This is a genomic window from Rhizobium sp. NFR07, from assembly GCF_900111905.1.
GTDB lineage: Bacteria > Pseudomonadota > Alphaproteobacteria > Rhizobiales > Rhizobiaceae > Neorhizobium.
In genome coordinates this window covers 345,306-575,991 of record NZ_FOKM01000001.1, presented here as the reverse complement: position 1 = coordinate 575,991, position 230,686 = coordinate 345,306, and the positions used below count along the sequence as shown (strand labels likewise).

At 61.1% G+C, this 230,686-nt stretch carries 216 protein-coding genes and 4 pseudogenes (2 of these 220 only partly in view); 100 read left to right on the top strand and 120 right to left on the bottom strand.

From position 1 onward, the window contains the following. Together BM216_RS02540 and BM216_RS02535 are read right to left on the bottom strand one after the other, a co-directional pair. On the bottom strand, positions 1-694 hold the 5' portion of the coding sequence (locus BM216_RS02540; RefSeq protein ID WP_092994391.1) for an Ldh family oxidoreductase. It extends 323 nt beyond the left edge of the window; only the first 694 of its 1,017 coding nucleotides appear in the window; its start codon is at positions 692-694; its stop codon lies off the left edge, out of view. An 88-nt stretch (positions 695-782) separates the two neighbouring features. Beyond that, entirely contained in the window at positions 783-1,238 is a 456-nt protein-coding gene (locus BM216_RS02535) for an Lrp/AsnC family transcriptional regulator (protein ID WP_177230689.1), read from the bottom strand. Between the two features lie 123 nt (positions 1,239-1,361). On the opposite strand from BM216_RS02535, the gene alr reads away from it, so the two are divergent. The 6 genes and pseudogenes from alr to BM216_RS33940 all read left to right on the top strand — a co-directional run bounded on the left by alr (position 1,362) and on the right by BM216_RS33940 (position 4,934). Then, positions 1,362-2,492 (top strand): alanine racemase, encoded by a 1,131-nt coding sequence (gene alr / locus BM216_RS02530; protein WP_092994385.1) that lies wholly within the window; start codon positions 1,362-1,364, stop codon positions 2,490-2,492. A 25-nt stretch (positions 2,493-2,517) separates the two neighbouring features. After that, positions 2,518-3,762 (top strand): annotated as a pseudogene (locus BM216_RS02525) (D-amino acid dehydrogenase); the annotation flags it as partial. A 188-nt stretch (positions 3,763-3,950) separates the two neighbouring features. Next, entirely contained in the window at positions 3,951-4,169 is a 219-nt protein-coding gene (locus BM216_RS02520; RefSeq protein ID WP_143102713.1) for a hypothetical protein, read from the top strand. Positions 4,170-4,181: 12 nt separating this feature from the next. After that, positions 4,182-4,460, top strand: a complete 279-nt coding sequence (locus tag BM216_RS02515) for a hypothetical protein (protein ID WP_092994375.1) — start codon at positions 4,182-4,184, stop codon at positions 4,458-4,460. 10 nt (positions 4,461-4,470) lie between these two features. Further along, positions 4,471-4,638 (top strand): hypothetical protein, encoded by a 168-nt coding sequence (locus BM216_RS33945; RefSeq protein WP_177230688.1) that lies wholly within the window; start codon positions 4,471-4,473, stop codon positions 4,636-4,638. Positions 4,639-4,769: 131 nt separating this feature from the next. Further along, positions 4,770-4,934: a hypothetical protein gene (locus BM216_RS33940; RefSeq protein WP_177230687.1), complete on the top strand. Its 165-nt coding sequence runs from the start codon at positions 4,770-4,772 to the stop codon at positions 4,932-4,934. A 47-nt stretch (positions 4,935-4,981) separates the two neighbouring features. Here the strand turns inward: BM216_RS33940 and BM216_RS02510 are convergent, their stop codons facing one another. Then, the gene (locus BM216_RS02510) at positions 4,982-5,947 is read right to left on the bottom strand and encodes a magnesium and cobalt transport protein CorA (RefSeq protein ID WP_092994372.1); all 966 of its coding nucleotides are present in this window, start codon (positions 5,945-5,947) and stop codon (positions 4,982-4,984) included. 18 nt (positions 5,948-5,965) lie between these two features. Beyond that, positions 5,966-7,879 carry a potassium transporter Kup gene (locus BM216_RS02505; RefSeq protein ID WP_092994369.1) on the bottom strand — a complete coding sequence of 638 codons (1,914 nt, stop codon included), beginning with the start codon at positions 7,877-7,879 and terminating at the stop codon, positions 5,966-5,968. 169 nt (positions 7,880-8,048) lie between these two features. On the opposite strand from BM216_RS02505, the gene BM216_RS02500 reads away from it, so the two are divergent. Together BM216_RS02500 and BM216_RS02495 are read left to right on the top strand one after the other, a co-directional pair. Further along, a complete protein-coding gene (locus BM216_RS02500; protein ID WP_177230686.1) occupies positions 8,049-8,954 on the top strand; it encodes a dihydrodipicolinate synthase family protein in 906 nt (301 codons plus the stop codon). 240 nt (positions 8,955-9,194) lie between these two features. Then, complete coding sequence (locus BM216_RS02495) at positions 9,195-10,088, top strand: helix-turn-helix domain-containing protein (RefSeq protein ID WP_177230703.1); 894 nt, start codon at positions 9,195-9,197, stop codon at positions 10,086-10,088. Positions 10,089-10,182: 94 nt separating this feature from the next. On the opposite strand, the gene BM216_RS02490 is transcribed toward BM216_RS02495, so the two are convergent. Then, a complete protein-coding gene (locus BM216_RS02490; protein WP_092994363.1) occupies positions 10,183-12,336 on the bottom strand; it encodes a TonB-dependent siderophore receptor in 2,154 nt (717 codons plus the stop codon). 334 nt (positions 12,337-12,670) lie between these two features. Here BM216_RS02490 and BM216_RS02485 point away from each other — a divergent pair, with 334 nt between their 5' ends. From BM216_RS02485 to BM216_RS02470, 4 genes are read left to right on the top strand one after another with little or no spacing between them, the layout of a single operon-like run. Further along, positions 12,671-13,669 (top strand): ABC transporter substrate-binding protein, encoded by a 999-nt coding sequence (locus BM216_RS02485; RefSeq protein WP_092994360.1) that lies wholly within the window; start codon positions 12,671-12,673, stop codon positions 13,667-13,669. An 11-nt stretch (positions 13,670-13,680) separates the two neighbouring features. Further along, positions 13,681-14,733: a FecCD family ABC transporter permease gene (locus BM216_RS02480; protein WP_210217019.1), complete on the top strand. Its 1,053-nt coding sequence runs from the start codon at positions 13,681-13,683 to the stop codon at positions 14,731-14,733. Positions 14,734-14,735: 2 nt separating this feature from the next. Then, a complete protein-coding gene (locus tag BM216_RS02475) occupies positions 14,736-15,770 on the top strand; it encodes a FecCD family ABC transporter permease (protein ID WP_092994354.1) in 1,035 nt (344 codons plus the stop codon). Further along, positions 15,767-16,573 (top strand): ABC transporter ATP-binding protein, encoded by an 807-nt coding sequence (locus BM216_RS02470; protein WP_092994351.1) that lies wholly within the window; start codon positions 15,767-15,769, stop codon positions 16,571-16,573. Before BM216_RS02475 ends, BM216_RS02470 begins: the two co-directional genes overlap by 4 nt. 6 nt (positions 16,574-16,579) lie before the next feature. On the opposite strand, the gene BM216_RS02465 is transcribed toward BM216_RS02470, so the two are convergent. Further along, the gene (locus BM216_RS02465) at positions 16,580-17,617 is read right to left on the bottom strand and encodes a cytochrome-c peroxidase (RefSeq protein ID WP_092994348.1); all 1,038 of its coding nucleotides are present in this window, start codon (positions 17,615-17,617) and stop codon (positions 16,580-16,582) included. Then, entirely contained in the window at positions 17,617-18,345 is a 729-nt protein-coding gene (locus tag BM216_RS02460) for a response regulator (RefSeq protein WP_092994345.1), read from the bottom strand. Before BM216_RS02460 ends, BM216_RS02465 begins: the two co-directional genes overlap by 1 nt. A 509-nt stretch (positions 18,346-18,854) precedes the next feature. On the opposite strand from BM216_RS02460, the gene BM216_RS02455 reads away from it, so the two are divergent. After that, a complete protein-coding gene (locus BM216_RS02455; protein ID WP_092994342.1) occupies positions 18,855-19,328 on the top strand; it encodes a c-type cytochrome in 474 nt (157 codons plus the stop codon). Between the two features lie 99 nt (positions 19,329-19,427). Here BM216_RS02455 and BM216_RS02450 read toward each other — a convergent pair whose 3' ends face one another. From BM216_RS02450 to BM216_RS02440, 3 genes are all read right to left on the bottom strand, one after another. Then, positions 19,428-19,820, bottom strand: coding sequence for a cupin domain-containing protein (locus BM216_RS02450; RefSeq protein ID WP_177230684.1), 393 nt, complete (start codon positions 19,818-19,820; stop codon positions 19,428-19,430). A 294-nt stretch (positions 19,821-20,114) separates the two neighbouring features. Then, a complete protein-coding gene (locus BM216_RS02445; protein ID WP_177230683.1) occupies positions 20,115-21,428 on the bottom strand; it encodes an MFS transporter in 1,314 nt (437 codons plus the stop codon). Positions 21,429-21,538: 110 nt separating this feature from the next. Beyond that, entirely contained in the window at positions 21,539-24,091 is a 2,553-nt protein-coding gene (locus BM216_RS02440; protein ID WP_177230682.1) for a two-component system VirA-like sensor kinase, read from the bottom strand. A gap of 789 nt (positions 24,092-24,880) precedes the next feature. On the opposite strand from BM216_RS02440, the gene BM216_RS02435 reads away from it, so the two are divergent. The 16 genes from BM216_RS02435 (at position 24,881) to BM216_RS02360 (ending at position 38,841) form a co-directional block, all read left to right on the top strand. Then, positions 24,881-25,114, top strand: a complete 234-nt coding sequence (locus BM216_RS02435) for a tautomerase family protein (RefSeq protein WP_092994331.1) — start codon at positions 24,881-24,883, stop codon at positions 25,112-25,114. Positions 25,115-25,263: 149 nt separating this feature from the next. Further along, entirely contained in the window at positions 25,264-26,052 is a 789-nt protein-coding gene (gene modA, locus BM216_RS02430) for a molybdate ABC transporter substrate-binding protein (RefSeq protein WP_092994328.1), read from the top strand. Positions 26,053-26,115: 63 nt separating this feature from the next. Then, entirely contained in the window at positions 26,116-26,817 is a 702-nt protein-coding gene (gene modB / locus BM216_RS02425) for a molybdate ABC transporter permease subunit (protein WP_092994325.1), read from the top strand. Further along, on the top strand, positions 26,814-27,875 hold the full coding sequence (gene modC, locus BM216_RS02420; RefSeq protein WP_092994322.1) for a molybdenum ABC transporter ATP-binding protein: 1,062 nt from the start codon (positions 26,814-26,816) through the stop codon (positions 27,873-27,875). Before modB ends, modC begins: the two co-directional genes overlap by 4 nt. A gap of 127 nt (positions 27,876-28,002) precedes the next feature. Continuing rightward, positions 28,003-29,058, top strand: a complete 1,056-nt coding sequence (locus tag BM216_RS02415; protein WP_092994319.1) for a LacI family DNA-binding transcriptional regulator — start codon at positions 28,003-28,005, stop codon at positions 29,056-29,058. 79 nt (positions 29,059-29,137) lie between these two features. Further along, entirely contained in the window at positions 29,138-29,806 is a 669-nt protein-coding gene (locus BM216_RS02410; RefSeq protein ID WP_092994316.1) for an amino acid ABC transporter permease, read from the top strand. Between the two features lie 16 nt (positions 29,807-29,822). Beyond that, a complete protein-coding gene (locus tag BM216_RS02405) occupies positions 29,823-30,479 on the top strand; it encodes an amino acid ABC transporter permease (RefSeq protein ID WP_092995078.1) in 657 nt (218 codons plus the stop codon). Positions 30,480-30,529: 50 nt separating this feature from the next. Further along, on the top strand, positions 30,530-31,333 hold the full coding sequence (locus BM216_RS02400) for a transporter substrate-binding domain-containing protein (RefSeq protein WP_092994313.1): 804 nt from the start codon (positions 30,530-30,532) through the stop codon (positions 31,331-31,333). A gap of 24 nt (positions 31,334-31,357) precedes the next feature. Then, on the top strand, positions 31,358-32,137 hold the full coding sequence (locus tag BM216_RS02395) for an amino acid ABC transporter ATP-binding protein (RefSeq protein WP_092994310.1): 780 nt from the start codon (positions 31,358-31,360) through the stop codon (positions 32,135-32,137). Positions 32,138-32,178: 41 nt separating this feature from the next. Next, positions 32,179-33,114: a 2-hydroxyacid dehydrogenase gene (locus BM216_RS02390; RefSeq protein ID WP_092994307.1), complete on the top strand. Its 936-nt coding sequence runs from the start codon at positions 32,179-32,181 to the stop codon at positions 33,112-33,114. A 12-nt stretch (positions 33,115-33,126) separates the two neighbouring features. Then, positions 33,127-33,450, top strand: a complete 324-nt coding sequence (locus tag BM216_RS02385; protein WP_092994304.1) for an EthD domain-containing protein — start codon at positions 33,127-33,129, stop codon at positions 33,448-33,450. Positions 33,451-33,644: 194 nt separating this feature from the next. Then, the gene (locus tag BM216_RS02380; protein ID WP_092994301.1) at positions 33,645-35,171 is read left to right on the top strand and encodes an ABC transporter substrate-binding protein; all 1,527 of its coding nucleotides are present in this window, start codon (positions 33,645-33,647) and stop codon (positions 35,169-35,171) included. Positions 35,172-35,265: 94 nt separating this feature from the next. Then, a complete protein-coding gene (locus BM216_RS02375; RefSeq protein WP_177230681.1) occupies positions 35,266-36,207 on the top strand; it encodes an ABC transporter permease in 942 nt (313 codons plus the stop codon). Beyond that, a complete protein-coding gene (locus BM216_RS02370) occupies positions 36,207-37,094 on the top strand; it encodes an ABC transporter permease (RefSeq protein WP_092994299.1) in 888 nt (295 codons plus the stop codon). The genes BM216_RS02375 and BM216_RS02370 overlap by 1 nt, the downstream gene beginning before the upstream one ends. A 2-nt stretch (positions 37,095-37,096) precedes the next feature. Further along, positions 37,097-38,305, top strand: a complete 1,209-nt coding sequence (locus BM216_RS02365; RefSeq protein ID WP_092994296.1) for an amidohydrolase/deacetylase family metallohydrolase — start codon at positions 37,097-37,099, stop codon at positions 38,303-38,305. Positions 38,306-38,328: 23 nt separating this feature from the next. Beyond that, complete coding sequence (locus tag BM216_RS02360) at positions 38,329-38,841, top strand: RidA family protein (protein ID WP_092995072.1); 513 nt, start codon at positions 38,329-38,331, stop codon at positions 38,839-38,841. A gap of 7 nt (positions 38,842-38,848) precedes the next feature. On the opposite strand, the gene BM216_RS02355 is transcribed toward BM216_RS02360, so the two are convergent. Beyond that, entirely contained in the window at positions 38,849-39,676 is an 828-nt protein-coding gene (locus BM216_RS02355; RefSeq protein WP_092994293.1) for an IclR family transcriptional regulator, read from the bottom strand. A 93-nt stretch (positions 39,677-39,769) separates the two neighbouring features. Here BM216_RS02355 and BM216_RS02350 point away from each other — a divergent pair, with 93 nt between their 5' ends. Then, on the top strand, positions 39,770-40,966 hold the full coding sequence (locus tag BM216_RS02350) for an aminotransferase class V-fold PLP-dependent enzyme (protein ID WP_092994290.1): 1,197 nt from the start codon (positions 39,770-39,772) through the stop codon (positions 40,964-40,966). Between the two features lie 42 nt (positions 40,967-41,008). Here BM216_RS02350 and BM216_RS02345 read toward each other — a convergent pair whose 3' ends face one another. The 12 genes from BM216_RS02345 to BM216_RS02290 all read right to left on the bottom strand — a co-directional run bounded on the left by BM216_RS02345 (position 41,009) and on the right by BM216_RS02290 (position 56,767). Further along, complete coding sequence (locus BM216_RS02345; RefSeq protein WP_092994287.1) at positions 41,009-42,583, bottom strand: PQQ-dependent sugar dehydrogenase; 1,575 nt, start codon at positions 42,581-42,583, stop codon at positions 41,009-41,011. Next, positions 42,583-43,020, bottom strand: a complete 438-nt coding sequence (locus tag BM216_RS02340; protein WP_092994284.1) for a DUF2231 domain-containing protein — start codon at positions 43,018-43,020, stop codon at positions 42,583-42,585. Before BM216_RS02340 ends, BM216_RS02345 begins: the two co-directional genes overlap by 1 nt. A 417-nt stretch (positions 43,021-43,437) precedes the next feature. Beyond that, positions 43,438-44,973 carry a GumC family protein gene (locus BM216_RS02335; protein ID WP_092994281.1) on the bottom strand — a complete coding sequence of 512 codons (1,536 nt, stop codon included), beginning with the start codon at positions 44,971-44,973 and terminating at the stop codon, positions 43,438-43,440. A gap of 104 nt (positions 44,974-45,077) precedes the next feature. Further along, the gene (locus BM216_RS02330; protein ID WP_143102711.1) at positions 45,078-46,412 is read right to left on the bottom strand and encodes an O-antigen ligase family protein; all 1,335 of its coding nucleotides are present in this window, start codon (positions 46,410-46,412) and stop codon (positions 45,078-45,080) included. 67 nt (positions 46,413-46,479) lie between these two features. Continuing rightward, positions 46,480-47,748 carry a glycoside hydrolase family 5 protein gene (locus tag BM216_RS02325; protein WP_092994275.1) on the bottom strand — a complete coding sequence of 423 codons (1,269 nt, stop codon included), beginning with the start codon at positions 47,746-47,748 and terminating at the stop codon, positions 46,480-46,482. Next, complete coding sequence (locus BM216_RS02320) at positions 47,745-49,706, bottom strand: alginate lyase family protein (RefSeq protein ID WP_092994272.1); 1,962 nt, start codon at positions 49,704-49,706, stop codon at positions 47,745-47,747. Before BM216_RS02320 ends, BM216_RS02325 begins: the two co-directional genes overlap by 4 nt. Beyond that, positions 49,703-51,016: a glycosyltransferase family 4 protein gene (locus BM216_RS02315; RefSeq protein ID WP_092994269.1), complete on the bottom strand. Its 1,314-nt coding sequence runs from the start codon at positions 51,014-51,016 to the stop codon at positions 49,703-49,705. Before BM216_RS02315 ends, BM216_RS02320 begins: the two co-directional genes overlap by 4 nt. Then, on the bottom strand, positions 50,997-52,304 hold the full coding sequence (locus BM216_RS02310; RefSeq protein ID WP_092994266.1) for a nucleotide sugar dehydrogenase: 1,308 nt from the start codon (positions 52,302-52,304) through the stop codon (positions 50,997-50,999). The genes BM216_RS02315 and BM216_RS02310 overlap by 20 nt, the downstream gene beginning before the upstream one ends. Beyond that, positions 52,301-53,668 (bottom strand): phenylacetate--CoA ligase family protein, encoded by a 1,368-nt coding sequence (locus BM216_RS02305; protein WP_092994264.1) that lies wholly within the window; start codon positions 53,666-53,668, stop codon positions 52,301-52,303. The genes BM216_RS02310 and BM216_RS02305 overlap by 4 nt, the downstream gene beginning before the upstream one ends. After that, entirely contained in the window at positions 53,665-54,873 is a 1,209-nt protein-coding gene (locus BM216_RS02300) for a glycosyltransferase family 4 protein (protein WP_092994261.1), read from the bottom strand. Before BM216_RS02300 ends, BM216_RS02305 begins: the two co-directional genes overlap by 4 nt. Next, positions 54,870-55,769, bottom strand: a complete 900-nt coding sequence (locus BM216_RS02295) for a glycosyltransferase family 2 protein (RefSeq protein WP_092994259.1) — start codon at positions 55,767-55,769, stop codon at positions 54,870-54,872. The genes BM216_RS02300 and BM216_RS02295 overlap by 4 nt, the downstream gene beginning before the upstream one ends. A 317-nt stretch (positions 55,770-56,086) precedes the next feature. Next, entirely contained in the window at positions 56,087-56,767 is a 681-nt protein-coding gene (locus BM216_RS02290; RefSeq protein WP_092994257.1) for a polysaccharide deacetylase family protein, read from the bottom strand. Positions 56,768-56,978: 211 nt separating this feature from the next. On the opposite strand from BM216_RS02290, the gene BM216_RS02285 reads away from it, so the two are divergent. The 7 genes from BM216_RS02285 to BM216_RS02255 all read left to right on the top strand — a co-directional run bounded on the left by BM216_RS02285 (position 56,979) and on the right by BM216_RS02255 (position 65,351). Further along, complete coding sequence (locus tag BM216_RS02285; RefSeq protein ID WP_092994255.1) at positions 56,979-58,304, top strand: lipopolysaccharide biosynthesis protein; 1,326 nt, start codon at positions 56,979-56,981, stop codon at positions 58,302-58,304. Further along, complete coding sequence (locus BM216_RS02280) at positions 58,297-60,120, top strand: alpha/beta hydrolase (RefSeq protein ID WP_092994253.1); 1,824 nt, start codon at positions 58,297-58,299, stop codon at positions 60,118-60,120. The genes BM216_RS02285 and BM216_RS02280 overlap by 8 nt, the downstream gene beginning before the upstream one ends. A gap of 153 nt (positions 60,121-60,273) precedes the next feature. After that, the gene (locus BM216_RS02275; protein WP_092994250.1) at positions 60,274-61,119 is read left to right on the top strand and encodes a hypothetical protein; all 846 of its coding nucleotides are present in this window, start codon (positions 60,274-60,276) and stop codon (positions 61,117-61,119) included. Between the two features lie 30 nt (positions 61,120-61,149). Beyond that, on the top strand, positions 61,150-61,410 hold the full coding sequence (locus BM216_RS02270; protein WP_092994248.1) for an acyl carrier protein: 261 nt from the start codon (positions 61,150-61,152) through the stop codon (positions 61,408-61,410). Beyond that, positions 61,407-62,933: an AMP-binding protein gene (locus tag BM216_RS02265; protein WP_092994245.1), complete on the top strand. Its 1,527-nt coding sequence runs from the start codon at positions 61,407-61,409 to the stop codon at positions 62,931-62,933. Before BM216_RS02270 ends, BM216_RS02265 begins: the two co-directional genes overlap by 4 nt. After that, complete coding sequence (locus tag BM216_RS02260; protein ID WP_092994242.1) at positions 62,926-64,245, top strand: type III PLP-dependent enzyme; 1,320 nt, start codon at positions 62,926-62,928, stop codon at positions 64,243-64,245. The genes BM216_RS02265 and BM216_RS02260 overlap by 8 nt, the downstream gene beginning before the upstream one ends. 2 nt (positions 64,246-64,247) lie before the next feature. After that, a complete protein-coding gene (locus BM216_RS02255; RefSeq protein WP_092994239.1) occupies positions 64,248-65,351 on the top strand; it encodes a sugar-transfer associated ATP-grasp domain-containing protein in 1,104 nt (367 codons plus the stop codon). A gap of 100 nt (positions 65,352-65,451) precedes the next feature. On the opposite strand, the gene BM216_RS02250 is transcribed toward BM216_RS02255, so the two are convergent. Beyond that, the gene (locus BM216_RS02250; protein ID WP_244530043.1) at positions 65,452-65,760 is read right to left on the bottom strand and encodes a hypothetical protein; all 309 of its coding nucleotides are present in this window, start codon (positions 65,758-65,760) and stop codon (positions 65,452-65,454) included. A 443-nt stretch (positions 65,761-66,203) separates the two neighbouring features. On the opposite strand from BM216_RS02250, the gene BM216_RS02245 reads away from it, so the two are divergent. Next, entirely contained in the window at positions 66,204-67,655 is a 1,452-nt protein-coding gene (locus tag BM216_RS02245) for an MDR family MFS transporter (RefSeq protein ID WP_092994233.1), read from the top strand. 23 nt (positions 67,656-67,678) lie between these two features. Here the strand turns inward: BM216_RS02245 and BM216_RS02240 are convergent, their stop codons facing one another. Together BM216_RS02240 and BM216_RS02235 are read right to left on the bottom strand one after the other, a co-directional pair. Further along, positions 67,679-68,089: an HPP family protein gene (locus tag BM216_RS02240; protein WP_348271992.1), complete on the bottom strand. Its 411-nt coding sequence runs from the start codon at positions 68,087-68,089 to the stop codon at positions 67,679-67,681. A gap of 280 nt (positions 68,090-68,369) precedes the next feature. Next, on the bottom strand, positions 68,370-69,122 hold the full coding sequence (locus tag BM216_RS02235) for an SDR family NAD(P)-dependent oxidoreductase (RefSeq protein WP_092994227.1): 753 nt from the start codon (positions 69,120-69,122) through the stop codon (positions 68,370-68,372). 107 nt (positions 69,123-69,229) lie between these two features. Between BM216_RS02235 and BM216_RS02230 the strand changes: the two genes are divergently transcribed. The 4 genes from BM216_RS02230 (at position 69,230) to BM216_RS02215 (ending at position 72,624) form a co-directional block, all read left to right on the top strand. Then, positions 69,230-70,132 (top strand): LysR substrate-binding domain-containing protein, encoded by a 903-nt coding sequence (locus BM216_RS02230; RefSeq protein WP_210217012.1) that lies wholly within the window; start codon positions 69,230-69,232, stop codon positions 70,130-70,132. 75 nt (positions 70,133-70,207) lie between these two features. Beyond that, positions 70,208-71,617 carry an FAD/NAD(P)-binding protein gene (locus BM216_RS02225; protein WP_244530042.1) on the top strand — a complete coding sequence of 470 codons (1,410 nt, stop codon included), beginning with the start codon at positions 70,208-70,210 and terminating at the stop codon, positions 71,615-71,617. A gap of 454 nt (positions 71,618-72,071) precedes the next feature. After that, positions 72,072-72,260, top strand: coding sequence for a hypothetical protein (locus BM216_RS02220; RefSeq protein ID WP_092994221.1), 189 nt, complete (start codon positions 72,072-72,074; stop codon positions 72,258-72,260). Between the two features lie 127 nt (positions 72,261-72,387). Next, the gene (locus BM216_RS02215; RefSeq protein WP_092994218.1) at positions 72,388-72,624 is read left to right on the top strand and encodes a hypothetical protein; all 237 of its coding nucleotides are present in this window, start codon (positions 72,388-72,390) and stop codon (positions 72,622-72,624) included. Between the two features lie 39 nt (positions 72,625-72,663). On the opposite strand, the pseudogene BM216_RS02210 reads toward BM216_RS02215, so the two are convergent. The 3 genes and pseudogenes from BM216_RS02210 to BM216_RS02200 form a co-directional block, all read right to left on the bottom strand. After that, a pseudogene (locus BM216_RS02210) lies at positions 72,664-73,552 on the bottom strand (HlyD family secretion protein). Beyond that, positions 73,549-73,758, bottom strand: a complete 210-nt coding sequence (locus BM216_RS02205; protein ID WP_092994215.1) for a DUF1656 domain-containing protein — start codon at positions 73,756-73,758, stop codon at positions 73,549-73,551. Before BM216_RS02205 ends, BM216_RS02210 begins: the two are co-directional and overlap by 4 nt. Next, positions 73,755-75,830, bottom strand: coding sequence for an FUSC family protein (locus BM216_RS02200; protein ID WP_092994212.1), 2,076 nt, complete (start codon positions 75,828-75,830; stop codon positions 73,755-73,757). The genes BM216_RS02205 and BM216_RS02200 overlap by 4 nt, the downstream gene beginning before the upstream one ends. Positions 75,831-75,969: 139 nt before the next feature. Between BM216_RS02200 and BM216_RS02195 the strand changes: the two genes are divergently transcribed. The 4 genes from BM216_RS02195 (at position 75,970) to BM216_RS02180 (ending at position 81,273) form a co-directional block, all read left to right on the top strand. Next, positions 75,970-76,569: a MarR family winged helix-turn-helix transcriptional regulator gene (locus BM216_RS02195; protein WP_244530041.1), complete on the top strand. Its 600-nt coding sequence runs from the start codon at positions 75,970-75,972 to the stop codon at positions 76,567-76,569. Between the two features lie 526 nt (positions 76,570-77,095). Next, entirely contained in the window at positions 77,096-77,557 is a 462-nt protein-coding gene (locus BM216_RS02190; RefSeq protein ID WP_092994209.1) for a (2Fe-2S)-binding protein, read from the top strand. Then, on the top strand, positions 77,554-79,821 hold the full coding sequence (locus BM216_RS02185; RefSeq protein WP_092994206.1) for a xanthine dehydrogenase family protein molybdopterin-binding subunit: 2,268 nt from the start codon (positions 77,554-77,556) through the stop codon (positions 79,819-79,821). Before BM216_RS02190 ends, BM216_RS02185 begins: the two co-directional genes overlap by 4 nt. 114 nt (positions 79,822-79,935) lie before the next feature. Continuing rightward, positions 79,936-81,273 (top strand): c-type cytochrome, encoded by a 1,338-nt coding sequence (locus BM216_RS02180; protein WP_092994204.1) that lies wholly within the window; start codon positions 79,936-79,938, stop codon positions 81,271-81,273. A gap of 173 nt (positions 81,274-81,446) precedes the next feature. Here the strand turns inward: BM216_RS02180 and BM216_RS02175 are convergent, their stop codons facing one another. Continuing rightward, a complete protein-coding gene (locus tag BM216_RS02175) occupies positions 81,447-82,766 on the bottom strand; it encodes an LLM class flavin-dependent oxidoreductase (RefSeq protein WP_092994201.1) in 1,320 nt (439 codons plus the stop codon). Positions 82,767-83,142: 376 nt separating this feature from the next. Between BM216_RS02175 and BM216_RS02170 the strand changes: the two genes are divergently transcribed. Continuing rightward, positions 83,143-84,426: a cystathionine gamma-synthase family protein gene (locus BM216_RS02170; RefSeq protein WP_092994198.1), complete on the top strand. Its 1,284-nt coding sequence runs from the start codon at positions 83,143-83,145 to the stop codon at positions 84,424-84,426. A gap of 5 nt (positions 84,427-84,431) precedes the next feature. Here BM216_RS02170 and BM216_RS02165 read toward each other — a convergent pair whose 3' ends face one another. The 15 genes from BM216_RS02165 to BM216_RS02095 form a co-directional block, all read right to left on the bottom strand. Beyond that, positions 84,432-85,241, bottom strand: a complete 810-nt coding sequence (locus BM216_RS02165; protein WP_092994195.1) for a phosphate/phosphite/phosphonate ABC transporter substrate-binding protein — start codon at positions 85,239-85,241, stop codon at positions 84,432-84,434. After that, entirely contained in the window at positions 85,238-86,740 is a 1,503-nt protein-coding gene (hutH, locus tag BM216_RS02160; RefSeq protein WP_092994192.1) for an HAL/PAL/TAL family ammonia-lyase, read from the bottom strand. The genes BM216_RS02165 and hutH (BM216_RS02160) overlap by 4 nt, the downstream gene beginning before the upstream one ends. Further along, positions 86,737-87,738, bottom strand: coding sequence for an ornithine cyclodeaminase family protein (locus tag BM216_RS02155; RefSeq protein WP_092994189.1), 1,002 nt, complete (start codon positions 87,736-87,738; stop codon positions 86,737-86,739). Before BM216_RS02155 ends, hutH (BM216_RS02160) begins: the two co-directional genes overlap by 4 nt. A gap of 12 nt (positions 87,739-87,750) precedes the next feature. Next, positions 87,751-89,067: an LLM class flavin-dependent oxidoreductase gene (locus BM216_RS02150; protein WP_092994187.1), complete on the bottom strand. Its 1,317-nt coding sequence runs from the start codon at positions 89,065-89,067 to the stop codon at positions 87,751-87,753. Further along, the gene (locus BM216_RS02145) at positions 89,064-90,119 is read right to left on the bottom strand and encodes an LLM class flavin-dependent oxidoreductase (protein WP_092994184.1); all 1,056 of its coding nucleotides are present in this window, start codon (positions 90,117-90,119) and stop codon (positions 89,064-89,066) included. Before BM216_RS02145 ends, BM216_RS02150 begins: the two co-directional genes overlap by 4 nt. Further along, positions 90,119-90,862: a DUF427 domain-containing protein gene (locus tag BM216_RS02140; protein WP_092994181.1), complete on the bottom strand. Its 744-nt coding sequence runs from the start codon at positions 90,860-90,862 to the stop codon at positions 90,119-90,121. Before BM216_RS02140 ends, BM216_RS02145 begins: the two co-directional genes overlap by 1 nt. A 13-nt stretch (positions 90,863-90,875) precedes the next feature. After that, positions 90,876-91,808: an ABC transporter ATP-binding protein gene (locus BM216_RS02135; protein ID WP_092994178.1), complete on the bottom strand. Its 933-nt coding sequence runs from the start codon at positions 91,806-91,808 to the stop codon at positions 90,876-90,878. Beyond that, a complete protein-coding gene (locus tag BM216_RS02130; protein ID WP_092994175.1) occupies positions 91,805-92,446 on the bottom strand; it encodes an ABC transporter permease in 642 nt (213 codons plus the stop codon). The genes BM216_RS02135 and BM216_RS02130 overlap by 4 nt, the downstream gene beginning before the upstream one ends. A 10-nt stretch (positions 92,447-92,456) precedes the next feature. Next, positions 92,457-93,074, bottom strand: coding sequence for an ABC transporter permease (locus BM216_RS02125; protein ID WP_092994172.1), 618 nt, complete (start codon positions 93,072-93,074; stop codon positions 92,457-92,459). A 118-nt stretch (positions 93,075-93,192) separates the two neighbouring features. Beyond that, positions 93,193-94,068, bottom strand: a complete 876-nt coding sequence (locus BM216_RS02120; RefSeq protein WP_092994169.1) for a glycine betaine ABC transporter substrate-binding protein — start codon at positions 94,066-94,068, stop codon at positions 93,193-93,195. 214 nt (positions 94,069-94,282) lie between these two features. Then, positions 94,283-95,968 carry a urocanate hydratase gene (gene hutU / locus BM216_RS02115; protein WP_092994166.1) on the bottom strand — a complete coding sequence of 562 codons (1,686 nt, stop codon included), beginning with the start codon at positions 95,966-95,968 and terminating at the stop codon, positions 94,283-94,285. Positions 95,969-95,980: 12 nt separating this feature from the next. After that, the gene (gene hutH, locus BM216_RS02110) at positions 95,981-97,534 is read right to left on the bottom strand and encodes an HAL/PAL/TAL family ammonia-lyase (protein WP_092994162.1); all 1,554 of its coding nucleotides are present in this window, start codon (positions 97,532-97,534) and stop codon (positions 95,981-95,983) included. Then, complete coding sequence (locus BM216_RS02105) at positions 97,527-98,357, bottom strand: quaternary amine ABC transporter ATP-binding protein (protein ID WP_092994159.1); 831 nt, start codon at positions 98,355-98,357, stop codon at positions 97,527-97,529. The genes hutH (BM216_RS02110) and BM216_RS02105 overlap by 8 nt, the downstream gene beginning before the upstream one ends. Continuing rightward, positions 98,350-99,207 (bottom strand): ABC transporter permease, encoded by an 858-nt coding sequence (locus BM216_RS02100; RefSeq protein WP_092994156.1) that lies wholly within the window; start codon positions 99,205-99,207, stop codon positions 98,350-98,352. Before BM216_RS02100 ends, BM216_RS02105 begins: the two co-directional genes overlap by 8 nt. A 108-nt stretch (positions 99,208-99,315) precedes the next feature. Beyond that, entirely contained in the window at positions 99,316-100,302 is a 987-nt protein-coding gene (locus BM216_RS02095; protein WP_244530060.1) for an ABC transporter substrate-binding protein, read from the bottom strand. 486 nt (positions 100,303-100,788) lie between these two features. Between BM216_RS02095 and hutC the strand changes: the two genes are divergently transcribed. Beyond that, a complete protein-coding gene (gene hutC / locus BM216_RS02090; protein ID WP_092994150.1) occupies positions 100,789-101,529 on the top strand; it encodes a histidine utilization repressor in 741 nt (246 codons plus the stop codon). A gap of 147 nt (positions 101,530-101,676) precedes the next feature. Here the strand turns inward: hutC and BM216_RS02085 are convergent, their stop codons facing one another. After that, complete coding sequence (locus BM216_RS02085; protein WP_092994147.1) at positions 101,677-102,237, bottom strand: TetR/AcrR family transcriptional regulator; 561 nt, start codon at positions 102,235-102,237, stop codon at positions 101,677-101,679. A 332-nt stretch (positions 102,238-102,569) separates the two neighbouring features. On the opposite strand from BM216_RS02085, the gene BM216_RS02080 reads away from it, so the two are divergent. Both BM216_RS02080 and yghU read left to right on the top strand, forming a co-directional pair. After that, the gene (locus BM216_RS02080) at positions 102,570-103,127 is read left to right on the top strand and encodes an OsmC family protein (protein ID WP_092994144.1); all 558 of its coding nucleotides are present in this window, start codon (positions 102,570-102,572) and stop codon (positions 103,125-103,127) included. 371 nt (positions 103,128-103,498) lie between these two features. Further along, a complete protein-coding gene (gene yghU / locus BM216_RS02075) occupies positions 103,499-104,407 on the top strand; it encodes a glutathione-dependent disulfide-bond oxidoreductase (RefSeq protein ID WP_092994141.1) in 909 nt (302 codons plus the stop codon). Positions 104,408-104,429: 22 nt separating this feature from the next. On the opposite strand, the gene BM216_RS02070 is transcribed toward yghU, so the two are convergent. Next, on the bottom strand, positions 104,430-105,389 hold the full coding sequence (locus BM216_RS02070) for a LysR family transcriptional regulator (RefSeq protein WP_092995063.1): 960 nt from the start codon (positions 105,387-105,389) through the stop codon (positions 104,430-104,432). A gap of 123 nt (positions 105,390-105,512) precedes the next feature. Between BM216_RS02070 and BM216_RS02065 the strand changes: the two genes are divergently transcribed. Next, positions 105,513-106,913 carry an MFS transporter gene (locus BM216_RS02065; RefSeq protein ID WP_092994138.1) on the top strand — a complete coding sequence of 467 codons (1,401 nt, stop codon included), beginning with the start codon at positions 105,513-105,515 and terminating at the stop codon, positions 106,911-106,913. An 86-nt stretch (positions 106,914-106,999) separates the two neighbouring features. Here BM216_RS02065 and BM216_RS02060 read toward each other — a convergent pair whose 3' ends face one another. From BM216_RS02060 to BM216_RS02050, 3 genes are all read right to left on the bottom strand, one after another. Next, positions 107,000-108,571, bottom strand: a complete 1,572-nt coding sequence (locus BM216_RS02060) for a GMC family oxidoreductase (RefSeq protein ID WP_092994135.1) — start codon at positions 108,569-108,571, stop codon at positions 107,000-107,002. Positions 108,572-108,674: 103 nt separating this feature from the next. After that, positions 108,675-110,729: a 2Fe-2S iron-sulfur cluster-binding protein gene (locus tag BM216_RS02055; RefSeq protein ID WP_210217011.1), complete on the bottom strand. Its 2,055-nt coding sequence runs from the start codon at positions 110,727-110,729 to the stop codon at positions 108,675-108,677. A gap of 58 nt (positions 110,730-110,787) precedes the next feature. Then, positions 110,788-111,399 (bottom strand): glutathione S-transferase family protein, encoded by a 612-nt coding sequence (locus tag BM216_RS02050; protein ID WP_092994129.1) that lies wholly within the window; start codon positions 111,397-111,399, stop codon positions 110,788-110,790. Between the two features lie 120 nt (positions 111,400-111,519). Between BM216_RS02050 and BM216_RS02045 the strand changes: the two genes are divergently transcribed. Then, the gene (locus BM216_RS02045; protein WP_092994126.1) at positions 111,520-112,413 is read left to right on the top strand and encodes a LysR family transcriptional regulator; all 894 of its coding nucleotides are present in this window, start codon (positions 111,520-111,522) and stop codon (positions 112,411-112,413) included. 10 nt (positions 112,414-112,423) lie between these two features. Here BM216_RS02045 and BM216_RS02040 read toward each other — a convergent pair whose 3' ends face one another. The 6 genes from BM216_RS02040 to BM216_RS02015 all read right to left on the bottom strand — a co-directional run bounded on the left by BM216_RS02040 (position 112,424) and on the right by BM216_RS02015 (position 118,230). Further along, a complete protein-coding gene (locus BM216_RS02040) occupies positions 112,424-113,410 on the bottom strand; it encodes a beta-ketoacyl-ACP synthase III (protein ID WP_092994122.1) in 987 nt (328 codons plus the stop codon). After that, positions 113,410-114,678 (bottom strand): adenosylmethionine--8-amino-7-oxononanoate transaminase, encoded by a 1,269-nt coding sequence (locus tag BM216_RS02035; protein WP_092994119.1) that lies wholly within the window; start codon positions 114,676-114,678, stop codon positions 113,410-113,412. Before BM216_RS02035 ends, BM216_RS02040 begins: the two co-directional genes overlap by 1 nt. Continuing rightward, positions 114,675-115,313 (bottom strand): dethiobiotin synthase, encoded by a 639-nt coding sequence (gene bioD / locus BM216_RS02030; RefSeq protein WP_092994116.1) that lies wholly within the window; start codon positions 115,311-115,313, stop codon positions 114,675-114,677. The genes BM216_RS02035 and bioD overlap by 4 nt, the downstream gene beginning before the upstream one ends. Further along, positions 115,310-116,455, bottom strand: a complete 1,146-nt coding sequence (locus tag BM216_RS02025) for an 8-amino-7-oxononanoate synthase (RefSeq protein ID WP_092994113.1) — start codon at positions 116,453-116,455, stop codon at positions 115,310-115,312. The genes bioD and BM216_RS02025 overlap by 4 nt, the downstream gene beginning before the upstream one ends. Next, positions 116,452-117,423: a biotin synthase BioB gene (gene bioB / locus BM216_RS02020; protein WP_244530059.1), complete on the bottom strand. Its 972-nt coding sequence runs from the start codon at positions 117,421-117,423 to the stop codon at positions 116,452-116,454. The genes BM216_RS02025 and bioB overlap by 4 nt, the downstream gene beginning before the upstream one ends. Before the next feature lie 150 nt (positions 117,424-117,573). Beyond that, positions 117,574-118,230 (bottom strand): GntR family transcriptional regulator, encoded by a 657-nt coding sequence (locus BM216_RS02015; RefSeq protein WP_092994107.1) that lies wholly within the window; start codon positions 118,228-118,230, stop codon positions 117,574-117,576. A gap of 200 nt (positions 118,231-118,430) precedes the next feature. On the opposite strand from BM216_RS02015, the gene BM216_RS02010 reads away from it, so the two are divergent. Continuing rightward, entirely contained in the window at positions 118,431-120,653 is a 2,223-nt protein-coding gene (locus BM216_RS02010; protein WP_092994104.1) for an adenylate/guanylate cyclase domain-containing protein, read from the top strand. Positions 120,654-120,669: 16 nt separating this feature from the next. Here the strand turns inward: BM216_RS02010 and BM216_RS02005 are convergent, their stop codons facing one another. The 5 genes from BM216_RS02005 to BM216_RS01985 form a co-directional block, all read right to left on the bottom strand. Continuing rightward, positions 120,670-121,113, bottom strand: coding sequence for a YHS domain-containing (seleno)protein (locus BM216_RS02005; protein ID WP_092995060.1), 444 nt, complete (start codon positions 121,111-121,113; stop codon positions 120,670-120,672). 85 nt (positions 121,114-121,198) lie between these two features. Further along, entirely contained in the window at positions 121,199-121,795 is a 597-nt protein-coding gene (locus tag BM216_RS02000) for an ankyrin repeat domain-containing protein (RefSeq protein WP_244530040.1), read from the bottom strand. 161 nt (positions 121,796-121,956) lie between these two features. Next, positions 121,957-122,412 carry a cyclic nucleotide-binding domain-containing protein gene (locus BM216_RS01995; RefSeq protein WP_092994101.1) on the bottom strand — a complete coding sequence of 152 codons (456 nt, stop codon included), beginning with the start codon at positions 122,410-122,412 and terminating at the stop codon, positions 121,957-121,959. Between the two features lie 67 nt (positions 122,413-122,479). After that, a complete protein-coding gene (locus BM216_RS01990) occupies positions 122,480-125,191 on the bottom strand; it encodes an ABC transporter ATP-binding protein (protein WP_092995054.1) in 2,712 nt (903 codons plus the stop codon). Between the two features lie 184 nt (positions 125,192-125,375). Continuing rightward, entirely contained in the window at positions 125,376-125,597 is a 222-nt protein-coding gene (locus BM216_RS01985; protein WP_092994098.1) for a hypothetical protein, read from the bottom strand. 389 nt (positions 125,598-125,986) lie between these two features. Between BM216_RS01985 and BM216_RS33225 the strand changes: the two genes are divergently transcribed. Beyond that, positions 125,987-126,238 (top strand): hypothetical protein, encoded by a 252-nt coding sequence (locus BM216_RS33225; RefSeq protein ID WP_143102708.1) that lies wholly within the window; start codon positions 125,987-125,989, stop codon positions 126,236-126,238. Positions 126,239-126,387: 149 nt separating this feature from the next. Here BM216_RS33225 and BM216_RS01975 read toward each other — a convergent pair whose 3' ends face one another. Genes BM216_RS01975 through BM216_RS01955 form a run of 5 tightly spaced genes read right to left on the bottom strand, consistent with a single transcriptional unit; the run spans position 126,388 to position 132,019 of the window. Then, a complete protein-coding gene (locus tag BM216_RS01975; protein ID WP_092994092.1) occupies positions 126,388-128,169 on the bottom strand; it encodes an adenine deaminase in 1,782 nt (593 codons plus the stop codon). 57 nt (positions 128,170-128,226) lie between these two features. Next, entirely contained in the window at positions 128,227-129,063 is an 837-nt protein-coding gene (locus tag BM216_RS01970; protein WP_177230679.1) for an ABC transporter permease, read from the bottom strand. Next, positions 129,056-129,880 (bottom strand): ABC transporter permease, encoded by an 825-nt coding sequence (locus BM216_RS01965; protein ID WP_177230678.1) that lies wholly within the window; start codon positions 129,878-129,880, stop codon positions 129,056-129,058. The genes BM216_RS01970 and BM216_RS01965 overlap by 8 nt, the downstream gene beginning before the upstream one ends. Before the next feature lie 19 nt (positions 129,881-129,899). Further along, positions 129,900-131,006, bottom strand: a complete 1,107-nt coding sequence (locus BM216_RS01960; protein WP_210217010.1) for an ABC transporter ATP-binding protein — start codon at positions 131,004-131,006, stop codon at positions 129,900-129,902. Further along, a complete protein-coding gene (locus BM216_RS01955; RefSeq protein WP_092994083.1) occupies positions 131,003-132,019 on the bottom strand; it encodes an ABC transporter substrate-binding protein in 1,017 nt (338 codons plus the stop codon). Before BM216_RS01955 ends, BM216_RS01960 begins: the two co-directional genes overlap by 4 nt. A gap of 131 nt (positions 132,020-132,150) precedes the next feature. On the opposite strand from BM216_RS01955, the gene BM216_RS01950 reads away from it, so the two are divergent. The 6 genes from BM216_RS01950 to pqqE all read left to right on the top strand — a co-directional run bounded on the left by BM216_RS01950 (position 132,151) and on the right by pqqE (position 136,548). After that, positions 132,151-133,050 carry a LysR family transcriptional regulator gene (locus tag BM216_RS01950; RefSeq protein ID WP_092994081.1) on the top strand — a complete coding sequence of 300 codons (900 nt, stop codon included), beginning with the start codon at positions 132,151-132,153 and terminating at the stop codon, positions 133,048-133,050. A gap of 280 nt (positions 133,051-133,330) precedes the next feature. Beyond that, positions 133,331-133,426 (top strand): pyrroloquinoline quinone precursor peptide PqqA, encoded by a 96-nt coding sequence (pqqA, locus tag BM216_RS01945; RefSeq protein ID WP_092994078.1) that lies wholly within the window; start codon positions 133,331-133,333, stop codon positions 133,424-133,426. Between the two features lie 21 nt (positions 133,427-133,447). Next, positions 133,448-134,353, top strand: coding sequence for a pyrroloquinoline quinone biosynthesis protein PqqB (pqqB, locus tag BM216_RS01940; RefSeq protein WP_092994076.1), 906 nt, complete (start codon positions 133,448-133,450; stop codon positions 134,351-134,353). Then, on the top strand, positions 134,325-135,125 hold the full coding sequence (gene pqqC / locus BM216_RS01935; protein WP_177230677.1) for a pyrroloquinoline-quinone synthase PqqC: 801 nt from the start codon (positions 134,325-134,327) through the stop codon (positions 135,123-135,125). The genes pqqB and pqqC overlap by 29 nt, the downstream gene beginning before the upstream one ends. Next, a complete protein-coding gene (gene pqqD / locus BM216_RS01930) occupies positions 135,122-135,421 on the top strand; it encodes a pyrroloquinoline quinone biosynthesis peptide chaperone PqqD (RefSeq protein ID WP_092994070.1) in 300 nt (99 codons plus the stop codon). The genes pqqC and pqqD overlap by 4 nt, the downstream gene beginning before the upstream one ends. Continuing rightward, on the top strand, positions 135,418-136,548 hold the full coding sequence (pqqE, locus tag BM216_RS01925) for a pyrroloquinoline quinone biosynthesis protein PqqE (protein WP_244530039.1): 1,131 nt from the start codon (positions 135,418-135,420) through the stop codon (positions 136,546-136,548). The genes pqqD and pqqE overlap by 4 nt, the downstream gene beginning before the upstream one ends. Before the next feature lie 3 nt (positions 136,549-136,551). Here pqqE and BM216_RS01920 read toward each other — a convergent pair whose 3' ends face one another. Genes BM216_RS01920 through BM216_RS01890 form a run of 7 tightly spaced genes read right to left on the bottom strand, consistent with a single transcriptional unit; the run spans position 136,552 to position 145,279 of the window. Continuing rightward, positions 136,552-137,670 carry a M24 family metallopeptidase gene (locus BM216_RS01920; RefSeq protein ID WP_092994067.1) on the bottom strand — a complete coding sequence of 373 codons (1,119 nt, stop codon included), beginning with the start codon at positions 137,668-137,670 and terminating at the stop codon, positions 136,552-136,554. Between the two features lies 1 nt (position 137,671). Further along, a complete protein-coding gene (locus tag BM216_RS01915) occupies positions 137,672-138,892 on the bottom strand; it encodes a M20 family metallopeptidase (protein WP_092994064.1) in 1,221 nt (406 codons plus the stop codon). A gap of 37 nt (positions 138,893-138,929) precedes the next feature. Further along, positions 138,930-140,561, bottom strand: a complete 1,632-nt coding sequence (locus tag BM216_RS01910; RefSeq protein WP_092994061.1) for a dipeptide ABC transporter ATP-binding protein — start codon at positions 140,559-140,561, stop codon at positions 138,930-138,932. A 10-nt stretch (positions 140,562-140,571) separates the two neighbouring features. Continuing rightward, positions 140,572-141,396 carry an ABC transporter permease gene (locus tag BM216_RS01905; protein ID WP_092994058.1) on the bottom strand — a complete coding sequence of 275 codons (825 nt, stop codon included), beginning with the start codon at positions 141,394-141,396 and terminating at the stop codon, positions 140,572-140,574. Continuing rightward, positions 141,389-142,336 carry an ABC transporter permease gene (locus BM216_RS01900; protein ID WP_092994055.1) on the bottom strand — a complete coding sequence of 316 codons (948 nt, stop codon included), beginning with the start codon at positions 142,334-142,336 and terminating at the stop codon, positions 141,389-141,391. The genes BM216_RS01905 and BM216_RS01900 overlap by 8 nt, the downstream gene beginning before the upstream one ends. A gap of 58 nt (positions 142,337-142,394) precedes the next feature. Beyond that, positions 142,395-143,942, bottom strand: a complete 1,548-nt coding sequence (locus tag BM216_RS01895; protein ID WP_092994052.1) for an ABC transporter substrate-binding protein — start codon at positions 143,940-143,942, stop codon at positions 142,395-142,397. A gap of 23 nt (positions 143,943-143,965) precedes the next feature. Continuing rightward, positions 143,966-145,279, bottom strand: a complete 1,314-nt coding sequence (locus BM216_RS01890; RefSeq protein ID WP_092994049.1) for a M20 family metallopeptidase — start codon at positions 145,277-145,279, stop codon at positions 143,966-143,968. A gap of 116 nt (positions 145,280-145,395) precedes the next feature. Between BM216_RS01890 and BM216_RS01885 the strand changes: the two genes are divergently transcribed. Further along, positions 145,396-146,160 (top strand): GntR family transcriptional regulator, encoded by a 765-nt coding sequence (locus tag BM216_RS01885; RefSeq protein ID WP_092994046.1) that lies wholly within the window; start codon positions 145,396-145,398, stop codon positions 146,158-146,160. Here BM216_RS01885 and BM216_RS01880 read toward each other — a convergent pair. The 10 genes from BM216_RS01880 to BM216_RS01840 all read right to left on the bottom strand — a co-directional run bounded on the left by BM216_RS01880 (position 146,144) and on the right by BM216_RS01840 (position 156,642). After that, positions 146,144-146,731: a D-glycero-alpha-D-manno-heptose-1,7-bisphosphate 7-phosphatase gene (locus BM216_RS01880; protein WP_092994043.1), complete on the bottom strand. Its 588-nt coding sequence runs from the start codon at positions 146,729-146,731 to the stop codon at positions 146,144-146,146. The two genes, BM216_RS01885 and BM216_RS01880, sit on opposite strands and share 17 nt — an antisense overlap. Further along, entirely contained in the window at positions 146,724-147,851 is a 1,128-nt protein-coding gene (locus tag BM216_RS01875; RefSeq protein ID WP_092994040.1) for a glycosyltransferase family 9 protein, read from the bottom strand. Before BM216_RS01875 ends, BM216_RS01880 begins: the two co-directional genes overlap by 8 nt. A gap of 1 nt (position 147,852) precedes the next feature. Next, positions 147,853-148,806, bottom strand: coding sequence for a D-glycero-beta-D-manno-heptose 1-phosphate adenylyltransferase (gene rfaE2, locus BM216_RS01870; RefSeq protein ID WP_244530058.1), 954 nt, complete (start codon positions 148,804-148,806; stop codon positions 147,853-147,855). Further along, positions 148,691-149,266, bottom strand: coding sequence for a bifunctional heptose 7-phosphate kinase/heptose 1-phosphate adenyltransferase (locus BM216_RS34560; protein ID WP_244530038.1), 576 nt, complete (start codon positions 149,264-149,266; stop codon positions 148,691-148,693). Before BM216_RS34560 ends, rfaE2 begins: the two co-directional genes overlap by 116 nt. Further along, complete coding sequence (locus BM216_RS01865; RefSeq protein ID WP_092994037.1) at positions 149,256-150,464, bottom strand: AGE family epimerase/isomerase; 1,209 nt, start codon at positions 150,462-150,464, stop codon at positions 149,256-149,258. Before BM216_RS01865 ends, BM216_RS34560 begins: the two co-directional genes overlap by 11 nt. After that, complete coding sequence (locus BM216_RS01860; protein ID WP_092994034.1) at positions 150,461-151,804, bottom strand: polysaccharide pyruvyl transferase family protein; 1,344 nt, start codon at positions 151,802-151,804, stop codon at positions 150,461-150,463. Before BM216_RS01860 ends, BM216_RS01865 begins: the two co-directional genes overlap by 4 nt. Next, on the bottom strand, positions 151,770-152,759 hold the full coding sequence (gene rfaD / locus BM216_RS01855; RefSeq protein ID WP_092995045.1) for an ADP-glyceromanno-heptose 6-epimerase: 990 nt from the start codon (positions 152,757-152,759) through the stop codon (positions 151,770-151,772). Before rfaD ends, BM216_RS01860 begins: the two co-directional genes overlap by 35 nt. Next, on the bottom strand, positions 152,759-154,066 hold the full coding sequence (locus tag BM216_RS01850; protein WP_244530037.1) for a glycosyltransferase family 4 protein: 1,308 nt from the start codon (positions 154,064-154,066) through the stop codon (positions 152,759-152,761). Before BM216_RS01850 ends, rfaD begins: the two co-directional genes overlap by 1 nt. 67 nt (positions 154,067-154,133) lie before the next feature. After that, entirely contained in the window at positions 154,134-155,786 is a 1,653-nt protein-coding gene (locus BM216_RS01845; RefSeq protein WP_177230676.1) for an FAD-dependent oxidoreductase, read from the bottom strand. Positions 155,787-155,949: 163 nt separating this feature from the next. Next, a complete protein-coding gene (locus BM216_RS01840) occupies positions 155,950-156,642 on the bottom strand; it encodes a Crp/Fnr family transcriptional regulator (protein WP_092994025.1) in 693 nt (230 codons plus the stop codon). Between the two features lie 232 nt (positions 156,643-156,874). Here BM216_RS01840 and BM216_RS01835 point away from each other — a divergent pair, with 232 nt between their 5' ends. From BM216_RS01835 to BM216_RS01800, 8 genes are all read left to right on the top strand, one after another. Further along, on the top strand, positions 156,875-157,594 hold the full coding sequence (locus BM216_RS01835; protein ID WP_092994022.1) for a sugar transferase: 720 nt from the start codon (positions 156,875-156,877) through the stop codon (positions 157,592-157,594). After that, positions 157,501-159,141, top strand: a complete 1,641-nt coding sequence (locus BM216_RS01830; protein WP_143102707.1) for a hypothetical protein — start codon at positions 157,501-157,503, stop codon at positions 159,139-159,141. The genes BM216_RS01835 and BM216_RS01830 overlap by 94 nt, the downstream gene beginning before the upstream one ends. Then, on the top strand, positions 159,141-159,914 hold the full coding sequence (locus tag BM216_RS01825) for a GumC family protein (RefSeq protein ID WP_092994016.1): 774 nt from the start codon (positions 159,141-159,143) through the stop codon (positions 159,912-159,914). The genes BM216_RS01830 and BM216_RS01825 overlap by 1 nt, the downstream gene beginning before the upstream one ends. Positions 159,915-160,230: 316 nt before the next feature. Continuing rightward, positions 160,231-160,878, top strand: coding sequence for a CpsD/CapB family tyrosine-protein kinase (locus BM216_RS01820; RefSeq protein ID WP_177230675.1), 648 nt, complete (start codon positions 160,231-160,233; stop codon positions 160,876-160,878). After that, entirely contained in the window at positions 160,875-161,504 is a 630-nt protein-coding gene (locus tag BM216_RS01815; protein ID WP_177230674.1) for a class I SAM-dependent methyltransferase, read from the top strand. The genes BM216_RS01820 and BM216_RS01815 overlap by 4 nt, the downstream gene beginning before the upstream one ends. A gap of 2 nt (positions 161,505-161,506) precedes the next feature. Next, positions 161,507-162,430, top strand: coding sequence for a glycosyltransferase family 2 protein (locus BM216_RS01810; protein ID WP_092994010.1), 924 nt, complete (start codon positions 161,507-161,509; stop codon positions 162,428-162,430). A 206-nt stretch (positions 162,431-162,636) separates the two neighbouring features. Continuing rightward, entirely contained in the window at positions 162,637-163,347 is a 711-nt protein-coding gene (locus tag BM216_RS01805; RefSeq protein ID WP_092994007.1) for a class I SAM-dependent methyltransferase, read from the top strand. Between the two features lie 12 nt (positions 163,348-163,359). After that, positions 163,360-164,421, top strand: coding sequence for a glycosyltransferase (locus BM216_RS01800; protein WP_143102705.1), 1,062 nt, complete (start codon positions 163,360-163,362; stop codon positions 164,419-164,421). 38 nt (positions 164,422-164,459) lie between these two features. On the opposite strand, the gene BM216_RS01795 is transcribed toward BM216_RS01800, so the two are convergent. Further along, positions 164,460-165,278: a glycoside hydrolase family 16 protein gene (locus tag BM216_RS01795; protein WP_244530036.1), complete on the bottom strand. Its 819-nt coding sequence runs from the start codon at positions 165,276-165,278 to the stop codon at positions 164,460-164,462. Between the two features lie 86 nt (positions 165,279-165,364). On the opposite strand from BM216_RS01795, the gene BM216_RS01790 reads away from it, so the two are divergent. Both BM216_RS01790 and BM216_RS01785 read left to right on the top strand, forming a co-directional pair. Then, a complete protein-coding gene (locus BM216_RS01790) occupies positions 165,365-166,933 on the top strand; it encodes an oligosaccharide flippase family protein (protein ID WP_092994001.1) in 1,569 nt (522 codons plus the stop codon). 4 nt (positions 166,934-166,937) lie between these two features. Beyond that, positions 166,938-168,389 (top strand): polysaccharide biosynthesis/export family protein, encoded by a 1,452-nt coding sequence (locus tag BM216_RS01785; RefSeq protein WP_092993998.1) that lies wholly within the window; start codon positions 166,938-166,940, stop codon positions 168,387-168,389. A gap of 85 nt (positions 168,390-168,474) precedes the next feature. Here the strand turns inward: BM216_RS01785 and BM216_RS01780 are convergent, their stop codons facing one another. Continuing rightward, on the bottom strand, positions 168,475-168,894 hold the full coding sequence (locus BM216_RS01780; RefSeq protein ID WP_092993995.1) for a response regulator: 420 nt from the start codon (positions 168,892-168,894) through the stop codon (positions 168,475-168,477). Positions 168,895-169,895: 1,001 nt separating this feature from the next. Between BM216_RS01780 and BM216_RS01770 the strand changes: the two genes are divergently transcribed. Further along, the gene (locus BM216_RS01770) at positions 169,896-170,681 is read left to right on the top strand and encodes a helix-turn-helix transcriptional regulator (RefSeq protein ID WP_092993989.1); all 786 of its coding nucleotides are present in this window, start codon (positions 169,896-169,898) and stop codon (positions 170,679-170,681) included. 224 nt (positions 170,682-170,905) lie between these two features. On the opposite strand, the gene BM216_RS01765 is transcribed toward BM216_RS01770, so the two are convergent. The 10 genes and pseudogenes from BM216_RS01765 to BM216_RS01725 form a co-directional block, all read right to left on the bottom strand. After that, positions 170,906-171,418, bottom strand: a complete 513-nt coding sequence (locus BM216_RS01765; protein ID WP_092993986.1) for a DUF1127 domain-containing protein — start codon at positions 171,416-171,418, stop codon at positions 170,906-170,908. A gap of 123 nt (positions 171,419-171,541) precedes the next feature. After that, positions 171,542-172,255: an ABC transporter ATP-binding protein gene (locus tag BM216_RS01760; RefSeq protein WP_092993981.1), complete on the bottom strand. Its 714-nt coding sequence runs from the start codon at positions 172,253-172,255 to the stop codon at positions 171,542-171,544. Beyond that, complete coding sequence (locus BM216_RS01755) at positions 172,245-173,000, bottom strand: ABC transporter ATP-binding protein (protein ID WP_092993978.1); 756 nt, start codon at positions 172,998-173,000, stop codon at positions 172,245-172,247. Before BM216_RS01755 ends, BM216_RS01760 begins: the two co-directional genes overlap by 11 nt. Continuing rightward, the gene (locus BM216_RS01750; protein WP_092993975.1) at positions 172,997-174,001 is read right to left on the bottom strand and encodes a branched-chain amino acid ABC transporter permease; all 1,005 of its coding nucleotides are present in this window, start codon (positions 173,999-174,001) and stop codon (positions 172,997-172,999) included. The genes BM216_RS01755 and BM216_RS01750 overlap by 4 nt, the downstream gene beginning before the upstream one ends. Beyond that, on the bottom strand, positions 174,001-174,864 hold the full coding sequence (locus BM216_RS01745) for a branched-chain amino acid ABC transporter permease (RefSeq protein WP_092993972.1): 864 nt from the start codon (positions 174,862-174,864) through the stop codon (positions 174,001-174,003). The genes BM216_RS01750 and BM216_RS01745 overlap by 1 nt, the downstream gene beginning before the upstream one ends. Positions 174,865-174,938: 74 nt before the next feature. Continuing rightward, a complete protein-coding gene (locus BM216_RS01740; protein WP_092995037.1) occupies positions 174,939-176,111 on the bottom strand; it encodes an ABC transporter substrate-binding protein in 1,173 nt (390 codons plus the stop codon). A gap of 125 nt (positions 176,112-176,236) precedes the next feature. Beyond that, positions 176,237-177,304 carry a 3-carboxy-cis,cis-muconate cycloisomerase gene (locus BM216_RS01735; RefSeq protein ID WP_092993968.1) on the bottom strand — a complete coding sequence of 356 codons (1,068 nt, stop codon included), beginning with the start codon at positions 177,302-177,304 and terminating at the stop codon, positions 176,237-176,239. A gap of 18 nt (positions 177,305-177,322) precedes the next feature. Beyond that, positions 177,323-177,442 (bottom strand): annotated as a pseudogene (locus BM216_RS01730) (protocatechuate 3,4-dioxygenase subunit alpha); the annotation flags it as partial. 1 nt (position 177,443) lies between these two features. After that, a pseudogene (locus BM216_RS33220) lies at positions 177,444-177,545 on the bottom strand (protocatechuate 3,4-dioxygenase subunit beta); the annotation flags it as partial. Next, positions 177,523-177,867, bottom strand: a complete 345-nt coding sequence (locus BM216_RS01725) for a hypothetical protein (RefSeq protein WP_143102704.1) — start codon at positions 177,865-177,867, stop codon at positions 177,523-177,525. The pseudogene BM216_RS33220 and the gene BM216_RS01725, both read right to left, overlap by 23 nt. A gap of 150 nt (positions 177,868-178,017) precedes the next feature. Between BM216_RS01725 and BM216_RS01720 the strand changes: the two genes are divergently transcribed. Next, entirely contained in the window at positions 178,018-179,277 is a 1,260-nt protein-coding gene (locus BM216_RS01720; protein ID WP_092993961.1) for a glycerate kinase type-2 family protein, read from the top strand. A 106-nt stretch (positions 179,278-179,383) separates the two neighbouring features. Here the strand turns inward: BM216_RS01720 and BM216_RS01715 are convergent, their stop codons facing one another. Next, positions 179,384-180,289 (bottom strand): S1C family serine protease, encoded by a 906-nt coding sequence (locus BM216_RS01715; RefSeq protein WP_092993958.1) that lies wholly within the window; start codon positions 180,287-180,289, stop codon positions 179,384-179,386. A 188-nt stretch (positions 180,290-180,477) separates the two neighbouring features. After that, positions 180,478-181,020 (bottom strand): DUF992 domain-containing protein, encoded by a 543-nt coding sequence (locus BM216_RS01710; RefSeq protein ID WP_092993955.1) that lies wholly within the window; start codon positions 181,018-181,020, stop codon positions 180,478-180,480. 319 nt (positions 181,021-181,339) lie between these two features. Between BM216_RS01710 and pobA the strand changes: the two genes are divergently transcribed. Together pobA and BM216_RS01700 are read left to right on the top strand one after the other, a co-directional pair. Further along, positions 181,340-182,509 carry a 4-hydroxybenzoate 3-monooxygenase gene (pobA, locus tag BM216_RS01705; protein ID WP_092993952.1) on the top strand — a complete coding sequence of 390 codons (1,170 nt, stop codon included), beginning with the start codon at positions 181,340-181,342 and terminating at the stop codon, positions 182,507-182,509. 63 nt (positions 182,510-182,572) lie between these two features. Beyond that, a complete protein-coding gene (locus tag BM216_RS01700) occupies positions 182,573-183,802 on the top strand; it encodes an amidohydrolase family protein (RefSeq protein ID WP_092993948.1) in 1,230 nt (409 codons plus the stop codon). A 122-nt stretch (positions 183,803-183,924) separates the two neighbouring features. Here the strand turns inward: BM216_RS01700 and BM216_RS01695 are convergent, their stop codons facing one another. The 3 genes from BM216_RS01695 to BM216_RS01685 all read right to left on the bottom strand — a co-directional run bounded on the left by BM216_RS01695 (position 183,925) and on the right by BM216_RS01685 (position 186,531). Next, positions 183,925-185,046 carry a branched-chain amino acid ABC transporter substrate-binding protein gene (locus BM216_RS01695; RefSeq protein ID WP_092993945.1) on the bottom strand — a complete coding sequence of 374 codons (1,122 nt, stop codon included), beginning with the start codon at positions 185,044-185,046 and terminating at the stop codon, positions 183,925-183,927. Between the two features lie 213 nt (positions 185,047-185,259). Continuing rightward, positions 185,260-185,694 carry a TIGR02588 family protein gene (locus BM216_RS01690; RefSeq protein ID WP_092993942.1) on the bottom strand — a complete coding sequence of 145 codons (435 nt, stop codon included), beginning with the start codon at positions 185,692-185,694 and terminating at the stop codon, positions 185,260-185,262. 12 nt (positions 185,695-185,706) lie between these two features. Then, positions 185,707-186,531 (bottom strand): TIGR02587 family membrane protein, encoded by an 825-nt coding sequence (locus BM216_RS01685; RefSeq protein ID WP_244530057.1) that lies wholly within the window; start codon positions 186,529-186,531, stop codon positions 185,707-185,709. A gap of 206 nt (positions 186,532-186,737) precedes the next feature. On the opposite strand from BM216_RS01685, the gene BM216_RS01680 reads away from it, so the two are divergent. Further along, complete coding sequence (locus BM216_RS01680) at positions 186,738-187,364, top strand: alpha/beta hydrolase family protein (RefSeq protein ID WP_092993936.1); 627 nt, start codon at positions 186,738-186,740, stop codon at positions 187,362-187,364. A 12-nt stretch (positions 187,365-187,376) separates the two neighbouring features. Here the strand turns inward: BM216_RS01680 and BM216_RS01675 are convergent, their stop codons facing one another. From BM216_RS01675 to BM216_RS01670, 3 genes are all read right to left on the bottom strand, one after another. Next, positions 187,377-188,153, bottom strand: coding sequence for a DUF1194 domain-containing protein (locus BM216_RS01675; RefSeq protein WP_092993933.1), 777 nt, complete (start codon positions 188,151-188,153; stop codon positions 187,377-187,379). A gap of 102 nt (positions 188,154-188,255) precedes the next feature. After that, positions 188,256-188,483: a hypothetical protein gene (locus BM216_RS33215; protein WP_143102703.1), complete on the bottom strand. Its 228-nt coding sequence runs from the start codon at positions 188,481-188,483 to the stop codon at positions 188,256-188,258. A 199-nt stretch (positions 188,484-188,682) separates the two neighbouring features. Then, positions 188,683-189,534: a LysR family transcriptional regulator gene (locus tag BM216_RS01670; RefSeq protein ID WP_092993930.1), complete on the bottom strand. Its 852-nt coding sequence runs from the start codon at positions 189,532-189,534 to the stop codon at positions 188,683-188,685. A gap of 125 nt (positions 189,535-189,659) precedes the next feature. Between BM216_RS01670 and BM216_RS01665 the strand changes: the two genes are divergently transcribed. From BM216_RS01665 to BM216_RS01650, 4 genes are all read left to right on the top strand, one after another. Then, complete coding sequence (locus BM216_RS01665; protein WP_092995034.1) at positions 189,660-192,110, top strand: GcvT family protein; 2,451 nt, start codon at positions 189,660-189,662, stop codon at positions 192,108-192,110. Next, positions 192,107-194,575, top strand: a complete 2,469-nt coding sequence (locus BM216_RS01660; RefSeq protein ID WP_092993927.1) for a GcvT family protein — start codon at positions 192,107-192,109, stop codon at positions 194,573-194,575. Before BM216_RS01665 ends, BM216_RS01660 begins: the two co-directional genes overlap by 4 nt. A gap of 70 nt (positions 194,576-194,645) precedes the next feature. Then, positions 194,646-195,875 carry an aromatic ring-hydroxylating oxygenase subunit alpha gene (locus BM216_RS01655; RefSeq protein WP_092993925.1) on the top strand — a complete coding sequence of 410 codons (1,230 nt, stop codon included), beginning with the start codon at positions 194,646-194,648 and terminating at the stop codon, positions 195,873-195,875. Positions 195,876-195,879: 4 nt separating this feature from the next. Beyond that, on the top strand, positions 195,880-196,272 hold the full coding sequence (locus tag BM216_RS01650) for a GFA family protein (RefSeq protein WP_092993922.1): 393 nt from the start codon (positions 195,880-195,882) through the stop codon (positions 196,270-196,272). 3 nt (positions 196,273-196,275) lie between these two features. Here the strand turns inward: BM216_RS01650 and BM216_RS01645 are convergent, their stop codons facing one another. Next, entirely contained in the window at positions 196,276-196,749 is a 474-nt protein-coding gene (locus BM216_RS01645; protein WP_244530035.1) for a GNAT family N-acetyltransferase, read from the bottom strand. 121 nt (positions 196,750-196,870) lie between these two features. On the opposite strand from BM216_RS01645, the gene BM216_RS01640 reads away from it, so the two are divergent. After that, complete coding sequence (locus BM216_RS01640; protein ID WP_092993919.1) at positions 196,871-197,107, top strand: hypothetical protein; 237 nt, start codon at positions 196,871-196,873, stop codon at positions 197,105-197,107. A 9-nt stretch (positions 197,108-197,116) separates the two neighbouring features. On the opposite strand, the gene BM216_RS01635 is transcribed toward BM216_RS01640, so the two are convergent. The 5 genes from BM216_RS01635 to BM216_RS01615 form a co-directional block, all read right to left on the bottom strand. Then, entirely contained in the window at positions 197,117-197,902 is a 786-nt protein-coding gene (locus BM216_RS01635) for a carnitinyl-CoA dehydratase (protein WP_092993917.1), read from the bottom strand. Next, entirely contained in the window at positions 197,899-199,956 is a 2,058-nt protein-coding gene (locus BM216_RS01630; protein ID WP_092993914.1) for an acetate--CoA ligase family protein, read from the bottom strand. The genes BM216_RS01635 and BM216_RS01630 overlap by 4 nt, the downstream gene beginning before the upstream one ends. Before the next feature lie 2 nt (positions 199,957-199,958). Continuing rightward, positions 199,959-201,119, bottom strand: a complete 1,161-nt coding sequence (locus BM216_RS01625; protein ID WP_092993911.1) for an acyl-CoA dehydrogenase family protein — start codon at positions 201,117-201,119, stop codon at positions 199,959-199,961. An 80-nt stretch (positions 201,120-201,199) separates the two neighbouring features. Continuing rightward, positions 201,200-202,690 carry a carnitine 3-dehydrogenase gene (locus tag BM216_RS01620; protein WP_092993908.1) on the bottom strand — a complete coding sequence of 497 codons (1,491 nt, stop codon included), beginning with the start codon at positions 202,688-202,690 and terminating at the stop codon, positions 201,200-201,202. A gap of 4 nt (positions 202,691-202,694) precedes the next feature. After that, positions 202,695-203,597, bottom strand: coding sequence for a 3-dehydrocarnitine:acetyl-CoA trimethylamine transferase BcoG (locus BM216_RS01615; protein ID WP_092995028.1), 903 nt, complete (start codon positions 203,595-203,597; stop codon positions 202,695-202,697). A gap of 107 nt (positions 203,598-203,704) precedes the next feature. Between BM216_RS01615 and BM216_RS01610 the strand changes: the two genes are divergently transcribed. Beyond that, the gene (locus BM216_RS01610) at positions 203,705-204,679 is read left to right on the top strand and encodes a GlxA family transcriptional regulator (protein ID WP_092993905.1); all 975 of its coding nucleotides are present in this window, start codon (positions 203,705-203,707) and stop codon (positions 204,677-204,679) included. Here the strand turns inward: BM216_RS01610 and BM216_RS01605 are convergent. Then, positions 204,669-204,827: a YqaE/Pmp3 family membrane protein gene (locus tag BM216_RS01605; RefSeq protein WP_092993902.1), complete on the bottom strand. Its 159-nt coding sequence runs from the start codon at positions 204,825-204,827 to the stop codon at positions 204,669-204,671. The two genes, BM216_RS01610 and BM216_RS01605, sit on opposite strands and share 11 nt — an antisense overlap. Before the next feature lie 106 nt (positions 204,828-204,933). Next, positions 204,934-205,434 (bottom strand): hypothetical protein, encoded by a 501-nt coding sequence (locus tag BM216_RS01600; RefSeq protein ID WP_092993900.1) that lies wholly within the window; start codon positions 205,432-205,434, stop codon positions 204,934-204,936. 207 nt (positions 205,435-205,641) lie between these two features. On the opposite strand from BM216_RS01600, the gene BM216_RS34985 reads away from it, so the two are divergent. The 8 genes from BM216_RS34985 to BM216_RS01560 all read left to right on the top strand — a co-directional run bounded on the left by BM216_RS34985 (position 205,642) and on the right by BM216_RS01560 (position 212,316). After that, complete coding sequence (locus BM216_RS34985) at positions 205,642-206,742, top strand: methyl-accepting chemotaxis protein (RefSeq protein WP_092993897.1); 1,101 nt, start codon at positions 205,642-205,644, stop codon at positions 206,740-206,742. Between the two features lie 66 nt (positions 206,743-206,808). Beyond that, entirely contained in the window at positions 206,809-207,186 is a 378-nt protein-coding gene (locus BM216_RS01590) for a GFA family protein (protein ID WP_092993894.1), read from the top strand. Positions 207,187-207,252: 66 nt separating this feature from the next. Continuing rightward, a complete protein-coding gene (locus BM216_RS01585; protein ID WP_092993891.1) occupies positions 207,253-207,678 on the top strand; it encodes an HD domain-containing protein in 426 nt (141 codons plus the stop codon). A 67-nt stretch (positions 207,679-207,745) separates the two neighbouring features. Next, on the top strand, positions 207,746-208,525 hold the full coding sequence (locus tag BM216_RS01580) for an SDR family oxidoreductase (protein WP_092993888.1): 780 nt from the start codon (positions 207,746-207,748) through the stop codon (positions 208,523-208,525). Positions 208,526-208,600: 75 nt separating this feature from the next. Beyond that, positions 208,601-208,825 (top strand): hypothetical protein, encoded by a 225-nt coding sequence (locus tag BM216_RS01575; RefSeq protein WP_092993885.1) that lies wholly within the window; start codon positions 208,601-208,603, stop codon positions 208,823-208,825. A gap of 243 nt (positions 208,826-209,068) precedes the next feature. Next, on the top strand, positions 209,069-209,527 hold the full coding sequence (locus BM216_RS01570) for a MarR family winged helix-turn-helix transcriptional regulator (RefSeq protein WP_092993882.1): 459 nt from the start codon (positions 209,069-209,071) through the stop codon (positions 209,525-209,527). Further along, positions 209,514-211,211 (top strand): MFS transporter, encoded by a 1,698-nt coding sequence (locus BM216_RS01565; RefSeq protein WP_092993879.1) that lies wholly within the window; start codon positions 209,514-209,516, stop codon positions 211,209-211,211. The genes BM216_RS01570 and BM216_RS01565 overlap by 14 nt, the downstream gene beginning before the upstream one ends. A 37-nt stretch (positions 211,212-211,248) precedes the next feature. Next, entirely contained in the window at positions 211,249-212,316 is a 1,068-nt protein-coding gene (locus BM216_RS01560) for an HlyD family secretion protein (RefSeq protein WP_092995025.1), read from the top strand. 104 nt (positions 212,317-212,420) lie between these two features. On the opposite strand, the gene BM216_RS01555 is transcribed toward BM216_RS01560, so the two are convergent. The 3 genes from BM216_RS01555 to BM216_RS01545 all read right to left on the bottom strand — a co-directional run bounded on the left by BM216_RS01555 (position 212,421) and on the right by BM216_RS01545 (position 214,145). Next, positions 212,421-213,524 carry a glycoside hydrolase family 25 protein gene (locus BM216_RS01555; RefSeq protein ID WP_092993877.1) on the bottom strand — a complete coding sequence of 368 codons (1,104 nt, stop codon included), beginning with the start codon at positions 213,522-213,524 and terminating at the stop codon, positions 212,421-212,423. Between the two features lie 202 nt (positions 213,525-213,726). After that, positions 213,727-213,954: a hypothetical protein gene (locus BM216_RS01550; protein WP_092993874.1), complete on the bottom strand. Its 228-nt coding sequence runs from the start codon at positions 213,952-213,954 to the stop codon at positions 213,727-213,729. A gap of 11 nt (positions 213,955-213,965) precedes the next feature. Next, positions 213,966-214,145 carry a hypothetical protein gene (locus tag BM216_RS01545; protein WP_092993871.1) on the bottom strand — a complete coding sequence of 60 codons (180 nt, stop codon included), beginning with the start codon at positions 214,143-214,145 and terminating at the stop codon, positions 213,966-213,968. A 229-nt stretch (positions 214,146-214,374) separates the two neighbouring features. Between BM216_RS01545 and BM216_RS01540 the strand changes: the two genes are divergently transcribed. Next, complete coding sequence (locus BM216_RS01540; protein WP_092993868.1) at positions 214,375-215,844, top strand: sensor domain-containing diguanylate cyclase; 1,470 nt, start codon at positions 214,375-214,377, stop codon at positions 215,842-215,844. A gap of 9 nt (positions 215,845-215,853) precedes the next feature. Here BM216_RS01540 and BM216_RS01535 read toward each other — a convergent pair whose 3' ends face one another. Both BM216_RS01535 and BM216_RS01530 read right to left on the bottom strand, forming a co-directional pair. Next, positions 215,854-218,148: a heavy metal translocating P-type ATPase gene (locus BM216_RS01535; RefSeq protein ID WP_092993865.1), complete on the bottom strand. Its 2,295-nt coding sequence runs from the start codon at positions 218,146-218,148 to the stop codon at positions 215,854-215,856. An 87-nt stretch (positions 218,149-218,235) separates the two neighbouring features. After that, on the bottom strand, positions 218,236-220,113 hold the full coding sequence (locus BM216_RS01530) for an adenine deaminase (protein WP_092993862.1): 1,878 nt from the start codon (positions 220,111-220,113) through the stop codon (positions 218,236-218,238). Between the two features lie 194 nt (positions 220,114-220,307). On the opposite strand from BM216_RS01530, the gene BM216_RS01525 reads away from it, so the two are divergent. The 6 genes from BM216_RS01525 to BM216_RS01500 all read left to right on the top strand — a co-directional run bounded on the left by BM216_RS01525 (position 220,308) and on the right by BM216_RS01500 (position 225,127). Further along, complete coding sequence (locus BM216_RS01525) at positions 220,308-221,348, top strand: ABC transporter substrate-binding protein (RefSeq protein WP_092993859.1); 1,041 nt, start codon at positions 220,308-220,310, stop codon at positions 221,346-221,348. A 70-nt stretch (positions 221,349-221,418) separates the two neighbouring features. Next, positions 221,419-222,243: an ABC transporter permease gene (locus tag BM216_RS01520; protein ID WP_092993856.1), complete on the top strand. Its 825-nt coding sequence runs from the start codon at positions 221,419-221,421 to the stop codon at positions 222,241-222,243. Between the two features lie 5 nt (positions 222,244-222,248). Continuing rightward, positions 222,249-223,037 carry an ABC transporter permease gene (locus BM216_RS01515; protein WP_092993853.1) on the top strand — a complete coding sequence of 263 codons (789 nt, stop codon included), beginning with the start codon at positions 222,249-222,251 and terminating at the stop codon, positions 223,035-223,037. 19 nt (positions 223,038-223,056) lie between these two features. Next, entirely contained in the window at positions 223,057-224,115 is a 1,059-nt protein-coding gene (locus BM216_RS01510; RefSeq protein ID WP_092993849.1) for an ABC transporter ATP-binding protein, read from the top strand. Between the two features lie 156 nt (positions 224,116-224,271). Further along, positions 224,272-224,511: a cysteine rich repeat-containing protein gene (locus BM216_RS01505; protein ID WP_092993846.1), complete on the top strand. Its 240-nt coding sequence runs from the start codon at positions 224,272-224,274 to the stop codon at positions 224,509-224,511. A gap of 247 nt (positions 224,512-224,758) precedes the next feature. Beyond that, complete coding sequence (locus BM216_RS01500) at positions 224,759-225,127, top strand: hypothetical protein (RefSeq protein WP_143102702.1); 369 nt, start codon at positions 224,759-224,761, stop codon at positions 225,125-225,127. 59 nt (positions 225,128-225,186) lie between these two features. Here the strand turns inward: BM216_RS01500 and BM216_RS01495 are convergent, their stop codons facing one another. The 3 genes from BM216_RS01495 to BM216_RS01485 form a co-directional block, all read right to left on the bottom strand. Continuing rightward, the gene (locus BM216_RS01495; protein ID WP_092993840.1) at positions 225,187-225,444 is read right to left on the bottom strand and encodes a hypothetical protein; all 258 of its coding nucleotides are present in this window, start codon (positions 225,442-225,444) and stop codon (positions 225,187-225,189) included. 73 nt (positions 225,445-225,517) lie between these two features. Next, on the bottom strand, positions 225,518-226,867 hold the full coding sequence (locus BM216_RS01490; RefSeq protein ID WP_092993837.1) for an ATP-binding protein: 1,350 nt from the start codon (positions 226,865-226,867) through the stop codon (positions 225,518-225,520). A gap of 5 nt (positions 226,868-226,872) precedes the next feature. Continuing rightward, positions 226,873-227,592 carry a response regulator gene (locus tag BM216_RS01485; RefSeq protein ID WP_092993835.1) on the bottom strand — a complete coding sequence of 240 codons (720 nt, stop codon included), beginning with the start codon at positions 227,590-227,592 and terminating at the stop codon, positions 226,873-226,875. A gap of 120 nt (positions 227,593-227,712) precedes the next feature. Here BM216_RS01485 and BM216_RS01480 point away from each other — a divergent pair, with 120 nt between their 5' ends. Continuing rightward, a complete protein-coding gene (locus tag BM216_RS01480) occupies positions 227,713-228,306 on the top strand; it encodes a DUF308 domain-containing protein (protein WP_092993832.1) in 594 nt (197 codons plus the stop codon). 20 nt (positions 228,307-228,326) lie between these two features. On the opposite strand, the gene BM216_RS01475 is transcribed toward BM216_RS01480, so the two are convergent. Beyond that, the gene (locus tag BM216_RS01475) at positions 228,327-229,049 is read right to left on the bottom strand and encodes a DUF3313 domain-containing protein (protein WP_177230672.1); all 723 of its coding nucleotides are present in this window, start codon (positions 229,047-229,049) and stop codon (positions 228,327-228,329) included. A 251-nt stretch (positions 229,050-229,300) separates the two neighbouring features. Between BM216_RS01475 and BM216_RS01470 the strand changes: the two genes are divergently transcribed. Continuing rightward, positions 229,301-230,056 carry an SH3 domain-containing protein gene (locus tag BM216_RS01470; protein ID WP_092993826.1) on the top strand — a complete coding sequence of 252 codons (756 nt, stop codon included), beginning with the start codon at positions 229,301-229,303 and terminating at the stop codon, positions 230,054-230,056. Between the two features lie 384 nt (positions 230,057-230,440). Next, positions 230,441-230,686, top strand: partial view of a metal-dependent hydrolase family protein gene (locus BM216_RS01465; protein ID WP_092993822.1) — the 5' end (the start) only. 984 nt of this gene lie beyond the right edge of the window; 246 of the gene's 1,230 nt are visible here — the first part of the coding sequence; it begins with the start codon at positions 230,441-230,443; the stop codon falls past the right edge of the window.

Genomic DNA, 230,686 nt, shown 5'->3' with positions numbered 1-230,686 from the left:
TGTGGCCGCCGAAGGGCAGAAGCGCGCCGCCACCCAGAATTTCCTTCGGGTCATTGGTCGGCTGGCCATCGCGGTCGACGCCCATGCCGGGCTTCAGATCATGGCCAGCACGTGCCGCGATCTGCACGTCGCCATGGGCGATGGCGGAAGACGCCTGGTCGAAGACGAAGGGGGCAGCACCCGCGCGCGGCGAGGCAAAGGCGACCGGATTGGTGCCGAATACCGCCTTCTTGCCGCCGTGGGGCACGACGCAAGCCATGCTGTTGACGACGCTCAGCGCAACAAGACCTTCTTCCGCAAACGGCTCGACATCCGGCCAGAGCGCGCTGAAATGGTGGGAACGGCGGATGGCCAGCACGGCGACGCCGTTCTCTCTCACCTTCTCGATCAGCAGCGGCCGCGCGGCCAGCATCGCCGGCTGCGTGAAGCCCCCCTTGGCATCGACGCGAACGAAGGCCGGTCCGACATCCTCGACCTCGGGAATTGCCTTGCCGTCGACCCAGCCGCTATTCAGCGAAGACACATAGCCCGCCATGCGAAAGATGCCGTGGCTCAGCGATCCGTCGCGTTCGCAGCTCGCGCAATTCTCCGCCAGGATTTTCGCATTATGGTCCGACACGCCGTTCCTGGTGAAGATGCGTTCGAGCAGGGCGACGAGGTCTGAATAGGACAGGCGAGCGGTGTCGAGGGTCATGCGGACTCCAGGTTTTTGGGCGAATGCGGGCCACTTCGTGCCACACCGACCATATCCGCTAACGGGCTGCTTTCAACCGGTTTGCGCGTTATTTCAAGCGCGTGACCAGCACGTTGCGGATGGAAAAGCTGGAATGGATGCGCAGCACGCCAGGCAGGGCGGAGAGGATGGTCTTGTGGATGCGCTCGAACTCGCCGGCATTGGCCACCTCGACGCGCAACAGGTAGTCCGAGCCTCCTGTCATCAGGAAACATTCGCGAATTTCAGGGTAACGGCGGACTGCTGCCTCGAAGCGGTTGAGGTAATCCTCCGTCTGTCGTTCCAGCGTGATGTTGATGATGACTGCGATCGTGTTCTGCCCTTCGCCATTGTCGACGATGGCCGTATAGCCACGGATGACGCCCGCATCCTCCATCAGCTTGATGCGCCTGAGGCAAGCTGAAGGCGACAGCCCGACCTCGGCCGCGAGCGCGGCATTTGTCGCCCGCGCATTGAGTCTCAGAAGCCTGAGGAGGTTGCGATCGATTGCATCCAGAGCTAGCATGGAGAAAATTCCAAATTTTCGAACAATGTTGTGATGATTGTAATCCTGTCGCATAAACGATCAATGATCGGCAGGAAATTCTGAGATAATTTCAATACCGTTCTCCAAAAAAAGGGGATCGTTATGAATGCGGATCTGTTCAAGGGCAGGGGTGCTCCGCTGGCGCTTGGCGCATCGGGCTATCTGACGATCAATCTGTCGGCCATTCGCCGCAATTATCAGAAGCTCGCCGACATGCTGGCGCCGGCAAGAACTGCCGCCGTCGTCAAGGCAGATGCCTATGGGCTCGGCGCCGAGCCGGTCTCCAGCACGCTTTACGGCGCAGGCTGTCGCGACTTCTTCGTCGCCCAGTTCGGTGAGGCCATCCGCCTGCGCCCGGCCTTGGCCGATGACGCCCGTCTCTATGTGCTGAACGGCCTGCAGCCGGGCAGCGAACTCGAATGCGCGGCCGCCGGCATCATCCCCATCATCAACTGTCTCGAACAGCTGGACCGCTGGACGGCGGTGGCGCTGGATCAGGGGCGCCGACTGCCCTGCGTCCTGCAGTTCGATACCGGCATGTCGCGCTTCGGTCTGACGACTGGAGAAGCCGACCGTATCGCGGCCGATCTCGACCGGTATTCAGCTGCCGTCGATATCCGTTTCGTCATGAGCCATCTGGCATCGGCCGACGAGCCGGAGAGCGTGCAGAATGCCGACCAGCTGGCAGCCTTTGCGGCGCTCAGCGAGAAATTTTCCGAGTTTCTGCCTTGCTTCGCCAATTCGGGCGGTGTCTTTCTCGGGACGGGCTATCACTCTGCGCTGGCTAGGCCCGGCATCGCACTCTATGGCGGCAATCCGACAGGGCTGCCGGAAAATCCGATGGAGCCGGTGGTCGAGCTCAAGGTTGCGGTCGCCCAGACCCGCACGGTTCCGGCAGGCTCCAGGATCGGTTACGGCGGCGCCTATATCGCGACGAAGGAGATGCGGCTTGCAACGCTCGCCGCCGGTTATGCCGACGGCCTCCCACGCTGCCTCGGTGATCGCGGCGCCGTCTATTTCGGCGATTTCCGCCTGCCGATCGTCGGCCGCGTTTCGATGGACAGCATGACGGTGGATGTCAGCGCGCTGCCGGAAGGCACGTTGTCGCTCGGCAGCCTCGTCGAAGTCATCGGCCCGCATCAGTCGATCGAGGATCTGGCGGCTGACGCAGGCACGATCGCCTATGAGATCCTGACCAGCCTCGGCTGGCGTTACCATCGTCAATATCTATGATCAGCAGAACAAAAGAAGCGGGAACATCATGAAAGTCATCGTATTGGGAGCCGGCGTCATCGGCGTCACCACGGCCTACCAGCTGGCCAAGGCCGGCCATGAGGTGACGGTCATCGACCGCCAGGCCGGCCCGGCGCTGGAGACGAGCTTCGCCAACGCCGGCGAGGTCTCCTTCGGCTACTGCTCGCCCTGGGCCGCCCCCGGCATCCCGATGAAGGCGCTCAAATGGATCTTCATGGAGCACGCGCCGCTGATCCTGCGCCCGAAGCTGGATGCGGCGATGCTCTCCTGGATGGTCAAGATGCTCTCCAACTGCACGTCGGAACGCTATGCGATCAACAAGAGCCGCATGCTGCGTCTCGCCGATTACAGCCGTATCGCGCTGGCCGAACTCCGCCAGGAAACCGGTATAGCCTATGACGAGCGGATGCAGGGCACGCTGCAGCTCTTCCGCACGCAGCAGCAGCTCGAAGCCTCGGCCAAGGACGTCAAGGCGCTGGCGGCGGACGGCATTCCTTATGAAGTGCTCGATCCGGAAGGCTGCATCCGCGTCGAGCCGGCGCTGAAGCATGTGCGAGAAAAGATCGTCGGCGGGCTGCTGACGCCGAAGGATGAAACGGGCGACTGCTTCAAGTTCACCAATGCGCTGGCGCTGAAGGCGAAGGAGCTGGGCGTCACCTTCTCCTACGGCACCCATATCAAGGCGCTTGATGTCCAGGCGGGCAAAGTCCGCGGTGTCGTCACCGACCGCGAGAGCCTTCGCGCCGATGCGGTCGTGGTCGCGCTCGGCAGCTATTCGCCGCTGCTTCTGAAGCCGCTCGGCATTTCCCTGCCGGTCTATCCGGTCAAGGGTTATTCTCTGACGATCCCGATCACCGATGCTTCGCGCGCGCCGGAATCGACCGTCATGGACGAGACCTACAAGATCGCCATCACCCGCCTCGGCGACCGCATCCGGGTCGGTGGCATGGCGGAAATCTCCGGCTATACCAACGATCTCGGCCAGAAGCGCCGCGCCACGCTGGAGCATTCGGTCACCGATCTCTTCCCGGGCGGCGATGTAGCCAAGGCGAATTTCTGGTCCGGCCTGCGGCCAATGACGCCGGACGGCACGCCGGTGATCGGCGCCACCAATGTCGGTGGTCTCTTCCTCAATACCGGCCACGGCACGCTCGGCTGGACGATGAGTTGCGGCTCGGCCAGGGTCATTAGCGACGTCGTCGGCGGCAAGCGACCGGAAATCGACGCGACGGATCTTGCCGTCGCCCGCTCGCCTGAACTCGGTGGCCGACCGTTCGGCGGGTGCAGCGCCCGCCGAACCCACATGACTTCCCTATTTCTTAGGCTTCGCCGTCCAATCGAAAGCCTATGAACCTCCCGCTACCTTCTGATCAGACATCTCGTTTGATGTCCGGCTTCGCCCCTACGGCGAGGCCATCCTTCAGAAGGAGTAGAACCATGTATGGTCGTTTGGGAGGCATGTACTTCCTGCACCTCACGGAAGCCAGCGCGCAGCGTCGCCGCCTGGCCCAGCCCAGTCATGCAAAATCCAATCATTCTACAGACCCCGTGGGCGCGAACCGCCCGGCCGAGGGCTTCGCCATGTTCGTCCGGCTCGTGGCCGTCATGGGCATCGCGTTTGCGGCGGTCGCCGCACTGGCAATCATGGTCGGTTAAGGAGAGATCACGATGGGCAAGTTTGCAATGACGGATCGGGAACCTCCCTCGACGGGCATCCGCTTCACCGTGGGCCGTGATGTCAGTGGCCGCTGGATCGTCACCGACACGCTCGGCAAGGTCGGCGGATTGTTCACCGATCGCGCCTCGGCCGTCCATTTCGCCATGTTCGAAAGCGATCACACGCCGGGCGCCGTCTGGTGCCTGCCGGAACATGTCGTCGTAAAATTCGGCGAGGTGTTCGATGGCCGCAGGCTCAGCGCGACCAGCAGGGTCGCCGGAAGAGCGTGAGGCTGAAGCCATGTCCCACCCGATCCGGTACCTGAGGGGATATGTCTATCCCCGCGGCAGGACGCCCTTTCTCGGGCGCCCTCATTCTTGGGCGGCGGATGCCGTTCTCGGCGTGGCCGCCGTGCTGCTGGCGGTCCTCGCGCTAGCCTATGCGCTTACCGTTCTCGCCGGGCTCTAGGCCTGGCATTCCGGGCAAGAATCCCTACGAAATCTTAATATCTCAGGGCGGTCTTCGCCCTCGAAATCCTATGCGAAACGACCCCATATATAGGGTCAAAGGACGATATCGTCCTGAGTTGGAGCACTATCATGAGTATTCGTCAGGCCCTTCGAAAACAGGGCAATCTTGCATCCGAGCCGCACGGCAGGAAGTTGCGCGGCGCACCTGAAAGATGGTGCGGATCCAATCTGATCCTCGCGCTTATGACCGCCGTCCTGGTGGTCATCTGCGCAGTCGAACTGCTGCATGGCTAGAGCAATTCCGGCAAAACCGGAAACCGTTTTTGCGTGAAATCAGAGCGTCAGAGCCAGCCGGTCTTCTTGAAGCGATAGTAGAGAATGCCGCAGAACGTGACGATCACAGCGAGTACGACATAATAGCCGTACTCGGTCTTGAGCTCCGGCATATGCTCGAAATTCATCCCGTATATGCCGGCCACCGCCGTCGGCACGGCAAGGATCGCCGCCCATGAAGCAAGCTGCCGGGTCATGACGCCCTGCCGCTGCTGTTCAAGAAGGTTGGAGGCTTCGAAGACCGAGGTCATGACTTCGCGAAGCCCTCCGACCATGCTTTCCACCCTGCGAATGTGATCGAAAACATCGCGGAAATAGGGTTTGGCATGCTTGTCGATGCAGGGGAGGTCGAGATTGACCAGCTTGCCGACAAGTTCCGACATGGGGCCGAGAATTCGGCCGAAGAGGATCAGCTGCCGCCGCAGGCGGAAAAGCCGGCGGATCTGGTCGCGTTCGAGGAAATTGGCGAGCATCTTCTGCTCCATTTCCAGAACCCGGTCCTCGATCGTCTGGACGGTCGGCAGATAGCCATCGACGATAAAGTCGAGAATGCCGTGCAGAACGTAATCCGGCCCCTGCGCCAGAAGGCGAGGCGAGGCCTCGAGCTGCGAACGGACACCGCTGTGGGTGCGCATCGAACCATGGCGCACCGTGATGATGTGGTGGCGCCCGACGAAGATCGCGGTCTCTCCGTAGCAGATCTTGTCGCCTTCCAGATGCGCGGTCTTGGCCACGACGAAAAGCTGCTCGCCATAGACCTCGACCTTGGGGATCTGGTGGGCATGCAGCGCATCCTCGACCGCCAGTTCATGCAGCCCATAGGTCTTTGCCAGGATCTTCAGCTGGTCGTCGGTCGGCTCGTGCAGGCCGATCCAGACAAATTCGTCGCCGGATAGCGCCGGACACTGCTCTTCGATCGCTAGCGCGCGCCCCCGCTTTCCCTTGCTGTAAACATAGGAAGCAATGACGGTCATGGGGTCTCGTCTCCGATCCTAGATCGCCACCTGTTCGCCGAGTTCGACGACGCGGTTCGGCGGCAGCTTGAAATAGGCGGATGGATCAATGCCGAAATCGGCAAGCGCAATATACAGCTTTTCCTGCCAGCGGGGCAGGCCGGTATTCGGCGTCTCGATCAGGTTGCGCCGCCCGAGATAGAACGAGGTCTGCATGATCTCGAACTTGAAACCCTTCTTCTTGCAGACGGTCAGCGCCTTGGCCACGTTCGGGTCGTCCATGAAGCCGAACGTGATGTCGAGGCGGATGAAGCGCTTCGAAAGCCTCGTCATCTCGACCCGCTCCTCGAGCGGCACGTAGGGCTTGTCCTGCGTCCAGATGGTGAGGATGACGTTCTGCTCGTGCAGGACGTGGTTGTGCTTGAGGTTGTGCAGAAGAACGGCCGGGGTGCGGTCGGGAACGCTGGTGAGGAAGATCGCCGTGCCCGGGACGGTCACCGGGGCACTGCTCGATTCTCGGTCGATCGAGCTTTCGATCGAGGTGATGAACGTCTCCAGCGGAATGTCGTTCTTGGCCGTCTTTTCCTTGAGATATTTCGATCCCTTGGTCCAGGTCCACATGGTCAGCATGATGACCAGCGCCAGCATGACCGGCACCCAGCCGCCATCATGGATCTTGAGCAGGTTCGCGGAAAGGAACACGGCCTCGATGACGAAGAGCGGTCCGAGAAGGATGGCGGCGGTGATTGCCTTGTAACCCCAGACGGCGCGCAGGAACTGGAACGACATCAGCGTCGTCACCACCATCGCGCCGGTAACCGAGATGCCGTAGGCGGTGGCGAGCGATTCTGAATCGCCAAAGGCGAAGATCAGCACGATGACGCCAAGGAAGAGCAACATGTTGACCGCCGGCACGTAGATCTGCCCGGTATTCGTCTCCGAGGTGAACTTGATCGCAAGACGCGGCAGGAAGCCGAGATGGACGGCCTGGCGCGCCAGCGAGAAGGCGCCGGTGATGACCGCCTGGCTGGCGATGATCGTCGCCATGGTCGCGAGGATCACCATGGGCAGGAGCGCCCATTCCGGATAGAGCAGATAGAAGGGGTTTTCGATCTTCGACGGGTCGGTCAGCACCAGGGCGCCCTGGCCGAGATAGTTGAGCGCCAGCGCCGGAAACACGAGAATAAACCAGGCCCAGCTGATCGGCTTGCGGCCGAAATGGCCGAGGTCGGCATAAAGCGCTTCCGCGCCTGTCACGGTCAGGAAGACGGCGCCGAGCACGATCAGGCCGGCCCAGCCGGCATGGGTGATGAACCAGAGCGCGTTGACGGGATTGAGCGCTTCCAAAATCGTCCAGTCGTCGCCGATATGGATGAGCCCGCCCCAGGCCATGGCCAGGAACCAGACGACGGTGATCGGGCCGAAGAATTTGGCAACGGCCTCGGTTCCCTTCGATTGCACCATGAACAGGCCGACCATGATCGCGGCCGAGATCGGCAGGACGTAGTCGGAGAAGGCGGGCGTCACCAGCTTCATGCCTTCGAGCGCCGACATGACCGACAGCGCAGGCGTGATCATCGCATCGCCGATGAAGAGCGCCGAGCCGATCAGGCCGGCAAAGAACAAGACCGGCATGTAGCTGCCGGTCTTTTTCATCAGGAGCGCCAGAAGCGACAGCGTCCCGCCTTCGCCGTCATTGTCGGCGCGCAACAGGAAAAGCACGTATTTGAAGGTGACGATGATGGTCAGCGTCCAGACCATCAGCGAGATCAGGCCGATAACATGTTCCGGCTGCACGCCGTTGGCGGCGAAGGGTCGCAGGGATTCGCGAAAGGCATAAAGCGGACTGGTCCCGATGTCGCCGTATACGACCCCCACCGATCCGATCAGCAATCCGAGGAACTTGCGGGTCTCCGATTGGCTATCCGGAGCGGCGGCATGCGTAGCAGTCATAAGATCTCCAGGCGCAAGGCCAAGACGGTGTGTTGCCGCGCAATATGGTGCACTGCCGCGGCCAAGGCAAATGGATGCTTATAAGACTTTGATGTCATAGTCTCCTCACACCCATCGAATTCCTATGCCGAACGGATCAACTTGTGCATGTCAAACAGGAGCAAGTGACATGACACCGTTCCATCGCGCCGCCCGCCAGGCCTTTACTCCGCTGCTGACGCCGTTTTCCGAAACTGGCCTGGATCTCGAGGCATTGGCATCGGCCGTCGACAGGCAGATCATCGCAGGCATGGATGGCATCATCGTCGGTGATGCGATCGGTGAGGGGCAGGTTCTGACCGGTGATGAGCGCGACGCGCTTTTGCGTGCCTGTGTCGTCCGTGCCCGGCCGCATCTCAGCGTCATTGCCGCGACCGGCACGAATTGTACGAAGACGACGATCGAGCGGTCCCGCCGCGCGGAAGCGCTCGGAGCCGATGCGCTGCTCGTCACGGTTCCCTATTATTCCAAGCCGACACTTGCCGGTGTGGTCGGCCATTTCCACCAGCTGGCGGCCGCGGTCGGCCTGCCGATCCTGATCGACGACGATCCGGGCCGCACCGCGAAGGATTTCGGCCCGGCATTGCTGGAGGCGCTTTCCGACCGCCATGCCATCGCCGGGGTCTGTCATGGAGCGGATCGCCTGGCCTATTTCGCCGGCCTGTCATCCGCGCTCGAAACCCGCTTCCAGCACCTGACGCGCGACGACGCCCGTCTGCCGCAGTTCCTTGCGCTTGGCGGCCATGGGGCGATCTCCCCCATCGCCAATGTCATCCCGTCGCCGGTCCAGACCATGGTGAGCCTGGGCGGCAGCTTTGAAAGCGTCGGTTCCTTCGGCGCGGCCGTGTCCGGCGCCGTTGCGGCTTTGGGGCGGGATGACGTTGCCGCGCTCAAGGAGGCGGCTTCCTTCATTCATCAGTGCCCGGCGGATGTGCGCCTGCCGCTGGTGCCTGCCGAACCCGAGACGGTGATCCGCATCCGCCACGCCTTCGCACCTTTCGCGCGCGGCGAGACCGGTCGGCAGATGGCAGCCTGAGGTAGTTTCCCTGCGCAAAAGACTTGCCGAACTGCAACATCCGCAAGCCGATCGCCCGTCTGTGGCCGTGCTTGCGGCTTGCGGCCTACGGGAAAGATGATAATTGTCGTCATATTATGACCGTGTCGATGGCGGGCCAGCATGCGCCGCATCGACAGCTGGCCATCAACCGCCCCGCCGGCTCACCTGAGCGAACTCGTCGGGGCCGAGATCGTGTCGCGACCGCGGGTAGATGATGAATTGAGCTATTGGCATTCCATGGAATGGAGCACGGAGGGCATCCAGGTCGTTGCTCCGCCCAAATGGCGTTGCTTCGACGGGCTCGTGACCGTCCACTGGCAGGCGGAAAGCCAGCCCGGCGCCAGGGGCTATTATCTCGCCGAAGACCCGCGCATCATGATCTTCTTCAACGATGTGTCGTCGCGCGTGCGGATCTCCAACGAAAACGGCGAATTCTCCCGCAATTACCGTCCCATGACGCGTGCCATCTACATCCCGGCGGGCATGCCGATGTGGACGACCAGCCGATCCCTGCATCGTTTCTCGCATCTCAATCTTCACATGCACAAGGATCGGCTGCTGCGGTTCCTTTCGCCTTCGGTCGGGCGTTCCGCGGCGCTAACGGCCCTGCGACGTCCGGTCGAGATCCAGGATATCGGCCCGATCGAGACGCTTGCGGGCCTGCTGGCGGACGAAATCGCGGCGCCGTCCCGTCATGAGGTCTATGCGGAGAGCCTGGCCGGCAGCATCGTCGCGGGCCTGCTCAATATTCCGAGCAGCGATGACAAGCCCCATAACGGCAGGCTGACCCAGGCGCAGATGAACAAGCTCCTGTCCCGTGTCGACGCCTGCGGCGACTACAAGCTCACGATCGCGGAAATGGCGAAGACGGTAGGGCTTTCGGAAAGCTGGTTTGCCAATGTCTTCAAGCAGACCACGGGCAAGAGCCCGCTGCAATGGCAGCTGGCCAAGCGCATCGACCTAGCGCAGAAACTTCTGCTTGAACGGGATCTCTCCGTCGCAGAGATCGCGGTGCAGCTCGGCTTTACCGATCAGGCGCACCTGACCAAGGCTTTCAGGCAGGTCGTCGGAGATACGCCAGCCGCGTGGCGGCGGATGCAGATCGCCGAGTGAGCTGGTTAAGGCGGTCGAGCGCCCCGTCCTCGCAACCCTTTATTTCCCATAGAAAAATGGCCCGCTCGATATGCCGAGCGGGCCTTGATCTTGTTTACCAGGTCTGGCGAAGCGTTGCGTAGATCGCCCGGCCGGGGTTGTAGTAGTCCGATCCGAAGCCACCCTGCGCGACGTGCTTTTCGTCGAAGAGGTTGGTGGCATTCAGCTGGAACGTGGTGTTCTCGCGGATCTTGTAGCTGAAGGACGCGTCGAAGATCACGCTGGAATCTGACGATTGCGTGTTCGCATCGTCGAAGTAGTACGAGCTCATGTAGCGTCCGCCGACACCGAAGGTCATGTCACCCAGGAAGCCTTGGGAAGGCACGGTGTAGCTGACCCAGGCGGATGCCTGATGGGCAGGCACGCGCTCTGGCTGGTTGCCTTCGTTCACGCCTGCATTTTCGGTGATCTCTGCATCGAGATATGAATAGGCTGCTGTTAGGCTGATATTGTTCGTGATTTCCGCCTTGGCTTCCAGCTCGAAACCGCGAACACGGACTTCACCCTTGGTGGTTTCGGTGAACGGTGGGTTCGGGTTCCTCGCGGTAATGTCGGTCTTGGTCAGATCGAACACCGATGCCGTGAACAGGGCCGGAAACGCCTCCGGCTGATATTTCACGCCGATTTCATACTGCCTGCCACGCTCCGGGTTGGTGCCGCTCGACGGAGGAGCGACGGATTCGGCATAGCTGGCATAGGGCGCGATTTCATCGGTGATCTTGTAGGAAACGCCGATGCGCTTGGTGAACTCGCTCAAATCCGCTTCAGTTGATGCGGTGACGACTGGGCCGAGCCACGAGCTCGTTTCCACGCTGGAAACGTCCATCCAATCGTTGCGGATCCCAAGCGAGACCGTCAGCTTATCATCGAATGTCAGGTTCTGCTGGGCGTAGATCGCCTTGGTGTTCTGCTTCACATGCTCATCCGCGGATGGGCCGGCGTAAACCGGCGCACCGGAATAGACCGGGTTCACCCAATCAATTTCCGGCGCGTCCATGAAGTAGGTGAGGTTGCGTGAATCGGTTTTGCTGTATTCGCCACCGATCAGGCTTGTGCTGTCGACATGGTCAGTGCTGAAATCATACTTCAGGTGACCGTTGATGATGAACCGCTCTTCCGAGGCCCTGGTTCCATAGTAATCGCGGTCGGCGAGGGTGTCGCTCGTATCCGAATCTCCGGAGATATAGGCATAACCGAAGCCGGTATTCGACTTGCTGTAGCGCGCGTTTGATCCGAAGCTCAGGCCATTGCCGAAATCATGGTCAAACATCACGCTGACCGTGTTTCTGTTCGTGTCGTCGTAATTGTAGTCCGGCTCGCCGAGAAACAGTTCCCGGTCCAGATTGCGGTTGACGGGATGGCCACCGGCGCCAGGCGAGCCGTCCTTGTTGAGGTGATCGTAGGTTATCGTCAGGCTGGTGACGTCGGTCGGGCGCCAGGTGAGGCCGCCCATGAAGAACTTCTCGTTGTCCTGACCGTAGTCGTATTCGGTGTCGGCATCGCGGACCTTGCCGGTCAGGCGGTAGGAGAGCGTATCGTCCTCGGTGATATTGTCGCCGAAATCGAAGCCCGCTTCCTTGTGGCTGAAGGAACCGCCGGTCACGTAGGCTTCACCGAAGCGCTCGCTCTTCGGGCGCTTCGAAACGTAGTTGATCGAGCCGCCCGGGTCTGCCACGCCGAATATCGTCGAATTGGCGCCCTTCAGCACTTCGACGCGCTCGTAGGCATAAGGCTCTTCGCGAATGCCGCCGAAGGGGTCGCCGATCGTCAAGCCGTCCCGATAGGTGTAGGCATTGAAGCCGCGGATACGCACATAGTCGAAACGATCATCCGTACCATAGATGTCGGTCGCCACGCTGGGCGTGTACTGGAGAATCTGCTCGAGGTTCTGAGCGGCGCGATCCTGGATTTCCTTGGCCGTGATGATGGAAATGGATGCCGGCGTCACGAGAATGTCGGTCGGGATGCCGCTGCCAATGGTGGTCTGCGTTGCCACGATCGAGTTGGAATCGTTGCTGGTATCGAGGACATTGCCGGTACCCTGGATGACGATCGGCGCGAGCGTCGTATCCGAGCTGGTGGCTTCGGCGTCCTGGCCGACTGCAAAGCGGGGAGCAAGCGCGACGAGCGCGGTGCAGCCGAGAAGAATCGCTTTCCGGTAGCGCTTGTGGGATCGTCTCGAGGTTCCGCCTGTAGTTTCCATGTCCATGTTCATCTTCCAACGTTGATCCGACGACCGCGGAGCTCTTGGGAGGCAAGCGCCGCAACCGATATCTGGCGGGGAGAAACATGGCATGCGTCCGAACCGGCCGAGCAATCGAGATATCTCTCGAGCCGGTTGAACCGAACCGCTTCATATTTGTGTCCCCAATGTGGCCAATAACCTGACCAGATTTATCCAGTATTGTAACTTTTCGGAGTTTTGTAGGATTCAACGGAAAGATAACGAAACTTTCCGGCCGCTATCGGTGCGGCGGTTGACGGATTGGAATTAACCTGAAAGTGGAAGTCCACTTATCGTCATGCCAGGCGGAGGCTTCGCCATGTTTTCATCGTTTCGCGCTGTTCTGCGCGCTGTTTTCCTTTTCGTTCTCTTCGCTTCGGCTGGATTTGCCAGGGCAGAGGAAGGGGTCACCTATCCGATCACCATCAAGCACGCCTTCGGCACGACGGTGATCGAGAAGAAGCCGGTGCGCGTGGCAACCGTCGACTGGGCGAATTACGAGGTTCCGCTGGCGCTGGGCATCGTTCCGGTCGGTTTCGCCAGAGCCAATTTCGGCGACGAGGACGGTGACGGGATCCTGCCTTGGGTCAAGCAGCGGCTGACGGAGCTGAATGCCGAAACACCGACGCTCTTCGACGAAGGCGACGGCGTCGATTTCGAGGCGATGGCAGCTGCCCGTCCCGATGTCATCCTTGCCGCCTATTCCGGCATCAGCAAGCAGGACTACGAGACGCTCAGCCAGATCGCTCCGGTCGTCGCCTATCCCGAGGCGCCCTGGTCGACCGACTGGCGCACGATGATCAAGATGAACAGCCTCGGCCTTGGCATGCCGGCCGAAGGTGACGCGCTGATCGACAAGCTGGAGGCGGAGATTGCCCAGACGATTGCCGGGCATCCCGAACTGCGCGGCAAGTCGGCGATGTTCATCACCCATCTCAACGCGTCGGACCTGAGCACGATCAATTTCTATACGACCAACGACACCCGGGTGAAATATTTCGCCGATCTCGGCCTGAACTCCCCCAAAAGTGTGCTGCAGGCGTCCCAGCCCGGCAAGTTCGCGGGTTCCGTCAGCGCCGAACGCATCGATGACTTTGACGATGTCGACATCGTCGTCACCTATGGCAACGAGAAGCTGCTTCATGCCCTGTTGGCCAACCCGCTGACGTCGAGAATGCCGGCGGTGCAGCGCGGGGCGCTCGTCACCCTGCCGGGCGGCACGCTCGGCACGGCCGCCAACCCGACGCCGCTTTCCATCCCGTGGGTGCTGAAGGACTACGTCGCGGTACTGGCCGACGCCGTCAAGAAGGCCCAATGACATCCAGCAGCATGACATCGCCGAAGCGGAGGAGCCGCCGGGCTGCTTCCCGGGCGGACACGCGCAATCGGTCGAACCGCACCCGCAGCCTGTGGCTGCTCGGGATGATCGCATTGCTCGCGCTCCTGTGCTTCGCCTCGGTGACCATAGGCACGCGGGACGTGGCCTGGGGCGATATCGGCGCGGCACTCCAAGGCCATGTCGACAGCATCGGCCAGGCAGCGGTGGCGCTGCGCATTCCGCGCACCGTGCTCGGCCTGCTTGCCGGTGCCGCACTCGGGCTTGCCGGCGCCATCATGCAGGGCGTGACGCGCAACCCACTTGCCGATCCCGGCATTTTAGGCGTCAACATGGGGGCGTCGCTCGCCGTCGTCGTCGGTGTGGCGTGGTACGGCATGACCTCCGCCGAGGCCTATATCTGGACCGCGATTGCCGGCGCGGGCCTCGCCGCCGTCTTCGTCTACACGATCGGTTCGCTTGGGCGGGGAGGGGCCACGCCCCTGAAACTCGCCCTTGCGGGTGCCGCGACCTCGGTCGCCTTCTCCTCCATGGTCATTGCCGTGGTATTGCCGCGCGCCGACATTGCCGGCGGCATCCGTTCCTGGCAGATCGGCGGAATCGGCGGCGCGACGTTCGAGCGCATCGTTCCGGTCCTGCCTTTCCTGGCTGTCGGATTTCTCATCAGCCTCCTGTCGGCCCGCAAGCTGAATTCGCTTGCGCTAGGGGATGATCTCGCAGCCGGGCTCGGCGAACGTGTTGCCTTCGCGCGTGCGACAGCCTCGCTCGGCGCCATCCTGCTCTGCGGCGCGACAACGGCCGTCTGCGGCCCGATCGGTTTCCTCGGCCTCGTCGTGCCGCATGTCTGCCGCCTGCTCGTCGGTGTCGATCATCGTTGGCTGCTGCCGTTTTCGGCACTCGGCGGCGCCTGTCTTCTGCTCGCCGCCGACGTTGTCGGGCGTATTGCCGCAAGGCCGGCCGAACTTGATGTCGGCATCGTCACGGCACTTGTCGGTGCCCCGTTCTTCATCTGGATCGTCAGGCGACAGAGGGTGCGCGAACTGTGACCATGCCATCCTCCACCCTCGACCGGATTGTCACCGACCGCCGCCGCCGCCAGCGCGGCTACAGGCTGGCGATCGCGATATTGGCGCTTCTCGTCGTCGGCGTCTTCGCGCTGACCCTGTCGCTCGGCCAGTCCTTCACGCCGCCGGGCGACGTGATCCGCGTGCTGCTCGGGTATGACGTGCCGGGCGCGAGCTTCACCGTCGGAACCCTACGGCTGCCGCGTGTCATCCTCTCCATTCTTGCAGGGCTTAGCTTCGGGCTCGGCGGTGTGGCTTTCCAGATCATGTTGCGCAATCCGCTGGCGAGCCCTGATATTATCGGCATCAGCTCTGGCGCCAGTGCAGCCGCGGTGTTTGCCATCGTCGTCCTGTCGTTGAAGGGGCCGGTCGTTTCCGTGATGGCGGTGGTCTCCGGCCTCGGCGTCTCGGTTCTGGTCTACGGCCTGTCCTTCCGCAACGGCGTGGCGGGCACGCGGCTGATCCTGGTCGGGATCGGCGTCTCGGCCATGCTCGAAAGCGTCGTCGCCTATATCCTCTCGCAGGCCCCGGCCTACACGCTGCAGGAGGCGATGCGCTGGCTGACGGGCAGCGTCAACGGCGCGCAGCTCGACCAGTCGCTTTCGCTGCTGCTCTCGCTCGTGGTCTTCGGCGGCCTTCTGCTCAGCCGCTCGCGGGATCTGGAAGCGCTGAGGCTCGGCGATGACATGGCGGCGGCCCTCGGCGTCAGGGTATCGGCCACCCGGGTGATCGTCATCATCTCGACCGTCGGCATGATCGCCTGCGCCACCGCCATCACCGGACCTATCGCCTTCGTCGCCTTCCTGTCCGGCCCGATCGCGGCACGCCTCGTTGGCAACAGGGGATCGCTTCTCATTCCCTCGGCGCTCGTCGGGGCCGTGCTCGTCGTGGCCGGCGATTATGTCGGCCAGTTTCTGCTCACGACCCGTTATCCCGTCGGCGTCGTCACGGGCGCGCTGGGTGCTCCCTATCTCATCTACCTGATCATCAGGGTCAACCGGGCCGGAGGTTCGCTATGACCAGCCATTCCTTGGATATCAAACAGCTATCGGCCGGTTATGGCGATGCGGACATCCTGCAGGCGCTCGACCTCAAGGTGCCGCAGGGCAGGATCACCGTGATCGTCGGCGCCAATGCCTGCGGCAAGTCCACGCTTCTGCGCACCATGTCGCGGCTGCTGTCGCCCAAGCATGGCGAAGTGCTGCTCGACGGCAAGTCGATCCATCGCATGCCGCCGCGCGAGCTCGCCCGCACGATGGGGCTTCTGCCGCAATCACCGATCGCGCCGGAGGGCATTACCGTGGCCGATCTCGTTAGCCGCGGCCGCCACCCCCATCAGAGCCTGTTTTCACGCTGGACGCGCCAGGACGAGGAGGCCGTCGAAGCGGCGCTCGATGCGACCAAGACCGCAGATCTCGCCGAACGTTCCGTCGACGAGCTTTCCGGCGGTCAGCGCCAGAGGGTGTGGATCGCCATGGCGCTCGCTCAGCAGACCGATATCCTGCTGCTCGACGAGCCGACCACGTTTCTGGACATCAATCACCAGATCGAGGTGCTCGATCTCCTGACCGACCTCAATCATGCCCGCGGCACGACGGTGGTCATGGTGCTGCACGACCTCAATCTCGCAGCCCGCTATGCGGACTACCTGGTGACCCTGCTGGACGGCCGCGTGCACAAGGCGGGCGAGCCGGAACAGGTGTTGACCGAGGACAATGTTCGCGAGGTTTTCGGGCTCGACAGCCGGATCGTCACCGATCCAACCTCGGGCAGGCCGATGATGCTTCCGCTGGGGCGGCATCGTCTGGCGGCATCCGCCTGACCGCTTTCAGTCCTCAAGGCTCATCTCGGACTTTGCAGGGTTTGTCTGGAGCGGCTGCCCCTTGTAGTTGCCCGTGAGCGAAGCGAGGAACTGCACGATCGCGTCGATATCCTCCTTCGGCATGTCCTGCCCCACCTGGGTCTGAGCCATCACCCTGACTGCCTCCTCCAGCGTGGCCGCGCGGCCGTCGTGGAAATAGGGTGCGGTCACGGCGACATTGCGCAGGCTCGGAACGCGGAAATATCCCCGGTCCTTGTCGTTGCGGGTCGTCGTGAAGCGGCCGAGATTTCCGTCATTGCCGGGATCTCCACCCGGTGGAGAGGAAAAGATGCCGAACTTCTGAAACAGGTTGCCGCCTATGTTCGAACCCTGGTGGCAGGAGATGCAGCCATAGTCCTGAAACAGCCGGTAACCCCGCTTTTCGGTGGCGGACAGAATCTCGTGGGAACCTTCCAGATACTGGTCGAAGCGTGAACCGGTGGTCGCGAGCGATCGCTGGAATGTTGTGAGAACATCGAGAACATTGTCCTTGCTCGGCTCCTGCCCATAGATGGCAAGGAAGTCCCGATTGTAGTTCGGCGACGTTCTCAGCCGCTTCAGGAGACCGTCCCAGCTGTTTGCCATGATGTTTGCGTCGAGCAGGATCTGCTCGTTCTGGAATGTCAGCGAGGTGAAGTTGCCTCTCCAGCCGAGCCGGTAGTTATTGGCGACGTTGAAGATGGTCGGCGCATTGAAACGATGTACCCGGCCGTCATATCCGATCGTTCGCTTCAGGCCGATCGTGCCGCTCGTCTGCAGATCATGGCATGTGGCGCAGGCAAGCTTGCCCTTGCTCGACATGATCGTGTCGGTAAACAGCCTGCCGCCGAGGTCGAGTTTCCTGGGATCCAGTTCAGGGCTGTCCTCGAGCGGCGTGATCTTGTCCTGCAGCTTTTCGTCGGCATGCACGATCGTCAGTCCCGTCGTCAAACGGACGCTGAGCATCAGGGCGAATACGGCCATGAAGATGATTGCAAAAATGCTGGCCGTTCTGCGCAGTGACATTACTGGGTACCGTTTCGCCGATTCACTTCGACATCAACTTCGGCATTGAAGAAATATCCGACGCCACGTTCGGTCTTGATCAGATCGGGCTTGGACGAGTCGGTTTCAAGCTTTCGTCGCAGGCGAAGAATGAGAACGTCGATGCTGCGGTCGAAGACCTCCTCGTCGTGAACGCGGCTTGCCGACAGCAGCTGCTCGCGGCTCAGCACCTGCTTCGGGGAGCGCAGGAAGGCAACCAGAAGATTGAATTCACCGGCGGTCAGCTTGATCTCCTCGCCCTCCGGGGTCCCGAGCCTGCGGTGCTTGAGGCTCAGCCTCCAGCCATTGAACAGATAGGCCTTGCGGTCCTTGTCGACGACGCGTTTGGGACGGTCGCGCAGGCCCGCGCGTACGCGCGCGAGGAATTCGCGCATTCCGAATGGCTTGGTGATGTAGTCGACGGCGCCGAGTTCAAGCCCGACCACCTTGTCGGCCTCATCGAGCCTGTCGCCACTGATGATGATGATCGGAGCATCCGATTTGCTCGCCAGGCCGCGAACGATCTCCAGGCCATCCTCGTGACCAAGGTTGAGGTCGACCACGACGAGGTCGACGGTTTCCGTCGACATGACGCGCGTCACTTCGACGCTGCTGGCAACCGCGGTGACCCGCATTGCAAATTGGCTCAGATAATCAGTCAACAAGCCGCGGATGGCGTTGTCGTCGTCCACAATGAGTACGTGTTTCAAAATCTTGCCCTTGTCATTTCCTCTGCAACGAGGCGAAACCGCTAGGCTCAGTGTCATGCGCAACTGTTACGGAACAGGGAATTTTGACTACAACTGAAACAAACGCTTAACGGTAACAAGCCTGTCATTATAGCGTGTAAGTTGCGCCTCCGATAGCCATTCCTGACACTCCGTCGGTATCGCTGACCGGACGCGCTGGATGCAGAAGCCTTTGCGCCGGCCTTTAGACCTGTTTCGCGATCCTTCGGCAATTCTCCGCAGAATGTCGCGTGGCCGACGGATAGGTTGCGTTCGCTCGGATGCTGCCGATTTGAAGGATTTGCCTTTCGATCAGCCCTGGAAGGTATCTCGGATACAAAAGCAATTCATCTGCAACCAAGCTAGCGGGTAAATTGTAATCATCGGCAAGCGCGCGCTCCGTATCACCGAATGGTCATCAACACGAGGAACCATTCATGTCCTTTCGCCCGAAATTGCAGAAATCCAGCGCCTTGTGCCGAAATGTCGGCATGGCGTCCTTCGCGCTCCTGTGTCTCGGCGGCCAGGCGGCTGCCGACAGCTCCGTCGAACGGGGCCACTACCTGGTCAATCTGGGTGGCTGCAACGATTGTCACACCCCCGGATATTTCATGGGCAAGCCGGATATGGGGCGCTTCCTGGGTGGTTCGGACGTTGGCTTTTTCATTCCTGGGCTCGGCTCGTTCGTCGGGCCGAACCTGACGCCAGACCGCGAGACCGGGCTGGGAGACTGGAGCCGGGATGAGATCGTCGCAGCGCTCCAGACGGGTGTCACGCCGGACGGCAGGGAATTGTCGCCGATCATGCCGTGGCGGGCCTTTGCCAACCTGACCAGGCAGGACGCCTATGCGATCGCCGACTATCTGCGCTCGCTGCCGCCCATCAGGCATGAAGTGGCAGGTCCCTTCGGCCCCTCGGAGACGCCGACCGTTCCTGTCATGAAGCTGATCGAACCGTCGAAATGACGGAGCTCCAGGTGCCGGCGAAAGCCGCATGTCGGCGACCGCTCGATCAGCCCCTTATCAGTTGAATACGGGGCTGATCCTTCTGGCATCAGGGGTGTCTCAGTAGACGCGGCCGGCGCTGAAAATGATGTCGGCCTCCTCGGCCGTCAGCGGCGGGCCGAGAATGTCCATTCCCGCCATCGAGGCGACGTCGGTCAGCTCCTCGACATCCCGCAGAGTGAGGTCGCGCTCGACGATATCATGGAAGAAGGTTTCGAACTCGCCGGGGGAGGTGATGATCTCCATCTCGACAGCCTCCTCGTCGCATGCGCGCCAGGCATGAGCGAGCCCGGCAGGCAGGGCAACGAGATCGCCGGGTCCGGCAGTTCCGCAATGCAGCGGGGTCCACAGCGCTATATGGCCCCGCTTGACCAGAAAGATCTCGTCATCCTTGCGATGCACATGCCGTGGCGGTCCGAACCCGGCCGGAGCCTTGAAATCCATAATGACCATGGATCCCGGCATGTCCCTGGACGAAAGCACGCACGCGTGCCTGTTCACCCCACGACGTTATAGCCGTGCCCTCTGGCGAGGTCTTGTCGATCAGCAAGCCAAGTTGTCCGGTTTTTCTGGCGATATCCATACTGTCCTCTCTCGACTGATTGTATTGAGGGCCGCGGCCGGTCGGCTGCGAACCTCACTCAGTGATCGTCAAGGAGATTGCTTCGATGATTTCAGGAATATCTCGCCGTATGGCAGATGAAATCTGGGGATATGCTTCGCGCAATTCTGACGCCGGTGCCGGAACTACTTCCTGACCTGCTGCATCTCCGCTTTCAGTCCGTAAAGAAAAAGATGCAATCCGGCCAGGAATGCGATACAGCACAGAACCACGAGATAATAGGCATAACTCATCGGCTCGTACTGCATCAGCCAGTTGACCCCGAACGGTGTCAGGCCACCGAAGACGGCGAGCGGAATATTGTAACAGAGCGATACGCCCGTATACCGGACCTGCGCGGGGAATGCATTGACGAGCACGTAAGGCACCGCGCCGCAGACGCCGACGCTGGCGCCGAGAAGGCTGTTCAGCAACAGCAGATGCATTCGGGAGCGGTCCGCGTAGCCGTAAAACAGCATGGCCGAGACGGCAAGGATGACACTCCCGATCATGATAACCGGGCCTGGACCATAGCGGTCGACGAGAAGACCGACTGGCCAGGTGGCAATCGTCAGGGCGAGTGCGCAGCAACCGGTGGCGAGCAGCGCGTCATAGGTGGAATATCCGACGAAGCGATGGAGGTAGCTGACGTTGAGCATGGTGGTCATCACCAGCGTGGCGGCGATCAGCCACATCAAAGCGATGCAGATGGTCATGTTCAGCCGGAAGTCGCGCACGACGACTTCCAGCGGCAGATGCGGGATCAGCGCGGGTTTTCCCCGCGTTTCATGGAAGACCGGCGTTTCCTGAAGGGAGCGGCGTGCCGCCATGGCGATGAGGCCGAGAGCGCCTCCGAGGATGAAGGGATATCTCCAGCCCTCCCGTTCGAACCATGCCGTATCGGTAAAGGTCTCGAACAGCAGGGCCGTGCCGCAGCCGAGCAGAATGCCGGACGACAGGCCCGAACATATGATGCCGCACGCCAGGCCGCGGCGTTCTGCGGCCACGTGTTCGGAGATGAAGGTCCAGCTGCCGGGCACTTCGCCGCCTATGGCGATGCCCTGAAGGCAGCGGAGGACGATCAGCAGGATCGGTGCCGCAATGCCGATCGTCTCGTAGGTCGGCATGCAGGCGACGCAGAAGGTCGCGAAGGTCATCAGCCCGATCGAAAAGAGGAAGATGTGCCTGCGGCCGAAAACATCGCCGAAATTGGCGAGGACCAGACCGCCGAGTGGCCTGGCGAGATAGGCGGCGGCGAACACGCCGAGCGCCTCGAAAGTACCGAGCCATGTCGGCGCCACCGGCGGGATGAATGCTTTTGCCAGTGTCGTTGCAAGGAATGCGAACAGCGTGAAATCATAAAATTCCATCGCGCCGCCCAGCGATGTCAGCAGGATGAGCCGCAGATCTACCGGCTCCGGCTTGTGCAGGAGAGGGGAAGTGGTGGGCGCGATACTCATCCCACGATCTCCGTTCATGGCATTCATCTCCAGCACGCCGCCTTGCCGCGCGATCAGCGCGGAGGCGGTACGGTTTCCTTTCGCGTTCTCTGGCCTTTGTGCCACTGCGGTCACAACTCACTCGCGTTCAACATTAGCGCCTGTCGGTTCGGCGCATTCTGCATTGCGGATCTGATCGCCAAAGCCATTGTCGTGGACGCAACCGGCTTTCGCAGGATCATTGTCTTGTGGGGTTCAAGGCCGCGGTCCTCGGTCTGCTCGGACATGAACAGATAAGGGGTCGACCGGAGAAATTGTTCGATATCGCCGTAGCTCAGCTCGTCTGTCGTGATCGCCTCGTCGATCAGCACCAGATCCGCCGTGTGATTGGCGGCGGAAAGCCATTTCGTCAGTTCTTCCCAGCTCGAGAAACCCACGGGCTCGTAGCCGAGTGCGGCGACCTGATCTTCAAGAAAGGCGAGCGCCGTGTTGTCGCCATCGACGACGGCGACGATCTCGCCACGGCCGAGGGGAACCTGCTCCTGCTCGAAGATCTGGCTGAGCGGAACCGGCTTGGAGACGGAGCGGGGCATGTAGATCTCGAACTTGGTGCCCATGCCGGGGACGCTCGTGACGTTGATGTGCCCGCCGAGCGCCTCGACATTGCCATGCACTGCCGCCAATCCCAGCCCGGTACCGCCAGACTTGGCGCGAGTGGTGTAGAAGGGCTCGAAGATCTTGGGAAGCACGGAGGGCGGAATGCCCTTGCCGGTATCGGCAACGGTGAGGACGACATATTGTCCGGCGGGAAGCAGCCCGTGCGAAATCACCTGCTGCGACGGTATGGTCACCCGCTGCAGGGCAATCGATATGACGCCGCCGGGTCCGTTCATCGCTTCCGCGGCATTCTTGCACAGGTTCATCAGGATGTGCTGGATGTCGACGGCATTGCCTTCGACGACATTGTCGGAGGTCATGTCCTGGATCTGCAGCTCGACGCCGTTCGGCAAGGAGACCTGCAGAAGGGGCGCGATATCCTCGATGATATCGACAAGATCGATCGGCTTGCTGATATAGTCCCTCGTGCGGCTGAGCGCCAGGATCTGGTCGATCACCAGCCGGGCCCGCTGGGCGGCTTTGACAATCTCCTCGACATACTGGCGCGTCGTCGAGCGCCTGCGCAGCAGGTCGAGGATCATCTCGGCATAACCCAGAATGGCGACGAGGATGTTGTTGAACTCGTGCGCGATGCCGCTTGCCAGCGTGCCGACCGATTGCAGCCTTTCGGCGTGTTCAAGGCGCCGCTCCAGCGTTTCGCGCTCGTCCTGCTTTCGATGATAGTCGAATGTCTGAAAAAGCAGCCGGACGGCTGCTTCCAACAGGGATATCTCGTCGCTGCTTGGCCGCAGCCTTGGATGGGAGAACTCGACGATACAGAGGGCCGCCAGTCTGTCAGACGTGCGCAGGCCGAGAGCGCTTCCGGAATAGGCGGCGTCTATGGCGAAGTTCAGCGCATCCGGCTTCTGCAGGTTCCGGTAGGTTGCGCTATCGGTCTCGCTCAGCACCTCGGCAATGCGCGCGGGATCGCTCAGCAGTTCGAAATCATCCCCGAATGCCAGTTCCATCGTCATCGTGTTCGTGTCGATCAACGCGAAACCGCAGCGGCTGCCCTCGAAGAAGACCCTGATGATCTGGACGGCATTCTCCATGGAGATAGCGCGGCTTTCCTTCGGAGCCGCGTTCTCGTCGAAACAGCCTTCGACGTCCCGCCTCATCCGCTCGAAATCCAGCCGCCGCCTCAGCCGTTCCGTCTGGCGGCGCAGCCGATCGACGAGGACGACGACATAGGCGCAGAGAAAGATCGAGACCGATCCAAGGAAGACGCGGCTCCACTGGGAGCGGACATTCGCGGTTCCATAGGCATCCAGATAGTCATGCTGCAGACGCTGGGCGCGGTTGATCGTATCGGAGGCCTGTACGTCGCCGACGGTCGCCCTGACTTCGGGCAGCACGGAGAGGATCAGTCGGCCATGGATCTCCAGGAGACGGATATAGGGCGACGACGCGCTGCCCCGGCTTGCAAGCGTATCGAGTTCCGACGAGATCTGGTCCGCGATGGAAGGATTGTACTGAAGCGTATACTGCAGCATCAGATTGCCGAGATCATCCAGCCCGTCCAGCGCCAGATGGGCGTCGCCGGAATCGTTCAGATGCAGGTTGGTCAGGGCATGGCTGAAAATGTTCAGCGAGTTCTGCAGCAAGGCATTCTGCGTCTTGAACGTCTCGACGGCCGTCTCGTCCGTGTCGATCGACTGCTGGACCTCGTTCAGCTGCTTCTCGATATTGTCCGCCTTGACCGTTTCCGGCATGGAAAACAGCGAATGCAGGGCCGCGACGTTCCGGTGCAGGGCAACGACGGAATCAACCAGCGGATCGTAATTTTCCAGAAGTCCGGCACGCGCGCGCAACACGTCGCGCTGCAGGGACGCGTTGTTGAGATCCAGCCCGCGCAACTCCGTCAGGATGGCCTGGTGCGTTTCCTTGTCCTGCCCGCGGCCGATGGCCATCAGGGCGAATGCAATGGCCGCCACGATCAGGACAACGATCGAAAACGGCGTTGCCACAAGGGTCAGGTCATGGCGCAGGGTCGCAGGTGAAGCGGTGGCTTCCTTTGCTAGGTTCAACTTCGGCACAACTCGTCATGGCTCGGCTGGAAATGTGTTTTTACATACCGATGGTTTAGCATGCGGCAATATTGCTAAGTAGTCTTGCCAGGAAAAACCGGCTTACAAATGAAATGGATATGTAGTCTTCCTGAACCGTTTTTCGCGACCGGGCGTTGAGAACGATCTCATTTGAGACCGGCGTCGGCGCGAGCGACGGAAGCGGCAATCTAGGTCGGCATTTAGGCATTCCAGATCGATCGCGCCAGTGCTTGCCATGTCCGGGCAGCAGGATATGCCACGGCGGATCTCTTCCGTCATGGTTCGGCCCTTGGATTGACCGTTGAATAGGGAGGGGCAGGCAGTCAATATGCGGTGTTATGCTGATAAGTTCTCTGCCTGCCCCGGCCGTTTCGATCGGCCTTGCGAGACGTGTCAGTTCCCGTTCGACCTTGTCACGACCATCACCGGAACCGAGCCTTTGGAACCCGAGGAGGAGGCCGGTTCGCGAACCCGGTTTCCCGTCCGATGACGCAATCATTGTCGCTGGAAGGGCGAAGGCGGGGATGGAAACGCCACTGGCAGGAAACCAAGTTGTTGATTCCGATGGCAGATATTTTTCCAAACCCCGCGAAACGTCCACGGGGCGAAATCCTGCAGCTCCGAACTTCGCGTCCCGCGCTGGCCTATCCCCTAAACCAACGATGCGACGGGATGGATATGGGCGGGGGAGAGCTGTATCGCTATTGATCGGGAAACCTGCCGGACGCTCCCGTCCCCGGGGCCAAGGCGCAGGATGAAGGAAGTACAATGCCGCATATCGTGGTGAAGATGATCGAGGGCCGCACCGAGGAGCAGAAGCAGAAGCTGACCGAGGAGCTCTCCAAGACCCTGATGGCCGTGCTTGGCAACCGCGAGGAATCGGTGTCGGTCGCGATCGAGGATGTCGCTGCCGATCGCTGGGAGCCGGATGTTTTCGAGCCCGAGATCAAGGCCAAGAAGGCGACGCTCTACAAGAAGCCTGGATACGCTTCGGTCGATTGATCTTCGACGCGTTTGTCTTCTCCGCGCGGAGCGGCCGTGTCGTCGGCGTCAACTGCTCGTGAGCCTTGATATTCCGTGAAATATATCGCTGGCCAAACCGATGGCTCTCGATATATTCCGGTCGATATTTCGTGGCTAGGGAGTTACCAATGAAGATCGTCTGTTCACTCAAGAAAACGGCAATGCTGGCTGCCGCAGCATTCGTCATCGTGGCTGGGGCGATCGGCCCCGTTGCGGCGCAGGAAAAGGTGACGGTGTTTGCCGCCGCCAGCATGAAGAATGCGCTGGATGCCGCCAATAAGGCCTGGAGCGATGAAGCCGGCAAGGAAACGACCGTATCCTACGCAGCAAGCTCGGCGCTCGCAAAGCAGATCGAGGCTGGCGCACCGGCCGACGTCTTCATTTCGGCCGACCTCGACTGGATGAAATACGTCTCCGACAAGAAGCTGGTGAAGGAAGACACCAAGTCGAACTGGCTTGGCAACCGCATCGTGCTGGTGGCGCCGAAGGACAATGCCAAGCCGGTTGACATCAAGGCGGGCTTCGACCTTGTCGGTCTTCTGAACGGCGGCAAGCTCGCCATGGGCGCACCGGATTCCGTTCCGGCCGGCAAGTATGGCAAGGCAGCGCTTGAAAAGCTCGGTACCTGGGCTTCCGTCGAAAAGAGCGTCGCCGGCGCCGAAAGCGTGCGCGCAGCACTCGCCCTCGTCTCCCGCGGTGAAGCGCCCTATGGCATCGTCTATGCCACCGACGCCGCTGCCGATCCGGGCGTCGCCGTTGTCGGCACCTTCCCGGAAGACACCCATCCGCCGATCATCTATCCGATCGCGGTCCTGTCTGAATCGAAGTCGGCCGATGCCGGCGCCTATGTCGACTATCTGAAGTCGGCCAAGGCTGCGCCCTTCTTCGAGGCGCAGGGCTTTACGGTTCTGAAGTAAATCATCAAAAATGATCAGACGGCCTTCGCGGTGGCGGAGGCCGTTTTCATATGGAGTGACCCGTTGGACTGGTTGGTATTGAGCGACGAGGAGTGGACCGCGATCCGGCTCAGCCTGTGGGTGTCGGGCATCGCCATGATCGTCAGCCTGCCCTTCGGCATCGTTGTCGCCTATCTCCTGGCGCGGGGCAGATTCTGGGGCAAGTCGATCCTGAACGGCATCGTTCATCTGCCGCTGATCCTGCCGCCGGTGGTGACCGGTTTCCTTCTGCTGGTTATGTTCGGCCGCCGCGGCGTGATCGGCGGGTTTCTCTACGAATATCTCGGTATCGTCTTCTCCTTTCGCTGGACCGGGGCGGCCCTTGCCTGTGGCGTGATGGGCTTTCCGCTGATGGTCCGCTCGATCCGGCTTTCGATCGAAGCCGTCGACCGTAAGCTGGAAGAGGCGGCCGGCACGCTCGGTGCGAGCCCGGCCTGGGTGTTCATGACGGTCACGCTGCCGCTGATCCTGCCCGGCGTGATCGCCGGCATGATCCTCGCGTTTGCCAAGGCGATGGGCGAATTCGGCGCGACGATCACCTTCGTCTCCAACATTCCGGGCGAGACCCAGACCCTGTCCGCCGCAATCTACACCTTCACCCAGGTTCCGGGCGGGGATCTCGGCGCCATGCGGCTGACGCTGGTGGCGATCGTCATATCCTTCGCGGCGCTGCTGGCATCGGAACTGCTTGCTCATGTCGTCGGCAGAAGGGTGAGCCCGGAATGACTTTGATCGTGGAAGCCAGGCAGAGGCTTGGTGCGTTTTCGCTGGATTCAGGCTTCACATCAGAAGGGGGTGTCACCGCACTTTTCGGACGCTCCGGTTCCGGCAAGACATCGCTCGTGCGGATCATCGCCGGGCTTGCGAGGCCGGACCAGGGCCGGCTCGTGATCGACGACGAGGTTCTGGTCGATACGCAGAAACGCATCTTCGTGCCGAAGCACCGCCGCCATTTCGGCTATGTATTCCAGGAGGGCAGGCTGTTTCCGCATCTTTCGGTGCGCCAGAACCTGACCTATGGACGCTGGTTCGCGCCGAAAGGAGCCGCAGCTGCGGATTTCGATCGCATCGTCGACATGCTCGGTATCGACGCGCTGCTTGAGCGCCGTCCGGGAGCGCTGTCGGGCGGCGAGAAACAGCGCGTGGCGATCGGACGGGCGCTCCTGTCGGCGCCGCGGCTGCTCTTGATGGACGAGCCGCTGGCGGCACTTGACGAGGCCCGAAAGGCGGAAATCCTGCCCTATCTGCAGCGCCTGCGCGACGAGACGGCGACGCCGATCGTCTATGTCAGCCATTCGGTGGCGGAAGTGGCGCAGCTTGCCGACAAGGTCGTGATGATGAAGGACGGGCGCGTCGAGGCGGTCGGTACTCCGTCCGAAATCCTGTCGCTGCCGTCCACCGACCGGCGCGAGGCCGGTGCCGTACTTGCCGGTGTCGTCGAGCGTGTCGATGCCGCTCATGGGCTGGCGACGGTCGCGCTTTCGAGCGCGTCGCTTACGGTGCCGAATGCCCGGGTGCTGGAAGGACAGCATGTGCGCGTCCATGTTCCCGAGCGGGATGTGATGGTGGCGACCATTCGGCCGGAGGGCCTGAGCGCGCTCAACATCATCGACGGCGTTGTCGCGGCGATCGAGCCGGACGGGGAGGGGATGGCGCGCATCCGGATCCGTTCGGGCAGCGACGTGCTGCTTGCCCGCATCACGCTTCTTTCCGTGGAGCGTCTGGTCCTGGCGATCGACAGGCCCGTCTTCGCGGTCATCAAGACCGTTGCACTGGAGCGGTAATTTCGAATGAATTCATGAGGAAGAGCATTCGTCGCGCGGATTCATCCACAAGCGTAGATTGACGACTGCCCGTCCGGCACACTTATATGCCCGCGAATCTTGCCCGCCATGCGAAGTGATTCCTGCCATGACACTCGACCAGCGAAAGAAGAACCGCGTCACCCTGCTCGATGTCGCCCGTCATGCCGGCGTGTCGCGGGCTACCGCATCTCTCGTCATCCGCAAGAGCCCGCTTGTCGGCGCTGACACCCGTGCCCGCGTGGAAGCCTCGATGGAGGAGCTGGGCTATGTCTACAACATGGGTGCCGCGCGTCTCAGGGCCGATCGCAGCCTGACGATCGGCGTCGTCATCCCCAACCTCACCAACCCGTTCTTCGCGGAACTGCTGGCGGGCATCGAGACCGTGATCGATGCGGCCGGCATGGTGGTGATCCTGGTCAACAGCGGCGATCAGGTCGGGCGCCAAGATATGCTGATGACCCGCATGCGCGAGCATGGCGTCGACGGCATCATTCTCTGCCCGGCCGCGGGCACGGGCGAGGGGTTGCTCGAGCGCCTGGGGGAATGGCACCTGCCGCTCGTACAGGTCCTGCGCCGGGTGTCCGATCAGGTCGACTATGCCGGCGTCGATTATGCGCAAGGGATGCGTCAGGCCGTCGATCACCTTTCCGAACTCGGCCATCGCGAGATTGCCTTCGCCGTCCATGGGCCGGTTCACTCCGCTTATGAGGAGCGGGTGGAGGGGTTTCGGCAGGCGATGCAGGCCAAGGGCCTTGGTGCCGAGAAGGTCGTGCGCGTCCCGCACCAGATTTCCGCGATCGTCGATGCGGCACATCTCTTCTCCGAAGGACCGACGGCTTCGACTGCCGTGATCTGCTTCAACGACGTGGTGGCACTTGGCCTTTCCGCAGGGCTCTACGATCTCGGCATTCAGGTCGGGCGGGATTTCTCGCTGATCGGCTTCGACGATGTGGCCGATGCAGACGCCATGCGGCCGCGGCTGACATCGGTCTCCACCTTTCCGGAGGCGATCGGCGAGGGGGCCGCCAACCTGCTTCTCGACCGGCTGGCGCATCCCGAGATCGGGCCTCGCAAACTCGTGAAGGCGACGAAACTGCAGATCCGCCAGTCGAGCGCGCCCTGGCGGGGAGGCGATCATGATTTACGCACAGCCCGGGGTTGACGTTGTCTGACAACCCAATTAGATCGATCCAAAGCGCTGCTGAGGAGTGCGCGCAATAAGCGATGGTGGAGGAGCCTCGTTGTACGATTTCAACTTTGCACCGGTATTGGCAGGTTTCGACAAGCTCTTGCTTGGCGCGTGGGTGACCGTTCAGCTTTCCTGCGGCGCGATGATCCTCGGCCTGATCGTCTCGATCCTCTGTGCTGCGGGGAAGACATCCCGCGTGGCGCCGCTGCGCTGGGTGATCGATGCCTATATCGAGATCATCCGCAACACGCCCTTCCTGGTGCAGATCTTCTTCATCTTCTTCGGCCTGCCGGCTCTCGGCCTGCGCCTGTCACCCAATAGCGCCGCATTGCTGGCGCTGGTGGTCAATTTCGGTGCCTACGGCACGGAAATCATCCGCGCGGGCATCGAGTCGATCCAGAAGGGGCAGGTGGAAGCGGGGACCGCACTCGGCCTCTCCAAGCTGCAGATCTTCCGCTACATCATCATGAAACCGGCACTCAGGACCGTCTATCCGGCGCTGACCAGCCAGTTCATCTATCTGATGCTGACATCGAGCGTCGTCTCGGCGATCTCCGCCGATGATCTCGCGGCTGCCGGCAACGACCTGCAGTCGGCGACCTTTGCCAGCTTCGAGGTCTATATCGTCATCACCGCCATGTATCTGGTCATGTCGATCGGCTTTTCCGCCGTCTTCTCGCTGATCGAGAAGGCTGCCTTCCGTTATCCGTTGAGCCGCTGAGGAGGACTGGACCATGCTGATCAGACCTTTCGGCTGGAACGAATTCATGATCATCGTCATGGCGGCGCAGTGGACGATCGCGCTGTCGGCGATCGCCTTTGCCGGCGGTGGCATCGGCGGCCTGTTCATCGCACTGGTGCGCGTGTCGGACGCCCGGTGGCCGCGGCTGATCGCGACCGGCTTCATCCGCATTTTCCAGGGAACACCCTTGCTGATGCAGCTATTCCTGGTGTTCTTCGGCATGAACATCATGGGCTTTGCCATCAATCCCTGGCTTGCCGCGGCGGTCGCACTGACGCTGCATGCCAGCGCGTTTCTCGGCGAAATCTGGCGCGGCTGCATCGAGGCGGTGGCGCCCGGCCAGCGGGAAGCCGCAACCGCACTCGGCCTGCGCTACTATGACCGGATGCGCTACGTGATCCTGCCGCAGGCGGCACGGATCGCGGTGGCGCCGACCGTCGGTTTTCTCGTACAGCTGATCAAGGGCACGTCGCTTGCCGCGATCATCGGCTTCACCGAGCTGACGCGTCAGGGCCAGATCATCAACAATGCGACATTCAGCCCGTTCATGGTGTTCGGCACGGTGGCGGCGGTCTACTTCATCTTGTGCTGGCCGCTGTCGCTTCTGGCACGGCGCATGGAAGTGAAATTTTCCCGGTCGACAGCGCGTTGACCGGCCCAAGCCGGCAGGAGGATGCCGGCGCAACGGAAGGGTAGGAACACATGAATATCACACGGCGCATCGCAATGGCAGGCATCGGCGCAGCAATGGTGTTCGGAGCAACGGCTTCGCTCGCAACCGCGCAGACCGTCGACAGCATCAAGCAGGCCGGCACGGTCAAGGTCGGCATGATGGTCGACTTCCCGCCCTTCGGCATCATGAACACCTCGAACGAGCCGGACGGTTATGACGCCGACGTTGCCAAGCTTCTGGGCGAAGCATGGGGCGTCAAGGTGCAGATCGTTCCGGTGACCGGCCCGAACCGCATCCCCTACCTGCAGAGCAACCAGGTCGACCTGCTCGTCGCGTCGCTCGGCATCACCGAGGAGCGCGCCAAGAACGTCGACTTCTCGCAGCCCTATGCCGGCATTTCGATCGGCGTCTTCGGCGCCGCCGACACCGCGGTTTCCAAGCCGGAAGACCTGTCCGGCAAGACGATCGGCGTCGCCCGCGCCTCGACGCAGGACACCGCCGTGACCAAGATCGCGCCGGCCGATGCCAAGATCCAGCGTTTCGACGACGATGCGAGCGCCGTGCAGGCGCTTCTCTCCGGCCAGGTCGAGCTGATCGGTGTCTCCAACGTCGTCGCGACCCAGATCGAACAGGCCGCTCCGGGCCGTTTCGACCAGAAGCTTCAGCTCAGCCAGCAGGTTCAGGGAATCGCAGTGCGCAAGGGCTCGGCCGAATTGTTGACGGCTGTCAACGCTTTTGTCGAGAAGGCCAAGGCGGATGGCGATCTGAACAAGATCCACGAAAAGTGGCTCGGTTCGCCGCTTCCGGATTTCGTTACGGAAGCCAAGAAGTAAGTCGGATTTAGAGGAGTTCCTCGCATGACCGAGGCAAAAGCAAACGCAGCTGCGGCGGCCGTGCCGGGGAGCTCCGATCTGGCTGTGCGCATGGAAGGCGTCAACAAGTGGTATGGCGCCTACCACGCCCTGAAGGACGTCAATCTCGAGGTCAATCGCGGCGAGCGCATCGTCATCTGTGGGCCCTCGGGTTCCGGCAAGTCGACGCTGATCCGCTGCATCAACCAGCTGGAAGTGATCCAGCAGGGCAAGATCGTCGTCGACGGCCACGACCTGACGGCCGGGGGCAAGAATGTCGATCTGGTGCGCCAGGAGACCGGCATGGTCTTTCAGAGCTTCAACCTTTTTCCGCATATGACCGTCTTGGAAAATTGCACGCTGGCGCCAATGAAGGTGCGCGGCGTCTCCAAGGCCGAGGCCGAGAAGACCGCACGGCGCTTTCTGGAGCGCGTGCGTATTCCCGAGCAGGCGGACAAATATCCCGCCCAGCTTTCCGGCGGCCAGCAGCAGCGTGTCGCGATCGCCCGCGCGCTCTGCATGAACCCGAAGATCATGCTGTTCGACGAGCCGACCTCGGCACTCGACCCGGAAATGGTCAAGGAAGTGCTCGACACGATGATCGACCTCGCCAGGGAAGGCATGACCATGCTCTGCGTGACCCACGAAATGGGTTTCGCGCGGCAGGTTGCCGACCGGGTGATCTTCATGGATCGCGGCGAAATTCTCGAAATGGGCCCGCCCGACACGTTCTTCGGCAATCCGCAGAACGAGCGCCTGAAGAACTTCCTCGGCCAGATTTCCTAACGCCGCGGCAGCGCCGAACACAGACAAGCAGGATGTGAGTGATGAAGCCGGATATTCTTCTGGTCGAACCGATGATGCAGGCGATTGAGGACCAGCTCGACGCGATCTACACCGTCCACCGCCTCTATAACGAGGCTGAGAAGCAGACGCTCGAGGCGGCATTGCCGACGATCCGTGCCGTGGCAACCGGTGGCGGGACGGGGCTCTCAAACGAGTGGATCGAAAAGCTGCCCAATCTCGGCGTGATTGCCGTCAACGGCGTGGGGACAGACCGGATCGACCTCAAGCTTGCCCGCGCCCGCAATATCGATGTTGCGACGACGCTTGGCGTGCTGACCGATGATGTTGCCGATACCGGCATTGCGCTGATGCTTGCGCTTCTTCGCCATATCGCCGTCGGCGATGCCTATGTGCGTGCAGGCCAGTGGCCGAAGGGCGGCTTTCCGCTCGGCATCAGCCCCAAGGGCAAGCGACTCGGTATTCTCGGCCTCGGCCAGATCGGCAAGGCCTTCGGCCGCAAGGCGGAAGCCTTCGGCATGTCGGTGCGCTACTGGAACCGCTCGCCGGTTACCGACAGCGACTGGCAGGCCTGTGCCTCGCCTGCCGAACTTGCGGAAGACAGTGATGTGCTCTGCGTCGTGATCGCGGCGACCGCCGAGACGCGCAATATCGTCGATGCCGAGATGCTGAAGGCGCTCGGGCCGAAGGGCTATCTGATCAACATCGCCCGCGGCACGGTCGTCGATGAGGATGCACTGCTCACGGCCCTCAACAATGGGGGCATTGCCGGGGCGGGCCTCGACGTCTTCGTCAACGAGCCGAATATCCGCGAGGAATTCTTCACCGCGCCGAACACGGTGCTGATGCCCCATGTCGGCAGCGCGACGCTGGAGACCCGCATGGCGATGGGCGACCTCGTGCTGAAGAACCTCGCCGCCCATTTCGCCGGTGAAAAGCCGCTGACCACCATCAACTGAAAGCATCAAGTCATGATCATTCGTGAAGCCTTCTTCGAAGGTGCAATCCATGCCGGCAAGGAAGACGCGTTCAAGGCCTATGTGGCCGAGAAACTGATGCCCATGTGGCTCAAATTCCCGGGCATCCGCGAAGTGAAAGTGCTCTACAATGTCGAGCGTGACGAGGGGGCTCCATCCTATCCGATGGCGCTCTGGACCGCCTATGACAGCCGCGAGGCGCTGGCCGCCGCTCTTGAATCCCCGGTCCGTTATGAAAGCCGGGAAATGACCAAGGGCCTGATGGAAATGTTCGACGGGCATATCCATCACCACGTCTTCGATCTCGCGCTGAGCTGAACGCCTGGCCGCTTAACTTAAAGATCAATCGCTATCCAAATTCCATGAGCCGTGGACGGGTATTCCCGTCCGCGGCTTTTTGCATTTCGGGCATGTTTGTCGGATCTGCAGGGAAGCGCATTGACAGCCGCCACGATCGCGATATTCTGTAATTAGGTTCTATGTTTCATAATAATGTAATAGCGGGAACGACAATGAACTTGAAGATCGCACTGCTTGTGGCCGCTGCGGCCATCGTAACACCTCAATCTCTCTGGGCACAGGAAAAGGGCGGCGTATTGAACGTCGCCACGATCGGCGAGCCGCCGACACTCGATCCGATGGCCTCGACGGCCGATCTGGTCGGGATCGTCACCCAGCACATGTTCGAGACGCTCTATACGTTCGACAAGGGCTGGAACGTGACGCCGCTTCTGGCCGAGAGCCTTCCGGAGATCTCCGCCGACGGCAAGACCTATACGATCAAGCTGAGGTCCGGCATCAAATTCCACGACGGTTCGGACATGGCATCCGACGACGTGGTCGCGTCGCTGAACCGCTGGATCAAGCTTGCCTCGCGCGGCAAGCAGGTCGCCGGTTTCGTCGACACGATCGCTGCGACCGACCCTTCGACGGTGACGATCACGCTGAAGCAGCCCTATGCACCATTGACCTCGCTGCTCGCCTTCAACAATTCCGCCGCGATCGTTCTTCCGGCCGAAAAGCAGGACGAGCCGATGAAGGAATTCATCGGAACCGGCCCCTATATGCTCAAGGAGCGCAAGGCCGACCAGTATATCCAGCTCGTCCGCTTCGACGGCTACAAGTCGCGCAGCGAAGAGGCGACGGGTTATGGCGGCGCGCGCCATCAGTATCTCGACGAGATCCGCTTCGTGCCGGTGCCGGACGCCAATACCCGCGTCGAAGCGGCGATTTCCGGACAGTATGACTATATCGATTCCCTGCCGGTCGAATCCTTCGATCGCCTGAAGGGTTCCTCGGCCACCCAGCCGGTCGTGCTGAAGCCGTTCGGTTATCCGGTCTTCGTCTTCAACACCGCCGAAGGCTCGGCGAAGAATGTTGCGGTTCGCAAGGCGATCCGCCAGGCGCTCAGCATGGAAGACATGCTGGCGGCGGCCTTCGGCAGCACGGAATTCTACGCGCTCGACGGCAATATCTATCCGAGCAACTTTTCCTGGAGCACGGATGCCGGCGTCAAGGGCAATTACAATGTCGCCGACCCGGAAGGCGCAGCAGAGGCTGCGAAAGAGGCCGGATATAACGGCGAACCGATCCGCATCCTGACCAGCCGCCAGTACGAATTCCACTACAAGATGGCGCAGGTCGCGGCGGAATATCTGAAGCTTGCCGGCTTCACCGTCGACATGCAGGTGGTGGACTGGGCGACGCTGACCCAGCGCCGTGCCGACAAGGGTCTCTGGGATATCTATATCACCCACAGCCCGTTCCTGCCGGAGCCGGCGCTGATCGGATCGCTGTCGACCAGCTCTCCCGGCTGGTGGGATACGCCGGCCCGCAAGACGGCCGTCGATGCCTTCACCTCGGAAGTGGATCCGGCCAAGCGTGTGGCATTGTGGGCCGACGTCCAGAAGGCGATGTATGACGACATCCCCTTCATGAAGATCGGCGACTTCAATGCCGTGTCGGCCAAGTCGACCAAGCTCGAAGGGGTCGATCCTGCGCCGTGGCCCTATTTCTGGAATGCCTCCCTGACGAAGTAAGCACGAGGAAGCGGGTGCCGGAAGCCTCCGGCACCCGTCCGCCAGCCTCTACGCACAAGCAGAGAGGCGAGGGGACACGTGAACAGGTAAGTGAATGGCACGGTATATTCTCCAGCGCCTTCTGGGCATGGTCGTGGTGATGTTTCTCGTCGTCACCATCGTCTTCGTGATCCTGCGCGTCACGCCGGGCGATCCGGCTGCCGTCATGCTCGGTCCGGATGCCAGCCCGCAGGATATCGAGGCGCTGAGGTCACGCCTCGGGCTCGATCAGAATCTGCTGGTCCAATACGTCTTCTATCTCGGCCAGTTGCTGAAGGGCGATCTCGGCCAGTCGATCTTCCTCAACATGCCGGTGACGTCTGCGCTTCTCGATCGGGCCGAACCGACCTTCTTCCTGACGCTCTTCTCGCTTGCGATCGCGAGCATCATCGCGCTGCCGATCGGCATCTATGCCGCCTACAAGCGCGGCTCCTTCGTCGACCAGGCCGCGACCACGATCGCCATGCTGGCGGCGAGCATCCCGAGCTTCTGGCTCGGCCTTGTGCTGATGCAGTTTTTTTCCGTCAGGCTGGGCCTGTTTCCGGTCTCCGGCTATGGCGGGCCGGGCAGCAGTTTCCTCGAGCGCATGTATCACCTGACGCTTCCGGCCTTCGCGCTCGGTATCGTCTCGTCGGCGCTGATCCTGCGCTTCACCCGCGCTTCCATGCTGGATGTGCTTGGCGACGATTATATCCGCACCGCCAGGGCCAAGGGTGTGACGGAGCGGACCGTGGTGCTGCGCCATGCGCTGAAGAACGCGCTGATCCCGATCCTGACGGTGATCGGCCTGACCGCGGCGGTGTTGATCTCCGGCGCGGTCGTCACCGAAACCGTCTTCGGCCTTCCGGGTGTCGGAAACCTCGTCGTCTCGGCCGTGCTGCGCCGTGACTATCCGGTCATCCAGGGCGCGCTGCTGATCATCGCCGGGCTCTATGTGCTGATCAATTTCATCATCGACATGCTCTATCTGCTGGTCGATCCGAGGGTGCGATACTGATGACGGATATGAGCTCGACCGATCGCCCGGCTGTGGACCGCTCGCCAAGCGCCGCCGCGCAGTTCCTTCGCCGCCTGTTCCGCCGCCGCACGGTTGCGATCGGCATCATCGTCCTGGCGATCTTCGTGATCCTGGCAGCGCTTGCGCCGTGGGTCGCACCTTATTCGCCCTCGAAACTTTCGATCGTCAACCGGCTGAAACCGCCGGGCGAGATGTTCTGGTTCGGGACCGACGAATTCGGCCGCGACGTGTTTTCGCGCACGATCTATTCCGGCCGGCTGTCGCTGCTGATCGGTGCGGCGGTGGTCACGCTGTCCGCCCTGATCGGCGTCACGCTCGGGCTGCTGGCAGGCTTCTTCCGCAGCCTCGACACGCCGATCGCGCGGCTGATCGACGCGATGATGGCCTTTCCGGATATCCTGCTGGCGATCGCGCTCGTCGCCGCACTCGGCCCTTCGCTGCTCACCGTAATCATCGCGCTGTCGATCGTCTACGCGCCGCGGCTTGCCCGCATCGTTCGCGCCTCGACGATCGTCATCCGCGAACTGCCCTATGTGGAGGCGGCGCAGGCGCTCGGCATCTCGACCTTCCACATCATGACGCGCCATGTGCTGAGAAACCTCGTGTCGCCGATCCTGGTGCAGGGCACGTTCCTGTTTGCGAGCGCCATGCTGGCCGAAGCCGGTCTGTCGTTTCTCGGGCTCGGTGTCAGCCCCGACATTCCGACCTGGGGAACCATGATCGCCGCCGGCCGACAGTATGTCGGGCAGGCCGACTGGATGACCTACTTTCCCGGCATCGCCATCGTTCTATCCGTCCTGTCGCTGCAAATGGTCGGCGATGGCCTCAGAGACCTGCTTGATCCCAAAATTGGAAGGGAAATGTAATCATGACATCCGGAGAAAAGGCGCAACCGCTTCTCCTCGCCAATGTGAAGCCGATGGCATTCGGTTCCAATGCGCATGAGGGTAGCACCGACATTCTCGTCGGTGCCGACGGCAAGCTCGCCGCGATCGGCCCTTCGCTCGCCGCCCCCGCTGACGCCCGCCGCATCGATGCAGCCGGCGCCTGGATCTCACCGGGCTGGGTCGACCTGCATGTGCATATCTGGCATGGCGGAACCGACATTTCGATCCGCCCGTCGGAATGTGGTGCCGAACGCGGCGTGACGACGCTCGTCGATGCGGGCTCTGCCGGCGAAGCCAATTTCCACGGCTTCCGCGAATATATCATCGAGCCGTCGAAGGAACGCATCAAGGCCTTCCTCAATCTCGGCTCGATCGGTCTGGTGGCCTGCAATCGCGTCGCCGAGCTACGCGATATCCGCGACATCGACCTCGACCGCATTCTCGAATGCTACGCCGAAAACAGCGAGCACATCGTCGGCCTCAAGGTGCGCGCCAGCCATGTGATCACCGGCTCCTGGGGTGTGACGCCGGTCAAGCTCGGCAAGAAAATCGCCAAGATCCTGAAGATCCCGATGATGGTGCATGTCGGCGAACCGCCGGCGCTTTATGACGAGGTTCTCGAAATCCTCGGCCCGGGCGACGTCGTCACCCATTGCTTCAATGGCAAGGCCGGGTCTTCGATCATGGAGGACGAGGACCTGTTCAACCTCGCCGAACGCTGCTCTTCCGAAGGCGTGCGCCTCGATATCGGCCATGGCGGTGCCTCCTTCTCCTTCAAGGTGGCGGAAGCGGCGATCGCGCGCGGGCTGCTGCCGCATTCGATCTCGACCGACCTGCACGGCCATTCGATGAACTTTCCGGTCTGGGATCTGGCGACGACCATGTCGAAGCTTCTGTCGGTCGGCATGCCGTTCGACAAGGTGGTCAATGCCGTCACCCATGCGCCGGCCGAGGTCATCAAGCTCGATATGGAAAATCGTCTTTCGGTCGGCCAGCGGGCGGATTTCACCATCTTCGATCTCGTCGATTCCGATCTCGAAGCGACCGATTCCAACGGCGATGTCTCGCAGCTCAAGCAGCTGTTCGAGCCGCGCTATGCGGTGATCGGTTCCGAAGCGATCGCCTCCAGCCGCTACATTCCGCGCGCGCGAAAACTCGTGCGCCACAGCCATGGTTATTCGTGGCGGTGATCCTTCATCGAGACAGTATCAGCATGACAGGAGTTGACGTGACCACGTCCCCAGCCAAGGCCGGCACGGCCGCTTCCACGCCCTATGACCGCCTCTCTGCGCTCGGCATCGAATTGCCGCCGCCGCCCAAGCCGATCGGCAATTTCCTCACCCACGTGCAGGAGGGGAGCCTTCTCTTCCTCTCCGGCCAGGGACCGCTGGAAGCGGATGGCCACATGCATGTGGGCAAGGTCGGCGGTGATGTCGCAACCGAGGACGCCTATCGGCATGCGAGGGTAACGGGCATCAACCTGATCGCCGTCATGCACCATGCGCTTGGCGACCTGTCGCGGGTGAAGCGCGTCGTCAAGCTGCTCGGCATGGTCAATGCGGTGCCGGATTTCCGCGAGCATCCGCGGGTGATCAACGGGTGCTCAGATCTCTTCGCAGAGGTTTTCGGAGAGGCCGGACATCATGCGCGTTCGGCCGTGGGGTTCGGCTCTCTGCCGGGCAATATCACGGTCGAGATCGAAGCGATCATCGCCCTGCACGAATAGGATAAGGCTAGTGGTTGCGCCATCCCATCAGCGTCTCGATCCGCTCGGCGGAAGCCCGGACCTGGCCGGCATAGAGTTCCCGGTCGCCCAGGACTTTCTGCTCGGGCAGCACGATGGATATGGTCGCGACGCATTCGCCGGACCGATCGCAGACCGGGGAGGCGATGCAGGCGACCGAGTAGTCGGATTCCGCCACCTGGACCGACAGGCGATCCTGGTAGGCCCTGGCTGCCGAGTCCGACAGGGTGCGCGCATCCGTATCGGCGCGGCCCGTCGGCGAATGGCGGGCGCAGCGGCTGAAAAGCTCGATCCGTTCGTTTTCGGAGAGATGCCCGACCAGAAGGCGGCCGGACGCGGTCCAGTTGAGCGGCACGCGCGTGCCGACGCGCGACGAGACCTGGAAATGGCTCGGGCCATCGGCCATCGCCAGGACCAGCATATGGTCCCCTTCGCGGCCGCAGACCTGCACGGTTTCGCCCGCCTGGCGGCAGAGGTCGTGCATTTCGTGGGTGGCGACCGCCATGAAATCCAGCGACCGCGCGTAGGCGAGGCCATAGTGATAGAGGCGGGGACCGAGCCAGATCGTGCCGTCGGCATTGCGCGAGAGCATTTTCTTTTCGACGAGGTCGTCGACGATCACGTAGACGGTCGAAAGCGGCGCCTTGACGGCCTTGGCGATCGCGTAGGCACCCGCCGGGCCGCCGGTCTCGTAGAGATGATCGATGATCTGAAGGGCCCGGTCGATGCCGCTGACGCGCGAGCGTCTGGCACCCTTCGCGCCGTCTTCTTCCGGCTCGATATCATCGGAGACTGTTGATGATGTCCTGGCGTCCAAGCGACCAATCCCTGCGTTGCTTGCGCTAACTATTACATTACTATGGCATAACTGTCGATGATGAAATCGGCCCCGCCTGACTGGAGAAAACAAATGTCCGACGATATCCGCAGCAAGATCGGCCTTCGGCCTGTCATCAACGTATCCGGCACCATGACCAGCCTCGGCGCCTCGATCGTAGTGCCCGAAGCCATCGAGGCGATGGCGTCGATCCTGCCGCAATTCGTCGAGATCAACGACCTGCAGCGCAAGGCAAGCGCGATCATCGCGCGGCTGACGGGCGGGGAGGCGGGCTTCGTCACTGCATCTTGCTCCTCCGGCATTAGCCTTGCCGTCGCCGGCACGATCACCGGTCCGGACCTGCTCGCCATCGAAAAGCTGCCGGAGACCTCGACGCCGAAGAACGAGGTGCTGGTGCAGATGGGCCATGTCGTGAGCTACGGCGCGCCTGTGGACCAGGCGATCCGTCTGGCCGGCGGCAAGGTGGTGATGGTCGGGCAGGCGACCTCGACCCATCGTTATCACATGGAAAACGCGATTACCGATCGCACCGCTGCGGCGGTTTACGTCGTCTCGCACCATGTGGTCGATTACGGCCTGCTGAATCTCAAGGAATTTGTCGAGATCGCCCATGCGAAGGGCGTGCCGGTCATTGTCGATGCTGCTTCGGAATATGATCTCAAGCTGTTCCTGGAGCAGGGGGCGGATATCGCGCTCTATTCCGGCCACAAGTTCCTCGGCGGCCCGACCTCGGGCATCGTCGCGGGCAAAAAGGAACTGGTGCGCAACGCCTTCCTGCAGAACATGGGCATCGGCCGCGGCATGAAGGTCGGCAAGGAGAGCATTTTTGGCGTGATGGCGGCGCTGGAAGCGTGGGAGAGGCGGGATCACGCCGTGATCCGCGAGCGGGAAACGGGTTATCTGAACCTCTGGAAGCAGACGCTGGACGGCCGCCCGGGTGTCACTGCACTGATCGAACCCGACCCGACCAACAATCCCCTCGACCGGATGCGGGTGATCATCTCGGCCCAGGAGGCCCATATCACGGCCTGGGATCTAGCTGCGGCGCTACGCTCGGGGAGCCCGCCGATCATCGTCCGTGATCATGAGGTGGAGCACCACTATTTCTATCTTGACCCGTGCAATCTTCACCCCGGTCAGGAGACGATCGTCGCGAGCCGAATGGCGGAAGAACTCGACAAGGCAAGGGCATCGAACGAGATCATCGCGACGCCCATCGAGGACCTCAGCCGCCATCGTTTCGACGGCGCGCTGCGCTGGCCGGACTGACAGATAGAAGACGTGCCCCCATTTCGGGAGCACGTCATTTGATCATTGGGCCGGAGCGTCGGTGGCTACGGCGCCGCCTGCCGGCGCGATCTGCATCTGCGCCGGCTGCAGCGGTTCGGGTGAGCCCGAGATCGGCTGCTGGCCGGTCAGGCGGTTATCCGCCGCGCCATTCGGGGCCGGCGTGATCGCTCCCGTCGTACCAGAGGCATCGGGTGCCGACGCATTTGAAGTCACTTGCGGGTTGGCCGTCACATGGTCGGTGCCGATCGGTTCGGGAATGACCTTGCCGTCCGCGGAGGCGACGCGCCAGACCGTGTTGCCGACATCGTCGGCCACAAGGAGAGCGCCTGTGCCGTCGATGCCGAGACCAACGGGCCGGCCGCGGGCGTTATCACCGTCAAGGAAACCGGTCACGACGTCCTGGGCCTTGCCATTGGGCTTGCCGTTCTCGAACGGGATGTAGACCACCTTGTAGCCGTGGAAGCTGTCGCGGTTCCAGCTGCCATGCTCGCCGACAAAGGCGCCGTTCGCGTAGGCATCCGGCATGGCCGAGCCTGCCGTAAACGTCATGCCAAGCGGCGCGACATGGCTGGAAAGCGCGTAGTCCGGTGGGATCGCCGTCGCCACCATGTCCGGACGTTGCGGATGGACGCGTGCATCGACGTGGTTGCCGTAATAGCTCCAGGGCCAGCCGTAGAAGGCGCCGTCCTTGACCGATGTCATGTAGTCGGGAACGAGATTGGGGCCGAGTTCGTCGCGTTCGTTGATCACTGCCCATAGCTCGCCGTTTTCGGGATTGAAGCTCAGGCCGTTCGGATTGCGAAGACCCGAGGCGAACACGCGGGCGGCCCCAGTCTGTCGGTCGACCTGCCAGATCGCGGCGCGTCCTTTTTCCGCTTCTATCCCATTTTCGCCGGCATTGGAGTTGGAGCCGACGGAGACGTAGAGCATCTTCCCGTCCGGGCTGAGCGCCAGATCCTTCGTCCAATGGTGGTTGATCGGCCCGCCGGGAAGGGGCGTCAGCACCTTCGGCGCGGCAGTGATCTCGTTCTGCCCGAGCTGGTAGGGGTAGGCGAGGACGGCGCTGGCGGACGCGACATAGAGCGTATTGTCGATCCAGGCGACGCCGAAGGGGGAGTCGAGCTTGGTCAGGAGATCATGCCGCTCATCTACCTGGCCATCGCGATTGGTATCGCGCAACAGGGTGATCAGGTTGGTTTCCTTCGGCTCGCCACCGCCGCTGCCATGAGCGATCGACATTATCCAGCCGCGGATGATGTCCTTCGGGCGGGTCGGAGGGGATTTTGTCGGTTCCTGCGACTGGATGACGAGCACATCGCCGTTCGGCAATGTGTGGAGCGCGCGCGGATTGGCGAGACCGGTTGCGTAGGCAGTCGCCTTCAGGCCTTCGGGAACGGCCGGTGTTTCGCCGTCCTTCCATCCGACCACGCTCGCGACCTTGAGGTCAGGCATGAGGTCGGCCTGCGGCTCGGGTAGGACGGGGTTGGGACCGATCTGCTGGGATACGTCGAAACCGCTATCCTGCGCGTAGGCGCCAACAGCGACGCCGGCGGAAAGAGCAACCGCCGAGGCAATGAGAATTCGGGACTTTTTCATCATACTCTCCATGCCAGTCTGGCATATTTGCGTGACGACGCTGCTGCTGCGAGAAGCAGAAGCACGAAGGTGACCGCCGACAGCGCCAGCCCGTAGGGCACGACTGCCGTCCAGCCGTCACGGGCGTGAACGAAGCTGTTGATGAAGGCGATTGCCAGGATCACGATATAGAGAAGTGTCGTCGCAAAAGCGGGTCGCAGCGGGCGCGTGCGCGGTCGAATAAAATCGAGAAGGCCCGCCAGCAGCCCTATGGCGCCAAACAGCAGACCGGCAAACAGCAGCCACGAAGAGAAATTCTGCCACATGATGTCGCTGGTCATGAAATACGCGATGTCGGTCACGAGGGCGAGGCTGAAGCATACAAAGGGAAAGGGCACGAAGAGCGACTGAAACGGATAAGCCGCCGCATCGCGGTTCGGGGAGGAAAACACAGCCATGGGAATGCTCCGTCAGTAGACACACTGAAACAAGGATAAATAAACCCTCACGCGAAAGGTTTGTTCCATATTCGCGCAGTTCGCTGCCGAAGGATGATCTTCTGGACCACTATGTGTCATCTAACCGACGCTGCAGCTGTTTTTACGGTTGCGTGAAGGAGTTGCGGCGGACAGTGCCGACATTATCTCGACAGGTGGGTGAGAGGTCGATGATTGGCGCCGTTCAGCTGCGAGGATTGTATCATTCCGACTTTGCAGGAATAGGACATTCCAACTCTGCGCCGACGTGCAAAGATCGCATAAGGTAAATTATGGAACTGTCCGATTGTGCTTCGCATGGTCTTGATGGGCATCGAAGCGTCGCGGAAAGCAAAGCCTGCCATATCGCTGGCTTGATCTATGGCCAGGCGGACTGGCTCAGCTCTGGATATACGACAGAAGCGACGCTGGCTTCCTGCGATGAAGGGCCAGATCCTCGACGAGTGCGCGGACCTCGGTATTCGTGAGATGCGTGACCTGAGCCGGCATGATTTCGGGTGAAGCCGGGATCTGCGGCAAGGAATGCTGATCTTCGTCCTGCGTGGCTTGCTCCGCATCCCGCCGGGATAGGAAGTTACGCAGCTGGCTCCATATTTCCAGGGCAATCACGATCGCGCTGCCCAAAGCGACGCCGACAGCGCCCGCCAGCAGAAGAAGAGCCTTTTTCTTCGGCCATGACGGATATTCCGGCGGCTGGGCCGGGCTGATCACCCGCGCGATCGGCATCGTCACCTGATCGAGGTTCGCCAGTTCCTTGGCACGGCCGAGGACGTTCTCGTAGACCGCACGGGTCGATCTGGCTTCGGTTTCCAGTTCGCGCAACTCGATCAGTTCCTGCTCGCCGCTATCCGTCGATAGCCGGACAGTCTCCATCTGGCGCTCCAGATTCTGCACGCGCTGCCGGGCAACCTCCAACTCGACCGTATTGCTCTGGCTGACGGCTCGAAGTTCATCCCTGATCAACGAGGATATTCGCGCGAGTTCGGATTTCAGCCGCCGGATCGAAGGATGCTGAGGGAGCATCGAAGCGCCCAGGGATGCCTCCTCCTTCGAGGTGCGGGCATATTCGTCGAGAAGCTGGAGCATGCGCGGAGAATTGACGACATTGCCGAGCGAGGTCGGCTCAATCTCGCGCTGCAGATATCTCTGGATTTCCTCGTTTGCGGCGGTGGCGGTGGCAAGCGCGCTTCTGGCTTCAACAAGCTGCACATTCATGCCCGACAATTCCTGGCCGGAGAGCAATGTGCCGTCAGCCGAGCCCTGCAGGCGCTTGCTGGCGCGATATTGCTGGGCCCTCTCCTCTGCCGCGCGCAGCCGCTCGCGCAGGCCGACCAGGCGACCATCGATCTGTTCGGCAAGCTGCTCGGAATGATCCAGCTGGGATTGCTGCTGTTCATGGACGTAGGAATTGGCGATCGCCGCGGACAGTTGCGCGGACTTCTGCGCGTTCTGCGATTTCACGCCGATCGAGATGACATAGGTTGCGCCTTCTCTCGAGACGCTGACCGCCTTGGCGAGGGTCTCGATGGCCTTGGTGGTCCGCTCCTCGGGCGTGCCAGCCGATGCCGAAGTGGTGAATTCCGCGTCGTCGGCAAGGCCGTGCGCTTTGACCACGGGAGCGAGCACTGCCGTCGAGGAGATGATCAGAAGCTGGGTATCGACCGCGAGCGCCTCGTTGCCGAGAAGCGACGGTGCGTTCGTGTCGGCAAAGGGCTTGCGAACGTTCGGATCGATGACGATCCTCGTCCAGGCCGTGAAGACCGGCGGAACGACGAAGACGTAGGCGGCGGTTGCTGCAACGACGAGAAGGGCGATCAGGCCGATCACGAGCACACGCTCGCGCAGCTTGCGCGCGATGGCCAGAGGGTCGATCATGCCCTCGCCGCTCGTCTTCACGATTGAGGTATTTGCCATCGGCCCCGCTAACCTCACCAGTTCGATCGCGTCCACGTATATCGCGATCTGGTGTAGTTCGGTTTAGTCGGTCGATATTAAAAGAATCTCAAAGATACACATTGTCACCGGTCTTTTACTGGCATCCGGGCAGTTTCGTCCGAGAAAGCCTGCGCCCATGCGCCGACAAGGAGGAAAACCATCCAGACGACGGAATAGCCGCGAAACCAACTGCTCTCCAGCATGTTGTGGCAGAGGCCGATGAGGATGCAGATCATGAAGAGCCAGGTCAGGGCAATATCGCCTCCCCTGCCGCTGGCCGCACGTCCGACGTGGTAGAGAACGCAGATGAGAAATGCGAGGAGCAAGGCCAGACCCAGAAGGCCGAGTTCTACCGTGACATCAACATAGCCGTTATGTCCCTGCAGGAGGTAGGCGACGAAGCCGGGTGCCTCGCGCTGAACGATGGACCCCTCCCCGATATCCCAGAAGGAACCGTAGCCCTGGCCGAGGAGCGGTTCGCGGGTGATCACGTCAACCAGGAAGTTCCAGATCACCGTGCGCCCCGTAAAGGTCGTGTCGTCGAACAGCAGCATGGAGAAATCGGCGAAGCTGAAGTCGATGAGATGGGCAACGAAGAGCCCGCCCGAGATGCAGACGAAGAGGCCGAAGGTCAACGGCAGCAGCGCGTTGATGCGCATCAGGCGACTTGTTCCTACGACGGCGAGTGCGATCAGCGGCATCATGACGGCGAGGCCGAGCGAGGTCTTGGACTGGCTGAGGACGAGTTCCAGCAATGCGGCCGTGGCGCAGGCCATCGCCAGCAACCGGACGAAACCGCGGTAGCGGACGATCGCATAAAGGCAGAAGACGAAGCCATAGGCGACGACAAGGCCGAGTTCGTTCTTGTGGCTGTAGATACCCTGATGGCCGAGCCGTCCCGCCGGCAGGACGATCACAGCGACGAGATTGATGGCGATCGTCAGCAGGAACACCGCAACGAGGCGGTCGATCTGCGCCATGCGGTTCTCCGCCAGAAATATGGGGAGCACCACAGTCGCCAGGACGATGAACTGAAGCGTGGCACGGCGGAAGTCGACCGACGGGGCCGGCGACCAGAGAATGCTGGCGAAAGCGAGGATCATATAGAGGCCGATGAGCACGACCAGCGGCTTGCGCAGCACGTCCAGCAATTGCGTCAGCCTGTGACGGCTTGCGTAACCGGTCAGCATCAACATCAGGATCCAGAAGATCTGGTTGCCAAGGTTGGACCCCTGGGTGACCGCGGCTGCACCGGCTGTGTCATCGACGGCGGAGACGTTCTGTTGCAACAGGAGCGGGGTCAGTATCGTGGCATATGCAATCACCATGGCCGGGATCCAGCCCAGCAGGCCGTCACCGACGCCGACCTCCGCCTTCTCCCGGCTTCCAGCCAGCATGCGGTTCATCGTATCGCTCACACACGTCCCCGCGCCTAAAGCTTCGCATCGGCGGGCCTCAAAACAGCCCCGGCTCCATCAGCGGCTTCTACCGGCGAAGTCCCTTCGGATCCAGGCCGAGTGCATCCACCACGTCGGGATCGATCTTGCGTGATTCATTGTCAAAAACCAACCCGAAACCGGGATAGCCGTCGCCGGCATTGTAGTCCCACATCGCCCAGCCGAAGCCGTTTGCCTCGGCAGCCTTGCGGACATGCTCCAGCCAGAGCGTGCGGCCCGGGTTCTCGGGCATGCCCTTCGGCGGGCGGGCTGCGCCGAACTCACCGATGATGAGCCGTGCCGGATCGACTTTCTGTTCCTTGGTCCATTGCCTCATCGCAGCGAAATGGCTGGGGATATAGGTCTGATCGACGATCGGCGGATTGTCGTAATAGTCGGCGACAGCATCCTTGACCTGCTTCATCGCGTCGGCCGGAACATCGGCCCCGTCCTTTTGCCGTTGTTTGATCAGCTGCATCGAGCGGAACATGGTGAGGTTCGTGTCCGCGCCCTGGCCGGGATAGGCAAGGCCGGACAGATAGCGGGTCGGCGTGTTGGCGAAAGGCAGGCCCTGATGCGTGAAGGCATGCGGGCGGTAATAGTGGACGTCGACCAGCGTCTTGTCGTCATAGATCGACATATCGAGATGGTGCAAGGCATCGGGCGACGACCAGCAGCCGGTCGTGACGACGATCGCCAGATCGGGTGCCGTGGCGCGCACGGCAGCGTGGAGACGCGGCTGCATCCGCGTCCAGTCGCCGGCTCCCGGGATATGGCATTCGTCCTGGGGCTCGTTCATCAGGCCAAGCGCGGTTTTTTCCGAAGGACGGTTACGCAGGAAGCGCGCGAGCTTTTTGAGCCATGCCGCGTATTGCTTGAAAGCAGAACCATCGGCTTTCGAAAGAATTGCCGGAGCCGACCAGTTTTCGTCAGTGTGGTTCGGATGCGCGTCGAGCAGAACGCCGAAGCCGGCGCCCTGCAGACGCCTCACGGTGCCGAACAGGTCATCGAAAAGCGCCTGCCGCCGGCTTTCCGTCTCCGTGAGAAACGGTGCGGGTGCAACCGGTAGCCGGATGAAATCGAAACCCAGCTCACGCAGACGCACAAGCTCCGCATCGGTGATTTGCGCAAGCGGTCCCTGGAAAGGCGGCCAGGCAAACGCACCGGGTTTGGACGGATCTTCAGTCGGAAGGCTGTGCAGTCGAGCGAGATTGATACCGCGCCGAAATGTTGGTGTGTCTGCAGCCTGCGAAACATGCGGGGCCATCGTCAGGCCGGCAAGCAGCAGGGCAAGGACCGCCTTATACCAGTATCTCATAGCAGCTTCAGTTCGGTGATCATGCCGTCCCCGGGGGAAGCCGCGCCTTCGAAGAGAAGATGATAGGCGGGCTGTTTTTGGCCGAAGCAGGGAGACATCCAGCCGAGACGCTCGTCTTCGAGACCCTTGACGATCCTTCCCGTCAGTGTCTGCGGCCCCTGGAGGCGCATGGCGGGTTTTCCGTCGGCGACGAAATGGAAAACGCCCTCTTCATCGCCCGCGACGATCTCCACCCCTTCGCCTGCGACGAAGCTGATGGTGACCTCGCGTGTCGCATTATCCGTCCCCTCCAGCCGGTCCTCGATCGTGAAGACATCAGGTGATACCCGCAGCAGCGAGCGGGCATGCTTCACGCCGAAGCGGGTGAGATAGCCATCGTGAACCGCCCGACAATGGAAGGCTTCGAGATTGCAATCAACGTGGACGCCTTCGACCGCGGCCTTGGCTTTCCAGTTGAAAGCGCTCGAAACGAGGCTGGAATTTTCGCCTGCCACCGAGAGCGTATTGTGCATTTGCGTGCCGCGAAACGCATCCCGCCAGGCACCGCCTGCGTGATAAAGATAGGTTCCCGCATCCGCCAGAAGCGCCTTGCCACCGTAGGTTAGCCAGACCGCCAGCGTATCGGCATGGCCATGCGCGGCGATGGACAGATAGCCCAGGGGTGCGTGGTCCATTGCCAGCACGACCTGCTTTTCATGCACGCGGTCGCGCAGCACGGTGTAGCCGCCCTTGGAAAAGCAACGGACCCCCCTGCCCCTGATCTGGCCCGAACCGCGCCCGAAAAGAAAGTCGCGCAGATGGGCCGGTGCGGCGGGTGGCGCGATATAGGCCTTGCCGCAGACGGCTGCCGTCGCCGAAAGAATGGACGCCACATAAAGCCGGTCCGATTGCGGATCGCTGACGATCACCCGGCCCTCGTCATCATCGCCGATGCGCGGCACTTCGCCATTCTCGTCCATGAACCATGACAGGGCGCTGCCTGCAGCCGACAGCCGGTCCATGACCCGCCTTGGCAGCGGATGGCCGGCGGCTTCGGCGATCTTTGCGGCTGTCAGATAAAGCTCCAGCGTGAAGGCAGTATATGTGGGCGATTGTTCGGCCCCGATGCCATCCGCGTGGAATTGCCGTTCGGCCTCATCGGCCAGTATCCGCCGGGCATAGCCATACCATCGCTTGGCTCCGGGCAGATCCGGGCATGCCGTCGCGATGGCGAGAAGACCGACGGCCTCGGCGATCAGATGGTTATTGGCGGATGAGAAGCGCGAGGGATAGCGGCTGATCCACATGCCGGTTGCCGCCAGGAACGATCGTATCGCCCGGCGCTGCTGTTCCGAGAACGCGCCTTCGCCCAGAAGCTGCGTGGCAATCAGGATGCTGATTGCCCTGAGGGAAAGCTCGATGCCGGATGACCAGTTGACGCCGAGGAACGGCGGATTGCCCGCGATCCAGCTATCGATCTCGGCCACAACGAAAGCGCGGATCTCGTCGCTGCCCGTGATGCGCGCGAGCGCTGCAAGCGGCTGCAGATGCTGAAGGCGGTTGACCTCCCAGACATATTTTATATCGCCGTAACGATCGCTGTGCCGGTAGTTGATCTCGAAACAATAGGAATTTTGCGGCCATTCGCGCTGCGACACCGGATCAAAATGCCAGATCGACTTGCCGTTCGTCTGTGGCCAGTCGACGCCGAGAAGCCGGAAGCGGCCCGCCATCGTTTCTTCCGCCATATGCCGCCAGCGTGCCAGAAGCGCCTCGTCGACATTCGATATGTCGAGCTCGACGGGAAAGACGGGCAGCGGTCCGTCGCCGACACCGAAGCGCGCCCAGCCCGAGGCGACCAATCGCGCGGACTGTTTCTGTGCGAGTTCGCCGACCCTGTGCAGGATTTCGGGCACCGACATGGAGGACAGACGCCGCCCATACCATCCAAGGCGATCGGAAATGACACTTGTGCTCATCTGGACGCCCTGATGCGGACCTGGTCATCCGCGACATAAACCATTTCCTCCGGCGGGTTTTCCTGCGCCACCGGCTCGATCGTGCGAAAGAGCCGTTCATAGGCTGCCAGCAGGACAGGCGCCGAATGCTCCCATGAGAAGGCCGAGAGAATACGCTGGCGTCCTACTTCGCCCATCACCTCCCGCTTCATCGGATCATCGAGCAGGGCGACGATCTTCTCGCCGAAATCACGGGCATCGTTGCGTCCGGCATAGACCGATGCCGCACCGGCAGACACCCTGCCCTCCCGTGTCTCGAACTGCACGATCGGCTTCTTCAGCGTCATGTATTCGAGGATCTTGTTCATCGTCGACAGATCGTTCATGGGATTGACGCGATCCGGGTTGATGCAGACATCCGCCGTGTTCAGCATGTCGAGCATGACCTCGTCGGGCGCACGCCCGGTAAAGGTGAAGTAACGCGACAGACCGCGTGCCTCGACGTCCTCAACGATGGTTGCAAGCTCAGGCCCACCGCCGACGATGCCGAAATGAACGTCGGTGCGTTGCATCGTGTTGACGATGTGATCGACGGCATCGACCAGGAGGTCCATGCCTTCCTGCTGACCGATCACCCCGACATAGCCGACCAGATGCGCAAAGCCCTTCTTCAGCGCCGGCGTCGGCGGCCGGATCTGCAGCTTCTCGATCTTCGGACCGGAGCGGACGATGAAGACGTCGTCGGCATTCATCTCGCCGCGGCTGACCGCAATGTCGCGATAGGATGCATTGGTGGCGATCGAAATCGTCGCCGAGCGGAATGTCAGCTTTTCGAAGAAACGCGTCAGCTTGTAGAGCAGGCCACGTCGACCGAATTTCGCCTCGTAGAGTTCCGGGCAGATATCGTGATGATCGAACAGGAACTTGACGCCGAACGGCCGGAATATCCAGGCGATCAGAAAGATCAGATCGGGCGGATTGCAGCCGTGGATGACATGGAACCCGCGCTCGCGGCGGATTTTGAGCGCTAGGCGCAGCTCGTGATACAGGGCCGAGGAATATTCGCGGATGTAACCGAACAGGCCACGCGCATCGAGCGGTAGGGGATGGCGGTAGATGTGGATGCCATCCAGTTCCTCGTAGAGCTTCTCGAAGCCCTTGCCCGTCGGGCAGATGACCGAAACCGTATAGCCTGCGGCACGCAGGGTCGTTGCCTCGGACCATACGCGACGGTCGAACGGGACCGGCAAATTCTCGACGATGATCAAAACGCGGCGGTCGAACGGGCGTTCGACCGCGGCCTCGATGTCCTTACCAGTTAACACCTGCATAGCGGCCTCCCAGTTCCTCGGCATTCTTCAGGCGAACGAGATCGTAGAGTTTCTGGTCGTCTCTCAAGCGGCCGGTGAGTTTCTCGAATTCGGGATCGGAATTGCCGACGATGACGACGTCGCCGTGGGCGGCAACCTTGTCGAAATCGTCGACGAGGATGCTCGATATGTGCGGGATGACATTGAGGATGTGCTCGCGGTTGGCACCGTAGAGCCGGGCGAAATTGACGAAGCGGTCGTAGATCAGGATGTCCATGCCCTTGCCGAGCAGTCTTTCGAGCAGCGTTACCTGCGGGCTTTCCCGCAAGTCGTCGGTGCCGGACTTGAAGCTGATGCCGAAGATGGCGATCTTGCGCTTGCCATAAGCCATGATGTCGTCGAAGGCGCGGGTGATCTGCTCCTCGTTCGACTTCAGCACGCTGTTGAGCAGCGGCAGCGCCAGATCGAGCTCGCGGCCCTTGTAGGAGAGTGCCCGCACGTCCTTGGGCAGGCAGGAGCCGCCAAAGGCAAAGCCCGGCATCAGATAGCGCGGCGAGATGTTGAGCTTCTCGTCCCTGCAGAAGATGTTCATTACTTCATGGCTGTCGATGCCGACGGCCTTGCCGATATTGCCGATCTCGTTTCCAAAGGCCACCTTCACGGCATGCCAGGCATTGTCGGCATATTTGACCAGTTCGGCGACCTCGACCGAGGTCAGGAAGCGTGCCGCGTCGATGCCGTCGTAGATCGATGCGATCTGTGCGGCGACATCGGTGTTTTCCGCTCCGACGACGATCTTCGGCGGGTTGTCATAGTCGTAGACGGCGCTCGCCTCGCGCAGAAACTCGGGATTGTTGCCGACATGGAGTTCGGCGTCATCTCCGGCTGCCTTGCGCAGCGCGGGGATGATCAGGCTGCGCATCGTGCCCGGCAGGATGGTGGAGCGGATGACGACCGTATGCGGCCGCTTCTTAGCGGCCACGGCGGCTCCTATCTCCTGGCAGACGCGCTCGATGATATCCGTATCGAGCGAACCGTTCTTGCGGCTCGGCGTGCCGACGCAGACGAGCGACATGTCCGTCGTCTCGATGGCATCGTTGACATCCGTCGTCGCACGCAGCCGGCCGTTGGCGATGCCGCATTGGATCAGTTCGGCGACACCTTCCTCGACGACCGGAGACTTGCCGCTGTTGATGATGTCGACCTTGATCTGCTGGTTGTCGACACCCACGACATGATGACCGTCGCGGGAGAGGCAGGCGGCGGTCACCGCTCCGACATAACCCAGTCCGAATAGTGAAATTTTCATAAGACCCCCATGAATTTCAAGGACCCCGCGTCTGCAGCGTCCGTAATCGATGTGCCGATGTCCTTTGCCCTGACGACAAGCGGCATCTTCCCGCTCTTTTCCCGCTCGATCGCATCGCAAAAGCGGATCTCGATCCGCATCGTGTCGGGCAGGCGAGCCTGCATTCTTGCGGCGATCGCGGCCTTCAACACGTCGCTCGGCTGTCCGTCGGGAACAGCGAGCACCAGCACGCGATCCGGCTCCGTCTGTCGCAGCTGCATCTGCAGAAGCCCGTCGATCGAGCGTGGAATATGGTTCATGCCGATCAGCCGGCTGCCGTCGGGCGCCAGCAGATAATCGCTTTCCCGGCCCTCGATGCGTGCGAAGGTCCGGCATCCGAGGATGACCTCGTTGAGGCTTGCCGCACTCGCATCGCCCGGCACGATGGCAATATCGCCGGTGTCGTAGCGGATGAGCGGCTGCGCCCGGTTGCGCAGGTTGGTGGCGATCATGCGGAAGCGGGATTTGTCTTCGCCTTCGACCGCATGCAGTTCCACCCGGCCATAGGCTGGCAGAAAGCGGTAGGCGCCGGCCTTCAGGGCATAGGCGAAGGAGACACGTTCGGCCTGGCCGTAATAGTCGACGACACAGGCGCCGAACAGGCTCTCCGCCTTGGCACGCAGTTCGTCGGACAGGACCTCGGAGGACGACAGGATCACCGGCACCTGCATGTGCCGACCGTCCCGTTCGAAGCAGGCGACAAGCATTTCGAGTGCGGACGGATAGACCCACATCACCTTGGGCGAGAACGCTTCCAGCGCTTCGATGAATGCCACGGCAGTTGCCGCATTCAGATGCGCGACGGAGAAATTCAACACCCGGCCGCCGCTTTCCGGACGCCAATAGGGCGGATCCCGGTCGGACGGATCCTTGACGGCGCCGCCCCGCAAAACGGCAACCCTGTCTCGACGAAAATCCGCGCCGGCGAGCGCCGCGACATGATCGAGAACGGCCTGCTCGAAAACGACGGAGGAAAAGCTGCGCTTCAGCGACAATGGAACGCCGGACGATCCGCTGGTTGCCGCAGCCGTCGAAAGGAGGCCGCTGCGGGACATGTATTCCCGGGGCACGGAACGAAGCCGTTCTTTTGTCAGCACAGGGTAGTCATGGAGTTGAGCGCCCTTGAGAGCGGCATAGCCGCGAAGCCTTGCCGCGCCTGCCAGCGTTTCTTGAATGAGCTGCGCCTGAAGGGCCTGTCTGCCGGCAATGTCGCTATCGTCGAAGGTGCGGAGCTGCTGACGAAAGGCGGAATAAAGCGGCGGGAAGCGGCGAACGAGCGTATCGCCGAGAGATGCCGTCTTCAGCCGTGAGATCATGCCGCTCATGCACGCCTCCCGGCGGATGCGACCACCCGGCTTATGAAGCCGTCATAGGCCTTGACCATGTAGTCGATCCGTAGCGTCTCGCGGCGCGCTGCCGCATTCTCCGCCAGGCGTTTCTGGTCATGCGGCGACGCGAGAAAGGCCTTCAGGCCCTCGTGAAACGCTGCTTCATCACCGGGAATGAGCAGGCCGTCCTCGCCATCCGTCAGATATTCGATCTCCGGGCTGTGGAAGTCGTGGGCGCGGGTGATGACGGGCCGGCCATGGGCGAAGGCGTGATTGATTGCGAGGCCGAGATAGCCCGGGACCACGACCGCGCGGCAGAGCTTCATTGCCTTTGCCAGCCGGATATCGGACGGATCGATCGCGCCTGCAAAGTGGATGTTGGATGCACCATTGCCCAGTTGCTCGAGCTTCGCGCGCTCCTCGCCGTCGCCGATGATCAGCACGTCGACCGGGCGGCCGGCGACATCGGGATTGGCTGCCGCGAAGCGGATCAGGCTTCCGACATCCTTGCGCGGCACCAGCCGTCCTACATAGAGAAGAACATCGGCATCCGGCCGCAGCCCGAATTCGGTTCGGATAACCGCATCGTCCTCGCCGGCGACCTGGCGGGACAGTTCGATCTGCTCTTCCACGTCGATCGTGTTGCGGACGACCTGAATGCGCTCGGCCGGCACGCCGATCGAAAGGAGATGCGCCCGGCCCTTTTCGGTATAGGCGATATAACCGTCAGCCAGACGGGCGAGCTTGTCCGCGGCCCGGGACGACAGGCGGTCCTTCAAAGACGGAGAGCCGCCCTGATCCCAGGTGTCATAGGCCTTGCGATAGCCGAAGCCCCACAAGAAGACAGGCCGCCGCATGACTTTCGACAAAAGGAGGATGGCGAGGCTGGAGACGAACTTGAATTCGTGGCCGATGACCGCGCCGTCAAAACGGCCCGAGAGGTAGCGGAGCACGGAGCGCTGCCAGATGAGCAGCGATTTTTTCACCCGCAGCTCGACCGCCTGCACTTCGATATTGGCAAACGGGAAAGGAGGCCTGGCGGCCTGCAGGGAGGTGTTTGATGGCGGTCTGCCGTGGAAGACGACATAATCGTTTTCCGACGTCTGCGCGAGGCGGGTGAAAAAGCCGCGCCTGTAGACGGGAACGCAGCCCTGATGAAGGATGGCGACCTTGTAGGGCCGGTCGAGCGTGTGAGGCGTCATGTCCGCTCTCCGCCCTGGCCGTAGTAGCCGGCGCGCAGCCAGAAGGTCAGCTTGCCGAATGCCGACATTACCTGCATGGCGCAGCGCGCATAAACCTGCCGGCTGATCGGATAGCTGACCGCGGCAAGCGGAGAGAAAACGGCGAGCTGGACCAGCGCCTTCACCGCCATGGCGGCGACGGCGGGCAGCGGGCGGGCACTGCGCGCGATCCGCACCAGTGTCGTATTGCGCGCGGTCACCAGTTTGCGGCGCAGGAAAGCCGGAAGAGAGGCTTTTGCATCCGGCCAGAATTCGTGGATCACGGCATCGGCCACCCAGATGATCTTGCGTCCCTTGCGATGGAGGCCATGTGTAAAATCGGTGTCCTCGCCGCCGGAGCGGCCAAGCCGCGGGTCGAACGGCGGCGTGCCGTCGAAGCAGGTGGCGACGCGCAGCATGATGTTGCCCGTGCGGGCGGACTCGAGCTCGCCGCCGGTCGGCATGGCCTCCCGCTTGCCATAGAAGAAAGGTGCCGGATCCCATCCGAGAGATGCCTTGTTCTCGAACACGGGATGCACCGGGCCGGTGCCGATATCCGCCTTATGCCCGATCAGCGCCCGATAGAGATTGGCGAGCCACTCGGGCTCGGCCGTCTCGTCGTCGTCGATAAAGGCAAGGAACTCGCCTCGGGCAGCCGCAACCCCGGCATTGCGGGCATGCGAAATCCCGGGCGTCGGCTCCTGAACGTAGCGGGGCGATGGGTTGTGCCCGGAGAGCGAGGCGACCCAGCCACGGGCATTGCCGGATGCCGTGTTGTCGACGACGATCATTTCGAAGTCGAGGCCCGCGGACAGATTCTGGGCATAGACGGATTCGAGTGTCCGACGTGCCATGATCTCTCTGTCGAACGTGCACATGACTACAGAAATCAAGGTCACAGCGCCCTGCCCTTCCCCCTTGGATCAGCTGACGCCCCGCGCAACGATGCGGTCCGGATGCCAATATGAAACAAGTGCGATTGCGTCTAAGTAATACGAGGGAATTGATGGGGCTTCGTCTCTAATAGAGAGTAAATTTTCGCAGTTTATTACGGTATAGAGGTTTATCTCTGGTTTTATCGGTTAATACTTTGCGAGATAGATGGCGATAAATTAATGTCTTGAATGTCTAATGTAGTATTTACGAAAATTAGCGGCGGCGAGGCGCGGGAAAAGCTTGCTCTACTGGAAGCAAACTACCAGCGGTAGCGCAGTCGGCGAGCCGCAGCATAGGCAACGCTTCGAACCCTTTCGTCGAGGCCGACGAGAGGCATGAGCCCTGTGGCTGGATCAAAAGTCTCCGTCAGCGACCGGCGGGGACAAAACCATGTATTGTCGAGGGCAAGGCTCATCGAGCTGGTAAAGACCCGTTCATAGCCCAACGCCCTGAGCCGGCGGAGCAAAGGCCTGTCGAAGCGACCGAAAGGCACCGAGGCATAGGTGACCGGCGAACCGAGCTCATCCTCTATCTTCCTGCGCGCCGTAACGAGCTCTCGCTCGGCGCCGGCCGCGTCCAGCCGCCGCCAGTCGACGTGATCATGGCCATGGGTGCCGATCAGCATGCCGGCCGCGGCGATCTCGCGTATCTGTCCAGCCGAGAGATATCCCTTCTGACCTATGCGGCCTGCAAGGACGAAGAAAATGCCCTTGCGGTTATGCTCGATCAGCGAAGGCAGCCCGATGACATAATCCGAGAGGTTGCCGTCATCGAATGTCACATGCGCCTGAACCCTGATCTGCTCCTCCAGCCCATCGAGCATGTCGACAGTCTGTCGGAAGACATCGGGTGACACGAAATACTTGAGTTCACCCTCGGCCGGAGGAACGATCGGCGCGCCAATGCCATGAAAGGTGAGATAGAGCGTATTCGCGAGCATGGCAGCACCGATGGGAGACGTGGTTGTCGCTCATCTCTAGAAAGCAAAACTCAAGAAACGGTTTATCTTACTTTGCGGTTCAGGATTGCCCGCGCTTTATCGTTAAATTAGGACGTCCCGAGTATTGTCCGGAAAATATAAGCGGAACGATTTTTTAATCATAATGCAGCCCGCCTAGCGATATTCGTGGCTCTTTGCCGCAGGGGAACGGATGAAAACGATCGTTAATATTGTCGAACGACTGCGTGGCTCGCGGATCGCCAGAAATACGATCGTTTATACTTTCAATTTCGGCATGCAGCTGGTGGTCCAGTTCGGCTATTTCATGCTGATCTCTCGCTATCTCGGACCATCGGACTACGGTGTGTTCGTCACGCTTTCCAGCATCAATGGCATCGGTGTGCTGCTCGTCGGCCTTGGAAGCGATCACGTCATGATACAGCGTTCGGCGGTTGATCCGGCAAATTTCGGTCGCTACCTCGGACACAGCATTGCCATGTCGGGATTGACCATGCCGCTGGTCGGGGCGACCGCAGCCGTTGTCGGCTATTCGCTGGTGGGCGACCATCTGACGATCACGTCGCTGCTCGCGTTTGTCGTTGCGCATCTCGTATTCGGGCGTTTTGTCGCCGTCTGTGCCAGTACATTCATGGCCCGCGACCGCGCCGACCTCCAGTTCCTCGTCAATGTCGGACTTGCGATCCTGCGCGCTCTTTTCCTGGTCGCGGCTATCCTGATCGAGCCGAAGCTCACGCTCGACAATTGGGCATGGTGGTATCTTGCGGCGTCCGCCGTCGGCGCGCTGGTCTCGGTTGTCCTGATGAAATCCGTCTGCGGTCTTCCGAAACCGGCGGTCATCAGAAAGGACATATCGCTCGGCCTGCAATATTGCCTGGAATTCGTTGCACTCGGCAGCGTCGCCGATATCGACAAGCCGGCGGTCGCCTATGCGCTCGGCCCGGCTATCGCGGGTCAGTATGCGGCGGGCTTCAAGATCGTCGATGCCGCCTGCGCGCCGGTGCGGGCCCTGCTTTACGCCACCTATACACGTCATTTCCGCAATGCGACGGCGAGCGCCAGCGAAAGCGTGCGCTTCGGCCTTCGCCTTGTCCCGTTCTCGCTGCTGATCTCGACTCCGATCGCCATATTCCTCTACTTCATTGCCGATTACCTCCCGGTCCTGATCGGCCACGAATATGACGGGACACCCGAGATCATCCAGCTGCTCGCGCTGTTTCCGCTTCTCATGGGCCTTTCCGGCATCGGGGCGGATATTCTTCGGGCGGTTGGTCAGCAGAAAGTCCGCATCGGCCTGCTGCTGGCAACGGCGCTGGTGATGATCCCGGCAGTCTGGATCGGTGCGACGCTCGGTGGACTGATCGGCGCCGGTCTGGCGCGTCTTATCGTCCAGGTTTCGCTTGTAGCCGCCACCTGGATTTTTCTCACCAAAACCGCGTGGAAGACGAAAAGCCCTGCGGGTGGCGACGAATTCACCTCTGCGAACCTCAAATATTCCGAGGCCAATCCGGATGGCTGATTATATCGCCAATTGCGACAAAGCTCCTCACAAGCAGGGAGACAAGGTGCGCAGAGCCGCCCATCCTGTGACTTTTTCGGGCATGCCGGGGCTGTTCATGTCGGTCGACGCTGCCGACGAGGCGCACGATGTCGCGGTGCTGTTTCTCAGCCCCTGGGGCATCGACGAGCTGAGCACCCGGCGCTTCTTCCGCATTCTCGCCGAAGATCTTGCCGATATCGGCGTTGCCAGCCTCCGTTTCGACTATCCGGGCACCGGGAATGCGCTCGACGCCGAAGACGCGGTCATCGATATGGACTGCTGGACCGATGCGGCTCGTCGCGGCGCCGATGCGCTGCGGGCGCTGTCGGGAGCGCGGAGCGTCGTCCTGCTGGGCTTCGGTATCGGCGCGGCCATCGCCTGCAATGCCGGGAAGGAGGTGGGGGGGCTGGCCGGACTGGCACTTCTCGCCCCTGTCGTCGCGGGCAAGCGTTATCTGCGCGAGCTATCCGTCTGGTCGACCATCATCGACGAAGGGGTCGGCGTCCCGGTGCATCGACGGGACACTAGCCCCGGCACGATTGCCGGCCTCACGATGCCGAGAGGGATTGTGTCGACACTCGATACGCTAAAGCCGGAGACATTGGCGGCCAGTGCGGCCGGACGAATATTCTTCGCGTCACGGCCCGACAGCGCATCGGACCGGAAATTGCGCGAACAGCTGGAACAGAACGGCGCGCAACTGCACCATTGCACCATTCCGGATTATGACCGCCTCGTCGAGAACCCCCATGGGCAGCGGCTTCCCCATGCTCTCATGGCAGAGCTGCTCGCATGGATCGCAAGACTGCCGGAAGCGCAGGGCTCGATCGCCAGTCCACCTGCGGCCCCATTAGGCCCTGCTGTCCTCGTCGACGACGTGATCCGGGAAACCGGGCTGCGTTTCGGCCCCGGTGTCCGACTGATCGGGACCCTTTGCGAGCCCAGTGCAAATCCGACCGAAGTGACCGTCGTGCTCTTGACCACTGCCTACGACCATCAGGCGGGTTGGGGGCGTTCGGCCGTCGAACTCGCCCGCCGCCTCGCGAAGAACGGCATTGCTTCCCTTCGCTTCGACAGTGCCGGTGTCGGCGACAGCCCGCCTGCCCCCGGACGGCGCATGCAGGTTCTCTACGACGATACCCAGATCGCCGACGTGGCGATTGCACGCTCTTTCCTCGACGAGATCGGCAGGCCCGGCCCTGCCCTTCTTTACGGACGCTGCAGCGGCGCATATGTCGCGTTCCGCGCCGCCGCGGAGGACGAGCGCTGGGCGGGATGTATCGCGGTCAATCCCTACATATTCCGCTGGCTCGGGGCTCCGACGGAAGAGGTTGCCAGAAGTGCGCCACGGCCGTTGACCGACTATTCGCAAAAGGCCTTTCGGGCGGAGACGTTCCTACGTCTCGCCAGGGGCGATGTCGATATCAGGGCAGCCATTCGCCATATCGGTGCGAGGCTGGCCCAGCGGCTATCCAACCTGCTCGCACCGGTTCTCGGCCCGCTCATGCCGATCGAACGTCTCAACAGGGCGGTGCACGCTGATTTCCGTTCGCTCTCGGCGCGGTTGGGCGGAACACGCATCGTCTACAGCGCGGGCGATGTCGGCCTCGATAATCTTCACGCCCATTTCGGCAAGGATGCCAAAAAACTCTCGAGATACCCCAATACCGAACTGCATATTCTGGAAGATACCGACCACAATATAACGCCGCAGGCCAGTCGCGACATCCTGTTCGGCATCGTCGAGCAGGCGGCACTGGACGTGGCGGCCAAAGTCTCAGCCGGAAAAGTCTGAGCAACTGCCGGATCAATACTTTTGCAGCTTTCGATATGAGAAACCGTTTACCGTATTTGAGCTGAGAACGGGGCGTAAGCGCCGCGTTTAAACTTTCTGAAAGGGTCCGGGATAGAGATTTTCCGACAAGTCAGGGGGCTTCGGACACACTCTATGCTTAAATTACATGCCATAGGCCGTGATGGGCTGGAAGCGGCAGCGGAACTTCTCCTTCAGGGGTTTCCGTCGCGGTCGCTCGCCTTCTGGCAGGATGGCCTCAAGCGTCTTTCGGACTACAGCAACGATGCGAACGCAGGATCGATCGGCAACATGCTGATGGCCGATGGCGTGCCGGTCGGCGTCCTTCTGACGATCAACAGGCGCGATTCACAGACCGATCGGAAGATCGTCAATCTTTCCGGATGGTATGTGCGCGAGGACCATCGCTGGTACGCGCCGCGCATGCTGCTTTCGGCCCTGTCGGATGCCGGCGCCGTCTATACCGACCTCACCCCATCGGATGCCGCAGTGGCGATGAACGATCGCCTCGGCTTCCGCACGATCGGCTATGACGTGCATTTGCTGCCGCTCCCATTGCTCGCAGTGACGGGTCGCGGGCGGGGTCGCCTGAGATCGATCGACGATCTGCCGGAGGGAGCTCTTGCCGGCCCTATTCGGCAGGACCTCGCAAGGCACCGCGCTCTCGGCTGTATCGTCACGACCATCGAGGCCGGCGGAAAGTTTCATCCGCTTGTCTTCGACACTTTCAGGCGCAAGGGCATTCCCATCGCCCGGGTGATCTATGCCGAAAGCAACGATCTGATCATCGAGCATCTGGGACCGCTCTCGCGCCATCTTATCGCTCGCGGAATACCGCTGCTCAGCCTTCGAATGCCCGAACGTAGCACGCTGCCCTGCTCATGGCTGTGGCGACGCGGCTTGCGTTACCAGGTGAAGGGCGAATGGGACGAGCGGAAGACTGATGAACTCTATTCCGAACGTGTTTTGCTCAAAGTCTAGTTCCGACCGGATTTCGATAAAGGAAAAACTATGCTGAACCCTGCCGCTTCGCCTGCGAACACCATTGAAGCTGAAGTCTACGGCTATCTCGACAAGCGGTTTCCTGCGCTGGCGCCGATAGAGCCCGATACGGCCCTGCTCGACGGGGCGATCGATTCTCTCGGCTTTCTGGAACTCATCATGTTCCTGACCGAGCGTTTCGGGATTTCCATGGACGATGACAGCTTCGATTTTCAGGAACTGGCGACGCCCGCAAGCCTCGTCGGCTTCGTATCGCGTGCGGCGGCATGACGCCTTCTCCGGTCCTTCTCCACCATCTGCTTGCTTCCCATGCGCAGAGCGACAGGCCGGCGCTGATCGATGGCGACAGGCAGCTCGATTATCGCGCCATGCACGAGGGCGTCATGCGCTTTGCCTGCGCGCTCGCGGCTGCCGGCCTGCAGCGGGGCGAACGGGTCGCGATCTTCCTGCCGCGCGGCATCGAGGAATGCCTGGCGATCTTCGCCACCAGCCGCGCAATGGGCGTTTTCGTGCCGATCAATGCATTGCTGCGAGGCCAGCAGATCAGCCATATCGTTGCCGATTGCGGCGCCCGTATCGTCATCACCAACCGCAAGCTCTCGCCGATGGTCGCCGAATGCCTGGAAGGCATTTCCGACGCGCAGGTGCTTCTGGTCGAGGACATGGCTGAGGTCGAGGCGCATGACGTATTGCCGGAAGCCGGCATCGGCGAGGACCTTGCGGCAATCCTCTACACGTCCGGCTCCACGGGGCGCCCGAAGGGCGTGATGCTGTCGCATCGCAACCTTCTCGCGGGCACGCGGATCGTGCGCACTTATCTGGGAATTACGCCCGCCGAGCGCATTCTGTCGGTGCTGCCGCTGAGCTTCGATTACGGCCTGAACCAGCTTCTGACCGCTGTCGAGCAGGGCGCGTTGATCGTCATCCTGACCTTCCGTTTCGGCGACGATATCGTCCGCGCGCTGCGTGATCACCGGATCACCGCCCTGGCCGGCGTCCCGACCATCTGGGCGATCCTGACCAAGGCGGCGCCACTGCTGCCGAAGACGGACCTGCCGCATTTGCGATACATCACCAATTCCGGCGGCGCGGTGCCTTCGCAGATCGTGACGAACCTGCGCAAGGCGTTGCCCCATACGGACGTGTTTCTGATGTACGGCCTGACCGAGGCGTTTCGCTCGACCTTCCTTTCGCCCGAGGAGCTCGACCGCCGCCCGACATCCATCGGCAAGGCCATTCCCGAGACCGAGATCTTCGTCGTCAAGGAAGACGGAAGCCGCGCCAAACCCGGCGAGCCGGGCATCCTCGTCCATCGTGGGCCGACGGTCTCCCTCGGTTACTGGAACCGGCCGGAAGAAACGGCCAAGGTGCTGAAGCAGAATCCGCTGCGACCGAAGGATCTGGGCGGCGACATTGTCTGCTTTTCCGGAGATCTCGCCGTCGAGGACGAGGACGGTTTCTTCAGCTTTATCGGCCGCAACGATGCGATGATCAAATCATCGGGTTACCGGATCAGCCCCTCCGAGGTGGAAGAAGCCGTGATGGCGACCGGCAGGTTCCGCCAGGTCGCGGTTATCGGCCTGCCCGACGAGTTCGCGGGGCAGAAGGTCCATGCCGTCGCGATCCCGCTCGAGCCGGGTGTGGAAACGGCTCCGATCCTGCAGGCGGTCTCAGCGTCGCTTGCCACCTACATGGTCCCGCGCGACCTGGAAATCGTCGACGCCCTGCCGGTGACGCCAAACGGCAAGGTCGACTATCGCGAGCTGGTCAGGGAGCGCACGAGCAATGGCTGATCAGGCCAACACAGCCGAGCACGGATACGAGCTCGCAAGACGTCTTTTCGAACTCCGGGGCGACGATCTCTGTGTCGGCGGCCTTCCGGTTCGCTCGATCGTGTCGCAAACCGGTTCGCCGGTCTTCATCTATGACGGCAGCGTCATGCGGACGGCCTATCGCCGGCTTTCCAAGGTACTGGAAGGCTTCGCTTCCATCTATTATTCGGCCAAGGCGAACCCTGCACAGGCGGTCATCAGGCTGTTCCTGCAGGAAGGCGCGGGAATAGAGATCGCCTCGCTCGGCGAATATCGCACCGCCATCGCCGCGGGCGCGTCGCCGAAGCAGATCATTTTCGCCGGACCGGGCAAACGCCGTCAGGAACTGGAGACTGTCGTGCCCGACGGCATCGACGAGATCCATGTCGAGGGCCTGGACGAAATCGAACGGCTTCGCTCGATCGGGCTGCCGGTCCGCGTATCGATCCGCGTCAATCCGGTGCCGACGGTCCAGGCAGGTGCCATGCGGATGGGCGGCAAGCCGACGGCATTCGGTTTCGACGAGGAAGATCTGGAGGCCGCCATTGCCGCGATCACGGCCGTGCCGAACATCGAACTCGTCGGCATCCATGTCTATGGCGGCACGCAGATCCTGGATGCTTCGGCGCTTCTCGCCCAATGGCGCCATTCGATCGACCTTGCGGGCCGTGTCGCCCGAATGATCGGCAGGCCATTGGAGACGATCGATCTGGGTGGCGGCCTCGGCATCCCGTATTATTCCATCGACAAGCCTCTAGATCTCGATGCCGTTGCTGCGGCAGTTCCGGAGCTCACGGGCATGCTGAAGGCCGACGCCCTGTTGGCCGATACGCGCGTCATCGTGGAGCCGGGTCGCTACCTTGCCGGCGAAGCCGGGCTCTATGTAAGCGAGATCAACGCGGTAAAGCAGTCGCGCGGGACGCGCTTCGTTGTCATGGAAGGCGGGATGAACCACCATCTTGCTGCCTCGGGCAATCTTGGCCAGGTGATCAAGCGCAATTACCCGGTCGTGGCGCCGGCGCGTATGACGGCGACCGCAAGTGGTCCGGTCACCCTTGTCGGTCCGCTCTGCACGCCGCTCGACACGCTTGCCCGCGATGCGCTGATGCCCGATCTCGGCGTCGGCGATCTCGTCGCCGTCCTGCAATCAGGCGCCTATGGCGCAACCGCCAGCCCGCTCAATTTCCTGTCCCATCCCCACCCGGCAGAGGTGCTGGTGGAGGATGGGCAAATCAAAACGATTTCTTGCGATCGCGCCGGGAAGCCGGCTCCGACAGGAGAAGGGATGCCGTGATTATGAGAAATTATCGCCGTTTCAAACGGATGCTGAGTGCGGATTTCATGGTCTATCTGCGTGCATCCGGCAAGAAGCCCCTGCCCCGGCAGATTTCCGAGATCTACCGCCTCTACAGGACCTACGACCACCTCCCCTATCAGTATCTGAAGCACGGCCTGTATCTGCGGAAGTTCGAAAACGGGATCGAGCGCTACCTTCCGACCGAGCTGCTGCACATCACACGCGACGCGGCCAATGCCGAGGCCGATCCCACGATGGTCGAGGACAAGCTCCTGTTCGAGAAGACCATCCGCTCGGTTGGCCTGCGATCGACGAATACCCTGTTCCGCCTCGCGCGCGGCAGCATTGCCGACATGGCGGGCCAGCCGTTCACCTATGCCGATTTCGTCGCCGCCATTGATGCCCTGCAACTGCCAGACGGCATCATCGTGAAGCCCCTGACCGGTGGCTCGGGCAGCGCCGTGTTCAAGCTCTGCACCCGACATGGCCAGCTGTTCCACGACGGCCACCTCCTTGAGGAGGCGGAGTTTGACAGGCTGATCTTCACGACGAACAAGGGGCATTACTGGACGGAATTCGTCGTTCAGGAAACCATCAGCCAGCATCCCGACCTTTCCCGCTTCAACCCGACCTCGGTCAACACGATCCGGATAGACACTCTGGTCGACGCCTCTGGACATGTTCATTTCAATGCCGCGGCGCTCAAGGTTGGTACGCGCGGCAGCATCGTCGACAACTCCAGTGCCGGCGGCTACATGATCGCCATCGACCTGGAAACCGGCCACCTGAAGACCGACGCCAAGCGGGAATCGGAATTCGGCGGCCAGTATCACGACGTCCGCCAGACGTTTCGCGTCGACCCTTCAAGCTTCGTCACACCGTTCTGGCGTCAGACCCGCGATACCGTCGAGCTTGCCGCGAGAACTCTTGCGCCCTTCCGGTCGCTCGGCTGGGATATCGCCATTACGCCGGATGGGCCTCTCGTCGTCGAAGCCAATGCCGATTACGGCATCGACGTGCTGCAGGAACTGTCCGGAGGCTATCTCGCAAAACCACTCGGTCAGGAATACCTTCGGCGGATGGGGGCAAACCGTCCAGGTTGACGTCGGTCGGGTAGACAAGCATCCCGTCACAGGCTCGATGCCCCATCCAAGAAACCCCGCCCAAAAAGAGCCAAAGACGATCGCCGGATTTGCCGGCCTTTCAGCTTTCGGTGCGATCGTCGAAACCGCCGGCATCCGGGCGAAACTGCATGACGAAATCGATGACTTTGGTCGACGACATCTCGCACGGCTTGAGTGCGGTCCGCCCGTCCGCCATGCGGTAAAGGTTGAACGAGACGATGTCGGTGCCGGCAAGATCCTCGGCAAACAGCCAGACGCGGCGGCTATCGCCTGACCGCTTGACGGTCGCGCCCCATCTGCGGTCTCGGAAGACGCCTTCCCGGTAGCCGGCAGGCATCCGCCCGAGCGTCTGTTCAAAGACGACAAGATCCTGCTGGCCCGCACTCATGGTGAAAGGCATTCCTCGCATATGCCGCAACCGTCATCATCCATTGCTTCTGCCGGCCGAGGTTTTTGACAGCAGAGGCATGTCTTCGCACCCGTTCGCATGTTTTTCCCGCGCTCCGGGGGAAGGATCTCGATCAGGTTTTCGGTGATCGCTTTGTTATGCGCATCCATTTCGAAACTCCACATGTTGAGCATGAAATGGGATGCCGCGTGGTGAACAGCAAGAATGGCACGCTCAGTCGAATGTTGGCGATTGGCGAAGGCATTGATGTTTAGCCGTGGAAGCGGATTTTTGACGGGGCCTCATCTTTTCATACAGTCCATTGCGTGCTTGACGAAGCTATCGGCACGACACAAAGTCCAGCTACTCTCCATGATCCGCTCACCGGTAACGGATCCCCCTTACATCGCTTCATTTCGCGCATTCGCGCCCTGGATCACCCCATGACCGACGACCATAGCCCGCGAGGCATTATCGTAGCCGCGATTATGGCGAGCATTGCGATGATTGCCATTGAGGCGACCATCATTTCGACGGCAATGCCGCAGATCGCAGGTCAACTGGGGCAGATCAACCTTTACAGCTGGGTGTTCTCGTCTTTCCTTCTGGCGCAGACCGCGACCACCGTCATATTCGGCAAGTTATCGGATATATTCGGCCGAAAGCCGGTCATGCTCACGGGAATCGTGATCTTTCTCATCGGATCGCTGCTGTGCGGCTTGGCGTGGTCCATGCCGTCGATGATCGTGTTCCGTCTGTTTCAGGGCGTGGGCGCCGGAGCGATCCAGCCTGTGGCGATGACGATGATCGCCGATCTCTTCCCCGGCAAACAGCGTGGGAAGGTGCAGGGTTTCATCGCAAGCGTCTGGGCGCTGTCAGCCGTGGTCGGACCGCTGCTGGGAAGCCTCATCATCCACAACCTGCCATGGGCCTGGGTGTTCTGGATCAACATCCCGGTCGGATTGCTGGCAACCGCCATTTTCGTGGTGTTCTATCATGAGGAAAGAAAGCCGCGATCCGTGTCGATCGATATACTGGGCGCAGCGCTCTTTACGGTCGCGATTTCGGCACTGATGATCGGACTGACGCAGGCCGAGAGCGAGCGTCTTTTGACCGCAGCTCCGGCTTTCGTGGTGTCCGCCGTCGCGGTTGTCGCTTTCCTCTGGCAGGAGCGACGTGCGGAGGCGCCAATGGTCGCGCCGGATCTTTGGCTGAGGCGGCCGATTGCCGCCTCGAATATTGCGGTGTTCTTCGCCTCGATGGCGATCATGGGCCTTACCACTTTCCTGCCGATGTATGTCCAGACCGTGCTCGATCAATCGCCGCTTGTGGCGGGTTTTGCGCTCACCATGCTTCTGCTCGGATGGCCATGCGGCGCAACCCTTGCCTCTCGGCAGTTCGGCCGTTTCGGCTTGAAGCCGTTCATGATCGCCGGGGGCATCATCATTCCGCTCGGCGCCATCCTGCTGACTTTCCTGTCTCCGGGGAGTTCGCCGGTTCTGGCGGGCGCCGGGTCGCTGATCATGGGCTTCGGCATGGGGCTTCTCAACATCGCTGCCCTCATCCTCACCCAGGAAAGCGTCGGCGCCACGGAGCGGGGCAGCGCTACCGCTTCCAATGTCTTCTCACGCAACCTCGGCAGCACGCTCGGGGCCGCCCTGCTCGGGGCCGTCTTGAGTTACGGATTGGGCCATACTGCCGGCGGCCAATCGATAGGACCCGATCAGCTTCGGGCGCTGCTCAACGGCGGCAGCCTCGCGGCCGGGGACGTGGACAGCGTACGGCTTGCCCTGCAAGGCGCCCTTCATGGGACTTTCGTCACCATGCTGTTGATCACGTTGATGATCGTTCCCGCATGCCTGCTTGTCGGGAACACCGCTACGGATCGCCGATAAACGCGCTGGCCGATCTCTTGGGCTCAGGGAATGGCAGCAGGATACTCGATTTTTGGCGGAATGAAGTGGTGTATGACCGCGATCATCACCAGCAGGACACTGCCCGCCAGGACGACAAAAAGCGTCTCGAGCGGGTCGAGATGTGAGCCAAAAATGACGAGAGGGACGGCTCCGGCAGGGGGATGGGTTACCCTCAGCGCAGACATTGCCATGATCGAAAATCCAACCCCGAGCGCCGCGACCCAAACCTGGTCGGGCAAGGTGCTGGCCAGAACAGCGGCAATGGAAGCAGCGAGCGCATATCCCCCGATAACGTTTGCCGGCTGAGCGAGGGCACTTCGAGGTTGTCCGAAAATCAGCACTGCCGTTGCGCCAAACGGGGCGATCATCAACGGCATGCCGGTGAGAGACGCAAGTGCGCCGACGACAAGCATCGCCACGACGGCGCCAAGGCCGGATTTGAGATGATGGTGCCCCTGATTGAGGGGCTCATGTCGGTGAATAAAATCTTTTAGGCTGCGAGGCATCTGGCTGGTCCGTCGGCTGGCATTTCGGCGTCCCAAACCAATAGAGTAAAAATCCTGTCGTAGAAGGCATGCGCATCTCATTTGTCTTGCAGTTGATGCAATTTCTTTTCACGCGATGGCATCGCCCCCCACGATTTGCAGGATGGCGGACAGATCGGGATGAGAACATCCCGATCTGTCGGCATTTTCAGATCTGGACCTGACCGCCGTCGACAAACAGCTCGACGCCGTTGACGAAGGAAGCGTCATCGGACGCGAGGAAGAGGACAGCCTTCGCGATCTCTTCCGGCTTGCCGATGCGGCCGGCGGGAATGAGGCCGGCTAGGTAGTTCCTGGTGTTTTCGGCGGTTGCGCCATTGCCGAACAGGTCGTCGAGGCCTGCGGTGTCGGTGACGCCGGGGCTGATCGCATTGACGCGGATATGGCGGTCCTTGAGGTCGAGGATCCAGTTGCGTGCGAAGTTTCGGACGGCTGCCTTCGTCGCCGAGTAGACGCTGAAGGCCGGCGTGCCCGATATGCTGGTGGTCGAGGATGTGAGGATGATCGAGCCACCATCGCGCAGCAGCGGCAGGGCCTTCTGAACCGTGAACAGCGTGCCTTTTACATTGGTATCGAATGTCCGCGTATAGTGTTCTTCTGTGATCGCTCCGAGTGGGACCATCTCTCCGCCGCCGGCGTTGGCAAAGACCACGTCGATCTGCGAGTGCTTCTGCTGGACGGCATCATAGAGACGGTCGATATCGGCGAGCTTGCTCATATCCGCCTGCACGCCGGTGATGCGGCCGCCGATATCCGCGACTGCGGCATCGAGCACTTCCTTGCGGCGGCCAGTGATGAACACCGATGCGCCTTCTGCCGAGAAAGCCTTGGCGGCCGCAAGGCCGATTCCGCTCGTGCCGCCCGTTACAATCACGACTTTGTTTTCGAATTTCCTGCTCATTGTCTTTCTCCTTGATGACGGCCTGTCACCGTTGAAAAGAGCATGACACCGGAACGCTGATGCAAATAGACGGCAAAGATGTTACCTAGCGTTCTATCTGGAGAACGATGATGCGATCTGATTTGAACGATTTGGCGTATTTTGCCGAGGTGGTTGCCCATGGCGGTTTTGCCGCTGCCGGCCGCGCGCTGCGGGAACCCAAGTCGAAGCTCAGCCGGCGGGTGGCAGGGCTGGAGGCGCGTCTCGGCATTCGACTGATCGAAAGGTCGAGCCGACGGTTCAGGGTGACGGATGTCGGACAGTCCTTCTATGAACGCTGCAAGGCGATGTTGACGGAGGCCGAACGTGCCGAAGCGCTGGTGGCGGAGGCGCAGTCGGAGCCGCATGGCCTGATCCGCATGAGCTGCCCGACAGGGCTGATCGAACCAATCTCGGCTCTGGTGACGCAATTCCTGGCACAGTATCCGAAGGTGCGCCTGCAACTGATTGCAATCGACCGGCCGGTGGATCTGATCGGGGAGCGGATCGATGTCGCGTTGCGCGTGCGTACATCGCTGGACGGCGACGCTTCGCTGACGATGCGGTCGCTTGGCAACTCCATCCGGATCCTGGTCGCAAGTCCCCAGCTTGCCAGCCGCATTGGCACGATCGGCGATCTTGCAAGCCAGCCAACGCTGTCCACCACGGATGATCAGGGCGAAGTCGACTGGTTGCTTGAGACGGACGACGGCCAGACGCATACGCTGCGGCATGAGCCGCGGATAGGATGCGCGGATTTTTCCGCTGTCAGAGCTGCTGCGCTGGCGGGCCTCGGCGTCGCCCTGCTGCCCGATCATACCTGCAGGCAGGCACTGGAAGAAGGAAGGCTCGTGCGCGTTCTCCCCTCATGGCGTGGGATGAAGGGGCTGGTTCATCTTGTCTTCACGACACGCCGCGGTCTGCCGCCGGCCGTCCGCAAGTTCATCGATAGCCTGGCCGCGGGCTTTCCCAGGGATGCGTTGGCCCGTTGAGTCATTCTGTCTGCTCGAGCTCCGGGATCAATCCGGGCCTATATTGCGCAACGAAGCAAATCGAAGGGACTGTTCGTGATCACGTCAAACCAGCAGCCTCCCCGCTCAAAATGCGTCGTAGCCATAGTGGGAGGAGGCTTTACCGGCGCCGCAGTCGCATATCACCTCGCAACGGGCGACAAGGCGGGCGCGGCCGACATTGTCGTCTTCGAACCTCGCACGGAGATCGGCAAAGGCCTTGCCTACGATACGAGCGATCCGGTTCACCGTATCAATGTTCCCGCCGCTCGCATGAGCATCCGGCCCGACGATCTGGAGCATTTCGCCAGATGGATCGATCAGACCGGCGCGGTCACGAACGATCCGGCTGCATATCGTGAAGATGGATCCGTCTTCCCGCGCCGAAGCGTGTTCGGCGATTACGTTCTGGCCAATCTCAAGCCGCTTCTCGACAAGGGTGCGGTAAAGCATGTTCGGGCCGCGGTCGTCAGGGCCGAAAAGCAAGACGAACGATGGCATGTCACGGATGGCAATGGCGAGACGCTGATTGCCGATATTCTAGTCATTGCGGCAACTCATCCAACTCCTGTCCCGCCGGCCCGTCTGGTCGCGGCCCTGGCCGGCCATCCGCGTTTCATCGCCGATCCAACGGCCCGCGCTTCGCTGGCGCCGATCCGGCCGCATGACCGTGTCCTTGTCGTCGGCAACGGCCTGACGTCCGCGGACGTCATTGCCTCGCTCAAACGCGGGGGACATGAAGGCAGGATCACGGCGCTGTCCCGTCGCGGACTTCGCTCGAGAAGTCACGCTCCCTTCGTGCAGGAGCCGTATGGCGACTTTCTCTTGCCGCCGTCTGCCTCGGCTTCGGAACTGCTGGTCCGCATCCGCACCGCGATCCGGGCAGCTGCCGAGGACGGGCTGAGCTGGCATCCTGTGATTGATCAGGTAAGGGCCCAGGGCAGCGCGATTTGGGCAGACTTGCCTGTAGTGGAGCGGCGCCGGATTGTCAGTCACCTCCGTCCTTACTGGGATGTCCATCGCTTCCGCATCGCGCCGCAGGTCGCAGGCGTATTGGACGCCGAGATTGCTGCGGGCCGGCTGGATGTTCTCGCAGCGGCGATCGTTCACGCAGGGACGGATGGCAAGACCATCGAGATCGACATAAGGCGACGCGGCCGGGAAAAGGTGGAGCGGCAGATTTTTGACGCCGTCGTGGTCACCACAGGCCCGGCCCACGGCAACGTGCTTGCGAGCCAGGAATGGCTACGCCGGCTCGGTGATCTGGGCCACCTTCATGTCGACCCGACGGGCCTGGGTCTGGCGTGCGACCGGAATGCAAATGCCATTCGCCCCGATGGGGTTGCCGATCAGAGCCTGCTCATCGCGGGCCCATTGGCCCGCGGGCATGTCGGTGAACTCATGGGCTTCCCCCAGGTTGCGGAACATGCGCTGCTCGTCGCGGGATCTATTGCCGCCAGACTGTAACTGCGCCGCCGGCACGCTTTTCAGGCGCTTGCCAGCCCGTTGGCGAATGAGCGACTAAATTCCATTGTTCAGTAGATTTCTATTCTTGTCCTTTCCTGCGACCGGTTAGTCAAATGATCGCAATTCAAGGTAGATAGGGAACACAATTTTCCAAACTCGCCGGATATGACGCATGATAATCCACTCTGATCGCTCAATAGTTGAAATCAAACACTTTTATTCCAATACGCATCGTTCATCGCTGTTGCCGCCTGCTCTGTCCGACTAGAATTGGGGCGTCATAACGAGGACCCAATCATGGCTGCTTTTCCCATTCCAGGCTTCAGTGTGTTTGGCGACGCCGTGGTGATGTCCGCTCTTACGTGTTGTCCGCATCTCCAGAAACGAATGCGCATTTCGGCAATGCCGGAAGCATCGTCAGGACAAAATCGATTGCGAGAGCGAGACACAGATCATGCAGAGACAGGTTATTGAATACGGCGGATTGCCGGTTGGAATTGCAGTTCCGGATAACGGGCAACTTCGTTTCATTGCCGTGAAATTCCATGTCATCGACCTGGATAACACGAGGTTCACGACCGTCGGTGACCTGAAGGCCGCCATAGGTCGTCACCTCCAGGTGGAACAATCGCTCGCGGCATGACGATGCAGGCGTCAACGACCGCACGTGCCTTTCCCATAAGGCGACGAGCTTCCCCTCCCCCAAATTTCCGAACGGAGCGCGAGCCATGGCTTGCTCGCCTCTTCCGCTCGCAGCATGAGACGAAAACATGATAAAGCTGGCCGCTCACCGACTGACCGCGATCGGGGCACTGCTGTTCCTGTTCGGCCTGGCGTCGAAGACGATGGAACTTGCGATACCGGAATGGATCGCCTGCCTGAGCATCAGTGCCGGTCTTATCGCCATCATCTTCGTGGGCGGGAGCCGCAGCCTGGCATCCGTCCGTCGGCATGGCGGGGCGGGCACTGACAGGAACGGATTTCGCGACGTATCGTATGAGCGGTAGTCTTATTGCGGGCCTCTCGGGGGCATATCCCCCGGAGGTTCAGTGGATGCCTTCCTGCCCCTCGATGACGCTGACGCTTGCGGTGCGACCGGCAACCAGCACGGTACCTGCGGGAATGTTGTCCAGCGCGATGCGTACCGGAACGCGCTGTGCCAGCCTTACCCAGCTGAATGTTGGATTGACGTTCGCGAGTGAGCCGCTGCTGTCGGACCGCTCGCGGTCGGCAATCCCCGCGGCTATGCCGACGACATGCCCCTTGAGGATGCCGGAGGTACCCATCAGTCCGACATGAACCTGATCGCCGAGCTTGATCCGGTCGAGCTTGTTTTCCTCGAAATAGCCGTCGACGTAGTAGGAATCGCTGTCGACCAGCGCCGAAACGGCCGAACCTGCCGAGATGTAGTCGCCGGGCTGCAGCGAGAAGTTGGTGATCACGCCATTGACCGACGCCCTCACCGTCGAGCGCTCCAGATTTAGCTTGGCGGTATCGAGAGCAACCAGCGCCGTCTGATAGGCCGCCTCTGCCTGATCGGCCGATGTCTGCGCCTGATCTATCTTCTGGCGTGTGACCGACCCATCCCCCAGGCGCTGATAGAGCGCGAGATCGGCGCGGGCCTGGCGCAGCGTCGCGGCGTCGCTTCCCAACGCGGCTTCGGCCTGGCGCTCGGCGAGCGTGAAACGCGCGCTGTCGATCTTGAAGATGACATCACCGGCCTTGACCGTCTGGTTGTCATGGACGCGAACGTCGCTGACGATGCCCGAGACGTCGGTCGTCAGGCCGACAACATCCGCCCGGACCTTCCCGTCCCGGGTCCAGGGCAGGTTCATGTAATAGTCCCAGATATGCATGCCCAGAACGCCGGCAGGCAATGCCGACGACGACACATGTGAGCAGGATGCGGCCTGAAGCAGCAGCGAGAGTTTTCATAGGATCACCTTGTCAGCCGCCTCGACGAGGCCGGCCAGAATGCAAACGAGAAGGGCCATGTCGAACAATGGCCGATGCCAGACGAGCGTGTAGAATCCGATCCGGTCGAGCAGCCTGCGCAGGAGGGCGCTGACGACATAGGCGACGAGGGCGAGCAGCGCGACCGTCGGAACGAACACGCCGTAGATGTCGAGTTCGGGGTTCATGCTGCCTGCTCGAGGGATTGGCGCCGGGGACTCGGGTCGAAATCCTCGGCTAAGGGGAAAAGGGTGTAGCGCAGTGCGGCGCAAGCCCTCGATGCATCGGCCGCGGCTCCGGACCGGGCGTCGACAAGCAGATCCAGGCACTGATCCAGTGCCTTTAGAAGGCGCGTGTCGGGAAATATCGGGGCGGCGCTGCGGACCTTGTGGTCGTAGTAGGCGGCCATTTCCTCCACGACCCTTCCGACCAGCGCCTGCTGCTCTGCGGTGATCGAGGCCATGGCCCGCTGCAGCTCGATAAGATTGAATCCTGCCCTCAGATCCCGCAGGATATCCTCCCCGTGAACATGGGAACTCCTGGGCAGTGCATTGATCCGCGGCGAGAGCAGTGCCAGCCGGTCAAGCATCTTGTGCAGCAGCCTAGTGAAGTCGGTTGCCGCATCTGCCCGGGCGACTTCGCGAATGTCGCTCCAGCCGGCGCGCAGCAACCGCCTTGCGCTCCATTCGGTGCCTACCGTCTTGACGAGTACGGTCACGACCAATGCCAGCAGCATGCCGGCAATCATCGATATGTTCGAGTTGATGAAACTGGCGGCATCGAATGTCGGCCGCGCGGGCAGGCCCAGCATGTTGGGCAAGCTGGTGCCGATGGACATGCCGATGAGGAAAGTCTGCGGCTTTGCCGCGAGCAGGCCGACCGGAATGCAGACGATGGCGAGCACGGCCATCATGGCGCTAAAACTGGTGATCATCGGTGTGACGGCGAACTGGATGACGAAAGCGATGATAGCCGTAAGCGTGCTCGTCGCGATGAAGGTCGCAATCACCGGCCTGGCATTGTCCATCGCCGCGAAGAAGCTCATCATGATGGCGCCCATAAGCACCATGCCCGCGCCTGACGACCATCCCGTCACGATCCAGATGAAACAGCCAAGGCCGGTGGTGAGCGCTGCCGTGACGCCCGAGAAAAGCGCCATCGTGGTGTCGGTGTGCATCGGTTGTTCACGGCCGGTAAAGCCGAGACGGGCAAGCAGGCGGGTGCGGGTTCGCTGCGGTTCGATGCCGTTTTTCAGGTCTATGCAGTCGCTCCAGGTCTGCACGAGGTCCTGCAGGCGGAAGGCCAGGTTGCGGGACAGGATACCCGACCACGTGCCTTCGGCCGCACCTGTTCGGGCGACGCTGTCGAGACGGGCCCAGAGCGCCTCGCGGGCTTCTTCCGAAAGCGCAGTCTCCGTCTTCATCCAGGTCGCGACATCCTCCATCGCACCGCGGACCTCGGAAGGAATTCCGGAGCGTGCCTTGCGGAAAGCTGCGTGGACGTCGCCAATGCCGGAAATCACCGGCAGAAGCGCCACCATCATGCGCTGCAGTTCCCGCGACAGGTGGGCTGCCTTGCGGGAGTTTCCCGTGTCGAAAGCCGCATGCGTCGTAAACAGCCTGATGTCCGTTGCTTCGGCCGCGAGTTTTCGCGACAGGGACGTCACGACATCCGGCGCTTCGTTGTGGTTTAGGACCTGGCCGGCAAGCTTGCCGACATCGGCAAGCCAGCCATCGACGCGTCGCGACAGAACGCCATTGGCGGATTTCGGGAAGAAGGCGGTGTTGAAGAACAGCGTGCAGATGATTGCGACGCCGATCTCGACAATGCGCGCCGTCGCATAAGTGAAGGCTGTATCCGGCGCATCGACCACAGGGAAACTTGTCAAAGCCACGGTATAGCCGGCCAGCATGAAGGCGTAGCCTCGCGGCGACCGATCAAACAGGCTGACGAATAGACAGGTGCCGATCCAGAGCGAGACGACGATCGTCAGGATTTCGGGGGAATTGACGAGGTTGGGGACGAATACGACCGTGGCGGCACCTCCGACAGCCGTGCCGACAAGCCGGTAGAGCGCCTTGGAGCCGCTGGCGCCTGCAAGCGGGTTGGAGATGATATAGACACTGGTGAATGCCCATTGCGGCCCCTGCAGGTCGAACGTGTAGCAGATCAGCAGCGCAAGAACGCCGGCCGCAAACGTCTTCAACGAGAAGACGACGTCTTCACTTGCAGGATTCAGCAATTGCGATTGCCAAGCCATCTTACTTGCTCGTTACTGTTTTTGCCAAAGACCTTGCCGGGCATTGGCCACGGGCCAAACGCAAATCGGGTCGCAGGGATGATATCCGCGACAGGTTCGCATCGGTCTGGGCGTGAACGGCAGAGGCGACAGAAGTCACATGGCCTCCGCATGGTCGCGGATGCCTGCGTTTTGTCAGTTAAATAGTTCACATGTGTACTATCATCAAGTCATCAATTTACGTATACCGATGCCACACGTGAAAAAACGAATGCGGCCGATCGCCGCAACGCTGTTCGGGGCGAGGGAAATGGACGATCAGAAGACAGTCAAACGCGGTGCCACGGCGGCCCTGCTCCAAGGCGCAATTCTCTGGCGACGGCTGGCTGAGCGCGCGTTGGTCGCGGAGGGGATTTCGGCCGCGCGTGCGGATGTCTTGATATGGATAGGACGGCTCGGAGGCGGGTTGCGGCAGGTGCAGCTCGCCGATGCGATCGGGTCGTCGAGCAACGCACTGGTGCGCCTTCTGGATGAACTGAGTGCCGCAAATCTCATTGAACGGCGGGTCGATGGAAGTGATCGGCGCGCCAATCTGATCTGGCTGACATCGGAAGGTCAGACGATAGCGGCCAGGGCAGAAAGTATCCTGGACGACCTGCGCGAAGATATCCTGAGCGACTCATCCGTTGATGACCTGAAGGCCGTCGTACGGGTCCATGAGATCATGACTGAAGCCCATGCAAAACGTTCCGATCAATGATCCGCCTCCGTCCGCTTATTGATGACGGACAGACATAGACCTGCCGGACGCCTGCGCTGGCGTAAGACTGTCGCCGGACGGCTGCAAACCACGCAAGCTCATTAATGTGATTCATCAATGGTGCTTGGCAACTTGACCAGTGAACACCAATGGGAGCACCATCCGGTGAAGAGGAGACCCGATTGATGCGCTCGCTCCGTGACGGCATCAGATCGGCACGAATAAGGCATACGCTTCTTGGTCGCCGCAGCGGTCAGGCATCGCCTCTTTCGGGGCAATGCCTTGGCTGCGACCGCCATTGAGCGAGCATGAAAATCATAACCCGCGTCAGCACGGCTGTGCTCGCGCCGGGCAAGTCCAAGCGATTGATGAAACTGGTTCATAACTTCTATCGAGCGAGGCGGACTAAACAAATCGGCCAAAAAGCGGGATGGTGAAGTTTGGTGCGCGATATACGTTCGATTGGGCCCATGTTGGTTTAATGCGAACGAACCAGACAAGCCGGCAATTTTCGAGGAGAGCTACCATGCAACTTCGTATCAACAACACGATGCACGAGGTCGATGCCGATCCGGATACGCCACTTCTGTGGGTCATACGGGACGACCTCGGCATGACGGGCACCAAATATGGATGCGGGCTCGCGCAATGTGGCGCCTGTTCCGTCCTCATCGACGGCGAAATCGTTCGCTCCTGCGTTACGCCCATCCAGAGCGTCGCCGATCGCTCGGTCACCACGATCGAAGCGATCCAGGCCGATCCGGTCGGTGAAAAGGTCGTCGCCGCCTGGGTGAAGCACCAGGTTCCGCAATGCGGCTACTGTCAGTCCGGCCAGGTCATGGCCGCTACCGCTCTTCTCAAGCAGACGCCAAACCCGACCGAGGACGATATTGCCGCCGCGATGGTCAATCTCTGTCGATGCGGGACCTACAACTTCATCAAGACCGCGGTCAATGAAGTTGCAGGACGCGAGGAGGCCTCGCTATGAACGAGATCTTCCGCAAGGACACCACTTCGAACATGTTTCCCGACGGTGAACCGGTCAACCTGTCCCGCCGCGGCTTTCTGCTCGCATCGGCCGGTACGGCGGCAGGCGCGCTGGTCATCGGATTCGGCATGCCGGTGCGTGCCGCACGTGCGCAGCAGGCAGAGGCAGCGATTGTGCCCGGTACCCGCGTGCCAGCCTTCCTGGAAATCCGCCCGGACAACACGGCACGGCTGATGAGCCCGTTCATCGAGGGCGGCCAGGGCATCATGACGGCGATGGCGCAGGTCGTCGGCGAGGAAATGGACATGGATCCGGCTTCCTTCACCGTCGATCATGCACCGACCGGGCCGGACTATCTCGTTGTCTTCGGCAAGATGCGTATCACCGGCGGCAGCATGTCGGTTCGCACCAGCTACGACACGATGCGCCACCTCGGGGCCTCGGCGCGCCAGATGCTGCTCCAGGCGTCGGCGACACGGTTTGGCGTTCCCATTGAGGAACTGACAACCGAGCCGGGCAAGGTCATTCACGCAGCATCCGGGCGCTCGCTTTCCTATGGTGAGGTTGCAGCCGAAGCGCTCGACCTGCCCATTCCGGTGGCAGGCAGCGTCAAGCTTCGTGATCCAAGCCAGTTCCGCTGGATCGGCAAGCCCGTGCAACGGCTCGACGTCCTCGATAAGTCGACCGGCCGCGCGCAATATGCGATCGACGCCAAGGTGGACGGCATGTTGCATGCGGCCGTCCAGCATGCGCCGCGTCTCGGCATGACGGTGGGATTGATCCGCAACGAAGACGCGATACGGGCAATGAAGGGTGTTCATTCGCTGCATCGCCTGCCCGGCGCGGTCGCGATCGTCGCCGAGCGTTGGTGGAACGCCAAGCGTGCCGCGGAGGCGTTGCAGGTCGACTGGCAGGAGGCTGACGGCAAGCCGATTGTGCCAGGGGCCAGGATCATGCCTGCGGACTTTTCTACCGAAGCCTTTGCGCAACGCCTCGCGGCCGAGCCCGGCACGGGCAAGGACGCCGAAGTGGAAGGTGACGCCGCAGGTGTGCTTGCATCCGCGCAGACCACCGTCTCTGCGACCTATCACAGTCAATATCTCCACCATGCCCAGCTTGAGCCGCCATCTGCACTTGCGCGGTTCAACGGCGACGGAAGCCTCGATCTCTGGATGCCCAATCAGGCGCCCGAGATGTTCCAGGCCGATATCGCCAAGACGTTCGGCATGGATGCCTCGAAAATCAACATTCACAGCCCGCTGCTTGGCGGCTTTTTCGGCCGCCATTTCCTCTATGCCGCAGCCAATCCGTTCCCTCAGGCAATTCAGCTTGCCAAGGAGACGGGGCGGCCTATCAAGCTGATCTGGAGCCGCGAAGAAGAGTTTTTGCGCGACCCGATGCGACCCATGGCGGCCGTCCGTTTCAGAGGCGCGCTGGACGGCAATGGCATGCCGGTGGCGATCGAGGCGATCAGCATCTGTGAAGGCCCGAGCGAAAGCATTTCCGGCCACAACCCGGACAAGATCGACGAGACCGCGGTCGAAGGGCTGACGGGCAAGGCCTATGCGATCCCGAACAAACGCATTGCCCAGATCTATGTCGAGAACCCGACCATGCTCGCCTATTGGCGTTCGGTCGGCAATTCGATGAATGACTTCCTCTATGAGTCCTTCCTCGACGAACTGGCCGACAAGGGTGGCAAGGACCCCTATGAGCTGCGACTGCAGCTTCTGAAGGACAATGCCCGACTGAGCACTCTCCTGAAGTCGGCCGGCGAACTTTCCGGCGGATGGAAGAGAGGTCCGTTCACGGCGGAGGACGGTACGAGACGAGCCCGCGGAGTGGCCATGGCATCGCCGTTCGGCAGCCATACGGCGGCGATCGCGGAAGTCTCGATCCAGGCCGGCGAAGTGGTCGTGCACGATGTGTGGCAGGCAATCGATCCCGGCAGCATCGTCAACCCGGCGATCATTGACGCCCAGATCCATTCCGCCGCCGCACTGGCCGTCTCCCAGGTTCTCCTGGAGGAGGCGGTCTACGAAAAAGGACAGCCCGTCGCCCGCAACTACGATCTCTACCCGATCCTTCCGCCAAGCCGGATGCCGCGTGTCCACACGCGGATCGTCGAAAGCGGTGAGAAAATGGGTGGGATCGGCGAGCCCGGTCTTCCGGCGGTGCCTCCGGCTGTTGCCAACGCGGTCTCGACCCTGACGGGTCAACGCGTCCGCAGCATGCCGCTCTCCCATTACACGTTCGAAAGCTAGGACGGTCCCTGACCGAACTGTCTTGCCAGTCTCGCCGGAAACAATGCGTTTCCGGCGAGACTTCCCGCAAGGCAAGCACCCGTGATCCCACCATCTACAGAGGATGGACTGTCCTTGAAGAAATTCCTTCTTTCGCTTCTCGTCATCATTGTCGTCGTCGCAGGCGGGCTGACCTGGTTCGCCCGTCACGCGCCCTCGTCACCTTTCGACGGCAACAACGTGGCCGCGGGCGCAACGCCCGACCTGATCTCCCGAGGTGAAATGGTCGCCCGCCAGGCCGACTGTGTCGCCTGTCACAGCCTGCCCGACGGCAAGCCTTTTGCCGGCGGGCTCGAAATGGGCACGCCTCTCGGCTCGATCTTCGCCACGAACATCACCCCCGACAAAGAGACCGGCATCGGCAACTACTCACTTGCCGATTTCGACCGCGCAGTGCGCCATGGCGTGACACCGGATGGCAGACGCCTCTACCCGGCCATGCCCTACCCGTCCTACGTCAAGATATCCGATGACGATGTCGAGGCGCTCTATGCCTTCTTCATGAATGGTGTGCAGTCGGTGAGCGAGGCCAACAGGCAAAGCGGCATCGAATGGCCGCTGAACATGCGCTGGCCGCTGGCATTCTGGAATGCTGTTTTTGTTCCTTCGGGCACCTATCAGCAGAAGCCGGGACAGGACGAGCAGTGGAACCGCGGGGCCTATCTGGTTCAGGCCGCCGGTCACTGTGGCGCCTGCCACACGCCGCGCAGCATCACGATGGCCGAAAAGGGACTGGACGAAACAAGCTCCAGCTTTCTTTCGGGCGCGCTTCTCGACGGCTGGTATGCACCGAGCCTGCGGCAGGACCACAATACCGGTCTCGGTCGCTGGAGCGAGGACGATATCTTCGCCTTCCTCAAGAATGGTCGCAACCAGCATGCCGTTGTTTTCGGTTCGATGACGGAAGCCTACAATAATTCGTTGCAGTTCATGACCGATGAGGACCTCCGCGCGATCGGTCACTATCTGAAGTCGTTGCCGGGCGATGCATCCAGAGACGGAACGCCATGGACCTATGCCGCGGCTCCCGGCTCCGGTGCGGCACGCGGCGTGCCCGGCGCCCAGACCTACGCCACCCGCTGCGGCTTCTGCCACGGACCGGATGGCCGCGGCCAGAACCAGTGGATCTCGCCGCTTGCCGGTGCCGCTTCCTCGCTCATCGAACATACGGATTCGCAGATCAACGTGACGCTGAACGGGTCCGGCCGCGTCGTTACCGACGGTGTTCCGGATGCGTATCGCATGCCGCCTTTCCGCCAGCAGCTGTCGGATAAGGAGATCGCCGACGTGCTCACCTATGTGCGCTCTACCTGGGGCAATCATGGCGGGCCGGTGAAGCCGGAAGATGTAAAGGCGATGCGTGAGCATACCGATCCGGCCAGCAGCAACCCGATCGTGCTGCAGATGCGCTGATGTCGCAGAACACGCTTTGATGTGATGGCCGGAAGAACATCTTTCCCGCCATCACCAATAATACCGAGGGAATGCCACCACCGCGGTCATGAACCGGCCGGAGCCTGCATTGCCAAACGGTGACGCACGGTCGAGACGGGGGCGCATTGCCTGCCGTCCCGCGTCCGAGGCTTTCACGCGAAGAACCGGTTGACCGGGCGCTGCAGTCCGAGGTGGTCGCGAAGCGTCGTACCCTCGTAGTCATGTCGAAAGAGCCCGCGCCGCTGCAGCTCCGGAATGAGCCGTTGCGTGACGTCGTCCAACCCCTGGGGAAGGTAGGGGAAGACGACGGTGAAGCCATCCGACGCCCCTTGCGAAAGCCAGGCCTCCATCTCGTCCGCGATGGTTTTTGGCGTGCCGACGAAAGCAAGACCGGCGTAACCTCCATAGCGCTGCGCAAGCTGGCGAACCGTCAGGTTCTCCTCGGCAGCCAGCCGCAATGCCTGCGCTCGCCCGGTCTTGCTGGCATTGGTATCCGGAATGTCCGGAAGCGGGGCATCGGGATCGAGGGTCGATACATCGTGCCCGAGCGCGATGGAGAGCGACGCGATCGCGCTGTCATAATGGACGAAGCTGTCGAGCCTTGAGCGTTTCGCCCTGGCCTCCTCGACCGTGTCGCCGATGACGATAAGCGCCGCCGGAAGGATCTTCATGTGCTCGGGCGCACGACCGAATGCCGGCATCCGCCCCTTGATATCGGCATAAAGCGCCTTGGCCGCGGCAAGATCGCGTGGCGAACAGAAGACGAGTTCGGCGGTCTCGGCGGCGAGCTGGCGGCCGGGCTCCGATTGTCCCGCCTGCACGATGACCGGCCAGCCCTGAACCGGCCGGGCGATGTTGAGCGGGCCGCGTACGTCGAGCTCGTCACCCTTGTGGGCCAGCACATGCATCTTTGCCGGATCGAAGAAGATCCCGCTTTCCTGATCGCGGATGAATGCATCGTCCGCGAAGCTGTCCCAGAGGCCTGTCACGACCTCGTAGAATTCCCTTGCCCTCTTGTACCGCTCCCCGTGTTCGACGTGCTCGTCCAGGCCGAAATTGCGCGCCGAATCCGGGTTGGAGGTGGTGACGATATTCCATGCGGCACGGCCGTTGCTGATATGGTCCAGCGATGCGAAGCGCCGGGCGACATGATAGGGCTCGTCGAACGTGGTCGATGCCGTGGCCGCAAGGCCGATCTTTTCCGTGACCGCGGCAAGCGCCGAAAGAAGCGTGAACGGCTCGAACGAGGTGACCGTATGGCTGCGCTTCAGCGCCTCCACCGGCATGTTGAGAACCGCCAGATGATCGGCCATGAAGAACGCGTCGAATTTCGCCGCTTCGAGCTTCTGGATGAACGATTTGATATGGCCGAAATTGAAATTGGCGTCGGGATAGGAACCGGGATAGCGCCACGCGCCTGTATGCAGGCTGACGGGACGCATGAACGCGGTGAGATGCATGGATTTGGCCATTTGTTGCGCCTCATGGATGTCGATAGGCAGTGATAGGCGTTTCAGAGACAAGGGCACGATCGGTGACCGTCGCCCTCGGATGCGAGGCTGAGAACCTCCGGACGGAGCAGGCCGGCGTCTGATCTGAGAGAGACATTTCCTAAGCGCCGGATAATCTGGAGATAGTCATCCTCTCTCATCATGTGAAGAAATGCCCTTGCCGTTTTTTCAGCACGAAGGAAACGCCTTTGCGCCGAGTGGCGCCGGTCGCTGGGCGCCTGGTTTTCGAGCTGCATAAACAGCAGCCCGACGGTCCTTCCAAACAGGGAGAACTGCGCCACATTGACTGGAGTGCCCTGCCCTATCGTTGCCCTTCTTGCCGAGCCAGGAGACCGCCATGACCACGCCCCATCCGTCCAGGACCAGCATCGGCAATCATCCACTGCATCCCGAAACGCAGATGCTCAATTACGGCTATGACCCGGAACTTTCCGAGGGGGCGGTAAAGCCACCGGTCTTTCTGACCTCGACCTTCGTGTTCAAGTCGGCAGAGGATGGCCGCGATTTCTTCGATTACGTATCGGGCCGCAAGACGCCACCGGAAGGGCGCGGCGCGGGCCTTGTCTATTCGCGTTTCAACCATCCCAACAGCGAGATCGTCGAGGACCGCCTCGCTGTCTACGAAAAGGCGGAGAGCGGCGCGGTCTTCTCGTCCGGCATGGCGGCGATCTCGACGACATTGCTCGCCTTCGTTCGTCCGGGCGACGCGATCCTCCATTCGCAGCCGCTCTATGGGGGTACGGAGACACTGCTTTCAAAGACCTTTGCCAATCTCGACGTCGCCGCGGTCGGGTTTGCCGACGGGGTCGACGAAAGTTCAGTGCTGGAGGCGGCGGAAGAGGCGATGGAGAAAGGTCGTGTCTCCGTTATTCTCATCGAAACCCCGGCCAATCCGACCAATAGCCTTGTCGATGTCGCATTGATCAGGCGGATTGCCGACATGATCGGCGATCGACAGGGGCACCGGCCGATCATCGCCTGCGACAACACCTTGCTCGGACCTGTCTTTCAGCGGCCGCTGGAGCATGGTGCGGACATCTCCCTCTACTCGTTGACCAAATATGTCGGGGGGCATTCGGACCTGATTGCGGGAGCGGCCCTCGGCAGCAAAGCACTTATTACGCAGATACGCTCGCTAAGGGGATCGATCGGAACGCAGCTCGATCCGCATTCCTGCTGGATGCTGGGGCGCTCGCTGGAGACCTTGCAGATCCGCATGGAACGCGCCAACAGCAATGCAGCCTCGATTGCGGATTTCCTGCAGGCCCATGCCAAGGTCGAGAAGATCCACTATCTCACCTATGCCGACCCGGCTTCTGCCATCGGCCGCGTTTTTTCCGCCCAGTGCAGCGGTGCCGGATCGACATTCTCGTTCGACATAAAGGGTGGGCAACCTGCCGCCTTCCGTTTCCTGAACGCTCTGCAGATCATCAAGCTTGCGGTCAGTCTGGGCGGCACGGAATCGCTCGCCTCCCACCCCGCAACGATGACCCATTCCGGCGTACCGGCCGATGTCCGGCAACGCATCGGCGTGCTGGACACGACAATCAGACTGTCGGTCGGCATCGAACATCCCGACGACCTGATCGCTGATTTGGCACAGGCATTGGAGAGCGCTTGAAGCCTCTAGGCGAGTTCGGGATACTCGAGTTCCATGGCATCGCGCTCAAGATCCTGCAGTCGGTCGTAGTCGCGGTCGGACAACATGTCGAAACCGACAAGGCCCAGCCGATCACGGGCTCCGGCGAGCCTGGGCTCTGCCAGTGCGGCGCCGAGTGCCGCCCTCAGCATCTCGACATCTCTGTCGGATGCGGAAGCACGCGTGATGAACGGCAACCCGGGACCGCTTGGCGTTTCGGCCAGAATGGAAATGTCCGCCACCCGCTCCGGCGCGTAGCGAGCGATATTGCCGTAGGTTATGCAATCGATGGCGGCGCAATCCGCGCGCCCTTCGAGAATCGCTGTGATGCTGGCCGCGTGCCCGCCCGTCTCGATGATGTCACCGAAGAACGGCGCGCCGTCCGCGATCGGAGCGATTGCGGCTCGAAACAGGTTGTAGCCCGAATTGCTGTCGTGGCTGTTGATTGCCGCCCGGCGACCGCGTAGCGCCTCGCGTGTCGAAATGCCGGCATTTTTATTGATGACGATGAAACTGAGCATCGATGGCCCGTCGCACCCGGGATAGGCATAGCAGGGCGTCGCTACAAGGCGAACTCTGTCGCGAAGGGTTTTGACATAGGGAAAACCGCAGGTCTGCGAAAGCAGCAGGTCGGGACGCAGCCAGACGTCTCGGTAATCCACGGCCTGGTCGAGTTCTTCGGGTACGTCGGGTAATCCGGCGTTACGCAGATGGTCGCGGATGAAATGCCAGAAGGCTTTCGTCGCCTCCGCAACCGGCTCGGGCGCGACATACATGGAGATGCCCGCGATGCTCAAGTCCGGCTCCCGGCGTCAAGAGGTGAAGCGTCCCGTTCAAGATGGCTGGCCAGGGCCGAGACATCCTCGCCGAGCGGGCGGTCTTCCTGCAGGGCTGCCACTTTTGTCCGGATCATCTCGTGGGTCGCCCGTGTGCCCGTTCCACATCGATGCTCTTGCCGAAGATCAACGGCCTGAGCGGCGGCGACCATTTCGCAGGCGATCAGCAGGCGCCAGGAGGTCAGCATTTGGCCGAGCTTCCGGATCGTCAGGAGCGATTGCGTCGCATGATCCTCAACGCCTTCGGAGACGGGGAGAAAGTCCAGCATGATGGGGTTCGCCCCATGGCGGATCGAGGCCATCAAAGCGGTGACGGTCTTCTGCATCGGCACGAAGCCGGCGGACGGACCGCCGACCGGCGAAAGATAGCGAGGCAGGCAATTGCGACCCGGACCGGTTAATTGAATGAAGCGTGCGGCCGAAGCTGCAGCCGCCTGTGCCAAGGCGAGCCCGAGGTTTTCGAACGCCAGGGAAAGTGCCGGTGTATGGAAATTGCCGGTCGAGAGAACCCTGTTCTCCTCGACGATGACCAGTGGATTGTCGGCAGCGGAATTGAGCTCGAGCTCCACCGCATGCTCGGCCCGTTCCAGCGCGTCGGCGAGCGCACCCTGGATCGATGCGACGCATCGCAGGCTGAGCGGATCCTGGATCGCCGTCTTGCCCTCGTAGAGGGACGATCCCGCAAGAGCATTCGCCAACGCGCGGGCTTCCCCTATCTGGCCCGGTCCTGGCCGTGCCGCCTGGATGGCTGCAGCAAGGATTGCCGGATTGCCGGCCATGCCTTCGAAGCTCAGCGCCGCCGCCTGTCTCTGGCAGCCGAGGAGACGTCTGAGGTCGTACAGGACCAGAGCGCCTTCTCCCGCTGATACCGCAGAGGCATTAAGCAGGGCGATCCCGTCCTTGGGCTGAAGGATCGAGGGTTTGAGGCCGGCCCGGGCGAGCGCCTCCGAGGCAGGCAGAACTTCGCCGCGATATTCTGCTTCTCCTTCGCCGACCAGCGCGCGGGCCAGGGCGGAGAGAAGCACAAGGTCGCCGGCGCCGATGGAGCCTATCGACCGCATCAGCGGATGCACGCCGGCGTTCAGCATGGCGAGCAACGCCTCGAACACGCCGGGCGATATGCCCGATCCGCCCACGGCGAGCATCGCAAGCCGCGCAGCGATGACGGCGCGGGTCACGTCACGCGGAAGCGGTTCGCCGACCGCCATTCCCCTGCCCCGGATCAGCTGCAGCTGAAAGGCCGCGAATTCGTCGGTGACCGCGGTCTTCAGATTGGCGCCGAGGCCGGTATTCATGCCGTAGATCGGCTGGCCGGAGGCAGCCACGCTTTCGAGCACGAGCCGCGCCTCCACAAGGCGGGAAAGCACGTGTTCGTCGGCCGCAACCTGCACCTGGTTCCGGGCGATCGTCGCGATATCTGCAATCGAGACGCCCGAACCCGCCAGCCGGATCGTCGTCATGCGAAACGAAGCCTCTGTCCGAGATTGGCGGCCTTGGCCTTTTCGAGAAGCGCCGAGCCGAGCGCAATGTCGCTGAGCGACAGGCCGCGATGCCACAAGAGAATGGTCTCCTCATCGCTCTGTCGGCCGGGTTTCAGGCCGGCGACGATCTGGCCGAGTTCCGCATGCAGCGTCTGCTCGGAAAGCTTTCCGGTTTCCACATGCGCCCGCAACGAACCCAGCTTGCCGCCCTTGCACTGGCCCCAGTCGTCCACCACCAGCTTGTCCATGATGTCGGTCAGCGACAACTCGACCGCGCTCATGGTGCCGTAGGGTACGACGAAGGCACCTTTCTTGATCCATTCCGTCTTCAGCATCGGTTCCGGTGCATTGAGCCGCGATGCCTCGACGACGATGTCGGCGCCCTCGACGCAATCGCGCCAGTTGTCGGTCACGGTGATCTTCTTGCCGAGGTCCTGCTCAAGCTTGGAGCCGAACGCGTCGCGGCTTTCCGGTCGACGCGAATGGACGCGGATCTCGTCGAAGTCGAAGAGATGGTCGAGCAGGCGCACGTTCCAGTAAGCGGTGCCACGCGCGCCGATATGGCCGAGCACCTTCGATCCCTTTCGGGCGAGATGTTTTGCGCCCATTGCGGTGACCGCGCCGGTGCGCATGTCAGTGATGGCAGTGGCGTCGAGGATCGCCTTCGGCACGCCGGTACGCGGATCGAAGAGGTTGAGCACGCCGAATTCCGACGGATAGCCGAGCTTGTAGTTGTCGACATAGTCGCCGACGACCTTGATGCCCGCCAGACCCAGAGGCGCCACGTAACCACGCAACACGTTGAAGTGACCGTGGAAGCTCGCATCCGGCTCAAGGTGCACGCGCGGCTCGATCACCGTCTCTTGTCTGCCCTGTGCGCCGAGCGAGGTTTCGATCGCCCCCAGGATCTCGTCATTGGAGAGGTCCAGCGCATCAATGTCGAAGGCGTTGAGATAATCGATATAGATTGGGTCCATTGTGATCTCACTTCATCCTTTGTTGGGCGAGGCAACGCCGAGATTTTCCCGCAGCGTCCTGCCCTCGTATTCTTTGCGGAACAGGCCACGGCGCCGCAGCTCTGGCACGACCAGCGTGACGAAATCCTCAAGCCCCGAGGGAAAGAGCGGCGCCATGACGTTGAACCCGTCGGCAGCGCTATCGAGAAAGCGCTCCTCCATGGCATCCGCGACCTGGCTTGGCGTGCCGACGACCTGCCAGTGACCGCGGGCACCGGCGAAATGCCGGGCCAGTTCTCGGATCGACAACCCTTCGCGCTTACCGAGATCGACGATCAGCTGCTGCCGGCTCTGGATCAGATTGGTCTGCGGCATTTCGGGCAAGGGGCCATCCAGCGGATAGGCGGATAGATCCTGGATGCTGAGATAGCTTGCAAGCAGAGCCACGCCGACAGCATCGGGAATGAGATCCTGCAGAGCGCGGTATTTGGCTTTCGCCTCGTCTTCGGTGGCACCGATGATTGGAGAGATGCCCGGCATGACCTTCAGGTCATCATGCCCGCGGCCATATTTCGCAAGCCGTGCCTTCACGTCGGCGTAGTAGGCCTGGGCTTCCGCCTTTGTCTGTGAGGCGGCGAAGACAACGTCTGCGGTGCGCGCCGCGAGATCCTTGCCGACATCCGAAGCGCCGGCCTGCACCATGATCGGCCGACCCTGCGGCGAGCGCTGGCTCTCGAGAATTCCATCAACGGCGAAGTGCTTGCGGTGCCGATGGACAGGATGAAGCTTGGACCGATCCGCAAAAGCTTTTCCGTCGGGCGGGAGATAGGCCCCCTCCTCCACGCTGTCCCACAGCGCCAGCGCCGCATCAGCAAATTCTTCCGCGCGTTCGTAACGTTCGGAATGGGGGCGCAGGCCGCTGGACGCAAAATTCTCCGCCTCCAGTTCACTTGCGGAGGTGACGAGGTTCCAGCCTGCGCGGCCTCCGCTCAACTGATCGAGCGCCGCAAAACTGCGCGCAAGCCCATAAGGCTCTGTATAACTGGTCGATGCCGTCGCCACGAGGCCGATATGGGATGTGTTGACGGCGATTGCGGCAAGAAGGCTGAGCGGTTCGAAGGCCGTCGAGCGGGCGGCCTGGCTGGCGAGATCCGGATTGCGCTCGCGAATGGCTGCCGCATCCTCGATGAAAATCATGTCGAACTTGCCGCGTTCGGCGATCCGGGCGAGCTGGATGAAATGATCGATATCGCTGCCGGCCTGCGCATGTGCATCCGGATGCCGCCAGGCCGCGATATGATGGCCGCCCGCCATCAGGAAGGCACCGAGTTTCATCTGAGGTCTGCTCATCGCAAGATCTCCTCACCAAGGCCAGAGGGGTGTACCCATCGCGCAAGGCCGAGCCTGTCACGTAAGGTTGTGCCGGCGTTGGGGCCGGTCATCCCGCGCTGCCTGAGTTCGGGGGCAATTTCGGAGATGAAGCGCTGCCCCATCTCCAGGGTCGGCGGAAAAATGGTAAAACCATCCAATCCGGCAGCCGCTGCCAATTCCAGCAACTGATCGGTGATCTCTCCGGTCGTCCCGGCGATGCGGATTGCCTGATCGTAGCCAGGAAATCCTGATGCATCATCCGTTCCCTGTGAGCCGGATACGATGATCGGGACGATGTTGGCCAAAAGCCGGATGCCGCGCCTCGAACGACCTGCTGCCTCTACGGCCTTGACGGCGTGAGCCGCTGCCGTGACGAGCCCATCGGCCGTCTCCGCCTGCAGCAGAAGCAGGTCGCCGGTTCTGGCCGCGAGGGCCTTGTTGCTGTCTCCCAGAAGGTGGGCAACGAGCGGCCTGCCCTGGGGCGAGCGATTGACGTTGAGGGGGCCGCGGACGGAAAAATATGGACCCTTGTGATGCGCGACATGCATTTTCGATGGATCGAAGAAACGGCCGGCCGTCTTGTCGTAGAGGAAGGCGTCGTCCTCGAAACTGTCCCAGAGAGCCGTGACGACATCCACATATTCGCTCTCGCGACCGGCATCACTGTCGTCCGTAACGACCAGCCATCCCGCTCGCCCTTTACTGATAAGATCCAGCGACGCAAAACGGCGGGCGAGGTTATAGGGCTCGTGCTGAACCGTGGACGCTGCCGCGATGATGCCGATCCGGCTTGCGCGTGTCGCCAGTGCCGAGGCAAACAGTGTTGGCTCGAAGGGCACTGCCACCGACGAAAGATCGTCCGAGGAACGAAGGCCGAGCCGATCTGACAGCAGGACGAAGTCGAAGCCCGCCGCCTCGGCGGCCGCGACCTGACCCAGCAACGCATCGAACCCGAGAAGCCGCCCGTCCCGCGCCTGTCGCCAGGCGTCCGGATCATGGCCGAAGGGGGAAAGCGAGTAGCCGAGCAGCATCAGGATTCAGCCTCTATGCTGACGCGGATCTCGTCGACCTTCTCGTTGTAGAAGCAGATCAGGCCGGCGATCTTGGCGCTCTCGTCGAGCGGCTCCGGATAGGTCCAGACGATATTGTCGTGCCGTTTGCCATTCAGCTCGAAATGAAAATAGGAGGCGATTCCCTTGTAGGGGCAGTATGTCGTCAGCTCGCTCTCTGCGAGCCTTCCCGCGACGATGTCCTCGGCGGGAAAATAGTAGCGGGTGATGAGCCCGGTCTCGAACAGGAAGATGGCACGATTGCTGCGCGCGACAAGCCGGCCGTCGACGAAGACCTCGACCAGACGCGAACTCGGGATCGTATCGACCCGCTTATGGACGTTGCGCGGATGACGGAAGATTTCCTCGTTCTCCTCGAACCAGCGAACGGCGGACCATTCCACCGTGACGAAGTCCGCGAGCTCGTGTCGCCCGATGGCTGATCCGTCGAAGGACCATGCCTTGGACGTGCCGACCCCGGCCACGTCGAAGACCTGCCTCTCTCCCAGAAGCGGCGAGGCTTCACCCTTTGCGGCCGGAGACAGGATATCGGCAAGAAAGTCGCTCTTCGGCAGGTAATAAACCGGATGGCCGCCATTCTCATAGATCACGATCGCGCCTGTCGTGTCGGCGATTGTCCTCTCCCCCGCCTTAAGGCGGATGCGGCGATGAGTGGGCTCGATCAGGACCGCGGGCACTTCGGAAGAACGATAGGAAATGGACATCGGCTTTCTCCGGTCAGATCGAGAAGATCGCTTCGCGTGTCAGATGGCCTGTCACGGCGCCGTCCTCGCCGGTCACGGCCAGAACGTCGGTATTGCCCGCCACCATAAGTGACAGCGCATCGCGCAGGTTGAGCGATGCGGCAACGCTGGATGAGGCATTGGCCGGTGGCCCGGCGCGCGCGGCATCTGCCACCGAAAACAGGCTGAGCCGCTTGATCGCGCGATCGACGCCGACGAAATTGGAGACGAAGTCGTCCGCAGGCTTGGACAAAATCGCGTCAGGCGTATCGTATTGCACGATCCTGCCGGCCTTCATGATGGCGATGCGATCACCCAGCCGGATCGCTTCGTCGAGATCATGCGTGACGAGGACCACCGTCTTGCGCACGCGGCTGAGGATCTGCCGGAACTCGTCCTGCAGGCGCGCCCGGGCAATCGGATCGATCGCGCCGAACGGTTCGTCCATCAGGAGGACAGCGGGATCTGCGGCGAGCGCGCGGGCGACGCCGATACGCTGGCGCTGGCCGCCCGAAAGCTGGCGCGGGTAACGGTCCAGCATTTCCTTCGGGTCGAGGCCGACGAGATCGAGCAGTTCCACCGTGCGCTTCTGGATCCGCGGCTGGTCCCAGCCGAGCAGGTTCGGTACCGCGGCGATGTTCTCCGCAATCGTCATGTGCGGGAAGAGGCCCACATTCTGGATCACATAACCGATATGACGGCGCAACTGCACCGGATCGGCGCGGGTCACATCCTCTCCGTTGACGAAGATGCGCCCCTCCGTCGGCTCGATCAGGCGGTTGATCATCCGCATCGTCGTCGTCTTGCCGCAGCCGGACGGGCCGATCAGCGCCACGGTCGATCCTTCCGGCACTTCCAGCGTCAGGTTATCGACCGAAGGCGCGGCCCCTTCTGCATAACGCTTGGTGACGTTCTCCATGCGGATCATGCGGTTGTTCTTTCTGCAAAAAGCTTCTTCTCGGTAAAGCCAAGGATGAATTCGGTGCCGAGAGCGAGAATGGCGATCGGCACGGCGCCGACGAGAAGGCGCGACATGTCCATCATGCTGATCCCGCCGGCGATGAAATCGCCAAGCCCGCCACCGCCGATGAACGGCGCGAGCGTTGCACCGGCAAGAACCTGGACCGCGGCCGTGCGCGCACCGGCGAACATGGCGGGGGCCGCAAGCGGAATGCGGATCTTGCGCAGCACCTGGGCGCGGCTCATGCCCATGCCGATCGCCGCCTCGACTGCGTCGGGATCGACGTCTCGAAGCCCCACATAGGCGTTGAGCAGGATCGGCGGCAGGGCAAGCACGGTGAGCGCCACGATCGACGGCATCAGGCCGATACCGAGCAGCGGCATCATAATGGCAAGGATCGCAAGGCTTGGGATGGTGCGCAGTCCGTTGACCGTGTTGATGACGCCGAAGGCGAAACGGCCGTAGTTGACGATCGCCACCGACAGCGGCAGGGCGATGACGAGCGCGATTGCCAGCGACACGCCGGACATGACCAGATGCTGGCCGAGCGCGCGCAGGAATACATCGGGATTGCTGGCGATCCAGGTCAGGGCATTGTTCAGCATGAAAGCCTCCTCACTGCCATCGGACCAGCAGCCGTTCGGCGCGGGTCAGGATCAGGTCGAAGGAGATGGCAAGCAGCGCCGTCAGGATACCGCCGACCAGGATTTTTTCGAGATATTCCTGATCGATGCCGATCAGGATGATCGTGCCGAGCCCGCCGCCGTCGATGAAGGCGGCAACGGTGGCGATGCCGATCGTAGTCACGAGCGCAATGCGGGCGCCCGACAGGATCAATGGTGCGGCCAGCGGCAGTTCGATGCGGAAGAGCCTCTGCCAGCGTCCGTATCCCATGCCATCGGCGGCATCGAGTACATCTGCAGGCACGCCGCGCAGGCCGGTGACGATATTGCGCAGCAGGATCAGCAGACAATAGGACGACAGGCCGATCAGCGCCGGCTTCATGCCTAGCCCGACGAGCGGAATGAGCAGCGCAAAAAGCGCCAGGCTCGGAATGACGAAGATGATGTTGGCGATGGTCAGCGCGACGGCATACAGCCTCTGGCGGCGGGCGCAGAAAATGCCGATGACGAGTGCAATGACCAGTCCGATCAAAACTGCGGAGATCGACAGGACGAGATGCTGCCACACGGCCAGCGCGATCTCTGGAATATGTCTGGGAGTCCACTTCAACGATCAGGAACTTTCTCTGAAGCGAGCATGAAAAAGAAAAAGGAATGGATGCGGCAAGCCTCGGGGACCGGCCGCATCCCCATTTCAAGTTGCGCGTCGCGCAATCATATCAAGGTCTTCAGATGCCCTGGGCTTCGAGGAATTCGGCGGCGACGTCCGCCGGTTCTTCCTTGTCGCGATCGACCTTGGCGTTCAGTTCGCGCATGTTCTCGTTGTTGAGCAGCGGGCTGATCTTGTTCAGGACCTCAGCGATCTTCGGGTTCTTGCTCAGCGTGTCCTGGCGAACGACCGGAACGAGATAGTAGGGCGGGAACAGGTTCTTGTCGTCTTCGAGCACGACGAGCTTGTTTTCCGAAATCTGCCAGTCGGTGGCAAAGCCGTAGGAGACGTCGAGATCCTTGCTGGTAAGCGCGCTGTAACGGATGCCGAGCTTCGCGAAGATCTTGAACTCCTTGAACTCGATGCCGTAGGTCTGTTTCAGACCCGGCAGGCCGTCCTTGCGCTCGCCGAAACCGGCTTCGGCACCGAAGGTCAGGTCCTTCGAGGCGGGCCCAAGGTCGGTGAGCGTCTTCAGCTTGTACTTCTCGGCCGTTTCCGGAAGCGTGATGATCGCATAGCCGTTGTTGATCTTGGTCGGTTCGAGAAGCGTCAGCTTCAGGTTCTTCTCGTAATAATCCTTGACCTCGCCGTAGATCTTCTCGGCGCTGCCGGACAGATCACCCTTCACGACGGCCGCGAGCGCGGTGCCGGTATATTCGGGATAGAGGTCGATCTCGCCATTCGTGAGCGCGGTATGGGCGACCAGCGTGGCACCGAGATTGAGGCGACGCTCGACTTCGACGCCAGCCTTTTCCAGCGCCTGGGCGTAGATCTCGGCAACGACGAACTGTTCCGTAAAATTCTTGCTGCCGATTTTGACGGCCTGCGCGTTTGCCTGTGCAGCAAGTCCGATAAAGGCCGAGGCCAAAATGCCTGTAAAGATCTTCAAATTCATCAGCTTCCCCTATTCGCCGTGATTGCAACGACACTTTTTAATGGCTTGATGCTCCGACCGCACAGGACGCTATGCTATTTTCAGACATTCCCGAGAAACAAATACCTGTGATTGGCCGGTCTGACGTTTGAATAACTAGGTTAGATGGCGCGAGCATCGAGGGCTTAACAGGCTGCTCGTGCGCTAATAATTGGTTTCTTTTCTTGAAGGCGCTTCAGTTCCCCAATATCGCGGGGAGCCTCAGCCCCTTGTCCTTGGCGCAGTCGATGGCGATGTCGTAGCCGGCGTCGGCATGGCGCATCACGCCGGTGGCCGGGTCGTTCCACAGAACCCGCTCCAGCCGGCGGTCGGCATCTTCCGAACCGTCGGCGCAGATGACCATGCCGGAATGCTGCGAATAGCCCATGCCGACCCCACCGCCGTGATGCAGCGATACCCAGGTGGCGCCCGAGGCGGTGTTGAGCAGCGCGTTGAGCAGCGGCCAGTCGGACACGGCATCCGATCCGTCCTTCATCGCCTCCGTCTCGCGGTTCGGCGAGGCAACCGAGCCACTGTCGAGATGATCGCGGCCGATGACGATCGGAGCGGACAGTTCGCCGGTCCTAACCATTTCGTTGAAGGCAAGACCGAGCTTGTGGCGATCGCCGAGGCCAACCCAGCAGATGCGCGCCGGCAGGCCTTGGAAGGCGATGCGCTCGCGCGCCATGTCCAGCCAGTTGTGCAGGTGCTTGTTGTCCGGCAGCAGTTCCTTCACCTTGGCATCGGTCTTGTAGATATCCTCCGGATCACCGGAGAGAGCGGCCCAGCGGAACGGGCCGATGCCGCGGCAGAAGAGCGGGCGGATATAGGCCGGCACGAAGCCCGGGAAGGCGAAGGCGTTTTCCAGGCCCTCGTCCTTGGCAACCTGACGAATGTTGTTGCCGTAGTCGAGTGTCGGCACGCCGGCATCCCAGAAGGCGACCATGGCCTCGACATGCGCCTTCATCGAGGCGCGGGCGGCAACCTCCACCGACTTCGGATCGCTCTCGCGCTTGGCCTTTGCCTCTTCCACCGTCCAGCCGACCGGCAGGTAGCCGTTGCGCGGATCATGGGCCGAGGTCTGGTCGGTGACGATATCGGGGCGCGGGCCACCGGCCTGCATGCGCTTGACCAGTTCCGGAAAAATTTCGGCGGCATTGCCGAGCAGGCCGACGGATTTGGCCTCGCCCTTCGCCGTCCATTCCTCGATCATCGCCAACGCTTCATCGAGCGTCTTTGCCTTGGCATCGACGTAACGGGTGCGCAGGCGAAAATCGATGCGGGTCTCGTCGCATTCCACCGCCAGGCAGCAGGCGCCGGCCATGACGGCGGCCAGCGGCTGGGCGCCGCCCATGCCGCCAAGCCCGCCGGTCAGGATCCACTTGCCCTCGAGATTGCCGTCATAATGCTGGCGACCGGCTTCGACGAAGGTCTCGTAGGTGCCCTGCACGATCCCTTGCGTGCCGATATAGATCCACGAACCGGCGGTCATCTGGCCGTACATGGCGAGACCTCGTCTATCCAGTTCGTTGAAGTGGTCCCAGGTCGCCCAGTGCGGCACGAGGTTGGAATTGGCGATCAGCACTCGCGGTGCATCCTTGTGGGTGCGGAACACACCGACCGGTTTTCCCGACTGGACGAGCAGCGTCTCTTCCTCGGTCAACGTCTTCAGCGTCGCGGCGATCCTGTCGAAGTCGTCCCAGGTGCGGGCAGCGCGGCCGATGCCGCCATAGACGACCAGCTCATGCGGGTTCTCGGCCACGTCCGGATCGAGATTGTTCATCAGCATCCTGAGCGGCGCTTCGGTCATCCAGCTCTTGGCGGTGAGCTCAGGTCCACGAGGGGAGCGGACATCGCGGATGTTATGGCGCGGATTGGTCATGGGTCTGTTTCCTCAGGAGTTCACCGCGAGTGCGACCTGTTCGGCCACCTCGGGAATGGTTTTTTGTAGCGCATGGAGAGCGTCGCGATTTGAGCCGATCAGCGCGCGGATCTTCGCCACGTCGCCGTTCAGCGGCCGGTCGTCCCGATAGAACGGCACGCTCTGCCGAACGACGTCGTAGAGGCAACCCGTGCGGAAAGCCTTCGCCGCGGAGCCTGCCTGCTGGTCATAGGCCTGCACTGCCGACATCACCTCGATCGCCAGGATGGTCTGCAGATTGTCGAGAATGGCCAGCGCCTTGTCGGCGGCGGGCGTCGCATGGGTCAGGATGTCCTCCTGCAACGCCGAGGTGATGCCGCCGTCGAGACTTGCCGGTGCCGCCAGCCTGCGGTTGTCGGCGGCGAGAGCCGCTGCCGTGTACTGGATGATCATAAAGCCGGAGCAGACGCCGCTTCCGGTCGCCAGAAACGCCGGCAGCCCGCTGACCAGCGGATTGACCAGCCGGTCGATACGCCGTTCCGAAATCGCCGCAAGTTCCGCCGCGGCCGTGCCGAGGCTGTCCATCGCAAGCCCGAGCGCGGCACCCACCGCATGCGCCTGGCTATGCACTTCCGGCGCGTCGGAGGAACCAGCGACGACGGGATTGTCCGTGACACTCGCAAGCTCGCGATCGACGACTTCGGCCACCTGGGCAAGGCTGTCGCGGACGGCGCCATGCACCTGCGGCACGGCGCGCAGGCTGAGCGGGTCCTGCGTCCGGCTGCCTGCCGATTGCTCGAGCAGCGCACTGCCCTCAAGCCATTGCCGCAGATTGCGGCCGACCTGCTGCAATCCTTCCGAACGGCGCAGTGCAAGCGGCATTTCCGCGAATGGATCGGACTGGGCACCGAGATTTTCATAGGTCATAGCCGCAGCCGCATCGGCCCATTCGGCAAGATGCGACAGACGCGAGACGGCGAGCGCTGCAAGACCGGTAGCGCAAGGCGTGCCGTTGACGAGGCTCAGACCCTCCTTGGCTCTCAGCACGAGCGGCTGGCGCCCAAGCCGTGCCAGCGCCTCCCCGCCGGCAAGCCGCTGGCCGGCATGGATGCACTCGCCGTCGCCGATCAGCACGAGGCCGATCGCGGCTGCGTGGGTGAGATACCCGACCGAGCCCTTCGACGGGATGACCGGCAGCATGTCCGCATTGAGCAGCGCCAGCAGCGTTTCGACCACCTCGACGCTGATGCCGGAATAGCCGTGCGCGAAGTTGGCGATCTGCGCCGCCATCACCGCACGCGTCTCGGCTCTGCCGAGCGGCTGCCCCACCCCGCAATTGTGGCTGAGGATGATGTTGTGCGACAGCGCCTGCTGGTTTTCCCGGCTGATGATGACGTCGCAGAGCGCGCCGACGCCGGTATTGATGCCGTAGCCGCGGATCTCCCTCTCGACCAGAGCCTCGACGATCGCGCGGGCCTTGGCGATCCTGTGCCAGGCGCCTGGGGAAAGGGCGAGCCCCCTCCCCTCGGCGACCACGGCGATCTCCTGCCATGTCAACGCGGTATCAAGAACCACTGCTTCAGCCATGATGGTTCGCCTCCGCGCCGGCCCGCCGCTGCACGAAACGCGCGACGTAATCGTCGGCCGGCGTGTTGAGGATCTCGCTCGGCGTGCCGACCTGCACCAGCTTGCCATCTTTCAGGATGGCGATTTCAGCGCCGATCCTCAGCGCCTCGTCCAGATCGTGGGTGATGAAGACGATGGTCTTCGACAGGTTCTTTTCCAGTTGCAGCAACTGGTCCTGCATGTCGGTGCGGATCAGCGGATCGAGCGCCGAAAACGCCTCGTCCATCAGGATCACGTCGGTATCGGCGGCAAGCGCACGGGCCAGCCCGACGCGCTGCTTCATGCCCCCGGAAAGCTGGTGCGGATATTTGTTTTCGTAACCGAGCAGCCCGACGGTCTCGATCCACTTCATGCCGATCGGATTGGCCTGTGCCTTGGTCAGGCCGCGCACGCGCTGGCCATAGACGACGTTCTGCAGCACGGTCCGGTGTGGCATCAACCCGAAGCTCTGGAATACCATGCTGACGCGGCGAGTGCGAAAATCTCTCAGGTCCCGCGGCTTGAGGTCAAGCACATTGCCGCCATCGACGAGGATCTCGCCGCTGGTCGGCTCGATCAGCCGGTTGATGTGACGAACCAGTGTCGACTTGCCGGAACCCGACAGGCCCATGATGACGAAGATGCGCGAGGCGCCGATCTTGAGGCTGATATCGTTCAGGCCGACGCTGCAGCCGGTGCGCTGGAGGATGTCGCCCTTGCCGGCGCCATCGCGCGCCATGGCAAGCGCCTCGTGCGACTTGTGGCCGAAGATCTTGTAGACGTTGCGGATTTCGATCTCAGCCATTCTTGCTGTCCTCCATCTTGGAACGGCCGAACCCCTGCGTGATGCGATCAAGGACGATGGCGAGGATAACGATGCCGAGGCCTGCTTCCAGCCCCTTGCCGACATCGAGCGTCTGAATGCCGTTCAGAACCTGTTCGCCGAGGCCACGGGCGCCGATCATCGAGGCGACCACCACCATGGAAAGGGCCATCATGATCGTCTGGTTCAGGCCCGCCATGATCGTCGGAGTGGCGAGAGGAAGTTCGACGCCGAACAGGATGCGTGTCGGGCTTCCGCCGAATGCGGTCGCAGCTTCCACCACCTCGCTGTCGACCTGGCGAATACCGAGATCGGTCAGGCGGATCAGCGGCGGCACGGCATATACGATCGTCGCCAGCACGGCCGGCACCTTGCCGAGGCCAAACAGCATGATTGCCGGAATGAGATAGACGAAGCTCGGCATGGTCTGCATCACGTCAAGCACGGGAAGCGTGATATTGCGCATCAGCCTGCTCTTGGCGAGCCAGATGCCCATGGGCACGCCGATCGCAACCGAGATCAAGGTCGCCATCAGCATCAGGGCCAAAGTCTGCATCGCGAGGTCCCAGAGACCCAGTGCGCCGACGAGAAACAGCAGCACCGCCACGATGGCGACCAGGCCGACCTTGCGGGTCGCCTGCCAGGTCAGGGCCATGAAGACCAGGACGACCAGCCACCACGGCAGACCGCGGACGATCCATTCTATGAAGAGGATCGCCTGCAGGATGACCTGCGAAACGGCCTTGAAGACAAAGCCGTAATTGATCACCAGCGACTGGACCGCGTCATTGATCGGTCCGCGGATGGATATCTTGAAGGCGTCGGGAAACATCGCTCAAGCCCTTCGAATTGACAGACAGGCTCACCTCGCCGCGACCATGCAGGTGTCGCGGCGACGGCTGGATTACCGCGGGCCGTGAGGCACGCGGCCAGCTTGGACTTACTTGAGCGAAGCTTCGACCTTGGCCTTGGCATCTGCCGAAACCCACGAACCCCAGACATCAGCCTTGGACTTCAGGAATTCCTTGGCGGCGGTCACCGCATCGGCCTTGTTGTCGGCCATGTAGGCGAGGCTGGCATTGACCTCTTCGAGCGGGAAGGTCGCCTTTTCGAGGATCTCGACGATTTCCGGCGCGTCCTTCGCAAAGGTGCTGTTGATGCCGTAGGCGACTTCGACTGCCGGGAAGGCGCAGCCGGCTTCGCGCTTGCCCGTGGCGCTGGTCAGTTCCTTCCAGCAGGCTTCGTCATAGGCCGGTTCTTCAAGCTGGACGAGCTTGAACTTGCCCATGACGGCAGTCGGGCTCCAGTAGTAGAACAGCACCGGTTCGCCCTGAAGATAAGCGGCGCTGATTCCGGCATCGAGCGCGGTGCCCGTGCCCGGACGGAAGTTCACGTAGGTGTCCATCAGCTTGTAGGCTTCGAGCTTGGCCGTGTTGACGCCTTCGCAGGTCCAGCCCGACGGGCAGTTCAGGAAGCGACCCTTCGAGGGCTCTTCCGGATCCTTGAACAGCTCGGCGATCTTCGGGTCGGAAAGCTGCGAGACGCTCTTGAGATCGGGAGCGATCGGCTTGATGCCGCGCGCCTCGTCACCCTTCACCACATATTCCGGTACGAACCAGCCTTCAGAGGCGCCGACAAAGGTTTTGCCGACCGAGGTGACCTTGCCGGCTGCGGCTGCATTGTTCCAGACGTCCGAACGACCGATCCATTCCTCAGCGAAGATCTGCACGTCGTTATTGGCGGTTGCCTGCTCAAGCGTCACGGAATTGCCGGGGATGGAATCGACCTTGCAGCCGTAACCCTTCGAAAGCAGTTCCTTCATGACTTCGGTAATTAGCGCGCCGCTTTCCCAGTCGATGCCGGCGAAGGTCACGATCTTGCCATCCCCGCAATAGGACGCGTGGGCGGTGCCCATCGACGTTCCCATCAAGAAGGCGCCGACCGTCAGAGCGAATTTCAATTTGTTCCTCAACATCATGTTCCCCTTTGGTTGAGCTATTTCGAACGTCCTGGTGAGGGTCTTTCAGGGCCCTTTTGGAAACGACGAGCTATTGCTTCGTCGCCCACCAGACATTCCAAAGTTCACTATACAACTTCAAAAATTGCCTCCGCTTCTGTCGGCGGAGTTTATATGTGATGCCGCGAGGCCCGGATGTGGCACGCGGTACCGCAGCATTTCGAAAATCAGCTATATTGCATTTACAACGAGCGTATTTACTCGTTCTTTCCGAACTTGCGCGCGTCATTCCGCCCTCGCGCAACCGTCCTTTTGCGACGTGAGCGCACTCGGTATAACCTCCAACTTGTATATGGAACCTTGCATGAAATATGAAGACAGGCAAGAGCGAAGATGATAATTTATGCTCAGCGAGAGCATGCGCCCTTTTTGGGCATTCATCTGTCTGGAGTCTTGATGCCATCTGTGATCGACCATGATTTTACAACGCTCGACGAGCGCTCCGATCTGCCGCTCTACGAGATGGTGAAGGCCCAGATAAAGCTGAAGGTCGAGACTGGCGAATGGCCGACAAACCATCGGGTCCCGTCAGAAAACCGGATCGTCGAAATGCTCGGCGTCAGCCGGATGACGGCGAACCGGGCGCTGCGCGAGCTTGCGACCGAAGGCGTCATCACGCGGGTTCAGGGACGGGGATCGTTCGTCGCGCCGAAAAAGCGCAGCGCGGGGTCGATGGGCGTGCGCAACATTGCCGAGGAGATCGGCGAGCGTGGCCTGTCGCATCACGCCAACATCATTCTGACCCAGACAGAAATATCCGGCCCCGATCTTGCCGGTGCGCTGGAAGTGGAGGTCGGGTCGGCGGTCCATCACAGCATCATCCTGCATGAGGAGGATCATGTGCCGATCCAGCTGGAGGACCGCTTCGTCAACGCCGAGGTTGCTCCGGACTACCTGAAGCAGGACTTTTCACGCATCACCCCCAATGCCTACCTGACCTCCATCGCCCCAATCTCGCGCACGGAGCAATATATCGAGGCTGTTCTGCCGCAGCCTTGGGAATGCAAGCTTCTGGCAATCGCGCGAAGCGAACCCTGCCTGCTTGTGCGGCGCCGTACCTGGTCTTCAGGGCGCGCCGTCACGTCTGTGAGGCTTCTGTATCCGGGCAGCCGCTACAGGCTGCAGAGCAGCGAGTGAATTGGGCCTGAACGAGGGATTCGCCACCTGGCGGTGATCAGGTGTGCGGTGTTGCCGCGTTTGGCCCCGCGTGAATTAATCGGGGAGCCCGGAGGCAATCCCGCACGGGCGCCGGCGCTTCACGCTTGAATGCCGGCGGCCCGGAACTCAGGATGCAGGTGAGAGGCTTGTGCGAAGAGCCTTGAGAGTGATCTCAAATCCCGCGCCGCCATCCAGAATCCGCTCCATCATCAGGGCGCCTTCCAGGGAAGAGACAACGAGGCGAGCCGCCCCGACATTCGTCAGGTTCGTATTCACCTCACCATTTTGGCGGCCCTTGGCAAAAACCCTTTCGAGCCAGTCCAGATGTTCCCGGAAGAACGCGGTCGTCCCATCTTTCAACTCGTCGGGCAATCCGTCGAGTTCCGCCAGTAGCGCGGCACACAGGCATCCAAGGCCGTTTTCGACCCCCCAGAAATACAGCCGACCGTAGGCATCGATACGATCGAGCGCATGAGCATGATCGTCTTCGATCTTGATAAGTGCGTCCTTGTACCGATCCCGGTAGACCTGCAACGCGGCGGCCGTCAGGCTCTGTTTCGTCGGGAAGTAATAGTGAATGGTTGCCTTGCGGATCCCTACGCGCTCCGCGACATCGGCATAACTGTATCCCGAGTGGCCACGCGTGCGGATCAGGTCCTCGGCAGACGTCAGGAGCTCATTCCGCATATTGGACAATTTTCCGATCCTCTCATAAATTACCTTGTTATCTACTTATGAATAGATAGGTGGCCTAGTCAATTTTTGCCACTCCGGCCTCTTTCGTGCACTTGCCCCTTGCGGCTGCTAGATTCCTATAAAGCCTAACATGTGGACCAGTATGAAAAGCGGGATGACTTCCGTGTTTCAATCATAGCAATTTCTTACTTGTCTATCTACTGGTAGATAAATAAGCATGATGTGCGGTTGTCAATTCCTGACCGCCACGTGCGGCCTGCATTGGCTCCGTCCCGGATTGGAGATCCGACCCGAGGTTACAGAAAATCTCTATGGAGACTCAAATGAGTGTAAAGAAGAGACCATTTGCCGACATCAACGAAATCCGCCAGACCCGTGAGGCTGTCAGCAAGCAGCCGGAACTCGGCAAGGTCACGTTCAGCCTCAAGGGGCAGTCGAATGGCGGTATCTCAATGGCTGCGAAGACGGGAGCGTTTATCCAAAACGGTCAGGCGGACGAAGGGCGCATTGGAAAGTTCACTCTCGTCAGCGATGAGCCGAAGGCGCTCCTTGGCACGGATGCCGGACCCACGCCCCCTGAACATCTGCTCCAGGCATTGGCGGGCTGTTACACGGTGACGCTCGCTGCGATGGCCGCTGAAAAAGGGATCGAGCTGAGCGGGCTCGAATGCGACCTCGGCATCGACATCGATTTCAACGGTTTCTTTGATCTCGACAAGTCGGTGCGCAAGGGTGCCCAGGGGATCAGCGTTGACCTCAGGGTCACCAGCGATACGGCAAGCAGGGCCGAAATCGAAGAACTGATTGCAGAACTGCCGAATAAATCCCCCATATACGATACGATCGCCAATCCGGTGAAAATCACGACCCGTCTCGTGTAAGGCGATTCCGGCGGAGAGAAATCTCCGCTGGAATTCCCTTTGTTCAGGCAATCCGGCTATCGTCGGCAGGCCGGTCGCGATCTTGTTTGCGGCTGGCCCGGCTTGTCTCCCCTCCATCCATACGCCGGCTTCGGATGGAAGCTGATGCCAGCAGGCCTGATGGCGATCTCAGTCGGGTTCCCGTCAAGCATAGCCAATCCGATTTCCATATTCGGAGGGTGCGGATGATTGTCGAATGATTGACTTTGAGGCATCTATCGACTAGTTGATAGATTGACTGGCGTCGCTCGCCGGTTCTCGGGCGCTTACGAGATGTTCTCCGTCATGCGTTCGTTCTGACTGATGCCTCATGTCTCCAGGAGGGACCGAATATGGCAGCCAAACTCCCGATAAGCTTCCCCGCCGGCTACGAAGTTCCAGAGCATTGGACCTGGGACAAGGATGGTGGCGGTCAGTTTGACACGATAAACCGGCCGATCGCCGGCTCGACCTTCGAACAGGAACTCCCTGTCGGGAGGCATCCGCTTCAGCTTTACTCGCTTGGCACGCCGAACGGTGTGAAGGTGACGATCATGCTGGAAGAGTTGCTTGCCCTCGGTCACGAGCAGGCCGAGTATGACGCCTGGTTGATCAATATTTTCAAAGGTGACCAGTTCGGCTCCGGCTTTGTCGGGATCAACCCAAATTCCAAGATCCCCGCACTGGTGGATCGAACGACGCCCGAGCCGACGCAGGTGTTCGAGAGCGGTTCAATACTGCTCTATCTGGCGCGGAAGTTCGACGCGTTTCTGCCGAGGGATCACAAGGCAAATACAGCGGCGATGAACTGGCTGTTCTGGCAGGTGGGCTCGGCGCCATATGTCGGCGGCGGCTTCGGTCACTTCTACCTGTATGCGCCGATACATATCAAATACGCCATCGACAGATTTGCGATGGAGGTGAAGCGCCAGTACGACGTGCTGGATCGCCATCTTGCCGATAACCGCTTTCTCGCGGGCGACGAGTATTCAGTGGCAGATATCGCGACATGGCCATGGTATGGCGCCTTGGCGCAGAACGAGATCTATGGCGACGGAGGTCGGTTCCTCGAAGCCGGCGCCTACAGGAACGTCCGGAGATGGAAGGATGAGGTGGGCGAACGCCCCGCCGTCCGGCGCGGCCGGATGGTCAATCGCATCACCGGAAAGCCATCGGAACAGCTTCGAGAACGCCACGACGCTTCGGATTTCGAGACAAAGACCGAGGATAAGCGTCAACTCGCCGGAGCCGATGCGGCTTGAAGGTTTTCGTTGCCGCGAATTCTCAGGCGGCCCGTGCGACCTCGCATCTGCAGCCTGATGCCGCGAGCACTTCTTCGGCCACCTGCGCGAACAGCCGCCGGAACCAGATGGAGCGGCCATCCGCTTCGTCGACCCGTCGATAGAGCATGCTTACGGCATCGCTCGGCAACGGCAGTGGCGGGTCGACCACGGTGAGCTTGTGGAGGTCGGCCATGAGCCGGGCTATCGATTCAGGAATTATTGCCATGCATGGCATGGCGCTCAGGGCGGCCGGCAGTCCCGAGAAACGTTGCACGGTCGCAATCACGCTTCGCGATCGGCCGAGCTGACGCAGCGCACCGTCGATCTCTCTCTCGGTCGTGCCCGCAGCGGATACCGCGACATGGGGCAGGCGGACGAAATCATCCAGTGTCATAGGCCCCTTCAGTGTCACCTGACGAGGATCGTAGATGCACATCATCGCCTGTTCGAACAGCGGGCTCCGCACCTGCCAGGATGCCGGTTCCGCATGCACCGAGACGGAAAAATCGAAAGCGCAGTCATCGAGCATCTGCGCCGGGCTCCTGGTATCGGAGGAAATGCTGGCGAGCCGTGCGTGCGGCGCCAAGCTACGCAATTTCGCAGCCAGCGGCCCGAAGAAGGCGCGCTCAAGATTATCGCACATGCTGACGCGGAATTCGCCCTGCCAGTCACCGGGATCGAAGGCAGCCGGCGGGCGGATTGCCTGTTCTATGCTCTCAAGGGCTGCCTCGATAGCCGGCGCGATGGCCAGCGCCCTCGCCGTTGGCTGCAATCCACGGCCGACGCGAACGAACAGTTCGTCGTCCAGTGTCTCGCGCAACCTCTTGAGCGCTGCGGACAAGCCCGGTTGGCCGACCAGCAGGCGTTCGGCGGCGCGGCTGACATTGCGCTCCTGCATCAGCACCGAAAAGCTGAGCAGCAGATTGAGGTCGACCTTGCGGAGAAAAGCGTCGTTTATCATCGCCAGCAATACCTAGTATGGATACTATCAATTTGCAACATAATTCCGCTGGTTATAGTTGGTTGTCCCCATGCCGCAAGGCGCCGTCCTCCCGCGCCGCGACACAATAAAGGACATCCAATCATGAGCACGCCAAAACTTCGGGGCGTTGCCGGGCTCGCACTCCTGTTGCTCTGCACCGCCAATTTTCTCGATTCCATAGACGTATCGACCATTGCCGTCGCCATGCCTGCCATCCAGAGCGAACTGGGCCTGCCTGCCACTTCCCTGCAATGGGCGGTCAGCGCCTATGTGCTGGGCTATGGCAGTTTCCTCCTTCTGGGCGGCCGGGTCGCCGACATTTTCGGGCATCGCAAGACGTTTCTTTGCGGGCTGGCCGTTTTCGCTGTCGCCAGCATCTCCGGTGGCTTCGTCGATAGCGGCTCGACCCTTATCGCAGCGCGCCTCGCCAAGGGCATTTCCGCCGCCTTCACCGCGCCAGCGGCTTTGGCCCTGCTGCTGTCGGTATTCGGCGAAGGGCCAGCCCGCGCACGCGCGCTTGGAATTTTCTCGTCAACTGCAGCGGTGGGCTACGTGCTGGGCATGGTGGTCGGTGGCGTCGCCACCATCTTCACCTGGCGTGCCACACTGGTCATGGGCGCGCCCGTGGCAATAATCACGCTCCTGCTTGCCCCCATGATCCTGCCGCCCGACAAAAAGCGCAGCGGTCCCCGGCCGGACTTCGACTGGCTCGGCGCAATTACCATCACGCCCGGACTGCTACTCTTCGTCTTCGGCATCACCAATGCGGCCGCCGAGGGGTGGAGCGCGTCGACCACCTGGGGCTCGCTGCTTGCGGCTGCCATTCTGATCATCGCGTTTGTCGTCATAGAGGCAAACCACAGCGTTCCGATGGTACCGCTTTCGATCTTCCGGCGTACCAAGCTCACCCATGCCAATATTGTCGCAGGCCTATTCCAGGGCGTCTATGTCGGTTTCCAGTTCGTCGCGACGCTCTATTACCAGAACGTGCTTCGATGGTCGGCGCTGAGCACTGGCCTCGTTTTCGTCTTCTGCGGGGTGAGCGTCATGGTGCTGGCGCCGCGCTTTGCCATCCTGGCACAGAAGCACAGCACCCGCCTGATGGTTCTGGGTACGGCCCTGCTGACACTGGGCTATGTCGTCTGGGTGTCCGGCCTCGGTCCTGTCGATCCGATCCTGCTAACCGCGCTTACGCAGGTGCCGATCGGCCTGGGCTATGCCATGACCTATCCCGCCGTGCAGGTCGCTGCCCTCGACGACGTTGGCGATAACGAGTCGGGCCTGGCGTCCGGGCTGCTCTTTGCGGCATTCCAGATTGGCGGCGGTGTGGTGCTTGCCTTTGCGGCCTCGGTCCTTGCCATCGCGCCGGGCGCCGGCTGGGACACTTATGTGGCCGGTTCGGCTTTTGTCGCCGTGCTCTCCGTGGCCACGCTTTTTGTTGCCGCTCTCGGTCCCCGCTCTCGCCGCCGCCGGGCTGCTGCAGTCGGCCAACCAGCCGAATGACGACGCGGCAGACCGTCCGGCGAAAGTCGGGCGGCCTGCCGCGGTTCGATTCTTCTTGGTGCCCCTGAAAGATCTGCAGGCTGCGCCTAGCGTCCATGCGCAGCCATCACGAAATCACTTGCCAACTCACCGATTGCAATCGAAGGCGCCATCGTATTGGCCGCCGGCACCCTTGGCATGATCGAAGCATCCGCGATCCTCAATCGTTCCAGTCCGTGCACTTTCAGCTTGCCGTCGACGACGCTTAGATCATCGGTTCCCATCCTCGCACTGGCGCTTGGATGGAAATATGTCCCGACCGCCTGTCTCAGGAAGTCTTTCATCCCGTCCGCGGAAAGATCGCCGGGACTGAGCTCCCGGGCGGCGAATGGCTTCAGGTTGACGGAGTTACCGATGGAACGGGCAAGCGCGATGCCATCGAGCAGTGCCTGCTCGTCGCGCGGATCGGACAACATTCGGGGGTCGATAAGCGGATGGCTCAACGGGTTCGCATCGGCAAGACGTACCGTTCCGCTGCTGAAGGGCCGCAATAACCCGACGCTGATGCCCCATCCCTGCCGGTACTGGTAGCTGCCTTCCGGATAACCGAAACGGGCGGCGATTTGATCGTTCGCCACCATGAAGCCCGTGAAGACGAATTGAAGATCGGAGGCGGCCAAGGAGGCACTGCTTTTGGCATAACCGACTATGCCCCCGGTCGTCGGCTCTTCGTCTGCGGCTGGGCGCGAAAGCCAATTGCAGCCCTGCAGCAGGACGTGGTCTTGAAAACCAAGGCCTACGCCCGGCAGATGATGACGAACCGGGATGTCGTGGTGCTCAAGTTCCCGCCGGGGCCCTATGCCCGACAGCATCAGGATCTTGGGTGTCTGCATTGCGCCGGTGCAGAGGATCGTCTCGCAGCGCGTGCGCAGCTCCACCACATCGTTGCCGATCAATACCGAGACGCCGACAGCTTGCTTGTTTTCAACATTCACACGCAGGATGAAGCAATCGTTGACGACATGGAGGTTCCCGGCGTGCCCGAGGCGGGGCCTTATATAGGCCTCGAACGCCGAAATGCGGCGGCCGCGCAAAATATTGCGCTCGCGAGGGCCGTGCCCTTCCGGATGGTGAAGCAGGGCGCCATTTATATCATCGTACCGGGCGCTGCCGTTCTCGCTGAATGCCGTGCTTGCCGCCTCCAGCAAGGGCGCCGAAAGCGCATCTCTCGTGATCGGCACCATTCCGCCCGAGGATGGGCTTGCCGCATTGGCTTCGGTCCGGTCTTCAATCCGGTCGAAGACGTACTCGATCGATGCCGCGTTCCATGCGGGCTCCCCGCTGACGGCCGCGAAGAAATCCCAGTCTTCCCTGTGTCCCCGCGTCCAGTACATGAAGTTGATGCTTGTGCCGCCACCAAGTCCCTTGCCGGCCGGCAGGGGCAGCCTGCGACCAGCAAGGGCCGCATTGGGCTGCATCACATACTGCCAGTCCCGCTCACTGCCGAGGTTCCCAAGCGCGCGCCGCGGATCTTGCACGAGTTCGGACTGGTCATTCCCGCCGGCTTCGATGAGAAGCACCTGAATGTCGGGGTTGTCCGCGAGGCGTCGCGCTAGGACAGAACCCGAAGCGCCCGCCCCGCAGACTATGTAATCGAACTCGGTGCCATCGCCGGGCATGCTTTTCTCTAATCAGATGATCTCCATGGGATGGAGGAGGCGCGTGCGGGGTTGACGGCGTATTGCAAGGCGGACGGCAATAATTTCATTTGCAAGACGGCGCCTATACATCGAGATGCAGGTCGCTTCCTTCGGCGGGTACCGAACAGCACATCAGGGCCTCACCTTCCGCGACCGGATAGGTTGGCTCCGAGATGTAGCTGACATCGCCCTTGAGAATCCGCGTCTTGCAGTCACCGCAATGGCCGGCGCGACACCCGAAGGCCGGGTTCAGGCCGCGCTGCTCGGCGAAATCCAGTAGAGGGCCATCGCCGGGTTTCCAGCGCGCCTCCTTTGATGATTGCGCGAAGATGATACGGACGGGCTCTGAGGCTGCGGCCCTGGACGGCTCGACAGAGGACGAATTCGCAGGCCTGTCGCGCGTCAATCCCGAGGGCCCGAAGGCTTCGGCATGCACGCGCGCGTCCTCGATATTCAGGCCCCGCAATCCATCATAGACCGATTGCATGAAGGATGCCGGTCCGCACAGATAGAAATCATAGTCGTTGAACGGCAGATGCGACTTCAGAAGATCCATTCCGATGCGGCCAGCGGCATCGTAGCGCCCCTCCTCGTCGGCGCCGGGCTCGCCGAGCACTCTGATGTCGTGGATAGACCCCTGCCCTCGCTCGACCAGCTCGTCGATTTCGCGGTCGAAAGCCCGCTCAGCGAGTGTGTGCGACGATCTGAACAGCCATACAGGCCGTCTATGGCGGGTCCGGTCGCCCTCATAAACGATATGGCGCAGCATCGACAGCAAGGGGGTGATGCCGATGCCAGCAGCAAGAAGCACCGCCGGTCGATTGCGTTCCATCGCATCGATGCCGAAGGTGCCCGCAGGGGCAAGAGCCTCGATTTCGTCGCCTTCCTGCATCCCGTGCAGAAGGGTAGATGCCTTCCCCTCACGCTTGATGCTCAGCCGGTAATATCCATCGGATGGCGCGCTCGATATCGTGTAGCTGCGGCGTACCAGTTCATCGCCATCGGTTATCCTGATGGGCAGATGCTGACCGGCAAGATGCGGTATCAGTGCCTCGCCATCCGTCGGCGCCAGATGCAGGGAGCGGATCGTCTCGCTTTCATCGATTGTTTTTTCTATGCGGAATCGTCTCCAGGTCTTCGCTTTCGCCGCTGCCTGGAGGCGGGATTCCGCTTCGTTCCAGCTTCCGGTCATAAGCACGTTCTGCGACATTCCGTTTTCGGCGAAGGTCCAGCGCAACGGCAATGCGTTTCGGCGTAGGATGGTTTTTTCCGGCATGACCCTCCAGAGGCGCTCCGCACCTTCAAAGGCTCCGATCTCCGGCGATTCGAGGATGACCTCCACCCTGCCCGCCAGCTGCAGCATGTCGCCCGTTTCGTGATCGACGAACAGCAGGCCGGCACGTGGATTGACGAGGAAATTGCCAAGCGTGTTGAAAAACAGATTGCCGTTGAACTCGGGTACAGTCAGGCCGCCATCCGCGTCGACGCGAACGAAACCCGGCCGACCGCCGCGATGGGAAACGTCGACCTGCCGTCCCTCGTCGTCTCGATCCACATAGGAAGCGACGAAAAACGTATCGGCGGCCGCGATGATGCGCCGGGCATCGTCATCCAGCCGGTCCGAGACGAGTGCAGCGGAAGGCGCCGAAACCATAGGATCGCGCACGAAGGCAAAATGCCGGTTTTGGATATAACGCGGGCAGTTTCCGTAGCTGTGATCGACGGCGACGGAGAAGCGCTCGCTTCCGCTTCTGCTGACCGTGCCATTCATTCGGTTGCGGCGGCGGGTGATGAGGTCGATGCCAAGCAGGCCGACGGGATCGCCGTCCTTCATCCCCGCTTCCGCAGGGTCGCCCGGATCGCTGATCGCATCGATGTCCAGAGTCAGGGGATCCGGTGAATGCAGGAAGCCGGGATTGCCGCTTCGGATCGTCGCCCATGGGACGCCTTCCCCGTCGACGGCGCCAACGGCGATGAATGGCAACAGGGGATAGAATTCCCGATGCTGGTCGAGCAGGAACCTGCGCACGAACTTGCGGCCGAGTACATCCATGTGCTCGGCGACACCGGCATGGCGCTGCATTTCGAGTTCGCCCTCGTGCCAGGGCGACGGTGGGGTCGTCACTTTATCGAGCATCATTGCCTCCAATGGGAAGAGGGGATGCGGCCGTCGGGGGCCGACCGCATCCCTGCCGTCAGGCGGCGAGACCGATTGCGGTCTTCGGGAAAGCCAGGAAGCCCGGCAGGGCCTCGATCCGCGCCAGCCAGTGGCGCACTTCCGGATGCGGCGCGAGATCCACGTTCCCTTCCGGGGCGCTGACGATGTAGCTGTAGAGCGCGATATCGGCGATGGTCGGCCGGTCGCCGGCGATGAACAGGTGCTGTTCGAGCTCGGCGTTGATGAGCCCCAGAATGTGGTGGGCGCGGGCGATAACCTCATTGGCGCGGAAATCCGCCCCGAATACCGTGATCAAACGCGCGGCGGCCGGCCCGTAAGCGATCTCGCCGGCGGCGACGGAAAGCCACTTTTGAATCTTGGCGACGGTCGGGAGGTCATCGGGCAGCCAGTCCTTGCGGCCGAGCTTGGTGGCCAGGTAGACGAGGATGGCATTGGAATCGTTGACAATGGTGCCCTCGTCTTCAAGGACCGGCACCTGGCCGAACGGATTGAGCTTGAGAAAATTCGTTGACTTGTGGGCACCATTTGCGAGGTCGATCTCGATGAGATCCGCCTTCACGCCGAGAAGCGAGAGAAAGAGGGCGGCCCGGTGCGCATGACCCGAAAGCGGAAAATGATAGAGTTTCATGTGAGGCTCCTTTGAGGTTCGGAACGAACGCTCCGATGACCATCAGGAGGCTAGTGGCATCCATCTTTCTGTAGTATACAGTTGTTTCTAGAGGTGTCCTCTCATTTTTTGGAAGATTGCATGGATCGCCTGGATGCAATGGCCGTGCTTCTGGCTGTGGTTGAAAATGGCAGTCTTTCCGCGGCCTCCCGCGCCCTGCACTCGCCTCTTCCCACTGTCAGTCGCAAGATTTCGGAGCTCGAGACGCATCTTGGGGTCCGCCTGATCACCCGCACCAGCCGGAAAATCCTTCTGACCGAGGCAGGCGAGAGCTATGTGAATGCGGCGCGTGAGATTCTCGGGCGCGTGGAAGAGGCAGAACGCCGCGCTTCAGGCGAATACATCGCGCCACGCGGCGACCTGACGATCACTGCGCCCATCGTCTTCGGCCGCCTGCATGTTCTGCCCGTCGTCACCGATTTCCTCAAGGCCTTTCCAGACATCAACATTCGGCTGGCATTGAGCGATCGCTCGATGAGCCTCGCGGACGAGCATATCGATGTCGCATTGCGTATCAGCCCGCTTACGGAAAGCAACCTGATCGCCACCCGTCTTGGTTCCATACGTACGACTGTCTATGCCAATCCGGATTATCTGAGGCGTCATCCCCACCCGCTCCATCCCCGTGATCTCGTCCATCACGACTGCATCGCCTTCGAGGGCGTGCTCTCTAACCGCTTCTGGACCTTCCGGGACGGGGAGCAGGAGATCTCGGCCGCGATCCGGGCGCGGCTGTCCGTCAATACGGCCGAAGCGGCCGTCGATGCAGCCGCCGTGGGGCTCGGCGTGACGCGGATCATGTCCTACCAGGCGAGGCGCGCCGTGGAAGCCGGCCTGCTCGTACCACTGCTCGAGGAATTCGAGCAGGAAGCATCGCCCGTGCATCTAGTTCATCTGTCGCAAGGAGTCATGCCGCTGAAGCTCAGGGCGTTTTTGGATTTTGCCGCACCGAGACTTAGGGTGGTATTGCGATAGATCGCTGCTTTTAAATCCGGAAGACCAATGCGCCGCCGACAAGTCCTGCGCCGGCTGCTGCCATCAGCAAATGTTCTCCTTCCGCAAATCTCGTATCCCGGTTGGCAAGCGACAGTGAAAGCGGGATCGTTGCGGCTGACGAGTTTCCATAGGACTGAATTGTGCTGACGGTGTTTTCCGGCGAAACCCCCAGATTTGCCGTGACCATGTCGGTGATACGGGAATTGGCCTGATGGGGGATGAACCGGTCGACCTCTCCGACGGTGATTTCCGCCTTGGCAATCGCTCGCCGTGCAGTGTTCGTCATCAGGTCGACCGCGCGCGAAAAGACCTCGCGACCGTCGACCATTGTCATCAGAAACTCTTGTGTGCCGAATTCAGGTGAAAACGGTCGATTGCTTCCGCCGGCCGGTATCTGGATCAGATCATATCCACTGCCGTCCGACGCAAGTTCTGAGGCGAGAAGACCGCGATCCCGATCCTTGTCCGGCACAAGCACGACGGCGCCGGCGGCGTCGGCAAATAGAATGGCGCTCGTCTTTTCGGCAGGATTGATCCGCCGGCTGAGAATGTTTGCCGCAACGACCAAGACGGCCCGGCCATGGGTCCGAACAAAGCCGTCAGCGAGCGTGAGAGCATAGATGAAGCCGGAACAGGCGCCGGCGAGATCGATCGCCCCGGAATTCTCAAGGTCCAGTCTGTGTGCCAGCAACGGCGCCGACGGCGGCAGGAGGTGGTCGGGCGTGGATGTGGCGAGCAAGGTCAGGCCGATATTCCGGGCGCCTATATCTGCGTCATCAAGCGCCATTCGGGCGGCAGCAGTCGCAAGGCTGGTTAGCGTCTCCCCTTCCCCGGCCCAGTAACGCGTCCGGATGCCGGTGCGGCGCTCGATCCAGCCGATCTCAAGCCCCAGCCTCGTCTCGATTTCGGCATTGTGGACGCAGCGGCCCGGCACTGCATGACCAAATCCCGCCATACGCGATGAACCGGCCGGCATCACGCCGCATCCCGCAGAACGATCGACGCCACCTCGTCTATGGCATCATACGCGCGATCGATCTCCTGCTCGGTCACACAATAAGGCGGCATCAGGTAGAGGACGTTGCCGAGCGGGCGGATGAGCAGGCCACGTTCGCGAAACAGGCGGCGCATCCGCGGCCCGGCTTCGGCGAGATAGCCTGCGGCCGGTACAACTAGGTCGAGCGCGGCAATCGTGCCGGCCTGTCGGCTATGGGCGAAGCGGGCGTCGCCCGCGTATCGCGCAAGATTGCGCCGATGTGCAGTCTCGATGCGCTGTATGCGGGCGAAAACCGGCTCGATCCTCCAGATATCGAGATTTGCGACAGCCGCGGCGCAGGCAATCGGATTGGCGGTGTAGGAACTCGAATGGAAGAAGGTTTTCCGCCTGTCGGTCGACAGGTGTGAATCGAAGATCTCGGCTGTCGCGAGTGTGGCGGCGAGAGGCACGGCACCGCCGGTCAGTCCCTTTGAGGTGCACAGGATGTCCGGTGTGATACTGGCCTGTTCGCAGGCGAACATCGTTCCGGTCCGACCCCATCCGGTCATCACCTCGTCGGCGATCACCAGGCAACCATAGCGCTCCGCGATGTCCTTCAGGGTGGCAAGCAGATGCGCACCAAAGATTTTCATTCCGCCGGCGCCGAGAACGATGGGCTCTATCAGGAGGGCCGCGACGCGGCCAGTCCGGCAGAATGCCTCGAACCGGTCGAGGGTTTCCTGCTCACCACCCGCTTCAGGATAAGGAAGCCGGTCGACGCCGAAAAGAAGCGGCTCATACGCGGCATTGAAAACACCGCGTTCGCCGGTCGACATCGTGCCGATCGTGTCGCCGTGATAGCTGCCCTCCATCACGACGATGCGATCACGCGGCTCTCCCCGGTTATGGAAGTAGCCGAGCGCCATTTTGACGGCGACCTCGACGGAGGTCGAACCGCTATCGGAATAGAATACATGCTTCAATCCCGGCGGAGCGATCTCGATCAGGCCTTCCGCCAATCGCTCGGCCGGCTCGTGAGAAAACTCGGCGAAGATGATCTGGTCGTAGACTTCGGTTGCGGCGCGGATCGCCGTCATGATCTTCGGGTGCCGGTGGCCGTGAGTAATCACCCACCAGGAGGAGATGGTGTCGAGAATGCGATTGCCATCCTCGTCGATGAGATAGGCGCCGTCCGTCGACGCAATGCGCCGCATCGGTGGTTCGAGCGCGTGCTGAGTGAAGGGGTGCCATATGGTCGATCGATTCATCGCGCAGCCCCGACAAAGGTCGCAAGGTCGAAATTCTCGGCGAATGTTCGGCGGAGGGCTTCGCAATTCATCTGCGTCATCCACGGCAGACGGCCGAGCATGCGAGCGCCGCTGATCCGCGCAATGACGCGCTGCGTCTCTCGGTTTTCCTCACCGATGAAGGCGATCCCGAAGAGCGGGATATTTCGATTGTTCATGGCTTCGACGGAAAGCAGGGTGTGATTGATCGTGCCGAGCGATGTCCGTGCACACAGGATGGTTGGGATCTGCCAGCGCGCGAAAAGGTCGGCGTAGAGAAGATCCTCCGTGAGCGGCACCAAAAGTCCCCCTGCTCCTTCGATGATCAGGGGCGCATCTCTTTCGGGAGGGGCAAGCCGGACCGGATCGATCGCAACGCCGTCAAGACGGGCCGACAGATGCGGCGACGCAGGTGTGGTCAGCCGATAGGCTTCCGGCAGGATGCGTTCGCGCGCAAAGCCGCCAAGCCGAAGCACGGCTTCGCTGTCGGTCTCGTCATCGAGGCCCGACTGCACGGGCTTCCAGTAGAATGCATCGAGCGTAACTGCCAGTGCTGCCGAGAAAATCGTCTTGCCGATGCCTGTATCCGTGCCTGTCACGACGTAGCGTGCATTCATGGTCTGTCCTCCTCGATTGCGACAGCAAGCCGTTCGATCATTGCAGCGATCTGCTCTTCATCGACATTCAGTGTTATGGAGAGCCTTAGCCGCGCAGTTCCTTCGGGGACGGTCGGTGGCCGGATTGCCCGAATATCGAAACCTTCGCTCTGAAGGCGCGCTGCGATCCTCACCGCGCGGGCGTTGTCGCCGATCATGATCGGCTGGATCTGCGATCCGCTGGGGGAGATACCGAGCTTCGAGCGCAACAGCTCGGCGACAAAACCCTGGAGAGCATTGAGGCGATGGCGCCGTTCGGGCTCGTCTTCGATTATCCGCAGCGCCTCGCGTATGCCAGCCGCCATAAGCGGTGAAGGGGCGGTTGAATAGATAAAGCTGCGGGCGCGGTTGACCATGTAACCGGCGAGAACGTCAGGCAGGCCGAGGAGTGCGCCCGAAACCCCGAGTGCCTTGCCGCAGGTATGCAGCGTCAACAGTCTGCCGGAATTTTCGAGGCCCGATGCGAGGCCTCGACCATTGGTACCGAGAACGCCCGTGGCATGGGCCTCGTCCACGAAGAGAAACCCGTCATGCCGTTCTGCTATCGCCAGCAGTTCGGCCAGCGGGGCTCGATCGCCATCCATGGAATAGAGGCTTTCGACGGCGAGCCAGGGATGGCCCTTGGCGCCGCCGGCCCGCCAGTCGCGGATGGCCCTGTCGAATGCCTCGACATCGTTATGCCGCGCCGCGACCGCTCCGGCCCTGCCGGCTGAGATGCCGTCATGGACGCTTGCATGGATCAGTGCGTCATAGACGATGAGATCGTTTCGCTGCGGCAGGCATGAAAACAGCGCGACATTGGCAGCGAAGCCGCTGCCGAAATACAGAGCGCTTTCAGCACCAAAGAAGCTTGCCGCCTCAGTTTCGAGTGCCTCATGGACGCAATGGTTGCCGCGCAGCAGGCGCGACCCACCGGCTCCGGCCGGGATCCCCTGCCCGATCGCGGCAGTGATCGCCTCCGCCAAGCGGGACGAGGTGGCCAGGCCGAGATAATCGTTGGAGGTGAAGTCGATGCCATGTCGTGGTGACAACATCCGTCGCCGCGATTTGCGCTCAAGGCCGATAAGCGTGGCACGATAGCGGTCGAGTGCCGACGAGCTCACCGTTCCAATTCCATCGGCTTCAAGCCAAGCCGGCGGAAGAGAGCGCTGTCGTGATCTTCGCCGGGATTGTCGGCGGTCAGAAGCGTCTCCCCGACAAAGATGGAATTGGCTCCGGCAAAGAAACAGAGAGCCTGCATCTCGTCGCTCATATCGGTCCTTCCGGCAGACAGCCGGACATAGGACGCCGGCATGAGGATGCGCGCGAGCGCGATAGTGCGGATGAAGTCGATCGGGTCGATGGGAGCGGCATGTTCCAGCTTGGAGCCGGGAATGGGGATCAGCATGTTGATCGGCACGCTTTCCGGCTGGTACGGCAGATTGGCAAGGGTCACAAGCATTGAAATGCGATCCTCGACCGTCTCGCCCATGCCGAGAATGCCGCCGGCGCAGACCTTGATGCCGGCGTCCCGGACATTGGCCAGCGTTTCCAGCCGATCTTCGAACACACGGGTGGTGATGATCTCCGAATAATAGCGCTCAGACGTGTCGAGGTTGTGGTTGTAGTAGTCGAGGCCCGCTTTCGCGAGCCTTCCGGACTGATCCGGCGTCAGCTTGCCAAGGGTCATGCAGGTCTCCATGCCGAGTGCCCTGACGCCCTCGACCATGGCGACCAGTGCATCCATGTCGCGGTCCTTGGGGCTGCGCCAGGCTGCGCCCATGCAATAGCGCGTTGCCCCGCCTTCCTTCGCCTTTCGCGCTTCGGAGAGCACGCGCTCGACGTCCATGAGCTTCGACGCCTTGAGGCCCGTCGGATAATGCGCGGACTGGCTGCAGTAACCGCAATCTTCGGCGCAGCCGCCGGTCTTGATCGACAGGAGACGGCTCATCTGGATGGCGTTTGGGTTGAAATTCTCGCGGTGAACCTGCTGTGCGCGGAAAAGCAAATCAATGAATGGAGTATTGTAGATAATTTTCGCATTTACGGCCTCATGCTCCAAGCATGAGCAGGCGGTCGTCTGATTTTCCAGTGATTTATCCAAGGAATATGCGCGCAAGGCTCGATGGCTCCGAATCTAGATAGATAATAAAATTAAATTATCTATTATTTTGACGTGACGCAAGACGCGCCACCGATGCGGGATGCCGCATCGCGGAAAACGCATGAATATCGTGGCTATTTACTCTGAGGCGCGCGGTCTGGCGGAAGAGCGAAGCGGCGTTTCGATCAGCCGCAATACATGGCGCTCCAAGGTGCGGACTGCTTCATCCAGCTTGCCTGAGCGCAGGTGCTGCAGCACCGCGTGGTGATCTGCGTCGAAGCGCGGGGCTACCCGCCCCTTCCGATCCTCCAGAAACAGGGAGCGGGAACCGACCATATGGAGATCGTCAATTTCAGCAAGCAGTCGCGGCATCTCGCAGGGAGCCAAGAGCAAGCCATGAAATTCCCGGTTCGCTGTTTCCTGCTGCACGACGTCGACCGCTTGGTCGCATGCCCGCGCGACGATCTCTGCCTGATCCAGTATGTGCGGGGTCAAGTGCGGCGCGGCCTGCCGAAGTGCGAGCCCTTCGAGAACCGATCGCATCCTTGTCGCTTCCTCGACGGCGGCCGAAGTGAAAGATGCGACCCTGACACCGCGCCGCGCTTCGCTCACTGCCAGCCCCTGGGCCTCCAGCCGGCGGAGCGCTTCGCGGACCGGGACATGGCTCGTCCCGAATTCCTCGGCGATATGCTCCTGTCTCAGCCGCGTGTCGGGTCTGAGAACGCCGGTGATAATCCTGTCGGCCAGGACGCGGCTGATCCGGTGTGCGATCGTATCTTCGGTGGTGGAGCTCATCCTTCTGTAGATAATTTTTCCGCACGACGCTGTCGAGGCGGAGATCGCAGATCCCGCGCTATTTCCGGGACATACGGCAGATAATGTCAGCATTTTCGAATGCTGCCGGTGGCGTAGGACGGAAGCAGCGCGACGGCATCATCGGCGATGGCTTAGGCAGCCCGCTTGTTGTAACGTTGGAGGGGAACCTGTGAGGACGCATGGAACGCCGCCTCGCCGCCATATTGATTGCGGATGTCGTCGGTTACAGCCGCCTCAGCGAGATCGACGAAGAGCAGACCCGTGCACGATTTCGCTCAGACATGGACACTGTCTTCACCCCCGCAATCGAGGCCAATAACGGCCGCGTCGTAAAGGCGCTGGGCGATGGACTTCTCGTCGAATTTCACAGTGTCGTTGATGCCCTGCGGTGTGCGATCGATGTTCAGCGGCAGAAGAAGGAACAGGGCGAAGCGACCTCCGGTGCCGCCGAACTGAAATTCCGCATCGGTATCAATCTCGGAGACGTGCTTGTCGAAGGAGATGACATCCATGGCGAGGGCGTGAGCATCGCGGACCGTATCGAGGCGCTGGCAGAGCCCGGCGGCATTGTGATATCGGGCTCCACCTACGATCAGGTCAAATCCAAGATCAACGCGGGATATAAGTCGCTGGGCGACCGCAAGGTCAAGGGTTTCGCCGAGCCGGTCAGGGTCTACCACGTCATGCTGGAGCCCTTGCCAGCCGGCAGATCTGTCATCTCCGGCCGGTTCCTAATCAGGCGACTGGCCATCGTTGCGGCAATTATCGGCGGGCTGCCCGTGGCCGCCGGTTTGTCGTGGTGGTACGCATGGCCGATCTTTTCTTCAGCGCAAACGACGAGCCAATATGCCCACCCGCTGCCCGACAAGCCATCGGTCGCGGTCTTGCCATTTATCAACGTCAGCGGCGACGCAAGACACGATCATCTGGCCGAGGGCTTGACGGATGACCTGATAACCAAGCTGTCCAAGGTTTCGGGCCTCTTCGTGATCGCTCGCCATTCTGTCTTCGCGGTTCGCGACAAGCCTGCAACGATCCAGAAGGTCGCATCCGAGCTTGGCGTTCAGTATGTGCTCGAGGGAACGGTCCAGCGCGACGGCCCCCGCTTGAGAATCAATGCCAAATTGATCGAGGCGACGAACGGGCTGTCGATATGGGCGGAAGGGTATGACCGACAATATACCGATCTGTTCGCCGTTCAAGACGACGTAATCGGGCGGATCATCTCGGCGCTTGAAGTGAAACTGAGCAAGGGCGAGAAAAGCCAACTGGCGCGTTTGCCGACCGACAGCCTGGAAGCATACGACTATTACATGCGAGCCGAGCACGAGGGGTTCATCTACGGTGACGTGGATACCTATCGTCGGACATTGTCATACTACCAGAAGGCAATCGATCTCGATCCTCGCTTTGCCAACGCCTATGCGGGGATCGCCAGGGTCGCGGTCGATGTGTGGCGGAACGACTACAATTACCTGTGGTCGGCCGCGGTTGCGCGAAAAATTGCCTATGATGCGGCGGGACAGGCTTTGAAACTGGATCCCGGCAACTCGCGAGCGCATACCGTCCTGGCGCTGCTGCAGTGGGTGGATGGCAGGAGCGATGAAGCGCTTGCCTCTGCCAACAACGCCATAGCAGCCCAGCCCAACGATGCCGAAGCGTTTGGCAATCTTGCACTTATCCTGGCTCATACCGGCTCTCACGAGCAGGCGATTTCAGCAATCGAGATGGCACTACGGCTTGATCCGTCCCCCGCGCCCGGGTTCAAGATGCTTGCCGGGATCGTATTTTATTCCGCAAGAGCGGATCGTCGAGCGATACCGCTGATCGAGGCTGCGCTCCTGAACCTGCCGAAAACCGAACCTGCACGCGAATATCTCGCGGCAGCCTATGCAAACATAGGCAATCATTCGCGTGCGCAAGAGGAGGTGACGAAGTTGCTCGCACTCTTCCCTGAAAGCAACCTGGCCTATTATCGATATCTCTATGATTATTGGTCCGGCAGTGACCTCGATCATCACGTCAACGCCCTAAAGTCTGCCGGCATTCCCGATTGGCCGTTCGGCTTTGAAGGGAAGGATGAGGATCGCGTCACGGGAGCGGATCTTCGGGCACTGATCAGCAACCAGACATGGGTGGGCAAACACCGAAACGGCACCGACTTCATGCAATATTTCGGTCAGGGCGGTCAGACGGCCTATCGCAGTGCCAATACCAGCATAACCGGTATCGCCCAGATCCAGGATGAACGACTTTGCGAGAAGTTCGAAGGCTATTTTCTCGATCGTCTCGTATGCGGTGCGGTCTATCGGAATGCGGATCCGGTTACAGGCGATTTCGCCTATGTTCACGTCACTCCTCGTTCGCTGCAGTATTTTTCACCCACCGCGGATGCGCGCTAACCGTTGATCGCGCTGCTCATTGCCACTGCTTATGCACCTTCTCGGAAATCAGCGTTTGCTGGACATCGGCCCAGTGCTTTTGCGAGTCCGGCACCTTGGACGCATTTTTCTCCATGCCTTCGGCCGCACCGGGATCGTAGCTGATGTAAAGCTTGCCGTCGATGATGCGCCAAGCGCGCGGATCCACATTGGTGGTCACTGTTCCAAACGACACTCCGTCGGCACAATAGCCACCATACTGTGGCGCATAACGCGACGGGTCCTTGATAAAGAGATCCCGATGCTCCGCGCTGGCAAAACGCCATGTCGCTCCGAGCCAGCGGTGGGAAAACCGGTCGCTGCCTTCGGTGGCCTTGCCATCGACGAAATAGGCGACCGGGTCATATCCCTTGATTGCGACGTCGCCGAAATATCCCGTATTGACGAAGTCCTCACCGACAGCCTGATGCGACAATGACATCACGATGGCTATCGCAGCGGTTGCGGCTGCAAATCGGTTCCTGTTCGTGGACATGCTTTCCTCCCGTCCCTGTCGCAACGAGTGATCAGAGCGATTTCCGCTTCATGCACTCGTTGTAAAGCGGTTCGCCAACGAGTTCAGCTTTCTGGCAAACCGCGCCGGCCTTCAGAAGAATCTCGCCGACGTTCCAATATCCGCGCCATCCGGCTTGAGTAAGGGGCGTGTAGCCGTTCCTCTCTGTGGCCTCGATATCCGCCTTGCTTTCGATGAGGAATGCAGCGACATCGCTGTGACCCTCCTCTGCCGCAGCATGCAAAGGCGACATCTTGTAAAAATTCCTGGTATCGTTGACCTGCGCACCTTTCGCGACAAGAAGCTTAACGACGTCAAGTTTTCCTGCGTAAGCCGCGGCATGGAGTGCCGTCAGCCCCCCCTTGTTTCTGACCTCGATATCGGCACCCTTTTCCAGTATCAGCTCCACGGCATCCGCATGGCCTTCCAGGGATGCCAATATGAGCGCGGGATCTCCGGCCGCGTCGACTTCTGCCAAATTGGTGGCCTTATCGAGGGCTTGCTTGAGCACCACCACGTTTCCGCTTTTCGCGGCATCCTGCAATTGACCCGCGAACGACAGATTGGCCGCCAGGCAAAAAAACGCGAACGCCGATTTGGCAAGAACCACGGCACACCTCCTCCGCCAGGAGACAGTCAAATCAACCCCAGCCGCACGCCGCCTTCGTTAGATCACGAAAAGAAAATATAGCATCTATCATCTTTTTGAGCAACCTATGCGGGCGTCGCGCGAAAGGCAGCGGTCCTTCGGTCATGCTGGCGAGGCTGCGGTCAACGCGTGGTGAATGAGATCCGGGCATTGGCAAGCTCGGCCGTCGTCTCGCTCAGCCGCGCGGCGAGCGTGCGCATGATCTCGGTGGCCACTTGCGGAAACTCGCTTGTCAAAGCCAAAAAGTGGTCCTTGCTGATACGCAGGACCTCCAATCTGGAGGTGGCACGCACGGTTGCAGTGCGGGGAATGTTGCAAAGGACCGCCATTTCGCCGACGATGGCATTTGCGCCGATGGCTGCCACCTTCACTTCACCGGCGCTGGACGACACGATCACATCCGCCATGCCGGACAAAAGCACATAGGCCGCATCGCCCTGATCCCCCTGGCGGCATATATCCTGGCCTTGACGATAGATCATGCGATCGCATGCAAAGGCAAGAAGCTTCAGCTTCGCCGGCTCGATACTGGCGAAAATTGGCACTTCCCTCAATGTCTCCACTTCATCGCTGAGCATATTCCCGGCTCTCCCGAAGGTATGGTGACGCATGCAAAGTCGAATTTCACAAGCGGCAAGCCTGCGACTACAGCAGTTCCCTGAAAACCGTATTTGACCGCGACAGTTCCAGATAGTCGCCGGAGCCTATCAATGATCCGCGCTGAAAAAGCAGGACTTTGTCGAATATCCGTGCGACATGCGGATCGGAAACGACCCATACGAGTGAGGTTGGTTGCCCGGCGTCATTCCGTTGCTGGATGATGGACCGCATTATTGCCTCCTCGACACGCTGGTCGAGTGCCGACAGAGGCCTATTGAGTATAGTCAGGTCCGAATGCTTCAGCAATGCGCGGGCAAGGTTGAGCTTTTGTCTTTGGGCCATCGTCAGTCGCTTTCCGCTTGCGCCGACGTCGAACTGAAGACCGATCGCCAGGGCGCTCTCATAAAGCTCCGCTTCGGAAAACAGCTCCTTCATGATCCCCCGGATATGGTCGGCGGCGTCCGCCACCTGATAGGCGACGCGGCCGAAGAGCACGTTGTCCAGTAGACTGGCGTAATTGGTAAAGCGTTCCGGGTCATGACGATCTATCAAATTCGCCATATCCTCCGGAAGCTCGGCATGGAAAATTTTTCGTGCCGTCACAAGTCTGTCCATGAGGTCTTCGCCCAGTAGGCCGAAGCGATGGCTGGGCTCGATATAGGAGAGGCTGAGCGCGGTGATCGAGATGCGCTCCTGCATCGGAACCTCATCAAGGCGCAGGCCGCGGCATCGGGCGAGCATTGCCTGGTAGACGGGAATGTCATCGGCAGACATGAATGTCAGCCGGCCGAAGAACGAATGCTGCGGAGCGAGGTCATGGAAGAGTTCGACTGCCGTTTCAGCGATCGCCAGGCCCATCTGGTAAAGGTCCTGATCAAGGCCGGTTTCTTCCAGAAATCGTTGGAAGTGGGGCTCAGCGATCAGGTCCTGATCGCTGAGCCCCGGCTGTGTTCTAGTACCAAACAGCAGGTTCTCGCCGACGCTTGCCTGAATGTTATAGAGATCGAAATCGAACGGCACGAGCACGTCGTCGCGGTGATCGGCCGCCAGCCGATCACGTAACGCGCGGCGCAGTTCGACTATCCGTTCGCTGATGGTCCGATGCGCCTGCGCATCTACGCAGGAGCGCAACGTCAGATCGAAGATATCTTCCGATATCTGCACTGCGTCCAGTATCGGCTGGACCGCGTTGAGGAGATCATCCGGCCCGTTTGCTCCGGCGGCCTTGTAGTCCACCCAGTCGTCATGAAGGTCGAACTCGACATTGCCGGCCCTGCGCGCTTCCGTCGCGTAGCGTTCGAACTCGGCCAGGTGCTTTTCGTCCAATGCCCCGTTCGCCCGTGGCGCGTGCTTCAAGCCATAGAGCAAATTGTCCATCAGCGTGCCATGCAGGAAGAATGGCTCTCCAGACGCGTAGGAAATACGTCGCCCGGTGATGGATTCCGGCATTTCGAGCAGGCTCTGGTCGCAAATCGTGATGCTGCCGGATGTCGGCCAGATGAGGCGACCGAGGGCTTCGGCAAATGCCTCGGCTCCGCTTCCTGTCGTGCCGACGAGAGCGATGGTTTCTCCTGCCCCGACCTCGGTTGTTACGTCGTCCAGCAGCCTTGCGCCGCTATCATCGACCAGCGTCAGGTTTCGAATAACGACGGATGCCTGAAGGGGTGGAACGGGGCCGTTTGCAAGCTCGTGAACCGCTGGCGCGATAAGCGGTTCCACGCTGAACTGATCCCATACCGTGGCGTATTTTACCTGTACGTCCTGCCGTGCCTGATCCCAGTCTATAAGGTCTTTCAACGGGCTCGGAAGATCCTTGTAAGCGGCGATGACGGCCACCAGCTGACCGAGGTCGAGCCTGCCCAGCAGAACGAAGTATCCGCCAAATGCGTAGAAGATGAACGGGGTGACCTGAGCGAGAAGGTTATTGATGAATTTTACCAGGAATTTCCATCGGTAAAGGTCATAGCGGATGGAGAAGATCTGCCCGAGCCGCCAGGCGATGTCGGCACGCTCGAGATTGGAAGTGTCGTTGCTGTGGACCGCATTGATGCCGTCGACGATTTCGCTGACCCGGCCCGAGAATTCGCGCGCCGTCAGCTGCCGCAGGCGCCCGAGTTCCAGCAGCCTTCGACGCATCCGCGGGATGATGCTGAGCTGGACGGCGACTATGCTGGCGGTGATCATGCCCAGCCAGACGTTCTGAACGATGATGAACCCGAGCGTTGTGAGAGCCTGGCCGCCGAGAAGAGCGGGCAGAATGAATGCGTCGCCGGTGAAGCCGCCCAGCGGCTCCACCTCATCCTTTACCATGGTGGCGATCTCGGCCGACTTCAGTTGCTTGAAATTTTTGGGCGGAAAGCGAAGAATGCGATCGACGAGTTCGAAACGGATCCGTCGCAACATCCGCTCCCCAAGCCGGCCCTTGCAGGTGTTGATGTGGAACTTGAACAATCCGTTGATCAGGACCAGCGCCAGGAAGACTGCGCTGAGCGCCATGAGCGTCTGCTGCCGCTCAAGCTCGATGCCTCTGAAAAGCTCGACATGACCAATCACCGGAAGATCGTAGGCCAGGCGAAAGAACGGCTGGCGCGCATTGGCTGTCTCGAAGCCGTTGCCCTGAATGGGTCCATTGACGATCTGCTTCGGCAGATCGAACGACAGGAAATAGGGAACCATGGACACCGCAACGAGGAGCAGTATCCATAATTGCTCCCGTCGGGTGTGACACCAGATGTAGCGCAGGAGGTTCTTTTCCATCGCATCGGCCTGTTCGAGACTGATGGTCACAGCAGATGGACAACTTTAGCACGCACTAACGAATGGAAAATAGAGCATTGGGCTTAGAATGGCCGTCGAGCTTGTTGCGAGATGGACCACTTCCGCAGGTTACGTTGTCTGGGCCTCGACTAGGAATCGATACCTCAGCAAATGCATCCGTCTCCTAGCCAAAGCTGATGGCTTGCATCGTCAGTCTTTTCTCGATCCATATATGGTCACGGCCAAAGATAGTGATTGCCTTCTGTTCAGGCATTTCGTCATGGAATCCGGTTAGTGCCATACCTAGATCGAAAAGGATCACGAAGCCATTGGACTCGCGAACGTCAGGATCATTCTGTTCCAATCGCTGCAACACTTCGTCTTCAGATAAAGCGAAGAGATTCATCCCCTGATACTCGAAGGGCTAGGAAAGATCCGGCAAGAAATTCATTTCGGCGAGCTTGTTGTCCGCAGACACGAATGCGGGGACAGAGACACTATATTCCAGCCGCGTCTTGCCGATATATGTCTGCTTGAGCTTCTCGGCTGCCCAAGAAAACCTTCGACATCCTCCCTCGCCTGCCCAAAGCGAATGTCCGATATTCCGTCATAGGGAGTAAAGACCCACGTCGTTCGTTTGCCTTGTGCAGACAGGAGACTCGCAAATGTGAAAGCCTGAACTGCCTGTAATTTATCCGCGGGTGGCTCGTCGAAAATACGCCGGCCACGAAATATCACGTTCTCCATATCATTGAAGGCCTCAATCTCGGTCACCAGCCGGCGCGGCGCAAGCTGATGCAGCTCAACACGCTTTCAATGCCTGCGGACGATATGCTTGACTTCGTCAAAGCCAAGATCGGGGAAACGATCGAGCCCTCTACAATGCCGATGTCGCGCGATGGTTCGCGCAAGAGCATGGAAACGCCCTGCTCAGCGAAGGGCGATTTCAAATGTCCGAAGGCTTCAACGTCACCATATGGCCGCCAGCAAGATTGGGCAGGTTTACGTAAAGGTGCAGGCAGGCGTTCGGGCAGGCTCTTGCCCTAAGCCGTCCGATCCAAACAGCAGCGTCGTTCCACTGCCCTAACATCGATAGGCGGTGGCCGGTGTTGCGGATATCAGGACCGAGTGTAGGTCCGGCGCAACACCGGCGGCCACCGTATCAGGGCCGATTTGCTGGTGGCCAGACGCGTCTCTCAGCCCGCAGCAGTGAACAACGGGATCGGTTCCTGGGTGACGACGTCCAGAAGCGGATGGAGATCGGTGATGCGGACCGACGGGATGACCGCGAGCGGCAGTCCCGTCAGCGCCATGATCGGGCGCCACGAGTTCATCATCACGCCGCGTTTGCGCACCTCGATATTGTAGGCCTCGATCTTCTCGCTGAGCTCCTCGCAGCTCTCGAAGGCCATAAGGCCCGCGAAAGGAAGCGGAACCTTTGAAATGACCTCTCCTCCATCGACCAGGACGAAGCCGCCGCGCATTTCCTTCAACGCCTCGACGGCCAGTCTCATGTCGCTGTCGGTCCGGCCGGCAACCATGATGTTGTGGCAGTCGTGGGCAACGGTATGGGCTATCGCGCCGCTCGTGATCCCGAGGCCGCGCAACGGTGCGGAAACCGGCGGCGTCGCCTGCCCGTGGCGCGGCACGACCGTTGCCATGCAAACACCTTCCGGCAGGTCCTGCGGCCGGATCACGCCGTCAACGACCGGAACATTCAGCTGTATCAGGTCCGTCATGCGCGTCGGCAGGAGATCCATCGCGTTGATGCTGATCTCGCCGGCCTCAATCGGTGCTGCGATATGGAAATCGGCGTCACGCGGCGGCTCGATGATGACGGTGTCGGGGATCTCGCGACCGATCAGCGGATCGGCGATGGGCTCGATCATCTTGCGGTCGCGGACGATCTGCTCGCCGTCGACATAGACGTCACAGACGCTGACCTTCTCGAGCGAGTCCAGCAGCAGGAAGTCGGCCACGAAGCCGGGGGCAATCGCTCCGAAATCACGCAGGCCATAATGCTGCGGGCCGATATAACATGCCCAGCGCAGCGCTCGCTCCACCGGCACGCCATATTCCATCACGCCGCGCACGACCCGGTCCATGTGGCCGTTGGTGAGCATGTCGGACGGCTCGACATCGTCGGTGCAGAGCGCGACGTCGGCATAGTTAGCCTTGAGCAGGCCCGGCATCAGGTTGGGCAGGTGGTTGCCCGGCGAGCCGAGTTTGATCAGCGGCAGCAGACCGAGGCGAAGCTTTTCAAGCACTTCCTCGCCGAGGCGGGATTCATGGTCGTTGTCGATGCCGGCGGCGATATAGGCGTTGAGATCGCGTCCCATCAGCTTGGGCGCATGGCCCTGGATCGCCACACCGTGGCCGAGCGCCGCATCGACGATGCCGCGCATGCGCTCGTCGTTACGGACGACGCCGATATAGTCCATCACCTCGGCAAGCGAGATTACCCGCTCCCAGCTCATCATCTCGTCGATATCGGCGGGATTGAAGGTCGCGCCGGCAGTTTCGCGCCCAAGTACGGAAGGGACGCAGGAGGGGATGGCGAAATAGACGCGCAGCGGCATGTCGCGGCTGCCCTCGATCATCAGTTTCACACCTTCCTTGCCCATCACGTTGCCGATTTCATGGGGGTCGACGACGACCGATGTCGTGCCGAGCGGCAGGACGCCGTTGGCATAGCCGGCCGGCGTCACCATCGTGCTTTCGATATGCAGATGGCTGTCGAAAAAGCCCGGGCATGCCCACTTGCCGCTGCCGTCCACCGTGCGACGGGCCTGGAGGTCGTATTCGCCGGCCGGGCCGACGACGGCGATGCGCCCCGCATAGACGCCGATATCGGCCGGGTAGACTTCGCAAGTCAGAACGTTGACCAGCTGGACGTTCTTGACGGCGAGATCAAGCGGACGCAATCCGCGGGCAGCCTCCACCAGGGCGGCACGGTCGACGGGCAGACGTTTGAACATGGAATACTCCGAGGCATGGCAAGTTTTGGGGCCGGCAATTGAGGCCGGTAAGGAATGCTAGTGATTGACGAAGGCCTTGAGGCCGCCCAGCCGGACTACGGCCATGAAGAGAAGCAGCATCAGCACGATCATCAGGGAGGAGATCGCGGCGGGTGCCGCATTGGCCGAATATTCGAGATCGGCCATCAGCTCGACCGGCAGCGTTCCTGCCTCCCGCGACGCCAGGAAGATCGATACCGTCACGTCGTTGAACGAGAAGGTGAAAGCGAGGATCGCGCCCGCCACGATGCCCGGCATCGCCGTCGGCAGCACGACATGGCGAAACGCCTTCAGCGGGGTCGCGCCCAGACTGTGGGCGGCTTCCTCCAGGGAGGCATCAGAACCGGCCATGGTCGACCAGACGGAGCGGACCACAAAGGGGAGCGTGATCATCGTGTGCGCGACAATCAGGTTCGGCAGTCCCAGCGCTTCCATATGCAGCAGCACGAGCACGTTGAAGAGTGCAAAACCCATCACCACGCCGGGCAGAAGCAGCGGGCTGAGGACGAGATATTCCATCAGCATGTGTCCCGGGAACGAGCGCTTTGACAGCGCTCGCGCCGCAAGTACGCCAAGGACCACAGCGATCGCCGTCGAAACCGCGGCGATGAGAAAGCTCGATATGAGCGAGCTGCGGAACCAGGAAAGCTGCATCACCTCCGCATACCATTGCAGGGAAAGCCCGGGAGGCGGGAACATCAGGTAGTTGGCGCTGGTGAAAGAGACCGCGACCACGATCACCAGCGGTGCGACGAGGAACAGCAGCCATAGACAGCCGATCGCGCCGAAGAGGACACGACCGAACGACCAGAGCAGCATCTCGGCCTTTGCCGACTTGGGGCGGATGTCAGCCATGCGACTTCTCCCAGAGACGTCCCGCAAGGCGCTGGAGCGTGACGAAACCGATGGCAAGCAGAGCGAGCAGGATGGCAATCGCTGCGGCAGCAGCCCAGTCATAGGTGCTGAATACATTGCGATAAAGCAGCGTGGTCAGCATCGGCGAGCGCGCTCCGCCGAGGATCTGGGGCGTTGCGAAGGCGGTAATCGCGAGACTGAAGACAAGCAGGACACCGCTGAGCAGGCCCGGTATGCTGACGGGCAGCGTGACGGCGAAGAAGGTGCGCAGCGGATTGGCGCCGAGGCTGAGTGATGCCTCTTCCAGATGCGGATCGACATTTCGCAGAACCGCGAGCAGCGACAGAACCATGTAGGGCAGAAGCAGCTGGGTCTCGCCGATGATGATGCCGATCTCGTTCTGCACAAGAGCGAGAGGTTCGGTGATCAGGCCGATCCCCGGCAGGATCTGGTTGACGATGCCGCTTGGCCCGAGGATGACGATCCAGCCGAAGGCGCGGACGACGACCGACACCATCAGCGGAAACACGACGATGCCGAGCATGAGCGCTGCGGCGCGCTCGCGTGAACGGGCAATCAGCATGGCGAGCGGATAGCCCCCGGCAATCGTCAGCAGGGTCGTGATCAACGATACGCGCAGGGTGCGCCAGAAGGCCTGGCCAGCGATGCGGCTGTTGAACAGACGCTCGAAATGCTCGAGCGTGAAGGCCGCGCCGTCAGGCGTGCGAAAAGCCTGGTAGAGAAGGATCAGCGACGGCGTGATCGCAACTACCAGCACCAGCAGGACAGCCGGGGACGAGAGTGCCCAGGCCGTCATGGACCTGTGGCTTTGTCGATCACCGGTCATCGGTCAGTACCATCACGGCGTCCGAAGCAAAGGACAGGGTCACCGCGCCGGATGGAACGTGCGAGGACGCGACCAATGCCACCAAGGTCTGGTCGATACCCTCGCATCGGACGCGACAGGCGCATCGCTCGCCGCGATATTCGACATCGATGATATTGCCCGCAAATACGTTTAGACCGGTTGCAGTCTCGTCCGCCACGGGGTTGAGGATGACATCCTTCGCCCTGACGGCAACCAGAACCGCTGAGCCCGGCGCGAAATCGCAGATCTCTGTCTTCAACGTGACAGATGGTGAAATGCGCACGACCAGCTCGTCGCCATCCTTTTCGACCGCTCCGGGCAGGAGATTGTCGACGCCGATGAAATCGGCGACGAAACCTGTCCTCGGCTTTTCCCAGATCTCGCGCGACGTGCCCGCCTGCTTGATCTCCCCCTTGCTCATCAGGACGATGCGGTCCGAGAGTGAGAAGGCTTCTTCCTGATCGTGGGTGACGAAAACTGTTGTGATCCCGCTTTCGCGCTGGATCCGCTTCAGCTCATAGCGCATCTCGTTGCGCAGCTTCGCGTCGAGATTGGACAGCGGCTCGTCGAGCAAAAGCAGTTGCGGCTTGATGACGAGCGCGCGCGCCAGAGCGACACGCTGGCGCTGGCCTCCGCTCAGCTGCCGCGGGTAACGGTCGCCCAGCCCGGAAAGGCCGACGAGCTTCAGGGCTTCTTCAACCCGCTTCGCCATTTCAGCTTTCGGAACGCGCCGCATCTTAAGGCCGAAGCCGACATTGTCGCGCGCCGTCATATAGGGAAACAGGGCATAGGACTGGAAGACGATACCGATATCGCGATGCCAGGGCGGCATGTCTGAAACCGACTGGCCGTTGATGCGCACATCGCCGGATGTCGCCTGCTCGAAGCCGGCCAGGATGCGCAGCGACGTCGTCTTGCCGCAGCCGGACGGGCCGAGAAAGGTGACGAACTCGCCGGGACGGATGTCGAAGGATATCCGGTCGAGAACCGTGGTCTCGCCGAACACCTTCGAAACGTCACGCATCTCGACCGCAAACGCCGGGCCGGTTCCGGCCGGCGAAGTCATGTCGGTCATTCGGCGATGACCTCTTCCTGCCAGCGGCTGATCCAATCGGCGCGATTGGACACGATCGTGTTCACGTTGAAGAACTTCAGGCGGGCGAGGTTTTCGGCGCTGATGAGGTTGTACTTGGATTCGGAAGGCGTCTCGACATCGGTGCGGACCGTGCCTTCACCCTGCTTGACCAGCATTTCGCTCTGGATTTCCTTGGAGAGATGGAAATCGATGAACTGCTGGGCCAGCTCCGACTTTTCCGAGCCCTTGATCATGCAGACTAGGTTGAGCACGCCGAGGCCGCCTTCCTGTGGGAAGGTGAAGCGTAGCGGCACGCTGTCGTCCTTGCGCACCATGATGTTGAGATGCGGCGCGAGCGGCACATCGCCCTGATTGATGGCGTCGAGGATTTCACGGCCGGTAAAGATCTGCAGGTTCTTCTTGACGCTGGCGATCTTGGCAAAGCCCGGATCCATGTCCTCGAGGCTGCCGCCTTCGAGCTGCGAGATCATGCCGAGGGTGAGTGGCCCGTAGGAGATGTTGATATCCGGAAAGCCCTTCTTGCCCGGCAGGTCGGCATCGACGACCTGCTTCCAGGAGGTCGGAGCTTCCTTCATCAGCTGGCTGTTATAGGCAAGGCCTACGGCCGCTACCGTGAAGGCCGGGCAGGAGCCGTCGCCGAAGGGGTCTCTGGCGAAATCCTGTAGCGCGTCCATGTTGGTCAGCGCCTTCTTGTCGACCGGTTGCAGCAGCCCGCGCTTCGCCAGCTCGGCCATCTGGTAGTCCGTGAAATAGACGAGGTCTGTGCCGCGACCACCCGTCGCCATCAGTTTTGCGAGGCGTTCGCCGGAAAGCCCGGTGTCGAGCGTGACCTTGACGTTGTGCGCCTTCTCGAAAGGCTCCACCACGATGCGGCGGAACTCTTCGGCATAGCCGCCACCCCAGAGCGAGATCGTCAGATCCTGAGCGACCGCGGCTCCACTTGAAAGCGCCAGAAGGCTGGCGGACGCGATGGCGACGAGTTTGATTTTCATGACAGGGGTCCCCGTAGACGTTTATGCCGGCCCAATAGGTGCCGAATGGCTTGCCGTCTAGAAAATCACGGTTGCATTCATAAATGAAATAATTAATAGATATAAATCACCACAATATTCTGATTAATAAGATGCGTGATGCGCTAAATTTAAGGCATCTGACCTTTTTCAAGGCGCTTGCGGAGACGTCGAGCTTTACTGCGGCGGCTAATTTTTGCGGTGTTTCCCAGCCGGGTCTCTCGGCGGCGATCAAGGAACTCGAGGCGGATCTCGGCGCGCGGTTGTTTGATCGCGATACGCGCAATGTCAGGCTGACGGATGCCGGCCGCGCACTGCTGCCCCTGGTTGAAATCACGCTTGCCAACACTGCCTTGGCTGCCCGCGACCTTCGCGAACAGGTCTCTTCAGGCCGCACGAATGTACGCGTCGCTGCCGTTTCTTCCGTCGCATCCTACCTGCTGCCCGCGGCTCTTGCGCTCTACGGCGAAAGTACGGACCTCAAGATCGAGGTGGAAGACGTCTCCGACATCGGCCCCTATGTATTCGATGGCCGGGCGGATATCGGTGTGGGACATGGCCCCTTCGATCCCGAAACGCTCGAGGCCGACTTCCTGTTCGCTGTAAAGCTCTGCGCGGTCGCGTCACCCGCTCATTGGGCTGCGCACCAGTCCGAATTGACGTGGAGCGAGATCGCTCTGCAGAAGGTGGTCAGCTACAAGCCGGATACGCCAGTCTACAGAACCATCGAGGCGACGATGGCCGCGCAGGGGCTGCGATTCATCCCGCATGGAACCTATCGCTATCGCCAGTCGCTGATCGGTGCCGTGCTCGCCGGCACGGCGATCGGCATTCTGCCGGCATTGTCGCTTGGAAAGACGTTGCCTGCCGGGTTGGTCGAGATCCCGATCACCGATCCCGTCGTCAGCCACTATTATTTCATCGTCAGCCGCAAAGGGCGCGCCATGAGCGGCGAAGCCCGAAAGCTGCGCGGGTTCCTTCGCGACCAGATCACGCAGGCAATGGGATCGTAGAGCGCAACATCCCCGGCTGTCCGCAAGGGCCGGCACAGGCATTGATGCGTAAGCGAACCCGATCATACCCTCCGCTCCCAAAAAGTTGATCAAAGACAGCAGGTTTTTAATCTGCATTTGCCCATCCGAAGATGCCGTTGTCACAACATCTTTCGCCTTCTTGGTGGTTGCTTATCGGGAGCAAGTCAAACGGCGTATGCACATTCCCTCTTGTACAAACGGAGGCGGAGCGCATATGACAAAATAGGGCCAAACAAAGGCCCTCAGAAAGGAGACTATCATGAAGTGGACTGCACCTAAGTTCGTTGAAGTCAGCTGCGGCATGGAAATCAACCGCTACGCCCAGCCGGACGGTGATGAACCCGTCCTGTTCTGATACTGCTAGGCACGAGAATCAATGACCAGTTTTCGTTTTCTCGTGCTCGGCTCGGCGGCTGGCGGCGGGTTGCCGCAATGGAATTGTAATTGCCCCAACTGCGCCGCTGCCCGCGACCCGTCTTCCGACGTCTCGCCCCAGACGCAGTCGTCTCTGGCCGTGAGTATCGACGGAGAGCATTGGGCGGTCTTCAACGCATCTCCCGATATCCGCCAGCAGATCCAGCAGACACCAGCGCTGTATCCCAAGACCCTTCGCCATAGCCCGATCCGCAGCGTGGTCATCACCAATGCCGATGTCGATCATATCGGCGGGCTGCTGACGATCCGTGAAAAGCAGGCCTTCGACCTCTACGCGACATCTGCCATCGGCAAGGTGCTTGACGGAAGTCCGGTCTTCAAGGTTCTGGATCCCGACTTCGTCACTCGGCGCACGATCAGGCTCGACGAAAGCTTCCAGCCGGTAGACGGATTGAATGCCCGCATCTTCGCCGTGCCCGGCAAGGTGGCTCTCTATCTCGAAGAGGGCGAGCCGGAACTCGGGCTCGAAGGCGAGCAGACGATCGGCATCGAATTCGTGGCGAATGGTCGCCGCGCCTACTATATTCCGGGATGCGCGACGCTTCCGGACTGGCTGGCCGATCGCATCCGCGGTGCCGATCTGGTATTCTTCGACGGTACTGTTTTCACCGATGACGAGATGATCCGGGTGGGAACTGGCGTCAAGACAGGGCAGCGGATGGGGCATATGCAGATTTCCGGCCCCGAAGGCAGCCTGGAACTTCTGTCCAGACTCAGCATAGGCCGCATGGTCTATGTCCATATCAACAATACGAACCCGATTTGGCGCCAAGGGCCGGAACGGGACGCGGTTGAGGCGGTTGGTTTCAACGTCGCCTATGACGGCATGGAGATCGATCTTGAGTGACGCCCAGAACAGAACCGATTTCGAAGCGCGGCTGCGCGCCATCGGCGACGCCCGCTACCATGACAAGCACCCGTTCCACGGCATGCTGCATGGCGGTCATTGCAACATCACCCAGGTGCGCGCGTGGGTCATCAATCGCTTCTATTACCAGAGCCGCATTCCCCTGAAGGACGCGGCCTTCATGTCCCGCTGCGAGGATATCTCGATCCGCCGTGCCTGGCGCAAACGGATCGAGGACCATGACGGTGGCGTCGAGGAAGGCGGCGGCATCCGCCGCTGGCTGAAGCTCGCCGAAGCAGTCGGCCTTGATCCCGACTATGTCGCCTCCAATCGCGGCGTTTTGCCGGGGACACGCTTTGCCTGCGATGCCTATGTGCGTTTCGTCCGCGATATGCCGCTGATCGATGCGGTAGCTGCATCGCTGACCGAGCTTTTTGCGCCGGCCATTCACAAGAACCGCATTGCCGGCCTGATCGAACATTATGCATTCGCCAACGAGCAGGCTCTGTCCTACTTCCGCAAGCGACTCGACGAAGCACCGGTGGATGTGGCCTTCGGTCTCAACTATGTGCTGGATCACGCGGATACGCTTGAGAAGCAGGACGCTGCCGCCGCGGCGCTGACCTTCAAGACCGATGTTCTGTGGGCGCAGCTCGATGCGCTGCATCACGCCTATGTTTCCCCTGCCCTTCTGCCGCCCGGCGGCTGGGACGGCAAGGAGGGTGTGGTCGGTGATCTCGATCAGCCTGCACTCAAGGGAGCGGCGGAATGAGCGAACAGGCCGCCATTCTAGTGACCGCCGACACGATCGCCAAGCTGGCTCGCGGCGTGAGGCTGCGGGAAGATCCGGTACGGGGCCAGACCGTGCTTCTCGCCCCCGAGCGAGCTTTGGCGCTGGATGATATCGCAGTCATGATCGTCAATGCGCTCGACGGCGAGCGCAGTCTCGATGCCATTGCCGAGGAATTCTCGGTCAAGTTCGAAGCGCCGAAGGAACAGATCCTCGGCGACGTCATTGCCTTCGTCGACGAGTTTTCCAAGCGACGGATGCTGGAGTTGAAGCCGTGAACGAGCATGTCAGCATTCCACGAACAAGCGAATGGGCCGGCGGACGCATCCGCATTCCGGCACCGATCGCCATGCTCGCGGAGCTGACCCATCGCTGCCCGCTCGCCTGCCCCTATTGCTCCAACCCGCTGGAACTCGACGGCATAAAGTCGGAGCTTTCCACCGAAGAATGGATTGACGTCTTCAAGCAAGCGGCCTCTCTCGGCGTGCTGCATCTGCATCTTTCCGGCGGTGAACCGGCATCTCGGCGCGACCTGGTGGAACTGACCGCTGCTGCAGCCAAGGCCGGGCTCTACACCAACCTCATCACCTCAGGCGTCGGCCTGACGGAAAAGCGGATCGCCGAGCTGTCCGACGCAGGTCTCGACCACCTGCAGCTTTCCATCCAGGGCGCCACACCGGAACTGGCCGACTTTGTCGGCGGTTACAAGGGGGGCTATGACCGCAAGATCGCGGTTGCCGAATGGACCCATGCCGCCGGCATTCCGCTCACGGTCAATGCAGTCTGCCACAAGCAGAACATGGATCAGATGGGCGACATGCTGGATCTTGCGGTCAAGCTCGGCGCCCGGCGCATCGAGATCGCCACGGTGCAGTTCCACGGCTGGGCCGACAGGAACCGCAAGGCGCTGATGCCGACCAAGGAACAGTTTTTGCGCGCCAATGCCTTTGTCGAAGAGCAGCGCAAGCGGCTCGAGGGCGTGATCGTCATCGACTATGTCGGCGCGGACCATCATGCGAGCTATCCGAAGGCCTGCATGGGCGGCTGGGCACGTACCGGGCTCAACGTGACGCCATCCGGCAAGGTCCTGCCCTGCCATGCGGCCGAAACCATCCCTTCGCTTCAGTTCGACAACGTAAAAGATAAGCCGCTGGCCGAAATCTGGTACGACGGCCAGGCCTTCAACGCCTATCGTGGCGACAGCTGGATGCCGGAACTGTGCCGCAGCTGCGACCGCAAGGCGATCGATTTCGGCGGCTGCCGCTGCCAGGCGATGGCGCTGGCGGGCGATGCGTCGGCGACCGATCCGGTCTGCATCCGCTCACCGCTGCGCCAGATGCTGACTGAACAGGCGGAGGCCGACAGCCTCGCCGAACCGCCGCCCTTCGTCTATCGCGGACGCTGAGGTTTACGCCGTCAGGATGCGGCGCGGGGTTTGCGTCAGTCGGATACCGCCATCCTTTCCGACAACCACTGTTTCGCTGAAGCCGAGCCCCTGAGCCGTGGCGTAGAGATGGAAGACCATGCCTTCTTGCAGCGGCCAGTCTGATGTCGGCAGGAAGACGCCGGAAAAATCGCTGGTGCGCGGCGTGCGGGTATAGAGCCCGAGCGTATAAGCCGTGACGTTCTCATAGACCGGACGCAGACCCGCATCGAGCGCGCCCTGGCGCATGATCGCATCGACATCGCGCGCAATCGCACCTGGCTTCATCGCCGCGATCTGGCGGTCCTGCAATACGACCAGTTTTTCGGCGGCGGCGGCGAGTTCAGCGGAAGGAGTACCGACCACGATCGGGCGCATCATCCGCGCACCATAATTGCCGACGCGCGGGATGAGTTCGACATGCAGGACATCACCCTCCATGATCGCCTCGGTTTTGAACACGCCGTGCAGGAATTCGTGGCTGCCGGATGCCTTGACCACCGGGCCGACCTCGCCCGTATCGGCACCTTCGCGCAGGAAGACACCGGATGCGATGGCGGCAGCGTCGCGCGTCGTCATGCCGGGCTTCGACTGGGTAGCTATCGCGGCCATCGCCTTGTCGGCGACCTCGGCGGCCTGCTGCAGAACGGCGATCTCTTCCTGCGACTTCACCCAGCGCAGGCTGTCGCTCAGGCCCGGCATGGGAATGAAGGTTGCTTCGGGCAGAAGCTGGGTGAGACGCATGAAGGTGGCGGCACTCATGCTGTAGGAATTGGTGTCGAGCCCAATGCGCGCCTTGCCGAAGCCGTGGTCGCGGATGCTCGCAGCGACGGCCGCCTGCGCTTCCTCCGTGTCGACAAAACCGACGACATCGGTGATCCAGCTCTTTTCGCGGCAGGGCGCCTCGTCGAGCGCGCGCAGCGTGAACCAGGCGTCGCCCTCGCGCGGCAGGAAGGCCGCGCGATACATGGTTTCGGAGACGGTATAGCCCGTCAGCCAGGCCAGTAACTCGCCGCTGTCGACGAGGAGCAGATCGGCGCCAGAAGACGCCATGGCGTCCCGGGCGAGAGCGATACGACGATCATATTCCGCCCGGGAGAACATGTTATGCCACCTCGCAGATATCGAGGATGGTCAGCATGTAGACCCGGATCATGTCGAGATAGTCAATGATGTCGACGCGCTCGTCGGGCATGGTGTTGTAGCGGCCACCCGGTCCGCAGACGATACCTTCCATGCCGAGCTCCTTGTAGAGGTGGCCGGCATCGGTGCCGTAGAAGCGGGTCGGCGTGATCGCGCCGGTCGGCTGCTTTTCGCCGCGAACGGCTTCATAGGCGGCATTGATCGACTTGACGATGCGGCTATCCGGCGAGACTTCGAAGGGCGGCATCAGCGGGCGGCCTTCGATCATGTCGGGAACCAGCTTGGCCTTGAGGCCCGGGAAGCGGCCTTCGAGGAGGCGTAGTTCCGCATCCACGTCTGCCAGCACGCTTTCCTGGGTCTGGCCCGGCGCATAACGCAGCGAACCGCGCAGGCGAACGAAATCGGCCACCTGCGGCGGACGCCATTCGGCGAAGTCACGGCCGAGCGCGCCATGGACGACGCCGACATGGCCGCGATTGATCGACCTGTGCGTGTCACTCTTGGCGCCGCTGAAGGTCATCGCATTGATGCGCGGAATGATATCGCAGGCGGCCGCGATGGCGTCGACGGATTCCTCGCGCTTCGACAGGTGACGTGTGTCGCCCGTCAGTTCGATGACGTAGCTGAGTGCCGCCGCATGCATGGTGACGGCAACGAGATCGCTCGGCTCGCTGTTGATGAAATAGTCCGCCTTCACGCCGCTATGGATCGCAGCCAGCGTGCCGACGCCGCCCTGCAGCTCGCCGACGACGAAGGTCAGGACGACATCGCCCTTCAGTTTGACGCCGGCATCGAGCAGCGTCTTCACGGCGCAGAAATAGGCCGCATCGCCGGCCTTCATGTTGGACACGCCGATGCCGTAGATGAACTTGTCGTCGACGAGGCCCGCATAAGGATCGACCGTCCAGCCCTCGGTCACCGGATTGGTGTCGAGATGGCCGTTGAACAGCAGGCTCTTGCCGCCGCCTTCGCCCTTCAGGCGGCCGATCGTGTTGAAGCGTCGGCCTTCATCGAAGGGCTGCAGCTCGGCATCGACGCCGATCTTTTCAAGCTCCTTGGCCATCCAGCGGGCGAGATCCTTCTCGCCTTCGGTTTCCGAATGGCTCTTGTGCTGGACCATATTCGACAGGAAATCGAGGCAGGCCTTTTCGTCGATCCGGTCCAGAAGGGACTTCGGGTCCATTGTCATGCTCCTTGATGCATTCTCACTGGAATTGGGGTCACTGGTAGTTTGCGGCGGCGCGCGGCACCGCCTCGATCAGGCGGCGCGTGTAATCCGCCCGGTCGGGACTATCGATCTCTTCAGCCTTCACCACCTCGATCAGGTCGCCGCGATACATGACGGCAATCCGGTGGGCGATCTGGCGGATGAGGTTGAGATCGTGGGTGATGAAGAGATAGGCCGTGCCGCTCGCCTTCTGCAGTTCGAGCAGCAGTTCCACGACGGAAGCCTGAACCGAGACGTCGAGCGCCGAGGTAATCTCGTCGCAGATGACGAGTTTCGGCTTGGAGGCAAAGGCGCGGGCGATCGCCACACGCTGCTTTTCGCCGCCCGAAAGCTGATGCGGATAGCGGTTGGCATGGGTGCGCGGCAGGCGCACCTGCTCCAGCATATCGCCGACCTTCTTTTCCAGATCAGTGGCGTCGCCGAACAGTTTCAGCGGCCGTGACAGGATTTCGGAGATCTTCTGGCGCGGATTGAGCGAGGCGTCCGGATGCTGGAAGATGATCTGGACATCCTTGCGATAGGCATTGTCCATATCGCTCAGGCTCTTGATCTCGCGCCCGTCGAACCAGATCTTGCCCTCGAAACGGTTGAGGCCGGTCATCGCCTTGGCGAGCGTCGACTTGCCGGAACCGGATTCGCCGACGATGCCGAGAATTTCGCCCGGATTGACGCTGAGGCTGATGGCGTTGTTGCCGGTGACGCGCTCGGTCTTCTTGCCGGTGAGCGCCGCGAGGAACGGCTTGCGGCCGAAATGGACGCTGACTTTCTCGACCTTCACCAGCGGCGTTTCGGTGATGGCCACGTCGTCCTTGACCAGACGATGGGAGGGATCGGGGACGGCCGCGATCAGTTCCTTCGTGTAGTCCTGTTGCGGATTGGTGAAGATGTCGCGGACTGTGCCCTGCTCGACGATATCGCCGCGCTTGATGACAGCGACGCGGCCTGCGGTGCGGGCAACGAGCGCAAGGTCATGAGAGATATAGAGCGACGCGACGCCGGTTTCGGCCTGCAGTTCGACGAAGAGATCGAGGATTTGCCGCGAGGTAATGACGTCGAGCGCCGTGGTTGGTTCGTCGAAGATGATGCATTCCGGGTTGCAGGCAAAGGCGGATGCGATGACGACGCGCTGCTTTTCGCCGCCGGAAGCTTCGTGCGGCATGCGGAGCATCATCTGCCCCGGCGTCTTCAGGCCGACGCGGTCGAGAAGCGCCTCGCCTTCCTTCCACGCCTGCTGGCGCGTCAGGCCGCGATGGCGGATCAGCACTTCGGTAAGCTGGGTGCCGAGCGACAGGGTCGGGTTGAGGGACGTGCTCGGATCCTGGAACACCATGCTGATCCGCCGGCCGCGAAACGTTTCCATCTCGCGTTCGGACTTTTCGAGCAGGTTGTCGCCGCCGAGCAGGATGCGGCCGCCCGGTTCGCCGGCGTTCTGCGGCAGGTAGCGCATGATCGACCAGGCGAGCGAGGTCTTGCCCGAGCCGCTCTCGCCGACGAGGCCGAGGATCTCGCCACGGTTGATCGAGAGGTTGATGTTCTTCAGCGCGTGATACGGGCCGTTGGCGGTCTCGTAGTCCAGCGAGTAGTTTTCGACAGCCAGAACTGGGCGATTTTCTATGTTGGTCATGGGTTTCACCTCAGGTCCGCGGATTGAGGGCATCGCGGAGACCGTCGCCCAGAAGGTTGAAGCCGACGGCGACGATGGCGATCGCCACGCTCGGCCAGATCAGGATGCCGGCGGAAAGGTGCATGTAGCGGCGCGCTTCCGAGACCATCAGGCCCCATTCGGCAGCCGGCGGCTGTGCGCCGAGGCCAAGGAAGGAGAGCGTCGCAAACAACATCACGGCAAAAGACACGCGGATCGTCATCTCGACGATGATTGGCGCAATGACGTTCGGCAGCATCTCGCGACGGATGATGTAAGCCGAGCTTTCGCCACGGGCGATGGCCGCGTTGACGTAATCCTGCTTGCGCACCGATAGCGCGACGCTTCGGGTGATGCGGGCCATGCCCGGCGCAAAGGCGATGGCGACGGCAACCAGCGCATTGACGGTGCTGGAGCCGAGGAGGTTCACCACGAGAAGTGCAAAAAGCAGGCTGGGGATCGACATGACGGCGTCGATCGTGCGCATGATCAGTTCGTCGGCGCGGCCGCCAAGGAAGGCGGATGCGGTGCCGATCAGCGCGCCGATCAGCGTGCCGACGATAGTGGCGGCGACCGCCATGACGACGGTGGCACGGGCGCCGATCAGAAGACGGCTGAAGATGTCGCGGCCATACTGGTCGGTGCCGAGCCAGTAGGTCAGGCTCGGACCCTTGTATCGGGCGAGCGGCGCGAGCTTTTCCGGATCGTGCGGAGCAACCAGCGGGCCGGCGACGACGATCAGCAGGACCAGAACCACGAGGCCGAGACCGATGGCGCCCTGAGGCGTCTTCAGCAGACGTTTCATGAACTCAGTCATACTGGATCCTCTTGTCGAGCCAGGCATAGAGGATGTCGGCGATGAAATTGACGATGGAGTAAGTGGCGGCCATGATCAGCACGCCGGCCTGGATGGCAGGCAGGTCGCGCGCCTGGATGGCGACGATCAGCTGGCGGCCGATGCCGGGAATGGCGAAGATCTCTTCCACAACGATGACGCCGCCAAGAAGATAACCGACGTCGAGCGCGACGATGGTGATCGTCGGCAGAAGCGCGTTGCGCAGCGCATGGCGACGCAGGACTTCGCGGCGCGGAATACCCTTGAGGCGGGCAGCACGGATATAGTCCGTATGCAGCACGTCGACGAGTTCGGAGCGAACCATGCGCGAGACGTGGGCGATCAGGATCACCGAGATGACGCAGACGGGCAGCACGAGGTGGGCGAGGCCGGCCGTGAAGTTTTCCGTCAGAGGAACATAGCCGGTCGGCGGCAGCCACTTCATCCAGTCGGCGAAGACGAGAACGGCGATGGTCGCGGTAACGAATTCCGGCAGCGCCACACCGGCATAGGACACGAGGCTGACCAACATGTCGGCGATCTTGCCGCGGCGGACGGCCGCGATGATGCCGAGCGGGATGGCAAGCACCAGCATGAGACCGATGGACAGCACGGCCAGCAGAAGCGAACGCCCGAGCGCCTCGAACATGACCGGGCCGACCGGCTGGCCGGTGCGCAGCGAGGTCCCGAGATCGCCCTGCACGACGTGCCAGAGCCAGCTGAAATATTGCTGCCAGATCGGCGCGTCCAGACCCATGGTCTGGCGCAGCGCATCAAGCGCCTCCTGGGTGGCGTTCTCGCCCAGCATCATGACCGCGGCGTCGGCAGGCAGGATCTGGGTTATGGCGAAGACGATGAGCGATACGATGAAGAGCGTATAGACGATCATCACCAGCCGCTTGGCTATGTAATTCGGTGACAGGGGCGTGTTCCTCGGTCGAGATGGCCGGACGCCCGAAGGCGTCCGGCATGGTGACGGATCAACCGCGCTTCGGCGCGTCGCTGGAGAGCGAGACGTAGTCGAGGCGGAAGACGGATGCGCGCGGATGCGCTTCGAAATTCTGCACCCAGCTGCGCTTGGCGGCGAGAACGTCGAAGAAGGACGGGATGATCGAGGGTACTTCCTCGTTCATGATTTCCTGCGCCTTGGTGTAGAGTTCGGTGCGCTTTTCTTCGTCGGTCGTGCCGCGGGCTTCCGCCACGAGCGCGTCGAAGTCCTTGTTGTTCCAGCGCGTCTCGTTCCAGGCTGCATCCGAGGTGTAGAGCAGCTTGAAGATGCCGTCCGGGGTCGGCTGCATGTTGTAGAATCCGACGTAGAACGAGCCCTTCTTCCAGACCTGTTCCAGGTAGGTCGCGTGCGGCATCGTCTGAACGTTGATGGTGATGCCGGCTTCCTTAGCCATTTCGCGCAGCGCGACGGCAAGCTGGGTGCGGACGGCCGGGCGGTCGGAGGCGATCAATGTCGCTTCGAGACCGTTCGGGAAGCCTGCCTCGGCCAGAAGCTTCTTGGCTTCCTCGATATTGGCCTCGCGCTGCTTCACGCTCTTGAAGAACTGGTAGGACGGGTTGAGCGGCGTGTCGTTGCCGGTCGTGCCGAAACCTTCGGTGACGAAGCCGACCATCGCCTCGCGGTCGACGGTGAGCGCGATCGCCTTGCGGACGCGGGCGTCGTTGAACGGTGCGGTGTCGCAACCGAAGTTGATGTTGCAGAACTGGCCGGATGGCGTGCGCAGAGCGTCGATACCATCCGTGCCGTCGATACGCAGGAATTCGGTCGGCTGGATGGTGGAGATGATGTCGATATTGCCGGAGATCAGCGCCGAACCTTCAGCCGAGATATCCGGGAAGACCTGGACTTCGACGCGGTCGAGATACGGACGTGCCGGATCGTAGTATTTCTCGTTGCGCTCGACGACGATCAGGCGATCCGGCTCATACGATACGAGCTTGAACGGGCCGGTGCCGACGGCCTTGGTCGACAGGCTCTTCAGGTCGCCTGTGGCGATCGAAGCCGGGATGATGCGGGCGTTGGTATAGGCAACCGAGACCGGCAGGTCGGCATAGGCGGTGGAGAGCTTGAACAGCACGGTCGCATCGTCGACGGCAACGATATCGGCGATCGGGCCGACATTGTTGCGGCCCGGCGAGGCGGTTGCCGGGTCGAGAATGGCCTTGAAGGTCGCGACGACGTCGTTTGCGGTGAAGGCCGAGCCGTCATGGAATGTCACGCCGGTGCGCAGCTTGAAGGTCCACTCGGTCAGGGCGTCGTTGGCCGTCCAGCTTTCAGCGAGATCCGGCTCGATCGACATGTCGACCTTCAGACGCGTCAGGTTGGAATAGAGCAGTTCCGTGATCATGTATTCCGGGTTGACGCGGGTCAGCAGCGGATGAATGACGCTCGCGGCCTGGTCGACGGAGATCTTCAGCGTGCCACCCTTGGCAGGCGCTGACTGGGCGAAGCTCATGGACGGCGCGGCCAGAATGGCCGCGGTGCCGGCGAGGAAGAAGCGGCGTTTCATTTCCAGCATGTGTATGTTCCCTTTTTGATACGTCAGCTGCGGTTTTCAGGAATGGCGTCTGCGGCGAAGTCCGCCGCGAGATAGGAAAGAATGCTCTTGGCAAGCGCGATGATGTCCTGGCGGGTCGTGTGTTCTTCCGGGCTGTGGATGCAGCTTTCCGGACGACCAAGGCCGCCGAGCAGCACTTCCGGCCCGAAGCCGGCCTTCTGCACGTAACCGAAGTCCGAGCAGCTTGCTGCGCCCCATTTGTGGAAGTCTTCCGGCTTGTAACCGAAACCCTCGGACAATGCTCTCTGCCAGCGCGGCCAGTGCGGACCTTCCGGATCGTCGGTCGGGATAAGATGACCGACGAGATCGATTTTCAAACCCAGGTCAGTGCCGGCGACACAGTCACGGATGGCAGTCTCGATCTCGGCACGTGCTTCCTCGTAATTTTCCTCCGGCGCATAGCGGCGTGAGACAAGGATCTTGATCTCGGCCGGAACCTGACCGCCGGCAGTTCCACCATTAATGGCGGAAATCGTCAGCGACGGCCGCAATGGTCCGGTCGCATGCGGTGGCGGTGTGAGCTTCGAAGCACGCTTGGCGACTTCCGGCTTGAGAGCTGCAATCGCATTGAGCACCGGCAGTGCACCCTCGATCGCATTTATGCCCGCGCCTGTACGATTGCCTTCGCCCGCATGCACTGCATGACCTGCAATGGTGACCTGCAGGTTGAAGATGCCGAAACAGCCGGCCCAGACGCGCGGCGCGGCGGAGCCGTTGAAATTGAGGATATGGCCCTTCAGCATGTCCTGCTCGGCCAGATAACGGATGCCCGGGTAGAGCCCGCCCTCTTCATCGGTGCAGAGGAGCAGCATCGGATCGTAAGCTAGCTCAACACCGCATTCCTTCGCCGCGCGCAGCGCAAGAAGCGTCGCCGCGATCGTGCCCTTCATATCGGCAGCGCCGAGGCCGTATAGGTTGTCATCCTCGATCGTCAGTTCGAGCGGATTGCGTGTCCAGCCGGGAGCGACCGGAACCGTATCGACGTGATAGTAGAGGCCGCAGACCGGCTTGCCGCTTCCCCGGGTGGCGACGAGATTGACGCGCTCGCCAGAGGCGGGACCGCCGGCGACGTACCAAAGATCCCGCGGCACGGTCACGCGGTCGGATGCGAAGCCGAGCGGCGCCAGCAATTCGGCCATCAGGTCGGCGAAGGGGCCGTAACCCTCGCCGGGTGGGAAGGACGTATCAACCGCAATCATTCGCGACAGATCGGCAACCGCGCTCTCGACATCGCGCTCGATCACTGCCATGGCAGACGCAAGCGTGTCATGATCCACGGCAGGTTGCTGGTCGGCCATTCGCGATATCCTCGGCACCTCGGCGCATTCCTGCTCGGCTTGCGCTTTAATATAAACTATATAGTAATACTGCGTAGATCGGCTCGATGAGTCAACTCTAAAGAAGAGGCAAATAATTGCCAGAACTGCCCAATATTTCAGCAGATGAACAACGACTCGGCGAACTGTCCTTGCCACTCTATGAGATCGTTAAAAGGCAGATCACCGAAGCTATCATGCTTGGCAAATTGGAGCCCGGTTCGGTCCTGCCGAGCGAAGTCGCGCTGTCGCAAACCTACGGGGTTGCCGTTGGTACCATCCGCCGTGCGTTGATGGATCTGACCAATGACGGGCTGCTCAGCCGCCGCCGCAAGACGGGAACCGTCGTGACCGGCCGCAAGCCGCAGCACAGCCTGCGCCTCTTCTTCCAGTATTTCCGCCTTCATGGTCTCGACGGATCGCTCAGCAAGTCGGTGACGATGGTCACCACTCTTGCAAATGGAACTGCGTCTGCGACAGAGGCACAGAAGCTGCATATCGATGAGGGCGCGCCGGTCGTCTCTTTCCATCGCGTCAGAACTGTCGACGACAGGCCGATCATGCATGAGACACTGACGCTCCCGCGCGAGCGTGTTGCCGATTTTCCGGAATCGGCAGAAGACATTCCCTCGCTCTTCTACCTGCATCTGCTGGAACACCACGGCATCCGGATCTCCGCGGTTCGCGAACAGATCGGTGCGGATCTTGCCAATGAGGAAGACGCGCGCTGGCTCGGCCTGAAGCTGCCGGCAGCCGTATTGACCATTGACGAGGTTGCCTATGATCAGATGGCCGTGCCGGTGCTGATCGCCTCCCACCGGGCGACCACCGCCAATCACCGCTATATCAACGAAGTGCAGTGATCTTGGCGATCCGTGCCCGCATGACGCCTGCCAGGAAATCATCCAGCCGTCCGCCTGGGAAACGGTAACTGTCGATACCGGCACGGTGCCCGGCTTCGATATCGCTCGGCTTGTCGCCGATCATGATCGAAAAATGTGCGTCGGCATTACAGCGATGCAGCGCCTTGAACAGCATGCCCGGGTTGGGTTTTCGGTCGATATGATCGGCCGCCCGATAGTGGTCGATCCGGCTTTCCGGATGGAACGGACAGTAGAAGAACGCGTCGATGCGTCCTCCGGCCTTATGTGCATCCGCCGCGATCTGCCGATGCAGTCGCTCCACGTCCTCGGCGCTGAAATAACCGCGGGCGATGCCGGACTGGTTGGTCACGACACAGATATGCCAGTTGGCCCGCGCGAAGATCGCGAGAGCCTCCAACGCGCCGGGTATCCAGCGGAACTCGGCGTAGCTACCGAGATAGCCGGTATCGACATTCAGCACGCCATCGCGATCCAGCAGCAGCGCCGGCCTTCGTCGCGCCGTCGCGTCATAAACCGGAACAAGCCGTGCCAGCGAACTGACCTCAAGCATATTGCGCGATCGCCGTCTGCGAAGCAGGCGCAGTGCTCGGCATCGAATTCAGGATGGTGTCCAGGACAGTTTCCGGCTTCAGAGCACGCATGACCTCAGGAGCTTCCGGATGGGTCTCGGTTCCATAGACGATATAGCCTGCCGCCGTATGAGGAGAATCCAGCCCGATAGCCTGCGGACCGACCGGCCCCCAGCGGAAGGATCGTGTCGGTCCGTGCAGGCCGATAATCCGAGCCCCGACGGCGGAAGCAAGATGCAGCACAGACGTATCGATGCTGACGACGAGCCGCGCACGGCGCAGCAGATCACCCATTTCGGCGAGTGGGATCTTGCCGCAAAGCGACAGCGTCGCATTGGCATCATCGCCGAGCTCCGCCCTCAGTTGCTCGACAAGCAAGCCATCTGCGGCCGAGCCGGTAAAGCCGGGCATGTAGCCCAGCCTGACTAGTTGCCGGCAAAGGCTGATCCAGTGCTCCTTGGGCCAGGCCTTCTCTCCGGCACGCCGGCCACCGGCGGCAATATGGCAGACGACGAGCCGGTCCAGCGGCAGGCTGTCCGCGACAACGCAATGATCGGTGCGCAGGCGCATCGCGTATTCGCCGTGGACATCAAATATACGCGCCATGCTGGCGAGATTATCCAGCTCATGCCGACGGCCGCTATGATCGACCGCGATATCGAAGACGCGCCCCCGCGCCGGATTGGGGGCAAAGCCGACCGCGCATGACGCGCTGACACGCGCGAGCATGGCGGTCAGGTTCGGCCAAGGGGTCAGATCGACGACGAGGTCGAGGCGCGCGGCCGACAATTGCCGCCACGCCTTGTCGGGCCTGGAAAAGTTGCACAGGACCGGCTCGACGGAGGCTTCGAGCATCCGCGCTGCCGGAGCGTTGTTGCTGCCGTGGAACAGCAGCACCCGCGCCTCGGGATAGCGCTGGCGAACGGCCGAGATGACACCGGAACTCAACAGCATGTCACCGATCGCACTCGGCTGGATGATACCGATCCGTTTCGGCGCCTCGGGCAGGCCCCGACGCTTGTTGAAGAGTGCCAGCCCCCTGGCTGCATAGGCCAGCAGCGTCTGGTCGAGAATTCTCATTGCTTCGTTGGAGCGCGCCATGTCAGTGCACCACCTCGCTGTATCCGATCGTGGGCTGGCGTGTGCGTGCCCGTTCGATCAGGCCGGTCGTGGACTGGTCCGCCGCGAAGTCGACGAGCACGACGCGCCCGCCATAGCCCTGGACAAGCGAACCGCCCACCACGGTGTCCAGCGTGTAGTCCCCGCCCTTGAAGATCACGTCGGGGCGAAGCGAGGCGATCAGCTCCATCGGCGTGTCCTCGTCAAAGAGAAGGATCGCATCGACCGCATCGAGCGCCGAAATGACGATCGCGCGCGCGCCTTCCATCTGCAGCGGACGCTCGGGGCCCTTGAGCCGCCGAACCGATGCGTCGGTGTTAAGGGCGACGATCAGCCGGTCGCATTGCGACTTGGCTTCCTTCAAAAGCTTGACGTGGCCGGGATGCAATAGATCGAAGCAGCCGTTGGTGAAGCCCACGACAAGTTTCTGGCGCCGCCACGCCTCGCGCTGGGCGCAGGCGACTGACAGGGTCGAGAGCTTGTCCATCTGCAGCACGGGGAGGCTGTCCAGCAGCATCTCGCCGGCCAGTTCGGCGGGCGTCACGGTTGCCGTACCGGTTTTCGACACGGCAACCGCTGCCGCGGCATTAGCGACGGTCATCGCCGTTTTCATGTCCTCGCCGGAAGAGAGTGCCAAGGTCAGAGCCGCGATAACCGTGTCACCGGCGCCGGAGACGTCGAGTGCCAACCGTGTTCGCGCAGGTTCATGGATAGCCGGCAATCCGCGGCGGAAGAGCGAGATCCCCTGTTCCGAGCGGGTAAGCACGACCGTACCCCTGAACTGATCCATTGCGATCGCCATCCCTGCGGCGATGCCTTCGTCAGTGTCGGCTTCTATCCCGCTGGCGGCCGCAAGTTCGCGCCGGTTCGGCGTCAGGACCGCGCAGCCGCGATAGAAGGAGAAATCCGGCCGCTTGGGATCGGCCACAATCGGGATCTCCTTGCGGCGGGCGATGTCTACCAACGCTCGCATCATCGTCGTTGATATGGCCGATGATGTGGGCTTCAGCATGAGGATCGATCGCGGATCCCTCGCAGTCAGCCCGCAGAAGATGCGTTTCGTGGGCCAGAAAACGGGTTTTCTCGATCGTCCGGAAGCCCGGCTGGCAATAGAGCCGCTTTTCGATAGTGCCGATCCCCTCCGTTCCCATGGCCTGCAGCGTCAGGCCGGCCGGATCGTCGCCCACCAGTCCTACGAGCACGGCCGTTCCGCCAAGCGAGGCGATATTGGCGGCAACATTGCCGGCGCCGCCGATCGCGGAATTCTGATCCTGAACATGCAGCACCAGAACCGGAGCCTCCGGCGAGATCCGGCTGACGTTACCGCGAACATAATGGTCGAGCATCACGTCTCCGACGACGAGTATCCGGCATGCCCCAAAGCGATCAATGTTCATGATAGGCTTCCCCTCTGAGATCCGGCGTCCGCCAGACGTGTTGAAGACGCATCAATTCGGCTGTGGCGAGAAACAGGTGATAAAGCGTGCTGGCGGGTATGGCCGAGACGCAGGCTTTTCCCGATGCATCGAGATGATCGATCCAGCAGCCTTCAGGTGCCGGATCGAGATAGTCGTGCTGTAGCACGCGAAGCGCTCTTTCCAGTTCATCCTGCTCGAGCTGCCCGGTGGCATCTGCCCGGCCGAGCATGGCCTTGATATATTCCGTCTGCGGCCAGGAGCGGTGGTGGTCGTTGTGGATGCTTCCATTGCTCGTCAGGACGTCGTGGATATAGCCCGTTTTCTGGTCTACCCCATATTGCCGGGCGAAGCTGTAAAGTCGCTCGGCCGGCTCCCTGAGATAGCGGCCGATGACCGGCTCGGCCCGGCGAAGCAGCCAATACCATTCGAAGTGATGACCGGGCTCTACCAGATGCCCTTGTTCCGATGTGATTCGACCCCAGCCTTCGTCATAATATTCGCCGAGCGATCCCGAGACGGGATCGAAGAACCGCGTTTCGAACAGGCGGATGATCTGCGCGATCCGCCGCCTGATGCCGATGCCGGGCACCATGGCGTAGAGCGCGAGCAGCGCCTCCAGCAGATGCATATGGGGGTTCTGCAGCAGAACCTTGTCGTGTGGCCCGCGGCTGTTCCAGCCATCGGCTTGACCGTCCGGGCCGACACGCAGCAACCGCTCGTCGATGATCTCAAGTGTCCGGTCGATCCATGGAAGAACGTCCCGGCTGCCGCTCGCCCGCATCCACCACGCAAATGCCAGCAGGACGAAGGCCTGGTCGTAGAGATCGATCTCCTCGTTGACGATCCCTCCCGTTTCTCCCATCGAAACCACCCAGCCGCCGTGAGGCGCCCAGCCATGGGCCAGAAGGAAGTCGAGCCCGCCACGGGCGGCCTCCAGCCCCCGCCCGTAGCCGAGCGTATGGGCATGGCTGAAAACGTAGATCTGTCGTGCATGAACCCGTGTCCGCTTGAACCCGACCGAGTGCGGACGCCCCGCCAGGTCCAGGCATTCCACGAAGCCTTGTTCGCCGTCGCGTCCCGTTGTCGCCCAGAACGGCAGCGCCTTCAGGAACATCCAGTCCTGCAGGGCGTGGCACAGGCCCTCGAGTTCTGTCTGCCGTTCGAGGACCGCCGTCATGGTTCGCGCTCCAGACGTTGGAGCAGTCGCGAGATGCCTTGCCAGGCGTTGCCGAGGACGGCTGAATGCGCCCGCTCATCTATCCCCTCCGCCATCGCCTTGATCGCAAGTTCTGCGGTCTTCGCCGGATTGCTCGTGCGGACATCGCAAAGATAGTTCTCCCGACCGACCGAACTCATGAACGACTTGAGCTTCGGATCCCAGGCAAGAGCGACCGACGGTACCCGGTAGGAATAGGAGGCGATCACCGCGTGCATACGATATGCGATGAGGACGTTCAGGCTGGAGATGATCTGGCAGAGCTGTGTCGGCTGATGTGCGACCGGGAAGGAAATGCTACCGCCGATCGCATCCAGTCGCGGCCGGATCCTGGCGAGATAGGAAACATCCTCCGGGCTGCCATTGGTGAACACGACGACATGCATGCCCTTTGCCGCAAGCGTCGCGACGAGCCCGACATACCAGTCTTCCAGCGCCTTCTGGTCGGGGGCGATGTCGCAATGATAGCGGATGGCGATATGGCTCATGACGCCGACGCCGGCCAATTTGGGACCTGAATCGTGCCGCCTTGCCGGGGGAATGTACCGGGAAGCAAGCAGCCCCGGATCCGGCACGACCGTCGCCTCATGGCCGCTCGATTGGCCCAGCCGGTCGTCCCAGAGATGTTTCGAGGCAAGATCGCGGACATAGACGCCGCGCAACAGGCGGCTGGAAAACGTCTTGCGCAGCATTTCGGCGCCGCGCCGCGTCCAATGGCCCGTCACGCCGGATCCGTAGATCACGAACGGAATGCCGATTCTTTCGATCTCCTGGACCGCCAGCCCGAGCTTTGTCGGAAAGTTCAGGTCGATATCGGAAATCAGGTTTCCCCCGCCGATCACGGCTGCGTTGGCTCCCGCCAGGTGCTCGGCGTAATGAGGACGCCATTTGCGCCGGGCCTGCATGGCGAGCGGGATGCGGATGACATGGGGGCGGATTGCTCCCGGCATGGCGTCGAGCGCGGACAGGATCTGCGATCGTCCCGGAATGCCGTCGCCATATGCCTTGCGAGCGGCCAGGTCGATCGACCAGCTGTCGCGATTGGCGCCGAGTTCGACCAGTGCATGTTCCATGCATTCCGAAAGCAGCCCGTCGCCGAGGTTCGGGCTGTATTTCACGTTGAAGAGGCGGATACGCAGTCCCGGCGCAAGAATATTTGGCGGATAGGCCGAGCCAATTCCGGGAGCAACTGTCGAGGCACCGTCGGCAACGGCGATTCCCTCGTCGTTTTCCCAGCGATTGCGGCGGCCGAAGGGCTTCGGCCCCCTATCGACCAGGATGCGCTGATAACCAGTCGACATAATTCGCCACTCCCTCTTCCAAAGATCGAAAATTCGGGGCGAGACCGTTTGCAACGAGTCTCGCGGTATTGGCCTGGGTGAAATACTGGTAGCGCCCGCGTAGCTGGTCGGGCATCTCGATGAATTCGATCGACGGCGCCTTGCCGAGCGCCTTGAAGACGGCGAGCGCAAGATCGTGAAACGTCCGCGCCCGGCCGGTGCCGACATCGAAAATCCCCCCTATTTCCGAGGATTCCAATGCGCGCCGCACCACATGCACGCAGTCGTCGACATGGATGAAATCACGCAGCTGGCCGCCATCGGGATAGTCCGGGTTGTCGGACTTGAAGAGCCTTACCTGCTCGCCCGATGTTTCGCGCTGCCAGATCTGGTGCACGACGGAGCGCATCTCCCGCTTGTGGCGTTCGCGTGGACCATAGACGTTGTAGAACTTCAGGCCCGCCCAGCGTTTGGGAACGCGCCTGCCTCGCGCAACGTCGGCCGCAATGCGGCGGTCGACCACATGCTTGCTCCAGCCATAGGCGTTGAGCGGATTGAGCCGGGCGAGCGCGGCCTCGTCGTCGTCCCCGGAGAATCCCCGCGATCCATCGCCATACGTGGCCGCTGAGGAGGCGTAGACGAAAGCGACATCGCGCTCCCTGCAATAATCCCAGAGGGCGAGGCTGAGGCGGACATTGTTCTGGACGATCTTGTCGACATCCAGCTCGGTCGTCGCGGAAATCGCTCCCATATGGATGATGGCGTCTACGTGGTTCTCCGGCCTGGCGAGCCAGGCCAGCAGCTCTTCGGGAGCCACGATCTCCTCAAGCCTGGCATCCTGAAGATTGCGCCAGCGTTCGTCGCTGCCGAACCAGTCGCAGGCGATGACATCGACGCCCTCGGCCGCAAGCGTGTTGGCAATATTAGAACCGATGAAGCCGGAGGCGCCAGTCACGACGACTTTCATATCGTTCATCATTGGCTATCCTCCGAGGCGGTGTGAACCAATGAGAGGTATTGGGCCAGAAGCCCGTCTCGCCATTCGTCCGGTGTAGTTGAGAGCCGGGACAAGCCCGCATGGGCGCGAATGCTCATCCGGCGGATGTCGTCATGACCCATGTCCCGGATCGTCGCGACCGCCTGGGCGAGTTGGTGAGGGTTGCCCATATCGCAGGCAAGGCCGATGCCCGCTGCCGTCATGTCCCGCGCAAGGCAGGCCGTGTGGGGGAGTATGACCGGAATGCCGCTTGTGGATGCCTCGACGGCGACAAGGCCGAAGGGTTCGGGATAGCGGCTCGACATGATCAAGGCGCGTGCCTGGCGCACCGCGCGGCCGATCTCCTCGTGGGACAGCCAACCAAGCACCTTTACGGCCTCGCCCATCCCGGCGATGCGGGTACGCAATGGACCGTCTCCGATGACGGTCAGTCGAACGCCGGCCGTTGAAGCCGCCGCTGCCGCTTCCAGAATGCCTTTTTCCGGTTCAAGCCGGCCGATGTAGAAGAAGTCACGATTGTCCTCTGCTCGAACGCGATCCGCCTGAAACGGGACGGTCGGGTTGCGAAGAGCATGCAGCGCTTCATCAGTATAGCCGGCCTGCCTGAAATCGCCGGCCATGCCCTGGTGAATAAGTAGAACACGTCCGTAGCGGCGGTTTGGCGCGAAAAGCAGCGATCTCAGCCGGCTTGATCGTGCGACACGCCACAGCTTCTGGGCGTAGTTGCGTTTGTCGCAATTGCGCAGCACGCACCCTGCCGCGAGCGGCTTGCATCCGCACGGCATTTCGCGGCGGTAGTCGTAAAATGAGCCGTTCGGGCAGGCGAGAAAGAAGTCGTGGGCATGCAGCACCGTCCGATGTGAGACCGGCGCCAGTGCCTCGAATACGGCAGGCGACATGATCTTCGACCAGCCATGGACATGATAGACCGTGCCGGCGCTATCGTTGGCCGCAACCCAGCGCTCTACCATCTCCCGGGCGCGGGCGTTGTGAAGCCCCTCGATCATGGCACGGTGCCGTTTGGCGGAGAGGATCGGATCGCCTCTCAGTGCCACGACCTCGACATCGAGTGCCGAAAACTCGGGGTTCTGCCCATCGTCGCCGCAGATATAGGTGACGCGAACGCCGGTTTCTCTCAGCAGCCGGACAGAAAGAAGCGCCAGTGCGGTGCCCCCTCCTCTGGCTATGGAGAAGTCGTTGATGACGACGATCCTGTCTATCGTCCGCAGGCTTGCCGGACGCAGGGCGGTTTTTGGGATGAACCCGTCATTCGCGGACGCTGCCAATGACGGCGGCGTCACCCTGTCTCGAGTCAGAGCTTCTCCAGTTATCGCTGAAGATTGAGGCGCCGCGTCAAGCATTGGCTGCCTCCCTGATTTTCATGCCAGGGTTGGTCTGCGCATTGCCTGCCCATCGGCCCATTCGCCGACTGACGGCACGGGCCGCACGCCAGGCCAGCAGCATGATGGTCAGGCTCGGATTGGCGCTGCCCGAGCTCGGAAAACAGGCCGCGCTGACGACGCTGAGATTGGCGACGTGATGACAATCCAGATCGATGCCGACGACGGAATGACGGACGTCCGTGCCCATCCTAGCCGTCCCCGAAGGATGGGCATAATCCTGTGCCGCCTCGATGATGGAAGCACCGGGCAACGCGCAGGCAAGCCAGTCGATCGCGCAAATCCTGTCGAGACCCTGTCGATGCCAATAGGCCGACAATCGGGAGACGGTGCTGCGAAACGTCCGCTCGTCGATATCGCCCGGCCGCCACCTAAGATTCACCTTCGGCATGCCGAGGCGATCTTTGGTGTCGGCCAGGAGGATGCGATTTTCGCTCCTCGGTGCCTGCTCGATGCAGATACGCAGGTTGAAGCCGACATCCCCGGGCATGAACAAGGTATGGTGGTACAGCCGACGCGCAACCAGCCGGCCGAGCGAGCCGGGAGCGAGCCGGGATCTCTGAAACTCTCCCAGCAGGCCCTCGTAGTCGTTCATCTCGATACGTTTGGTCAGCCGCTTGACGGCTCCGAGCGTCTCGTTTTGCGAGAGATCGACCGTCATGTGCACGAAGGCAGACGCCACGCCGTCGTCTGTCTGGGCGCGCTCCGTCAGTTCGATATGAGGACTACGCCTCTGCATCCGCCTGTACCGGGGTGCAAGCAGGCGGTCGAAACGGTCAGGATCGCAGACTGCCAGCCGGCCGACATGCGCATCGAGATGATCCTGAAAGTAACGGCCCAAAGCGTCGCAGGAACCGAAGATGCGGTCGTCCCCGCATCTGTCCAGCATGAGAAGAAGGCGCGTGCTTTCGATCGTGCCCGCCGCCAGCGCGAAATGATCGGCCTGGACGTCGAGTGTCCGACCGGCATCGTCGCGGCAGTGTAACGAGACCAGCCGCTGCGACCAGCGATCGATCGAAAAATCGTCGACCGTTGCGTTCGTCCATATTTCCGCAAAGGGGTGATTGGCCAGCTGATCTTTCAGGATCCGCCAGATATTGCCGCGTCGAAAACGGGTCCACTTGGCCCAGCGAACCGCGAAATCCGGATCGCCTTGCGGCAATTCCACGCCTGTCCGGAAATGCGGCGGTGCGCCTTCCTCATAGGTACCGTCATCGAGCTTGAACAGCGCCTCGATTTCGGTCAGCCCTTCAAGGAGTGCCTCGTGGCTCAGCGGCCATGCAGGTGCGTCGATATGCGGGCGCTCGGCCATGTCGCTCGAAGAAAGCGGCATCATCTTGCCGCCCCAGACGGAGGAACTGCCACCCAGCCCGCGCGCGCGACCGGTGACTGGCCATTGGTAACAGCCATGCTCGTCGGAGATCTCGTTGAGGTCGTTTGCGGAGTGTCCCGTTCTGGCGCTTCCGCTTTCCACGAGGACGGTCCGCAAGCCGTAACTTGCGAGCTGGCGTGCCATGTAAAGGCCGGCCATCCCGGCACCGATGACGCAGACGTCGGCGCGTGTGCTGAAGCTCGGCTGCGTGATTTCAGAGAGGCTTCGTATCATCCTGCTCGTCTCCCGCCTGACCGGCCGATATCTGCCTGCACGCGGCGATTTCCGCGATGCGGCCGCTCTGCTCTTTCTTGCTAGGAGTGCATCGCGAAGCATGCGCTCGCGCATTGGGCTCGAGACGACGCCCGACACATGGGTGGTGGCCGTAGCCTCCTCGTTACGCCGTTGCATAATCATGGAGCGCTCGCGGATTGGTGATGGTGATGGAGCCGGGTGCGAGATGCACGATCCGGCTTCTTTCCCAGTAACGCAGGCATCGGTTGACCTTTTCCCGGGAAGCCGGGAGCATCGAGGCCAGCTCCTGCTGCGAAATATAGATCTGCGCCTGCGGAAAAGGGGAATCGAGCTGTCCCAGTCGCAACAGGGCATTGGCCAGCCGAAAGGAAATGCTTGCCGATGCCAGCGTCAGCAGCCGGGTTTCAAGTTTTTGCGCCTGGGCGGAAACATGCTGAAGCAGATTATTGCTGAGGACGGCGTCCCGCATCGCAGCATCGCGCACGATCGTTCCGTCCAGGAGCCATATCTCGCAGGCGCTCAGGGCATGTGCCTCGAAAGGTGAAGGTGTGCGCCGCAACACATCGAGTTCACCGAAGACGCCGCCGCTGGCAAGCGTATCGACTACGAACTCCCGCCCGTCGACGAGACATGCGGCAACCTTGATCTGACCGGACCGAACCAGCAGGAACTGGTTTCCGCCCGTCGCGCGCCGCATGACAATATCTTTCTTTTTGAAGAACTTGACGGTTCTTCCTTTGATCAACTTGTCACACAGCTCAGTTCCGAGCAGCTGAAGATAACTTCCCCCCGCATCCCAATCTTCACAAGCAGCTTCCTTCACCCTGTTCGACATTTCGAACCCCCATGGAACGGCAAGCAACTTCCAGACGATGTCAGACCTCACGGTCCACGAATTAGGCACTGCAGCGCGGCGCCTTGGCCTCCAATGAGCCCGCCTTCCGCCGAAGGTATAAATATTTCTAGTATCAATCGGCCGAATATGACCTCGGTTACAGACAAATCCATGAAAAACAGATCAAGGTAAAGTTATCCTTGCTTGTTAGTCTTGTATTTGGAGAGATAAAATGGATATCAACTCCAATTATCAGAATGGTGTACTTTCTTACGATCCAATAAATCAGAAGTTTACATATTCCAGCAGCGAAATGCCTAAAGTGCAGCGCACTACGCCTTTGGGAGGCGGTGCCAAAAGAGCCTTTGACGTTTTGGTGGCGTTGGTCGCACTGTGCATTGCAGCACCGGTGATGATTATCACCTCGATTGCGATCAAGATGCTCGATGGCGGGCCGGTCTTCTTCGTTCAACGGCGGATCGGCTTTGCAGGGCGAAGTTTTCCGTGCCTGAAGTTCCGAACGATGGAAATGGGGGCGGAAGAAAAGCTGAGACAGTATCTGCTGGCGCATGATTGGGCGGCGGCGGAGTGGCACAGTTCGAGAAAGCTGAAGCAGGATCCTCGCATCACGTTGATTGGTGGCGCGTTGCGCCGCACCAGCATCGATGAACTTCCCCAGCTCTTCAATGTGCTGATCGGGCACATGAGCATGGTTGGGCCAAGACCGGTCGTCGCCGACGAGATCCAATATTACGGCGGCGACGCGCAGGCTTATTTCTCGACACGTCCGGGCTTGACCGGGGCATGGCAGATCAGTGGTCGAAGTGACATTTCCTATCCCGAGCGCGTCCAGCTCGATTGCCGCTACTGCAATCACTGGTCCTTCTGGAGGGATGTCATCATCATGCTGAAAACATTGCCGATTTTGCTGATGCGAAGGGGGTCGTATTAAGGCGTAAAGCCAAAGATCAATTCAGCAATATCATGGCCAGGCGGGGATACGGCATGAAGATAGAGTTGATTGGATTTCTATTTGCTGCTGCCGGGGCCTACGCCATGTTCAACAACACACGGTCGGCCATCTACATCCTTTGCTTCTCCACACTGCTCGGTGCGGCCGCGGCGCTCAAGCTTGAATCGGTCGGTGGGGCCAGTATTCAGCCATTCCATTTCATGCTCGTTTTCATCGTTGCCATCGTCTCTTTGCGTCCGATGTTGCTCACTGCGAGCCTATCTTCCCTTCAATATCCAGGACCAGGCTTCTGGCTCATGCTTTTCACGGCCTATGGCGCGCTGACGGCGGTCTTCCTGCCCCGCCTGTTCGAAAATGCTACGGTCGTCTATTCAATCGCGCGCGGCAGTGAGCTCAATCGAATTGTCAGCTCCCCGCTTGCCCCGACGTCCAGCAATTTTACCCAGTCGGTCTACCTGCTCGGCAATCTGGGATGTTTCGCTATCGTCAGCGGCATTGCCCGGCTTGGTGGCATGGTTCTGTTTGCCAAGGCACTGATTGTGACCGCTGTGGGCTGTCTGGCCTTCGCAGTCCTGGATTTCGTCACCTACAAGACCGGAACTGCATATCTGCTCTCGGTGATCCGCAACGCGAATTACCGCATGCTGGACGACGGGGATATTGCAGGTTTCAAGAGAATAGTCGGCTCGTTCTCCGAGGCCGGCGTGTTCGGTTACGTCACCCTGGCGCTTTTTTCGTTCGTCGTGGTGCTGATACTGGAAGGCTATCCCCAGCGGGCTCTGCCTCTGCTGGCTGCTGCCCTGCTCGTCGCGCTGTTATTGTGCACATCGACCACGGCCTATGTTGCGAGCGCCGCGATCTTCTTGCTGCTGTTTGCTCTCTGCGTGGTCCGCATACTTCGCCGCACCGCGAGCATTCGTCATCTTGGATTTGTCGGCCTGTGTACAGGCATCATCCCGCTCGCCGTAATGACCGTCCTGCTTACCCCGCACATCGCTCAGAGCATCGGCGATCTTCTGAGCGTCGTGCTTGCCAATAAGCTGGAGACACAGTCCGGCGAGGAACGGATGCGCTGGAACGCGCAGGCTTTGATATCCTTCATCGATACGAGCGGGCTCGGGGCCGGGCTCGGAAGCATCCGCACATCGAGCTTTGTCGTCGCGCTTCTGGCCAATGTCGGCATTGTCGGCGCAGTGTTGTTTGTCGCCTTCATGGCAAGCCTCGTCAAATATCACCTGAAACGGCGTGGTGCGCTGCCAATGGAAAAGGCGGTCGGTCTTGCGGCGCTCGTCTCCAGCATCGCGCAACTCATCGCGGCGTCGATCTCGGCAGCCGCAATCGACCTTGGCCCGCTATTCACGCTGACTACCGGCTTGGCCGCCGGGTATGCACTTGGCCCTTATAAGTCAGAAAGCCATGCATCGGCCGCGTATGATTTGCGCCGGGCCGTGGGTGCAGCTCCCTGGTCACGCGCGACGGACGTGCCGGTCGCGGCCGTTTCCGCTTATGGCCGGAGTGAGCGCTGATGTTCAATCTGGTCCCTCCGGTGCCGGTGACATATTCCCAGCTTCCCAATGGGATGGCTGAAGAACGGCCCATCGAGCTGCGCCAGCTCCTGCAGTTTCTGAAGTCCAATGGGCTACTGATCAGTGCAGTGACCGGCTCCTTCCTGCTTGCGGCTGTCATCTATCTGATGATCGTACCGGCAACCTTCACGTCGGGCGCCCAACTGATGCTGGATTCTCCGCTCGCAGGCTCGTCGGCGGATAGCCAGCAGCTTCGAACGGAGGAAGCCTTTGTCGAAGGCCAGATCGAGATCATGCGATCGACGGACGTGTTGCGCTCAGTCGTCAGGTCGCAAGCGCTTGGGGCCGATCCGGAATTCGTGTCGACCCGCCTCTCGCCTGGCGACGTATTGCGCGCCATGGCCTTCAACAAGGACATTGATGGCACCGGCGATGACGAGATGGACGAGGCGCAGGAAAACCTCACGATTGCGATCCTTCGCGGCCGCTTGTGGGTCCGCCGCGTGGGGCAGTCCTCCGTAATCGATATTTCCGCCTCGTCGACGTCTCCCGTAAAGGCGGCGTTGATCGCCAATGCGGTCGCGGAAGCCTATATGGCAATCAGCCTGGATCGTCGCGCCGCCAAGGCGCGTGACGCGAGCGAGTGGCTGTCGGAAAGAGTGAAGCTCATCAAGGAAGACGTCTTTGCCGCGGAGCGCGCGGTCAAGGAGTTCCAGGCCTCCGGCAGCCCAAAGCCGTTTCCGACTTGCCCAGCTGCAAAGCGAGGCGGATAGCTATCGCAAGGTCTATGAGAGCTATCTGCAGCGTTGGTTCGAGACGGCTCAACAGATCTCAAATCCAGTCGGCGAAGCCCTCTTCATCTCGCGGGCCTCGGTCCCGGTCACCAAGAGTCAGCCGAAAACCGCCCTTCTTCTCGGCTTTTTCCTTTTCCTGGGATTGGGCACGGGGATCGTGTTTGCGACGATCAGGCACTTCACGCGAAGATCGGTAAGCTCGGCAGACCAGATCACTGCGGCATTGAGAATGCCCTGCCTAGGATCGATCACGAAGGTGCCGCATGCAAAGGCTGCCAAGCTCGGAGACGGGACATTGGCAGGCAGAATTGCGGCGCTTCACGCTCCATCCTTCGAACGCGACATCAAGGATCTCAAGGCGGCGATCACTGGGCTCAGGCGCGCCCACAAAGCCAAACTCATCGGCCTTATAGGCGTGGAGCCGCAGACGGGTGCGACCAGCCTTGTCTACCACGTGGGGCAGACCGCGGCTGCAGCTGGAACACGCACGCTGATCGTAGATGCATCGGCTGCGAACCCCACACTCAGCAATCTTGCAGGCCAGCACGGCCCCAGCCTGATGGACCTGCTTAACCATCAGGATGCCTATCCGGAATTCATCCGACAGGTCAGCAGTGACCTGACCATCCTTCCGATCGGGCGGTTCGGTCGCGTCACGCCAGGCGATCGTATCGGATCCGAGCAGACCGCGCTCAATTTCGGGGATATGAGGGAGCGGTTCGACCTTATTCTGTTCGATCTGCCGCCGCTTCAGACGTCGACGGATGCCAAATCGATCTCTCCCCATCTCGACGGACTGATCATTGTAGCCCGCCACGGCGTGACCGCCTTCCTGACGCTATCCGATGTTGCCCGGCAGTTGCGTACCACGGGAGCCGAACTGCTGGGGATCGTCCTGAACGCATCGCCCCAACAGAAGAAAGCGAAGTGGAGATCTCCATGATTAAGATGGCGCAACTGCGCACATATCCTGCTTTGAAGGACCAGTTGCGGAAGTCCCTGCGGGCCATGGGTTATCCGACCGACGACTGGGTCAGGGTCATGCTCTATCGCGATGCCTTCGCGCGTATTCGTGAGCTTGGGCCGGAAAAACTTGATGTCATGGAGATTTCGGGTGGCGTTCAGTGGCAGCGTGAATTCGCCTTCCGCTCCTATCTGTCCACGCAATATCCCGGCTTCGATATCTGCAGCGAGGCGATGGACCGGCAATTCGACCTGATCATTGCCGATCAGGTTTTCGAACACTTGAAATGGCCTCTGCGCGCCGCGCGCAACGTTCATGCGATGCTGCGCCCCGGTGGGACATTCATCATAGCAACGCCGTTCCTCCTGCGGGTTCACGCCTCGCCGATCGACTGCAACCGCTGGACGGAGACGGGGCTTTCCTGCCTCCTGCAGGAAGCCGGCTTCGACGAGAAGAACATCACGACCCGGTCATGGGGCAACCGCCAATGCGTCAAGGCCAATTTCAGCCGATGGCGCAAGGCGGGGCCGTTGAACTCGCTTGTTAACGAGCCGAACTTCCCGGTGATGGTCTGGGCCTATGCCCGCCGGGACGAGGAGGCATGACAATGCTCGCCTCGCCGACGACGCCGCAAATCTCAGCCACGGCAACGGTGCCACAGCTTCGTCTTGGCGTGGCGGTTGCAACGAAGGGCCGAGCCGCTGTCGTGGCTCGCCTGGTATCCCAGCTCGCCGAGCAGAGCCGATTGGCGGATCGCATCCTGATATGTGCCCCGGCGCCGGAGGATCTGGAAGGGGTCACTTCACGTGGCCCCACCTTGCGGTGCCTCGTCGGGCCGAACGGCCTGCCACGTCAGCGCAATCACCTTATGGCCGCCGCAGACGATCTCGACATCCTCGTTTTCCTCGATGACGATTTCGTCCCGGCGCGCAACTACCTCAAAGAAACCGAGGCAGTTTTTCTGGGCCATCCGGATGTGATCATGACGACGGGCAATGTCCTGGCTGATGGCGCCAAAGGGCGGGCCGTCACCTACGATCAGGCGAGCGAGATCCTTTCGGGGCCACGAGACAAGCCCTCCAGGCCACTAAGCGAAGTCTATAACGGCTATGGCTGCAATATGGCCGTGCGCCTGGAGCCGGTTCGGCGTCATGGACTGGCCTTCGATGAGACGCTTCCGCTCTATGCCTGGCTGGAAGACGTCGATTTCAGCAGGAGCATCGCAGCGCACGGCCGAATTGCCCGTGCCGAATGGGCCTATGGGGTCCATCTGGGTGTGTCCGGCGGCCGCCAGAGTGGGCAGAAACTCGGCTATTCGCAGGTCGCCAATCCCATCTACCTGATGGGAAAGGGAACCTGTTCCTGGAAGAAAGGGCTCAATCACATCGCTCGAAACGTCGCCGCGAATCTGTACGGAGCGGCGCGCGGTGAGCGCGTGCCCGACCGCGCCGGGCGTCTCTATGGAAATGCATGCGCTCTTGGTGACCTTTTCAGACGCCGTCTCACGCCCGTCCGGGCGCTAGATTTCTAGGGTCGGATCCATGGCGGCGAGAAAGATCGGGTGCTGATCGGCGCAAACTTCCAAATCGAAAGGAGAGATAGTCATGCGTGATGCAACATGGACGATGATTCAGGGTAACTCGCTTGCAATGGGGCTCTGGCGCGCCTATCGGCGACTGCCGGAATCCCTACGCATCCCTATGCGTTGCTGCGTTTCCGACCTGGGAAATGGCTTCGATGATAGTGAGGCGCGCAGCCGGTGATCGTGTCATGGCCGGGCCATTCCAGGGCATGGCCCTTCACCTCAGCCCCGGGTCAAACCGCGATCATCTCTCCTATCTGCTCGGCACCCAGGAACTGGAATTGCACTCCACGATCGAGGCGATCATTTGCGGCGGCCACGAAAGCATAATCAACATCGGTGCCGCCGATGGCTACTATGCGGTCGGTTTTGCCCGCGCGATGCCATCGGCTCGCGTGATCGCCTTCGAAGCGCTCCCACAGCATCATGCGCTTCTCTGGCGGACGGCGGAGGCAAACAACGTCGCAGACAAGATCTCGCTGCATGGTTTCTGCACTCCTGCTGATCTGGAAGAGGTGCTGAAAACCGCAGGAGCCCGTCCGCTCGTCTTCTGCGACATCGAGGGCGGCGAAATGTCGTTGCTCGATAACCTCGCCATTCCGGAGCTTGAGCGAGCCGAGATCCTGGTCGAGACTCATGATGATATGGCCCCCGGCTGCAGCGCCACGCTCTGCCGCCGCTTCGCCCATACCCACACGATCACATCCATTCTCGCCCAGCCGCGGAGGCTCTCGGACTTTCCGTCACGTCAGCTTCCCAATGTGGCGAAGTGGATGCCGCGAGCGGCGGTCGAACTTATGAATGAACGACGGACTTCGGTTCAGGAATGGCTTCATCTTGTTCCGCTCGTTCGCAAGGCTGACTGAGGAGATGCGATCGTGACTCTCCTCTTCGCCAGTGGGACACCGCACCTGCCTCAGATTGTCGGTGGATTGGAGGTCAATACGCATCACCTGGCGCTCGAGATGAACAAGCGCGGCCTGCCGGTGGCCGTGCTGTCGAAGCTCTCATTACGGGATCTCTTCGGCGCATCCCGATTTGTGGCCAACAAGATCCGCCGGCGTGACATCTCTGTGGACCGAAAACTCGGTTATCCCGTCTATCGATCGTTGAAGCCGTGGCGGGACGTGCGCGACTTGGACAATCCGGACATCGTGATCGTGCAGAACGGAAACATGGTCGAGATCGGCCGTACTTTCCGCAGCAAAGGCGTGCCCAGCGTCGCCTATCTTCACGGATTGGAGTTCGATACCGGACCTCGTGCCTGGAAAGGAAGCGGGCAGGATCTGCCATTTTCGGCCTATATCGCCAATTCCAATTTCACCGCTACCCGGTTTGAGAAGCGCTTCGGCATAAAGCCTCCGATCATCCCGCCGGTCTTCATCTCTGACCTCTACCGAACACAGGGTCGGGGCACGTATGTCACCTTCATCAATCCGATTTACACCAAGGGGCTAGCCCTGGCCCTCGAGCTCGCAAGGCTGTGCCCGCAGATCCCCTTCCTTTTTGCCCGCGGTTGGCCGCTCTCGGCGCGGGAGGAGGCCGAACTCAAGCAGAACCTGAAGGCGTTGCCCAATGTCACGCTTCTTCAGCGAAGCTCAAACATGTCGGAGATCTACGCTCGGACACGGATCCTGCTTGTACCCAGCCAGTGGGACGAGACATGGGGGCGCGTTGTCAGTGAAGCCCAGATAAGCGGCATTCCGGTTATCGCCACGACCGCGGGAGCATTGCCGGAATCCGTCGGGCCGGGTGGAATTCTGCTCGACAGAGAGGCTCCGCCAGCCGTCTGGGCCCGCGAGTTGCGCGGTCTCTGGGCCGATCAAGACTTCTATGAGAGCAAGCGTAGTGCGGCGCTCAGCTATGCTGCACGACCGGATCTGGATGTTGAGCTTCAGATCTCCCGGCTGCTCGCGATCCTCGAAGGGGTCGCAAGATGATCAGCGCCAGCCTCGTCCACCGCCGTATTCCAGTTTCCCTAGTGCTCGGGCAGAGCCCACGCCCTGATGTAATCGACTTCCATGATCGAAGGGTTGGGGGTGTTGACGATAGGCCAGCCTGCGCCGAGCGCAAGATTGACGAGGATCGTGAACGGCAGCTGGAATTCCGTAGGCGTCGGCACGGACCAGACTTCGCGTCGGTCGAAGAAGTAGCGGATGAATTCGGGATCGACCGAGGCGCCGAACGTATGAAAGTCCGTCGAGAGGCTACCGGGTGGCACGTCGACCCATTGATGGCTGTGCGTGGACTTCGATGGGTCCTTGCGATTCCAGATGTGGAATGCAGCGGTATAACGCTGAGGTGCATGCCCATAGTGCTCGAGGATATCGACCTCGACGCCGCCGGCCTCACCGCGACTGCTGAGCCAGAAGGCCGGCCATACTCCCTCCCCGCGCGGAAGTCGGGCGCGAACCTCGAAATATCCGAACTTCTGCTTGAAGCCGCTCCCGGTGGGGTCGGAGGAGGAAAGCAGGCCCGACTGCCAGGCACCGCCGGCGGATTTCCGCGCCTCGATGCTCAGGACGCCGTCTTTGATGGTAAACGGGAAATCCTTTGCGGGATCCATGAAGCGGGCATCGCCGAAGTCTCCGTTCCACGGGGTGTGCGCAGTCCACCGCGTGCCCGGTCCTCTGGCGGATACGTCAAGTGCATCAAACTCCTCGCTGAAGGTTCGCTGCCATTTGTCGGGCTCGATGTCCGCGCTGTGTGCGTCCGGCACTTCGTTGCCGAACCAGGACAGCAATACCAGCATCACGAAATAGGAGGCATTGGATTTATGCAGGCGGACAACAGGCATGAAGGTCCCCTCCAGAAATTTTCAAATGTAAAATTTATCATGGATATGGATAAATTCAATATTTCTTCGAGATTTCGGAGAGTATTATGAAAAATAACATGGTTTCTAATTCATTATATTCCGCTTCGTCTGGAGTTTTCCTCCTTTCCGGAAATTTCCTTAGCGGGGTTATTGTTGCTAATTTTATGGGTCTGGCGGATACGGGGGAGTTCTATTTCTTCATTGCTTTATGTTTGTTGGCGGCGACCATTCTGGATGGGGGAGCTGCGACAAGCGTCGTGCGTTTCCAGGCCACCCTTTACGGACAGGACGATGCCCGGGCCGCTCACGCGTTGGCAGGTCGTCTCGCGCGGCACCTCTTCGCCTATACGGCTATTGGCTTGGCATTATTCCTGGCACTGGCAATCTCCGGCCAGACACCGTCATTCATGGACTTGCCGGCGCTTGCCGGATCCCTGCCCGAGCCTCCCCGCATTTCCTTCCTCCTCCTCTTGAGTCTGTCCGTCTTTATCCAGACGATGGCCATGTTCGGTGTCGCCTATCTTCGCGGGCGGCGCAGCTTCCGCACGCTGGCGGGCCTGAGCCTCCTCTCGATGGTCGCACAACTGGCTTTCGTCTTCTGTTCAGCCCTCACAATCGGGGTGACGGGGGCGATTGTCGGCTATGGTTTGGGCCAGATCCCGCTTGCGATCGTCACCTTGTGCCTTTTGTTTCGGCCCGGTGGCCTGGACCGCTCCGTCAGGACCGAGGTCCGCCGGTATCAACGGTTCGCCTGGGCGGCAAACGTCTGCAATATTTTCGTCTGGTCGCGTATCGAGATATTCCTGCTGCAATATTTCTGGGGCGCGCGTGAAGTCGGACTTTTCAGCGTTGCGCTGGCGCTATCCGCTCTCGCGGCGCAGGGGCCGTTGCTCTTGACCGGTGCCTTCCTGCCTCTCCTGTCCGAGCGACACGGAAGGGGCGACACTGCGGGCCTGCAGCGCGCTTTTTCCGGAGGAACACGACTTCTTGCCATGGTTGCCTTTCCTGCCTGCATGGGCATGGTCGCCATCCTTCCCGTCGTCGTGGAGCTTCTCTACGGCTCGCAGTTCGGGCCTTCTGTCCCCGCAGCGATGATGGTGTGCGCGGCCGCAGCGATTTCCGTGACTGCGGTGATCGGCACCCATGCGGTGAACGCGCTGGCGCGTAGCGACTTCATTTTCTACTGCTCGCTTTTAGGCGCCTTTCTCTCGATCCTGCTTGGCGCATCGATCATCCCGGTATTCGGCCTTGCAGGCGCGGCGGTTTCCCGATCGATCACGCAACTTCTGATGATTGCGGCCGGGATCTGGTTCGTGACAGCGAGGCTTCGCTTCACCTACCCGTTTGCCGAGCTCGCGCGCATATTTCTCGCAACCATGCCGGCCACCGGCGGTGCCTATCTGGCGGTGCAGTTCATCGGCGGCATGGTCGGATTGGTCCTCGCCATGGGCCTTTTTGTACTTCTGTATCTGGCGGGGCTTCGTATCTTTTCCGCCCTCACGGCAAGCGACGCCGAAAGGCTGCATGCTCTGAACCGAAAGCTGCCGCGATCGCCCGCCCGGTTCGTGCACCATCTTCTCGTCGCGATCGGCCCTGCGCAAAAAGCGCCTGGCAACTTCAACCCCGCGGAGTGACAAAATGACCAGCCAACCGTCACCGATATCTCGCGCAACACCAGCGAAGCTCAGCGCCGCATATTCAGCAGTCCGGAGCAAACTGTCGCTATGGTTCCTGCTTTTGCTGGCGCTGTTGTGTAGCGGCGGCGTTGCCTTCGCGGCCGAGCCCTATCGGCTCGTGGCGCAGGATCGAATTGCGCTCAGGGTCGTGGAATGGCGATCGGGCGAAGGGGAATTCAGAGACTGGACGGTGCTGAACGGCACCTATCTGATCGGCGCGGACGGCTCCGTTGCCCCGCCCATGATCGGCGGCGTCAATGCCAAGGGTTTGACGACCCGCGAGCTGGGCGAGGCGATTACCGCGCGCCTGCGCACAGTCGTCGGCGAAGCCGGCCTGTTTGCGGCAGTGGAGGTTGCGCAATATGGTCCGATCTACATTGTCGGTGCCGTCGAGGTACCGGGCCAATATGCATTCAGCCCCGATCTCACCATCATGAAGGCTATAAGCCTGGCTGGCGGGCTGCAGAAGGAGGCAGAGAACACACGCGGACGCCTGGAGCGCGACCGTATCCAGGCTGCCGGCCTCTATGGTGCGGCAAGGCTCGAATACTATGGATTGCTCATGCGCGAGGCGCGGCTGCGTGCCGAGAAAAATGGACAGGAGACCTTCGACATTCCAACGTCGCTGACGAATTTCGGTGGAGCCCTTGCTCTCCAGTCCGAGGAGCTGGAGTTGATGAAGCTGCGCAAGGTCGAGACGGGGAGCAAACTTGACTCCGCCAAGGGCCTGGGCCTTCTCTATGCCGGCGAAATCGGGACCTTGCAGAGCAAGATCACGGCCCAGGAACGGCAGACGACCGTGGTGCAGAACGAGCTGAAGACCGTCAGTTCGCTGCTCGACAGGGGGCTGGTGCAGAGTTCGCGGCGACTGGCGCTGGAGCGTGAGGAAACCGAAGGTGAAAGCCGGGTACTCGACTTCCAGTTCCAGTTGCTGCGCGCGCGCCAGTCACTGGAGGAAAACAATCGTGAAGGCGAGGAGATCGTCAACACGAAGAACTCCGAGATCCAGACCGAGCTGAACGAGATCGTCCGTCAGATTTCGGCAGCGAACCTCAAGGCCCGTACCGCGGAATTGCTGCTTGGAGAAACAGACAGCCGCATCCAGGAACTCTTGCTCGATCAGGACGTCGCCAATGAGCGAAAGATAATCTTTTACGTGACGCGCACCGAGGTGGATGGCGGGGTAACCCGCATCACCGCAACGGCGGACACGCCGGTCGAGCCGCGCGACCTGATCGAAGTGAGCATCGAAACTCCGCAGCATTGGCCGGTGCCGACGAGTGGTACTGCGGCGGTCACGGGGGACACAACAGCTCGCGGCCCAAGTCTTGCTCAGAGCGCTGCTATCCCCGGCGATCTCGGTGCCGATACCTCACGATCCGACGAGAACGGCGAGCAGCAGGCGGTACGGTGATCGCCTGAAAATGCCAGGACTGGCGGCAGGATGGAGATGCCTTGCCGGACTGCCCATCAGCGCAGTCGAGGCGTCCCTTGTGGTACTATTTGTTAGGTGACTGCAGGACTGAGACAGGAAAGAACTCTCCGCCTGACATCACGAACGTCATCGTATTGACGGCGAGTTCAGGCATTGCCGTCGTCGGCACGAAACCTTGTGCGCCGAGCTGCAGCGCGGCAGCAATTTCGGCGGGATCGTCGAGGTCGGATATCACCACCAGCGGAGGAGAGGCCAGATTCTCGGGAGAGAGATCAGGTCTCAAGTGAAGCTCGGCCACCGGCCGGCTTCCGACGCAAATTATCGTCAGGGCGGAATTGTGGTCGATGGATGAATGATCGAATACGCCGTGGCCTACGATCGTCAGGTTCTGCGCTGCAGCCCAGGGCGCCAGCAGGCAAATATAGGCCTCCCTTCGCAACGGCCTTTCATCAAAGATCAGCACTGTACGATCTTCTTCTTGCAATTCCCGGCTCCTGGCGATGCGTCGCAGCGACGCTACACCTTGGAGCGCTGCTGTTGCCGTGAAGTGCGGCATGCAAATCAAGATAGCAGCGTCAGGCAATAGCTTAAGCTCTCAAGAGGCGGCTAAGACAGCTTTGGCGAAAGGTGCGCCTAAAGGTGAAAATGCCCGCAGTCTCGTTCTTAATGTGTAGTCAAAGTAGAAGTAAATCTTAAGGAGTAGTCTTATTTGTATCTCTACTGCTGGACTAGGAAGTAAGATAAGCCTATCCTCATAAATGGGGTATCAGGGCGCAAAGGGGGCGCTCAAATGGACGGGATGCTGATCAAATCCGCGGATATAGCTTGCGCTCGCTCCTTGCGGGAGAGGCGGCAGATCCTTGCCGCCTTATCGATGATCACCAACTTCCTGTCGCTATCCACCTTAAGCTTGATAATCTCGCGATCCGGCGTAGTTATGAGGCTTAACGCGGCTTGTTTTGTTCCGCCTGCCTCCAAAGGCATTGGCAGTCATCGGCTTGGCGCTCGGCGAATGAGGCTTGACCGGGAGAGCCGCCCGATTCCGACGGGTTCTCTTCCAGAATCCTGGGCGATCGATCTCGAAAATACGCCTTTTAAGCGGTGATGTAAGAAATTCATCTCAACGATAATAATAAGAACAGTGTTATGGATTCTCTGTCTGGATATTAATCCTGATTTATTAAGAGCGCTGATGTATATTAGAATTTTAGATAAGACTTCTATAGTAGACGATACAGTAATTCTGTGTTAGTATTACGGAATAGCATTGATTTTCTCCTGTGTGGAATGTCCTCTTTTGGAAGAATGAGAGCGTACTGTGTTTTCACCAGGCGAATTCGATCCGGCAGTGCACACATGTGCAACCTTAAGGCTTATTAGCCCTTAGGAAAATTGAAAATCTGGAGCCGGATACGTTAACTGGGAACAGTAATCCCAAGGTTCTATTCGTGAGATTTGAAATTACTGCTTGCAGGAGATAGAAAAATGGACACGAAACAACAGATAAAAAGTGGTTTAGTCGTTTTAATCGACGGACTTGCTATGCGCCGTGCATGCATGCTTTCCGCACTCGAGCCGTGGGCGGACGGCCAGGACCTCAGCCTGACATCATATGCACCCAACGACGTCATGGATCTGAGGGATGACGATGATATCCGGCTTGTACTGATCAATACCGGCGGCGCATCGCTCGCTGAAACGGAGCAGCATGAACTGCTCCTCTCCGCCAAGGCAGCGTTCTCGGGGCCTTGCGCAATAATTTCGGATCGGACGGATCCGGATGACGCGGTCTCGGCTGCCGAGATGGGCTTTCAGGCATTCCTCCCCGCGATACTGCCATTGGACATCGTCAAGCAGGCGCTGATCTTCATCATGAATGGCGGTACGTATTTCCCGCGCGAAGCCCTTTTGGCTACCCTTTCGATGCATGCGCGCATGCCCGGGCGCCATCGCTCAACGGACGGATCCTCGCCCAATCTGACGCAACGACAGACGGAAGTTCTGGAACGGCTTCGCTTCGGCCGGTCAAACAAGCATATTGCTCGGGAACTCAATATGCAGGAGGCCACCGTCAAGGTTCATGTGCGCCAGATCATGAGAAAACTCGGCGCCGCCAATCGAACTCAAGCGGCACTGCTGGCGCAGTCGCAGACGTCTTCTCAATCGCCTTACAGCTCAGTGGCAGAAGACCCTTCAGACGACATGTCTTCGATAGTGCTCTCCCGAAAAACAGTGCGACCGGAAGCTTCCGAGATCATTGTCGGCCTGTGATCATTTTACAGGCCGAGTTGCGCCGCTTGCGCATTGACGGCAGCGGCGATTGAGGGACGGACTACGCGCCCGACCTCCGATCTACATCACGAATATATTCATCGATGTAGATCATGCGAAGCATTACGACGGTGCTGGAGAGCAAATGGGCAGCACTTTCTTCCTCTCGTCCGAGAACTCAATGCCGAGACGCCTGCCTAGGCAATTGCTCCATTTGCGGCACATTACTCCATGTAGCGGCGGCCACGCATCAATCCTGCGATCTCCATGCGGTTTTCGATGCCGATATCGCGCAGCATGTAGTCATTCATCAGCATCAGTTGATCGCGCTGCCGCCTGAGTTCCCGCTGGCGCGTGAAGTATTGCCAAGCCCCGCGGACATCGAGGAAATGATGGGCACGCTGGTCAACGGCCGGTACCTCAGCCGATGGAGCAGGCTCTTCGATGTCGCCTTCCAGCGGCGTGCAGATATAAAGCTGGAGAAAGTGCGTGCTTCCTGCCTTTACAGCCGCTTGCCGGACTGGTGGGATCTCAGAGGCCGTTGATGGGGCACGGGACATGCTTTCTGCCCCTCCTCGTCGTGGATCGACCAGATGCAGGGAGAGGACATCACGAAGGGCTTGCAGGTCTCGGCCCACGACCGTCGTTGACCGGTCGCTCGGCGGTACATCTTTCGGCGCACGCAGGCCTGAATCGGGTCTGTCTACCTCTTTGTGACCGGTGAGTTTGGGATCCATCGTAGTAACCACAGCAGGCTCCTTTCCTCGCTGACTGTGGCGAACCTAGAGGTTGGTTCTAACCTCCATGTTTCCGGCAGCGCAAAGAGCGTTACAGTTGTGACTGTGGTCGGCGGCGATCCACTAGAGATGACCAATGCCGAGCAATCGGTCGATCGTATGCTGGTCGCGGGCGAGATCGGGCGCCGTTCCCTGCCAGGCAATTCGGCCTCGTTCAAGTATGATCACCTGGTCGGCGAAGTCGAGTGCGCTCTGAATGCGCTGCTCGACCAGTACGATGGTCATGAGACGACCTTCCGCCAACCGCGAGAATGCTGCCATCAACTCCTCGCAGATGACGGGAGCGAGGCCTTCCAGTGGTTCGTCAAGCAGGAGCACGCTGGGCTGACCCAATATGCTGCGGGCTGTCGAGAGCATTTGCTGCTCGCCGCCGGAAAGCTGGTTGCCGAGGTTTCTGCGGCGCTCCTTCAGCCGTGGAAACATGTCATAGGCTTCCGAAACAGCCTCCTTCGGCCGGTCCTTCAGTCCGACAAGCAGATTTTCCTCGACGCTGAGGCTCGGGAAGACGTCGCGCGTCTGTGGCACGTAGCCAAGACCGGCATTGGCGCGCGCAGCACTGGACCTCTCTGTGATCTCCTTCTCTCCGAGACGGATCGTGCCGCCATAACGACGCGTCTGCCCCGCAAGCGTGGCAAGCAGCGTCGTCTTGCCCATGCCGTTGCGCCCGAGAATGGCGAGCTTTCGGCCTGCCTCGAGCGAAAAGGACAGATTCTCGATGATATGCGTCGGTCCGTAGCCGGCAGACAGGTTCCGGACTTCGAGCATCTCAGCGGGCATGGGCGTAGCTCCCGAGATAGGCTTCCCTCACGCGGGCGTCCTGCGCCACCGCCTGGGGTGATCCGTCGAAGATGACGCTCCCGGCCGCAAGCACGATGACCCTTTTGGCAAAGCGGAAGACAAGATCCATGTCATGGTCGATCATCAAAACCGCGAGATCGGCCGGCAGCCGTTCCAATGCCTTTTCGATAAGGCCCGTTTGGGCGTGCGGAATACCCGCCGCCGGTTCGTCGAGAAGCAGGACCCGTGGTCGCAGCGCCAGCGCTATGGCGAGCTCCAGCAGGCGTTGCTGCCCGTAGGCGATCTCGCGGACCCTGACGTTGGCGATCCCGCTCAATTGCAGGAAGTCGAGAATGTCTCCCACTTCGGTCATCACATCCGTCATCCGGCCGTGGCGCCCCAACATCCGCCCTGCTTTGCCCATTCGCTGAAGTACCGCGCAAGCAATATGCTCCTCGGGCGTCATATCCTTGAACAGCCGGGTTACCTGGAAAGACCTTACGAGCCCGCGCTTCACGCGCTCCGTTGGCCTTGATCGCGTGACATCCATGCCATTGAGCGAGACCCGCCCGCCGTCCGGCTTCAACGCGCCGGTGACCAGATTGACGAAAGTTGTCTTTCCGGCACCGTTGGGCCCGATAAGGGCCACCCGATCGCCCGGGTGCAGGGAAAGCGATACGTCGTTGGTGACGCTCAGACCGCCAAATGTCTTCCTCAGGCTGCGGATATCGAGAAGCGGGGTCATGCGGCTGACTTCTTCCTGCGTTCCCTGATGATCGAGATCGCCGTTCCGTACAGACCGCGCGGGGCAAACAGCACGACGGCGATCAGCAATGCGCCGACGATTGCCAGCCAATGGAAGGGGTTGGCGGCTGAAACGACATCCTCGAAAAACAGGAACAGCACGGTGCCGATCAGCGCGCCGTAGAGGGAGCCGGTTCCGCCGACGACGAGCATGACAAGCGCCTGGGCAGAGAGCGTGAAGGACAGGCTGTCGAGCCCGACGACCTGTGTCGCGACGGCAGACAGGGCACCGCCAATGCCGGCGACCATGCCCGACAGAACATACATCCGGAGCAGCACGGAATGGACCGAAACACCCATGGCCGCGACCCGCACATGATCCTCCCTCACACCGCGCGCCATGAGGCCGAACGGCGAATGGACGATCATCCGCAGAAAAACGAAGACGACGAGAAGCAGGCCAATACCGTAGAGATAGGCCGTCTTGCCCCAGAGATCGAATTCGAACAGGCCGAGCAGCGGGTCCGGCATGATGCCGGACAATCCATCGCTGCCGCCGGTCCAGCTCGACGCCTTGTTGGCCGCTTCATGGAAGAGGTGGATGACCGCGATCGATAGCACGAGTTGTGGCAGGCCGTGGGCGCGCAGAATGACGCTGCCGCAGACGAGGCCGGCGATCGCGCCACTGACACCGCCGACAATCGTCATGGCAATCGGATCCGTCACGCCGAAATGTACGGCGGCGATGCCCGCGCCGTAGGCACCCGCACCGAAGAGGGCAGCGTGTCCGAGCGTCGCAACACCGCAATAGCCTGTGACGAGATCGAGCGACAGGACCAGAAAAGCAATCGCGATGATCCGCGTCAACAGCGCGAGATTGTCCGGCAGCAGGAAGAAGCCGGCAATCCCGACGACGAATATGGCAAGAGCGCCGGGAAGGCTGCTCTCTTTCAATCTGCTCCAGAAATCGGCTGGCCGATCACGGCCCAGAACATCCGTCATCATGCCCTCCGTCCGGCAAGGCCGCGGGGGAACACGGCAACGATAACGATCACCGCCAGATAAAAGAAGAACTCGCCGTATTCGGGTGCGAAGTAACGGCCAGTCGTATCGATCGCGCCGAGAAGCAGCGATGCCAGCAGCGCGCCGCCGATCGAGCCGCTGCCGCCGATCGAAACGACGACAAGGAAGGTCACCATGTAGCGCAGGGCATAATAGGGCTCTACCGGCAGGAGTTCCGCGCCGACCGCTCCGCCAAGTGCTGCAAGTCCCACGGCGATCGCAAAGCTTGCCGCATAGACGAGTTCTGTCCGCACCCCGAGCGCTGCTGCCATCGCAGAGTTGTCGACCGAGGCCCTGAGCCGGATCCCATATGATGTCTTTTCCACCAGGCACCACAGCAGCACGGCTATGGCGGCACCGATCGCAATCGCGAAAATGCGGTGGGTGGCGATCGTTCGGAAGCCTACATCGGTCGCGCCGCGCAAGGTCTCCGGCAGCGGGATGGTCTTCAGCGTCGGGCCGAAGACGAAATTGGCGATGCCGATGATGCAGAAAGTGATGCCGATCGTCATCAGAACCTGCGTCAGTTCCGGTGCGCCGTAGATCCGCCGATAGAGAAAGCGCTCCAGCGGAATGGCGATGATGATCGTTCCAATGACCGCGATCAGCAGAGCCGCCGCATATCCAAGGCCGAGATCGCGTGCCGCGTAGGAAGCGAGATAACCACCGATCATGGCAAACGCGCCATGGGCGAGGTTCACCACCCGCATCAGGCCCATGGTAATGGAGAGGCCGATCGAAATGACGAACAGCACCATGCCATAGGCCAGGGCATCGATGGCCACACTCAAGACGGTCTGCATGAATTCAACGGCCTTTCCGTCTTGGCGTGCCGCCCTGCGGCAGCACGCCCATTGCTAATGGTGCTCGTCGGTCGTCACTTCTTCACATGTGCGAGGCCGGGATCTCCCTGCTTCTCAAAGCTCTTCACTTCCTTGTTGATGTAGTGGTCGCCGTCCTTTGCCACTTCCCGCAGGTAGATCGTCTGGGTGATGTGGCGGCTGTCCGGATCGATGGTGACCGGACCCCGTGGGCTCGTCCAGGTCAGGCCCTTGACTGCCTCGACGGCCTGGTCGGCATTCTGCTCGCCGCCCGTCGCCTCGATCATCTTGGAGATCACATACATCCCGTCATAGGCGCCGACGGCCGGGAAGGAGAGCTCCGCCGGGTTTCCGATCGCCTTGCTTGCCGCCTCGACAAACGCCTTGTTTTCCGGTGAATCGTGAGACACAGCGTAGTGGAAGGTCGTCATCAGGCCGGTTGCCTGTTCCCCGAGTGCCGGCAGATCCGATTCCTGCGTCAGGTCGCCGGTTGCAAGAAATTTGATGCCGGCAGTCTTCAGCCCGGTATCGTTATAGGCCTTGACGAAGGCAAGCGTCGGAGGGCCGGACGGCAGGAAGGCGAACAGGGCTTCCGCGCCGGAATCCTTGACCCGCTGCATCAATGGCGAAAAGTCATTCGTCGAAAGCGGCATGCGGATTGCTTCGACAACTTTTCCGCCATCCTTTTCGAAAGCAGCCTTGAAGGCGCTTTCAGCATCGATACCGGGACCGTAGTCGCTGACGAGGGTGATCACCTTGCTGACGCCGGATTCCCTTGCGACCGTCGCCATGGGCGTCGTCGTCTGCCAGGTGGTGAAGGAGGTACGCACGACATAGGGGCTGGTGGTGACGATCGCCGACGTGGCGGCATTCATCACCACCATCGGTACATTGCCCTGCTGCAGCAGAGGCGTCGCGGCCATCGCGTCGGGCGTGAAATAGAAGCCCGCGAGATACTGGACCTTCTCGCGCACCACCAGTTCCTGCGCCAGCGCCTTGGATTTTGCCGGATCCGCGGCCGGTATGTCGCGATAGACGATCTCGATCTCGTCATCACCGACCTTGTTCCCGTTCACCGCGAGCCAGGCATCGATCCCGGCCTTGAAGTTCTTGCCCTGAAGTGCGAACGGACCGGAAAACGGCCCGATCACACCCACCTTTATCGTATCCGCAAATGCCGCCGTGCCAAGCATGGCACATGCGACAGTGGTCAAAAACAGGCTCTTCATCATGTCCTCCCTGAAGCCGATCATCCTGCCTTCTTCATACCCGCCACAATGACACATTCGTCATCGCCTGCCGAGCATCCGTCCATCTCGCAGCAGGCTTTATCGCTTGCTGCATTGCGTGCAAGTCAAGCGTCCTCCTCGCTTTTCCCCACACGACGGATATTGTCGATAAGTTCGTGAGCCAGCCTGAGTGCGGCGCCGGTGGTCATCACCATCTGCGGCAGGATCAGCCATTCCAGCGCCCAGGCTGCCCCCGACCGCTCCTGCTCATGGATCATCGCATGCTGCATGCCGCCCGCCTGGACTGCGTTGAATCGGGCAAGCCCGACGAGGACTTCCGCAGCGACGGGGTTCTGCTTGTGCGCCATGGCCGAAGATCCCCCGCCGCCAGACAGTGAAATCTCGGATCCTGCCTGCGCCATCAACGCCACATCCTGCCCGAATTTGCCGAGCGAGCCGGTGATCATCGCCAGGACGTTGGCAATCTCGACGATCCGGTCGCGCTGGCTGTGGAACTGAGGGGCATCGGCGAGCTGCAAGACCGCCGCCATATCGCACCGAACATCGCCCGCCTTGTCGCCGAATTTTTCGAGCGTTCCCACTGCTCCGCCCAACTGTATGACGAAGTGGGATCCCAGAAGAGATTGCAGCCGCGCGTGATGGCGAGCGAGCGGATCGCGCCAGATCCCGATGCGCTCGCCGGTGGTGATCGGCAGCGCGGGCTGCATCCTTGTCTTGCCCATCAAGGCGGCATCGCCAAAGCGCGCCGCCAGCACATCAAGACCATCGATAAGCGCCAGAAGCCGGCTTTCGAACAGTACGGAAGCTCGCTTCAGGCGGATCATCAGCGATGTGTCGATTACATCCTGGCTGGTGGCGCCGAAATGGACATGGGTTGCTGCTTCGCCACTCACTGCATCACGCAACTGCCTGACGAGTTCCGGCACAACCACGCCATCCCGCGCGGTGGCAAGTCGAAGCCTGTCGATGTCAGGCCTTATCCGCCTGCATACTTCTGCGATCTGCCGCGCCGCGCCGTGTGGGATGAGCCCGTGCGCGGCTGAGGCCTCAGCAAGAGCCGCTTCGAAGGATAGCATCGCCGCGATATCCGCCTCCGCTCCGAACAGTGCCGCGATCTCGTCGTCACCGACGAGGCCGGAAAGAAATGGATGATCGAAGGCCGCGATGCTCATGCAACTCCTCTTGCCATATCAGATGTCGAAGAAGACGGTTTCCCGCTTTCCCTGCAGGTGGATGTCGAACTGCACCGTGTCGCCTTCCCGCATGCCAATCAAGGTCTGCGGGCGTGCCTCGTGCTCGATCCGCGCCACGTCAGTTTCTCTCCCGCGGGGTCTCGAACAGGGTGGAACGTCGCCCTCGCGACACGATGTCAAACTTGTGGGCTCGCATGTCAAACGGAATGGTCGCGTTCATGCCCGACCGACAGGCCATGGCCGCGTTTGTCATGGAGGAGTGTGGCGAGCTTATCTGAAAGCTTGCTGCGCACGTGTTTCCGCATCTGGAAGTCCGTGCCGAATGAATTGATGAAAACGAAAACGGGCGCATCCATTTCGCCGCCGGCATCGATGAGCCGGACGTCGCAGTGGTTGGCAATGCCAGTGATGGTGGCAAAGTGCATGCGATCCTCCCGAGGCAACCATGACACTGCTTCCATGCATGGTAAAATGATAAATGCGGAGAGATGGATAACTGCCAGGTTATGGAATGTTGCCTTCATGACGATGGTAGCAGACATAGCGTCCCGCCACATATGCCTGCTCGCATCCCGGCTATTCGGTTTGCAGCGGAGCGATAGCGACGGCTCGTTACTGCGATGGTGCCGACTCATTGACGCGTGCGAGCTTGCGTGATCAGAACGAAGGTCGAGAGTAGAGGGAGTGGACTTGTGAATGACCGCCAACTGCTGACATCGCTGTTCGATGCCGCCGTCAAGGCTGCCGACCCCCTGACGGGCATCCGCAAACACTTGCCGCAACCACCGGAGAATGGTCGGACCGTGGTTATCGGTGCCGGCAAGGGTGCTGCGCAAATGGCAGCCGCGCTGGAAACAGTCTGGAGCGGTCCGGCATTGAGCGGCATTGTGGTCACCCGCTACGGCTATGGATGCGAGACCAAGACGATTGAAATCATCGAGGCTGCCCACCCTGTGCCGGACGAGGCCGGGCTTGTTGCCAGCCGCCGGCTGATGGATGCGGTTTCGGGTCTTTCGGAAGATGATCTGGTCATCGCCCTGATCTGCGGTGGCGGTTCGGCACTCCTCCCCTCTCCGCCCGAAGGATTGACGTTGCAGGACGAGATCGCGCTCAACGAAGCGCTGCTCGCCTCCGGTGCGCCCATCTCGGCCATGAACGTGGTGCGCAAGCATGTCTCGACCATCAAGGGCGGACGGCTGGCGGCAGCGACCAGGGCGCGGATCGTCAGCCTGATCGTCTCGGATATTCCCGGCGACAACCCTGCCTTCGTCGCTTCCGGTCCAACCGTGCCCGACGAAAGCACGCGGCAGGAGGCACTTGCGATCATCGAACAATATCGGATGACACTGCCGTCGGCGATCATCGCTCATCTGAACACACCCGCGGCCGATGCACCGACGCCTGACGATGCTCGTTTTGCCCGCAACGAATATCATGTCATCGCCTCTGCCGGCGTTTCACTGGAGGCGGCAGCGGAGCTTGCTCGCATGCAAGGCATCGAAGCGCATATCCTGTCCGATTCCGTCGAGGGCGAGGCCCGCGACGTCGCACTTGTCCATGCCGCACTTGCCCGGGAAGTTGCCTTGAAGGACCGGCCGTTCCGGAAGCCTGCCGTGCTTTTGTCCGGCGGCGAGACAACTGTCACCCTGCGCTCGAAGGGTGGCAGGGGCGGTCGCAACGGCGAATTCGCCCTTTCCCTGGCCCTTGCGATAGGCGGCACGCCGGTCGCGGCACTTGCTGCGGACACGGACGGCATCGATGGATCGGAAGACAATGCCGGTGCCTTCGTCGACGGGACGACAGCGCAGCGCTTCCTCGGCGCAGGCCTCGATGGCAGGACGTTGCTGGAGCGCAATGACAGCTACTCCGGCTTTGCCGCCATCGGCGACCTGTTCGAGACGGGACCGACCGGAACCAATGTCAATGACTTCCGGGCGATCCTGATCCGCTAGAGCAGTTCCAGCAAAAGTGCGTAGCGGTTTTGCGTCGGGAACTGCGTAAGATCAAGGGATTAGAGCGATTTCGCGTTTCGGAGAAAAGCGGAAACGCTCTAGCCGGCTATTGCAGCTGGGGCTTGATCAGAAAATCGTTGCGATCGGCCGATTTGATCCTCAGCCAGGCTTCGCGTCCGTCGCGCAGGATGCGCATGGGAATTTCTGCGCCGGGAGAACCGCTTTCCCAGACCTTGCGGTAGAAGTCGGCCAGCCCGTCGACTTCGCCGTCGCGGATTTCCGAGATCACGTCGCCGCGACGCAGGCCGGCCTTGGCAGCCGGACCGTCTTCCGTCACGCTCATCACCACGACTTCGCCGTTGGTTTCCGCGGAAAATGCGCCGAGCCACGGACGCGGCGGCCTGCTGATCGCGCCCTGGTTCAGCACGTCGTCCAGGATCGGACGCAACAGGTTGATCGGTACCGCCATGTTGATGTCGGCGATTTCACCACCTTTGCTCATCTGCAGCCGCAGCGAGCCCAGGCCAACCAGTTTTCCGTCGCCGTCGATCAGTGCCGCACCACCCCAGGAAGGATGGGCGGGCGCGATGAAGATCGCTTCATCGAGCAGATATTCCCAATAGCCGGCAAATTCCTGTTTGGCGACGATACTGCCGCGAACATATTGGCCCTCGCCATCGGCAAAGATGATGTCGTCTTCAACTGAGGCCTTGTCGGAATCGCCGATCGGCAGTGCCGGCAATTCAAGCGGGGCGAGTGCCTGGACGAGGCCGAAGCCGCTTTCCTGGTCATAAGCGAGCGCATGGGCTGGCACAACACGGCCGTCATGGCGCGTCAGCCAGACTTCATCTGCCTCGGTGATCAGGTAACCGATAGTCAGCACCAGCCCGTTTTCGCGGATGACCACGCCGCTGCCTTCACGGCGCATGCCGAGCGTACCGGCTGTAAAAGCCTTTTCCGGAACGGAGGCGCGAACGGCCACGACGGACCGCATGATTTTCTCGAGATCCATGGTGCAAATCCTGAATGCGGACCAGGTAGGATTTCCTGGAATGGTCGAATGTTTTTCAGACCATAAGGTATGGATCACAGGCCATGTCTGCAAGGGCGGCCGAGGCCGGTCAGCATCATGCCGGATCTCGGCGCCCGCAGTGTTTCGACCTGCCCCGGATTGATGTCGGGGGCAGGTCGATCGATGGATTACATCGTGCCGTCGGCCGGGGTAAGCGTCACGGAAGTGCCAGTCGCTGCCAGGTTGAGGCCAAGCTGGCCGGTCACGCTGACGGTCTGCAGGTGGATCGAACCGGACGTGCCACCAACCAGAATGTTGGTGCCGACGCCCACGCCGACCGTGGCTTCAGCGGTAGCACCCTGGTAGAGGCCGCCGAGCGAGCCGTGGTGATAACCTGCGGTCGGAGCGAAGACGGCCCAGATCAGACGGCTGCGGGTGGTGAAGCCGAGGTCGACGCCCATCTTGCGAACGACGCCGGTGTAATGGTCCAGCGGCTCGCTGCCCATGGTCGACTTGAACACGCAATCGGCTTCCTTTGCGGAGCCGATAACGTAACCTACGCCTCCACCAATGGTGCAATCGAGATAACCGATCCGGACACCGCCGCGCTGGTCGGACTCCTGATAGGTCGGCACGGGGTCACGCGGGCCGATAACGTCTGCGGAAGATGCTGCCGTTGCAACGAATGCGACCGGAAGAGCGGCGATAGCCGCGGCGATTGTCTTTTTCATCCCTGTACTCCTTGTAGTCTTATTACCAATCCGTGGAACACGGCTTGGGAACTCAGCGATGGCTAACGCATTTGGCGGAAGAATGATCCAAAATTGTCGGAACACGAATTGTCACCGTCTGCGGGATAGTGTGACATTCATGTGTGCCACTCATCACGGTTCACAGCTCTTGCGCGGCGACCATTGTCGCGAACGGGAATGAAATCGTCTTGTCGCCATCGACTGTCCGGAAAGTATCTCAACCGGGAAATGTTCGCTCCTCCCTCTTGCGCACCAGCACCCGGATCAGTCTACGATACCGATGCATTGGGAGGAGACGATGCGAATTCAGGTCGCAATTATCGGGTCGGGGCCATCCGGCCTGCTGCTTGGTCAGTTGCTGGCTAAGGCCGGCATCGAGACGATCATCATAGAGCGTGCCAGCAAACGGCATGTTCTTGCACGTGTGCGCGCCGGCGTCCTCGAACAGGGGACGGTCGATCTTCTCGATCAGGCCGGCGTAGGGGGCAGGTTGCATCTTGAGGGCATGCGTCATGACGGTGTCCTGCTCGCCTTTGACGGCCACAGCCATCGCATTGACCTGCAGAGCCTGACGGGAAAGACCGTCACCGTCTACGGCCAGACGGAAGTGACGCATGATCTGGTGGATGCCCGCGAGGCGGCCGGCCTGACGACCATCTATGAAGTCGAAAACGTCTCAATCCACAATATCGATCGTGGTTCGTCATACATTACCTTTGAGAAGGAGGGCATCGAACATCGCATCGATGCCGACTTCATTGCGGGCTGCGACGGATATCACGGTGCGAGCCGCAGCAGCGTGCCGGCGAAGGCGATCCGGACCTTCGAACGGGTGTACCCCTTCGGCTGGCTGGGCATCCTCGCTGACATCCCTCCGCTCAACAGCGAGCTGATCTACGCCCGACATGAGCGCGGCTTCGCGCTTTGCTCCATGCGCTCGGCGACGCGCAGCCGCTATTATATCCAGTGCCGTTCGGATGAGAGGATAGAGGATTGGTCGGACGCTCGATTTTATGACGAGTTGCGCCGCCGCTTGCCGCAGGAACACGCCGATCGTCTGACAATCGGACCCTCTTTTGAGAAATCCGTGGCTCCGCTACGGTCCTTCGTCGCCGAGCCGATGCGCTTCGGGCGGTTGTTTCTTGTCGGCGACGCCGCGCATATCGTGCCGCCGACCGGTGCCAAGGGCCTGAATCTTGCCGCGAGCGATGTCCACTATCTCTTCGAGGCGCTGCGGCTTCACTATGCCGGAGCCGACGATGCCGCGCTGGATGCCTATTCCGAAAGAGCCCTGCAGCGGGTCTGGCGTGCAGTCCGGTTTTCCTGGTCGATGACGATGATGATGCACCGCTTTCCCGATGAGGGAGAGTTTGCGGCCAAGATCCAGAATGCTGAGCTCGACTATCTCGTCTCCTCGAAGGCCGCCTCGACGGCTTTTGCCGAAAACTATGTCGGCCTGCCCTATTGAGATGGCGCGAAGTCCCGTCCTAGTCTGGCGGCAAGTGGCGCGATTTGGGCATGGCGAATGACAATGAGAAAAGCGGACCTCCTGATCCGCAATGTACTGATTGCCGAGAATGGGCCGGCGTTCGACATCGCGATCGAGGCAGGCAAGATTTCAGCGATCGGGCCGCAGCTCAAATGCGAGGCCATTACGGAACACGACGGCGAAGGGCTGTTTGCCTTCGCGGGTTTCGTCGACAGCCATATTCATCTCGACAAGGCCTGCATTCTCGATCGCTGCACGATATGCGAGGGAACGCTTGCCGAAGCGGTGAGGGAAACATCCCGGGCCAAGGAAGGTTTTGACGAGGAAGATGTTTACCGGCGTGCAGCCCGGGTCGTGGAAAAGGCAATCGTCTCAGGCACCAACAGGATGCGGACCTTCGTCGAGGTCGATCCGCGTGCGGGCTTGCGCTCCTTTGAAGCAATAAAGCGCATCCGTCGCGATTATGCCTTCGCGATCGACATCGAGATTTGTGCCTTCGCCCAGGAGGGGCTGACCGGAGAGCCTGATACCCTGGCGCTGCTGCAGGCCGCGCTTCGTGACGGTGCGGATCTCATCGGTGGCTGCCCCTACACGGATCGCGATCCAGTTGCTCACGTGAGGCAGGTCTTCGATCTTGCTCAAGTCCACGGCACCGCCGTCGACTTCCATCTGGATTTCGATCTCGATCCGGATCACACCAGCCTTCCTGCGGTGATCGATGAGACGGTCGCTCGAGGCTATCAGGGGCGCGTCTCGATCGGCCATGTCACCAATCTTTCGGCGATGGCGCCGGAACGGGTCCTGGAAATTGCGTCCCTTCTGGGAAACGCCGGCGTAGCGTTGACTGTGCTTCCCGTAACCGACCTGTTTCTGACAGGGCGAGACGCCGACCGGCTGGTGCCTCGCGGCTTGGCGCCGGCCCATCTCCTCGCACGCCATGGCGTAACGACATCCGTCGCGACCAATAATGTGCTCAACCCGTTCACGCCCTTTGGTGATGTTTCGCTGATGCGAATGGCGAACCTCTATGCCAACGTCGCCCAGCTATCGAGACGAGAGGACATTGAGGCAGTCTTCGGGATGGTGGGGGCAAGGGCGGCGGCCTTGATGAGGCAGCCACACGGGCTCGCCACCGGCGCACCCGCTGACATCGTGCTTCTCGATTGCGAAGGCCCGGTGGACGCTGTCCGAACCGTCGGGAAAGCTGTCAGAGGCTGGAAGGACGGGAAACAGACCTTTGAGAACGGACGACCACGCCTGCTGCGACCGTAATTTTTGATCAGGAGAATTCATCCTGTCCGCAGTAAGTTCGCCTCCGATTGGGTTGGCGATCGGAGGCAGGTTTCCCAGCCGGATGCGGGCCTGAATATCCAGACCCGCATCTTCAGGTGTGATCAATCCTTCAGCATGGAATAGTCGAGCTTGCCATCCTTGCCCTTCTTCCACACGTACATGGTATAATCCTCGTCCCGGCGATCGCCTTTTTCGTCGAAAGCGATTTCTCCCAGCACTGTCTTGATGGGCTTGCCCGAATGAAGAGCCTCCGCGACGGCTTCCGGATCGGAGGAGCCGGCATTCTCAACCCCCGCTTTGACGATCTCCAGCGCCGCGAAGGCGTAGAGTGTATAGGTTTCCGGCTCGAAACCATTCTTGCGGAATTCATTGACCACCGCCTTGGCACCCGGCGCCACTCGCGGATCGGGCGCGAAGGTCATAAGGGTTCCCTGCGCAGCATCGCCTGCGATCTGGCCGTATTCGGCTGACGTGATGCCGTCTCCGGCCATCAACACGGCCTTCAGACCCTGATCGGCAGTCTGGCGGATGATAAGCCCCGCCTCAGTATAGAGGCCGCCGAAGTAGATGACGCTCACCTTGGCTTCCTTGAGCTTGGCGATGAGCGTGGAATAATCCTTGTCTCCGACCGAAATGCTGTCGCTGGCCGCAATCTTGATGCCGGCTGCCGCCAGTCCCTTCTTCACCTCATTGGATATGCCAACGCCATAAGCTGTCTTGTCGTCGAGAACGGCGATCTGCTTGTTCTTGAAATGCTCCGCGAGGTATCTCGCCGCGACTGCTCCCTGCTGGTCGTCTCGTCCGCAGACGCGAAAAGTGTTCCAGAGGTTCCGCTCCGTAAAGGTCGGATTGGTGGAGCCGGGCGTGATCTGCAGGATGCCGTTTTCAGAATAGACTTCCGAGGCAGGAATGGACACGCCGGAGTTGTAGTGGCCGATCACAAACTGGACGCCATCTGCGACGAACCGATTGGCGACCGACACGCCCTGTTTGGGATCGGACGCATCATCGCCGTAAACCAGGGAAACCTTTTCGCCGCCGATGCCGCCGGCTGCGTTTATATGTGCGGCCGCCCGTTCAGCGCCCTGGCGAAACTGCTCACCGACCGCCGCGTTGGAGCCAGTGATTGGCCCCGCGACGCCGATCTTGATTTCCGCTTGCGCCGCTGACGCAGCCAAAAGGGAAAAGCCGAGAGCCAAGCCGATGTTAAAAAACTGTTTCATCATACCCTCCGAGAGATTCAATCAACAACGCCGGCCAGCGTGGAGAAGGTCGCTCTCGGGTAGATTTCAACCGCATTCAAAACGGCTACATGCGAAACCGGTCTGCACGCGTACGTCGTGATTCCTTATCTGAGTGTTGCCGGAAGATATTTGCTCCGCTGGCATGTGTATTATGGGTTGTATATTCGGGGTTTCGGCGTCTTCGGGCCAGCCTCATGGCTCGGTATAGCCGACTGCCCTCAGCCTGATCGGCCGCGAGCCTGGATCCTGGGAGAAGAATATGGAGCCTGATGCCTTTGACTGGCCCGGCACGTAGTCGAAGGTGATGTCGGCATCCTCGACGGTCGTATCGCCGTCGACGATTTCTCCACGGACCACTACCGTCGCTGCGGTCTGGGACGACGCGTTGGCAATGTCGAATGTGACGCGATAGCCGCCTTCGACCGCTTGCCGCTCGCGAACAGTCACGGCAAAGGCGGGCGGGGCCTCGACTTCGGTCAGCGCTTCCCAGGCCACCCAGCAGATCATCACCAGGACAATGAATGCCGATATGAGCCCCGTTACCCATTCGACAGTACTTGCAGTGCCTTTTCCGGCAGGCTTTGACACCGGTGCATTTCGAGAGCGGGTTTTCTGTGGACGTGCCATTCATTCGCGCCTTTACAGAATCAATCGGGCCGAGGCCGCGCCGATTGCACCGGGGAAGGAGAGCACGATCGCCGACATCAGGATCTGCGACGCTGCCGTGTCGTCCAGACGCCCGAAGATCCACAGGACGTAAAGGCTGATCAGCATGGTGATGACATAACCCGGCAGAGTGAAGCGGAAGAGGGCATGCCAGCGCGGTTCGCCCTCCGGGATCTGATGGGTTCCGCGAAACGAAACCGCGTAGACGAAGGCATGCATGATGGCGATCGAAACCAGGATTGTTGCAAGCGCATGCCACGGTGTCATCTTGTAGGAGATCAGGATGACCTCTTCGGTCGGGGCGACGTTGAGATTGAGGAATAGCGCGCCAACGCCCATCAGAAAGAGTTCGCGCGCGAAATTCGGCGACAGATGATCGGGCACAGCTCCCTCGTCAGGCTCATTTTGCCTCGCGCCTCCGCCAAGCTGAGAGCGTCCAAGAAGCGCGCCTATGCTGGCAGGAACCGATTGGATCGCTATCCGGCCGATGATGCTTGTGAACGACGTCTCGGGCTTCAATATGCCCATCATGGCAAGCATAACCGCGCTGATCAGGATCCCGAGGCCGAATGCGATCGTCGCATCCCGTGCAGCCTGGCGCCAGGTGAATGTCCGCTCGAAACCGATCTGATGCGCGAGGAAGAAAAGCAGCGGAATGTTGAGAAACAGCATGACCAATAACCGGCTGCGCTCGGTATAGTCGCCGAGTTCCCAGAGCTCCATCGTCATCAGCATGGGCACGGCAAAGAGAAGCGCGCCGGCCGCGCCGCGCCCGAGCCCGATCAGGAAGCTCCGCAATTCCTCAGCAGGCGGCTTCGACGCGGGCGCTTTGGCTACTGGCTCTGCCGCTTTGGCCACTTGGTCGCACTCCTGTGCCTCTGCTCCGATTGCTGAGGCGTGATCAATCACATAGGGTTCCGCCGACTGACGGCCAGAATGGCTGAGCGTACAGAAGACTAAGCGTATGGAAGACTGGGCTGACAGGCGGAGAGGAGCCGGAAGAGGTGGATTTCCTGACAACAGGGCCTGATGATGCCGCTATCACCATCCTTCTCGCCCACGGCGCAGGGGCGCCGATGGATTCCGCTGCAATGAGCGCCTCCGCCGCAGTCCTGGCCGCTGAAGGACTGCGTGTCGTCCGCTTCGAGTTTGACTATATGGCTACCCGCCGGTCGGGCGGGCGAAAGCCACCGCCGAAAGCCGAACTGCTTATGCCGCAATACGAGCAGGCGGTGTCATCGGCCCCGATCTCAGGGAAGCTGATCATAGGCGGCAAATCGATGGGCGGCCGGGTTGCCAGCATGGTCGCCGATCGCTTCCATGACGCCGGCAAGCTCTCCGGTCTCCTGTGCCTCGGCTACCCATTTCACCCGCCGGACAAGCCGCAGCAGCTGCGAACAGCACATCTGAAGAACTTGAAGACGCCGACGCTGATCGTTCAGGGGACGCGTGATCCCTTCGGGACCCGGGAGCAAGTGCCGGCCTACGACCTTTCGCCGTCGATCGAGATCCACTGGCTGGAAGATGGCGATCATGACCTCAAGCCGCGCAAGTCGGTATCCGGGTTCACCGCCGCCGACCACCTGCGCGGCATGGCAGCGAAGGTGCGTGAGTGGACGCAGTCCTTGTAACGTCTGCCTGCCTTAACGGTCGAACATGTCCTGCCATTGCTTCTCGCCGACCATGCAATCGGTCTGCACCGGCTTGCTGGCGATGCGGCGCACGGTCGGCTGGGGCTGAATGCCGCTGACTTCCATCACGAGCTTGCGGCGCACGGCAACGCCGAAATCCTCGATATCGTGGACCGGAAGAACGAAGGAGCCGGGACCGCCGACAACGCAATCGCCGTAATACTGATCAAGTCCGCTGGGCGTTCCCGACGGCCTCAGCATGATCGCCAGGCCATTGATGATGATACCCGCCTCTACGGCCCTGTCGCGTGCAGGCACAACCGGATTGCCGGAATTGTTCGGTCCGTCGCCCGACACGTCTATCACCTGGCGCATGCCCTGATAGCTGTTGGAGACGATCATGGTCGCGCCCTGCGCGATCGCTGCCGAAATGGAAGTACGGCGCTGCATTTCTACAGGGCGCGCTTCGAGCCGACCGGCAAAGGCAATCGCATCCTGCTCGTTCTCGATGACCTGCCAGTCGATCACCGAACCCTGCACCACGTCGCCCGCCCACTCGAAATAGCTTATGGCGATGCGTCCAGTCAGCCCGGTCTTCACCGCGTCGATGAATTCCTTGTGCTTCAGCGCCGCGACATAACCTTCGCGCTGGATGCGGGCTTCTTCATAATCCATGGAGCGGGACGTATCGACCGCGAGCACCAGCTCGACATCCACCTCATGTCCGCTCTGTGCCATCACCGTGCCGGACGCAGACAGGCCGAGAAACAATGCAAGTGCTGTAAGCATGGGCAATCCACTCACTGCAGTGTCGATGACCAAACTGTAACACAGGAATAAACGGCGACGAGCACTGCCCACAGCCGGCTGTTCAACTTTCGGTGATGCCCATTACTCTGCCGGCATGGGGTGGTTGGGGCCGTCTTTCATCGCTTCGAGCAGACAATCCATGATCGCCTTGCGAAGAGCGTAGGTATTGGCGCTGGTCTGTTTGCGATCCAGGCTTTGAGCGGCTTCGACAAGGCGCATGCCGTGATGCACCACGATCTGATGGGCGCGATTCATCGCCCAATGTTCAACGGAGCTGCTATCATTGAGTGAATGCTGCTGCGCGTTCAATTTCAGCCTCGCTAGTCATTAGCGTTATTAGCGAATCATTTCGCATATCCATGCTAATACAGCTTCATGCTTAGGTGAATCAGTTTTACTACGACGAAATGGCCGATTAAAAATAAAAAAGATCAACGATTTCAGTCGGTATGATTTTTTACCTGTAACAACAGGCAAGTATACGGATGATTGTATCCGGCTCTCCTGGTTATATTTCCGGGATGAGTTCGAGGAGGATCTGCGCGAGCCGCCGATGCTGATGGCTGTGCTTCGAGCGGACATTGGTGGCGACATAGACGGTCTGGAGAATATCCGTCGAGCCGGCGACCTGATGGGCCGTATCTGACCTTGCCAATGTCAAGGCGCTGGACTTCAGGACGTAGGCCGATCCACCCATGCTTTTGAGCACATCGCAAACCATCTGGTTGCGGCCCGTCATGAGGGGGGCCGCGACGAAGTCCGGCATGGCGACGCGATGAGCCCGATCGAATGCAGGTGAATAGTTCGAGTATATGTAGTCCGTGAGTTGCAATTCGGAAGCAACGCGCGTCTTCGTGCTGACGAGTGTGTAGGCGATATCCCCGAGCCGTTCATAATGCAGGTCCGGCAGATGATGCGGCGTGTAGAGCACGGCGAGATCGAGGTCGCCGGCGCCGAGATCGCGGTTCATCTGGATGGAATAGTCGGCCTCGAGGTAGATTGACGTGCCCGGCATTTCGGCCCGCACCACCTTCAGGAACGGCCCCGCGATCAATTCCGCTACATCATGCTGCATGCCGATGCGCATCGACCGCTCGTATGTCCCAGCCGACTCGACCGCCCTCAGCGCCTCATGCCAGTTCTGCTGCAGAGCCTTCGCATGGTCGAAGAAGCGCAGTGCGGCTGCTGTCGGGACCGTGCCGCCCTTGCCGCGCACGAAGAGCTTGCGATTGAGATCCGCTTCCAACGCGTTGACCCGATGCGAGATGCTCGACTGGGTCAGGTTCAGCCGCTCGGCCGTACGGTTGAAGCTGCGGGTTTCCATCAGATCCAGAAAGGTCTCGATCAGTTCGATCTGCACGCCAAACCCTCCCGCCGAATGCCGCTCAAATCTAATCGAATTCTTCGATCAATAAAGCCGTTTCTTCGCGCTTGATGAACGTCAAATCCCCTGCAAATCTCACGCAAAACAAGGGGATCGGAAGCATGGCGGAATTGCCGGAACGGGCGCGCGTGGTGATCATCGGCGGCGGAGCGGTGGGGGCCTCGTCGCTCTACCATCTTGCAAAGGCCGGCTGGACCGATTGCGTGCTTCTGGAGAAGAACGAGCTGACCGCCGGCTCCACCTGGCACGCCGCCGGCAACGTGCCGACCTTCTCGTCCTCCTGGTCTATCATGAATATGCAGCGCTATTCCGCCTCGCTCTATCGCGAGCTGGGCGCGCTGGTCGACTACCCGATGAACTACCATGTCACGGGCTCGATCCGGCTCGGCCATTCCCAAGAGCGCCTGCGCGAATTCAAGCGCGTCGTCGGCATGGGGCGCTATCAGGGCATGGATCTCGACATCCTCTCGCCCGACGAGATGAGGTGGAAATATCCCTTCCTCGAAACCCATGACCTGACCGGTGCGCTCTACGATCCCTATGACGGTGATATCGACCCGGCGCAGCTCACCCAGGCGCTGGCCAAGGGCGCCCGCGACATGGGCGCGAAAGTCGTCCGTTTCTGTCCCGTCACGGCGGCGCGCCGGGAAAAAGGCGAATGGATCCTTTCCACGCCGAAGGGCGAAATCGCCTGCGAATACGTGGTCAACGCCGCCGGTTATTATGCACGCGAAGTAGGAAGGCTCTTTGGCCGCGACGTGCCGATGATGGTGATGAGCCACCAGTATATCCTGTTCGACGAGATCCCTGAACTGGCGGCATGGTCGAAGGAAGCCGGCCACAAGCTGCCGCTGCTGCGCGATGTGGATAGCTCCTATTATCTCCGCCAGGAAAAATACGGCATGAATCTCGGCCCCTACGAGAAGAACTGTCGCGCCCACTGGGCGACGCCCGACGATCCGATGCCGGACGACTTTTCCTTCCAGCTGTTCCCCGATGATCTCGACAGGCTGGAATGGTATCTGAACGATGCGATCGAGCGGGTGCCGATCCTTGGCACGGCCGGTCTGTCGAAGATGATCAACGGCCCTATCCCCTACGCGCCGGATGGCAATCCGCTGATTGGTCCGATGCCCGGCGTGCCGAACGCCTTCGAAGCCTGCGTCTTCACCTTCGGCATCTGCCAGGCCGGCGGCGCCGGCAAGGTTCTGGCGGAATGGGTAATCGAAGGCGAGACCGAATGGGACATGTGGAGCTGTGACCCGCGCCGCTACACGAGCTTTGCTTCGAACGAGACGTATTGCGTCGACAAGGGCATGGAAATCTATGGCCACGAATATGCGACGCATTTCCCGAAACATTACTGGCCAGCCGGGCGCGGCATGAAGCATTCGCCGATCCACGACCGGATTGCAGCGCTGGGCGCGCAGTTCAAGCCTTACAACGGCTGGGAGCGTGCCATGTGGTACGCCAAACCGGGCGACGACATATCCGAGGGAGCAAGTCAGACCTGGAGCCGGCAAGGTCCATGGTCGCCGCGCATAGAGGAAGAATGTCTCGCCGTCCGAGATGCCGCCGGCATTCTCGACCTCCCGGGCTTCTCTCGCTACCGGGTGAAGGGGCCGGGTGCCACCGATTGGCTTTTCTCATTGATCACCGGCAAGGTGCCGAAACCCGGCCGTATCGGACTTGCCTATTTCGCCGACGACAAGGGCCGCATCGTCACCGAAATGTCGGTGATGATGCTGGACGAGGATTTCTTCTTCCTGATCACGGCCGCCACCGCCCAGTGGCACGATCTCGACTGGCTGAAGAAACACCTACCTACCGATGCCGCGTTTGCGATCGACGACGTAACTGACGATTTCTCCTGCCAGATCCTGACGGGTCCGAAGAGCCGCGACATTCTCGCCGAGATCACCGATGCCGACCTGTCGAAAGGCTGGCTCACCCATCAGTCCTGCCAGATCGCGGGCCGCTGGTGCCAGCTGGTCCGCGTCTCCTTCGCCGGGGAACTCGGTTGGGAAATCCACACGAAACTCGACGATACCGCCCCAATCTTCGACGCAGTCTGGAATGCCGGCCAGAGCCATGACCTCAAACCCTTTGGCATGGAAGCACTCGACTGCCTGCGCATAGAGAAGGGTTATCGCGCCTGGAAGGGTGATCTTTCCACCGATTACACCGTGCTGCAGGGCGGGCTGGAGCGCTTTGTCGACTGGACCAAGCCAGACTTCAAGGGCAAGTCGGCGCTTGCGGCCGAAAAACAGCAGGGCGTTTCGAAACGCTTCGTGACGCTGACCGTCGAGGCCGGCGATTGCGATGCGCCCTATATGTCCACGCTCTGGCATGGCGGCCAGGTGGTGGGCGAAACGACCTCCGGCAACTGGGGTTATCGTGTCGGAAAATCGCTGGCCTTGGGCATGCTGCGTGCCGACCTCACCGAGCCGGGCACGGAGCTCGAAGTCGAAATCTTCGGCGACCGGTTCAAGGCCGTAGTCCAACCCGACGGACCGCTCTGGGATCCGAGCAATGAGAGGATCCGCGCATGAGCACCCTCAATGCTCCGAAACAGATCCCGGCCAAGGCCCGGGCGGTCATCATCGGCGGCGGCGTCTCTGGCTGTTCGGTCGCCTATCATCTGGCGAAACTAGGCTGGACCGATGTCGTGCTGCTCGAACGGAAGCAGCTGACTTCCGGCACGACCTGGCATGCTGCCGGGCTGATCGGCCAGTTGCGCGCCAGCCAGAACATGACGCGGCTGGCCAAATACTCCGCCGATCTCTACGTCAAGCTGGAGGCCGAAACCGGCATCGGCACAGGCATGAAGCAGAACGGCTCGATGACCGTAGCGCTGACCGACGAGCGCAAAGAGGAGATCTACCGCCAAGCCTCACTCGCCCGCGCCTTCAATGTCGATGTCCGGGAGATTTCGCCGGACGAGGCGAAGGCCATGTATCCACACCTCAATATCGGAGACGTCAAGGCGGCCGTGCATCTGCCGCTCGACGGCCAGTGCGATCCGGCCAATATCGCCATGGCGCTCGCAAAAGGCGCCCGGCAGAATGGCGCGACCGTTATCGAGGGCGTCAAGGTCACCGAGGTATTGACGAAGAACGGCCGGGTCACCGGCGTCGCCTGCGAGCAGAACGGCGAGCGATATGTCATCGAGACGGAAAACGTCGTCAACTGCGCCGGCATGTGGGGCCGCGATCTGGCGGCTCAATCCGGCGTGACCGTGCCGCTGCACGCCTGCGAGCATTTCTACATCGTCACCGAGCCGATCGCCGGCCTGAAACAACTGCCTGTCCTGCGCGTGCCGGACGAATGCACCTATTACAAGGAGGATGCCGGCAAGATGCTGGTCGGCGCCTTCGAACCGAAAGCAAAACCCTGGCCGCCGATGGGCGAGAAAATCCGCGAGGATTTCTGCTTCGACCAGTTGCCCGAGGATTTCGACCATTTCCAGCCGATCCTGGAGGCGGCGATCAACCGCATGCCCATGCTGGAAACCGTCGGAATCCACACCTTCTTCAACGGCCCCGAAAGCTTTACCCCCGACGATCGCTATTATCTCGGCGAGACACCGGAGATCAAAGGCTACTGGGTGGCGGCCGGCTACAACTCGATCGGCATCGTCTCGTCCGGCGGCGCCGGCATGGCACTTGCCCAATGGATGAACGACGGCGAGCCGCCCTTCGATCTCTGGGAGGTCGATATCCGCCGCGCCCAGTCGTTCCAGAAGAACCGCACCTATCTGCGCGAGCGGGTCGGCGAGACGCTGGGCCTGCTTTATGCCGACCATTTCCCCTATCGCCAGATGGCGACCGCCCGCGGCATCAGCCGCTCGCCGATCCACGAGCATCTGAAGACCCGCGGTGCAGTCTTCGGCGAGGTTGCCGGATGGGAACGCGCCAACTGGTTTGCAAGGGAAGGCCAGGAACGCGAGTACAGATACAGCTGGCAGCGGCAGAACTGGTTCGACAACCAGCGAGAGGAGCATATGGCGGTCCGCACCGGCGTCGGCCTGTTCGACATGACCTCCTTCGGCAAGATCCGCGTCGAGGGCCGCGATGCGCTCGCCTTTCTGAACCGTGTCTGCGCCAACCAGATGGACGTGTCCGCCGGCCGCATCGTCTATACTCAGATGCTGAACCACAAGGGTGGCATTGAAAGTGACCTCACCGTCACCCGGCTTTCCGAAACCGCGTTTTTCCTCGTCGTGCCCGGTGCCACGCTGCAGCGTGACCTCGCCTGGCTCCGCAAGAACTTGCGTGACGAATTCGTCGTCATCACCGATGTCACGGCGGCCGAAAGCATTCTCTGCCTGATGGGTCCGAAATCGCGTGAGCTGATCGAGAAGATCAGCCCCAATGATTTCTCCAACGCGGCCAATCCCTTCGGCACGATGCAGGAGATCGAGATTGGCATGGGGCTCGCCCGCGCCCATCGCGTGACCTATGTCGGCGAGCTCGGCTGGGAACTCTACGTCTCCGCCGACCAGACGGCGCATGTTTTCGAGGCGCTGGAAGAAGCTGGCTCCGATCTGGGCCTGAAACTCTGCGGCCTTCATACGCTCGACAGTTGCCGCATCGAAAAGGCATTCCGCCATTTCGGCCATGATATCACCGACGAGGACCACGTTCTGGAAGCTGGCCTCGGCTTTGCCGTCAAGACCGACAAGGGCGAGTTCATCGGGCGCAATGCGGTGCTGCGCAAAAAGGAAGACGGCCTCAATCGCCGGCTGGTACAGTTCGGGCTGACGGACCCTGAACCGCTGCTCTTCCACAACGAGGCGGTGGTCCGCGACGGGAAAATCGTCGGCACGATCACGTCGGGCAATTACGGCCATTTCCTCGGCGGCGCGATCGGCCTCGGCTACGTGCCGTCCAAGGGCGAAAGCGCGTCCGATCTGTTGGCTTCAAGCTACGAGATCGAAATCGCCGGCCGGCGGGTCAAGGCGGAGGCATCGCTTGCGCCGATGTATGACCCGAAGGCCGAGCGGGTGCGGATGTAAACTTTTGTGATTTCACAGGTGCGCGCGCCGGAACGCGGTTCTTCCGGTCTGTTGTGAAGGAGATTGCAGCATGCTCGCATCAGATCTTATCGAGGAGCCTCCCTCGCTCGACCGCATCGACCTGCTGATCGCCGGGCACCGGCCGGGCCACGGTCTCACCCGCCCTTTCTATCTCGATCCCGAGATCTTCGAACGGGATATGCAACGCGTCTTTTTCCGCCACTGGCATTGCCTTGCCCATGAAAGCGTCATTCCCAATCTCAATGATTTCGAGCTGTTCAAGCTAGGCCCCGAACAGGTCATCCTCACCCGCGCCGGCGATGGCTCCATCCACGCCATGCTGAATGTCTGCCGCCACCGCGGCGCCGAGGTATGCACGAAGGAGAAAGGGAACGCCAAAGCCTTCGTCTGCCCCTATCATGCCTGGACCTTCGCCAATGACGGCCGCCTGAAGGCAGCCCGTCTGATGCCGAAGGATTTTCGCCGCGAAGACCACGGCCTGAAAAAGCTGCATGTCCGCGTCGTCGAAGGCCTTGTCTTCATATCATTCGCCGATGAACCGCTGGATTTTTCCGAAGTCGAGAACCTGCTGCGCGCCACCTGCGGCCAGTATGGGTGGGGTTCGTCGAAAGTCGCCCACCGCCAGACCTATCCGTTGAACGCCAACTGGAAGCTCGCGGTCGAAAACTATGTCGAGTGCTACCATTGCGGCCCCGCGCATCCGGAATATTCAGAAACCCACGCGCTGGAACAGCCGCTGCACCTGATCGAGGAGCTTAATGCGGCGATGGAGAAGCGCACCTGCGCTCTTGGCATCGAGGTCGGGTCCGGCAATCACTGGCAGAATTCGCGGGAAGGCCGCGAGACGATTCATGCCTTCCGTTATGCGCTCTATGACGGGGTGAAGACCGGCAGCAGGGATGGCCAGCCTCTGGCGCCGCTGATGGGCCGCTTTTCCGATTTCGACGGCGGCGTCACCTCCATCCATCTCGGCGGCACCAGCTTCCTGGTCTGTTATGCCGACCACGGCATGATCTACCGCTTCATCCCGAAGACGGTCGATACCTGCGAGATGGAGTTGATCTGGCTGGTGGACGAGAATGCCGAGGAAGGCCGCGATTACGACCTCGAACAGCTCACCTGGCTCTGGAAGGTGACGACCGGCGAGGACAAGGCGATCATCGAACACACCGCCCGCGGCGTCGTTTCCCGCTTTTTCGTTCCCGGCCCGATTACCCCTATGGAACAGAACGAGCTGCGCTATATCGGCTGGTATCTGGAGGAAATCAGCAGGGCGTGATGCGATGAGACTATCGGGTAAGTGCTATTGCGGATCAATCGAATATGCGGTCGAGGACGCCTTCGTCTATGCTGCCAATTGCCACTGCTCCGGCTGCCGCCGCGCCACCGGCTCGGCCTTCAAGCCCTTTGCCGGTATCCCGCGGGAGAAATTGGCGGTGACGAAGGGTGCTGGTGATCTTATGGTCTATGGCAGCGCGGACAATCACAACGCCCATTGCCGTGCTTGCGGGTCGCTTCTGTATTCCCTGGTGCGCGAAGCAGCCTGGGTTCATGTGGCGATGGGAACCCTGGTCGATCCGCCGACGATCCGTCCCACCCACCACATATTTGTAGGCTCCAAGGCGCCGTGGCACGACATCACCGATGGCCTGCCGCAATATGAGGGGCATAAGTAGCGATTATTTCGCGCGCGCCAGTTCCTTCAGCCCCTCGCCGTCGAGCCGGAAAAACACCCGATCCTCCTTCAAGGACGCGCCGAGCGTACCGTAGAAGCGGATCAGCTTTTCGTCGCTGCGCGATGCAGTCCAGTCGATACGGGTGAAGCCCTGCTCCACTGCGATGGCCGCAATCTTCGTCATCAGCGCCTTACCAATGCTTTTGCCGCGCTGGGATTTCGTGACGTAAAGATCCTTCAGGAATAAACCCGGCTTCAACCCGGGCCCGGCGTAGTTCGCACCGAAACCCGCGAAGCCGGCGATGCGATCATCCAGCCGGGCGACGAGGATCTCAGCGCCCTGTGGCAAGCTTCGCAGCGTATCTATGATGGCGTCGCGTGGCGGGCAGAAGACGCTGTAATAAGCCTGCATCTCTTCGAGCAGAGGTGCGAGCTCCTCGGCGTCTTCAGGTTCGAAAAGCCGGATATCCAAGTTCATGACCCCTTATAGAAATAGTGGCGCGAGATAGTTGAAAATCCAGTTATCTCAGGAATTCCGGCGTGTCTTCCATTGACTTCGATCCGGCAGCGGACAAAGTGCGCCAACAGAAGGAGACATCATGTCCCGAGCCGAAAAATTCATCGTCCTCCCGTTCAAGAAGGTCCGGGGCAATATCGCTCCGGGCAAAATGCGCGCCGCATCCAGCGCTGCGTCGGCGGAGAAAATCGCCCGCGCCATGGCAGACCGTTTCGTCGGCGTCGCTGCCTATTCCGTTCAGGTGGATATGGAAAGCGGCGACATGTCCGACCCCAAAGTCATCTGGCAATCCGGCGAGATCGCCGATATCGCGGCTTGACGCGACGGCCTATTTGCCTTTCCACACCGGATCGCGCTTTTCGGCAAAAGCGCGCGCGCCTTCCAGCTGGTCCTCACTGGAATAGAGAATGTCGACCGTCTTGAGCTGCCGTCGGGTGATCTTGTTCATCGTCGTCTGGAAGGTCTCGCCTTCTGCAGCCCGCACCACTTCCTTGATCGCCGCGTAGACGAGCGGGGGGCCGCTTTCGAGCAGGCGCGCCAGTTCCCAGGCCCGGTCCATCAATTTGTCGGCTGCCAGGATCTCATTGACGAAGCCCCAGCGATGCGCTTCCTGCACGTCGAGCCACCGGCCGGTCAGCAGCATGTCCATGGCGATATGGTAGGGAATGCGCTTCGGCAGCTTGATCGACGCCGCGTCCGCCACCGTGCCGGAGCGGATTTCGGGCAGTGCGAATGTCGCATGCTCGGCCGCCAGGATGAGATCCGTCGATAGCGCGATCTCCAGCCCGCCGCCGCAGCATATGCCGTTGACGGCGGCGATGACCGGCTTGTTCAGGTCACGCAGTTCCTGCATCCCGCCGAAACCGCCGACGCCATAGTCGCCATCCACCGCATCGCCGGCCGCCGCCGCCTTCAGGTCCCAGCCGGGGCAGAAGAATTTCTCGCCGGCCCCGGTGATGATCGCCACCCTCAGCGTCTCGTCGTCGCGAAAATCGGCAAAGATCTCGCCCATGATCCGCGAGGTGACGAGATCGATCGCATTGGCCTTGGGCCGGTCGATCGTGACTTCCAGAATGCCGCCCTCTCGTCGGGTCCTGATCCGTTCGTCGCTCATGCGATCCTCCGTCTCACCAGCACGTCCACGGCTAAAGCACCTTCGCCTTCCGGCAGAACCATGACCGGATTGATGTCCAGTTCCTCGATATCAGCCGCATTCGCGACGAGATAGGCCGCGACCGAGGCAACCGCCACTTCCAGCGCGGCGACATCGCCCTTTGGCCTGCCGCGATAACCATCGAGCAGTGTCTTTACCTTCAACCCGGCAATGGCCGCCGAGATGTCCTCGGCCGAGGCCGGTAAAGTGATCAACGCGGCATCTTCCAACAGTTCCACCAGGATGCCGCCGGCACCTATCGTCATCACCAGCCCGGCAATGGGATCACGCATCGCGCCGATGATGATTTCGGCCACCGGTTCTGGAGCCATTTTTTCGATGAGATAGCCATGCGCGACACCGGCCATAAGCTCGGCGGCGGCCACCACCTCGTCAGCGCTCTTGAGATTGAGCGACACCGCGCCGGCCTCCGTCTTGTGAGCAACGCCTCGGCCCTTCAGCGCCACCGGGAAGCCGAGTCTTTCGGCAGCCGGTCCGGTTTCGTTCGGCTCCATCACGACGAGGCCCTCGGGCACCGACAGGCCAAAAGCGGAAAGTTCGCGTTTTGCCTCTTCCTCGTTCAGCGTGACCGCCTCCCCTGCTCCGGCATCGACGGCAAGCAGGGGGTCGGGCTCCGGTCCTGCCCATGCCGCACCGACAAAAGCCGCAGCCTCGGTTGCCGCAAGCGCTTCCTCGATGCCATAGAAGGGTACGACGCCCTGTTGCATCAGGCTTATCGCGACCGTCTCCGGCAGGTTTTCGGCCATGCTGGTGACGATGCCGGCATTGGCGCCAGTCGCCTGACGGGCGGCCACCACGGCATCGACCGTCGTCATCCAGTCGGAAGCATCGCAGCGATCGAGCCGCGGAAAATCCAGGACGACGAGATTGAGCCCATAGCCGCCCTGCATCATGGCGGAAAAGGCGGCAGTCTGCTTCTCGCCATTACCCCAGACGAAGGTGTGATAATCCAGCGGATTGGAAAGCGTCACCATCGGCCCCAGCGTTTCGCGCAGTGGCTTCAACTGCTCGTCGCGTAGCTCCCGGTAGGAGATCTTCCGCTTCACGCCGGCATCCGCCATCAGCGAGGCCTCGCCGCCGGAACAGCTCGTCGAGGATATCTCGTTGCTGACAAGAGGCCCATAGAGATGCAGCAGCTTCAGCGTTTCCAGAAGCTCCGGCAACGTGTCGACGCGGGCAATGCCGAGCCGCGCCAGGATCGCCGATGACACCGCGTCATTGCCGGCAAGCGAGGCCGTATGGGAAACCGTTGCCCGCTGCGCGGCCTCGGATTTTCCGACTTTCAGCATCACGACCGGCTTCCTGTATTGTCTCGCAAGTGCGGCCAGTCGCTCCAGCGACGCAAGACTGTCGAAGCCTTCGACATGCAGGCCGACAGCGGTGACCCGCATATCCTGTATGACCGTGCAGGCGAGATCGGCGAGCCCCGTCTGCGCCTGGTTCCCGGCCGTCATCAGATAGGCAAGCGGCAGGCCGCGTTGCTGCATGGAAATGTTGCAGGCGATGTTCGAGCTCTGCGTCAGAACGGCGACTCCGGTATTCGTGCGCAGCATGCCGTGCTGGTCGGGCCACATCAAAGCGCCATCCAGCATGTTGATAAAGCCGTAGCAGTTTGGCCCGAGGATCGGCATGTCGCCGGCCGCGTCGACAACGGCTGACTGCAAGGCGTCGCCATCTGCGAGCTCGCTAACCGCCTCTCGAAAACCTGAGGCATAGCAGACCGCGCCGCCCGCATCTCGTTCGGCGAGGGCGCGGACGATCTTGATCGTCAGTTGCCGGTTGACGCCGACAAAGGAGGCGTCCGGAGATCCCGGCAGATCCGCGACCGAACGAAAACAACGGTAGCCGTGCACATCGTCCCTGGTCGGATGAACCGGCCAGATCTCGCCCTCATACCCCATCTTCCGGCATTGTTCGACGACACGTGTCGCCTCCTTGCCGCCGAACACGGCAATGGTCTTCGGACGTGTCAGGCGGTCGAGGGAACGGAACATGCTTATGCTCCCAACGGCCGAAGCAGGTCGCGGCTGATGATGTGGCGCTGGATCTCGGATGTGCCGTCCCATATGCGCTCGACGCGGGCATCTCGCCAGAAACGGGCCAGCGGCAGGTCGTCCATCAGGCCCATGCCGCCATAGATCTGGATCGCCTCGTCTGTGACCCGTGCCAGCATTTCCGTGGCAAACACCTTGGCCGATGCGATCTCCCGATTGGCCGGCAATTTCTGATCGAGCCGCCATGCCGCGGACAGCGTCAGCAGGTCGGCTGCATCAATCTCGGTGATCATGTCGGCGAGCTTGAAGGAGACACCCTGGTTGGCGCCGATCGGCTTGCCGAACTGTTTTCGCTCGGCAGCGTAGGAAAGGGCGTAATCGAACACCCGCCGAGCTCGACCGACCGAGGTGGCCGCGACCGTGATGCGGGTCGCGTAAAGCCAGTCATTGGCGATATCGAAGCCCCTGTGCAGCTCGCCGAGGATCTGGGCGGACGGCAAGCGGCATTCGTCGAAGGTCAGGATGCAATTCTTGTAGCCGCGATGAGAGACGGAATTGTATCCCTCGCGGATCTCGAAGCCCGGCGTCCCTCGATCGACGAGAAAGCAGGTAATCAGCTTCTTCTTGCCGCGCGGCGTGTCTTCCTCGCCGGTGGCGATGAAGACGATGACGAAATCTGCAATATTGGCGTGGCTTATGAAATGCTTGGTGCCGTTGACGACCCAATCGTCGCCTTGTCTGCGGGCAAAACACTTCATGCCGCGCACATCCGATCCTGCATCCGGCTCGGTCATCGCCAGCGCGTCGAATTTTTCGCCCGTCACGGCAGGTAGCAGGTATCTTTCCCTCTGGTCACCCTCGCAGGCCATCAGGATGCCGGAAGGGCGGCCGAAGAAGACCGTGAGCCCCATCGATCCGCGCCCGAGTTCCCGTTCGACCAGCGTGAACGAGGTATGGTCGAGCCCGGCCCCACCGACTTCCTCCGGAAAATTACAGGCAAAGAAGCCGATCTCGCGGCATTTTCGAGCGATCTCCTGACCGAGTTCCGTTGGCACGATACCCGTCCGCTCGATTTCGTTTTCGTGCGGATAGATCTCCGTCTCGACAAAGTCGCGGACGGTATTGACGATCATTTCCTGCTCGTCGGTCAGCCCGAAATTCATGATCCTTCCCCCCTCTTCACCCGTTCCTGCTGTGCCGGCCGGCTTGACATGTCCTTCAACTGCTAGCGGGTTTTGGGGCCTTATCGCTTCTGTCCGACTGCCCGTCCGACGCCCTCCGGCTCCGGCAGTTTCGCATGCGCCTCGGCGATCGGTGTCAGCTTGGCCAGCACTTCCTTTGGCGCAGAGACCGCCTTTCCGGCTTTGCTGTCCACATGCAGCATCAGCTGTTCGGCGGTGGCGAGCGCCTCTCCGGTTGCGGCATCGTGGATGGTGGTGAAATAGCGGATGCGCTTTTCGTCGGTCGCAAGCACCTGCAGGGTCATGTAGAGAGCCTGCCCCAGCTTGGCTTCGCCGAGATGGCGGATATGGGTCTCGACCGTGTAGTAGCTGTGGCCGGCCTCGACATAGGCAAAATCGACGCCGATCAGCCGCAGCAGAGCATCGGACGTATCGCCGAAGACCTGCAGGTAGCGGTGCTCGGTCATGTGGCCATTATAGTCCACCCAGGCAGCGCTGACCTTGGTATCGACGAGACGCAACGGCGCGGAGACATCCGGAGCTTGCCTGCTGCCGCCACCTTGCGCCCAGAGATGTTTCTCGAAATCGGCGAGAATCTTGCCCGAGCCCCAGCCCTTGCCACCATCAGCGCCCTTCAAGGCCTGCATGATGCCGACGAGGTTTTCGTCGCGGATGCGTTCCAGATCGCGGATGCCGCGGGCGCCGGATTGCGCGTCCGACTGGCTGGCGATCTTGTCGACAAGCGCATCGTCGAGATCCACAACATCCGTCAGCTTTGTCCAGGGCCAGGAGAGGCAGGGGCCGAACTGCGCCAGAAAATGGCGCATGCCCGCCTCGCCGCCGGCAATACGGTAAGTCTCGAACATGCCCATCTGAGCCCAGCGCATGCCGAAGGAGTAGCGGATCACGTCGTCCAGCGTTTCGGTGTCGCAGATGTCGTCATGAATCAGCCACAGGCCCTCGCGCCACACGGCTTCGAGCAAACGGTCGCCGACAAAGGCTTCGATCTCCTTCTTCAGGATCACGCCCTTCATGCCGATCGGCGCGAGCCGCGCCTTGGCGAGTTCGAGCGTCTCCGCCGACGTCTTTTCCCCGCCGACCAGTTCGGCTAGCGGCAGCAGATAGACCGGGTTATACGGATGCGCGACGAACATCCGCTCGGGATGTTTCATGTCACGCTGCAGATCCGTCGGCATGATGCCCGAAGTCGATGAACCGATCAGCGCCTTGGGATCGGCGGCTGCATCGATCTGGGTGATCACATTGCGCTTGAGGTCGACGCGTTCCGGTACGCTTTCCTGGATCCAGTCGGCGCCGGCGACTGCCTCTTCCACCGTATTGCAGAACGTGAGCCTTCCCTTGCGGGGAAGCGGCGCCATGGTCAGCATCGCATACGCACGTTCCGCATTGGCCAGCACTTCGCCGACAATGCGCTTTGCCTCTGGGTGCGGGTCGTACATCGATACGTCGATACCGCCGAGCAGGAAGCGGGCGGCCCAAGCGCCACCGATGACGCCGCCGCCAATACAGGCCGCTTTTGTGATGCTTGTCATATGATCACCGCTTCTTCAGCTTGAGTTTTTCACGAACCTGTTCCGGCCCGATGATCTTCGCACCCATGCCCTCGATGACACCGACCGCCTTTTCGACGAGCTGCGCATTGGTGGCGAGCATGCCCTTGCCGGCATAGAGATTGTCTTCCAGCCCGACGCGGACATTGCCGCCTGCCAGAACCGCGGCGGCCGGATAGGCGAGCGCGTTGCGACCGATCGAAAAGGCAGAGAAGGTCCAGTGCTTCGGCACGTTGGTGACCATCGCCATAAAGGTATTGAGGTCATCCGGTGCGCCCCATGGAATGCCCATGCAGAGCTGGATCAGGACCGGATCCTCGATCAGCCCCTCCTCCACCAGCTGTTTCGCAAACCACAGGTGGCCGGTATCGAAAGCCTCGATCTCGGGCCGTACGCCAAGCGCCGTCATCTGCCGCGCCATCTCGCGCAGCATCGACGGCGTGTTGGTCATCACATAGTCGCCGAGCGAAAAGTTCATCGTGCCGCAGTCGAGCGTGCAGATTTCCGGCAGGCATTCCGCCACATGCGCCACGCGTTCCGTCGCGCCGGCCATATCGGTACCATCGGGATTATAGGGGAATGGCGCCTCAACATTGCCGAACACGAGATCGCCGCCCATGCCGGCAGTCAGGTTCAGGACAACGTCTATATCGGCGGAGCGGATGCGGTCGGTAACTTCCTTGTAGAGTTCCGGGTTCCGTGCGGCAGCTCCCGTCTCCGGGTTTCGGACGTGACAGTGGACGACCGCGGCACCGGCCTTCGCCGCATCGATCGCCGAATCTGCGATCTCCTTTGGCGTGATCGGCACATGCTTGGATTTGCCAGTCGTATCGCCGGCACCCGTCACAGCGCAGGTAATGAAGACCTCGCGATTCATCTCGAGCGGCATGATCCCTCCTTTGTTCGTTTTGCCCATTACGAACCGGAAGCAATCGCGATGCTTTCCATTTTTGGCGCTCTTCTGTACATTATTGGAGGCGGTGGGAGACTCTGCAAATGGAACCGGGCGATGACGGGCAGCACATTGACATCCTCGTCCTGCCCGAGACCAATCTCATCCTGACGGCCTCGGTGATCGAGCCGCTACGCGCTGCCAACCGCATCGCCGGACGCGATCTTTACCGCTGGACACTCTATTCGCCGGACGGGCAGCCGATCGAGACGAAATCCGGGATTCCCATCCCGGTTTCCGGTGCCTTTCGCCCGACGCGAGAGACCGATCCGCTCTTTGTCCTCTCCAGTTATAACTGGCGGAAGAGTGCCACTCGGGAGCTGAAATTCCTGCTCTCCCATACCGCGCGTCACCGATCGCTGATGGCAGGTATCGAGGCTGGCTCGTTCATCCTTGCCGAAACCAGCCTGCTCGATGGCTTTTCCGCCACCACTCACTGGGAGGATTTCGATGATTTCGCCCGCGCCTATCCGCAGGTGACAATGGTGAGGGAACGCTTCGTCATCGACGGCAAGAGGATCACTACCGGCGGTTCCCTGCCGACGCTCGACCTGATGCTGGAGCTGATCCGTCGCGGACACGGGTATTCGCTGGCACTCGAGGTCTCGCGCCTTTTCATCTACGAGCAGGAGCGTACTCGCGGTGACCTCATGCAGATGCCGACGATCGGCAACATGCGCATCATCGATGTGCGGGTGCAGAAAGCGGTGAAGCTGATGGAGGAGACGGTCGAGGCTCCTTTGTCGCTCACCCGCCTGGCAAGGCGCTCGGGCGTCAGTGCCAGGCACCTGCAGGATCTGTTTCAAGAGACGATGGGCGTCGCGCCCCATGCCCACTATCTGGCGCTGAGGCTCAACGCAGCCCGGCGCAAGGTCATCGAGACGAAAATCAGCTTTGCTGATATTGCCGCCGAGACCGGCTTCAATTCAGCCTCGGCTTTTTCCCGCAGCTACAGGGCCAGTTATGGGGAGAGCCCGCGCGACACGCGCGGGCGCTTGAAGCTGAAGATTACTTCTTGAGGATCACCCACAGCGCATGGACGATGCCCGGCAGCCAGCCGCAGATTGTCAGGAGGATGTTCAGCCAGAAATGCAGGCCAAGGCCCACCTGGAGGAACACGCCAAGCGGCGGAAGCAGAAAGGCAAGCAGGATGCGGATGATATCCAAGAAAGTCTCCAGTTTTGATCGCCGGGGATAGGGAATGCATTTCCCTTCCCTGCTTTTTTTGAAAGTCGGGCGACAGAACGCTCCAGAGTAAAAATGGTTTCATCCGTCAGCGACTGAGATCGATGCTGCTCGTCACCACCGACTTGCCGCTCTTCGGATCCTTATCGATCGTCTGCAGCCGAAGGCGATTGTCTGAAAGCTTGGCAATGGTCATCGTCGCTGACCGGTCGCCATTGGTTTCCTTCGCCCAGCGCACCGCAAGATTGATGGCATTGCCCTGTCGGCTGCCGGAGAGTGAGGAGGGCTGACCGGATGGGCCGGTATAGGTGCCATTGTAGCGCGTGCCGGAGGCCTTGATGTTTGCCGAAATAGATCGATTGACAACGACAAGGCCGCGGCAATTGCCATCCATGGCGAGGTTCGTGGCGCCGGAATTGAAATCCAGGTTGCAGGTAACCCTAACAGGTTTCGCACCGATGCGGGTTGTCACCGTTCCCTTTCCGCTCCAGCTGCCGTTCATCGATTTCAGGAAGGCGCCTTCGGCAGCCAGACTCGGCGTCGCAAACCCAAGCATTGCAAGTGTTGTCGTGACAGCCAGACCACGCATCGGAACCTCCATGGATTACCCGATGCTCAAACACTTTGTTAGCACATAAGTTCCTGCAGGCAGCCGTTGCTTAGGCCGGCAAGACTAAAGCAATCGAGTTCTCACGCCGCTCGGGCGCTTTATTCGCTATTAACCAAGTAAAAACCAAGTTCATGCGAAATTGAAACACATTGTCACATTTCCCCTTTTTCATTTCAGGACCTGCGCATGATCCCCGTCGAAGCAGACAAGCAGCAGCATGCCGCAACGCCCCGCTCCATGCAGGTGATCACAGAAGGGATCGGCAAGGATCTTGAGCGCTTCAGCGCCGACAACACTCACGTTGTCAAACAGATCAAGCTTCTCGCGATCAACGCGCTGATCGAGGCCGCTCGAGCGGGGGAAATGGGCAAGGGATTTGCCGTGGTCGCCAATGAGGTGCAGCGGCTGGCGCAGATCGCCACCGACATCGCCTCCAAATTCGAGAGCAACGTCCTCGGCCGTATCGGCATGACCCGCGCGATGGCGGATTCGCTGGTCGACGAAATGGAAGGGGTTCGGCTCACCGATCTTGCCCAGACCCTTGTGCAGTTGATCGTCCGCAACTTGTTCGAACGCACCGCCGATGTGCGCTGGTGGGCAACCGATACCGCTCTTTGGCAGGCTCTGCAGGAACCCGATGCCGACCGACGCGCATTTGCCGCCGAAAGGCTCGGCGTCATCAACCGTTTCTACACGGTCTATCTCGATCTCGTCGTGACAGACCTGAAGGGCAATGTCATTGCTTCGGCCAATCCGAAATTCCAGCGCAAGATGCTCGGCGGTTCCGTGGCCGGGGAGCCGTGGTTTGCTGCTGCCTCCCGTTGCGCGTCCGGCGACGATTACGTCGTCGACGAAGTGAAGCCCTCGCCTCTCCACGAAAACCAGAATGCACTCGTCTACGCCACCGGCATACGCGAGGGCGGCACGCTCGACGGAGCGCTGATCGGGACGCTCGGTGTCTATTTCGACTGGCAGAACCAGGGGCAGGCGATCGTCGAGAAGGAAGCGAACCTGCCGCCGCATGTTGCCGAAAAGACCACCGTCATGCTGCTCGACGGCAACAGCCGCGTCATCGCTACCACCAATCCGGCGCTGCTCTTCACGCACTTTGCGCTGGCTAATCCGAACGGGCACGCGGCGGGCAGCTACTACGACAATAACGGCTCGATCGTGGCCTATGCCAAGACCCTCGGCTACGAGGATTACGACGGCCTGGGCTGGTCCGGCGTCGTCGTCCAGAAGCTGGAAAGCGAATCCGACATCCGGGAGGCCCTGAACATCCGCTAGGTCTGACGGCTGGCCGCGCCATCTCCATGCCCTATGTCGGTTTTCGGAGATAGGGAGGAAACCGTCATGATCATTCGCTCCGGAAGCTGTCTGTGTGGGCAGGTTCGCTACAGTGTGAAGGCAGATCCGGTCCGTATCGGTCTCTGCCATTGCATGGATTGCCGCAAGGAAAGCGGCTCTGTGTTCGCGACATTCGGCATCTGGCCGCGGCATGCTTTCGAAATGTCCGGCGAGGTGCGGTATTACGAGGGCCGCGGGTTCTGCACCTCCTGCGGCGGCCGGGTGTTCAACCAGCTTGAGGATCCTGAAGTCGAGATCCGTGTCGGATCGCTCGACATGGCGCCGACGGATGTCGAACCAACCTACGAACTCTGGGTCAAGCGGCGGGAGAACTGGCTGGTGCCGCTTGAAGGCGCGCAGCAATTCGAGGAGGATCGCGTCTAGGCGCTGATTGATGTCGTTTTTGTCGCCGAGCGTTGCTATGGCTTGCCGCAACACGGGAGATTCTCCATGAGCTACGACACGCAACTGCAGAGGGCGATCGATATCGCCGCCGAGGCCCATAAGGGACAATCCAGCAAGACCGGTGGGCCGTTCATCGATCATGTCCGGCGTGTCGCCGAACATGTGACGGGTAAGGATGAGACGCTAGTCGCCTGGCTGCATGACGTTGTCGAGAAAGGCCCGGGCTGGACATTCGAGCGGTTGCGCGAGGAAGGTTTTTCCGAAATCGTCATCGGTGCCGTTGATGCCATGAGCAAGCGCGATGGCGAGGACTATTTCGACTTCGTCCGTCGCTCGATCGCCAACCCGCTTGCGCGTCCGGTCAAGCGCGCCGACCTCACCGACAATCTCGCGCAGATGCACCAGATGGGCGGTGATGGCAGCAAGTTCGCCGAAGGCCTGCGCATTCTGAGCGAGGCATATCCCGCCTGACGGGGAACATTGGGCCAGCTCCTCCGTTGCGGCGATAGAGCGTCTGCAAACTAAGCGAGGATGGCCGATGGAACTTCGATCAAAGGTGGCTCTGGTAACGGGTGCGGGTTCGGGTATCGGGCGTGCATCCGCGTTGACGCTGGCAGAGGCCGGAGCCGTGGTCGGCGTGCTCGGCCATACGCGCAGCGAACTTGAGAAGACGGCGGCGGAGATCGAGGCGATCGGCGGCACGGCGGTCCTTTTGGAAGCTGATGTCGCGGACGAAGCCTCGATGCGCAGCTCCATCTCCACCCTTATAGAAACATCCGGTCGGCTCGATATCGTCATCGCCAATGCCGGGATCAACGGAGTGTGGGCGCCGATTGATGACCTGAAGCCCGAGGAGTGGGATCAGACGATCCGCGTCAATCTGCGCGGCACCTACCTGACGCTGAATGTCAGCGTACCGTATCTCAAGCGGCATGGCGGATCCGTCGTCGTGGTCTCCTCCATCAACGGCAACCGAACCTTCAGCACGCCTGGCGCCACGGCCTATGCCGCGACGAAGGCGGCACAGGTCGCGATCGTCCAGCAGCTGGCACTCGAACTCGGCCGCCACAGGATCCGCGTCAATGCCGTCTGTCCCGGCGCGATCGAAACTGATATCAACGACAATACCAAGGTCCGCGGCAAGGATGAGACGGCTGTGCCCGTTGAGTATCCGGCTGGCGATATCCCCATCACCGGTGGCAAGTCGGGAGAAAGCGAGGATGTGGCCTCGGTCATCCTCTTCCTCGCCTCGGATCAGTCGCGCCATGTCACCGGCACACCGGTCTATGTGGACGGCGGGCAGGGGCTGCTGAGATAGAACCGGTCACGAATTTTCGCGTGGAACCGGTTGTCATATCGCGCGTTATCGGCGGCCAATCAGGAGATACTTTCCATGAAAACCTTCATCGTCGCCTCGGCCATCGCCGCGGCATCGTTGTTCTCTGCCTCCGTTCCGGTCCAGGCCGCCAGCGTGACCATCACGACAACGGATACACGTCCCGCGCCGCGTTACGTTCAGGAACGTCGTCATCACCGCCATCATGACTGCTATGTCAAGAAGGTAAAGACCCATCGCCACGGCAAGGTGATCATCAAGGAAACCCGCGTCTGCCGCTGATTTTCCCTTCTGCCGTATCAAGCAAGTTGACGCGAAGAGTGTGATGTCGGCTCTGCGCTGGCAAGCACTCGCCGCAACAGACGAGCTGCCGCCGACAATCGCGGCAGCTCGTCTTCATCCGCGGCTCCAAGCAGGCCGCGCGACCCATGCAAATTTTCGATGGCTGGCCTGCGCTTCCACCCGGATTGAAACGAAATACTTGGTGTGCTAACTAGTGCGGTAGATAAACTTAGTGTGCTAACTATGCCGTATAGCGATCAAGCTGCCTCCGAATATCTGGAAGCGCTGACCAAGGTCAGCCGCAGGATTCGGACGGTCTTCAATCAGCAGGTCACCGCCCATGGCCTGACCTATCCACGTGCTCGCGCTCTGTTCCGCCTCGCGCGCAAGCAGAACATGACCCAGACGGAACTTGCCTGCGAGCTCGAGCTCGAACAGGCGACGATGGTCCGTCTTCTCGATCGCATGGAGGAGAACGGGCTTATCGAGCGGCGCCCGGACCCTCGTGACCGTCGCGTCAAGCTCATCGTCCTGACGCCCCATGGGCAGGAGCAGGCGGCCTTCGTTCGGGCCGTTGCAGACGAGATCCGGCATCAGTTCTTCGAGGGGGTAGATCTTGAAGAACTGAAGCAGGGCATCGCGCTTCTGGAGAAGATTTCTGCCAATGTCTCCAACGTGGAGGACACCAATGTCCTCGCGTGATGCGGCAGCCAGGATAGAGGCCGATGAGGCAGAGCAGGCCGATATAGCGGCCCCTGCCGAAGAGAAGGCAACGTCATCCGCTCCCGCTCCCAGTGCTCCGCCCGCCTTCGTGCCGAAACCACTGCCGATCCAGCTTCTCTACGCACTCACCTCGGTCACCGCCGCGATCATGCAGGGGCTCGGCACGTCGCTGATATCGGCCAATCTGCAGCAGATTGCCGGCCCGCTGGAAGCGACGCAGAACGAAGCCTCCTGGCTGATGGCCGCCTATCTTTTCCCCAATGTCAGCCTTGGCCTTTTCCTCTTCAAGGTTCGTACCCAGTATGGCATTCGCAAATTCTGCGAACTGGCGATCATTCCCTATGTGCTGATCAGCCTTGCGCATCTGTGGGTCAATGATCTCAGCCTCGGCATCGCGTTGCGCTTCTTCGCTGGGGCTGCTGCCGCTCCGATCTCGTCGATGGCCTTCCTCTATATGCTGGAGATCTTTCCTCCGGAAAAGAAGCTCAATGTCGGTCTGTGCATGGCGTTGATTGGCCTGTCGCTTTCGACGCCGATCGCCGGCCTCGTCTCGCCGTCGCTGCTCGACAGCAATGATCTGCAGGGCCTCTACATGTTCGAGCTTGGCCTGGCCCTGGTCGTTTTCGGTCTGATCTACATCCTGCCTTTGACATCCCCTCCCCGGGCGAAGGTCATCTCGTCGATGGACTATTTCAGCTATGGCCTGCTTGCCATCTCGATGGGTTGCCTCGCCGTGTTCTTCACCATGGGCCGGCTCTACTGGTGGCTTGAAGCCGAGTGGCTCGGCTGGGTCCTGATCGGCGGTATCGTCGCCGGCGTACTCGTCACCATGCTGGAACTCAATCGCAGAAACCATCTGATCGACATCCGGTGGATCAGCTCGTGGGAAATCGTCCATTTCGCCGGCGTGCTGCTCGTCTTCCGCATGTTGCTGACCGAACAGCAGACCGGTGCGATCAATTTCTTCCGCCAGCTCGGTCTGTTCAACGAGCAGATGACGGGCATCTACTGGGCGATCCTGATCGCGAGCATCGTGTCCGGTCTGTTCTGCGCCGTGATTATGAAGCCCGGGCGTGAAGCTGCCATCCATCTTTTGGCGTTGGTGCTGATTGCCGCCGGAACACTGATGGACAGCTATTCGACGGTGCTGACCCGGCCAGAGCAGATGTATGCCAGCCAGTCGTTGATCGCTTTCGGCAGCGGCCTCTTCCTGCCGCCGGCAATGGCGGTCGGCTTCGCCGCAGCTCTGAAGAAGGGACTGACCTACATTATCAGCTTCATTGCTGTCTTCCTGTTCACCCAGAAGGTCGGCGCCTTCATCGGCAGCGCGCTGTTTGGCACGTTCGTGACCTGGCGGGAACAGTATCACTCGGCGATCCTGACCGCCCGGCTGCTGCCGACCGATCCGTTGGTGGTCGCCAGGATCAATCAATATGTCGCGGCCTACAGCAGGTCGAGCCCGGACGGCATGCAGCATACCGTGCAGGGCACCAGCCTGTTTGCCACGCAGGTGCGGCAGCAGGCCTATGTACTGGCTTATAACGACGCCTTCTTCGCCACCTTCCTGCTCGCGGTGGGCGCAATCGGCCTGCTTCTACTCAATGTCCTCTGGAATCATCGCCATCGGGTCCTGCCTGCCGCAGCACCAGCTCAGCCTGCATGAAACGCGGACCGACGGCATCACAAAGAAAAGCAAGACTATGAACTCCGTATTTCGCTCTATCGCAACCTACATCGCGGCGGCCATCGGTATCGTCGGCGTGCTGGTGGTGCTCTATGCCTGGAACCTGCCGCCCTTCAAAGGGTCCATGGAAATGACCAATGACGCCTATGTCCGTGGCCAGGTGACCTTGCTCAGCCCGCAGCTCGCCGGGTACATCGTCGAGGTGCCCGTGCAGGACTACCAGCTCGTCAAGAAGGGCGATCTGGTCGCCAAGATAGATGACCGCATCTATTCGCAGAAAGTCGAGCAGGCCGAGGCAAGCCTAGAGTCCGCCGAGGCTGCGCTTGCAAATTCCGAACAGAGCCGCAAATCGGCGGAGGCGAAGATCGTGTCTGCCAAGGCCGCCGTCGAGAGCGCCAATGCCGCCTTCAACGCCGCCAGAACAGCCTACGATCGGACGCAATCGCTGCTGAAGAGCAATGTCTCCACCCAGAGCGATTTCGAAAAGGCCAAGGCGACCTACGACCAGGCTCAGGCCTCGGTCCATCAGGCGGAGGCTTCCGAGCTCGTTGCCGAACAGGACCTGAACACCATCGTCGTCAACCGGCGCTCGCTGGAAGCGACGGTCGAAGGCGCCAAGGCATCGGTGGAACTTGCACAGATCGACCTGCAGAACACCCGCATCACCGCGCCGCAGGACGGCAGGCTTGGCGAAGTTACCGGACGGCTTGGACAATATGTCTCGATCGGAACCCAGATCGCCTCGCTCGTGCCAAACCACGTCTGGGTCGTGGCGAACTACAAGGAAACGCAGCTGGAAGGGATGAAGCCCGGCCAGGTCGTGACCTTTACCGTCGATGCCCTCGGGCATCAGTCCTTCAACGGGCGTATTGAACGTTTCGCGCCCGCAACCGGCTCGGAATTCTCCGTCATAAAATCGGACAATGCGACCGGCAACTTCACCAAGATCGCTCAGCGAATTCCGGTCCGGATCGCCATCGAGCCAAACCAGCCGCTGACCGATAGCCTTGTTCCCGGCATGTCGGTTGTCGCTCGCGTCGATGTCGCGCAGCAGGGCGACTCGACACTGGCGCAGGCAAACTGAACCCACGCCGGTTTGTCTGCCGGCTTGGATCCGGACGGAATACGCCCCGCGGACTGTTCTTCAGGAACAGCGCGGGGCGTTTTCGATTTCGCTATAGTTGCTGATCAGCGGCTGGCGACCGCGCTGTTCGCGCCGGTATTGCGCGCCACCCAGTTGTGCCAGCCATCCTCGCCACCGTTGAAGACGTTGAGGTCGATCTTGCCGTTGACGCCCTGGGACAGGCCGGATCCGGAATACTGCCAGAACGCCCATTTGCGATCCGGATAGATCTTCGACGGATGGGCGGCAACCGAGCGCAGCCAGAAGGGGTAGTCGCGGAACTGGCCGCGCAGGTGGTCCTTGTAGAAGTCCGGTGCGGTATAGATCACCGGCCGCTGGCCGTAATGCTTCTCGAGCTTGTCCATGAAGACCTGCATCTTCTCGAGCACGCGCTCGGTCGAAAGACGCATTTTGCAGCCGGACTGATGATTATATTCCACGTCGATCACCGGAGGCAGCGCATCGGGATCGCGCGGCACGTTGCGGATGAACCAGTCCGCCTGTTCACCGGCAGTACGGCACCAGTAGAAGAAGTGATAGGCGCCGCGCCGGATGCCGGCCTGCTGGGCACCGCGCCAGTTCGTCCTGAACATCGGGTCCAGGTGATCGCCGCCGTCGGTCGCCTTGATATAAGCGAAATTGGCACCCTGGCTGCGCAGGGTCGGCCAGTCGATATTGGCCTGCCAGCGAGAGACGTCGACGCCATGTACGGCAAAATGACGGGGCGCAACCTTGCCGAAATTCATCGGCTTCACGTCACGGAAACGATGGCCATAGACCTTCAGGCGCTGATATCCGCGCGACGAGCCGACGGAGGGGTCGACTGCAGGCCTGAGAGCCGCCACCGGACGCTCGGTGGGCATTGGCATGCCGACTGTTGTCCCCATGCCGTCAAAGGCGTGCGTCGCTTGGGCCCCACCATTCCAGGCAAGCTCATGAGGGTCGTTGACGGCTGCGGGAGGGGTGATGGCGGCAACCGGCGTCGGATCGACATTGGGGATGCTGGCAGTCGGCATGGCAGAAGGCATGCCCGCTTGCGAAGAGGCGAGCCGTCCCGTCTTCACCGACGCTGGCGGCACTGTCAGCGCGGTCTCAGCGCTACTGGAGGTGCAGCCGGACAAAGCAATGCAGGCGATGACAATGGCCGACGTGGCAGCAGAAAGACGCATGAGAACCCGTACGCAATACACCGTCCGCTGGCCCAACCTGATTTCTGGACCCATCGCGGGATTTCACTAACGGTACGTTACCGGAAAATCCTAAATGCAATCTTTACGAGTCGTTCATGGTCCGAAATGGACGACGTGACGCCAAAACGCCCCCGGTTCAGAAATCCGGGGGCGCATAGTCAGCTATCCTTGATAGGGGCCGTCAGTGAGCTGGATGACTGCCGCCACCCTTCGTCTTTGCGTCATGGGTGTGATGGCGGTCGCGCTCGCCGCCTCCGCCGGATACGCGGCTCTTTGCGCGCACATCACTGTCGGCTTTCGGTTTCTTCACTTCCAGCGGAACGCCCGTTTTCGCATTGGGCGCCTTTTCATGCGATGAACCCGGTCCGCCCTGGCGAATACTGGCGGGGGTCTTGGTCGAAGTCGACATGGCAAACCTCCTTATCGATCCTGCTGGTGGCCCTGATGGGTGGTATTGATCCTGCTATTGCCCTGTTGGCCCTGCTTGCCGGGGTCGTTGGCGGCCTGCATCGCTGGTCGCCGGGCATCGGCATGATCATGCTCACCCGAGCCTTTGTGGCTCAGATTTTCGGAAGGTGTTGGGGGAAGTCTGCTGCTCATCGGGGTCCTCCTTGGTTTGGGTTTCCCACTATTCCAACCCATGGACACGTCGAGAGTTCCAAAAATAGGCTCCCGGCTTTTCCACCGCGCCATCCCGGATCAAGGTCGATCCCAAGGGCGCGGCGTGACGATCAGGCCTGGATGGTCATTCCGCATTTACCTAATGCCTTACATAAGCCGTCGGTGATAACTTCATCGTAAGAACTCGGGCGAATAGTGCGCGCACTTAATGAGTTCCTGTTTCAAGGTCAGCCGGTCGGCGATGCGCTTCATTCATTTCAGACTTGTCGGCCCCGCCGTCATTGCCCTGGCGTTCCTCATCGCCGGCATGGCGACGATCCCCTATTATGCAGTTGCGCGGGTTGATGCCACGCTGCGCGAAAGGCAGGAGACGCTCGTCCAGCGCAATATCGCGCTTTGGGTCAACGATCTCGAATTCTCGCTCTCCGCCTGGACAATCTGGGACGAGTCGATCGCAAAGATCGACAACAGCTTTGATTTCGAATGGACGGATCGCAATATCGGAGCGTCGCTCATCGGCACGTCGAGGACCCGCTTCGTTGCGATCGTCGATCAGAGTGACAAGCTGATCTACTGGCGCACCGAGGACAGCGTGAAGAGCCGGGGCTTCTTCGAGAGAGGCGCCGATGCCATTGTCGCCGACGCCTCGGTCCTTGTGAACGAAGTGCGCTCGAAGGAGGCCGGCCATACGCCGAAAGGCATTCCGGATCCGGTCAAGATCAGCCGGATCGAGGTTCTGGGCGACGACGCGGTTCTGATGACTGCGACCCTCTTCCAACCCGATTTCGGAACCGCCAAGCTCAAGGTTGATCGTGCTCCCATACTGATCACGGCCATGCCGATCACCGGCAGCCTGCAGGATTTCTTCGGCACCCGTTTTCTGCTCGACGACGCACGCGTCAGCCCTCTGACTCAGGTCGCGCCGGAGAGAGCCCGGGTGGAGATCGCCGTCGATCCGGCGGGCGACATCGAAGTCCTGTCCTGGCGTCCGCCGACGCCGGCCGCCGACATTCTTTACCAGTCCCTACCGCTGATCATTACGGTAGGCATCGCGCTTCTCGCCGCGGGCTTCTTCACACTCCGCATCTCCCGCCGCGCCGCACGCATGCTGGTCGCCCGAGAGCGTCAGATGCGTCATGCTGCAACCCATGATTTCCTGACTGGCCTCGCCAATCGCTCACTTCTGCAGCCCACTTTTGCAAGGCTTGCCGAAAAAGGCCCACTCGTCGTCGCGTGCCTCGATCTCGATGGTTTCAAAGCGGTCAATGACACCCATGGCCACGCGATGGGTGACGAGCTCTTGAAGGTGGTCGCGTCACGGCTTCAGGCCGGCACGCGAGATGCCGATCGTCTCTTCCGTCTCGGCGGCGACGAATTCGCCATTCTCATGCCGGGCAGGACGGTTGAACAGGCGGACAAAGCCTGCCGCGACCTGTCGAAATCCCTGTCGCGCACGATCGGTCTGTCCAGATGCGAGGTTGCCATTGCCGCCTCGTTCGGCGTCAAGTCCGTCGGCAGCGCCGAGACCACCTGCGACGCGGCGATCGGCGCGGCCGATGCCGCCCTCTATCACGCCAAATCTTTCGGCCGGGGCAGCGTTGTCATCGCAGACGGCATGGGCAACGCTTCTTCAGCAGCAAGACCGCGGCTTAAGCCGGTCGTCGCCGCCAGCGCTTGAAGCCTCGAACTATCGCCGCAGCAGCCTCAGCGCATTGATCGTCACCAGCACGGTGGCACCGGTGTCGGCCAGGATCGCGGGCCACAACCCGGTGACGCCTATGATCGTGGTCACGAGGAAGACCGCCTTCAGCCCCAGAGCAATGGTGATGTTCTGCCAGATGTTGCGCATCGTCCGTTTCGACAGGTCGATCATCGCCGCGATATCGGCGACGCGGCCATGCAGCACGGCAGCATCCGCTGTTTCCAGAGCCACGTCGGTGCCGCCGCCCATGGCGATACCGATATCGGCCGCCGCCAGCGCCGGCGCGTCGTTGATGCCGTCGCCCACCTTGCCGACGACAAAACCTTCGCGCTGCAGATCGCCAACGATCCTCTGCTTGTCTTCCGGCATCAGCTCGGCACGGACCTCGATACCGAGATCCTTGCCTATTGCCGCCGCCGTTCGGGCGTTGTCGCCGGTCAGCATCACAGTCTTCACGCCCAGATCGGCGAGAGCCCGGAGGCCTGCCTTCGCATCGGGACGCGGTTCGTCGCGCATGGCGATCGCACCTGCCAGCGCCTTTCCGACGACCAGCACGGAGACGGTCTTGCCTTCGTCGTTGAGCCCGGTGATGCGGCGTGCATGGGCCATCGGAAGCGCCACGCGTTCGGCCGCAGCCTTAGGCGAGCCGAGAAAGATCTCCTCGCCCTCGACGATCGCCGTTACGCCCTTGCCGCCCAGAGCCTTGGCCTCGCTTGCGGCCGGAACGAGCTCGTATTCCGCCGCCCTGGCAAGGATCGCCTGCGCCAGCGGATGGTTGGAACCGGTCTCCAGGGCGGCGGACAGGCGCAGCACGTCGTCGGCATCGCGGCCGAAGGCGATCACGTCCGTCACCTGCGGCTTGCCCGATGTCAGCGTTCCGGTCTTGTCGAGCGCCACGGCCGTCAGCTTGCCGAGTGTTTCCAGCACGGCTCCGCCCTTCAGCAGCAGGCCACGGCGGGCACCGGAGGATAGCGACGCGGCGATTGCGGCGGGGGTCGAGATGACCAGCGCGCAAGGGCAGCCGATCAGCAGGATCGCGAGACCCTTATAAACCCATTCGTCCCACGCGCCTCCAGCGACCAACGGCGGCAGGATGGCGACCAGCGCCGCCACTGCGACCACGCCCGGCGTATAATAGCGGGAAAAACGATCGATGAAGCGCTCCGTCGGCGCCTTCTTCTCCTGCGCTTCCTCCACCAGCCGCACGACGCGGGCGATCGTGTTGTCCTCGGCCGCAGCCGTGACGCGGACGCGTAGGGCGGCGGCGCCGTTTATGGTGCCGGCAAAAACCTGGTCGCCTTCGCCCTTGGAAACCGGCGTGCTTTCGCCCGTCACCGGCGCCTCGTCGATCGCACTGTCGCCTGCAATGATAATCCCATCCGCCGAAATCCGGTCGCCAGGCCGCACGAGAATGACAGAACCGACGGCCAGGTTTTCCGCCTGGACCTCCCTCGTCTTGCCGTTCTCTTCCACAAGCGCGGTCTTCGGGACGAGCGCAGTCAGGCTCTGGATGCTCGAACGCGCCTTGCCGGCCGCCACCCCTTCCAGCAATTCGCCGACGAGGAACAGGAAGACGACGGCTGCAGCCTCTTCCGAGGCATTGATTATCACCGCTCCGACAGCGGCGATCGTCATCAGCATTTCGATCGAGAAAGGCGTGCCGGCAAAAGCCGCCATGATCGCCCGGCGGGCGATCGGCACGAGGCCGATCAGCATCGCCGCGGTGAAGATGTAGGTCTCATAGGCCCGGATGAGATGCCCGAGGCCGTAGGCTACCGCCAGCGCCAGCCCGACCAGAATGGTCAGCCGCCCCTTCTTCGAAGCCCACCACGGCCCATCCATCGGTCCATGATCATGGCCGTGCAGCCCCTCCATCTCGTTCTCCGCGGGTGTGGAATGATCATGCCCGCCACTGTGATGCTCATGGTCGTGCCCGCCGTCGTGGGAGTGATTGCAGTCTGGACCGTGTTCGTGCGGCTTGCCGATCTCCCCTGCTGCAAGGGAGGTGTCCAGCTGAGCCGAAAGGGATAGGACAGCCGCGCCCTGCCCTTTCTTACCGAGCACCCGCAGCGAATAGCCGAGGCCGGAGACTTTCTTCTCCATGGCGGCAAGATCAACGCGGTCGTCATGGCTGACCGTCATCGTGCCGGCCGCGACCGAAACGGAGACATCCTCGACGCCCGGCATGCGCCGTACGGCCGTGTCGATCTTGGTCGCGCAGCTGGCGCAATCCATGCCGCCGACCTTGTAGCGCGCCTGATGGGTGGTTCCGTCTGCCATGTCACTCTCCGCCTTTTGCATCGAGTGACCCTTCTAGGACCTCTAGTCACTAGAGGTGCAAGCGCCTTTCGTAAAAAAGATTGGCCGCTACCAGACCACGGGATGGGTCGCGCCGGTCAGGACGTTGACGAAACCTTCCGGCGCGCGCTCGGACGGTGCGACGAGAACCCAGCGCCAGGGCGAGCAGGTCAGCGTCGCGAATGAAAGCCGCTCCGGAAAACCCGGCCACCAGCGCGGCGAAAACGTGGGCTCGTACATCCAGTCGATGGTCTCGCCCGCCTTGTAGAGCGCCTGCATCTCGGCATCGAGCGCCTCGGCGCTCCTTGCCGTCATCAGCCCGCCCACCTCATAATGGACGCGGGCAATCACCTTGCCACCGGAAACCAGGACCCAGCCGCCCTGCTGCGCCTTCAATTCGTTGGCAACCATCGCCATGGCTTCGTCGGAGGACCCGACGACCCAGATATTGTGTTTGTCGTGGCCGAGCGTCGAGCCGAGCGCCGTGTCCGGCGTGCGCGGCCCGGTGCCGAGCCAGAACATTTTCGAAACCTTCGCCTCGCCGGAAAACCGGTCGACGATCGAGAATTTGGTGACATTCCGGTCATGATCACGCTGGGCCGCGCCATCGACCACGGGCAATTCCATGGTGATAAAGTCGTCCGACCAGTGGAAGGGGCGCAGCAGTGCCGCTTGCACCGTCTCACGACCCTCCGGCGCGGCAATGCGGAAATCCTCCGCCGTGACTTCGCGCTCTATCGTCACCGTCTTGGTCGCCCAGTCCGGCCAGCCGATCTTCGGCAGAGACCCGATGAATGCCTTCCCTTCCGAAGCAGGTTTCCCGTCCGCCCACACCTTGGCGATCGACAGTTTCTGCACGTCGCCGAGAAGAACGATGTCGGCGAACCGGCCGGGCGCGATCGAACCGACCCAGGGCGTCAGGCGCATATGCCGTGCCGGATTGATGGTGACGCATTGGATGGCGATTTCCGGCGAAAGGCCGTTCTCGATCGCAAGCCGCACGTTGTAGTCGGTCGCACCCATCTTCAGCGTGTCGGAGGCGCTGCGGTCGTCGGTGACGAAGGCAACCTGCGACCAGTCGGAAAGCCCCTTCTCGATCAGCCCGCCGATGACTTCGGGCAGCGAATGGGGCCGGAGCTCGATGAACAGGCCATGCCGGAGCTTGTCCCATACCTCTTCCAGGAACCACCCTTCGTGATCGGAGGCAAGACCGGCCGCGGCAAAGGCATTGATCGAGGCGATATCGCGCAGGCCCGCGCCATGGCCTTCCACCACGCCACGCTGTTCGAAAGTCGCGCCGATCATGCCCCACAGACGATCATAGGACGGGTTTGCCGGATCGGTGATCGACGGCCAGTCCATCACCTCGTCCAGCCCCGCCACCATCAGGCTTTCGGAGAGGAACCGCTTCTGCTCGTCATAGCCGAAATGTCCGCCGCCCCATTCATAGGCGGTCGGCGGCACGGCCGAGCCCGGCAGCGGAAAGATCTTCATTGGCGAGCCGGCACGCCGCGCCGTCAGCCAGAACTCCAGGTTCTTCGCGCCGTTGACGTTGGAGAATTCGTGGCTCGCCTCGCAGATCCATGTCACGCCATGGGGCATGACGAGCGCTGCTTCGTGTTCCGGCGTGAGATGAGAGCTCTCGATATGCTTGTGCGCCTCGCCGAAGCCCGGGACAGCCCATAGATCGGGTTCGTGTACACGTTCTACCACCTCGCCCGTATAGGAGCCGGCCGGGCCGACATAGGCGATGCGTCGCCCCTTGATGACGATCTCCTGGTCGTCGAGCCATGTCCTGCTATGCACGTCGAGCAGCTTGCCGACGCGCAACAGACGGTCGGCAGGGCGTTTGCCGAGCGCGGTCAGCACCAGGTCCTGCCGTATTGCCACCTCGTCGGCGGCGTTGATCAGCAGATCGTCGGGAAGTGCGGTTGCGGCATAGGTCATGAAGGGTCCCTTGATTTCGGCGGGAACCTAGTCTCGCCGACCAGCGGTGTAAACCGCGCCGCCCCTGTCCGTTACCGCCAAAACCGTGGACTGCCCAGTAAACAGGCTTGCAGGCGGGCGGCACAAAAAATAGAATTGCCCCCAAAAGTCCGGGGGTATCCCGGTCAACCGGTTTTCCGAAAGGTCGTCGTCCCGTGAACGTCTCTCGTCTTCTCCGCGTCTCGGCTTTCGCCGTCGTCGCCTCGCTCGTAGGTTCCGCCACAGCCAGCGCCCAGTCGAAGACGCTGACCATCTCGTGGTGGGGCTATAACGGCGAGAAGATGAATGCCAACATCATCGAGCCATTCAAGAAGATATGCGGCTGCGATGTGGTCTTCGAGACCGGCAACAATGCCGACCGCCTGAACAAGCTGCGCCTGCGCGACGGCAAGGGCGTCGACGTCATCTATCTTTCCGACAGCTTCTCCCAGCAGGGTATCGAGCAGGGCCAGTTCCTGGAAATCGATCCGGCCAAGATCCCCAACCTGTCGGAAATATACGAGCTCGGCCGCCAGCCGCAGGGCAAGTTCGGCCCGGCCTACACGATCGGCCGCGTCGGCATCGTCTATGACTCGGCCAAGGTCGAGCCGCCGATCACCTCCTGGGGTGATCTGTGGCGTGCCGATCTTGAAAAGTCGATCTCGCTGCCGGGCATTACGACGACGGCCGGCCCGATGGTCGTGCTGCAGGCCGGCAAGCATGCCGGTTCCGACGCTTATGAGGACAGCGAGGGCGCGTTCTCGGCGATCGAGGAACTGAAGCCGAATGTCGTCAAGAACTACAATACCGGCTCCGAGCTGGTGAACCTCATCTCGACCGGCGAAGTCCGCGTCGCGCTCGCTCAGGACTTCACCCTCGCCTCGATGCAGGCCGCCGTACCGACCATGACCTGGGCGAAGCTTTCGGATGGCGATATCGCGACGCTGAACACCGTCAATATCCCGAAGGGCTCGGAAAACGTCGGGTTGGCCTACCAGTTCATCAACTTTGTGCTGTCGAAGGAAGTCCAGCAGAAGGAAGCCGAGCAGGGCGTCGACGCGCCGATCAATACCAAGGTCGAGCTCACGCCGGAACAGGCCAAAATGTGGACTTACGGCGCCGAGCAGGTCGGAAGCCTTGCTCTCATCGACTACGCCAAGATGAACGAGGTCAAGACCGACTGGATCGACCAGTGGAATGAGCTTTTCGCGCAGTAAGCGACAATAGCCTCGTTATTGATCTCGACGCGCCGCCGATCCGCGGCGCTTCCCGTCTGAGAGAATATCCATGAACAAGCTCGCCAAATGGGGACTGACGATGCCGGCGACGATCCTCGTCGTCGCTCTTCTGGTCATTCCCGTGCTCGCCACCATCGCCACCACCTTCGGCGAGCCTAAGGGCGTCTTCTCCACCTATCAGGCCTTCTTCAACAGCGGATTTCGCACCAATATCCTCTATCGAACCCTGCGGATCGCACTGATCACCACAGCGATCTCGCTCGTCATCGGCTTTCTCACCGCCTATGTGATCGCCCAGATGCCCGGCCGGCTGAAGTCGATCGCCATTATCGCTGCCGTCTTCCCGCTGCTGACGGGCGTCGTCGTCCGCTCCTTCGCGTGGCTGATCATTCTCGGCAAGAACGGCATCCTCAACAGTTCGCTGATGTCGCTCGGCATCATCTCGGAGCCGCTGTCGATGCTCTATACCGAAGGCTCGGTCATCGTCGCGATGGTCTATCTCTTCGTGCCGCTGATGATCCTGACGCTGACAGGCGTGCTCGAAGGCATCCCGCGCGATGTGGTGGAAGCCTCCGCCTCGCTCGGCGCGAAACCGATCGCCACCTTCTTCCAGGTCATCCTGCCGCTTGCGATGCCCGGTCTGATCGTCGGCGCGGTGTTGGTCTTCACCGGCAGCTTCACGTCCTACGCGACGCCCCAGCTTCTCGGCGGCGAGCAGATGATGATGATGGGAACGCTGCTCTACCAGCGCGCCATGGTCACTTTCGACTGGGTCGGCGCCTCAACCATCGCGGCGATCATGGTGGTAATCACCATCGCCGTCGTCTCGATCATGAGCCGCATGGCGCGGCGCCTCAACCCGATGGCGGTGTAAGTCAGATGGCAGCCCGTATCCACCCGCTTCTCGGCGCCTTCGCCATCCTCGTCTTCCTGTTCCTGCTGGCACCGCTCGTGATCATCGTCGGTGCGTCGCTCAGCGACACGACATACCTGACCTTCCCGCCGCAGGGACTGACGCTGCACTGGTTCGCCAACATTTTCGAAATCTCGGCCTTCCGCAACACGGCGATCACCAGTTTCCAGGTGGCAATATTGGGCACCGCGCTCTCGCTCCTGATCGGCATCCCGGCGGCCTATGCGCTGAACCGCTACCGCGTCGGCCTGCCGAAATGGCTCGGCACCCTCTTCGTCCTGCCGATCCTCGTGCCGGAAATCGTCTTCGGCTTCTCGCTGCTGAAATCGATCACCATCGGGCTTGGTCTGCCGATCTATCCGAGCCTGATCATCGGCCATGCACTGCTGGTTCTGCCCTATTCGGTACGCGTTGTGGGCGCCTCCCTCGCCTCCTTCGACTTTTCCGTCGAGGAAGCCGCGATCAGCCTCGGCTGCCCGCCCTGGAAGACCTTCATGACCGTGGTGCTGCCGAATATCCGCGCCGGCGTCATTGCCGCCTTCATCCTCGCCTTCATCACCTCGATCAATGACGTGTCGATCTCGGTCTTCCTGACCGGCCCCGGCATTTCCACCCTGCCGATCCAGATCTTGGCCCATATGGAACAGTTCTTCGACCCGACCATCGCCTCCGTGTCCGTGCTCCTGATGCTCGTCACCGTCGGCGTCATGGCCATCGTCGAGGCGACCCTCGGCCTCACCTTCCTGACCAAGTAAAGAACAGACCGCCGATCTCATGACCGTATCGCTGACCATCGAAAACCTTTCCGCCCATTACGGCCAGACCCAGGTCCTCAAGGACCTGTCGATCTCGGTCGCCGCCGGCGAACTCGTCTCGCTCCTCGGCTCCTCCGGCTGCGGCAAGACCACGACGCTCAGGATCGTCGCCGGTTTCCTGCAGCCGACCAGCGGCCATGTCCGCCTCGGCGATCGCGATCTCACCAGGCTTCCCGCCCATGCCCGCGACATCGGCCTCGTCTTCCAGAATTACGCGCTCTTCCCGCATCTGAGCGTGCAGGACAACGTCGCGTTCGGCCTGAAGCAGCGTGGCATCGCAGCCGCCGATCGTGCCAAGCGCGCGACAGCCATGCTGGAGCGCGTCGGCCTATCAAACCTCGCCGACCGCCTCCCCTCCGCGCTTTCGGGTGGCCAGAAGCAGCGTGTCGCACTCGCTCGCGCGCTGGTCATTGAACCGCCATTGCTGATGTTCGACGAGCCGCTGTCCAACCTCGATGCAAAACTGCGCGTCGATATGCGAGTCGAAATCCGCCAGTTGCAGAAGGCGAACGGCACGACATCGCTCTATGTCACCCACGACCAGGAAGAGGCATTCTCGATCTCCGACCGCGTCGCGATCATGAATGCCGGCCGCATCATGCAGCTCGATACGCCGGAAGTCCTCTACCAGAAGCCGGCCAATGCCTTCGTCGCCCGTTTCGTCGGCTTTGAGAACCTGATCCCGATGAAGGTTGTCGCCCGCGACGGCGCGGTCGTCACGGCGGAAGCAGCTGGCGGCGCGCGCCTGCATCTGTCCCAGGACCTCTTCGGCCCGATCAAGGACGATTTCGTCCTGGCAACCCGCCCCGATGGTCTGGTGGTCCGAAAGGATGGTGAGGGCGTACCCGCAACACTCGGTACCCGCACCTATCTCGGCCGCGCCTATCAGTACAAATGCGGGACGGCGGCCGGTGAGATCACCGCCAATGGCGCGCTCTCCGAACCGTTCGAGCCCGGCGACAAGGCCGTTCTTGTTCCCATGCCGGAACAGTGCTGCATTCTCGATCCCGAGACCTGAGCGAAATCGGCGCCGCGCAAACTACCGCAACAAACCGGAAATCCGCACGCGACAAAAGGAGGCGAAAAACGTCTCCATCGCGACACGGTGCGCTTGTCCCTGCAGGCACATCGGGCCGCGATCCTCTAAAACCTGACGAACCACGAGGATAATCAAGTGCATAAATATCTGATCGCAATTTTCCTGATGACCGCCGGCACTGCGTCCGCCCAGCAGATGTCGATGTCCGACAAGATGGCGCTGCGCGACAATTGCAAGCAGGACATCCAGACCCTTTGCCCGAATGCCAAGCCGGGTGGTGGCGAGGTGCTTGCCTGCGTCAAGGAAAAGAAGGCGCAGCTTTCCGAGCAATGCGCGACCACCATCGCCGATCTGATGGCGAAGCGTAAGAACTGACGGTTTTTCCGGGTTCCGCAGCGTCCATGGCGTTTCATGGCTGGCGCGGGACGCTGCAGAACCCGCCGTCATGTCGGGCACCACCTGCGGGGATAAAGGTCCGCCCTCCCGCGGGTGGTGCCCCGGCTCCCGTAACAGAAACCGTCATCCAGGGCCCGAACGGCCCCTATTCCTTGAAACCGTAGCCGATGCGATGCGGCCGGCGTGGCCGGCGGCGAACGGTATCGATCAACGAAAGGACGTCGAAATGCGCTTTCCCATCCGCAAGGCCGTTCTCGGCATGGCTGCCATGGCAAGCCTTCTCGCCATCTCCTATGCCACGACCGGCGCTGCCGATCTCGCCCGCGGCGACCGTCTTTCCATCCCGCGCGCGATCCCCCAGGCGAGTCTCCAGACGATCCCGAAGGACGACACGCTCGGACTTGAGTGCATCGCGGAAGCGACCGCCTTCACCGAGGTCGCCGATCTCGCCTATGTTTTCAAGGAGGATGGCGACGTCTTTACCGGTGCGCTCTTCGACCTGCGTGAACAGTTGCTCGATTGCCTCGCCACGTCCAGCGAAGAGCAGGACGACCAGTCCTTCACACCCAGCCGCCAGGACATGAGGTCGATCTGAAGCCGGGAGCGGCCATTGCGCGCCACGGGAAGGGAGTGTTTCCACGTCCCCGCCTCCCGTCAGTGCATGGTCCAGGAGCATTCCATCCGCAAAAGCCGGCTTGACGGCTCGAAGCGGGGGTCGGCCCGGCTCTCGATCTCGTCCATGGAGTAGACTTGCGGCTGCCGGCGCTCGGCATCGCCGCCATCGAGCCGCGCCGCGACCCTGGTCATCAGCGCGGAGAGTTCCGATACCCGCACGCCATCGGCTTTCATCACCTGGCGGATCAGCGGATCCTTAAGCATATCCAGTCTCGACATCGTCGTTTCATCGGCCACGTCTTCAACTCCTTGATCTCGGTTGGAGCATTCGCGTAGCCTGTTGATATTCGGCGGCGCGTTCAGGTGTATTTCAATTCACCGTCTTCCGCGTGTGGTCTGAAACATTGGCGAGCGGCAGGCAGACCGTTGCCACGAGCCCCGACCCGCCCTTCTTGTTGGATAGCGTGATCGTTCCGCCATGCGCGTCGAGGATCTGCTTGACGATCGCAAGCCCGAGCCCCGTACCTCCATGGGCGCGGTTGCGCGATGGTTCGGCGCGAAAGAACGGTTCGAAGACAAGCGCGATATCCTCCTCCCTGATCCCCGGCCCGTCATCCTCGACGATCACGCAGGCCACCTCATCGCGCAGCTCCGTCGACACCCTGGCATGTTCGCCATAGCGCAGCGCGTTGGACAGGAGATTGTCGATAACCCGGCAAAGCGCCGATTGAGGAACCTTGACGTTCAGCCGCTCGCGCGTCGGTCCGACCTCAATACGCTCGCTGGCCGGATCGGCTTCCGCCGCACTGCGCCTGACCGCCTCGTTGACATCGACGGTCTCCGCGGCGGACTTAGCGGATGCATCGCTGGCAAACAGAAGCACATCGCTCAAGAGCTGCTCCATCGCCTCCACATCGGTGATCGCCTTGTCACGATGGGCACCCGCCGGCATCATTTCCAGCCGCAGGCGAAAGCGCGTCAGATAGGTCTTCAGGTCGTGGGACACGGCGCCGAGAAAGATCGTGCGGTTGTTGATCAGTCCGAGAATGCGCTCCTGCATGTTGTTGATCGCACGGATCAGGGTTCTCAGCTCGCGCGCGCCGCGCTCCTTCACCTGCACCGGCTCGATCCGGTTGCCGAGCTCGTCGATACTCTGCGCCAGCTTTGCCAGCGGCCTTGTTTCGCGCGCGACGGCCAGCACCGCAATGATCGCAACGACGATGCCGAAGAAACCGGCGAGGAAGCCGATCGGCACGTTCCATACCCTGAGCGTCGTCTCGTCGGAGACGGTGAAGATCACCACCTCGCCGCTTTTCAGACCGACCGCAAAGGCGAGGGTAAAATTGCTTCGCCGCCCCTCTCCCGAACCGATCACGCCGGCCCTGACCATCCGGGTTGGATCATAGTCGTTGATCATTTTCTGGGCGGTGACGCGCATGCGCGAGAAGCTGAAATCATCCTCGAAGGTTGGCGGGATCTGCGGGTAGACGGCAACTTGGAAGCCGGAGACGCTCGCCACTGAAAGCACCTCCTCGCGTGTGCCCGGGCTGGTCTCGTCCAGCAGGCGGACGACATTGGAGATGCGCTCGGCAATCGCATAGGGCGGAGTCGGCGACTTCTCACCCTGACGCAGATAGGAAATCACCACCACGAGCTGGCTGACGAATAGCGCGGCGGTGACGATCAGTGCAATTCTCGCGACGATGCCGATCTTTCTCATGCGGACTAGCCGTTCGTCACTGTCGGGTTGAAGAGATAGCCGGCATTGCGCACGGTGGTGATCACCTGCACGTCGGGCGGCAGGCAGGCGGCAAGCTTGGTCCGAAGCCGCGAGATGGCGACATCGATCGTCCGGTCATAAGTTTCCGCCGTCGAGCCGCGGGTATAGTCGAGCAGTTGGTCCCGCGACAGCACGCGCCGCGGTCGCTCCAGAAAGCAGGCAAGCAGGTCGAATTCGGTCGTAGTCAACGGCACTACGGTCCCCTCCTCGGTCGTGATGCTGCGTGCCTCCGGATCGACGACGAGGCCGGCAAACCGCTTGATGCCCGATCCTCCCTCTGCATGTCCCGAATGCGGGTTCGTCCGCCGCAGGACGGCCTTGATGCGTGCCAGCAGTTCACGCGGATTGAACGGCTTGCCCAGATAATCGTCGGCACCGAATTCCAGGCCGACGATCCTGTCGATCTCCTCGGTCTTTGCCGTGAGCATGATGATCGGCACCTGGGACTTGGCGCGGATGCGCCGGCAGAAGGACAGGCCGTCCTCGCGCGGCATCATCAGGTCCAGAATGATGAGGTCGGGCCACTTCCGCTCCACCAGCCGGTCGGCCGAAGGCGGGCTGTCGGCGGTGTGGACCAGATAGCCCTCGGTCGTCAGGAACTCGTCGAGCAGATCGCGGATTTCCGGATCGTCCTCGACCACCAGGATTTTCACTGTCTCTTCCATATCTTCCGACTCTCTTCATCCATCTGGACTGCCTGACAGTAACATTCCGTCACACCGACGGCATCAGCCGGCAAAATGCAGGGGGCATGGTTGGCGAAACTCATTTCGTCGAGGTCATCCATGTCTTTCCCGGTCCGCAATCTCCCCGCCGCCCGTACGCTCGTCACGCTGAAAAGGCGACAGGCAACCATCCTCGTCATGGGCATATTGACGGCCGCAGCTGGCTTCATGTTCAGCTGCAACGTCGTTGCCCTCAACGTCGTCTCATGGCCGGTCATCGGGCTGATCCTCTTCGTTACCGGCCTGCTCCAGCTCGTCATCGCCTGGCAGTTCCGGGAACGCATGCAGCTTCCAGCCTGGGGCATGGTCGCCACGTTCTATCTGTTCTTCGGCCTGTTCGCCCTCACCAGCCCTCCTCCGCAGCTTGCCATCCTGGCGCTCTTCTTCTTTGCGGGCGTCATCGCCACCGGCGCGATGCGCTGCTATTGCGGCTACATCTTCCGGGATATGCGCGGTTGCCACTGGCTGATCGCCGGAGGCGCCCCCGCGATCGGCATCGGCGGTTTCCTTGCGCTTCAATGGCCCCATGGAGATCTCGAACTCGCCGGCCTGCTCATGGCGCTGGATCTCGGCCTCTACGGCGTCAGCCTCATCGGCTTCTCGCTGCTTCTCGGCGATTTCGCGGGCGAAGCGGAGCGAGAGCCACCGCGATGACAGAAATGCGGTCGGCCCGTTCATGGGCCGCTCCTTGCCGTGCGCGGTGCCAGCAAGCCCTTCAGCGACGTGGCCGTCGTGGACGCACCGCGCTCGATCCCGGCCTTCGCCGCATCGAGCGGCAACACGCTCGCAGGAATATTCAAGGCGTTCGGATATTGCCGCGTCACGAACGCATAGATCAGCCCGCCATCGCGCGCATCGAACAGTTCGACGGCATAGATCACGGCACCGGAAAAGCGCACTTCCTTGTCACCGGCCATCTTGAGGCCGTTCAGCGCGAAGCCGACCGGCGTCACCTTCGTCGCGGTGCTGAGAACCGGCACGCTGGTCTGCGCTCCGGTAATCGTCACCCGCATTCGCAATGAAGGCGCACCGGCGGTCCCGGTCACAAGCCCCTGTCGACGCAGCTCTTCAGCGAATTTCCGATCCGCATACCTGGCGAGATCCGCCTTTGCGTTTTCCGACAGATTGCCGAACTGATGGTCCGTGCCGCGATAGACCCGAACCGGCTCCAGTGTCACTGCCGAATAGGCTCTGAGCGCCTTGGGATCGAGCGACGTATTGAAGGCCACCCGCTTGTCCGTGTTGCTCGTATTGGCATGGAGCTGGGCTGTCGAGGCAAGCTCCTGATAATGCGCCGGCGTTGTCGTACAGGATGTGACGAGCATGGCGATGCCCAGACAAGCGATGCCCGGAGAGACGCAACCTGTCCATTTCCGGACGCTTGTCTGAACTGCCATCGATATGCCCTCACCGAAGATCATCTTGCCGGTTCCATGAAACCCAGGCCGCGCGCAGCGCGGCGGGTTTGCATAAGGCGGCAGGGGATTTTCCAGGCGATTGCAGAAATGTTGCAGTTTGTTACGGCCACTTTCCACCGCGCCGGCACGATGGCCAACACGCTGTAATCTTCTGCATCAAACCTGAAACAGCGGATCAAACTTGACCCGCGACACTGGCTCCATCTTCAACGCAAGGAGCCGATATTTTCATGTTCATCCAGCAATCCATGGGAGGCCGTCGAGCGGATATTCTGTCAGCCAATCCGATCCACGCCGCCAAGCAATATTTCAACGCAAGCAAGGCCGTAACCGCCCTGATGCTTGCCCTCACCCTCATCTTTTCCCTCGGCGGCATGTCGAAGGCGTCCGCCGCCACCAACGGCGTCGCGGTGACCAGCGTCAATCTTCGCGCCGGTCCGAGCACCCAATATCCGGTCGTCCGCGTCATGCCGCAGAGCGCCTCGCTCGTCATCTATGGCTGCAGCGGCGACCGGACCTGGTGTGACGTCAGCTGGGCCGGCGCGCGCGGCTGGGTCTCGGCAAGCTATATCTATGTCAACTACAACGGCCAGCAGACCGTTCTGACGTCATCGATCGTGCCGGTGATCGGCATCGCCACCGTCGCCTTCAGTGTAGCCTACTGGGATTCCCACTATCATTCGCAGCCCTGGTACGGTCATTGGGACCGTTACTACCACGGCGGCTCGCGCAAGGCCGTTGCGGGCTGCGGTCCGAATGGCTGCGGTGCCGCCGCCGTCACCCGTGGTCCGCATGGTGGCGCCCGTGCCGCGGCAGGCGGTTGCCGTGACGGAAATTGCGGTGGCGCGGCCGTGACCCGCGGCCCGAATGGCGGCGGTCGCGCGGCAGTCGGTGGTTGCGGCCCGGAAAAATGCGGCGCCGCTTCCGTCACCCGCGGACCGCTCGGCAATACCCGCGTTCGTCAAGGTTCGATCGACCGTCCCTGATCCTCGATCATCCCGAAATCGTCTGCGGACCGGCGCTTCTGACAGCAGGAGCGCCGGTCTTTTTTCATGCGCTTTTGCTCATTTGTGGCAGCCGGCAACAAGGGGCATTCTGCCCGGTAAGATTGAAAGTGACAGGTGGCCCGATTCCCTATTGCGCCTTTGTCGACAGTTTGTATTATCGCCATAACAATAAACATGGGAACAGTGCTGCACCGCGTGTGCAGGGGCTTTTTGCTCCTTCTCAGCCGCAAAGCAGCAACCGAATTAGGAACAGCTTCAACCCGCGCTGACGGTCGGACCTCCCGATTCTCACGACAGGCGAAGCTATGGCCGCGGCAGTCCTGGCTGACTGTCCGTGGTCGATTTTGAACCTGGGAGCGTGCAATGACACAGACTATTTTCACCGGCGGCCAATTCCTCGACGTCAAGACCAAGCAGCTCGTCGGCGGCGTAGAAGTCCTGATCGAGGACGACATCGTCCGCGAAGTCTCCGACAAGCCGATCACCGCGTCCTCCGCGACCAGGATCGACCTTGCCGGCAAGACGCTGATGCCCGGCCTCGTCGATGCCCACGTCCATGTCGTCGCCACGCTCGTCGATCTTGCCGCCAATGCCGAACTGCCGTCGTCG

Coding starts and splice junctions, on each gene's coding strand:
- hutH (WP_092994192.1), bottom strand. CDS start 86,740: ATGACGACGATCCGGCTGGCGGGTTCGGGCGTCTCGATTGCAGATATC.
- BM216_RS01995 (WP_092994101.1), bottom strand. CDS start 122,412: ATGCTCAGCGATGAAGTGGAGACATTGAGGGAAGTGCCAATTTTCGCC.
- BM216_RS01565 (WP_092993879.1), top strand. CDS start 209,514: ATGTCCTCGCGTGATGCGGCAGCCAGGATAGAGGCCGATGAGGCAGAG.
- BM216_RS02480 (WP_210217019.1), top strand. CDS start 13,681: ATGACATCGCCGAAGCGGAGGAGCCGCCGGGCTGCTTCCCGGGCGGAC.
- BM216_RS01515 (WP_092993853.1), top strand. CDS start 222,249: ATGGCAGCCCGTATCCACCCGCTTCTCGGCGCCTTCGCCATCCTCGTC.
- BM216_RS01545 (WP_092993871.1), bottom strand. CDS start 214,145: ATGAGCAGCAGACTTCCCCCAACACCTTCCGAAAATCTGAGCCACAAA.
- BM216_RS34560 (WP_244530038.1), bottom strand. CDS start 149,266: ATGAACATTGATCGCTTTGGGGCATGCCGGATACTCGTCGTCGGAGAC.
- BM216_RS01845 (WP_177230676.1), bottom strand. CDS start 155,786: ATGATACGAAGCCTCTCTGAAATCACGCAGCCGAGCTTCAGCACACGC.
- BM216_RS02390 (WP_092994307.1), top strand. CDS start 32,179: ATGAAGCCGGATATTCTTCTGGTCGAACCGATGATGCAGGCGATTGAG.
- BM216_RS02245 (WP_092994233.1), top strand. CDS start 66,204: ATGACCGACGACCATAGCCCGCGAGGCATTATCGTAGCCGCGATTATG.
- BM216_RS02300 (WP_092994261.1), bottom strand. CDS start 54,873: ATGACGCCTCACACGCTCGACCGGCCCTACAAGGTCGCCATCCTTCAT.
- BM216_RS02135 (WP_092994178.1), bottom strand. CDS start 91,808: ATGATCCGCATGGAGAACGTCACCAAGCGTTATGCAGAAGGGGCCGCG.
- hutC (WP_092994150.1), top strand. CDS start 100,789: ATGCCATCTGTGATCGACCATGATTTTACAACGCTCGACGAGCGCTCC.
- BM216_RS02260 (WP_092994242.1), top strand. CDS start 62,926: ATGGCTGATCAGGCCAACACAGCCGAGCACGGATACGAGCTCGCAAGA.
- BM216_RS02465 (WP_092994348.1), bottom strand. CDS start 17,617: ATGTCACTGCGCAGAACGGCCAGCATTTTTGCAATCATCTTCATGGCC.
- BM216_RS02005 (WP_092995060.1), bottom strand. CDS start 121,113: ATGTCATTGTCGCATCAGGCTGTCGGTGAGGACTTCGTCAATACGGGA.
- BM216_RS01750 (WP_092993975.1), bottom strand. CDS start 174,001: ATGACGGATGTTCTGGGCCGTGATCGGCCAGCCGATTTCTGGAGCAGA.
- pqqD (WP_092994070.1), top strand. CDS start 135,122: ATGAGCGAACAGGCCGCCATTCTAGTGACCGCCGACACGATCGCCAAG.
- BM216_RS02095 (WP_244530060.1), bottom strand. CDS start 100,302: ATGGGAACGTCGATGGGCACCGCCCACGCGTCCTATTGCGGGGATGGC.
- BM216_RS01610 (WP_092993905.1), top strand. CDS start 203,705: ATGGAACCGGGCGATGACGGGCAGCACATTGACATCCTCGTCCTGCCC.
- BM216_RS01470 (WP_092993826.1), top strand. CDS start 229,301: ATGTTCATCCAGCAATCCATGGGAGGCCGTCGAGCGGATATTCTGTCA.
- BM216_RS02505 (WP_092994369.1), bottom strand. CDS start 7,879: ATGACTGCTACGCATGCCGCCGCTCCGGATAGCCAATCGGAGACCCGC.
- BM216_RS02065 (WP_092994138.1), top strand. CDS start 105,513: ATGAGCACGCCAAAACTTCGGGGCGTTGCCGGGCTCGCACTCCTGTTG.
- BM216_RS02015 (WP_092994107.1), bottom strand. CDS start 118,230: ATGAGCTCCACCACCGAAGATACGATCGCACACCGGATCAGCCGCGTC.
- BM216_RS01905 (WP_092994058.1), bottom strand. CDS start 141,396: ATGACTGAGTTCATGAAACGTCTGCTGAAGACGCCTCAGGGCGCCATC.
- modA (WP_092994328.1), top strand. CDS start 25,264: ATGAAGATCGTCTGTTCACTCAAGAAAACGGCAATGCTGGCTGCCGCA.
- BM216_RS33945 (WP_177230688.1), top strand. CDS start 4,471: ATGTCCCACCCGATCCGGTACCTGAGGGGATATGTCTATCCCCGCGGC.
- BM216_RS01490 (WP_092993837.1), bottom strand. CDS start 226,867: ATGAGAAAGATCGGCATCGTCGCGAGAATTGCACTGATCGTCACCGCC.
- rfaD (WP_092995045.1), bottom strand. CDS start 152,759: ATGAACGATATGAAAGTCGTCGTGACTGGCGCCTCCGGCTTCATCGGT.
- BM216_RS33940 (WP_177230687.1), top strand. CDS start 4,770: ATGAGTATTCGTCAGGCCCTTCGAAAACAGGGCAATCTTGCATCCGAG.
- BM216_RS02365 (WP_092994296.1), top strand. CDS start 37,097: ATGACATCCGGAGAAAAGGCGCAACCGCTTCTCCTCGCCAATGTGAAG.
- BM216_RS02060 (WP_092994135.1), bottom strand. CDS start 108,571: ATGCCCGGCGATGGCACCGAGTTCGATTACATAGTCTGCGGGGCGGGC.
- BM216_RS01575 (WP_092993885.1), top strand. CDS start 208,601: ATGAAAACCTTCATCGTCGCCTCGGCCATCGCCGCGGCATCGTTGTTC.
- BM216_RS01695 (WP_092993945.1), bottom strand. CDS start 185,046: ATGAAACAGTTTTTTAACATCGGCTTGGCTCTCGGCTTTTCCCTTTTG.
- BM216_RS02100 (WP_092994156.1), bottom strand. CDS start 99,207: ATGTTTCCCGACGCCTTCAAGATATCCATCCGCGGACCGATCAATGAC.
- BM216_RS01725 (WP_143102704.1), bottom strand. CDS start 177,867: ATGTCTGCTACCATCGTCATGAAGGCAACATTCCATAACCTGGCAGTT.
- BM216_RS02500 (WP_177230686.1), top strand. CDS start 8,049: ATGACACCGTTCCATCGCGCCGCCCGCCAGGCCTTTACTCCGCTGCTG.
- BM216_RS01815 (WP_177230674.1), top strand. CDS start 160,875: ATGATTAAGATGGCGCAACTGCGCACATATCCTGCTTTGAAGGACCAG.
- BM216_RS02290 (WP_092994257.1), bottom strand. CDS start 56,767: ATGCTCGCGAATACGCTCTATCTCACCTTTCATGGCATTGGCGCGCCG.
- BM216_RS01805 (WP_092994007.1), top strand. CDS start 162,637: ATGATAGTGAGGCGCGCAGCCGGTGATCGTGTCATGGCCGGGCCATTC.
- BM216_RS01760 (WP_092993981.1), bottom strand. CDS start 172,255: ATGCCCGCTGAGATGCTCGAAGTCCGGAACCTGTCTGCCGGCTACGGA.
- BM216_RS01710 (WP_092993955.1), bottom strand. CDS start 181,020: ATGAAAAAGACAATCGCCGCGGCTATCGCCGCTCTTCCGGTCGCATTC.
- BM216_RS02535 (WP_177230689.1), bottom strand. CDS start 1,238: ATGCTAGCTCTGGATGCAATCGATCGCAACCTCCTCAGGCTTCTGAGA.
- BM216_RS02450 (WP_177230684.1), bottom strand. CDS start 19,820: ATGGTCATTATGGATTTCAAGGCTCCGGCCGGGTTCGGACCGCCACGG.
- BM216_RS01590 (WP_092993894.1), top strand. CDS start 206,809: ATGATCATTCGCTCCGGAAGCTGTCTGTGTGGGCAGGTTCGCTACAGT.
- BM216_RS01790 (WP_092994001.1), top strand. CDS start 165,365: ATGAAAAATAACATGGTTTCTAATTCATTATATTCCGCTTCGTCTGGA.
- BM216_RS01865 (WP_092994037.1), bottom strand. CDS start 150,464: ATGACGGCGGTCCTCGAACGGCAGACAGAACTCGAGGGCCTGTGCCAC.
- BM216_RS01740 (WP_092995037.1), bottom strand. CDS start 176,111: ATGAAGAGCCTGTTTTTGACCACTGTCGCATGTGCCATGCTTGGCACG.
- BM216_RS02470 (WP_092994351.1), top strand. CDS start 15,767: ATGACCAGCCATTCCTTGGATATCAAACAGCTATCGGCCGGTTATGGC.
- BM216_RS02275 (WP_092994250.1), top strand. CDS start 60,274: ATGCTTAAATTACATGCCATAGGCCGTGATGGGCTGGAAGCGGCAGCG.
- pobA (WP_092993952.1), top strand. CDS start 181,340: ATGCGAATTCAGGTCGCAATTATCGGGTCGGGGCCATCCGGCCTGCTG.
- BM216_RS02265 (WP_092994245.1), top strand. CDS start 61,407: ATGACGCCTTCTCCGGTCCTTCTCCACCATCTGCTTGCTTCCCATGCG.
- BM216_RS02515 (WP_092994375.1), top strand. CDS start 4,182: ATGGGCAAGTTTGCAATGACGGATCGGGAACCTCCCTCGACGGGCATC.
- BM216_RS01825 (WP_092994016.1), top strand. CDS start 159,141: ATGTTCAATCTGGTCCCTCCGGTGCCGGTGACATATTCCCAGCTTCCC.
- BM216_RS02310 (WP_092994266.1), bottom strand. CDS start 52,304: ATGAAAATTTCACTATTCGGACTGGGTTATGTCGGAGCGGTGACCGCC.
- BM216_RS02490 (WP_092994363.1), bottom strand. CDS start 12,336: ATGGACATGGAAACTACAGGCGGAACCTCGAGACGATCCCACAAGCGC.
- BM216_RS01975 (WP_092994092.1), bottom strand. CDS start 128,169: ATGTTCAAACGTCTGCCCGTCGACCGTGCCGCCCTGGTGGAGGCTGCC.
- BM216_RS01990 (WP_092995054.1), bottom strand. CDS start 125,191: ATGGAAAAGAACCTCCTGCGCTACATCTGGTGTCACACCCGACGGGAG.
- BM216_RS01520 (WP_092993856.1), top strand. CDS start 221,419: ATGAACAAGCTCGCCAAATGGGGACTGACGATGCCGGCGACGATCCTC.
- BM216_RS02285 (WP_092994255.1), top strand. CDS start 56,979: ATGAAAACGATCGTTAATATTGTCGAACGACTGCGTGGCTCGCGGATC.
- BM216_RS02485 (WP_092994360.1), top strand. CDS start 12,671: ATGTTTTCATCGTTTCGCGCTGTTCTGCGCGCTGTTTTCCTTTTCGTT.
- BM216_RS01955 (WP_092994083.1), bottom strand. CDS start 132,019: ATGAAAATCAAACTCGTCGCCATCGCGTCCGCCAGCCTTCTGGCGCTT.
- pqqB (WP_092994076.1), top strand. CDS start 133,448: ATGACCAGTTTTCGTTTTCTCGTGCTCGGCTCGGCGGCTGGCGGCGGG.
- BM216_RS02200 (WP_092994212.1), bottom strand. CDS start 75,830: ATGGCTTGGCAATCGCAATTGCTGAATCCTGCAAGTGAAGACGTCGTC.
- BM216_RS01795 (WP_244530036.1), bottom strand. CDS start 165,278: ATGCCTGTTGTCCGCCTGCATAAATCCAATGCCTCCTATTTCGTGATG.
- BM216_RS01675 (WP_092993933.1), bottom strand. CDS start 188,153: ATGCTTACAGCACTTGCATTGTTTCTCGGCCTGTCTGCGTCCGGCACG.
- BM216_RS01910 (WP_092994061.1), bottom strand. CDS start 140,561: ATGACCAACATAGAAAATCGCCCAGTTCTGGCTGTCGAAAACTACTCG.
- BM216_RS01570 (WP_092993882.1), top strand. CDS start 209,069: ATGCCGTATAGCGATCAAGCTGCCTCCGAATATCTGGAAGCGCTGACC.
- BM216_RS01535 (WP_092993865.1), bottom strand. CDS start 218,148: ATGGCAGACGGAACCACCCATCAGGCGCGCTACAAGGTCGGCGGCATG.
- BM216_RS02220 (WP_092994221.1), top strand. CDS start 72,072: ATGCAGAGACAGGTTATTGAATACGGCGGATTGCCGGTTGGAATTGCA.
- pqqA (WP_092994078.1), top strand. CDS start 133,331: ATGAAGTGGACTGCACCTAAGTTCGTTGAAGTCAGCTGCGGCATGGAA.
- BM216_RS02235 (WP_092994227.1), bottom strand. CDS start 69,122: ATGAGCAGGAAATTCGAAAACAAAGTCGTGATTGTAACGGGCGGCACG.
- BM216_RS01655 (WP_092993925.1), top strand. CDS start 194,646: ATGCTCGCATCAGATCTTATCGAGGAGCCTCCCTCGCTCGACCGCATC.
- BM216_RS01615 (WP_092995028.1), bottom strand. CDS start 203,597: ATGCCGCTCGAGATGAATCGCGAGGTCTTCATTACCTGCGCTGTGACG.
- BM216_RS01560 (WP_092995025.1), top strand. CDS start 211,249: ATGAACTCCGTATTTCGCTCTATCGCAACCTACATCGCGGCGGCCATC.
- BM216_RS01965 (WP_177230678.1), bottom strand. CDS start 129,880: ATGACGGCCTGGGCACTCTCGTCCCCGGCTGTCCTGCTGGTGCTGGTA.
- BM216_RS02045 (WP_092994126.1), top strand. CDS start 111,520: ATGGATCGCCTGGATGCAATGGCCGTGCTTCTGGCTGTGGTTGAAAAT.
- BM216_RS01880 (WP_092994043.1), bottom strand. CDS start 146,731: ATGCTTGAGGTCAGTTCGCTGGCACGGCTTGTTCCGGTTTATGACGCG.
- BM216_RS01500 (WP_143102702.1), top strand. CDS start 224,759: ATGCGCTTTCCCATCCGCAAGGCCGTTCTCGGCATGGCTGCCATGGCA.
- BM216_RS01480 (WP_092993832.1), top strand. CDS start 227,713: ATGTCTTTCCCGGTCCGCAATCTCCCCGCCGCCCGTACGCTCGTCACG.
- BM216_RS02360 (WP_092995072.1), top strand. CDS start 38,329: ATGACAGGAGTTGACGTGACCACGTCCCCAGCCAAGGCCGGCACGGCC.
- BM216_RS01620 (WP_092993908.1), bottom strand. CDS start 202,690: ATGACAAGCATCACAAAAGCGGCCTGTATTGGCGGCGGCGTCATCGGT.
- BM216_RS01765 (WP_092993986.1), bottom strand. CDS start 171,418: ATGGATCCCAAACTCACCGGTCACAAAGAGGTAGACAGACCCGATTCA.
- BM216_RS02315 (WP_092994269.1), bottom strand. CDS start 51,016: ATGCAGGTGTTAACTGGTAAGGACATCGAGGCCGCGGTCGAACGCCCG.
- BM216_RS02350 (WP_092994290.1), top strand. CDS start 39,770: ATGTCCGACGATATCCGCAGCAAGATCGGCCTTCGGCCTGTCATCAAC.
- BM216_RS02070 (WP_092995063.1), bottom strand. CDS start 105,389: ATGATAAACGACGCTTTTCTCCGCAAGGTCGACCTCAATCTGCTGCTC.
- BM216_RS01530 (WP_092993862.1), bottom strand. CDS start 220,113: ATGACCTATGCCGCAACCGCACTTCCCGACGATCTGCTGATCAACGCC.
- BM216_RS02415 (WP_092994319.1), top strand. CDS start 28,003: ATGACACTCGACCAGCGAAAGAAGAACCGCGTCACCCTGCTCGATGTC.
- BM216_RS02205 (WP_092994215.1), bottom strand. CDS start 73,758: ATGAACCCCGAACTCGACATCTACGGCGTGTTCGTTCCGACGGTCGCG.
- BM216_RS02050 (WP_092994129.1), bottom strand. CDS start 111,399: ATGAAACTCTATCATTTTCCGCTTTCGGGTCATGCGCACCGGGCCGCC.
- BM216_RS01690 (WP_092993942.1), bottom strand. CDS start 185,694: ATGGCACGTCCACAGAAAACCCGCTCTCGAAATGCACCGGTGTCAAAG.
- BM216_RS02380 (WP_092994301.1), top strand. CDS start 33,645: ATGAACTTGAAGATCGCACTGCTTGTGGCCGCTGCGGCCATCGTAACA.
- BM216_RS02340 (WP_092994284.1), bottom strand. CDS start 43,020: ATGGCTGTGTTTTCCTCCCCGAACCGCGATGCGGCGGCTTATCCGTTT.
- BM216_RS02520 (WP_143102713.1), top strand. CDS start 3,951: ATGTATGGTCGTTTGGGAGGCATGTACTTCCTGCACCTCACGGAAGCC.
- BM216_RS01840 (WP_092994025.1), bottom strand. CDS start 156,642: ATGTCGAACAGGGTGAAGGAAGCTGCTTGTGAAGATTGGGATGCGGGG.
- BM216_RS02240 (WP_348271992.1), bottom strand. CDS start 68,089: ATGCTTGTCGTCGGCGCACTTGCGTCTCTCACCGGCATGCCGTTGATG.
- BM216_RS02375 (WP_177230681.1), top strand. CDS start 35,266: ATGGCACGGTATATTCTCCAGCGCCTTCTGGGCATGGTCGTGGTGATG.
- BM216_RS02010 (WP_092994104.1), top strand. CDS start 118,431: ATGGAACGCCGCCTCGCCGCCATATTGATTGCGGATGTCGTCGGTTAC.
- BM216_RS01665 (WP_092995034.1), top strand. CDS start 189,660: ATGGCGGAATTGCCGGAACGGGCGCGCGTGGTGATCATCGGCGGCGGA.
- BM216_RS02140 (WP_092994181.1), bottom strand. CDS start 90,862: ATGTCCATTTCCTATCGTTCTTCCGAAGTGCCCGCGGTCCTGATCGAG.
- BM216_RS02170 (WP_092994198.1), top strand. CDS start 83,143: ATGACCACGCCCCATCCGTCCAGGACCAGCATCGGCAATCATCCACTG.
- BM216_RS01735 (WP_092993968.1), bottom strand. CDS start 177,304: ATGAGCATCGCGGCCTTCGATCATCCATTTCTTTCCGGCCTCGTCGGT.
- BM216_RS02145 (WP_092994184.1), bottom strand. CDS start 90,119: ATGCTGCTCGGCTACTCGCTTTCCCCCTTCGGCCATGATCCGGACGCC.
- BM216_RS01860 (WP_092994034.1), bottom strand. CDS start 151,804: ATGTCGACTGGTTATCAGCGCATCCTGGTCGATAGGGGGCCGAAGCCC.
- BM216_RS01625 (WP_092993911.1), bottom strand. CDS start 201,119: ATGAATTTCGGGCTGACCGACGAGCAGGAAATGATCGTCAATACCGTC.
- BM216_RS02120 (WP_092994169.1), bottom strand. CDS start 94,068: ATGAATTTGAAGATCTTTACAGGCATTTTGGCCTCGGCCTTTATCGGA.
- BM216_RS02345 (WP_092994287.1), bottom strand. CDS start 42,583: ATGAAAAAGTCCCGAATTCTCATTGCCTCGGCGGTTGCTCTTTCCGCC.
- BM216_RS02255 (WP_092994239.1), top strand. CDS start 64,248: ATGAGAAATTATCGCCGTTTCAAACGGATGCTGAGTGCGGATTTCATG.
- BM216_RS02185 (WP_092994206.1), top strand. CDS start 77,554: ATGAACGAGATCTTCCGCAAGGACACCACTTCGAACATGTTTCCCGAC.
- BM216_RS02280 (WP_092994253.1), top strand. CDS start 58,297: ATGGCTGATTATATCGCCAATTGCGACAAAGCTCCTCACAAGCAGGGA.
- BM216_RS01985 (WP_092994098.1), bottom strand. CDS start 125,597: ATGAATCTCTTCGCTTTATCTGAAGACGAAGTGTTGCAGCGATTGGAA.
- BM216_RS02175 (WP_092994201.1), bottom strand. CDS start 82,766: ATGGCCAAATCCATGCATCTCACCGCGTTCATGCGTCCCGTCAGCCTG.
- pqqC (WP_177230677.1), top strand. CDS start 134,325: ATGACGGCATGGAGATCGATCTTGAGTGACGCCCAGAACAGAACCGAT.
- BM216_RS01715 (WP_092993958.1), bottom strand. CDS start 180,289: ATGGATCTCGAGAAAATCATGCGGTCCGTCGTGGCCGTTCGCGCCTCC.
- BM216_RS02035 (WP_092994119.1), bottom strand. CDS start 114,678: ATGAATCGATCGACCATATGGCACCCCTTCACTCAGCACGCGCTCGAA.
- BM216_RS01475 (WP_177230672.1), bottom strand. CDS start 229,049: ATGGCAGTTCAGACAAGCGTCCGGAAATGGACAGGTTGCGTCTCTCCG.
- hutH (WP_092994162.1), bottom strand. CDS start 97,534: ATGGCTGAAGCAGTGGTTCTTGATACCGCGTTGACATGGCAGGAGATC.
- BM216_RS02370 (WP_092994299.1), top strand. CDS start 36,207: ATGACGGATATGAGCTCGACCGATCGCCCGGCTGTGGACCGCTCGCCA.
- BM216_RS01920 (WP_092994067.1), bottom strand. CDS start 137,670: ATGTTCTCCCGGGCGGAATATGATCGTCGTATCGCTCTCGCCCGGGAC.
- BM216_RS01640 (WP_092993919.1), top strand. CDS start 196,871: ATGTCCCGAGCCGAAAAATTCATCGTCCTCCCGTTCAAGAAGGTCCGG.
- BM216_RS02385 (WP_092994304.1), top strand. CDS start 33,127: ATGATCATTCGTGAAGCCTTCTTCGAAGGTGCAATCCATGCCGGCAAG.
- BM216_RS01810 (WP_092994010.1), top strand. CDS start 161,507: ATGCTCGCCTCGCCGACGACGCCGCAAATCTCAGCCACGGCAACGGTG.
- BM216_RS02295 (WP_092994259.1), bottom strand. CDS start 55,769: ATGTGCACGTTCGACAGAGAGATCATGGCACGTCGGACACTCGAATCC.
- BM216_RS02335 (WP_092994281.1), bottom strand. CDS start 44,973: ATGGCAAATACCTCAATCGTGAAGACGAGCGGCGAGGGCATGATCGAC.
- BM216_RS01700 (WP_092993948.1), top strand. CDS start 182,573: ATGAGAAAAGCGGACCTCCTGATCCGCAATGTACTGATTGCCGAGAAT.
- BM216_RS02230 (WP_210217012.1), top strand. CDS start 69,230: ATGATGCGATCTGATTTGAACGATTTGGCGTATTTTGCCGAGGTGGTT.
- BM216_RS02040 (WP_092994122.1), bottom strand. CDS start 113,410: ATGCCGGCCGGTTCATCGCGTATGGCGGGATTTGGTCATGCAGTGCCG.
- BM216_RS02475 (WP_092994354.1), top strand. CDS start 14,736: ATGCCATCCTCCACCCTCGACCGGATTGTCACCGACCGCCGCCGCCGC.
- BM216_RS02270 (WP_092994248.1), top strand. CDS start 61,150: ATGCTGAACCCTGCCGCTTCGCCTGCGAACACCATTGAAGCTGAAGTC.
- BM216_RS01630 (WP_092993914.1), bottom strand. CDS start 199,956: ATGTTCCGTTCCCTCGACCGCCTGACACGTCCGAAGACCATTGCCGTG.
- BM216_RS01660 (WP_092993927.1), top strand. CDS start 192,107: ATGAGCACCCTCAATGCTCCGAAACAGATCCCGGCCAAGGCCCGGGCG.
- BM216_RS01915 (WP_092994064.1), bottom strand. CDS start 138,892: ATGGACCCGAAGTCCCTTCTGGACCGGATCGACGAAAAGGCCTGCCTC.
- BM216_RS01580 (WP_092993888.1), top strand. CDS start 207,746: ATGGAACTTCGATCAAAGGTGGCTCTGGTAACGGGTGCGGGTTCGGGT.
- BM216_RS01755 (WP_092993978.1), bottom strand. CDS start 173,000: ATGACCCCGCTTCTCGATATCCGCAGCCTGAGGAAGACATTTGGCGGT.
- hutU (WP_092994166.1), bottom strand. CDS start 95,968: ATGACCAATCCGCGCCATAACATCCGCGATGTCCGCTCCCCTCGTGGA.
- BM216_RS01770 (WP_092993989.1), top strand. CDS start 169,896: ATGGACACGAAACAACAGATAAAAAGTGGTTTAGTCGTTTTAATCGAC.
- BM216_RS01550 (WP_092993874.1), bottom strand. CDS start 213,954: ATGTCGACTTCGACCAAGACCCCCGCCAGTATTCGCCAGGGCGGACCG.
- BM216_RS01635 (WP_092993917.1), bottom strand. CDS start 197,902: ATGAGCGACGAACGGATCAGGACCCGACGAGAGGGCGGCATTCTGGAA.
- BM216_RS01600 (WP_092993900.1), bottom strand. CDS start 205,434: ATGCGTGGTCTGGCTGTCACGACAACACTTGCAATGCTTGGGTTTGCG.
- BM216_RS01650 (WP_092993922.1), top strand. CDS start 195,880: ATGAGACTATCGGGTAAGTGCTATTGCGGATCAATCGAATATGCGGTC.
- yghU (WP_092994141.1), top strand. CDS start 103,499: ATGGCAGCCAAACTCCCGATAAGCTTCCCCGCCGGCTACGAAGTTCCA.
- BM216_RS02215 (WP_092994218.1), top strand. CDS start 72,388: ATGATAAAGCTGGCCGCTCACCGACTGACCGCGATCGGGGCACTGCTG.
- BM216_RS01950 (WP_092994081.1), top strand. CDS start 132,151: ATGCGTGATGCGCTAAATTTAAGGCATCTGACCTTTTTCAAGGCGCTT.
- BM216_RS01745 (WP_092993972.1), bottom strand. CDS start 174,864: ATGCAGACCGTCTTGAGTGTGGCCATCGATGCCCTGGCCTATGGCATG.
- BM216_RS02435 (WP_092994331.1), top strand. CDS start 24,881: ATGCCGCATATCGTGGTGAAGATGATCGAGGGCCGCACCGAGGAGCAG.
- BM216_RS02250 (WP_244530043.1), bottom strand. CDS start 65,760: ATGAGTGCGGGCCAGCAGGATCTTGTCGTCTTTGAACAGACGCTCGGG.
- BM216_RS01645 (WP_244530035.1), bottom strand. CDS start 196,749: ATGAACTTGGATATCCGGCTTTTCGAACCTGAAGACGCCGAGGAGCTC.
- BM216_RS02085 (WP_092994147.1), bottom strand. CDS start 102,237: ATGCGGAATGAGCTCCTGACGTCTGCCGAGGACCTGATCCGCACGCGT.
- BM216_RS33225 (WP_143102708.1), top strand. CDS start 125,987: ATGCAGCTCAACACGCTTTCAATGCCTGCGGACGATATGCTTGACTTC.
- BM216_RS01785 (WP_092993998.1), top strand. CDS start 166,938: ATGACCAGCCAACCGTCACCGATATCTCGCGCAACACCAGCGAAGCTC.
- BM216_RS01510 (WP_092993849.1), top strand. CDS start 223,057: ATGACCGTATCGCTGACCATCGAAAACCTTTCCGCCCATTACGGCCAG.
- BM216_RS01585 (WP_092993891.1), top strand. CDS start 207,253: ATGAGCTACGACACGCAACTGCAGAGGGCGATCGATATCGCCGCCGAG.
- BM216_RS02455 (WP_092994342.1), top strand. CDS start 18,855: ATGGCGTCCTTCGCGCTCCTGTGTCTCGGCGGCCAGGCGGCTGCCGAC.
- BM216_RS01485 (WP_092993835.1), bottom strand. CDS start 227,592: ATGGAAGAGACAGTGAAAATCCTGGTGGTCGAGGACGATCCGGAAATC.
- BM216_RS02325 (WP_092994275.1), bottom strand. CDS start 47,748: ATGAGATACTGGTATAAGGCGGTCCTTGCCCTGCTGCTTGCCGGCCTG.
- BM216_RS01895 (WP_092994052.1), bottom strand. CDS start 143,942: ATGCTGGAAATGAAACGCCGCTTCTTCCTCGCCGGCACCGCGGCCATT.
- BM216_RS02080 (WP_092994144.1), top strand. CDS start 102,570: ATGAGTGTAAAGAAGAGACCATTTGCCGACATCAACGAAATCCGCCAG.
- BM216_RS02195 (WP_244530041.1), top strand. CDS start 75,970: ATGGCCTCCGCATGGTCGCGGATGCCTGCGTTTTGTCAGTTAAATAGT.
- BM216_RS02400 (WP_092994313.1), top strand. CDS start 30,530: ATGAATATCACACGGCGCATCGCAATGGCAGGCATCGGCGCAGCAATG.
- BM216_RS02190 (WP_092994209.1), top strand. CDS start 77,096: ATGCAACTTCGTATCAACAACACGATGCACGAGGTCGATGCCGATCCG.
- BM216_RS34985 (WP_092993897.1), top strand. CDS start 205,642: ATGATCCCCGTCGAAGCAGACAAGCAGCAGCATGCCGCAACGCCCCGC.
- BM216_RS02395 (WP_092994310.1), top strand. CDS start 31,358: ATGACCGAGGCAAAAGCAAACGCAGCTGCGGCGGCCGTGCCGGGGAGC.
- BM216_RS02305 (WP_092994264.1), bottom strand. CDS start 53,668: ATGAGCGGCATGATCTCACGGCTGAAGACGGCATCTCTCGGCGATACG.
- BM216_RS02150 (WP_092994187.1), bottom strand. CDS start 89,067: ATGAGCAGACCTCAGATGAAACTCGGTGCCTTCCTGATGGCGGGCGGC.
- BM216_RS02445 (WP_177230683.1), bottom strand. CDS start 21,428: ATGAGTATCGCGCCCACCACTTCCCCTCTCCTGCACAAGCCGGAGCCG.
- bioD (WP_092994116.1), bottom strand. CDS start 115,313: ATGAATGCACGCTACGTCGTGACAGGCACGGATACAGGCATCGGCAAG.
- BM216_RS01960 (WP_210217010.1), bottom strand. CDS start 131,006: ATGACCGACATGACTTCGCCGGCCGGAACCGGCCCGGCGTTTGCGGTC.
- BM216_RS01890 (WP_092994049.1), bottom strand. CDS start 145,279: ATGGCCGACCAGCAACCTGCCGTGGATCATGACACGCTTGCGTCTGCC.
- BM216_RS02105 (WP_092994159.1), bottom strand. CDS start 98,357: ATGGCTGAGATCGAAATCCGCAACGTCTACAAGATCTTCGGCCACAAG.
- BM216_RS01835 (WP_092994022.1), top strand. CDS start 156,875: ATGGATATCAACTCCAATTATCAGAATGGTGTACTTTCTTACGATCCA.
- alr (WP_092994385.1), top strand. CDS start 1,362: ATGAATGCGGATCTGTTCAAGGGCAGGGGTGCTCCGCTGGCGCTTGGC.
- BM216_RS01555 (WP_092993877.1), bottom strand. CDS start 213,524: ATGCGTCTTTCTGCTGCCACGTCGGCCATTGTCATCGCCTGCATTGCT.
- BM216_RS01540 (WP_092993868.1), top strand. CDS start 214,375: ATGAGTTCCTGTTTCAAGGTCAGCCGGTCGGCGATGCGCTTCATTCAT.
- modC (WP_092994322.1), top strand. CDS start 26,814: ATGACTTTGATCGTGGAAGCCAGGCAGAGGCTTGGTGCGTTTTCGCTG.
- BM216_RS02055 (WP_210217011.1), bottom strand. CDS start 110,729: ATGCTCGATAAAGTGACGACCCCACCGTCGCCCTGGCACGAGGGCGAA.
- BM216_RS02155 (WP_092994189.1), bottom strand. CDS start 87,738: ATGGACCCAATCTATATCGATTATCTCAACGCCTTCGACATTGATGCG.
- BM216_RS02320 (WP_092994272.1), bottom strand. CDS start 49,706: ATGAGCACAAGTGTCATTTCCGATCGCCTTGGATGGTATGGGCGGCGT.
- BM216_RS01970 (WP_177230679.1), bottom strand. CDS start 129,063: ATGGCTGACATCCGCCCCAAGTCGGCAAAGGCCGAGATGCTGCTCTGG.
- BM216_RS01875 (WP_092994040.1), bottom strand. CDS start 147,851: ATGGCGCGCTCCAACGAAGCAATGAGAATTCTCGACCAGACGCTGCTG.
- BM216_RS02510 (WP_092994372.1), bottom strand. CDS start 5,947: ATGACCGTCATTGCTTCCTATGTTTACAGCAAGGGAAAGCGGGGGCGC.
- BM216_RS02130 (WP_092994175.1), bottom strand. CDS start 92,446: ATGCTGAACAATGCCCTGACCTGGATCGCCAGCAATCCCGATGTATTC.